Here is a 230686-nt window from a genome sequence, read left to right as displayed (position 1 = left end):
TACTTCCACGTCGGGAACTTCCGGGACACCGTCTGCGCCCACCTGGTCCACCGGGCGCTGCGCCGGATGGGCCGCCGCTCCGCGATCCTGCTCAGCTTCGACGACTACGACCCCGTACGGGCGGGCCAGGCCGCGCGGGAGCCGGAGCTGGCGGGCCACGGGGAGCGGCCGCTCGGCGGGCACCGGGAGCGCGCCGGCCGCATCTGCCGCACCTATCTCGCCGAGCTGCGGGCGGTGGGCATCCTTCCCGCGGAGGCCGACGACGCCGGACGGACGCCGCCGGACGGCGACGGCGACTGGCAGACCCACTACCAGTACGAGCGCTACCGGTCCGGTGAGTACCGCCGGATCCAGCGGCGCTATCAGCGCGACGCGCAGCGGCTGGCGGACCTGCTCGGCAAGGGCGACGGGCGGGACCTCTTCGCCGTCTACTGCCTCCAGTGCGGCCGCAACAGCACCGAGATCCACCACCTGGACCGGCGTGCCGCGCGCTACCGGTGCCTGTCGTGCGGGGCCGAGCTGACCGCCCGCGACCCGGCGGACATCAAGCCCTCCTGGGCCCTGGACTGGACCCTGCGCGTCGCCCATGAGGGCATCGACTGCGAACCGGCGGGCCAGGACCACTGCAGCGCGGGCAGCACCATGGACCGGACCCGGCCGGTGTACGAGCGCTATCTCGGCTCGCCGCAGCCGGTCATCGTCCCGTACGGGCTGGTCCGCGCCGAGCAGGGCAGCGGCAAGATCTCCGGATCGCGCGGCGGTGGTCCGTACGTACGCGATCTGCTCGCCGTGAACCCGGCCCCGTTGGTGCTGTGGCTGTACGCCCGCCGCAACTGCCTCTCCGATCTGCGGCTGGGCTTCGGCGCGGCCGCGTTCCTGGGCGCCTACGAGGAGTTCGACCGGTTCGCCCGGTCCGTGGCGTCGGCGTCCGGGGACGGGCGGGCCCGCGTCCTGTGGGAGCTGCTGACCGACGAGCGGCCCGACGGGTACGGCACGCTGCCCCCGATGCGTACGGTCCTGGGGGCGCTGTACGGGCACGGCTGCGCGCCCGGAGCCGCGCGGCGCCACCTCACGGCCCGTCACCCCGGCGCCGACGCCGCCCTGCTGGAGGAGCGGATCGGCCATGCGCTCTCCTGGCTCACGGCCCACGGCCGGGACCGCTACTGGGCGGCGGCCGAGGATCCGCCCTCCGGGGGCGCGGTCGGGCTGCTCATCGAACAGCTGAGGGCGCACACGGGCCCGGGCGCGCCACGGGCCGGGCGGACCCGGGCCGACTTCCGGGAGATCTACGGGGCGCTGTTCGGCACGGAGCACGGTCCCCGGCTGGACACCCTCGCCGATGTCTTCGGCCCGGCCGTGCTCGCCGACGCGCTGGAGTCCTACCGCGACCGGGGTGAACGCCCCTTGTGCGTACGGATACCCGCCGCATCCGATCCCGTCCTTCAGGAGGCCGTGAGCCGTGCGAGCTGAACTCTTCACGCCCGGGGGTGGCGGTCCGGTGCCCGACGGCTGGGATGCCTTCGTCCGGGACCGCCGCGCCTGTGTGCTCTGGGAGGCGGGGCTGCTGGAGGCGGCCGCCTGGGGGAGCCTGCGGCCGGTCTTCGCCGGTCTGGTCCGGGAGGCGGGCGAACCCGTCGCGGCGTTCTGCGGGCGGCTGGGCGTCCGTCCGGTCGCCCTCCGGTTCCGGCCGCCGGGCCGGGCGGCCGTGCCCGGCTGGTTCCAGGTCCATGTGCCCAACAGTTTCAGCCCGGGGCGGCTGTACGCCCCCGGCCTGGACACCGCCGGGCGCCGGGCCGCCACGCGCGCCTTCGAGCGGGAGGTTCGCCGCCGGCTGGGCCCGCGCTGCCTGGGAATCCTGCACCTCGACGCCGACACCTCCGAACTCGCCCACCTCGACGGCCCGTTGAGGTGGCGGCGGGCCACCGCACCCAACGCCGTACTGCACAACCGCTGGGAGAGCATGGACGCGTACTTCGCGGACCTGCCCCGGGGCAGGCGGCGCCGGCTGTCGGCCCTGCACGGGCGGGTGGGCGCGGACCCGCAGCTGGTCGTGGAATCGGCGGTGCCCGTGATCGACCCGGTGCACGCCAGCCGGCTGGACCAGCTGACCCGGATGAAGCACACGGACCGCCCGAGCCGTGTCGTACCGCTGCTGCCCGCCTACTTCGACCGGCTCAACCGCTCGCCCGGCGCCGCGTACTTCGCCCACCGCGACAAGAGCTCCGGCCGACCGGTCTCCTTCGACCTGGTCCTGGACGCCCCGGGCGGCTGGCTGACCACGGTGACCGGCTCCGACGGCGGCCGGGACCTCTATCTCGACCTGTATCTGCGGGAGATCGACCGGCTGATCGCCACCGGGGTGCCCGCCGTGGAGCTGGGCCCCGGCATGCAGCAGCTGAAGGAGTCGTTCGGCGCCACGGGGATCCCCCGCCACGCGGTGGCCGTCCCCTTCTGACCTCTCCTGCGCTCTGCGCCTCCCTTCCTCCCCTGTTCCGGCCCCGACCGCACGTCCACGCCCCACGCCTCATGACCGAAAGCAGACCCATGGACTTCACCACCGCACTCGACCACCACCTGGCGGCCATCGACGCCCGTGACCTGGAGGCCTACATGGCCACCGTCCACGACCAGGCGACGATCGTCCTCCCCGGCGGGGGAACACTCACGGGCTCCGACGCCATCCGCGCCTTCCACCGGAAGTGGTTCGACGACCCCGACTGGACGATGACGGCCACGAGGACCCGCACCGTGCTGCACCAGGACACCGCGGTCGCGGTGTTCGACGTCGAGTACCGGGACCTGGACGGGGACGGCAAGGCGTACGAGATGCGCCAGGTCCTCGGCCTGGTCTTCGCCCGCATCGACGGGAACTGGCTGCTCGTCCACGACCAGAACACCGTCCTCTGAGATGCGCGGCCGACACCGTTACGCACGCGCCGTGCGCCGGGCCGTCGCCACGGTCCCGTACTACCGGGAGCGGTACGCGGCGACCGGCACCCTGCCGCCGCTGACCCGCGACGAGGCCGAGCTGCGGCGCCATCTGCTGATGCCGCTCGGCGCGGCGCTGCTCGCCCGGCGCGACCCCGGCCGCCCGGCCGCCGAACACATCGCGGAGCTGCACGAGGCGCTGCGGCTGGCCGGTCACCGGACCGGCGGCCGCGAGGTGTACGAGGTCGCCCCGGCGCTGCGCGACCCCGTGCGCGCTCATGGCACCGACTGGCGGGTGGTGCTCGCGAGCACGGCGGAGACCGTGGACGCCAATGAGGCCACGGACGCCGGGCGGTACGTCACCGCGCACCCCACGCCTGCGCGGAACGCGCTCGTGGTCGGCGAGGCCGGGCAGCTGACGGGTCCGGCGACGACGAACGGGGCCCGGACCGTGGAGCGCTTCCCCCTCGCGGTGGCCGCCCGCACCCGCGCCGCTCCCGGTTCGCTCTGGTACGAGCCGTGGCTCGGCCACCTCGGCGGTGTCCCCGCAGACTGCGGGGAGCTGCACCTCAACACCGACCGGGTCCACGCCCGGCTGCTCGACGGGGCGACGGTGCTGACGCTGCTGCGACGGCGCCGGCCCACGCTCGTCCACGTCCGGCCGGAGGGCGCCGGGTCCTTCGCCCCCGCCGCCTGCCCCCGGCACGGCGTACCGACCCTGGGGAGAACACCGTGAAGTCAGCCGTCTCGCCCGTCATGCGGCTCGTGCCCGTCCTGCGCAACCTCGTCCGCACCCACCGGCTGGAGCGGGCCGCTCCTGACCGTCTCGACGCCGAGCGGCGGCGGCTGCTCGTGCGGCTGGTCCGGCACGCGCAGGCGGACGTACCGCGCTACCGGGAGCTGATCGCACCGGAGACCGCGGCCGCCTTCCGGGGGCCGGAGGACTTGCTGTTGCTGCCGGTGCTGGACCGCGCCGAGTTCCACGAGCGGGCCCCCGAGGAGCTGCTCGCGGCCGGTTTCACCCCGGCGAACACCAAGGCGGGCACCACCAGCGGCTCGTCCGGCATCCCGATCACCATCCGCAACTCCGAGCGGGACCTGGGCTATCTGCGGGCGTCCTATCTGTACGACATGCTGGCGGCGGGGCTCCGTCCGTGGGACCGGATGGCCTACTTCCGGGTCACCCCCTTCCTGCGGCACCCGCTGGAGCGGTTCGGGCTGCTCCGTACCTTCCACATCGACACCAGCGCGACGCTGGACGAACAGGTCGAGGCCTTCCTCGCGGCCCGGCCCACCTTCCTGGTCGGCTTCCCGCATGTGATCGCCTCCGTGGTGGAGGAGCTGGAGCGGCGGGGTGTGCGGTACCGGGGCGCGCGGCGGGTGCTGTTCGGCGGTGAGCGGCTGACGCCGACCGCCCGGGCCCGGGTCCTCGGCCATCTGGGGGCGCGCTGCCACGAGGTGTACGCGTCCGTGGAGGTGTTCACGATCGCCCGCACCTGCCGGCGCGGCTCCCTGCATCTGCGGGCCGCGGACGTCGTGGTGGAGCTGGAGCAGGAGGACGGTTCCGTCGTGCCCGCCGACGGGAGTTGCGAGGTGGAGGGCGAAATCCTGGTGACCCGGCTGCACAGCGAGGCGATGCCGCTGATCCGCTACCGGCTCGGTGACCGGGTGACCGTCGGCCCCGCCGACTGCGGCTGCGGGCGGCACACCCCGGTGGTGCTCCGGGTGCAGGGGCGCAGCCAGGACCGGTTCCGGGACCTGGACGGGCGGGAGTTCTACGCCGACTTCCTCACGTACGCGGTGCAGGGCTTCCCCGAGGTGTCCCGGATGCAGCTGGTGCAGCGGCGCCCGGCGCAGGTGACCGTCCGGGTGGTCCTCGCCGCGGGGGCCGAGGCCGATCCGGTGACGGAGCGGATCGCGGCGGCGGTGCGGGAGGCGGTTCCCGGCTTCGACGTGGAGGTGGAGGCCGTACGTGCCATCGCGCCGGAGACCAACGGCAAGATCAGGATCGTGAAGGTCGAGCCGGCGGCCGCGGTCTGAACCGCGGGGAGGGGTCCGGCTGTGCGGCCGGCCCCCTCCCCGTGCGCCCACCGCCGCCGTCTCAGATCGCGCGGCGCTCCTCCAGCGCGGCCCGCCAGGACGGCGGGAGGTTCCGGACCACCTCGATGCCGGAGAAGACCGAGGGCTCCTGCGGGCCGACCTCCTTCACCCAGGCCGCCATCCTGCCGATCCCCTCCTCCAGGCCGATGTGCCGGTCGCCGGTGCCCAGGACCTTGCGGGCCTTCTCGTGGGTGGCGTAGGCGTCGCGCACCTCGTTGCGCTCGGGCAGGTGGTTGACGCGCAGCTCCACGCCCATGGCGTCGCAGACGGCGGTCGCGATGCGGTTGACGCTGTAGACGTGGTCGCCGCCGACGTTGAAGACCTCGTTGTACGCCTCCGGGATCTCCACGGACCGGGCGATGGAGGGCGCGACGTCCTTGATGTAGCTGAAGGCGCGGGTCTGTTCGCCGTCGCCGAAGACCGTGAACGCCTCGCCGCGCAGGGCCTGGTTCATGAAGATGCCGATGACGTTGCGGTAGCGGTCACCGATGTTCTGGTACTCGCCGTAGACGTTGTGCGGCCGGAAGACGATGTAGGGCAGGCCGAACATCTCGTGGGTGACGCGGAGTTCCTGCTCGACGGAGAACTTGGCGATGCCGTACGGGTCTTCCGGCGCGGGCACCAGGTCCTCGCTCATCGGGAGCTGGTTGGCGCCGTAGACCGCGATGGAGGAGGTGAAGACGAAGCACTTGACCGTACCGGCGTTGACGGCGGCGTTGATCAGGTTGACGCTGCCGACGACGTTGTTCATGTAGTTGAACCGCTTGATGAAGTGGCTCAGTCCCTCGGCGGCGTACGCGGCGAGGTGGAAGACGTAGTCGACGCGGTGGGCGGCGAAGACGGCGTCGACGACCTCGGGGTCGCAGACGCTGCCGTGCCGGAACTCGGCGGCGTCGGGGACGTTGGCGCGCTCGCCGCCGCTGAGGTCGTCGAGGACGACGACCCGGTGGCCGGCGGCCAGGAGTTCGCGGGCCACATGCGAGCCGATGAAGCCGGCGCCTCCGGTGACGAGGGAGACGGGTGCGGAAGGGTCGAGGTTCATGCCGGTTCCATTTCCTTTTCCTGGGCGGGGGTGGGTGCGGGGGCCGGGCCGTCGGCCGCCGGGGCGGCGCCGGACGGGCGGGAGAGTTTCAGCAGGTGCAGCGCGGGCCCGGTCATGACGGTGGTCACCACCGCCATCACGACGAGCACGGTGAACGCGTTCTGGTTGATGAGCCCGGCGTCCAGTCCGGCGCGGAGCACCACGATCTCGGTCACACCACGGGCGTTGAGCAGGACGCCGAGCCCGAGCGACATCCGCCAGGGCAGCCCGGCCGTGCGGGCGGTGACGGCGGTCCCGGCGAGCTTGCCCACGACGGCGGTGACGACCGCGACGGTCCCGGCCAGGAGCAGGCCCGCGTGACCGGTCACCTCGGTGAGGTCGACCGTCATGCCGACGGAGACGAAGAACAGCGGGAGCAGCAGCCTCCGGTTCACCGAGTCGAGCCGGGTCTGTACGGCGGTGAGCGCGGTGCCCGGACGGTGCGGGACCAGCATCCCGGCCAGGAAGGCGCCGAAGATCGAGTGGACGCCCATCAGGTCGGTGACCCAGGCCAGCGAGAAGGCGAGCAGCAGCAGGGCGAGCAGCCGGACGGCGGACGACACCCCGGTACGGTCCGCCCACCGGTCGGCCGCGCGCACCAGAGGGCGGCCGGCGATCAGCACGACGGCGGCGAACGCGGCGGCGAGCAGGACCGTGCCGCCCGCGCCCCAGATGCTGCCCGCCGTCGCCACCGCCATGGCCGTGGCCAGGGCGCACCAGGCGATCACGTCGCAGGCGGCGGCGCAGGTCATGGCCATGGTGCCCAGCGGGTGGCGGGCCAGGCCCGACTCCTGGACGATCCGGGCCAGTACGGGGAAGGCGGTGATGCTCATGGCCGTACCGAGGAAGATCGCGAAGGGGACGAAGCCGATGCCGCCCCCGGCGAACTCGCGGTAGACCAGGGCGGCGGAGAGCACCCCCAGCACAAAGGGGATGATCATGCTGCCCTGGCTGACCGCGCCCACGACCCGTCCGCTGCGCCGCAGTTGGGAGGAGTCGAACTCGGAGCCGACGGCGAACATGAAGAGGATCAGCCCGACCTGGGCCAGGACGCCGAGCAGGGGCTTCGCCGCTTCCGGGTAGAACAGCTCGGTCGAGCCGGGGAAGATCCCGGCGAGGAACGACGGTCCGAGCAGCAGGCCGGTGGCGATCTCCCCGATGACCGGGGGCTGGCCGAGCTTACGGGCCAGCAGACCGCCCGCCGTGGCGGTGGCGGCCACCGCGGCGAGGGCGACGACGACGCGGAGCACGGTCCCGGCGACGTGCGGGCCCTCGGCGGGCGGCCCGGCTCCGGCGCCGCCCGTACCGCCCGGTTCCGGCACCCCGAGCCCGAAGGCGAGCGCGGCGACGAGCACGCCGACGGCGGCGGCGGAGATCAGCAGGGGGTAGACGATGCCACGCCAGGCGGGCGGTCCCGCGGGGCGCGACGGAGGCTGGGTCATCGTGGGGCTCCAAGGTCGGTCGGCACGGTGGGGTTCGCGGCGGGCACGGCGGGTGCGGCGGGTGTGGTCGCGGGGGCCCGCGGGGCGTGCGCGGGCGGCTCCCGTCGGGCGTGGAAGGGGCGGCTCCCGCGCGGGGGCCGGGCGGACAGGGGGCTGCCGAGCAGGAGGCGGGCGAGCACCGCGTGGGCCACCTCGCCCGAGGCGAGCGCGGCCACCGCGCCCAGCGCGCCCAGCGCCGGTACGAGCACCAGGCCCAGCAGGACGGCGCAGAGCAGCCCGCCCAGCGCACTCACGGCGGTGGCCCGCAGGGTGCGCGGAGTCGCGTTCTCCAGCAGGTAGTTGAGGCTGCCCACGGTGAAGAAGAGCGGGACGCACAGCACGTACAGCAGCAGGACGACGACCGGCGGCGGGACGAGCGCGGCCCGCTCGGCCCACCACGCCAGCCACAGGCTCCCGGCGCTCCACGCCGCCCCCGCGGCCGCGACGGGCAGCAGCCGCCGTACCACCCTGCGGTCCAGCGAGGCGGGGTCCACCGACCGGAGCGTCAGGGACACATGCGGCTGGAAGAGCCGCAGCAGATAGCCGAAGCCGTTGAGCAGCACGGACGAGGCCAGGATCATCAGGTACAGGTGGCCGGTCTGCTCGTGGTGCCGGGAGGCGCCGAGCATCATGAAGAGCAGGCTCACCGTCCCCGCCGCCGCGATGTCGCCGCAGGCCATCAGGGCGGAGGTGGTCACCACGGGCCGGACGACCCCGCCGCGCACCGGCCTGCCGGTGACCCGGTACAGGGCGGGCAGATGCGCCAGGTCGAGGAGCGCCGTGCCGCCGAGGATCCAGCCGGTGAAGGCCACGGGCCCCCAGCCGAGCAGAGCCACTCCCCCCGCCCCGACGGCGATGACCAGCGACAGCGCCGCGAAGTTCAGGACGTCGGCACGGTTGCGGTCCAGGGCCCGGCAGAGCCCGACCAGCACGGTGTTCAGCCCGAGGAGCGCGGCGTACAGACCGGCGAGCAGGCCCAGCACGACCGCGTCGCCGGAGCGTGCGAACAGCGCCGCGCACCCCAGCCAGACCACGGCGGCGCCGGTGAGCAGCAGGGCGGAGAGCAGCAGGACGGTGATGAGCTGCGGCCCGGTGCGGGTCGCCCTGGGCACGAGCTTCAGCGCGGACTTCTCGATGCCGAGGGCGGTGAGGGTGGTGAGCACCTGGGCGGTGCCCATGGCCGCGGCGTACGGTTCGTACCCGGCCTCCCCCCAGCTCGCCAGCAGGGCCGCGTTGGCCCCGAGCAGCGCCAGCCGGAAGGCGGTGCGCCCGGCGAGCAGCGAGGCCAGCGACCGGAGGGTGGGGCGTCGGCCCCGCTGCCCGTCGGGCGGCCCCGCCGTCATGCGGGCGCGGGGCGGCCGGGCCCGGAGGCCGCCGCCGCGTCGGGGAGAGCGGGCGCCGTCACCTCGGAGGTGACGAAGCGGCCCTTGCCGCCCGCCGTGATCTCGACGCTCGAAGCCCTGGCCACCTCCAGCGGGAAGTCGCAGCCGGCGACGGCGAGCAGCCGTTCCCTGACCCGCGCGGTCAGCTCGTCCCACTCACCGGCGGAGGGTTCCCCGTCCGGTACGACGTGGAGCCGCACCGCGCCCGTCCGGTCCTGCACCACACCGCACTCCGCGATGCCGGGGAAGGTCGCGGCCAGGTGCAGGAACGTGTCCGGGTACAGCTGGCGCCCGGTGGGCAGAGTGACGGCGTCGTTGACGCGGCCCGCCGTCAGCCGCAGGGTCCTGAAGCGGCGCCCGCACGGGCACGGCCGGGTGTCGATCCGGCCCACGTCGCCCAGGTCGTAGCGGATCAGCGGCATCGCGCGCTCCATGAACGCGGTCACCACCACCCGCCCCTCCGCCCCGTCGGGCAGCGGGTCCCCGTCCGGGCCGAGGATCTCCACGAGCAGCCGGTCCTCCGCGAGGTGGGCCCGTTGGTACCGGCACTCGTAGGCGATGTTGAGCACCTCGAAGGCGGAGTACTCGTCGTGCACGGGCGCCCCGAACTCCCTTTCCAGCAGGGCCCGGTGGTCCGGAACGAGCAGTTCGGACTCGGTCATCACCAGCTTCAGCGTGGTGCGCAGGGCGGCGAGTTCGTCCGGGTCCAACGCCCTCAGCAGGGCCCGCAGATGGACCGGGTAGCCGATGACGACCTGCGGCCGGGCGGCGAGCAGTTCGGCCTTGATCTCGTCCATCGGCCGGTCGGTGAGCAGGACGTGGCGGCGGAACAGCCCGGCCTTCTGGTAGCCGCGCGAGGGCGGTGCGAAGGGCCGGATGTGCGAGAGCCGGTCGGTGGGCCGGTAGCGCCCGGTCGCCAGGAACCGGCGTACGCAGGAGGCCAGGTGGTAGTCGTGGCTGTGGTGGTCGTGGACGACGGTGACCCGCCGCCCGGTGGACCCGCTGGTGCGGAAGGTGGGCAGGGCGCCGGGCTCCGCCCCGTCCGCGAGAAGCTCCTCCAGGGGCCGGTCCCGCAGGACCTCCTTGTCGATGACCGGCAGCTTCGCGACCTCGGCGAGGGAACGCAGTCGCCCGGTGCGGTAGTCGGGGCGCTCCCGGTAGTACGGGACCCGGGTCCCGGCGTGGGCCAGCATCCGGTTCAGCAGGCTGAGCTGGCGGCGGCGCAGGGCGCGCCGGGACCCGTACTGCCGGGCGAACGTGACGGGCACGTACCAGGCCTCTCGGAGGAACATCTCGTCGACTCCCCTTCTGCGGGCGGGCCGTCAGGCGGTGGTGCCGGACACGGCGGAACGGCGGCGCGGGACGAGGCGGCCGAGCGCGGCGAACCAGCGGGTCGGGGCGAGCAGCACGAACAGGGCGAGCACGACATGGGTGATGATCAGGGCGAACGCCTCGTACTTGCTGGCCGGGTGGCCGAGCCGGACCGTCATGTGGGAGGCCCAGGTCCACACCTCGGGGATGGTCTGCCACTGCGGGTCGGTGTGCTCGTTGATCGTGAGGTACGCGAGGTCCTCCAGGCCCGAGAGCATGATCAGCAGCATCGCGTAGCCGAGCCTGCGCACCAGGTGCGCGGCGCCACCGCCGATCCGGAAGCAGAAGAGGAAGGTCAGGATCAGGAAGGGCGTCAGCGTCAGGACGTAGTAGTAGAGCTCGGGGTGGTTCTCCGCGTGGAAGAAGATCTTCGGCACGAAGTAGAGGAAGTAGAGCATGAAGCACAGCGGCGCGAAGAGGTGCAGTCTGAGCTTCTGGGCCCACTCGGGGTCGAGCTGGGCGAGCGCCTCGGTGGCGAGGACGAAGGGCACCAGCTTGAAGAGCATGATGCCGAGGCTCTTGACCTCGCGGTCGTGCGGCATCACGAACCACACGACGGACGCGAAGGCGAGGGCGAGCCCGGCCAGGATCAGGAAGGGCGCATGGCGCCGGAGCGTGGTCAACGCTTCTCCGTAAGCAGTTCGGCACGAATGGGGGTGGCGGCGGGCGCGTCGGCCGGTTCGGGAGCGGCGGGCGCGTCGGGCTCCACCTCGAAGCGGAGCAGGGACTTGGCCCTGGTCTGGGCCTCCCGGAGCTCCGCGTAGGTGTCGGCGACCAGCAGCAGATATCCGAGCTTGTGACCCGCCTGGGTGTAGCGCCGTACGCGGCTGCCGGGGGTCGGGAAGATCCTCAGCTCGGCCGTCTCCAGCAGGGCACGGACCTCGTCGGCGCCCTCGACGGCGCGCAGGATGCCGTCGGTGTCGGTGGTCAGGATCTGGAGCGCCGTCTTCTTGTCGTGACGGGCCTGGAGTTCGAAGGGGAGCCCGAGCGCCAGACGGAGTGCGGCCTCGTAGGTGTCGATGCCGTACGCGTGCCGGACGAGCAGGGGCATTCCGTTGCCGCCGAGCCGGGCGCCCATCTCGATGAAGCGGATCTCCTCGGTGCGGTCCACCACGAAGTCGAAGTTGACCGGCCCGTCCGTGTGGCCGAGCGCACCGCAGATGTCCATCACCATGGAGCGCAGGGCGATCTCGGTGACCGGGGCCAGTTCGGCCGGGACCATGTGGCCGGTGGTGATCATGTGGGGCGCTCCGGTGGTGGAGCGCTCGGTGACCGCGATGGTCGCCAGCTTGGCGTCGCGGAGGAAGGCCTCGGCGGAGAGGTGGCGGCCGAGCAGCATCTCCTCGACGATCACCTCGCCGGAGAAGGAGTACGTACGGGCCTCGGCGACGGCCTCCGGCAGCGCGGCCTGGTAGGCGACGACCTGGACGCCCTTGCTCCCCGAGGAGTCGCTCGGCTTCACGATCACGGGAAGGGGCAGCGCGGCGGCGGCGAGGCGCAGCTCCACCGGGTCCGCGGACTGGACGTAGGCGTAGGTGGGCAGCCCGAGCCCCTCCAGCACCTCGTGGAAGTACCCCTTGTCGACCGAGGCCCGGACCGCGTCCGGGGCCGGCCGGTACGGGGTCCCCAGCAGTCGGCTCAGCTCGGCCACCGACTCCTGGGCGGCGTCGCTCGCCGGGGAGATCACCGCGGCGATGTCGAGGTGGCCGACCATGGCGGCGATCCGCTCGGGGGCCCGGGTGGTCATGCAGAGGAACAGGTCGGCGGCCGAGGCGCCGAGCGCGTGCGGGCGCTGGTCGACGCCGACGACTCCGTACCCGAGCCGACGGGCCGCGTGGTAGGCGGGCAGCTGGTCCTCGCCGCCGCCCAGCACGAGGATGTGAGGCTTTGTCATGGCAGGTTCCCTGTCTGGAGCAGCGGCGCGGGCGCCGCCCGGCCGGTGGACTCGTTCCGATGGGCGTGGGGGTCGGCGTAGAGGTGGTCCCCCGGCCGTACCGGCACGTTGGCCTCGCGGATCTGGTAGCGCGGGAGCCCGGCGCTGCCGCGCATGATGCGCACCAGGTAGCGGGCGAGCAGGGCGAGGGCGCCCAGTTGCGCCGTGTGCAGCAGGACGGAGGCCAGCGCGAGCGGCTGGAGCCCGCTGCCGGCCGCCGCCAGGGCCAGGGCCGCGCCCGCCGCGCCCAGGGCCGCGAGGTGGATGAGGGTGAGCGGCCGGTAGGAGAAGCCGACGAAGAGGTCGACGGCGTGCCGGAACAGCTTCCCCAGCGACCACTTGGCCCGCCCGGCCGCGCGCGGTGCGTGCGCGGTCTCCACCGTGGTGTACCGCGCGCCGATCAGCGGGAGGGTGGCGAGGAAGTAGGGCGTGCTGACCCTGCAGTCCGCGACCTTGCGGGCCACCACCGTGCGGACCACCCGGAACACCGAGGCGTGGACCGGGAGTTCGATGCCGAGGATGCGGGTGGCGATGGCCTGGTGGCCGACCGTGCCCAGTCGGCGGTACCAGGGGTCCTGCCGGCCGGTGCGGATCGCGAACACCGCGTCGTAGTCGCCCTCCACGGCCCTGCGGGTGAGCTTGTGGATCTCGGCGGGCGGTGACTGGAGGTCGGCGTCGAGCTGTACGGTCCATTCCTTCGACGCGTACGAAAATCCGGCGGTGAAAGCCGATTCGAGTCCGAAATTACGGGCGAACGAGATATAGCTGACGCGGGGGTCGTGGGCGGCGATCCGCTTGATGATGGAGAGGGTGCCGTCCGTGCTGCCGTCGTCGACGAAGAGTATTTCGGCGTCCCCGTACGGATACACCTCCTCCTTGATGCGCAGGTATGCCTGCTCTATGCATTCCTCCTCGTTGAAACAGGGCACCATCGCGGTAATGGAAAGCGTGGCAGGCATCCTGACCATCGTCCGTCGTCCTCTGCTCGCGTCCGGTTCCGGTTCCGTCTTCCGGTTCCTTTTTCCGGTCCCGTTCTCGGTCCCGATTCCGGGTCAGTCGAACATCGCGTTCATGGTCTCGTGCGTGGCCGCCTTCTCCTGGTCCGCGCGGCTGGCCCAGCAGGTGTTGAGGATGATGCGGGTCTTGTCGGCGTTCAGCGGGACCGTGCGGTGCAGCGTGGTGTCCGATCGCAGCAGGTACAGCTCGCCCCTGGCGTGGCCGTAGCTGCGGATGGGGTGCTTCTGGAGGTACTCCTGGACGCGCGGGTCGTCCTTGTTCCAGTCGGTGTGCGGGATGCACTGGAGCATGCCGCCGTACTCCAGCGACGGGGCCTCGATCAGCCAGATGACGGTGAAGGAGAAGTCGCCCCAGTGCCAGCCGTGGGTGTCACCCTTCTGGTGCTGGCGGGTGATGATGTACTTCTCCTCGTCCCACGGGCAGCTCATGACCTCCTCCTTCGCCAGGCGGGAGAGGAACTCCTTGAGCGCGGGGGACTCGTAGACGGCCGGGATCAGCGAGCCGTCCGTGGCGATGGCCCTCTGGCCGACCGTGGACATGTAGCGCGGGGAGTCACCGGTCTCCTTGAGCCGGATGTCGATGCGCTTCTGGTGGGTGTCGATCAGCTCGTGGGTCTCGGCGGCGACCGCCTCGAAGACCTCCGGGGACACCAGGCCGGGGAGCTTGACGTACCCCTCGCGGCGGAAGTGCTGGGAGAGCCCGAGCACCTCGTGGTCGTCGGCGAACCGCTCCGCGATGTTCTTCGCGATCAGCTCTTCCACGTTCTCGGCGGTGATGCTGTTCTGCGACACGGTGGACTTCCCCTCGAATCAGGCGCTGCGGAATTCCGGAAACGCGGCCCCACTGTGCCGCCCTGTCCGTCTCCGCTGTTGACCCCTCGAGTCTCACGAGAGCGCGACGGCCCCGGTAGTGCCGGGCTCACCGATTACGCATGAGGAAGCCATCCGCCGACCGGGTGTGAACTTCTCACATCCCGTATGAGGAACTCACACGACCACGGCTCCGTGAAATACCCAGGCTTGCGGGAGTCGTTTCCTTGCGGTCAAATCCCAGAAGAAGCGGGGGACTCATGGAACTCCGCCGCGTAAATCTCGTGCGCATGACGGAGTCTGTGCGGATGAAAGGGAGAAGAAGGACGATGACGAGAACAGCGGTGGTGGCCGGCGGAGCGGGATTCCTGGGATCGCATCTGTGCGAAAGGCTGCTCTCGGACGGCTGGCGGGTCCTCTGCGTCGACAACTTCGTCACGGGCTCCCCGAGAACGTGGCCCATCTGCTGGGCGACGCGTTCCGGCTGATCGAGGCCGATGTCACGGCGGGCCCGCAGACCGTCGAGGGCCCGGTCGACGCCGTGATCAACCTCGCCTCGCCCGCCTCCCCGGTCGACTACCACCAACTACCCCTGGAAACCCTGCGGGTGGGCTCCGAGGGCACCCGGCACCTGCTGGACCTGGCCCGGGAGAAGGGCGCGCGGTTCGTCCTGGCGTCCACCTCGGAGACGTACGGCGACCCACTGGTGCACCCGCAGCCGGAGAGCTACTGGGGCAACGTCAACCCGGTCGGGCCGCGCTCGGTGTACGACGAGGCCAAGCGGTACGCGGAAGCGATCACGATGGCCTACCGGCGTACGTACGGCACCGACACCGGAATCGTCCGGATCTTCAACACGTACGGGCCCCGAATGCGCGCCCACGACGGCCGCGCGGTGCCCACCTTCATCCGGCAGGCGCTGGCCGGGCAGCCGATCACCGTGGCCGGCGACGGCTCCCAGACGCGCTCCCTCTGCTTCGTGCCCGACCTGGTCGACGGCATCGTACGGATGACGGAATCGGAGCTGGCGGGCCCGGTCAACCTCGGTAACCAGGAAGAGATATCGGTCCTCCGGCTCGCCGAGTGGATCCGGGAACTCACCGGTTCCGCATCCGGCATCGTGCACGTACCGCGCCCCACGGACGACCCGTCGATCCGCCGCCCCGACACCACGAAGGCACGTGAAGAGCTGGGCTGGGCGGCGGAGTTCACCACGGAGCGCGGCCTGACCGCCACGATCGACTGGTTCCGCACCCGCCCGGAGAGCGCGCCGGAGGACCTGCGGCCGGGGGCGCCCCTGGAGGGTCTGCGCCCCGGGAGCCCCCTGGAGGACCTCCAGCTCGCCGGTGCAGAGGAAATGTAGAAGCCGCTGCCACTCTTCGGAACAGGAGCAACCGGATCGGGGACGCAGGTGACAGGTCGGAGGTCGGCGGACGTGAGCGGCCGACGACGGTCACACGGTCACCCAGCCCTTCGTGGTGGCGAGCACCCCCGCCTCGAAGCGGCTGCGCGCCCCCAGCCGATGCATCAGATCGGCGGTGACACGCCGTACGGTCCGTACGGAGACGCCGAGTTGGCGGGCGATGGCCTCGTCGGTGAACCCTTCCGTGAGCAGATCGAGCACGGCCCGCTCCGGGGGGCTCAGGGCACCGCCCCGACCGGCCGTCACCTCGGCCGCGCTCTCCCCGAGCGGCTTCGCCTGCTGCCAGGTCTGCTCGAAGAGGGCGAGCAGACCGGTCAGCGCCCCGGTGCCGTCGAGCACCAGCGCCCCCTGGTCCGCGGCGGTGGCGTCCATCGGCACGATCGCCCGGCTGCGGTCGTAGATGAGCATGCGCAGCGGCAGCCGGGGCACCGTGCGCACCAGCCCTCCGCGCTCCCCCAACCAGGCCACGTACTCCCTGGTCGCGGGGGAGTTGCGGCAGCTGTCGAGGAAGATGTACCGCAGGCGTACCCCCCGGTCGCTGGTCGAGGTGTCCAGCGGCCGGGCCGCCTCCAGGTGCTCCTCGCTCTGGCCCCCGCCGGGGACGAACGCGGCGATCTCGCTCGTACAGGTCCCGGCCAGATGCTCGATCTTCGACTGGATCTGGTCCAGGGACCGCAGCTTCTGCACCTCGGAGACGCCCTGCCCGGTGGCACGGATGTCCGCGAGCAGCCCGGCCATGGCGATCCGGCTGGCTTTGATCTGCCGTTCCTTCTCCAGGAGTTCGGTCTCCTGGCCGGCGAGCAGCGACGCCAGTCCCACCTCCGGGTCGACCGGACGCCCCGGCCCGCCGTCCGCCGAAGGCCGTACGAGGGAGAGCGCGGCCAGCCGGTCCAGTGCGGAACGCGCCCGCTCCTCGGGCCACCCCAGGGCCTCGGCGAGCCCGGCGACGGCTCCCGGCCCGTCCTTGAGCATGACGCGGTAGACCGCTTCCTCATCCGGGCCGATCCCCAGTCGACCGAGCATGGTTCCCCTCCCCCAGAGCGGCGGTGGGTCGCACCGCACAGCGCTTCCACGCGCGTGGTCACGGACGCGGATGCGGGCGAAGAATATACGCCATGGCCGGTTCTGGACAGCGTAGGCCGCGGCGGCGCTGGGGCGCGGGCAGGCGTCCGCGCAGGCCGGAGGCGGACTACGGCAGAGCCGCACCGGGCGTCCGCCCCCTCCCACGGGGCGGGAGCGCCGTGTACCTCGTAGACATCCGGCTGGAATCCGCCGCCCGCCTCTCCCCCGCCGACGTACGAGGTCTGCTGTCCAGGGCGGCCCTTCCCGGGGACGGGGTGGAGCACATCTACGTCCAGCCCTCCCGGCCGTCCGGCCCGGCGCCCCGGCCGTCCGGCCCGGCGCCCCGGCCGTCCGGCCCGGCACCCCCGCGGGACGCCGCGCTCTGCCTGGACGCGGTGCTCTTCCTCTCCCACCTCACGCTCACCGAGTCCGAACGGGCCGCGGACGCACTGCTGGAGCGCTGTACGACGCGGGGTCTGCGGCTCAGAAGGCTCTCGGCGGTCCCGCTCACACTGCTGGTGGAGCTGCTGGCCCTGGAGGGCTGAACCGGGCGGGCGGGGCGTGTCCTCGTCCTGCCATTGCAGGTCCCTGTCAACGGAAACCCCTGGGCAAGGCCGTGGGCTCCGAGCAGAGTGTCCTCACCGGGACGGCGCGCCGGTCGAAGGGGAGGGGCGCGCACCTGGCCGGCCCAGTCGGCGGACGTACCCGGGCCACACTGCTCAGCCGATGCGTTCAGGGGGAACCATGAAGACTCTCATCCGTACCACGTTCACGACGGTGTGCGCGGCGGCCGCGCTCGGCGCCGTATTCCTGGGGGCGGGAACGGCGCCCGGGACGACCGCGGGCGACACGCACACAGCGGCGCTGCGGGCGCAGACGGCCCTCACCGTGACCGGCGGCCTGGACGGCAAACTCGCCGGCTCCACGCCGAACGGCAACATATGGGGCCCGTGACCGGGGCGGCCCCGGCGGTGACCCCGGTGGAGACCCTGCACCTGAACCTGCTCGGCCCCGTGGAGGCCCAGCGCGGCGACGCGCCGGTCAAGCTGGGCGGGCCCAAGCCCCGCACCGTACTGGCCGCGCTGCTGCTCGCCCGGGGCAGGGTGATCAGCGACACCCGGCTGACCGCCCTCCTCTGGGGCGACCACCCACCCGCCACCTGCCCGGCCCAGCTCCACACGTACGCCTCGCGCGTCCGCCATCTGCTGGGCCCCGGGGTCGCGGTGGAGCGGCGTCGGCCGGGCTATCTGATCCGGCTGCCGAAGGAGGGCGTACGGGTGGACCTCCTGGAGTTCCAGGAGCGCGCCGCGCGAGGGGCCGAGGCCCTGGCGGCCGGGGACCCGGCGACCGCCGCCGGGGAGCTGCGCCGGGCCCTGGCGGTCTGGCGGGGCGTGGCGCTGGGCGGGGTCTGCGACCCGCTCGCCGACGCCGAGCGCGACCGGCTGGAGGAGGAGCGGCTGGTCACCCTGGAGCGGCGGATCGACGCCGATCTGGAGCTCGGCCGACATGCCGCGCTCATCCCCGAACTCATCGCGCTGATCGCCACCGACCCGCTCCGGGAGGGGCTGCGCGGCCAGCTGATGACGGCGCTGTACCGGTCGGGCCGTCAGGCGGACGCGCTGGCCGCCTACCGGGCGGCCCGCGCCACCCTGGCCGCGGAGCTGGGCCTGGAGCCCTCGGCGGAATTGCGCCGGCTGCAACAGGCGCTGCTGACGGGCCACCCGTCGCTGCTGTCCCGTACGGCGAGGGGTGCGCGGGAGGCGCCACCGGCCGGACCTCCGCGGCGCGGCGGGACCACCGCACGCACCCTCCGCCCGGCCGCGCCCGCACGTGCGGAGACCGTCCCGCCCCCGGCCGAACTCCCGCCCGCACCGGCGGACTTCACCGGCCGGGACCAGGAGGTCATCCGGCTGGCCACCGCGCTGACCAGCCACCGTCCGCGCCGCCCGGACCAGGCGGTCCACGTGGTGACCGGCATGCCCGGGATCGGCAAGACGTCCGTGGCGCTCCGGACGGCGCACCGCGTCAAGCGCTCCTACCCGGACGGCCAGATCCACCTGGACCTGCGCGGCTCCGGCCCCCGTCCGCTGGACCCGGCCGAGGCGCTGGGCGAACTGCTGCGGCTGGTCGGCGTGGCGCCGCACCGGATCCCCGCCGCCCCGGACGATCGCGCCCGCGCCTGGCGCACCCGTACCGCGGCCGGCCGTCTGCTGTTGGTGCTGGACGACGCGGCCGACGAACGGGCGGTGCGCCCCCTGCTGCCCGTGACCGACGGGTGCGCGGTGCTGATCACCAGCCGGTCGGGCCTGTACGCGCTGGAGGGGGCGAGCCGTACGGTACTGGCCCCGCTGACACCGACGGAGTCACGGGCCCTGTTCACCAGGCTGGCGGGCACGTCCCTCACGGACTCCGAACCCGCCGCCGCGTCCGCGGTCGTCGACGCCTGTGGCGGCCTGCCGCTCGCACTGCGCATCGCGGGCGCGAAGGTCATGGCGCGACCGCACTGGCCGCTGTCCCGGTACGCGGACCGGCTCGGCGACCCCGACCGCACCCTGGCGGAGCTGGCCGTCGCGGACCTGTCGGTGCGCGACCGCCTGATGGAGGCGTACGGCCGGCTGGCCCCGCCGGTCCGCCGGGCGCTGCGGTTCCACTCGGCGCTGGGCCCGCATCCGGTGGAGCCCGGCACGGTGGCGCGGCTCCTGGGGACCGGTCCGGAGGAGGCCGACGAACTGCTGGCCGACCTGGCCGCCGCCCACTGGGCCGAGGCGCTCCGCCACCCCGGCGGCCCCGCCTACCGGCTGCACCCGCTGGTGCGGCTGTTCGCGCAGGGCATGCTGGCAGCGGAGGAGGGCTCCGTACCGAGGGTGCTCCCCCAGCACGCGTCATGGGCGACGACACGGACGGACAACACGGCGTAAGAGCCGAAGGCGCACCCATCACACCCGACCGACACACGGACGGAACGGACGAGACCCCATGCCGCACCCATCAGATTTCAGCTACGTGACCCGGGCCGACGGGACCATCGTGATCACCCACCGCCGACGGAAGGCCGCGACCCTGCGGGGCGAGCGGGCGGCGAAGTTCGCCGAGGAGGTGGAGTCGGGCGACGCCCAGGAGGTGATGGCGCGCTGGACGGGCGCGTACAAGTTCGGCAATGAGCGCACCGCCCGCAACCATCCGAGAAACCAGGGCCGCCGCGCCTGACCCCGCCGGTGCGGGAACGGAAGAACGGAAGAGGATCATGACTGGCGCGTCCCGCAGGATCGCTGTCTTCGGCGCGGGCTACATAGGCCTGGTGACGGGAGCGTGCTTCGCGGAGCTGGGTCACCGGGTGGTCGTACGGGACATCCAGCCCGAGCGGATCAGGCTGCTGAACTCGGGCGACGTCCCGTTCTTCGAGCCGGGCCTGGGTGAGCTGATCGCCCGGAACAAGGAGCGGCTGGCCTTCACCCTGGACGTACAGGAGGCCGTGGCCGACGCGGAGGCGGTCTTCGTCTGCGTCGACACGCCGCCGACCGCGTCGGGCGACGCCGACCTGTCCCGGGTCTGGGCGGTGATCGACGCCGTGCGCCGGGCTTCGCACCTGGTCGCGGTCGTCGTCAAGAGCACGGTCCCGGTCGGAACGGGCGCCCGGGTACGAGCGGCTCTCGACGAGCGGGGCCTGACCCACGTCGGATACGCCTCCAACCCGGAGTTCACGGCGGAGGGAAGGGCGGTCGACGACTTCCTGCACCCGGACCGGGTCGTGATCGGCACCGAGGACACCGCCGCCGCGGCCTGGCTGGCGGACCTCTACAAGCCCCTGGACGCCCCGGTGGAGCTGATGGACGTGGCATCGGCCGAGATGGTCAAGCTGGCGTCCAACGCGCTCCTGGCCACGAGGATCACGTTCATCAACGAGATAGCCACCGTCTGCGAAACGACCGGCGCCGACATCACCCGGGTCTCCCGTGCGATCGGCCTGGACCACCGGCTGGGCCCCCACTTCCTGAAGGCGGGCCTCGGCTACGGCGGCTCGTGCTTCCCGAAGGACTCCCGGGCGCTGCGCGCCATGGCCAGCAACTCCGGCTACCCCTTCCAACTGCTGAACGCGGTCATCCAGGTGAACGAGCTCCAGCCGCGACGGGCCGTCCAACGCCTCAAGGCCGAGCTGAACGGCCTGAAGGGCCGCCGTATCGCCCTCCTGGGCATGACGTTCAAACCCGCCACCGACGACATGCGCGAGGCCCCCAGCGCCGTCATCGCGGCCCGCCTCCTGGCCGAGGGCGCCACGGTCACCTGCTGGGACCCGATGGCCCCCGCACCACGGCCGACCACGCCCCCTGGACCTCCGTGACCCGCCACCCGGACCCCCTCACCGCCCTGACCGACGCGGACGCGGCGATCCTGGTCACCGAATGGCCCGAACTGACCGAGCTGGACTGGCCCACCGCAGCCCGCACGATGCGCGCCCCCCTGCTCCTGGACGGCCGCAACCTCCTCGACCCCGCCCCCCTGCTCGCCGCAGGCTTCACCCACATGAGCGTAGGCCGCCCCACCCACCGCCCCACCTGACCCCTCGCTTCCCTCTCCCCTCCCCCGTGCCCTTCGCCTTTCCCCCGGCCAGGCCACCCCACCGGCAGCCCCGCGCCCGCCCACCCCGTACCCGCTACACTGACGGCGGTGCGCCGGTCCGCCGGGGCACCCTGGATCAATGGGCGAACGTGACCGGGACGAGGGCTTACGCCACCACTCCCACCGGGTTCTCCTACAGATCCCCGCCTTCGTAGCTCAGGGGATAGAGCACCGCTCTCCTAAAGCGGGTGTCGCAGGTTCGAATCCTGCCGGGGGCACAGCTCAGGAAGCCTCTCGGGATCGCCCCCGAGGGGCTTCCTTCGTGTTCCCCGTCGCTCGTTCCCCCCGCATGCCGGGGCCCTCTGCCCCACCTCGTACGGGCATATGCGACAAGGGCATGGGCCTATGGCTGGTTGCCGACTAGAGTCGGTCCATCACTGCTGGTTATGGGGCCAGGGGCCGGGTGCGGGTATGCCGGGGCGCTGGTGGGGAGGGCCTGTAGAGCATGAGCCGTCGCTCCAATGGGTGGGTCGGCGCCTGGGCTGAAGCGCAGCGCCAACAGCAACGTCGACAGGAAGCGCAAGCCGGCTACCAGCGGGATCTGGACTGGCAACAACGCGCTCAGCAGCGGGAGTTCGGGCCCAGCTATCGCGAGCAGCGGAGGATGCACCGCGAGCTGCGGGAGGCGGAGGCGCGGCGGCGTACCGAGGAACTCGAAGCGCAGGTCGAGGCGTTGCAGGGGCTGCTGGCGGCGGGGTGCCGCGCCCCGGCCTTCAGGGTGGGTGCCCTGGCCCGGGCGGAGAGCGTGCCGCCTTGTGCGCCGGGGCAGTCGGCCGCCTACCGGCAGCAGTACCAGCAGTGGGTCGCTGGGCAGTTGGCCGAGATACGGGGGCACAACGCGGCCATAGCGGAGATGGCGGCGGGGCTGCGCAGCGGGGATCCCGAGGCCACCGTCGAGTACTTCTCCGCCGCGCTCTACGCCTCGACCGGGTGGCCGGAGGGGCTGCCGCGGCAGGTGTCGGCGGCGTACGACTCCGGGGCCCGGCAGCTGGTGCTGGACTGGGAGCTGCCGCGGTACGGGATCGTGCCGGAGGCGAAGTCGGCGCGCTACATGATCAACGCCGATCAGGTGAAGGACTCGCCCCGGCCGGTCACCCAGCGCCGCACCCTGTACCGGGACGTCCTCGCGCAGTGCCTGCTGCTGGTGCTGCGTGATCTCTTCGCGGCCGATGAGTTCGGGGCGCTGGAGTCGGTCGCCCTGAACGGGTTCGTGGACGATCACGACCCGACGACCGGCCGGCGCGCGCCCATGGTCCTCGGTACGGTCATGGCCGCGCGCTCCACCTTCGCCGCCCTGCACCTGGAGCAGGTGAACGCCGTCACCTGTCTGGTGGAGGGGCTGCGGGGGCAGTTGTCGACGCGCCCCGACCAGTACGCGGCCGTGCGGCCCGGGCGGGTCCCCGAGGACGTCGGCAACGGGGTCGTCACCCATGGCGGGGACGAGGAGCCGGATCTGTACGAGATGGACCCCATCGCCTTCGAGGGGCTGATCGCCGACCTCTTCCGGGCCATGGGCATGCAGGCCGTGACCACCCAGCGTTCGAACGACGGCGGTGTGGATGTGGACGCGCTGGACCCGGCCCCGATCCGCGGCGGCAAGATCGTCGTCCAGGTCAAGCGCTACCGCAACACCGTGCCGCCCTCCGCCGTCCGCGATCTCTACGGCACCGTCCAGGACGCCGGGGCCAACAAGGGTGTGCTCGTCACCACCTCCCGTTTCGGGCCCGGCGCCCACACCTTCGCCAACGGCAAGCCCCTGGAGCTGGTCGCCGGTTCCGAGCTGGTCGATCTGCTCCACCGGCACGGGTTGCGGGGGCGGCTGGGTGGTGGCGAGGGAAGCGGTCCTGTGGCTGCGGAGCCCGGTGCGCCGGACCGTGCGGGGCACGGCGACGGTGACGACCACAACGTGCTCGGCATGTACTGGTCGGGCGATGTCGCCCTCGACGTCTGCGCCCTCGTCTGCCACGGCAACCAGGTCCTGGACGACGACCACTTCGTCTTCTACAACAACCCCCGGACGCCCGACGGCACGGTCCGTGCTCTCGCCCCCGTGCCGCCGGACAAGGCCGCCATCCAGGTCTCCTTCGACGCACTGCCGGCCCGGGCCGACCGGGTCGTCGTCATCGCCGCGGTCGACCCCGTCGCCGACCCCACGGCCGATCTCTCCGGGTTCAGCGACGCCGGAATCCGGCTGCTCGACGCCGAGGGCACCCAGCTCGACCAGTTGGACGTCTCCGACGGCCGCGACGACGAGACCGCCCTCGTCCTGGGGTCCTTCCGTCGGCGGGCCAACGGGGACTGGCAGTTCGTCACCGGCGGTCGCGGATATCCGGGCGGACTGGAGGAGCTGGTCCAGGATTACGGCATCGAGGTGGACTGATCGAAGGGGACCGGGCGGGCCTTCCTCCTCCCTCGGCCTCTTCCTCTCGGTCTCTTCCTCTCAGTCTCTTCCTCTCGGTCTCTTCCTCTCGGTCTCACTTCACGCACGTCTCGTCCTTCCTCGGCAGCTTGCCCGTCGCCAGGTAGCGGTTGACCTTGTCGTCCACGCAGGCGTTGCCGTACTCCCCGTACAGGGCGTGGCGGTTGGCGTTCTTGAGGGTGATCAGCCTGGAGCCGGGGAGTTGGGCGTGCAGGGCCGTGCTGCTGCGGTAGGTGGTGCGGGGGTCGCCGGTGGCGGCGACTATCAGGGCCTGGGCGCCGTGGGTGATGCGGGTGGGGGCTTCGCGGGGGGTGTTCCAGAAGGCGCAGGGGCCTATGTTCTCGGTGAGGGGGCCGAAGAGGGGGTGCGCGGCGCGGGTGCGCTGGATGTCGCGCCAGTAGACCTCGGGGTCGCGCGGGGCCCGTACATCGCCGCAGATGATCGCCGTCTGGGCGCTGCCGAAGGACGAGTCGGCGCCCGTCAGGGCGAAGCGCAGCATCTCCGCGAAGTCCGGTGGGAGTGTCGTCCGTTCGTTCTCTGTTGCCTTGTGCAGGGTCTTCACCTGCTCGGCCAGGAACGCCCTCGAACCGTCGGTGTCGTCCGCCACCCCCATGAAGAGCAGCGTCGGTATGTGGGTGTCGTCGATCCGGAAGACATCGGGGGCCGTGCCCAGCGTCAGGGGGCCGCGGGCCGCCTTCGCCATGACGTGGTCGATGGTCGCGAGCACCGCCGTACGGGAGCGGCCCAGGCCGTACGTCGTGTGGCGGGCGGCCGCCCAGGTGGCCCAGGCGGAGAGCGCCTCGTCGTTCTCCCGCACCGCGTTCTTCATCAGGCGGGGGCCGTAGTCGTCCGGGCTCAGTGCTCCGTCCAGGACCATCCGGTCGTAGCGGCCGGGGAACATCTGGGTGTAGACCGTGCCCAGGTAGGTGCCGTACGAATAGCCCAGGTAGGAGATCTTCCGCTCGCCCAGCGCACCCCGGATCACGTCCATGTCGCGGGCCGTGTTCCGCGTGGTGACGTGCGGGAGCACCGAGGCGTTCGTGGCCCGGCACTTGGCGGCCAGACTCTTGCTCAGGGCCACCTGACGGTCGAAGCCCGCCCGGCTCGCGCCGGCCGAGAACCAGGCGAAGCTGACGGGCCAGTCGCAGTCCAGCGGGGTGCTGCGGCCGACGAAGCGCGGGTCGAAGCCGATGATGTCGTAGCGGGGGCCGACCTCCTTCATCGCCTTGCGGATGGCCGGCGGGGAGTCCACGGCCGGGCCGCCGGGGCCGCCGTTGTTGAGGAGGATCGAGCCGATGCGGTGGCGGCTGTCGGTGGCCTTCAGGCGGGATATCGCGACCGTGATCGTCCGGCCCCTCGGAGCCGCGTAGTCCAGCGGGACCGTGACGTCCGCGCACTGCACGCCCGCCCTGTCCAGGTCCTGCCCCGCCGTGTCCCCGGGCGACTGCATACAGGTGCCCCAGGACAGGCGCTGGTGGTAGTAGCGGTCCAGGCCCCCGCCCGTGCGGAGGCCCGACCCGTCGGCGGCCGGGGAGGTCGAAGCAGGCGAAGTGGGCGGGGAAGGCCGGGGAGGTGCGGCCAGGGCCGGGGAGGTGGTGAGGCCCACGGCGAGGGTCAGAGTCATGGCGGCGGCGCTGCGGATCGCCAGGCTGCGGGTGGTCTTCTCTGTGTTTCTCACCCATCAGACGCTAGAAGTCCGGGCGTTGGGACTCACTGGGGGTGGCCCCCCACTTTCCCCGGGGGGCACCTCCCCTCCCGTACGGGGGTCAGGGTGGAGCCGCGCGGCCGTCCCGCCAGTTCTATGCGGCCAGGAGGCCTTCCAGCACCCACCACGCGTTCCGCGCCATCACCGGGTTCGACTCCCGGTAGGCCGCCAGCTCCATCACCGCGATGGACAGGGCCCAGCCCCGCCCCCGCTCCCAGCTCGCGTCATCGGCCTCCACCGTCGTACGGAACGCCTCCCTGGCACCGGCAGGCAGCAGGTACCAGGCGGCGATCAGGTCGACGGCCGGGTCGGCCAGCCCCATGCACGCGAAGTCGATCACGCCGGTGAGACGGCCCTCCGCGACCAGGACGTTGCCCGGCTGGAGGTCACCGTGCACCCACACCGGTGTCCCCGGGCGGGCCGGGGCGGTCAGCGCCTTGTCCCAGGCGGCCGTGACGGCGCGCGCGTCGATGACCCCGTCCAGGTCGGTGATCACCCTGCGGGTCGTCCCGTCCCGGGAGGCCAGGGGCTCGCCTCGGTACGCGGGCGGGGCGCCCGTCACCTCGATCCGGCGCAGCGCCAGGACGAACTCCGCCAGGTCCGCCGCGAAGAGTTCCGGCGCCCAAGTCCCGTCACCAGGACGGGGGTTCCTTCCCTCCAACCAGGTGCACACCGACCAGGACCACGGGAAGCCCTCCGTCGGCTCCCCCTGCGCCAGCGGGGTCGGTACGGGCACCGGCAGCTGCGGCGCCAGCCGGGGCAGCCAGCGGTGCTCCGTCGCCACGTCCGCCGCGCTGCTCGCGGTACGCGGCAGCCGTACCGCCTTGTCGTCCCCCAGCCGGTAGACGGCGTTCGCCGTTCCGCTCGCGTCCACCGCCTCCACCGGCAGGTCGGCCCACTGCGGGAACTGCGCGGCGATCAGCGTGCGTACGAGAGTGGCGGAGTGCGGGGGCATCCCGGGAGTGAACCAGGTGCGCTCGTGGCGGGGCAAGGTCATTCCTGGCCCCTGCCCCCACCTGCCGCCGAACAGTCCGCCTCGGGCCGGTCCCGGGTGGGAAAAGCGGTGGGCCTCCTGCCCTCCTGCGGCGGAGAATCAGGGCCCATGGACCCCGACACACCCGACGCGCCTCGCACCCTCGTCCTGCCGCCCCGACTCACCGCCTCCGCACGGGCGTTGCGCGATACGGCCGTACGGCGCGGCCTGTACGTGGTGGAGTCGGCCGGGTTCTCGGTGGCGCCCGAGCCGGTCGGAGCGGCGCGGGGCCGCGTCGTACATCTGCATGCCGGGCCCTCCTTCGCCGACGCCGTGGCACCCGCCCTCGGGATCGCCCTGCTGGAGGCACCCGCCGACTGGCTCGCACACCTCCCGTACGCGTTCACCCGGCGGGAGATACGGGCGATGCCCATCGGTGAGGCGTACCGGCTGCGGCGGCCCGCCTTCATCAAGTCGCCCAACGACAAGAGCATTCCGGCGCTCGTCTACGCGGACGGGTCCCGGCTGCCCGGGCCCGACGCCGTGGATCCGGACCGGACCGTCGTGCTGGTGAGCGAGGTGATGACGTTCGCCGCCGAGTACCGGCTCCACCTGCTCGACGGGGCCGTCCACACCGGGAGCCAGTACGCCGAGCGGGGACAGCTCCGGCTCGGGCCTCCCGACCCCGGCGCCCTCGCCTTCGGCCGCGACCTGCTCGCCGCCGCGCACCGGACCCTGCCGTCCGCGATCGTCGTCGACGTCGGCGTGGACGACGAGGGGCGGTGGGCCGTGGTCGAAGCCAACGCCGCGTGGGGCAGCGGGTACTACGCCGCCGATCCGGACCGGGCGCTGGATGTCGTGCTGCGTGCTGCCGGGCCCCAGACCGAACTGTCCCCGTACGACCGGGACTTCCTACGGCAGACGCACTGACGGGCCGGGTGGACCCAACAGGCCTGACATTTCTGCTCTGTTGGGACTCCTCACCGGCACGACGCCCTCATCTGTGCCGCCGCGTGGTGCGCCCCCACCCGGTCCGCCGCGCCCCAGTCCCGGCCCCGGTCGATGAGCAGCACCGCGAACGTGTCGCCCTTCACCGGGTAGTTGCCCACCTCCACCGGCCTCCCCCGGTGCCGCGTCTGGCGCACCGCGAAACCGGTGTACGCGGAGTCCGCGTCGTCCGGGTCCGAGAGCACCCGGTAGACGGTCGGGTCGCCCGCCACATCGCGGGCGCGGCCCTCCGGGGCGGCCGGTACGAACACCGTCAGCGCGCACTCCCGGAAGCCGTCGCCCAGGTGCCAGGACCAGGTGGCGGTGGAGCCCCGGTCCTCGGTGGGGCTGCCCGACATCGGGATCGCGCTGAACCGGCCGTCGCAGCCGCCGCCCGTGAAGCCGCCGGAGCCGACCCCGTACCAGCCCGCCTCGCCCTTCTCGAAGCGGCCGTACTCCCGGTACTCCCCCGCCTCGCAGCCCGGGCCCGCCCACTCCGTGAAGCGGCCTTCCGAAGGGGGCTCCTGCACCGGAGGCGTGGCCGGGGCCTCCTCCCCGGGGCCGATCCGCGTCGGCGGGCCGCCCCCGGTCCGGTCCGGCAGCGCGCCCGCCCGGCCCGCCGCGTCCGTACGGCTCGTGCCGCCGCCCACGCTTCCGCCGCCCGCCAGGAGCAGCGCGACCACCGCCGCCAGCCCTCCGGCCGCCACCACGACTCCCGCCACCAGCAAGGCTTTACGTCGACGGGGAAGCGTGGAGACACGGCCTGCCAGGGTTTCGTGCGCGACCCAGGAGCCGTCCCCGGCCGCCGTCCCGGAGCGGGCCGCTCCGCAGCCGGGGCAGACCATCCCCGGCAGCGCGCCGCGCTGACCACCGCAGTGTTGGCACCTCATGCCAGGACACCTTGCCAGGACGGCGCCCACAGAGGGAGGGCCCACGAACAATGGCCCGTACAGCGAACATCCGCCCTAGGCCGTAGGCGTAGACGTTGGCGTACGTGCACGCGTGCACCCACCGTCCCCGCTCAGCTCAGCTCCTCCGGGCACGGTGTCCCCGGCTGGAGCTGGTACGGGGCCGCCAGCCGGTACACCCCCGGCTTCGGCGCGAGGAGTTCGGTCCATTCGTCGCCGTACGGACCCTCGTCCTCGATCTTGTTCAGGCAGCCGTGGATGTTCTCGAAGGTCCGGGGGGCCGTCTCGTCCTCCTGCGTCCGCAGCTTGGACTCCTCGGTCTCCTGCGGGCGCTCCAGGCTCTTGCCGTTCTCGTCGACGAGCGCGAGCCAGCGCGAGTGCGGGACCCGGATCAGCACCCGGCCGGCCGACTCCACCCGGATCGTCAGCTCGTTGGCGCCCGCCCGCTCCACCGTCGCGGGCGGGTCCGCGAGCGGGGTCGGCTCCAGGACCCGGTAGAGCTTCCAGTTCTCGTCGCCCCAGATCTCCCGGAGATAGGAGAGCCCGCCCCCGACCAGCTCGGCCTCCTGCTCGGCCCCGCCGTCCGGCTTGCCCGTGGGCAGCACGACGTAGTGGACCGCCCACCGGTCCAGCCACTGCCGGTAGTTGACCGCGTTCAGGGTGTCGTCGTAGAAGAGCGGGTTGCGCTTCATGTCGGCCTGCCGGTTCCAGCCGCGGGCCAGGTTGTACGCGGCCAGCGCCGACGCCTCCCGGTGGCTGCTCGCCGGGACCACCTCGACCCGGCCGCGCTCGGCGCCGACCTGCTGGAGCTGGTTGACCAGGGGCGCCAGCTCGCGGGCCCAGGAGGCGGTGGGGGCGGTGCGGACGATGTCGTCGACGCTCTTGAAGCCGATCCAGAAGTTGAGCCCGGCGAACGCGAGGACCAGCGCGTACCAGCGGCGGCTGCGCGGGACGGTGTACGGGAGCGCGGCCAGCAGCACGACCCCGGCGAACAGCATCGCCATCCGGGTCACGTTCGACCCGATCTGCGAGTCGACGAAGTACGTGAGGACCGTGCCGGCCCCGTAGACGGCCGCCGCCGTGCGGACCGTGCTCCAGTCACGCGGTACGAGGAGGAAGACGAGGATCGAGAAGAGGAGCGGCAGCGACACCGTCCCCAGGGACATCGGCTGCGTACCGGAGAACGGGAAGAGCAGGGAGGACAGCCCCACCACGGCGACGGGCGCCAGCCCGATGGCGTACGCGCCGGGGCGGCGTTTATGAAGGAACAGCGCGGCGGCCACGACCCCGAGGAAGAGCCCGGCCACCGGGCTGGAGGCGGTGGCCAGCGCGGCGAGCGGGGCCGCCACGGCCGCCTTGGCCCACCGCTTGTACCGCCAGCGGTAGGGCCAGCAGAAGACGGCGGCGACGGCACCGACCGCGAACATCATCCCGAGCCCGAACGTCACCCGCCCCGACAGCGCGTTGCACAGGTAGGCGAAGACTCCGGCGAGCGAGCAGGCCAGCGGATTGCGCACGGCCCGGACCCGGACCAGGATCAGCGCGGTCAGCCCCGCCGAGACCGTACCGGCGATCATCATCGTCGTCCGGACGCCGAGCACCGACATCAGATACGGCGAGACCACGCTGTACGAGACGGGGTGCATACCCCCGTACCAGGCCAGGTTGTACGCGGTGCCCGGGTGCCGGCCCACGAACTCGGCCCAGGCGTCCTGCGCCGCGAGGTCGCCGCCGCTGTTGGCGAAGAAGAGGAACCACAGGACGTGGGTGACGGCCGCGGCCGCCGTGGCGATGGTCGCGGGGTGGCGCAGCAGCCGCCCGGTCCGGGTGGGGGGCGGTGTCTTGGGGCCGGGGTCGGCGGAGCCCTGGGCTGAGGAGCCCGGGTCGGAGGGAGCGGGCGGCTTCGTGGAGGCTTCCGGCGCAGAGGAACCCGGCGTCGAGCGTTCCGGCGCGGAGGATTCCGGCGCGGGGCGTTCCGACGGGGGAAGCTCCGGCGTACGCGGAGAGGGCAGCAGGGCGCGCGGGTCGGCGCTGCCTACGGTGGTCTCCTCCTGATGGGGAGCGGTGTCGCCGGTCCCGCCGGTCTTCGCACCGGTCGTCCCGGTGGTGCTGTCCGCCTCGCGGCCGGGTCTCGGCTCCGCGGTGGTCACTACGGTCTCTCCCCGTCTCCGCCGTCCCCGTACACCTTTCAGGACGCGTCCCGGCGTCCTTCAGTTGTCCGGGGACGCTAACACGTACCTCCGACACATTCCCCTGGCATCGGGGCGGGGTGACCGACACCGCTCACCCCGCCCCGTGCCTTCCCCCGTGATGCCTCGTGCTCAGCCGATCCTGGTCAGCTTGTCGCCGAAGGCCGGCTGGGTCAGGTCGTCCTGCAGCACCACCGGTGCCGTGACCTTTCCGGTGCCCGTCCCCACGGTCACCATGCCGACCTCGCTGCCGGCCTTCGCCTCGTGCCCGATGCCCTTGCCGTTGTCGGTGACGTTCAGCTCGACCTCCAGACCGGGCCAGCCGACCGCCTTGAGGTCCTTCGTCGCCACCACCGGGGTCTGCGCGCCGAAGCCGTTGTCCACGTACCCGACGACGTCGCCCTTCTTCACCACCGTGGCGGAGGTGACGGCCTGCTGCGCGTCCTTGATCAGCTTGAGGCTGTTGGTCAGGGAGAGCGACAGGCTGTCGTAGACCCGGCCCGTACCGGCCTGCTGGCCCATGACCGCTCCGTAGATCCACAGCACCTTGCCGTCGACCTTGGTGTTCGCGGACCAGAGCAGGTTGCCGCCCGCCGGGGTGGAGGAGCCGGTCTTGATGCCGCTCACCCCGGGCTGCAGGAGCAGGGTGTTGTTGTTGTAGATCTTGCCGTCTATGCCCTCGATCTCGACCTCGGGCATGTCCACGATCGTCCGGAAGACGTCGTTCTTCATGACCGCCTGGGCCAGCTTGAGCTGGTCGGTCGCGGTGGAGACGGTCGCCTTGTCCAGCCCGCTCGGGTCCGTGTACGTCGAGTCGGTCATCCCGAGGTCCTTGGCCGCGTCGTTCATCTTGTCGACGAACGCGTCCTCGCTCCCCGCGTCCCAGCGGGCGAGCAGCCGGGCCGCGTTGTTGCCCGACGGGATCATCAGGAGCTGGAGCATCTGCCGCTGGCTGAGCTTCTGGCCGTTCTTCAGCGGGGCCACCGACTCGTCCGCGTTCTTGGACTCGTCCTCCGCCTTCTGGTCGGCGGTGATCGTCTCGCCCTGCTCGTCACCCTTGAGGGGGTGCTCCTTGAGGATCACGTACGCCGTCATGACCTTCGCGACGCTCGCGATGGGCGCGGACTTCTGCGCGCCCTCGGAGCCGAGCGACCCGACGCCGTCCACCATCACGGCCGACTGCCCCTGGCCCGGCCAGGACAGCTTCGTGTCGCCGCCCTCGAAGGCGTACGTCGGCTTCGCCGTGAGCTTCAGGGCCGGCTCCGGCAGCGGGCGCATCACCTGCACGATCGCAAAGATGATCAGCAGGAGGAGGACCAGCGGGGTCCAGATCTTGACCCGCCGGACCGCCGTACGGACCGGGGTCTCGGGCGGCGGCGGGGTGTTCGTCAGCTCGGCGAGCAGGTCGAGCGGCGGCTTGGGCGGCAGCGGCTGCTGCCGGGTCCGCTCGGCCGCCGCCCAGGAGGGGGTGGCTGCCGACGCCGACGGGGCCGGGGCCGGGGTGGACGAGGTCGTCGAGGCCGCGTCGGTGTCGGCGGGCGCGGGGGCGGGGGCGGTGGTGGACGCGGCGGGCCGTACGTCGTCGGAGCGCAGGGGTACGAAGGTGCTCGTCCGCTCGACGGTGCTCTCGGGCTTGTACTGGTCGCCGTCTGTCGCCTTGTCCTGCGGCGGGAGCTTCAGCGCGGTCGTCGGCTGGTCGACCTTCTTGGGGGGCGTGACGGCCTTGAAGACAGCCGTGGGCTGATCGATTCCTCGCAGGTCGGAGCCGGTGCCGGAGTCGGAATCGGAGGCCGAGGCACTGTCCGTGTCTGTGCCGGTGTCGCCGTCCGGGCCGGAGTCGGCGGCCGTGTCGGTCTTGGCCTTGGCTTCCGGTACGGCCTTGGCGTCGGCTGTCGGCTTCGCCTCGGCGTCCGCCTTCGCGTCGGCGTTCGCCACTGGCTCGCCCGCGCCCTCGCCCTCGGTCCTGCCCTTGGCCTCGTCCTTCGCTTCAGCCTTCGACGGCTCCCCGCCCTCCGACGGCTTCTCGTCCCCGTCCGCCGCATCGACCCAGGCGGCCACGGCCGCGCGCAGCCGTACGTCACCGGGCTCCGGCGCGTCCTCGGAACGGTCGGCCGTGTCGGCCGCGCCGACCACCTCGGCCTCGACGTCCGTGTCCCCGTCCCCGTCCGCCCCAGGGGCCTTCACGGCCGCGTCGGAGGCTTCGGGGCCCTCGGGGTCCCCTGAGGGCTTCTGGGGCGTTACAGCGTCCTCAGGAGCCTTCCCGGGCTCCTCCGCAGCCTCCGCGGGCTCCTTCTCGGCCGTGGCGGGCTCCTCTTCGGCCTTCGCAGGCTCCCTGTCGGTCTTCTCGGCCTTCTCGGCCCTCTCGACCCTCTCGGCCTTCGCAGACTCTCCCGCGGCGGAGTCGGCACCACCCGCAGGCTCCTCCGCGGAGGCGACACCGTCCGCAGCGGCAGCACCCGCCGCAGGCACGGTCCCCGCCGCGCGCCCCGACCCCACCTCGTCGTCCTCCGGAAGCCGCGGGCGGAAGACGGCGGTGGCCGTGTCGGACGTAGGCGTGTCCGACGTGGCCGTGTCCGGCGCCACCTCGTCGGCGGCCTTCGCCCCGTCGTCCGCACCGGGTTCGCGGAACACCGCGAAGCGCGGGTCGCGTTCCTCCGCAGCCGTCCCCGACGACTTCCGCTGCTCCGTTTTGTCGGGGGACTCGCCCGCCACCGATGCCTCCTGATGCACTGCGGGGGCAACCCCCGCGCTGTCCGAACCATCTACCAGTGTCCTGTGTGAACCCCTGGCCGAGCTGCTAGACGAGAACGACATACCTACTGGTTCCCATACAAAGCAGTCAGGCGCTCTCGACAGATGAATGTGAGAGGGGTCACCCTGTCAGACATCCACGCGGGGAGGCATGGATGGGCAGGAGCCGCAGAACAATCCCGGAGGAGCTTCTGTTGCTCGCTCTGGACCCGGCCACGGGTACCACAGCGCAGCCGCAGTCGCTCGACCTCGGCCTGGCCGGGGCACAGCTAGTGGAGCTGGCTCTGGCAGGACGGATAGCCCCTGACGGGGATCGTATCGCCGTGGTGATGCCACGGCCGACAGGAGATCCGACACTGGACTCCGCACTGGAGCTGCTGCGCCGTCGTGGCAGCCCGGTCCGGGCGGTCCACTGGATCGGCGGGCCCCGGCTGGGGCTGCGCCAGATCTATCTCGCTCATCTGGAGCGGTGCGGCATGGTTCATGCCGTGGCGGGCCAGATGTGCGGGGTGCTGCCGACGACTCGCTACCAGGCGACGGACACGGCGATCAGCCGGGACATCAGGGCCCGGCTGGACAGTGCGATCCGCACCGGCGTACCGCCGGACCCGCGGACCGCGGCGCTCGCCGCACTGGCCCACGCGGTCGGACTCGGCAAGCACCTGTACCCCGGGAACGAGGGGCGCTCATCGCGCTCCCGCCTCCGGGACCTGATCAGGCACGACCCCATGGGCGGCCTCGTGGCGCACGCCGTGATGGACGTCCAGAACGGTGTGGCGGTCCAGCCGCGCCGTACGCAGCAGGCAGCGGGCGTTCCGTTGCAGCCGCAAGCACAGGCACGCCGGAGCAGCATGGCGCACACCGCCGCGAGCTGACCCGGCAGGCCTGGAGCACCACCGCCCGTACGGCACCTCCGTACGGTCCGGGCAGGACCCGCGCAGAGGACCGCGCGGACAATCGCACACCGCCGTGCCGTCGTCATCGGACCCGGTTCGGGAGCCGCACCACGCGCGGGGCAGCCGGTCTTGACCGGCTGCCCCGCGCGCTTGCGCGCCGTATCGCACACCCTCACGCGCGCCGGTACGTGCTCCGGTGCGCGGCCGGGCGCTTATACCGCACGCACCTGCGTGTGGCTGTTTCCCAGCGCGGCCGGGGCACGGAGTGGCAATCTGCTGAGCAGTAGATACGCACAGCTACATAGCCGGAGGTGCACTTTCCGTGCCGTCCAACGTCAATCCCACAGTCAGGCGACGCAGGTTGGGCCAGGAACTGCGCCGCCTGCGCGAACTCAAAGGCATGACGGCCGAGGAGGTGGCGGAGCGTCTGCTGGTCTCGCAGTCGAAGATCAGCCGCCTGGAGAACGGCCGCCGTTCCATCAGCCAGCGCGATGTGCGTGACCTCTGCGGGGTGTACGAGGTCGAGGACCACCGCATCGTCGACTCCCTGATGCAGATGGCCAAGGACTCGCGCCAGCAGGGCTGGTGGCACGCCTTCGGCGACATTCCGTACAGCGTCTACATCGGTCTGGAGACGGACGCGGAGTCCCTGCGCGTCTACGAGCCCCAGATGGTTCCGGGCCTGCTCCAGACCCGGGCGTACGCCGAGGCCCTGATCAGCGGCGCGCTTCCCGAGGCGCCGCCCTCCGACATCGAGAAGCGCGTCAACGTACGGTCGCGGCGCCAGGACCGGGTCAACGCGCCGGAGAACCCGCTGCGGCTCTGGGCCGTGATCGACGAGTCGGCGCTGCGCCGACGGGTCGGTGACAACCAGATCATGATCGACCAGCTGGAGCACCTCGTCGAGCAGTCGCACCTGCCCCATGTGACCGTGCAGGTGCTGCCGTTCGAGATGGGCGCTCACCCCGGGATCAACGGGCAGTACGCGATCCTGGAGTTCCCGGACGCCGCTGACTCCAGCGTCGTCTACATCGAGGGCGTCACGAGCGATCTCTATCTGGAGAAGGCGAACGACGTGCAGCGCTACAGCGTGATGTACGAGCACCTGCGGGCGCAGGCCCTGAACGTGGACCAGACGCGGGAGTTCATCACCAAGATCGCCAAGTCGTACACCAGCTGAAGGCCGACAGCCGGCTGCCCACCGTCGACGGCCGACGCCCGACCGCCGACGCCCGACCGCCGACGGCTGACAGCCGTACAGGTCGCACGGGCCGTCCACCGACTGAATCAGGACACCGCACGGTCCGCGCCTCCGGACATCGAACGGCTTCGCAACGGCTTCGCGCATGAGGCGGCGGCACGATACACCGCCGCCGCCTCATGACGTAAGAGTTCCTGGCCAAATGCCACCCGGTCGAGTGAACGCCCCTCTCACGGACAGAGCTTGGCGAGTAGCGTCGATCACGCCAATCGGAATCGGAATCCGGCTGGTGCGACTCACCCGACTCGCTCGACTCTCTGAACCGGAGTGAACATGGCAATTCTTCAGGGTGCTACGGAAATGTGGACGAAGTCGTCGTACTCGGGGGGCAACGGCGCGTGCGTCGAGGTCAAGTCCCCGGTCGCTCTGTCCATCGCCGTGCGTGACTCGAAGGCCCCCGAGGGCCCCTCGCTCACCTTCGTCCCCGGTGCGTGGAACGCGTTCGTACGCGATGTCTCCACCGGCTCGATCAACGCCTGACCGGACGCCCGACGTCCGGGAATCGCCTGTCCGCATCGCAGGCCGCACCACCTGATGGAGCCCTCTCGACCGGTCCGCCGTCCTGGCCGAGGGGGCAACGGCCGTCACCGCGACGGCTCCCGCAGCCCCAGGGGCACGCCACCGCAGGCGGTCCACGTGGCGTCACGGCAGCCGACCCACGTGGACGTCACCGCAGCCGGTCCACATGGAGATCGGTCCCCGGCACCGTCGGGATGAACGGCGCGACAAGCTCGACCCGCCCCAGCCCCGTCTCCGCGACCGCAGCGCCGAGCCCCGCGAAGTGCGCTTCCCAGCAGGCCCGGGGATCCTCCTGGAGGAACCACAGCAGCGTCAGCCGGGTCTCCACACCCTCGACCTGCTTCACGTACGTCATCCGGTCACCGGGCAGCGGCGTCGGCCGGAAGACGGTCACCATGGCGGCCGGCGAGCCCCTCAGCCGCTCCGGCAGATGCCGTGAACGCAGCCACTCCAGCAGCTCCGCCCGCCCCTCCGGGCCCTCGGCGTCGACGACCTGGAGGACGAGCCCCTCGTACGGGTGGTCCAGCGCGTGGAAGTCCCGGGGTCCGGCGGCCCCGTCGCGGTAGACGGTGACCTCGTGGTCCTGGAAGGCCGTGAAGACGTGGGTCCGGTCCCTGTAGACGCGGCCGTCCCGGTTGAGCCGCTTGTTGATGGCGACGGTCCACTTCATGTGCTCGTCGTAGCGCCCCTCGGTAACCCAGTACGTCGACAGATAGCACCCCGTCCCGACCGGCTGAGCGACCGCCGAATCCTCCGGATAGCGCAGTCCCTGGAGGTCTTTGGTGGCCACCCAGCGCCGACCGGCGAACATCCACGGCATGGCCATGGCGCCCGCGTAGTAGTGGTCGTCCTCGTACCAGCGGTTGTACGCGTACTCATGGCCGGGATGCGGTTCGACCATCGTGATCAGGGCGTGCCCGGGGTGCACCCCGTACGGCCCGACCGCCGCCAGCTCGGCATAGCCCGCACCGCGTGCCCTCCCGTGCCCGTGCCGGCGCCTATGCCCCTGCCCGTGCCCGCCCTCGCCCTCGTCCGCCATCTCCCGCGCCCCCTTCCCCTTCCATCGGCCCCCGCCGCCACCTACTCTGACGACTCGTCAGAAAAACGTCCAGGGCCGGGAGGCGCCGAGATGCTGCTAGCGGGGAAGACCGTCGTCGTGTCGGGCGTCGGCGCCGGGCTCGGCCACCGGGTCGCGGAGACCGTCGTACGGGACGGGGGCCGCGCGGTGCTCGGAGCCCGTACGGCGGCCAGCCTGGCGAAGAGCGCGGCCGAGATCGATCCCGGCGGCCGGCACACCGCCCACCTGCCGACCGACATCACCGACGAGGGCCGGTGCGAGGCGCTGGCTGCGCTGGCGGTCGAGCGGTTCGGCGGGATCGACGCGGTGGTCCATGTGGCCGCCTGGGACAGCTACTTCGGCGGGGTCGAGGACGCCGACTTCGCCACCTGGCAGTCGGTCCTCGACGTCAATCTGCTCGGTACGCTGCGGATGACCCGGGCCTGTCTCCCCGCCCTCAAGGAGCGCGGCGGCTCGGTGGTGGTGATCGGCACGCAGTCCGCGGTGGCCGCCCCCTCCCAGGTGCGGCAGGCGGCGTACGCGGCGTCCAAGGGGGCCCTGACCTCCGCGATGTACTCCCTGGCACGGGAGTTGGGGCCGCACCGCATCCGGGTCAACACCGTGCTGCCGGGGTGGATGTGGGGGCCGCCGGTGCAGGCGTACGTACGGTTCACCGCCGATTCCGAAGGCGTACCGGAGTCCGAGGTGCTGGCCCGGCTCACCGAGCGGATGGCGCTCCCCGAGCTGGCCACGGACGGGGACGTGGCGGAGGCCGTCGCCTTCCTGGCCTCCGACCGGGCGCGCGCGATCACCGGCCAGTCGCTGCTGGTCAACGCGGGCGAGCTGATGCGCTGAGACCCGCCGTGCCGGGGAGTGCCCGAGTCCGGGAGCCCCTGCGCCTGAGAGGGCCCGGCTCACGCCCCGCGCGGGTAGCGGGCCAGCCAGCCGGGCGCGGCGGCGGTCGGGCTGTGCAGGGCCGGGCCCTGGGTCATCTCCATCGCGAAGTCGTCGGCCAGTTCGAGGAGGGTGGGGCGCCCCTCCAGCTCCGCCAGCCAGGCCGGGGGCAGCGCGGTCTCGCCGTGCAGCGCACCCAGCAGCGCCCCGCAGGCGGAGCCGGTGGCGCGGGAGGGCCCGCCGTGGTTGACGGCGAGCCGCAGCCCGTGCCGTACGTCCTCGCTGACGAGCGCGCAGTACACGGCGACGGCGAGCACCTCCTCGGCTGCGTCACCCGCGCCCAGCGCCTCGATGAGGGCCGGGCCCGGAATGCCCTGGCGCACGGAGCCGAGGGCCTGTTGCAGGGCCTCGGTCACCGGTTCGTGGCCGGGGCGCTCGGTGAGCAGGGCCAAGGCGTGCTGGACGCAGCCGTCCAGGGTCTCCCCGCGCGCCAGCCCGTGCACGAGTACGGCGAAGGCCCCGGCGGCGAGCTGGGCGGCGGGGTGGCCGTGGGTCTGGGCCGCGCACTCGACGGCCAGCTGGAGCACGAGCTGCGGCTCCCACCCCACGAGCAGCCCGAAGGGCGCGGACCGGGTGAGCGCACCGGCGTCCCGGGCGGCGGGGTTCTTGGGCCGCTCCAGGGTGCCCATGACGGTGTCGCCGAAGCCGCCCAGGCACTCCCGGGTGGGCCCGCGGCGGGCGTAGAGCCACTCCTCGGCGGCCAGCCAGCCGTTGTCCTTGCGCCGCTCGTCGGGCCCCCAGTCGTGCTGGGTGGCGGCCCAGCGCAGATGGGCCCGGTGGACGTCGGTGGGCGGGTGCCAGGCTCCGGTGTCGCGGCGGACCTGGGCGCGGATCAGCCCGTCGACGGTGAAGAGGGTGAGCTGCGTGAGGGCGGTGACGGCCCCGCGTCTGCCGTGCGCGGGAACGTAGTCGGTCACCCCTTCGGGCCCGTGCGCCGCCCGGATCTCCTCCAGCGCGAGCCCGTCGACCCCCGCGCCGAGCGCGTCCCCGATGGCCCCGCCGAGCAGCGCCCCGCGGACCCGGCTGCGGAAGTCCTGCTGTTCGGCCCGCCCCCAGACCGCCGTGGTCCCTGTGCTCACCCCGCCGCCTCCCGCCACCGCCTGGTCGCCGCCATGGTCACCGCCTGTGCGGGCCTCTGCGGGCGACCGCGCAAGCACTGTAATCGAACGGGAACGGGGGGTAGAGGGGGCGACCGGGGAACGGAGGGCGTACGTACGGGTATGGCGGCGGACGTCCCGCAGGTCGCTTTTGGGCGGCTGCGGAAGGAGGATCCGAGTACGGCTCAGAAGTCGTCCGGGAGGATCCGGAAGTGCGCGTAGCGCCCCGCGAGCGGCCGCAGCGCCCGGAAGTCCCGGATGCCGCGGGTCGACACGGCGTCCGTGTCGTACTCGGCCGCGAGGGCGACATTGACGGCATCCACCAGATCGAGGTTCAGCGAGGCGTACCGGGCCCGCACGGCCAGCGCGGCATCGAGGATGTCGGCCGTCGGAGGCGCGAGCACGAGCCGCGCTTCCCTGACCTGCTTGCTGAGCGAGCGCAGGATGTGGTCGGCGGCCCGTCGGCCCCCTCGGGCCGATGCCACGTGATGGACCTCGGTCAGGGCGAGGGGGCTCGCGACCAGCAGGCCGCACCGGTCGACAGCCTTGCGTGCGGCAAGGTGGGCCGGGTCGGAGCTGTTGTAGAGAGCGAGCAGCCCGGATGTGTCAGCGACTGCGATCACGCGACGCGCCCGCGGTCGCGGGGCTCTCCGCCGCCGAACGCGTCGTTCACCGCCTCGCGCACGTCATCGCGCGTGACGGGCCCGCCCAGGTCGAAGGTCTCCTCGTCGGTGACGAAAGGCTCGTCCCCCACACGCCGGGCAAGGGCGATCCGGTGGATGCCCTCCCGGATCAGCTCCGCCTCGGACACGCCCAGCCGTCCCGCCGCCTCCTTGATCAGGGCGAGGTCCTCGTCGTCCGCGTACACGTTCGTCCGTTTCAGCGCCATACCATCGATGGTGCAGAACATGTACCAGCAGCGCAGCTTCTCCGTCACGCCTCCGCCACCAGCCGCGCCCGCTGGGCCCGCGCCCACCCGTACGCCGGATCCAGTTCCAGGGCTCGGTCCAGCTCCGCCCTGGCCTCCGCCACCCGCCCCAGGGCCTCCAGCGCGAGGGCCCTGCTGCCGTGAGCCCAGGCGTACTCCGGGTCCAAGGCCAGGGCCCGTCCATAGCAGGCCACGGCCTCCTCGTACCGCCCGGTCGCCCGGTACACCTCGCCCCGCTCCCCCTCGGTGCCCGCGAGCCCGGGGGTCAGCTCCTCGGCCCGGTCCAGGTCGGCCAGGGCGCCGACGGGGTCCCCGAGGGCGGTACGCACCCGGGCCCGCCGCACCAGCGCCCACGCGTACTCCGGCCACAGCGCGATGGCCCGGTCGAAGTCCTCCAACGCCTCCTCGTGGCGCCCCAGCCGGTGCCGGACCAGCCCCCGGCTGCCGAGCGGCACCGCGTCGGCCGGGTCCAGGGCGTGGGCCCGGTCCAGGACCGTCAGGGCCTCCGTGAGCCGACCCATCCGCCGGTAGGTCTCGCCCCGCTCCCGCACGGCCCAGGCCCAGGCGGGGGCGATCTCCTCGGCCCGGTCCAGATCGGCCACGGCCTCCTCGTACCGCCCCAGCGCCCGCAGCACCACCGCCCGTCCCTGGTAGGCGCGTTCGCTGCGCGGGTCCACGGCGACGGCCCGCCCGTGGTCGGAGAGGGCCGCGTCGAACTCCCGGGCGCGGAAGCGGTCCCAGGCCCGCGCCACGAGGGCGGCCGCCCGGTCGGTGTCGGTCAGCTCGGCGCGGGTGAGGAGGAGTCCGAGGGCGGCGGTGGGCCGGGGGCCGTGGTCCATGACGGCGGCGAGGAGGCCCCGGCCCCAGTCGCGGAGTACGGCGCTGTCGGCGTCCTCCCCGGCCTCCACCAGGGTCCGGGCCCAGTGGCGGGCGGCGGAGGGCTGCTGGCCGCACACCTCGATCCCGGCGCGCAGGGCGTCGGGCAGGGCGGTGCGGGGGCGGGCGCAGAGCCGGTGGTACAGCACGTCGAGGGCAGCCCGGCGCCACGGTTCGTCGGCCCAGAGCCGGTCCGGGTCGACGCCGTCGGCCGCCGCGTCCCGACGGGCGGCGAAGGCGTCGGCCAGGCGGTCGTGCGCCTCGGTCCACCGCTGCGGGGAGCCGGTGCGCTGGAGCCGCAGCATCGGGGCCCGTACGACACCGTGGTAGCGGGAGCGGCCCGAGTGCGGCTCGACGACGAACGGCAGCTCGTGCAGCCAGTCGTAGAGCCCGGGGACGGGGGCGGGCGCGGCGACGGCCACCAGGTCCTCGTCGAACCGCCGGGGCAGCGCGCAGGCGAGGGCGGCCGCCCGGCGGTCAGGGTCGCTCTCACCGGCCAGGAAGCGTTCGACGGCGGTCGCGTTCGCCTCTCCGGCCGCGCCGGGGTTGGCGGCGAGGGTCGACACCAGGACCGGCAGCCCGCCGGAGAGCCGCAGCACCTCCCGTACGACGGGCTCCGCCACCACCCCGCGCTCGTGCAGGAGCTGGCGCGACTCCGCCTCGGTGAACGGCCCCAGCGGTACGTCGGCCACCAGGCGGCCCCGGTCGCCCCAGCGCACGGGGTCCAGGCGCCGCTGCCCGGCCAGGGTGAGGACCAGGTTGGCGGGCAGCTCGCCGTACCGCCCGGAGACCAGCAGGTCCGCGAGCCACCGGTCCAGGAGGGGCGCGGTGCGCTCGTACGTGTCCAGGAACAGCACGACCCACGGCACCGCGTCCGCGACCCGCCCCAGCTCGGCTACGAGGACCGGCGTCAACTCCCGTACGGGCTCCACCAGTAGCCGCGCCTCCTCCTGCTGTCGCGCCCGCCCGCCGAACACCGCCCGCAGCCCGCCCGCGCCCCGCGCCACGACCGCCGGGTCGATGCCCCCGGCCAGCGCCCCGACCACGGGTATCGCCCCGGCCGCGATCAGCCCGGCCTGCGCGGCGGCGAGGGCCCCGGGCGAGGGGTCACCGGCCGGTGGTTCCCCGTCGGCCGCGAGCCGGTCGGCCACCGCGTGGAGAGCCCGCCGGTACGCGGTCAGCATCCGGTCCAGCGCCTTCAACGGGTGTCCCTGCTCGGCGCATTGGGCGGCGACGGCGGCGAGCACCTCCGGCACGGAGTCGGCCCCCTCGTCGACGGACGCGGTGAGCGCCCCGAACTCCCGTGCCACCTGCTGCCATTCCCGTACCAGCGAGGTCTTGCCGACGCCCGCGTTGCCCCGCACATGGAAGACGAACCGGTGCCGGGGATCCTCGGGCGGGACGGTGAAGTTACGCCGGAAGAGGTCGAGTTCGGCCTCCCGCCCGACGAACGCGGCCCGGCGCCGCCCTTCGACGATCTGCTGGAGGGAGAGGCGGCGGGGGCTGGACGGCGGCATGGGGTCAGTCTGTCAGCGCTCCCCGGGATCCGGCAGCCGCTGCCCCCGGCTGTACGCGACGAGCAGCACGTCCCGCAGGGACATCAGGGCATGCCTCAGTGCGAACCGCAGAGCCACCTCACCGGCCGCCTCGTCCGCCAGCACCTCCTGCGCCCCCTCCAGCACGGCGTTGCCGCACTCGATCTGCTCCTCCTCCACCTCGTCCGCGAGACGGGAGAACCGGCTGTGGGGGTTGCTGCTGCTCAGATAGCAGGGCTTGCCGTCGGGGGACCTCCAGGGGAGGAGGCGGAGCTGCGAGGTGTCGGTCATGTCATCGTCCTTAGCGCGTGGGGGTACGTGACCCTGACGGGTGGCGATTACCGTTCGTGCCCCCATCGTCACGGCCGCCGCCCTACGCTCGACAGAGGCACGCGATTGCCTGCGCACAGGACAACGGCAAGGGGTCGGGGATGACCGAAGTCGCGGAAGCGGACGTGGAAGCGGAGTCAGGACGGGCGGCGCTGGGGCGCGCGCTGAGGTTCTTACGGGAGCAGGCGGGGCTGTCGCTCGGCCAGCTCGCGGAGAAGACCCGCTACGACAAGAGCTACCTGTCACGCCTGGAGTCGGGGAAACGGCTGTCCAAGCCGGCGGTGATGGAGGACCTGGACCGCTTCTACAAGACGGGCGGGCTGCTGGTCGAGCTGTGGAAGGTGGCGCGGAGGGAGGTTTTCAAGGACAAGTACAAGGAGTTCATGCGGCTGGAGTTCGGGGCCCGCATCATGCACCTGTTCACGCTCGGCATTCCCGGACTGCTCCAGACCGAGGATGTGGCCCGCGCCCTGTTGTCGGGCGACCAGGAAACGGAGAGCGAAGCCGAGTCGGTCGAGGAGCAGGTGATAGCGCGACTGGGTCGTCAGCAACTGCTCTACCGCAACCCGGCTCCGACCGTCCGGATCATCATCGATGAGTACGGGCTCCGGCGTCAGGTGGGCAGCGCGGAGGTGTGGGAAGCGCAGCTGGAGCACCTGATCGCGGTCGCTGAACTGCCGATGGTCGCGCTTCAGGTGCTGCCGCTCTCGGCCGGCGCGCATCACCTGATGGACGGTTCACTGACGCTCCTGTGGCAGGAGGACGGCAGCGGGGTCGCCTATATGGAAGGCAACCAGTGCTCCGAATTGCTGGAGGATCCGGAAGACGTCACGCGCGCCCGGCTGGCCTACGATCGGGCACGGGATCGGTCGTTGCCCCCGCCCGCCTCCATCGCGTTCATCAGGGGCGTCCTGAAGGAGCTCAGAGGATCATGAAGCGCACGCCCGACCTCTCAACCGCCGCCTGGCGCAAGTCCAGCTACAGCGACGGGGGCGCCAACAACTGCATCGAGGTGGCCGACGGCCACCCCGGTGTCATCCCCGTACGCGACAGCAAGGCCCCGACGGGCCCGGTGCTCCTCATCGCCGCCCCCGCCTGGACCGCCTTCGTGGAGTTCGCGACCGAGGGCTGAACGAACCCGCCGCTCGCGCCCCCGGTCCGTTCGGCCAGGGGCGTGAGCGGTCACTCGTCGGGGACGTACCGCAGCACGTCCCCCGGCTGGCACTCCAGTACGCGGCAGATCGCGTCCAGGGTCGCGAACCGCACCGCCTTCGCGCGGCCGTTCTTCAGGACGGCGATATTGGCGGGCGTGATACCGACGGCTGCGGCGAACTCGCCCACGGACATGTTCCGTTGGGCGAGCAGGACGTCGATGTCGACGACGATCGGCATCAGATGACCTCGGCCAGCTCTGTCCGCATGTCCATCGCCTTGCCGAGCAGCGTGCGCATGATGACCATGAGCATGGAGAATGCCGCACCCACCCCCACGCATGCCACCGCCGCGAACAGCGCGCCCTCGACGTTCATGCCGTCGTCGGGCGACGGGATGGTGTCGAAGGTCAGGTGCACCGCCGCCCCCAGGGCGATCACGGTCGCCACCACGGCCGCGCCGATGACGGTGTCCACCCAACGGAAGGCGGAGCGCGTGAAGATGGCGTCGCGCTCGACCATGGAGAGCAGCATCCAGATGGCGCCCAGGGCGAGCTGCACGCAGGCGACGCCGAGGATCGAGGCGATGGTGTAGGGCAGGGCGTAGGGCTCGTACGGAGGGAAGAGGTCGACCTCGTCGGCGGCGGTCGTCGGGATGATGACGGCCTGGGCGAAGAGGCCGAAGAGAACGACTACCGCGATGCCGATGCGGAGGATGCCCACCAGGAGACTGTGCATCGATCGATTTTCGATCGACAGCTATCGAAAGTCAACAGATGCACAGCTCACCCGGCGACGGCCCTCGCCTCAGGCCCAGGGATCGAAGGGGATCCCGGCGGGCTTCGAGCTGTTGAGCAGGTTGCGGAAGCGGTCGCCCTTGTCGGTGACCTTGATGGTGGCGGCGCCGAAGTCGGCGTTCATGAGGCGGTCGCGGAGTTCCGTGGTGGGGAAGCCGTTCCAGTCGACGATCGGGGGGTAGCGCCAGTTGCCGTAGTGGTTCTCGGGCGGCTCGTCGTTGCTGTTGGCGAGCCGGAAGAAGTGCGTGCTCGCGCCGTCCTTGTGGTAGACGGCCTTGGGGTGCGAGCCGTCGAAGCGGACCTGGGAGCGGGGGTAGGTCCTGACCGTGCGGTGCTGGGTGGTCGAGACGTAATCCACCTGGTTCGACGCCTGGTTGACCCAGGAGATGACGTGCTCGAAGTCATGGCGGTGCCCGCCGAGGCCGCTGCCGTGGACGGCCTGGTCCTTCTCGAAGTAGCTCGCGTAGACGATGCCGCACCACCCGTTGTTGCACTTCGAGCGGGCGTACGTCTGCGAGTTGTCCAGGTCCCACTTGTCCCGGCAGCTCCCGTTGATCGCCCCGGTGGTCCTGAGCCCGGGCGCGAGGGTGCCGTCCGGCCCGATGGCGGGGGTGGCGTAGCAGCCGTCCCCGTCGTAGTCGTAGGCGGGCGAGAAGCTCTGCTCGTACCCGCCGGCGTTCTGCGGCAGGTGCTGCGGCGGGTCGGCGTGGACGGCGGACGCGGTGCCGAGCACGAGGACGCCGGCGGCGGCGAGGACGGTGGCGGTGCGGGTGGCGTGACGGTTGCGCAAGGAAAGAGAGGCGCCTGCGGTCGCATGCGACTGGCGGCGGACTTTGCGGGCGAATACCGGTATCGGCAGGGTTCGCATGATTTCTCGCTCCTGTCTCAACAGCACGTGACGGCAGGGATGACCCCCGCAAGAGTTGCCCGGGTCATGACAGAAAGAAACGGAAGACCGACCCTCAAATACCCGCCCGGCACCCCTTCAGCAAACGATCAAGAAGCGAAGATAACGTGGAGCAAGAGGCAACCTCACGGCGGAAGAAGAATCGGCGTACGGCTTCACGGAGGACCTATGGCGTGGGACGAGTGGGAGCAGGCGAAGAGCAGGGCGCAGCAGGACACGTCCATGCGGCTGAACCAGGTCGCACCCGAAGGCAGTGGCGGGAGCGGCGGCAATGGGGACCTGATCGTCCACAACGACGTCCTGGGGGCGTTGGGCAACCTGGCGTACGGTCTGCGGCAGCAGTTCTCGACCGCGTCCGACCACGCCCGGCAGAGCACCTTCGACGCGTCCATCCAGCTCTTCAACGACGGACTGGACATGGGCTCCGCCCTGACCGAACTGCATGACGCCTGGATCACGAAGTCGGGAACGCTCAAGCAGGCGTGTGCGCACATCTCCAACCACCTCGACTACTCACGCGCCGAGCGCGCGAAGGACGAGGTCAAGATCGCCACGGACATGCGCACCGCCGGCGGGGACGACCTCTCCGTCTCGCGTATCCGCGACTACTACACGTAACCAGTACGGCGAACCACGGGGGCGAGCGGCATGGTCACCTTCCAAGAGCTCAACGATCTGCGACTGGGCAAGCTCCAGGCGGCGGTGACGGACTGGCAGGCGATGATCGACAAGTTGGTCAAGGTGGCCGACGGCGGCAACGGCCAGGTCAGCGCGGCGGACATGGACCGCAAGGCCAAGGCGGCCGACTGGAAAGGGCTGAACGCGACCGTGACCAAGGACTTCGTCACGGTCACGGCCCGGGAGTTCGACGATGTCGTCACCGTTGCACGGAGCGTGCACACGATCCTGAGCGGCGCGCACACCAAACTGACCAAGCACAAGGCCGACTTGGCCGACGCGGTGAGCCGGGCCGCCAAGAAGAACATCTACGTGAACGACAAGGGCGTGGTGAATGCCGCCCTCCCCTCGCCGCAGGCGGCCGGGGACGCGAAGATCGAACCGCCGACGCAGGCGGAGATCGACGCGGTGGCCAAGGAGATCAGCACGATCCTGACCGCGGCGGGTGAGACCGACAGCACGGCCGCCACGGCGCTGCGCTTCCACGCCAAGGACAAGCACGGATTCGAATCGAACGGCTTCAAGAGCTTCGACGCGGCGCAGAAGTCCATCGACGACTCCGACGAACTCATCGCCCTGGGCAAGCTGGACCCCAGCCGGATCACCAACGAGCAGCTGGAACGCTTCAACGCGCTGCTGAAGGCTCATCCGAACGATCCCGTCTTCGCCGAACGCGTGGCCCTCGGCCTCGGCCCGGAAGGGACGCTGAAGTTCTTCGCCGGGGCCGTGGACCTGGACAGCTGGGAGAACCGCGACGGCGGCGGTACGGGCACGCGGGAGGCGCGCGAAGAGCGCATGAAACTGCTCGGCACGCTGGAGAAGCAGTTGGGCACCACGCTGGGCACCGCCTCCCACTCCAACAGCGAGGGCATGGAGGCGTGGAAGGAGCGGGTCGTCGCCCTCGGCGGCGAGGACGTCGGCAACGGCAAGGGCACCAGCCAGACCCGTGTCTACGGCTTCCAGGCGATGAGCAACCTCATGCGCCACGGCACGTACGAGGCCGGCTTCCTCAACGACTACGGCAACGCACTCGTCAAGTTCGAGAAGGAGAACACCGGGGACGTCAGGGACCCGGGGCCTGGCGGCAAGCGCCGCGAGGACGTGCTGCCCTGGGACAAGCTCCCGTCGTACGCGAAGATCGACCAGCTCCACTACGGGGAGAACAACGACGCCGGTACGGACCCGATGACCGGGTTCATGAAGGCGCTGGCCCACAACCCCGACGCGGCGACGGAGTTCTTCAGCTCGACCGACCCGCAGGACAACGCCCAGCACGTTCTGAAGGACCGCAAGCCCTTCAACGACGTGGTGCCCGACTCCATGGGATACGGGAAGTCGGCGAGCGACTACAAGGGTCCGAACGCGAGTTACGAGGCGACCGGCGACGCGCTGGTCGCGGCGGCGACCGGGGTCGACCCGGACGACCGGTCCGCGCGACCCGTCGAGCACACCGGGCAGCACCGGCAGGTGCTCGACAGCTCGCTCAAGTACCTCGCGCAGCGGGGCGACGACTTCCCCGCGGAGATGCGGGACGACATGGCGATCGTTCTGACGAACCACGGGGACGTGGTGCACCACTCCGCCAGCGCCCTGGCCGATGACCCCAAGGACGCGAGGCTGCTGGAACGGGACGAGTTGCTGGAGGTCTCGAAGCAGATCTCCCGCGACCAGAACGCCTACACCATCCTCAACGAGGGACTGAACCGGGAGATGGTCAGGGACATCCACGAGGACAACCCAAAGGATCCCAAGGAGACCCTGCAGCGGGCAGGCGGTACCGTCGGATTCCTGGAACAGGCGCGCTACCAGGCCCTGACCACCGACAAGGACGACCCCTCATGGGACGCGAAGTGGCTGTACCACGGGTTCGGCAGCATCGCGAACTTCGTCCCCGGCGTCGGAGACATCGCCCAGCGCGGGATCGACGCGGTGGCCTACGAATGGCAGACGCAGGAGCAGAAGCGGATCGACACCATCCAGCAGCAGGACAACAAGGAAACCTTCAAGGGCAGGGAACAGCAGTTGCAGGCGCTCGCCGACCAGTGGGCCGAGGCGAACCCCCAGCATTCCAACTCTCGCTACACGCTCACGAGGGAGATCGGCACTGCTGCCTACGACGGCAACGACCGCGCCAGCGGGCTGAAGGGCGGAGGATGATGAAGTCGATGAAGCCGACGGGGAAAACCATGTCGCGGCGGGTGGGCTGTGCCGCGCTGCTCACCGTGATGCTCGTCGGGGCCACAGGCTGCGGGGGCCCCGACGCCTTCAGAATCTCCGAGGCCTGCGGCACCAAGGTCGACCCCGACCTCATCGGCGCGCTGCTGCCCAGGGGCGAAGAACTGAAGACCAAGGACACGTTCTCCGAACCCAAACAGCCGCGCTGCGAGTTCGAGGTGGATGGAAAGGAGCAGGTAGGGCTGAGAGGCGACGTCGTCGAACCGTTCGTCAAGCCCCTGGAAGTCAGCGCCAGTGGCATGCGCCGCCTGGGGAATCCGGCACCGGCCGACATCGGCGACGGCGCCACCATCGCGGACCACGGAGGGATGGCCGTGCAGGCGTGCACGTACAAGGGCGAGAAGATGCAATACGTACTGGCCATGGACGGTGTGGAGGACCCCGAGGACACCGCGGAACGCCGTCGCCTGCTGGAGAAGTTCCTGCGCTCCCAACTGCCCGTCGCCATGGAGGCGGAGGGCTGCCGCCCGTAACCCTCAGGCCAGGGGGAGCGGGGCAGGGGTGCGCCGTCGCTGCCTCGCTCCCCCCGCCACCCCTCAGCTCGGCAGCACCGGCAGCAACTCCGGCAGCTGGCCGTCCGAGGCCGTCGCCGCCGCCACCCGCTCCGCCGGGACCTCCCCGTACAGCGTCGTACGGGGGCGGGACGGGCGGCCCGCCAGTTCCGCGATGGCCTTGAGGTCCTGGATCGAGCGGTACGAGCCGTAACTGGAGCCTGCCATACGGGAGATGGTCTCCTCCATCAGCGTGCCGCCCAGGTCGTTGGCTCCCGAGCGGAGCATTTCGGCAGCGCCCTCCGTGCCGAGCTTCACCCAGCTCGTCTGGATGTTGGTGATGTGCGGGTGGAGGAGGAGCCGGGCCATCGCCGTCACCGCGCGGTTATCGCGGTCGGTCGGGCCGGGGCGGGCGATGCCGGCCAGATAGACCGGGGCGTTGGTGTGGATGAAGGGGAGGGTGACGAACTCCGTGAACCCGCCTGTCTCCTGCTGGAGCCGGGCCAGCGTGCGGAAGTGGCCGAGCCAGTGGCGGGGCTGGTCCACGTGCCCGTACATCATCGTCGAGGACGAGCGCAGGCCCACCTCGTGCGCCGTCCTGATGACCTCCAGCCAGGTGGCCGTGGGCAGTTTGCCCTTGGTGAGGACCCAGCGGACCTCGTCGTCCAGGATCTCCGCCGCCGTACCGGGGATCGAGTCGAGCCCCGCTTCCTTGGCGGCGGTCAGCCAGTCACGGATCGACATGCCGGTGCGGGTCGCGCCGTTGACGACCTCCATGGGCGAGAAGGCGTGGACGTGCATGCCGGGGACGCGTTCCTTCACCGCCCGCGCGATGTCGAAGTACGCCGTCCCCGGCAGGTCCGGGTGGATGCCGCCCTGCATGCAGACCTCGACCGCGCCGACGTCCCACGCCTGCGCCGCCCGGTCCGCGACCTGGTCGAGGGAGAGCGTGTACGCGTCGGCGTCGGTGCGGCGCTGGGCGAAGGCGCAGAAGCGGCAGCCGGTGTAGCAGACGTTGGTGAAGTTGATGTTCCGCGTGACGATGTACGTGACGTCGTCGCCGACCACGTCCCGGCGCAGCGCGTCCGCGATCCGGCACAGTTCGTCCAGCGCCGGGCCGTCCGCGTGGAGCAGGGCGAGCGCCTGGTCGTCGGTGAGCTTCGTCGGGTCGTCGGCCGCCTGGCTCAGCGCCTGGCGTACGTCGGCGTCGATGCGGGACGGGACCATGCCGGGGGCCGCCGCCTCCCGGAGCGCCTCCCAGTCCCCGTACACCTCGTCGAAGTCGTTACGCCGGTCGCCGGTGCGGCCCTCTGTGTCGATGGTGGCGTGCAGGTCGGTACGGCCGAAGGAGGTGAACCCCTCGTCCGGCTCCTGCCAGGGCAGGCCGACCGGGAGCGCGTCCTCGCGGGCGAGGCCCGTCTCCGGGTCGGCCAGGGCGCGGACGTGCGGGAGGAGGCGGGGGTCGAGCCAGGGTTCGCCGCGCTGGATGAACTCGGGGTAGATGGTGAGGCGTTCGCGGAGCGTGAAGCCCGACTCCGCCGTCTTCCGCGCCAGTTCGTCGATGTGCGGCCAGGGGCGCTCGGGGTTCACGTGGTCGGGGGTGAGCGGCGAGACCCCGCCCCAGTCGTCGATGCCCGCGCCGATGAGGAGCGCGTACTCGGCGTCCACCAGGTTCGGCGGGGCCTGGATGCGGGCGGACGGGCCGAGGATGTGCCGGGCCACGGCGATGGCGGCCGCCAGCTCCTCCAGCTCGGCGTCGGGCATCCCGCGCATCGCCGTGTCCGGCTTGGCGCGGAAGTTCTGCACGATGACTTCCTGGATGCCGTGGTAGGCGCGGGCCGTCTTGCGCAGCTCGAAGAGGGAGTCGGCGCGCTCCTCGTAGGACTCCCCGATCCCGATGAGGATGCCGGTGGTGAAGGGGACGTTGGAGCGGCCCGCGTCTTCGAGTACGCGCAGCCGTACGGCCGGTTCCTTGTCCGGGGAGCCGTGGTGCGGGCCGCCGGGCTCGGACCAGAGGCGGGTGGCCGTCGTCTCCAGCATCATCCCCATGGAGGGCGCCACGGGCTTCAGCCGCTGGAGGTCGGTCCAGGTCATGACGCCCGGGTTGAGGTGGGGCAGCAGGCCCGTCTCCTCCAGGACCCGGATCGCCATGGCCCGTACGTACGCGAGGGTGTCGTCGTACCCCTCCGCCTCCAGCCACTCCCGCGCCTCGGGCCAGCGGTCCTCCGGGCGGTCCCCGAGCGTGAACAGGGCTTCCTTGCAGCCCATGGCCGCGCCCTCGCGGGCGATCTTCAGCACCTCGTCGGGCGAGAGGAACATCCCGTGGCCGGCGCGGCGGAGCTTGCCGGGGACGGTGACGAAGGTGCAGTAGTGACACCTGTCACGGCAGAGGCGGGTGAGAGGGATGAAGACCTTGCGCGAGTACGTGATCACGCCCGGCCGGCCCGCCGCCTCCAGCCCCGCGTTCCGGACGCGGGCGGCGGACGCGGCCAGATCCTTCAGGTCGTCGCCACGTGCCTGGAGCAGGACGGCGGCCTCGGTGACGTCGAGGGCGACCCCGTCCCGGGCACGTTTGAGCGCGCGCCGCATGGCGTTGGTGGTCGGGCGTCCGGGCTGAGGATCGGGCTCGGGATCGGTCATGCTCCGAGCATACGAGCGGGGCGGGGGGCCGTGACCAGCCCGCCCGGCGTACCAACCAGCCCGTCCGGCGTTTGAGGACGGAACCTTGGCCGTGGGGGCCGGTGCCCCTACGAGGGTCTCGTGCACGAAGAGCCTGGAGCCGCGCCGGGCCCACCCCAGCAAGGGTTCCGACCTCAGACGCCGGACGGGCTGGGATGGGCCCGGCCCGCGCTAGAGGTGGGCCCGGACGGGCTGGGGTGGGCCCGGCCCGCGCTGGAAGTGGGCCCGGGTGGGCTCCGGTGGTTACGCCGGGTTCAGGCGGTGGATCTGGCCGCCTATCGACAGGACGTACAGCTCCCCGTCACCCGCCTCCACGAACGAGATCACCTCACCGCCCTGGACCCCGAGGTCGCCCTCGGCCGTCACCTCACCGTTCTCGATCTTCAGGGTGCGGAGCGTGCCGTCGCAGTAGTCGCTGTAGACGTAGCTCCCCGCCAGGTCCGCGATCGCCTCGCCCCGGTAGACGAAGCCGCCCGTCACCGAGCAGCCCAGCCCGCTGCGGTCGTACTCGTGGACCGGCGGCACGTGGTTCGCCGGCTCCGTGCCGCCCCGGAACGGGTGGTTGCCCTCCATCGAGGACCAGCCGTAGTTCTCGCCGCCCTTGCTGTCCGCGGGGGCCCAGTCGATCTCCTCCCACTCGCTCTGGCCCACGTCACCGATGAGCAGGTCGCCGGTGCCCGCGTCGAAGGAGAACCGCCACGGGTTGCGGAGCCCGTAGGACCAGATCTCGTCCCGCGCGTTCTCGTCCGCCACGAACGGGTTGTCCGCCGGGACGGCGTACGGCTCTCCGCCCCTCGGGTCGATCCGGAGCAGCTTGCCGAGCAGCGTGTCGAGGTTCTGGCCGTTGCCGTGCGGGTCGCCGCCCGAACCGCCGTCCCCGAACGCGATGTAGAGGTAGCCGTCGGGCCCGAACTTGATGTCACCGCCGTTGTGGTTCGCGTACGGCTGCTCCTGCGTGAGGACCGTACGCCGCGTGTCCGGCCGGAGTTCGCCGTCCTCCACCGCGAACTCGTCGATGGTGCTGGCGCCTTCGAGGTCCGTGTACGAGATGTAGAAGTGCGTGAACTCCGGGGCGAACGCCACACCCAGCAGACCGCGTTCGCCGTCGGTCGTGGTCTCGGCGGAGATGTCGAGCACCGGGTCGCTCAGGCCGCCGTCGCCCAAGATCCTGACCGTGCCCGCCCGTTCGGCTATCCAGACCCTGCCGTCCGGACCGGCCGCGCCCCCCGACGGGCCCTGCGCGCGGGCCACTTCCGTGAGCACGACCTGCGGCTGTGCCGGGGGTTCGTCGGCCGATGCCGTGGCGAGCGTCAGGGAGACGGAGAGGAAGAGAGCGCCGATGATCGCCGAGCTTCTGGTGCGAACTTTCACCGTGGCCTCCTGGAGGCGGCGAGTGGGGGAGTTCACCCTGGCTGCTCGGGGCAGAGTTCGGTGGGGGTGCCCGCGCCAGCATGCAACCGGGGTGGGGGGCGTGTGCCACTGGCTACGGATGAGGGTACGGGGACGGGTGCGGCTTGGCCTAGGCCAATGCGCCGCCCGTTACCGGCCAATCCCGGGGGCAGGCAGAGGAATCCAGGGGCGACCCCGTACGCCTACTTGCCCAGGACCGCCTGCATCACCTTCTTCGCGATCGGCGCGCCCAGGCGCCCACCCGAGATGTCCGAGCGGGAGATGTCCATGTCCGTCGGGTCGATGAAGACGGCGACGGCCACCGAACGGCCGTCGTCCTTCTTGCCGTAGCTGACGAACCAGCCGTACGGCACCTCGTCGCGCACGTTCACCCCGCGCTGGGCGGTGCCCGTCTTGCCGCCGACCGTCACCCCGTCGATCAGGGCGCGCTGCGCGCTGCCCTCCTTCGCGGTGTGCTCCATCATCTCCTGGACCTTCTTCGCCGTCTCGGGAGAGACCGCCTGGCCCTTCTCCATCGGCTCGTTGGTCTCCAGCGTGGAGAGGTCCGGGCCCTTCAGCTCCTCCACGATGTACGGCTGCATCAGCTTGCCGTCGTTGGCGAGGGCAGCCGTCACCATCGCCATCTGCATCGGGGTGCTCGTCAGGCTGCCCTGGCCCATGCCGGTGAGGGCCGTGCCGGGCTTGTCGAGCTTCTCCGGGTAGAGGCTCTTCGTGGCGAGCATGTCGCCGAACTCGTCCGCGTACACGTCCTCGTTGAAGCCGAACTTCTCCGCCGTCTCCCGCATCTTGTCCTCGCCCAGCTGGGCGGCCACGTCGAGGAAGACGTTGTTGCAGGAGTACTGCATGGCCGTCTTCAAGGACGCCTTGTCGCAGACCGCGTCCCCCGCCTCGCTCCCGATCCTGTTCCGGGAGAGCGGCAGCGGGTAGGGCGAGACCGCCTTCGTCGGGGCGTCCACGTCCGAGATCACCCCGTGCTCCAGCGCCGCCGCCGCGGTGAGGATCTTGAAGGTCGAGCCGGGCGGGTAGGTCTCGCGCAGCGGGCGGTTGGCCAGCGGCTTGGCCTTGTCGTCGAGGAGCGCCTTGAAGCGGTCGCTCTCCTTGAACGAGATCCCGGCGAAGACCCCGGGGTCGTACGAGGGGGTGGAGACCAGGGCCAGCACCTTGCCGGTGCCCGGCTCCAGGGCGACGACCGCGCCCCGGGCGCCCAGATCGGTCAGCGCCTTGTAGCCGGCCTTCTGGGCGTCGGGGTCGATCGTCGTGATCACGCTGCCGCCGCGCCTCGGCTCCCCCATCAGGACGTCCTTGGCGTGCCGGAAGGCGAAGCGGTCGTCCTGGCCGCTGAGGATGCTGTCGTACGTGCGCTCCAGCAGCGAGGTGCCCTGGGCCTGGGAGGCGTAACCGGTGACCGGCGCGTACATCGGGCCCTCCTTCCAGGTGCGCTGGAAGGCGTAGTCCCTGCTGCCGGTCTCCTTCGAGCCGGTGACCGCCTTGCCGCCGACGATGATGTCGCCGCGCGGGGTGGCGAACCGCTCGAACCGGACCCTCTGGTTGTGCTCGTGCTGGGACAGCTCCACCCGGTCGACCTGCTGGAGCCAGTTCACCCGCAGCAGCAGCCCCAGCACCAGCAGCCCGCAGAAGATGGCTATGTGCCGCAACGGCCTGTTCATTCCACTCCCCACCCAGCCGGGCCACCGCCCGCACGCCCGGAAACGCGTGCGGGCCGCGCCCATGTATGCGATCCCCCGGGAGTAAGGATGCCCTGGCGGCGCTCCCGGTTGCACGGGCCGGTGTGGCGGATGCGACTTCAGAGGTGGGCCCAGAGGTGGGCCTCAGAGGTGGGACCCACCGGCGGGCCTCAGAGGTACGCCGCGTAGCCGTCCAGCACCCGCAGCACCTCCCGCTCACCCGCCGGAGGCAGCTGGAGCACCACCTCCTCGATGCCCAGCTCCGCGTAGTGGGCGAGCTTCCCGGGGTCGGGGAGGACGGCGTACGGCACCACCTGGAGGTCCTTGGGGTCGCGCCCGGCCTCCTCCCAGACCGCCCGCAGCTTCGGTACGGCCTCCGTCAGCCCCCGGCCGCCGATGGGCAGCCAGCCGTCCGCGTGCTCCGCGATCGCCGCGAACAGCTTCGGGCCCGCCGCGCCGCCGATCAGGGTGCGCGGGCCGACGACCGGGCCGCGCGGTGCCCGTACCGGCTTCGGGAACGCGAAGCTCGCCGCGACCGACCCGAACTCCCCCTCGTACGAAGTAGGTTCGGCCGACCAGAGCGCCCGCATCAGCGCCAGCCGGTCGCGCACCAGCTCCCGGCGCGTGGACCACGCGACGCCGTGGTCGGCGGCCTCCTCCACGTTCCATCCGTAGCCGACGCCGAGCGTGAACCGGCCGCCGGAGAGGTGGTCCAGGGTCGCCGCCTGCTTGGCCAGGTCGATCGGGTCGTGCTGGGCGACCAGCGTGATGCCCGTACCGAGCGCGATCCGCTCGGTGACCGCCGCCGCCTGGCCGAGCGCCACGAAGGGGTCGAGCGTGCGCCCGTACTCGCGGGGCAGCTCGCCCCCGGCCGGGTAGGGCGTACGGCGGCTCACCGGGATGTGGGTGTGTTCGGGCAGATAGAGCCCGGCGAACCCGCGCTGTTCCAGCTCGCGCGCCAGGCGTACGGGCGTCACCGTCTCGTCGGTGAGGAAGATGGTTGTGGCGATCCGCATCAAGAGAGCACCTCCGTCATCTGAGGGAAGGGCCAAGGTAAGCCGTACGTCGGTGAAATCCGAGACCATGTCGGCCATAGCCTGGGGCCACGGAGAGGGCACGGGCCGGGCGGATGGACGGCCGGACCGGCGGATGAACGGCCGGACCGGCGGCTGAACGGCCGGACCGGCGGACGGATGGATGGGAGGGACGGGGATGGGACTGGGGTTCTTCCTGCTGCCCGCGGGCGGGGTGCTGAGCCTGACCGGCGTGTACCTGGGCAGCAGCACGCTGATCAACCTGAGCTGGATCATGTCGGTCGCCGGTGTGCTGCTGCTGATCGCCCAGCGCTACCGCCGCCCTCCGGACCCGCAGGCGCTGGCCGCCGCCGCTGCCGCCGGGGACGCCCGTGCCGTACGCGGGCTGCGGATGCTCGCCCTGGACGCGCGGAGCCAGGGGCGGCCGGAGGCGGCGGAGCGGATGCTGCGGCAGGCGGTGAAGGCCGGGGACGTGGAGTCGATGTGGGAGCTGGGCCGGCTGGTCCAGGAGCGCGAGGGGCTGGCGGCCGCCGAGCCGTGGTTCCGGATGGCCGCCGGGCGCGGACACGTCGTCGCCCGGCGGCTGTTCCGGGAGGGCGGCGAACTCAACCCGGACGGGACGAGTCCGCTGTAGCCGCGCTCCTCTTCAGGTGAGGCGGTGCTTCCACGCCGGTCCTCTCACGGCAGAGCCCGCACGCCTGGGCCCCTCGCACCCGGGACCCTCACGCCAGGCCCAGCGCCTCCCTCGTCAGGAACGCGAGCCGGGCCGTCTTCTCCGGCTTCCGGATCTCCGGGCCCAGTTCGAACCCGACCCGGACCATCCGCGCGAGCGCCTTCTCGTTGCGGGCGTCCGGCTCGACGACGACCCTCAGGTGGGCCGGGTCGCTGAAGACGTACCCGATGAACGCGGTCAGGAGGGAGTCCGTGTACCCCTTCACCGCCCCCTCCCCCTCGGCGGGCGCGATCAGCAGGTGGATGCCGAAGTCGCCGGGCCGGACGTCGTAGCACTCCCCCACGAGGTCGGCGTCCGGCTCGTACGTCTGGAAGAGCGCGGCCGGGGCGCCGTCGCGCAGCGCCAGGTAGGCGTGGTGGGTGGCGAGCGAGTCGACGAACTCGTAGATCTCCCGCACCTGTTCGGCGGTGTGGTCGGCCATGCCCCAGAACCGGGCGCGCTCCTGGGTGACCCAGCCGTGCAGCAGCTCCTCGTCGGCGGCCGGGTCGACCGGGACCAGGCGGACGACCCCGAAGCCCTCGACCTTCTGCTCGTACACGGCGGGGCGCAGGGCGGGGACGGTGGCGGCGGAGCCGGAAGTGGTGTTCACGGTGGCGGTGGTCTCCTCGGTGCGGTGCAGCAGGTTCCAGTCCGTGGTCACGGGGGCCAGGCGGCCGCTCGCCCACAGGTCCGTCTGGTCGCGGTGGTGGGGTGAGCCCGGTACGCCTGACGCGCCGAACGGCACCACCCAGAGGCTGTCCTCGCGGCGGGCCATGTCCCAGACGTACCGGGCGGCCGGGCCGCGGGCGAACAGGTCGGTGACCCCGGGAACGCTGGAGGTGGAGAGCACGCAGTCGTGGTCCCCCGCCAGCCCCGGCCACACCTCCTGGGGCGTCGCGTCCGGCAGCGCCTGCCAGGGGGCGACCCGGTGGACCTCGCCCCAGGGAGCCGGGCCGTCCCCTGTCTGCGCGGTGGCGACCGCTTCCGCCGAGGCGGCGACGAGCGCGAGCCGTTCCTCGTACGGGAGGAGTCCGACGGTGAGCAGGGTCTCCAGGGCGTAGCCGATCCGGGGTACGGCGGCGAGCCAGGGGCGGAAGAGCGGCGGGTAGGCGGACGAGCGCCAGGGGTCGGCCTCGCCCGTGACGGGCCGCAGGGCGGGGTGGCCGGCCAGCCGGTGGACGACGTCCGCGCGGAGCCGGGAGTAGAGGGTGGCGTCGGTGCTGTCCGCGTCCATGTGGCGGTCCCAGCGCAGCAGCCGGTCCCGGAGGCGTTCGGCGGCGGGGCCGAGGTCCGGGGCCCAGGCGAGCAGGGAGAGGAGCTGCCGGGAGGAGGCGAGGCGGGTGTCGGTGTGCACGACGGCCATGTCGGCGGCCGACCAGGGCGGGCCGGTGACCTCACGCGCTCCTGCCCCCGGCGCCGCGCCCAGCAACTCCCGTATCCGGTCGGCCCGGTGCGGGGGCGCGAACTCGATGCCGAGGGGGGCGGCGAGACCGCGCTCGTTGGCCATCACGGCGGTGCCGGTGGCGGCGTCGACCTCGGTACGGGGCGTGTGCTCGGCGCCCTCGCGCCAGGCGTACGCGGGATCATGCGCGGGGACGACCCGGAGCCGGTTCGCGTACGGGCGCACGGGGACGTGTCCGGCGACCCGGTGCAGGGTGGCCCCGGTGGTGTCGGCGGCCAGGACCACGTTGACGGGTTCGACCCAGCCGTCCAGCGCGGTGTCGAGGTCCTCGACCGTACGGGCCCCGAGCAGCGCGGGCAGCACGTCGAAGCCGAGGTCGCCGGTGACGCGGGGCGGGTAGCGGAGGCTGATGAGGGGGGCGTCATCCCGTACGCCCGGCGCATCCGGCGCGTCCGGCAGATCCGGCCCGTCGGGCCCACCGTCGGCATCCGGACCACCCCGTACGCCCTGCGCGTCCCGTACATCCGCCGCGTCCGGCACGCCCGGCAGATCCAGCGCGTCCGGCGCGTCCGGCACCTCCCCGATGATCAGCGGCCCCCGGTCCGTCTCGACGACCTCCACCGGCTCCGGCTCGCCGCCCGCCACCTCGATGGTCTCCGTGTGGGCGTGGGCCCGGTACCAGCCGTCCGGGCCCAGGGCCTCCACCCCGCCGTCCGGCGTGCGGCGCAACTGCTCCCGGTAGAGGTCCTGGTAGTCGGCCATCGCGTTGGTGATCGCCCAGGCCACCCCGCCCGCGTGCCCGAAGTGCGCGATGCCCGGGACGCCGGGGACGGCGAGGCCCACCACGTCGAACTCGGGGCAGGCGAGCCGGAGCTGCTGGTAGAGGCCCGGGTCCTCGATGAAGCGGTGCGGGTCGCCCGCGACGACCGGGGCGCCGGTGGTGGTGCGGGCGCCGGTGAGGAGCCAGCCGTTGGAGCCGGAGGTGCCGGGGCCGTCGGTGGCGAAGAGGGTCGCGCGGTCGTCCCCGAGCCTGCGGGCGACCTCTTCGCGCCAGAGCTTGGTGGGGAACCCGGCGAAGAGGATGTGGGTCGAGAGCCAGACGCCGAGCGGGGTCCAGGGCTCCCAGCGGCCGGGGACGAGCCCGGCGGCGGTGAACTCCGGCGCGCGGGCGGCCCCTTCGGGCAGGCCCGCGTTGACCCCGTCGACGTACGCGCGCACCCAGGCGGCGGTCCCGGGCGCCAGCCGCTCGAAGCAGCGGCGGGCGGTGTCGGCGAGCCGGGCCCGCCGGGCGAACCGGTCCCAGTCGACGGCCTCGGCGCCCAGGTACGCGGCGGTCGTGCCGAGCAGCCGGTGGCGCTCGGTCTCCAGCTGCCAGGCCCGGTCCAGGGCGGCGTTGTGGCCCTGGGCACGGGCGAGCGCGAGGGCGGTGCCGGCCCGCAGGTGGGGTATCCCCCGGTCGTCCCGGAAGACCTCGAAGGTTTCGGCGCCCCCGGAGGCTTCGGAGACTTCGGCGCCCCCGGCCCCCGCAGATCCCCCGCCCCCTTCGGGACCCCCGAATCCCCCGGACCCCTCGGAGGCACCCAAAGGCATCCTGGTGGCACCCGAAGAACTCGCAAAGGCGCCCAAAGGCTCCCCGGACGTACCCGGACCCGGTCTCTCGCCGTCGACGCCAGCGTTCGTCATCGCTCTGCCCATCCCCTGTTCCCGGTGGTTTTCGGCCACTCCCCAGCCCTCGAAATTTAGGTTAGCCTAACCAAAGTGACCCTTAGGGCAGCGGGCCAGGGGCGGCAGGAGAGGGCGGGGAGCACCGTGGGACATGGCTGGGAAGGCGTCGTTCTCAAACTGTTCCGGGGGCGGGACTTCACGTTCACCGTGACCGGCGCGGAGCAAGTCACCGACCGGTTCCACCGGGTGCACCTGACCGACGGCGGGCTGCTGGCCGCGACCGGCGGGGCGCACCCCACGATGTGGGTGCGGCTCTGGTTCGAGAAGGCCGGCAAACCGCATCAGCGCGCCTACACCCTGGTCGACCCGGACCCCGAGGCCGGGACCTTCAGTCTGGAATTCGCCCTCCACGAGGGCCCCGCCTGCGACTGGGCGAAGACGGCCAAGGCCGGTGACACGATAGACGCGACCCTCCAGGGCACCGGCTTCACCCTGCCCGACCCGGCGCCGAAGCGGCTCTTCGTGATCGGTGACCCGGCCGCGCTCCCCGCGATCAACTCGCTGCTGGACGCGATCCCGAAGACCCCGGCGACGATCTGGTTCGAGACCTCCCACGAGGACGACCGGAAACTGCCGTTCCGCCTCGACGAGGCCCACCACACCCTGCACCACGTGGAGCGCCGCGAGGGCGGGGCCCATCTGGTGGCCGAGGTGAAGGCGGCCCTGCCGGGGCTGCTGGGCGAGGACTCCTCGGACGCGTACGTCTGGGTCGCCTGCGACACGTCGACCACCCGGACCCTGGCGGCCTACCTCCGCAAGGAGCTGGGCCTGCCCAAGGACCGGGTGAACGCCCTGGGTTACTGGCGCCCGTAGCCCGGCGACGTGACGTAACGCCGTACCGGAGACCGACGCCGTACCGGAGACCTCAGTCCTCGACCACGAGGGCCGGGGTCTCCTTCGTCAGGACCTCGCCCCGGAAGAACGCCGGGCTGCGGCGCTCCATCGCGACCATCAGCACCACGCCGAGGAGCAGCAGCCCCACCCCGATGACGAAGACCGAGCCGACGCCGAAGACCGAGGAGCCGGAGCCGTACGCCGGGTCCCACATGTCGTAGAGGGTCTTGGCGAAGACGGCGGCGAGCAGGATGCCGCCGAGGACCGGGAACAGGCCCTTGAAGACCAGGTCGCGGCCGGAGCGGGTGAGTTCGGCGCGGAAGTACCAGGCGCAGGCGAAGGCGGTCAGCGCGTAGTAGAAGCAGATCATGAGGCCGAGCGCGTAGATGGTGTCGATCAGCACGTGCTCGCTGACCAGCGTCATCACGGCGTAGAAGACACCGGTCCCGATGCCCGCCACGACCGTCGCCCGGCCGGGCGTCTTGAAGCGGGGGTGGACCTTGGCGTACGACGCGGGCATCGCCTCGTACGTCGACATCGCGAGGACCGTGCGGGCCACCGGGATGAACGTGGTCTGGAGGCTGGCGGCGGCCGAGGCGAGGACGGCGACGAAGAGCAGCACGCCGAGCCCGGAACCCATGACCGGCCCGGCGAGGGCGGCGAAGACGTTCTCACCGGTCTCCGGGTTGGCGAGGCCGAGCCCGGTGGTGCCGGAGCCGACGGCCATCTGGGCGGCGACGGCGGTGGCCAGGTAGGAGCCGACCAGGACGACCATGGCGATGAGCGCGGCCCGGCCGGGGGTCTTGTCGCTGCCGGTGGTCTCCTCGTTGGCGGTCAGACAGGTGTCCCAGCCCCAGAACATGAAGATGGAGAGGGAGAGCCCGGCCGTGAAGGCCGCGAAGGACTGGACTGCGAACGGGTTGAGCCAGGACCAGGAGAAGTCGAGCGAGGTGGCGAAGTCCGCGCCGCCGCTGCCCGCCTTGTCCAGGGCCATCGTCACGAACAGCGCGAGGACGGCGAGCTGGAGGGCGACCAGGGTGTACTGGATGCCCTTGGTGGCGGTCATCCCCCGGTAGCTGATGGCGGTGGCGACGGCGATCAGGACGAGACAGGTGCCGATGTGGACGAGTTTGTTGTCGTCCAGGGCGGCGACCGACGGACTGCCCGTGACCTCGCCCGCCAGCAGCCAGAAGAACGAGGTGGCGACGCCCGCCAGGTTGGACAGGACGATGATCGTCGCGATGACCAGGCCCCAGCCGCACATCCAGCCGACGCGCGGGCCGAACGCCTTCACCGTCCAGGTGAAGGAGGTGCCGCAGTCCGGCATGACCTTGTTCAGCTCGCGGTAGGCGAAGGCGACGAGCAGCATCGGCAGGAACCCGGCCAGGAAGACGGCCGGCATCTGCACGCCGACCTCTCCGGCGGTGGAGCCGAGGGTCGAGGTCAGGCAGTAGACGGGGGCGACGGTGGAGATGCCGATGACGGCGCTGCCCGTCAGGCCGACGGAGTTCCCGCCGAGCCCCTTGCCGCGTACGCCCCCGTCACCACCACCGGCCGGGGCACTTCCCCGTACCGTGTCTCCGGCCCGAGGCCGCGCGTCCAGCTGAGTCATGAGAGGGACGTTATGCGCTGCGATATCCACATCCGGAGCATGAGACTCCAACGTCTCACCCTTGGTTACAACGACCGTTTCCCCGTGAACACTTCATCAATTCAAGGTCACATGCACGTGAAGCCTTGCAATGCATGACGGTCGCACGCGAGGGGCGCCGTACGGTAATCGCAGCACTGTCCGTTTTGCCCCGTTTCAAAAATTTCCCGCACGCTTCCCGTACGGGTGGGCGGACGGTCTCAGCCGGGCCAGACGATCGCCTGCGTCTCGCTGTAGGCGTGCAGCGCGTACGAGCCCACGTCCCGCCCCACCCCGCTCTTGCGGAACCCGCCGAACGGGGCCTCCATGTTCCGCCCGACCGTGTTGACGCCGACCCCGCCCGACCGCAGCCGCCGGGCGATCCGGAACGCGCGGGCCACATCGGCGGACCAGACGTAGTCGATGAGGCCGTAGTCGCTGTCGTTGGCGAGCGCCACGCCCTCCTCCTCGTCGTCGAAGGGGACGACCACGACGACCGGCCCGAAGATCTCCTCGCGGACGACCCGCATGTCCGGGGTGCAGCCGGCGAGCAGGGTGGGGGCCACATAGAACCCCCGGGCCGGGTGGGCGGGGCGGGCGCCGCCCGTGACCACCCGCGCGCCCTCCTTCCGGCCCAGCTCCACATAGGCCTCCACCCGGTCGCGGTGGGCGGCGGAGATGACCGGGCCGACGACCGTGGCCCGGTCGGCGGGGTCCCCGACGGTGAGCGCGTCCGCGTACGCGGCCAGCCCGGCGATCAGTTCGTCCTGGCGGGAGCGGTGGACCAGGACGCGGGTCGGGGCCGTACAGATCTGTCCGCTGTAGAAGGAGAAGGTGGTCCCGATCCCGGCGACCGCCGAGCCCAGATCCGCGTCCTCCAGGACCAGCGCGGCGCCCTTCCCGCCCAGCTCCATCAGCTGCCGTTTCATCCCGCGCCCGCACACCTCCGCGATCCGCTGCCCGACGGCGGTGGAGCCGGTGAAGCTGACCATGTCGACGTCCGGGGAGTCCACGGCGGCCTCCCCCGCCTCCGCGCCCGAGCCGGTCACGACGTTCACCACCCCCGGCGGAACGCCCGCCTCCGCGAGGGCGGCGGCCATCCGGTAGACCGAGAGCGGGTCCTGCGGGGCGGGCTTCACCACGACCGTGTTGCCCATCGCGAGGGCGGGCGCGATCTTGCCCGCCGGGTTGGCCCAGGGGTTGTTGTACGAGGTGACGCAGGTGACCACGCCGACCGGCTGGCGGACGGCCAGCGCCCCGAAGATCCCGGCCCTCCCCATCGGCCCGGCCTCGTTGACCTGCGGCGGGACGGCCTCCTCGACGGGTTCCAGGGCGCCTTTCGCGTACCGCCGGAAGCGGGCGATGCCGACCCCGACCTGCATCCCCCGGGCGGTGGAGGCGGTGGCTCCGCTCTCCCGCCGGGCGACCTCGGCGTGGGCGGCGAAGTCGCGCCGGACGAGGTCCGCCGTACGGTCCAGGATCGCGGCGCGCTCCTCGGGACGGGTCCGCGACCAGGCCGGGAAGGCCGCTTTCGCCGCCGCCGCGGCCTCGTACACCTGGGCGCGGCTCGCCTCGGGGGCGAGGCCGACGACCTCCTCGGTGGCGGGGTCGACGACCTCGTAGTGGCCGTCGGCGGGCTCGGTCCACTCCCCGCCGATGAAGAGCTTCTGCGGTCCGGCGGGGCTCACGCCGTACTCACCGTCCGGGTGTCGCGGCCCGAGCGCAGGACCGTCCCCGGCACCGCCCCGGTCACCTTGTCGTCGCGCAGGGTCTCGACCCCGTTGACGCGTACGGAGACGATCCCGATGGCCTTGGAGTCCAGGCGCGGGCTCTCCCCGGGCAGGTCGTGGACGAGGGTGGCGGGCCCGGCGTCGATCCGCTCGGGGTCGAAGAGGACCAGGTCGGCGTGGAAGCCCTCCTCGATCCGGCCGCGTTCGCGCAGTCCGAAGAGGCGGGCGGGGTCGTCGGTGAGCATCCTGACGGCGGTGGTGAGCGGCACGAGCTTCCGCCCGCGCAGGCAGTCGCCGAGGAAGCGGGTGGTGTACGGGGCCCCGCACATCCGGTCCAGGTGCGCGCCCGCGTCGGAGCCGCCGAGCAGCACGTCCGGGTGCTCCCAGGTGCGGCGGCGCAGCTCCCAGGAGGCCGGGTCGTTGTCGGTGGGCATGGGCCACAGGACCGTACGCAGGTCGTCGGCGGCGCAGATCTCGACCAGGCAGTGGAAGGGGTCCTGGCCGCGTTCGGCCGCGATGTCGTTGACGACCCGGCCGGTGAGCCCTTCGTTGGCGGTGCTGTACGTGTCCCCGATGACGTACCGGCCGAAGTCCGCGAGGCGCCGGAAGACCCCGGCCTCCTTGCTGTCGGCGCGGCGGAGCATCTCGGCGCGGGTGGCGCGGTCCCGGAGGCGTTCGATCCGCTCGGGGACGGGGAGGGCCAGGATCCCGCCCCAGCCGGGGATGAGGTTGAGGGCGCAGAAGGTGCCGAGGGACATGTTCATGGGCGTGAGGATCGGCATGGTGAGGGCGACGATCCGGCCCCCGGCCGCGCGGGCGCGTTCGCTCGGTATCAGCTGGCGCGGTACCCGTTCGGGGACGGCGGCGTCGACGGTGAGCACGTTCCAGTTGAGCGGGCGCCCGGCGGCGGCGCTCATGTCGACGAAGAGGTCGATCTCCGCGTCCGAGAACTGGTCCAGGCACCCGGCGACGATCGCCTCCAGCTGGGTCCCCTCGTGCTCCCCGACCGCCCGGGACAGGGCGAGGAGTTCTTCGGGGCGGGCGTGCCGGGAGGCGACGGGTTCGCCGTCGCCGTCGGCGTGGGTGGACGACTGGGTGGTGGAAAGGCCCCAGGCCCCGGCGTCCATCGCGTCATGGAAGAGGGCGAGCATGGCGTCCAGCTGGGCGGGGGTCGGCTGCCCGCCGACCGCGTCCGCTCCCATGACGTACCGCCTCAGCGCACAGTGCCCGACCATGAACCCGGCGTTGACGGCGATCCGCCCTTCGAGGGCGTCCAGGTACTCCCGGAAGCTGGACCAGGACCAGTCGACGCCCTCCTCCAGGGCGGCGAGCGCCATGCCCTCGACCCGGGCCATCATCCGGCGGGTGTAGTCGGCGTCCTCGGGCCGGTCGGGGTGCAGCGGCGCGAGGGTGAATCCGCAGTTGCCGCCCGCGACGGTGGTGACGCCGTGGTTCATGGAGGGGGTGGCGTACGGGTCCCAGAAGAGCTGGGCGTCGTAGTGCGTGTGCGGGTCGACGAACCCGGGGGCGAGGACCAGCCCGTCGGCGTCCTCGCCGGTCACGGCCTCTTCGGTGACGGTGCCGGGCTCGGCGATGACGGCGATGCGGCCGCCGCGGAGGCCGACGTCGGCGGTGTACGCGGGCCCGCCGGTGCCGTCCACGACGGTCGCGCGGCGGATGAGGTGGTCGAGCATGACGGTTCCCTTCCGGTGGGTTCCTTCTTCGGCGCGGTGGGACAGCCGGGGTGCGCACGCTTGGGCCGCGGTGCGCACCCCGGCTCATCAGGGCGACGGTCCGGGAGGCCGCCGCCCGGTTCACCGGCGGGGCGGAGCCCCGACGTGGGCCCGGGGCAGGCGGATCAGCCGGCCGCGGCCCGCATCCGCGAGGTCCGGTGCACCGGGTCCGTGTCGATCTTCGGGATCACGTGCTCCCCGATCAGCCGGATCGTCGTCATCGTGTCCTCGGGGCTGATCCCGATCGGCAGCCCGAAGCTCAGCTGGTCCGCCCCCGCCCGGTCCCACCTCCGGCACTGCTCCAGCACCTCGTCCGGGTCCCCGCAGATCATCAGCTCCTCCGCGATGAGGAGTTCGACGATCTCCTCGGTGTACTCCGGCAGCAGCTGCGGCCACTCCGGAATCCCCTCCGGCCGCGGGAACGTGTCGTGGTAGCGGAACAGCAGCGACTGGAGGTAGTTCAGCCCCCCGCCCACCGCGATCTCCACCGCCTTGGCATGGGTCTCGGCGCAGATGGCCGTGGAGGTCACCATCACGTTGTCGTTGACGAACGCCCCCACCGGCTCGGCGTCCTTGACCGCGTTCTTGTAGGACTCGACGACCCACTCCATGTCGGAGACCTTCTGCACGCTGAAGCCCAGCACGCCGAGCCCCTTCTTCCCCGCCATGGCGTACGAGGACGGGGACCCGGCCGCGTACCACATGGCCGGGTGCGCGCCCCCGTACGGCTTCGGCAGGATCTTGCGCGGCGGGAGCGACCAGTGCTTGCCCTGGAAGCCGGCGTACTCGTCCTGGAGCCACATCTTGGGGAACTCGGCGATCGTCTCCTCCCACAGCTCCTTCGTGTGGTTCATGTCGGTGATGCCCGGCATGAACCCGAGGATCTCGTGGCTGCCCGCCCCGCGCCCGGTCCCGAACTCGAAGCGCCCTTCGGAGAGATGATCGAGCATGGCGACCTTCTCCGCGACCTTCACCGGGTGGTTGACGGGCGCGAGCGGGTTGAAGATGCCCGATCCGAGGTGGATGCGTTCGGTGGCGTGGGCGAGATAGCCGAGGTAGACGTCGTTGGCGGAGAGGTGCGAGTACTCCTCCAGGAAGTGGTGCTCGGAGGCCCAGGCGTACTTGAAGCCGGACTTGTCCGCCTGGATGACGTACTCGGTCTCCTCGATCAGCGCCTTGTGCTCTGCCTCGGGATCCGCCTTCGCGCGCGCGGCGGGCACGTACCCCTGAACAAAGAGCCCGAATTCCACGGAGGTTCACCGTCCTCAAGTTTTTCTGACGAACCGTCAGATTGTGATGCGACCGACTGTTCCACCGCCACCGCGACCAGTCAATAGCTGACGGAGCGTCAGGCTTCGTGTTCAGAAAGGACTGACCCCCGCCAGCCACCCCCCGTCGATGACGAACGGCTGCCCGGTGATGTACGAGGAGTCGTCGGCGGTCAGGAAGAGGGCCAGCGCGGCCACCTCCTCCGGCCGGCCGATCCGCCCCATCGGCACGAGCTTGCGGTAGTACGCGTCCAGCGCCGCGTCCGACCTGCCGAGGTCGGCGTCCGGGTCCAGCAGCGCCGGGTTGCTCATGGCCGTGTCGATCGCCCCCGGGCAGATGGCGTTGACCCGCACACCCTTGCCGGCCAGCTCCATCGCGGCCACCTTGGTCAGACCGAGGACGGCGTGCTTGGTCGCGGCGTACGCGCCGACCAGCGGCATGCCGGTCAGACCGGTGTACGAGGACGTGTTGACGATCGTCCCGCCGCCCGCCGCCCCGATCTCCGGCGCCACGGCCCGGATCCCGAGGAACGCACCGGTCATATTGACCCGCACCACCTGCTCGAACTCGGCCAGCGGGGTGTTGACCAGCTCGTTGAAGCGCAGGATGCCCGCGTTGTTGACGAGCCCGTCGATCTTCCCGAAGGCGTCCCGGGCCACGGCCACCGCCTCGGCCCACCCCTCCTCGCTCCCCACGTCCAGCCGCACGAACCGGGCGGTCTCCTCTCCCAACTCCTGCGCCAGCGCCTCCCCTTGCTCCACCAGCACATCGGCGACGACCACCCGCGCCCCCTCGGCCGCGAAGAGCCGCGCCTCCTGCTCGCCCTGCCCGCGCGCCGCCCCGGTGACCAGGACGACCCGCCCGTCCAGCTTGCCCATGCCGCTCTCCCCTACTGGTCGGACCGGTCGAGGTGCGGGGCCACGTCCGCCCCGAACGCCGCCATCTGATCGGTCAGTTCGGCCACGCTCCGGCTGCGGAACCGCACCTGGATCTGGTGCACGCCCATCGCCGCGTACTCCCGCAGCGACGCGGCCAGCTCCTCCGGCTTCCCGGCGAGGGTCCGCCGCCCGACGGCCCACCCGGGCTCACCGACGTACAGCGGTTCGGTGATCGCGCCGATGACGATCGGCTCCTCGACCCCCGCCTCCACCCGCAGCCCGCGCACCCGGGCGATCTGCGCGGGCAGCCGGTCCCGGGGGTCGCCCTGCGGGAGCCAGCCGTCCCCCCGTACGGCGGCCCGGCGCACGGCGGCGGGCGAGGAGCCGCCCACCCAGAGCGGCACCCGTTCCTGCGCGGGGCGCGGCAGTTGGCCCAGCCCGCCGAAGGAGAACCGCTCCCCCGCGAACTCCGGGTACTCCTCCGGCCCGAGCGCCGCCCGCAGCGCATCGATCGTCTCGTCGAGGACCGGGCCGCGCCCGTCGAAGTCGGCCCCGACCGCCTCGAACTCCTCCCGTACGTGACCGGCCCCGACGCCCAGGATCAGCCGGCCGCCGCTGAGATGGTCGAGGGTGGCGTACTGCTTGGCGGTGATCAGCGGATGGCGCAGCCCGACGACGGCGACATGGCTCAGCAGCAGGACGCGCTCGGTGATCCCGGCGAGGTACGAGAGCGTGGCGACGGGGTCGTACCAGACCGTGCTCATCCCCTCCGCGAGGCGGCGCGGGATGGCGATGTGGTCGCAGCTCGCGATGTAGGCGAAGCCGGAGCGGTCGGCGGCCCGGGCGATCCGGGCGAGGTCGGCGGGGGTGGCGGACGCCTCCCAGGGTTCGGCGTAGAGGGCGCTCTGCGACTGGATCGGGAGCTGCATCCCGTACGGGAGCTTCCCGTCGGGCGCCGGTCGGAGCGGCTGTGAGGGTGAGGGTGGTGACGACGGCGAGGGTGACGGTGGTGGCTGCGGTCCCGGGTTCGGCACGGTGGCCTCCTTCCCTTCGGTCCGGCCCGGGGCGGTCCCCGCCGCCCCGGGTCACGGCAGCCGCCATCGTCATACCTGACGGACCATCAGACAAGGGGTGCGGGCAGGGAAGAGGCGCGACCACGACCACGACCGGAGAGACCCGGCCGCCACCCACGGACGTACGCCGACACGGTCCACGAGACCTGCCGGGACACGCGAACCCACGAACCCGCGAACCCGCGAACCCGCGGATAAGCGGAATCGCGGATACCTGAATGTTGCGCTCCGGATAAAGGGACGGAAATGCGGGTGCACCGGCGCCACGCCACCCGGCATCCCTTTTCCATGGCGTTGATCACAGGAAAAGCACAGCCTCGGAGAGCAACTGTCCCTTTTCGCTCTCTCTGTCTGCCGACGGCAACACCTGTCCGCCCGCACCGGCCGAAAAACTCCCACCGTACGTTCGCACGTGCGCCATACCATCACCACAGGCCACCCGCGCGTGATCCTGCCGCCGGGAGGGCCGCTCCCCTTCTTCGTCCCGAACCCAAAGGGCCCATGTGAAGATTCGCCGCATTCTCGCTACGGCCGTCGTCGCCGCCGTGACGACGCCCGCCGTCATACTCTCCGTCACCCCGGCATTCGCCGACACGAAGCCCGCCGAGCAGACGCAGGCGCCGGCGGAGGCACAGGCGCAGGCACAGAAGCAGGCTCAGGCGCAGAACAAGCCGACCCTCAAGGAACTCGAGAAGGCGGCGGCCGAGGCGCAGAAGGCGTACGACGCGGCCCTCGCCGCCGAGAAGGCCGCAGAGGCGGCGGTGGAGGCGGCGACCGCCGAGACCGCGCCCCTCGCCGTGGCGGCCAAGGCCGCCCGGAAGGCCGCGGACGACGCCGCGGCGGCGAAGGACACCGCCGACAAGGCGGTCAAGGAAGCGCAGAAGACGCTCGACGAGCTGGCCGAGACCGCCACCGACGAGGAGCGGAAGGCCGCGGAGAAGGCCCTCGCCGATGCCACGACCGCAGCCGGGACGGCGGCGGCGGCCCACACCACCGCCGAGACCGACGCCAAGGCCGCCGAGAAGCTCGTGGAAGACGCGCGGCTCGAGGCGTTCCGCGTCCTCCACAAGGCGCGGGAGGCCGTGAAGGAGACCCGTGCCGCCAAGGCGGCCGCCGACGCGGCCGTGGAGCGCGCCAAGGAGGAGGAGAACCAGGGCGGCGGCGAGGAGTGCGTCGACGATCCCGGCCTCACCACGACGGTGACGGGCTTCCCCGACACGGTCACCGCCGGTACCGTCACCACCTTCTCCGTCCGGGTGGCCAACGACACCGGGAAGGACCTGGACAAGGTCCTCACGTACGCGGGTGTCCACGCCACCGACAAGGACGGCGTCAAGGACATCGCCAAGTACCTGAAGCTGAAGTGGTCGACCACCGCTTCCCCGAAGTGGCAGAACGTCGACGGCGACCTCTACATCGACGCCATCGGCGCGCTGAAGCAGGGCAAGCAGGCGGACATCAAGCTGCGCCTGGACGTCGACGCCAAGGCCCCGGCGGGCCAGGGCCTCACCTTCATCGCGGGTGACTACTTCAACGAGGACGGCTCCTGCGGTCTGACGCCCGACGCCGCCGTCAACGAGTTCGACATCAAGGCAGCGGCGGCCAAGCCCGTCACCAAGCCGTCCCCCAAGCCCAGCACGACCGCCCCGGCCACCGGCTCCGGCGTGACCCCGCAGGGCTCGGGTTCGAGCGTTCCGGTGAACACCACGAACGGCACCCTGGCCGCCACCGGTTCGTCCGACGCCACCGCCCAGCTCGCCCTGGCGGCCGGCGCGGCCGTGGCGCTCGGCGCGGGCGCGGTGTTCATCACCCGCCGCCGCAGGCCGGGCGCCGACGCCTGAGGCGTACGACCGTGAGCGGAAAGGGCCTCGCCGCGTACTGCGGCGGGGCCTTTCGCCGTACGCACGCCCTCTCCTCCCTGCCCCCCCCAATTCCCTTGCCCTGGAGTGCACTCCACCTCCTAAAGTGCCGCGAAGCACGGCCGACGACAGACGGCGGACGGAAGGGGAGGAACGGGGACATGCGCTATCGCACACTCGGCGGCACCGGCATCGAGGTGAGTGCCCACTGTCTCGGCACGATGATGTTCGGCGCGGCGGGCAATCCCGACCACGACGATTCCGTACGGATCATCCATGCCGCCCTGGACGCGGGCATCAACTTCGTCGACACGGCGGACATGTACTCCTCCGGCGAGTCCGAAATCATCGTCGGCAAAGCGCTCAAGGGCCGTCGCGACGACGTCGTCCTGGCCACGAAGGTCCATTTCCCGATGGGCGAGGGCCCCAACCGGGGCGGGAATTCACGGCGTTGGATCGTCAAGGAGGTCGAGGAGAGCCTGCGGCGCCTGGGCACCGACTGGATCGACCTCTACCAGGTCCACCGCCCGGACCACACGACGGACATCGAGGAGACCCTGTCCGCGCTCACCGACCTCGTACGGCAGGGCAAGATCCGTACGTTCGGCTGCTCGACGTTTCCGGCGGAGGAGATCGTCGAGTCCCATGTGGCCGCCGAGCGGCGGGGGTTGGGGCGCTTCAGGACCGAGCAGCCGCCGTACTCGATCCTCGCCCGGGGCATCGAGAAGTCGGTGCTGCCGGTCTGCCGCCGGTACGGCATGGGGGTCCTCACCTGGAGCCCGCTGGCCTCCGGCTTCCTGACCGGCCGATACCGCAGGGGCGGCACGATCGACCTGTCCACCGGCCGCGCGGCCCTGCACCCCCACCGCTTCGACCCGTCGTCCCCGCTCACCGCCGCCAAGCTGGAGGTGGTGGAGCGGCTGGTGGCCGTGGCCGAGAGCATCGGCACCACGCTGCCCGAGCTGGCCGTCGCGTTCCCCATCGCCCACCCGGCGGTCACCTCGGTGATCATCGGCCCGCGCACGATGGACCAGTTGGAGAGCCTGCTCAAGGGCGCTTCGCTGACGCTGGACGACGAGACCCTGGACCGGATCGACGCCATCGTGCCGCCGGGGACGGACGTCTACCCGCCGGACGGCGTCTGGACCCCGCCCTCCCTCACCGAAGTCCCGCTGCGCAGGCGGCCGGTGGGCGAGAGGTCGGGGGCGTAGGCCGGCAGCCCCACACAGCCGAAGCCCCAGGCACAACGGGCGCAGTATCCACCACGGCTACGACAGCCGCTACGAGCCCTGCGGACGGTCCGCGGCCTGGAGCAGCAGCAGGGTGTGGGGCCACAGGCCGTCCAGGACGGTGGGATCGTTCTTGAGCTTGGCCAGCAGGACCATCCCCTCCAGCTGGGAGATCACCGCCTGGGCCGCCTCCCGCCCGGCGCGCCCGGCGGGGATGGCCCCCTCGGCTGCCGCATCGACGAGCGCGCCCTCCACGAGGCGGATCTGCTCGTCGAAGACCTCCTCCAGCCGGGCCCGTACGTCCGGCTCCTGGGTGCTCAGCTCCAGGGCGAGGTTGCCCAGCATGCAGCCCTCGACGGCCCCGGACTCCTCCTTCGCCCGCCGCTGGACCCCGGTCATGGCGGCGAGCAGCCGCTCCAGCCGCTCCAGAGCAGCGCCCTCGCCGCTCAACTCGCCCTGCCAGCAGGCTCGCTGACTGTCCCAGTAGGCGTCGATCACCGCGACCGTCAGGGCCTGCTTGGAGGCGAAGAAGTGGTAGAAGCTGCCCTTCCGCACGTCCGCCCTGGCGCAGATCTCGGCAACGCCGAGGCTGCCGTAACCACGGCCGCGCATCAGCTCCTCGGCCGCGCCGACCAGTCGTTCCTTCGCGGTGCTGGTACGTCCCATGGCAGCGAGTATACGTCCGGTCAACTATCACCCAGGAAGGTCGGGGTGATTTTTAGTTGACCGGTCGTCTAGAGTCATCACCGGTGGCGGGACCAGCCCGCCGTCGACCTTGGGAGCCTCCATGCCCGAAGCCCGGACACCCACGCAATCCGACACGCCCTCCACCCCCACCCCCGTCTCCGTCGCCATCGCCTACCACAGCGGCTACGGGCACACCGCCCGCCAGGCGGCGGCGGTCGCGGCGGGCGTCGATTCCGTCCCCGGGGCGGCAGCGGACCTCCGGGACGTGACCACGCTCGACGCCGGACTCTGGGCGGCCCTGGAGGCGGCCGACGCGATCGTCTTCGGCTCACCGACCTACATGGGCGCCACCTCCGCCGTCTTCCAGCGGTTCGCGGAAGCGAGCAGCGCGATCTGGGCGGCGCGCGGCTGGCAGGACAAGCTCGCGGCGGGCTTCACCAACTCGGCGGGGCTCAACGGGAACAAGGACAACGCGCTGCTCTCCATGGCGGTCCTGGCCGGCCAGCACGGGATGCACTGGGTCTCCCTCGGCCTGCTGCCCGGCTGGATCTACACCTCCACCGGCTCCCCGGACGAGCTGAACCGCCTCGGCGGCTTCCTCGGCGCGATGGCCCAGTCCCCCGCCGACCTGGGCCCGGACCGGGCGCCGGGCGAATCCGACCTCCGTACGGCCCACCACCTCGGCGCCCGGGTCGCCCGCACCGCCCTCCGCCTCGCCCACGGCCGCGAGGCCGCCGCACACCTGGCCGCAGCCGCATGAGCGGGGCCGACGTGAGCACGGGCAGCGCAGGCGGTACGGGAGCGGGGCGGCTGGAAGAGCTGCTGGACCTCCGACTCCCCATCATCCAGGGCCCGTTCGGCGGCGGGCTGTCGACCGTCGCCCTCGCTGCGGCGGTCAGCGAGGCGGGCGGCCTCGGCTCGTACGGGGCGCACATCATGACGCCCGACGCGATCACGGAGCTGGTCGGAAGGCTGCGGGCGGCCACGTCACGCCCGTTCGCGGTGAACCTCTGGGTCCCGCAGGAGGGTGAGCGATCCTCTTTCCAGGCAACGGAGTTGGCACCGCACGCGGAGCGCCTGATCCCGTACGCGTACGAACTCGGCCTCCCTGCCCGCCACGACGGCGGGGACGCAGTGAGCCACCCCTCCTTCGACGACCAGGTCGACGCCCTGCTGGCCTCGGCGCCCCCGGTCATCAGCTTCGTGATGGGCGTGCCGCCGGTGCGGGTGGTGGAGGAGGCGCGACGGCGGGGCATCGTGCTGTTCGGTACGGCGACGACGGTGGGCGAGGCCGTGGCGCTGGAGGCCGCGGGCGTGGACGTGGTCGTGGCGTCGGGCAGCGACGCGGGCGGGCACCGGGGCGCGTTCCTGCGGCCGGTGGCGGAGTCGCTGGTGGGGACGTTCTCGCTGGTGCCGCAGGTGGTGGACGCGATGTCGGTGCCGGTGGTCGCGGCGGGCGGCATCGCGGACGCCCGGGGCGTGGCCGCCGCGCTGGCACTGGGGGCGGACGCAGTCCAGGTCGGTACGGGGTTCCTCGCCACGGCGGAGTCCGGCGCACCGGCCGTCCACAAGGAGGCGCTGCACAGCCCGGAGGCCCGGACGACGGTGCTCACCCGCCTCTACTCGGGCCGCCCGGCCCGGGGCATCCCGAACCGTTTCGTACGGGAAATGGCGGCGTACGAGGGGGAGGTGCCGCCGTACCCGCTCCAGAGCCTCCTGATGCAGCCGCTCCGGACGGCAGCGGCGGCCCAGGACCGCCGGGACCTCGCCGCGCTCTGGGCGGGCCAGGCGGCGCCGCTCACCCGCCCGGCGCTGACGGCCGGGGAGTACCTGGCCAGGCTGACGGGCGCCTCGGGCTCATCGGACTGAGCCCTTCGACGGCCCCCCGGGGGGGTGGGTGATGGTCGGCATGAGGACCGACACGGCACCGAGGAGGCGCACGCCCATGCCGACCACCACTACCCCGCACGATCCGGCCCCGCATCGCTCGTTGACGCCCCCACCCCCCACCGGGATGCTGTGAGAGCGCTCTTCCCACGATAGAAATCCCCCCCGGACGCGCACGGAACCGCACACCGGAACCGCGCACCGACCAGGGCGGCCCCACCCCCGCAGCCTCCGCCGCTTCCCCCCGCCCGCCCTGGCCCAGTACCACCCCCACCCGGAGGCACACACGGGAGCGAGCCCGCCCATGAGACTGTTCCGCCGCTCTTCCACCCCCGCCGCCACCACACTCTCCGCCCTCGGCGCCCTGGCCCTGACCGGCGCCCTCACCGCCACGTTGTTCCTCTCCGCCCCCACCACGGCCCAAGGAGCCGCGCCCGCAGCAGAGTTGGCCCCGCAGGGCCAGACGAGCCTGCGGGCCGCCGACCCGAGTGTGCTGAGGGTGGGCAGCACGTACATCGGCGTCCAGTCGACCGGCGGAGGCATCGCCGTACGCCAGGCGTCGTCGACGGACGGCCTCGCCACGGCCCCCGCACGCCAGGTCTGGTCGGACACCCGCGACCGGGGCGAGGTGTGGGCGCCGGAGATCGTGATGGACGGCGGCCGGTACTACATCTACTTCACTGCCGGCCGTGGCGCGACACACCGCATGTTCGTGATCAGCTCCGCCACCCCCGACAGCGGTTACGGCGCCGAGACGCAACTCGCCCTGCCGGACGGCAAATGGGCGATCGACGGCACCCTGTTCACGTTCGAGGGGCAGCGCTGGTTCGTCTGGTCGGGCTGGGCGGGCGACACGAACGTGGAGCAGAACCTCTACATCGCCCGCATGAGCAGCCCCACGCAGCCCACGGGCGCCCGGTACGTCATCTCCCAGCCGCGCGAGAGCTGGGAGCGGGTGGTGGGCAACCCGTTCATCAACGAGAGCCCGGAGGCCATCAGGGACCCCAACGGCCAGTTGCACATCGTCTATTCGGCCAACGGTAGTTGGAGCGACCAGTACTGCCTGGCCGACCTGCGGCTGCGCAAGGGCGGCGACCCCACGTACGTATGGGACTGGTACAAGTCGAACGGCTGCCTCTTCGGCTCCAACCAGTCGACAACGATGGCGGGTTGGGACCCGACGCTGTACGTGCACGGCCCCGGCCACCACACCTTCGTCCTGCTGCACGGCGACATCAACACCAGCCCTCCGGCGGGCCCCAGGTTCCCGTCGATGTTCCACGCGGTCCCGAAGGGCACCCCGTACTCCTGGGCCAACCGTTACTGGTACACGGGCACGTTCGCCTGGTGGGGCAACACCACGTACTCCCGGGCCAATGTCCCGGGGCCGAACACGGACACGGGGTGGAGCCTGAAGTTCTTCGAGTGAGCCGTACGGGAGGCGGCGCGGCAGCCCGTGGGGCGGTGGGCCGCCGGGGGGGCGGAGGAGGAGCGTGCTCCTCCCACGCGTCCGGTTGACGGTCGTACGCGACGCCGCCCCGGCCGTTCGTCCAGCGCACGGGCCCGGGGGCTGTCCCCCTCCAGCCGCGGCTCGGCCCGCCGCGGACCGCGTCTCCCGGTCCGCGGTTCTGCGGCTTCGACGAGGAGCGTGCCGAGCCCGCGCGATCGCGGTGCGGGGGTGGACCGCCGTCAGCCGCAGGGTGCCGACACCCGCACACCCAGAGTGCCCGCCCCTGGAGCGGCCCTTCGAGGACGTCGATCGAAACCGCGTCCCGCCGGAGTGTACGGATTCGACTCGACCGGCGGTAGCTCCATCCATTCGTGTGAATCGAACGGAGAAAGGTTTTTCTTCGATTTTGCGTCCGCCTTGACACGTAAAGTGACCGGGCCACCGCAGAGAAGGAGAGAAAATGCGTTCTTCAGATGGTCCGGGCGAGCCGAACGACGTATTCGAGGAGCCGCTGGACATCGGCAGGGGTCAACCCACGAAAGCCTCAGTCCCCTCACTGAAAAGCAATCTGCATGCGATCGGCCTGACCTGTGAGCTGACCGATGACGAAAACCTCCAGCGGTTCATCCAGCAGGTCCGTGATGACCTGCCGAGCAGCGGCGAGAATCAGGCATTCTTCATCGGCAGGCGCTTCGAAGAGGATTTTCAGCAAGCGGCACCGCAGGAGGCCCAGCTCTTCGTTTCCACGGTCTGCGACATCGCCCCTTCCGACACGAGCTACATCACCCGCGAGGCGTCCGGTCACGAGGGAGCGAAAGCCTTCTTCGAGTATTTGCTGGACGAGAATCCCCAGAGCGGGGAGTTCATCAGCCAGTTGGCCGGCGTCTCCGTGGAGGCTCCGGACTTCGCCGAGCAGTTCGCCAAGAGCAACCCGTCCGGCATCCAGTTCCTTGCGGAGCTGGCGCAGGGTGGCATCAGTCCGGCCGGCGCCGCGACATGGATCCCCGGCACCGACCGAGTGGCCGGGAAGTGCGCCGGCTACCTGGCCGAACTCGTCAACGAAGAACGTTTCGACAAGTTGCAGAGCAAGGAGGTGAAGAACCGGAGGCCCGAATGCAGGAAGGGTGAGCAGGGCGATCGGCGATGGGGCTTGCCGAACTACCGCATGGAGAAATACGAGGGACGGTACTCGTCTGCCCAGGCCGTCAAGGACCAGTTCAAGAAGAACGCCGTGATGGCTCACACCTCGGTGACGGGGGGCGTCAGCAAGGAGGACCTGGAGGCATTCGTCTCGTCCGAGGTCCTCCCCTACACCGACGAGAGCGAAGCGGACTACGACACCACCAAGGCGAACAAGGGGAAACTCCGCGAACTCCTCCTCTTTCTGGTGAAGGAACCGAGTGGTCAAGGGGCTTCGGGCACGAACACCGGACTCGGAGTGATCTCGATCAAGTGGCACCTGAAAGTGAAGAGGTACAAGGAGAAGAAGTCGGAGATCAGGCATGACACCACCATGGAGTTCTACGCCCGCTCCATCGTCTACCCCTCGGTCTACGACCTGGACACCGATCCGCCCAACAGGACGCGAGTGATCGACCAGGTGAAGGACGACAGGAACCTCTGCCCGTAGCGCATCACCGGGACCGTTTCAGAATTCGACACCGACACGCAGGAGCCAGAAATGGTGAACGACAACACGGCACCCGCCACGACGCCCGAGCCCAATGACGATGACGAGGTGACGATCTTCCAGGAGCGACCGAATGCGACCAAGGACACGTTCGACCAATCCGTGATCTACGCATCAGGATCCGACGAGCGTCTGGCCGTTGTCCTGTATGCACCCGATCTGCAGAACATCGGCTCCATCGACAATACCAAGTCGGACGCGTCCGCCACCTACCTCAGGTCCGTCACCGAAGGATTCAGCGTAGGCTCCACGATCACCTTCTCCTCCACGTTCTCGGTCGAAGTCAGTGCCGAAGTTTTCAAGGCTTCCATGCAATTGGGTATGAGCATTTCCTTCACCGCCCAGTACAACAAGTCGACCACTGAATCGGTCAGCTTCACCGTCCCCGCCGGCAAGAAGGCATTCCTCTACCAGGGATATCTGCGGACCGTGATCCTCAAGCACGACGTAGGCAGGGGAACCTATGCCTACGTGCCGAACTCGGACGGCCGTTTCCTCAGCAACCTCACGGTGACCGCGGACAAGCCCGTCGTCGGAGCCACCACGGTGCGCCAAGGCTGAGACCGGTCGCGGTTCCGCGGTACGGCCCTGCGGCCTGCCCCCGGCAGGGCGAGCCGCGGGGCCCTGCCGAGCCGGCCCACGCTCTACGGCCGACCGGGCGGGGGCCACGCCGCGTACCGCGCGGGAGCCGTGCCTCGGGCGGTCGGCTGTGAGTCCCCTCGGCGGGGGTGAACGTCACATGAGCCCGCCCCGCGGCCCGGGCCGACAGCGCCGACTGGACGCGGTTGGTGACTTCTGGAGCCGCCAGGACACGGCTGGCGTGGGCCTCTCGACGATGCCGTACGGCTGGCGCGGCTGCTGGGGGCTTCGTCGCCGGGGGCGGACGTCCCCGAGGCCACCGCCGTACGGGATCTGCTGGCGCAGGCCGTCCCGGCCGGGACGGGCGGTGGGGCGCTGCGCATCTCCGTACGGGAGGACGACCCGGACGTCGTGGAGTTGGGGGCCGTCGATGCCCGTACCGCCCGGCGGTTGATCGTGGCGCTGCGGTTCTGAGGCGGGAGGCGTGCGGGCGGCGCAGGCCGTGCACGGGAAGGCAGCCGCCGCGGCCCTCCCGTGCACGGGGTCATGGGGGCTGCGCTCAGCAGTTGGGGATCACGGTGCCGTTGTTGTCGCGGGCCTCGTCGTTGCCCCAGCGGGAGAGGTAGTACGCGGAGACGTAGGCGTTGCGGCCGTTCTTGCCCGGGTAGACGCTGTCCAGGTCGGTGCGGAGCCACCAGTGGTTGAACTGGGTGGCCGTACCGACGCGGGCGCCCCACACCTTGCAGTACACGTAGTTCGTACCGGCGTTGAGGATGCCTTGCGCGTCTGCGGTGTTGGGGGCGGCGTAGCCGGTGGCGTTGGCGAAGGTGTCGACCCAGTACCTGCCGGTTCCACCGCCGCAACCGTTGTCGCTGGTCAGGTACTTGTTGTAGTACGACCCCGGGTACGGGCTGAGTGACCGGCCGTTGATGACGATGTTCTGGCCGACCCCGTTGAGCAGCTGCTCGTAGTGGATGTGGGCGCCGGAGCTGTTGCCGGTCGAGCCGGTGGTACCGATCTGCTGCCCCTGGGCGACGCGGGCCCCGCTGGCGACGGAGAACGCGTTGAGGTGGAAGTAGTAGGTCTGCCAGCCGCCGCCGTGGTCGATGGAGATGTAGTTGCCCGCCCCGCTCGGCTGCGAGTGGCGGTAGGCGGTCCCTGCGGCCGAGGCGAGGACCGGGGAGCCGGCGGTGGCGCCGCCGTCGGTACGAACGAAGTCGAGAGCCCGTCTGACCTCGGCGGAGTGGTGGCTGTAGGTCCACTGCTGGCCGCAGCCGTAGGGCGCCTTGAAGTTGGGCGCGGCTGCGGCGGGGGACGCGGTGGTGGCGACGGTGAGCAGCCCGCCGAGGAGCGCCAGCAGGGCGAGGAGGGCTGTACGGGTACGTGAGTGCGTACGGATTGGGTGCGTACGGTTCTGGGTTCGCGGAGCACGCATGGGTGGGGGAATCCTCCGGGTCGACGACCTGGCCGTGGGGTGCGGGGCGCGCGAAGTGCCGTGGAATCTACGCGAGTTGAACGGACACCAGAGTGCCGCAAGCCGGTCCGCGTGGACAGCCCCCGGGGCCGGGTGCATCAGGTCCAGGGGTGCTCGGAGGCGCCGGGAGGGCGTTCGGAGGTGTTCCGTGCCCTTCGGTGACGTTCAGAGGCAGGAGAGGAGGTCGTCCAGCGGGGCGGGGACGTTGTCGGGGCCGAGGGCTTCGACGAGGACGCGGCCGTAATGGATCTTGCGCCCCTTCTTCGTACCGAGGAAGCGGCGCAACTGCTGGCGCGGGGGGCGGCCTTGCTGGGCGGGCTGGCGCAGGAAGATCTGGAGGGCGCGCAAGTCACCTTCGGCTTCGATGAGTTCCTCGACCCGTGACACGCCGAGGGCGCGGATCAGCTCCTCCTCCAGGTCCGCCGCGCAGACGAAGAACTCCTGCCGCGCCGCCGCTCCGGCCCGCTCCCACCCGCGCTCGTAGAAGCCTCGCTCCTGCTCGTCGCACAGGCCGGTGAGGCGAAGGCCCAGGCCGGTGGGCCCGAGGAGAGGCGCGAATCGGCCGACGCTCATCGCCCCGCCCATCGGGAGCACGCAGACGCCCTCGCCGGCCAGGTCCCGGCCGCGCCGCCCGGCCAGTGCGTCGACGGCGGCGGCGTCGCTCGGGCCTTCGAGCAGGACGACGGTCCGTACGGGGAGCCGCTCGGCCAGCTCACGGGCGGGATCGGACCGCCCGCCCGCCGCCCACGCGGTGACCGCCTCCCGGAACGCCTCCATGTCAGCCATGGTGCGAGTCTCCGTCCTCGGCGGCCGGGGCGGTATCGAATTTGCGGTGACACGCGGGGCGGGAGGGTCGTGTGCGGGGCGGCACCACTGCGGCCGACGCCCAGACGCTGCCCGCCTCGCCCCGCCTCGCGTCAGTGGTCGGAGATCTCGCGGTCCGACTCGCGAGCGGTGTTGCCCACGAACCGGCTCAGCCGATAGGTGCTCAGCTCGACCGGACGTCGGCACAGCGTGTCGATCCGGATGAGCGATTCGTCGACTCCTGACTCCCGGAGCCGCCGCAGATGTGCACGTACCTCTGCCTGGTCGCCGGTCTCCAGCACTACTTCCCACTGTCCGACATCGGGCGCAGTACGCGCGGCCGACCGTCGCCTCCCGGCGTCTTGCCGACGCCGCCTCCTCGCTTGCTTCGGCATCGCCCTGTCCTCACTGGTCGGCGCGCTTCTCCGAGGCGGTGCGGAACTCCAGGGCGATCTTGGCGGCTCGGGGGAGGCCTCCTTCGTCCAACAGTCCGAGCTGGCCCCGCGTATCGGAATCGATCCATGCGCACAAGATCTGGCGTCCGCCGTCCGTCGTGACGAATCCACAACCCAACTGACCTCCCCAGGGCCCTGCTTCGAAGTCGGTCACCTGACTCGCCCCCGCCCCGGCGAAGAATTCGAGCAACTCGTCCCACATGGCCTCCGGACTTGACGTCGCCGGAAGCGATGCGTCCCATTCGGTGGCGTTGATCTGCAGCAGAGCGTCCACCGACCCTTTCCCAGGGCCGTCGTAGAACCATCGCTTACCCTGCCCCGGCTTTCCAGGAGCCAGCCTCTCGTACTCCGCCGCCTTCGCACCGGTGTGCAGCCGGTACTCGCCGACGCGCGGGGCGGCATCGATGACGCGCTTGATGGCCGCGGGCCCCGTTGTGGCGGAAGGAGACTGGGCGACAGGCTCCTGGGCGGTGGGGGCCGCCTCCGCGGCAGGTTGGTATCCCCTGCCGGTGAAGATCCCTATCAGCCCGGCGGCGGCTATGAACAGCAGTGCTCCACGGACGATGTTGCCACGCCGTACGGCAATGGCGGTGGTCCGCTCGACATCGTCCGGACCATCCGGGGCCGGACCTCGGCGCCAGGCTTGGGTGGCGACCCAGACAACGACCAGAAGGACGGCGAGACCCAGAAGCTGCCCCACTGCCTGGCCATCGGCGTAGCTCCGCGAGACGGGGTCAACAGATAGCATGATCATGGCGGGATGATACGGGGCGCCGTATCCGCACCGTCACGGCTGGTGGCCAGGTAGCTACGGCCCGACCCTCCGCGGGCCGTCATGATCAGCCGGACACTCTGGCGGCCGCCATCCGCCGAGGGCGGCGACCGGCAGGAGCCCAGCTTCGTTGAGGTGGCACCCCCGCGTGTGCGGGGACCACGTGAGCGTGGTCGATGGCGTACTCCACCGGGCGGGACCACCCCCGCGCGTGCGGGGACCGGCGGCAGCCGCGCCCGAACCCACAGATGCGGCCGGGGTCACTCCCACTCTCGCGGGAAGCCCCCAATCGCGAGCATGCGCCTGACCAGGCCCTATATCCAGGAAGCCACTCCGCCGGGAACGTCTCCCCACACCCACCACAGGCGGCGTAGTAACAGGTAGTACATGGAGGCCACGGCTCGGGAGTTCAACCAGAAATCGTCACAGATCCTCGCTGCCGCAGCACGCGGCGAGACCATCACCGTCACCAAGAACGGCACGGCGGTCGCTCGCGTCGTCCCCATCACCGACGACGACATCCCTCCGTATCCCACCGACCCCATGGGTGCCATAGAGCTCCCCGATCTCGACCTTCCTGATCTCACCGACGACGAGATCGACGATGTGCTCAAGGGGATGGGGTCGTGAGCCTGGTCGCCATTGCCGACACCAACGCCCTCTACCGGCTCCTCGACCGGAGGCTCAGCGGCCACGAAGTGCACAGAGAAGGACTGGCAGCGATCAGCCACCTGGTCATCTCTCCTTTCGTCCTGGCCGAACTGGACTACCTGATCACCACCAAGGCCGGGGCCCGCCACGCTCTGACGGCAGCGCGCTTCATCGAACGCAACGTAGCCACCCGCAGGTTCGAGATCCCGCCCGTCGGACCACACCTGAGCGCCGCGATCGCCGTCGCGGAGGGCTACGTGGACGCGGACGGCGGCAAGCGCATCGGCCTGACCGACGCGATGAACGTCGCCCTCGCCGCCGCGCACCGTACCGAGGTCATCTTCACCTCGGACCGCCGCTTCCGTATGGTCCGGCCTCTGACCGGTCACAAGGCATTCAGGTTGCTGCCCGACGACCTCTGACGAGAGACGGGAGTGGGGCCACCGGGCCCCGGCCTTCCCCGCCCCCTCACCTACGCCGGTACAGCTCCTCGATCTCCGCCGTGAAGTCCCGTGCGATCGCCGCCCGCTTCAGCTTCAGCGATGGCGTCAAGTGACCCCGTTCCTCCGTGAAGTCGACCGGGAGGACGGTGAACTTGCGGATGGACTCGGCCCGCGACACCAGGCGGTTCGCCTCGTCGACCGCCTTCTGCAGGGACGTGCGCAGCTCCTCGTCGTGGACCAACTCCCGTAGCGGCACGTCCTGTTTCTTCACCATCTGGCGCCAGTGGTGGAGGCCGTCCGGGTCCAGGGTGAGGAGGGCCGTGATGTACGAGCGGTTGTCGCCGACGACCATGCACTGGCTGACCAGGGGGTGGGCGCGGAGCCAGTCCTCCAGGGGGGCGGGCGTCACGTTCTTGCCGCCCGACGTGATGATGACGTCCTTCTTGCGGCCCGTGATCGTCAGGTAGCCGTCCTCGTCCAGCGTGCCCAGGTCGCCCGTCGGGAACCAGTCGCCGTCCAGGAGGTACGGGACCGGCTCCGCGCGTTCCGCGTCCCAGTAGCCCCGGAACACCTGGCCGCCCCGGAGCAGCACCTCGCCGTCGTCCGCGATGCGTACCGACGTACCGGGGAGGGGCCAACCCACCGTGCCCAGGCGGGGTTTGAGGGGCGGGGTCACCGTGTGAGCCGCCGTCGTCTCCGTCAGGCCGTACCCCTCGAAGATGCCGATGCCCGCGCCCTCGTAGAAGGAGGCCAGCCGGCGGCCCAGCGGGGAGCCGCCGCAGATCACGTACCGGACCTTGCCGCCCAGCGCCGCCCGGACACGGCGGTAGACCAGCGGGTCGTAGAGGGCGCGGGCCGCCCGCAGGCCGAGGCCCGGCCCGGGGCCCGTGCCGTGTTCGGCGGCCTCGACCGCCTTGCCGTACCGCTGCGCGATCCGGGCCGCGCGGTCGAACGACGACGCCCGGCCCATCTTCTCCGCCGTCGCCCGGCCCGTGTTGTAGACCTTCTCCAGGACGTACGGGATGGCGAGGAGGAAGGTGGGGCGGAAGCCCGCCAGGTCGGCCAGGAGGTCTTCCGTCTGGATGGAGGGGGCGTGGCCCAGGCGGACTCGCGCCCTCATACAGCCGATCGCCACCATCCTCCCGAAGACGTGCGAGAGCGGGAGGAAGAGGAGCGTCGAAGCCGGGTCCTTCGAGACCGACTTGAAGACCGGGTGCAGCAGCTCGATCGCGTTGTCGACCTCCGCGAAGAAGTTGCCGTGCGTCGTCACACAGCCCTTCGGGCGGCCCGTCGTCCCCGAGGTGTAGATCAGCGTGGCCGGGGTGTCCGGTTCCAGCCCGGCCCGGCGCTCCGCCACCGCCTCGTCGGGGATGTGCTTGCCCAGCGACTTCAGGTGGCCGATCGCCCCCGTGTCGAACTGCCACAGATGCGCCAGGCCGCCCAGCTGCTTGCGCTCCTGGCTGATCAGGCGGCCCTGCTCCTTCGTCTCCACCGCGCACGCCACCGCCCCCGAGTCCTGGAGGATCCAGCGGGCCTGGAAGGCGGACGAGGTGGGGTAGATGGGGACCGTCACCAGGCCGGCCGCCCAGGAGGCGAAGTCCAGCAGCGTCCACTCGTACGTCGTACGGGCCATGATCGCGATCCGGTCCCCCGGCCGCAGCCCCTCCGCCAGCAGACCCTTCGCCACCGCCAGCACCTCGGCGGCGAAGTCGGCGGCGGTCACGTCGTGCCAGGTGCCCTCGGCGTCCTTGCGGCTCAGCACCGCCTCCGCCGGGGCCTCCCGGGCGTTGTCGAACGGGATCTCCGCCAGCGAGCCCCGCAGCACCGGGGGCGCGAAGGCCGGTACGGAGACCTCCCTGACCCGGCCGGACCCGTCTCTCTTCTTCGTGGGTTCCACCAGTGTGGGCGTGGGGGCGGGCGTGGGGGTGGGATTGGTGGCGGTGTTCGGCGTTGACACTTGCGGCTCCTCGGTGGCGGGCGGGGGTCGTACATGTCTCGTCGCCGGGTCGTCCGTCCGGCGGGTCGCCATAGGCCTCGGGGTGCTCCGAAGTCCTCGGAGGGTGCTCCTCCGAAGGCCTCGGGCGCGCCCCCAAGGCCTCAGGGGCGTTCCAGGATCGCCGTCACCCCCTGGCCGCCCGCCGCGCAGATCGAGATCAGCCCCCGTCCCGGGGCCTCCCGTTCCGCCAGCAGCTTGGCCAGTGTCGCGACGATCCGCGCGCCCGTGGCGGCGAAGGGGTGGCCGGTCGCCAGCGACGAACCGGCCACGTTCAGACGGGTCCGGTCCAGCGGGGCCAGGCCCTGCTTCTCCCAGGCGGCGAGGGTGGCCAGCACCTGGGAGGCGAACGCCTCGTGGATCTCGTACAGGTCGAAGTCCTCGATGCCCAGGCCCGCCCGCTCCAGCAGGTGCGGCACCGCGTACGCCGGGGCCATCAGGAGGCCGTCGTCGCCGTCCACGTAGTCGACCGCCGCCGTCTCGTAGAGGGTGAGGTAGGCGAGGGGCTCCACGTCCCTTTCCCGCGCCCACTCCTCGCTCGACAGCAGGACCGTCGCCGCGCCGTCCGTGAGGGGCGTCGAATTCCCGGCCGTCATGGTGGGGTTCGGTTCGGATGTGCCGAACACCGGCTTGAGGCGCGCCAGTTGTTCGGTCGTGGAGGTGGGGCGCAGGTTCTGGTCGCGGGTCAGGCCTCTGTACGGGACGATCAGGTCGTCCAGGAAGCCGCGTTCGTACGCCGCCGCCAGGCGCTGGTGGCTCGTGGCCGCCAGCTCGTCCTGGGCCTCGCGGGTCACGCCCCAGCGGCGGGCGGTGCGGGCCGCGTGCTCGCCCATCGAGAGGCCGGTGCGCGGCTCGGCGTTGCGCGGGATGTCGGGGGCGAGGTGGCGGGGGCGTACGGCGGCAAGCGCCTTGAGGCGGGCGCCCGTTGTCTTCGCGCGGCGGGCGGCGAGCAGGATGCGGCGCAGTTCGTCGTTGACTCCGAGCGGGGCGTCACTGGTCGTGTCGGAGCCGCCCGCTATGGCCGAGTCGACGGCACCCAGGGCGACCTTGTTGGCAGCGGCGATCACGGCCTGGAGGCCCGTACCGCAGGCCTGTTGGATGTCGTACGCCGGTGTGCGCGGGTCCAGCGCGGAGCCGAGGACGGTCTCGCGGGCCAGGTTGAAGTCGCGGCTGTGCTTGAGAACCGCGCCCGCCACGAACTCGCCCACCCGCTGCCCGGCCAGGCCGTACCGCTCCACCAGGCCGTCGAGCGCGGCCGTCAGCAAGTCCTGGTTGGAGGAGGTCGCGTACGGGCCGTCCGAACGGGCAAAGGGGATACGGCTGCCGCCGATGACCGCCACGCGCCGGACCGCCGGGGCAGGGACGGGGGCGGGGGTGGGGGTGCTCATGCGGTGCGTCCTGGGTCGGTCCCGCCTGAGTTGTGCATCTCGACCAGCTCCTGACTCTTGAGTAACCTTACTCTGGAGTAAATCTACGACCGAGCAGGGAGTCAGGACAATGGCCGATCGCTATCTGCACTTCACCGGCACAGCACCCGGCCGCTTCCTCACCCGCCGCCTCGGCCTCCCGCAGCCCGCCCCGCTGCGCCGCTGGTCCCTGGATACCCCGCGGCTGGAGGGGCCGCTGCTGCACCTCACAGCAGGGTCGGGGGCCGGAGCGGGGGCGGACACCGAAACAAGCGCGGGGCTCGCGGAGGTGCTGGCCGGGGTCGGGCTTCCCGTCGTCGGCCGCGCCGACCGGCCCGGCGCCATCGTCCTCGACGCCACCGGGGTCACCACCGCCGCCGGGCTCGGGGACGTCCACGCCGCCCTGCACCCCGTCGTCCGCTCCCTCGCGCCGGGCGGGCGGGTCGTCGTCCTCGGTACGGTCCCCTCCCCCGACGACCACCACCAGGCCGCCGCCCAGCAGGCGCTGGAGGGGTTCGTCCGGTCGCTGGGCAAGGAGATCGGGCGGGGCTCCACCGCTCAGCTCGTACGGATTCCGGGCGTACGGGTCCCCGACGTACCGGCTTCGGGCATACGGCTTCCGGGCGGCGGCGCTACGGCCCAGGGCGCCGCGTCCACCCTGCGCTTCCTGCTCTCGCCCCGGTCCGCCTACGTGAGCGGACAGGTCATCGAGCTGACCGACGCCACCCCCGAACCCGTCACCGACCCCGCCGCCCCGCTCGCCGGCCGCACCGCCCTGGTCACCGGGGCCGCCCGGGGCATCGGTGCCGCCGTCGCCGCCGTGCTCGCCCGCGACGGGGCCCGGGTCATCGCGCTCGACGTCCCAGGGGTCCGGGAGGAGCTGGAACGTACCGCCGCCCGGCTCGGCGCCACCCCGCTCCCCCTCGACGTCACCGCGCCCGACGCCGCCGACCGGATCGCCGCCGCAGCGCCGGACGGGCTCGGCGTCCTCGTGCACAACGCGGGCATCACCCGCGACCGCCGCCTCGCCAACATGCCTGCCGACCGATGGACTTCGGTCGTCGACGTCAACCTGGACAGCGTGCTCCGCACCACCGACGAACTGCTGAAGGGCGGGGCCGTCACGCGCGGCGGCCGGATCGTCGCCACCGCCTCCATCGCGGGCATCGCGGGCAACAACGGCCAGACCAACTACGCGGCGAGCAAGGCCGGGATCATCGGTCTCGTCCGCTCGCTCGGCCCGCGCGCCGCCGCCGACCACGGCGTCACGGTCAACGCGGTCGCGCCCGGCTTCATCGAGACGAAGATGACGGCCGCCGTCCCCTTCTTCATCCGCGAGGCGGGCCGCCGCATGAACTCCCTCTCCCAGGGCGGCCTTCCGGTCGATGTCGCCGAGGCCGTCGCCTGGTTCGCCCAGCCCGACTCCACCGCCGTCAACGGCCAGGTGCTGCGCGTCTGCGGCCAGAGCCTGCTGGGAGCGTGAGCGCGATGACCTCCCTCAGCGCCTCCCTCGTCCGTGGAGCCGTCACCTCGCCCTTCCGGCGCGCCGGAAAGCCCGACGCCACCCTGCCCACCGAACGCCTCACCCTCCCGGCCGCCCCCGCCGCCCCCGGCCCCCTGGCCGCGTACCGGACCATCTGCGGATTCCCGGAGGCCGGGGACAGGGACGGGGCGGGGCCCGGCGACGCCGGACCGGGAGTGCTTCCGCTCACGTATCCGCACGTCCTGGCCTTTCCGCTCGCCATGCGGCTGATGACCGGGCGCGGCTTCCCGCTCCCGGTCGTCGGGCTCGTCCACACCTGGTTCGAGGCCTGCGGCCACCGTGCGGTGCGGGCCGATGAGTGGATCCAACTGACGGTGTACGCAGAGGAGTTGAACGCCCACCGGCGCGGCACGGAAGTCACCATGGTGACCGAGGCGCGCGTGGACGGGGAGTTGGTGTGGGAGTCGCGCAGCGGGTATCTCTCCCGGCATGCGACGGAGGCCGCAGCGGCCGGACGGCGTGAGGAGACCGACGCCGAGGCGCTACCCGCCCTCCGTGAGTGGCGGCTGCCCGGCGATCTCGGGCGGCGGTACGGAGCCGTCTCCGGCGACCGTAATCCCATCCACCTCCACCCCCTCACCGCCCGCCTCTTCGGCTTCCCCCGGGCCATCGCCCACGGCATGTGGACGGTGGCCCGCTGCCTGGCCGAGACAGAGGCGGAGGCGGAGTCCGACGGGCCCGGTCACCAACTCCGTATGTTACGAGCCGACTTCAAGGCTCCCGTCCTGCTGCCCGCCACCGTCGTCTACGCCGCCGACCCGGGCGGGAACGCCTTCGCCCTGCGCAGCCCGAGCGGACGCGTACACCTCACGGGGGCGGTGACGCGGGAGGCCTGAGGCCGAGGGCCACCATCCGGGGGGGGGACGGAAGGGGGCGCGGCAGGAAGGCGCAAACCCGCCCGGGTGCGCGGCGAGGGCACCGCCTGGGCGGGTCGATCCGGACCCGGTCGCCGTGCGGCGGCCGGGGAGGCGCCCTCCCCGTCGTGCCGCTCAGGCGTGGAGCATCGGATGCGTCTTCAGCAGCGTCCGGGACCCGCCGAAGGCGTGGGTGAGGGTCAGCGCGTGGGGCTCCAGAAGGCCGAGGACCGCGTCGACCGCGTCGGGCAGGCGCTCGACGTGGTCGGTCGTCAGTCGGCCGCGTGCGAGCAGGTCCCCGCTGTGGGCGGCGATCCGGCGCAGGGCGAACAGGCTGTGCAGCCCGCGCAGCAGGTCCGCCGGCACTCCGGAGGGGGCCTGGTCGGCGGCGGTCAGCAGGCACTCGGCGGCGAGCCGGTGGACATGGGCGTCGGCCAGCGCCACCGCGAGCGTCACCGTCGCGTTCCAGCGGGCCAGTGGCGATGCGGCGGGCTGCCGGAGCCGGGCCTTCGCCCGTCCGTGGGAGATGCGCTCGATGTCGGCCAGGAGGTCCTGGAGGAACTGCGGGTCGGTCAACTCTTGGTGTGCGGGCGGGATCTCGCTCTCCGGCTTGAGGTCGATGCCGCCGAGCAGCATCTCGCCCCCGGCCTTCTCCATGATGACCTTGTTGTCGCCCTCGGCCGTGATCGCGCCCTCGACGGAGGCCAGTTGGAGCGCGATGCCGTTCTCCTGGACCAGGCCCTGGGCGCCGCACCGCTCGCGGCACTCGGTCATGACCGCTCGGGCCCTCCAGGTGATCCAGGCCTTGGATATCGCCGTCAGCCGCTCGTACGCCTCGCGCTCCTCTCCGGTCGCCCGGCCCCACTGCCGCACGACCGATCTCTGGAGCAGCGTGGCGGCGTAGGCCGTCGCCGTGGCGTCGAGCAGGGCGGTGTGGTGGCCGCGGTGGGATATGAGCGGCACGCGCTGGCCGTTCGTCATGCCCGAGGTGACCCGGGTATGGGCGTAGCGCATGGCGACGTCGAGGGCGTGCCGCATGACGCCGAGGCTGTGGGCGCTCATGCAGAGCTTGCCCATCGTGACCCGTCCGATGGACTGGAGGAAGCGCCGGCGGGGGCTGCCGAACCCGCTGGTGAACTCACCGTCCGGGGTGAGGCGGCCGTGGTCGCCCTGGAGGAGGGCGCTGAAGGGGAGGCGGACGTGGTGGAAGGTCGTGGCGCAGTGGTCGACCGGGCTGCTGACCGTCTGGGGCAGCGGGCTCACCTCCACGCCCGGCAGCGGGCTGCCGTCGCCGTCGCTGAGCGGCGTCAGGAACAGCAGCACGCCGTGGTCGGTGCCGTCGACGATCAGGCGGGCCGCGACGACCGCCCCCTTCGCCCCGCCGGCCGGGCCGGTGTTGGGCATGAACTTCCGCGCCCCGGCGTGCGGGGTGTGCAGCACGAACTCGCGCGCCGCCCGGTCGTACGTCGCCGTGGTCTCCATGTTCGCGGCGTCATTGCCGTGGGCGGCCTCGGTGCACAGGAACGTCCCGATGCGGTCCGCGCGGACGTACTCGCCCAGGTCCCGGCCGGCCGGATCGTGGTCGGCCAGACTGCCGAAGAAGAGGTTGTAGTGAATGGAGGCGATGGTGGCCATGCCCGGGTCCACCACTCCGGCCCACTCGTGCAGGGCGGTGAGATCGACGGGGTCGCCCGCCAGGGCCTGTGGAGCCGCTACGGCCCCGTTCACCAGCCGGAGCCGGTCGTAGCTCAGGGCTATGCGCTCTCGATGGGTCAGCCCTTCCTGGAAACGGAACGCGGCGGAGCTGAAGAAGTCCCTCCACCGCTGGTGAGTCGCGCCCAGCTGACCGGGGAAGAGCAGGTCGGCTAGGGCGGCGGACACGGGTACGGGGGAACCGGGTGCAGTATGCGGAATCTGAGTGGCAGTCACACCCGAGAAAGCTAGCCTGCCCGGCCACGGCCGCCGGAGTGACGATCAACACGATTGAACCGGGCGACTCCACGGTAGGCGCCCGCCGGGCCACCCCTCCGCCGCCCCGCGCGAGGAACCGGTCACGCGGCGACGGGGCGCGGGCCCCCACGGCATCGCCTCCGGGAGGGGCGGCGGCTGCCTACGACGCGTCCGACGGGGGCTGCCACGGGCGGGCGTGCATCAGGTTTTCCAGGCCCGCCCAGGCGAAGTTCATCAGGGTCGCGGCGGCCTCCTTCGCGGAGACGCCGGGGGTGTCGTTGGCCCAGCCCGCCAGGGACTCGGCGGCGCCCACCAGGGCCTGGGCGAGGCCTGCCACATCGCGGTCCGCGAGGGCGGGGTCGCGGTGGGCCTCGCGGGCGGCGGCGCCGATGAGGCCCGTCACGAACGCGACGATCTCGTCGCGCATCACCACGACCTCGCTGATGAACGGCTCCCCGTGCGAGCGGGCCTGACGGTGCAACACCGCCCAGCCGTCCGGGTGTTCGGCGGTGTGCGTGAAGAACGCGCGGAGCCCCGACCAGAGTTGGCCGTCGGGGGGCAGCTCCGGATCGACCCCGGCCCGTACCGCCGCCACCAGGGCCTCCGCCTCGCGCCGGATGCAGGCGGAGAACAGGTCCTCCTTGGAGTGCAGGTACAGATAGACCAGCGGCTTGGAGACGCCCGCCAGCTCCGCGATCTCGTCCATCGAGGCGGCCCGGTACCCCCGCTGCCCGAACGTCTGGACGGCGGCGTCCATCATCTGCCGCTCACGCACGGCGCGGGGCATCCGCTTGCTCTTCACCGCACCCATGTCACGGCACCCACGTCTGTCACAGCACCCACGTCAGCACCCACGTCCGACTTCCTCCCCGCCCTGCTGCCTGCACCTGCCCAGGGTACGGCGCCCCGCCCGTCGGCGTCGTACGGGAAAGCCTCAGCGGGACGGCAGCGCGGGCCCTCCGCAGACCCGTAGCGGGGCCCCCGGAGCCGTCGCGTACAGCACCCCGGCGTGGGCTGCGAGGGTCGTACGGGGGTGGGGCGGCGGGCCCGGCGTCCCCGCGTCCTCGAACGCCACCGGGCCGTCGGACGGGCCCGCCGGGAGCCGGGTGCGCAGCCGGCCGTCGGCGGTGACCGCCCAGAGGCGGCAGCTCAGGGTGGTGAGGGCGATCGCGCCGCCCGCGTCCCCCAGCACCTGCCACGGCTGGTCCAGCGCGAGCGCGGAGAGGTAGTGCAGGGTGTCGTCGTGCGGGGTGACGGCGAAGATCCCCGCGTCGCAGAGCGCCAGGCCGGTCGTCCCCGGGGGACCTGCCCCACCTGTGTCCATTCCTCCCCGTCCTCGCCAGGTACGAGGTTGGGCACCGGGTCGCGGCGGAGCAGGCGGCCGTTCTCCGTCGCCGCGTACAGCTCCAGCGGGAGGCCGCCCGCCGCCTCCCTTGCCGAGGCCAGCGCCCGTACTCCGGGGGCGCTGCCCACGGGACGCCACGGCAGGTTCTGGCCGGACACCTCCCGGCAGAGCAGCCTGCCCCGGGTGTCCGCGCCGAACAGCACGGACTCGCAGACCGCGAGCGCCCGCACCTCGTCCGGGGCGCCCGCCGCGTCCCAGCCGTCGCCGGGGGCCGCGCCGCTCAGCCGGTCCAGGACGTTGCGGGTGATGCGGTCGGCGACCGGGTCGTCCGCGAGGACGCTGCCCCAGTTGATCGTCCCCGCGTTGAAGACCGTGCCCGCGCCGAGCCGGAAGACGCCCATCGTGGCCGCGCCGCCCTGCCCGTACTCCCTCCAGTGCCGCAGGTCGGCGGTGGCCAGCACGACGAAGGAGCCGGGGGTGCCGTCCACGCCCGTCGCCCTCGGCACCCCGTCGGTCCACTCCAGCGCGCAGGCGTCCGTCTCGTAGCCGAGGGCGCCGCGCGCGAAGGGTTCTCCGTCGGTGAGGCCCGTCCCCGCGAAGGTCCAGTGGTCCGCGAACCGGACCGTGTACGCCTCCTTCCCCATCACCGCCATGCCCTCGCCCCAGGCACCCGCGCCCCGGCGGAAGCTGAGGCCGGTCATCGAGTTCTCGGGGCGGTCGACGGGGGCGCTGGACCACTCGACGGTGGTGCGGCGCGGGTCGGTCGCCGTCATCGGGTCGGTGACCGCGTCCCGGTGGCAGACCATGGTCCGGCCGTCGTCCTCCAGCCGCATCTGCCACCAGGCGGTGTTGGCCGCGAAGAAGGCCACGTTGCCGCCGCGCCGGGCGAAGTTCTCGACGCTGTCGCGCATCTCCATCGACCAGTACTCGTCATGGCCGTTCACCACCAACAGGCGGTAGTGGGAAAGGAGTTCGTCCCCGTTGTGCAGGTCGAGGCCGGAGCAGTAGTCGACCTGGTATCCGGCGTCGGGCAGCCAGCGCAGCAGCCCCTCCTCCCAGCGCTCCGGCGGCGGGCCGCCACCGGGCGAGGCGAAGGAGACCCGGGCCGCGCGGTAGGGCTGCTCGGAGTAGTACAGGCCCCGGCGCGGCTGCCCGGCGTGCGTGTAGGCCCGCCAGGTCGCGAAGGGGATGGAGACGAGGATGCGGGAGGGGGCGGGGTGGGTTGCCTTCCCCGGGTGGGCTGCCTTGCCGGGGTGAGCTGTCTTCCCGGGGTTGGCTGCGGTTTCGGTGAGGGCGGCCTTCCCGGTGGGGGCTGCTGTTCCGGTGAGGGCGGCGCGTACGGCGAACCACACCTCGTGTTCGGCCTCGTCCGTGGTGGGGCGGTTCTCCAGCGGTACGTCGAAGGTGGCGCGGTAGAGGGAGCTGGGCCACTCCTCGGGGACCGCCAGGGTCCAGTCCGGGGCGTGGACCGTGGCGGTGAGCCGGGTCTGCTCGCTGACGGCGTCGGTGATCCTGACCCGTACGGCCGCCCCGGCGGCGCCCGTCAGGTGGAAGGCCAGGTCGCCGCCCTGGACGCAGGAGGTGCGGTCGGCCCAGGCGCGGAGGGGGTCGCCGGTGGGCGGGAGAACGGTGGGCAGGGGCCCGGTGGGTGGGGTGCCGGTGGGTGGAATCCCCGTCGGCGGGGGGCCGTCTGCCGACGTGCTCTGTGCGGTCATGCCCGTACCTCCTCCGCCGTCGCCTCCAGCAGTTCCCGCACCCCGGTGAGCGGCCGGGAGCGGCCGGACGCCGCGGCGACGATCAGCTCCTCGATGCCGTACAGGTGCGCCCGGATCGTCTCCGGCGGCAGGTACGCCGTGTCGGCCGTCAGGGACACCGCCAGCGCGTCGCCCTCCTCGGTGATGTGCAGGCAGTAACGGCAGGCGACGCGCTCCTGGGTGGCCGGGAAGCCGAAGGCGGTCCGGCCGCGCAGCTCCGCGAGTTCGGCGGCGGTGGGGGCCGGGCCGGGCGGGGCGGGGCGCTCGACCAGGCGCATGTCGTTGAAGCAGCAGTACGGGTGGACCTCGGCCCCGGTCTCCGTACGCAGCCGCTCACCGAGCGCGTCCCACTCGGCCGGGTCGTACACGGCGGCCCGGTAGGCGCGCAGGGCCGCGCGGTAGGCGGTGGGGAGCAGGTCCGTGAAGGTCGGGGTGTCCTGAGTGGTGCCGGTGGCCGTGCCGGTGTCGGTGCCGGTGCCGGTGTCCAGGATGAACAGGCCGTCCTGCGACAGCGTGGTGACCAGGTCGCGGTGGGCGGTGGACGTGCGGTTGCCGACGATCGGCATGACCGCCGCCGTACGGTGGCCCTGCCCCGCCGCCACCAGCACCGCCGCCGCCGTCAGCAGCACCGTGGAACCGCTGACCCGGTGGGCGGCCGCGACCGCGGCGACCGCCCGGGCCAGGGCGGGCGAGACGATCCGGCCGGTCCAGAAGCGGGGGGCGCGGGGCGCGGCGACCGGGTCGGGGAACATCGTGGCGGGAGCCGCCCGGTGCCCCGCCTCCCAGTGCGCCAGGGCCGCCGCGCCCCGCCGTCTGCCGGTCTCGCCGTGCTGCTCCCGGGCCAGGTCCAGAGGGGTGGTGGCGGGCGGGCGTCCGGCCGAGCCCCGGCGGACGAGGAGGCGCAGATCCCGTACGAGGACCTCCGCGCCGTGGCCGTCCGCCGCCAGGTGGCAGAGGACCAGGACGGCATGGGTGACCCGGTCCCCGACGGCCACCAGGGCGGCCCGGACCGGCCATTCGGAGGCGTAGGCGAAGCGGGTGGCGGAGAGCCGGTCCAGGAGGGCGTGCGCCGTGCGTTCGGCCCCCGCCGGGTCCTGGGCACGGGCGAGGGTGATGGGGAGGGTGCCGGTGGCGGCGAGGTCCTGGGCCGCCTCGCCGCCGTCGGCGGACAGCTCCAGCCGGGTGCGCAGGGACTCGTGGCGCTCCACCAGGGCCGTCAGCGCGGCGGTCGCCCCGTCCACCGTCGCGGGGCGGCCCCGGTCGGCCAGCGGGAGGACGCGGCCGATGTTGAAGTAGTGGTCGTTCGGCGCGGTACGGCGGATCGCGTGCCAGATCGCGCGCTGCCCCCAGGTCAGCGGCGCCCGGCCGGAGCGCTCGCCCCGGAACTCGACGGCCACGGTCTCCTCGGCGGAGCCGGAGCTGCCTCCGGCCCCGGCCTCCTCGACCGCCACCTCAGCCATGGTCCCCGCCGCCCGCCGTCAGCTCGCCGATGTGGTCCACCAGGCCGTCGAGGTCGTCCAGCAGGCGGAACGGGCCGTCCAGGTCCAGGATGATCCCGAACTCCTCCTCCAGCGTGTCGATCAGCCGGAGGAAGGCCAGCGAGGTGACACCCAGCGCGGTCAGCGAGCCGCCCGCCGCCAGGATCTCGGCCTCGGTCACCTCGCCGTCGGTCGCCCCGGCGACCAGCTCCGCGACCCGGCCGCGCAGCGCGGCCTGCGCTTCCGGACCGGCCGTCACCGGTCCACCACCGGCGAGGCGGCGGAGGCAGAGGTGTCCACCGGGGCCGGACCGGAGGCCTGATCCGCCGACTCCGCGAGGCGGCGGCGGAGCGAGAGCGGCCGGATGTCCGGCCACACCCGGTCCACATGCGCCATGCACGCCTCCTCCGAACCCTGGAAGCCCTCCACCCGCCAGCCGGCGGGCGGGGCCGTCCGGGCAGGCCAGAGCGCGTGCTGCTCCTCGTCGTTGACGACCACCTGGTACACCGTCGCGTCACTCATCGCTCTGTTCCTCACTGCTCGCTGTCTGCTGGAGTCCGCTCACCGCGTCCGAGACGCCGGCGAGCGTGGGGGTGTCGAAGAAGACGTCGAGCGGCACCTCGACACCCAGCCGCTTGCGGATACGGGCCGCGATGGAGGTGATCGTCAGGGAGTGGCCGCCGAGGTCGAACAGGTCCTCTTCGGGGCCGATGTCGTCCAGCCGCAGCACCTCCTGCCAGATCTCCCGCACCACGGCGTCGACCCCGTCACCCGCCGTCGTCACCCCGCCCCCCGCCGTCTCCCCGGTCGCCGCAAGCGGCTCCGGCGCGTCCGGCCGGAGCCTCGGGGGCTCGGGCAGCCTCGCCCGGTCGACCTTGCCGTTGGGGGTGAGGGGCAGGGCGGGCAGCGAGACCCAGACCGCAGGCACCATCGCGGCGGGCAGCGTGCGCGCGAGGCGCTCGCGCAGCTCCTCGGCGGCCGGGACCTCTCCCGTACCGACACCGGGACCGACACCGGGACCGGGACCGGGACCCGTACCAGCGCCCGCACCCGCACCCGCACCCGCACCCGCACCCACGACGTACGCCACCAGCCGGGCATCCGCACCCGCATCAGCACCGGCATCCGCACCGGCCCCGGCACCCGCCCCGCCCGCGCCACCGCCGCCGTCCAGGACCACCACCGCCTGGGAGACCCGCGCGTCCTCCACGATCCGGGCCTCGATCTCCCCCAGCTCGATCCGGTGGCCGCGCAGCTTCACCTGGCTGTCGAGGCGGCCCACGAACTCCAGCCGTCCGTCCGGGAGTCGGCGCACGAGGTCGCCGGTCCGGTAGAGCCGTGAGCCGGGCGGGCCCCAGGGGTCGGGGACGAAGCGCTGGGCGGTCAGCCCGGGGCGGCCCCGGTAGCCGTGGGCCACGCCCGCGCCGCCGAGGTGGAGTTCGCCGGGAATGAAGTCCGGTACGGGCGTGCCGCGTTCATCGAGGACGTACGCCCTCGTCGCGGCCAGCGGGCGGCCGATCGTGACGGGGGCGCCGGTGGTGAGGTGGGCCAGGGTGGACCACACCGTCGTCTCGGTGGGGCCGTAGACGTTAACCAACCGGCCACAGACCGCGCCGAGTTCCTCCGCCAGGGGCTCCGGCAGCGCCTCGCCGCCCGCGACGGCCACCAGCCCCGGGTGGTGGAGCCCGGCGGCGAGCATCAGCCGCCAACTACTCGGCGTGGCCTGGACGTGGGTGATGCCGTGGGCCTCGATCAGCTTCACCAGGGCGCCGCCGTCGCGCTGCTGCCCCTCGGGGACGAGAACGACGCGCGCCCCGGTCGCCAGGGGCAGCAGCAGCTCCACGGTGGAGATGTCGAAGGAGAGCGAGGTGAGCCCGAGCCACCGGTCCCGGGGGCCCGCCTCGATGTGGTCCGCCATGGTCGCCAGCAGGTTGGCCAGCGCCCGGTGCGGGATCTCCACGCCCTTGGGGCGCCCGGTGGAGCCCGAGGTGTAGATGACGTACGCGGGGTCCCCGGCGGCCGGACCGGAGGCACGCACAGCCCCGGACTCAGGCGCGGGCACACACCCCTCCCCCGCGTCGGGGGCCAGGACGGCCAGGCCTGCCGGAAGACCCTCCGGCGCCGGGCCCTCCACCACGAGCGCCGCCAGGCCCGCGTCCGACCGTACGAACTCCAGCCGCTCGGCCGGGTATCCGGGGTCCAGGGGCACATAGGCCGCGCCCGCCGTCAACACGCCCAGCACAGGCACGAGTTCGCCCACCGAGCGGCCGATCTGCACGCCCACCAGGTCCCCGGCACCGAGCCCGGCGGCGGTCAGCCGGTCCGCGAACGCGTGCACCCGCGACCGGAGTTCGCCGTACGACAGCTCCGTACCGTCCGCCGTCACCACCGCCACGGCATCCGGGTCCTCCGCCGCCCGGTCCGCGAACATCGACACCACCGTGGCACCGTCCGGGCAGGCGGCCGGCAGGTCGTTGCCCGCGTTCAGGGCCGCCGCCAGCTCCTCGCCCGCCAGCAGCGGCAGCCCGGCGAGCGCGGCCTCGGTGGCCCCGGGCGCGGTCAGCACGGCGTCGAGCAGCGTACGGAAGTGGCCCACGATCCGGGCAGGCGCGCCGGGCTCGAAGGCGTCGGTCCGGTACTGGAACGAGCCCGTCACACCGTCCGGCCCGTCGACCAGTTGGAGGTGGGCGAGGTTGCGTACGGCGTGGGTGAAGCCGATCCAGTCGACGGTGACGCCCGGCGCCTCCTCCGCCTCCCACCCGGTGCGGCGGCGGAAGCTGACCGAGAGCGGGGCGATGGCGGTACGCGGGGTGAGGCCGCCGACCGCGCGGCCGAGCGGGACGGGCCGGTGGGCGTACACCTCCCGCAGCGCGGCGCGGACCTCCCGGGCGTAGTCCGCGAAGGGGCGGTCCGGGTCCGGGTGGGTGAAGACCGGCAGCTCGTTCACGTACAGCCCGATGCGTTCGGGGCTGCCGGGGAGGCGGGTGGACAGCTCCAGGGCGGTGACGGGCGCCTGGTTGCCGTACCGGAAGAGCAGGGTGTGCCAGAGGGCGAGGAGGAGTTCGAAGCGGGTGACGCCGAGCACCCCGGCGGTCTCGGTGAGGCGGGCGTCGAGCGCGGGGCCGAGGGCGAAGGGGACGGCTCCACCGGGGGCGGGGGCGGTGGCGTCCCGTACGGAGGAGGCCAGCCCGGGGAGGACAGGGGGAGCCGGTTCGTGCCAGCGCTCCGACCAGAACTCCCGCGCCAGGGCGACCGCTTGGCCGTCCGGCTCGTCAGCACCCACCTGGGCGTCCGGGTGGCCGGGGGTGGTCTCGACGCCGTGGATCTCCGCGAGCAGCACGTCCTTGGAGGCGCCGTCGAAAACCAGATGGTGGACGACGACGTGCAGCACCGGCAGCCCGCCCCCGGCCGTCACCAGCGCGAACCGTACGAGAGGCCCCTCGGCCAGATCGAACGGCCGGGCGCTCTCCTTCGCGAGCAGCGCGTCCAACTCATCGGCCGTGCAGGCCAGATGGCGCAGCTCGGGGGCGGGGCCGGTCGCCGGGGCGAGCGCGGGCCCGTCCGGGTCGACCCGGGAGCGCAGGACCGGCTGCCGCTCCAGGAGGCGGGCGCAGCGGGCGGCGAGCGTCGCCGGGTCCGGCGGGTCGGGGAACCGGACGGTGAGCGCGAGGTGGTGGGCGGCGCCGGGGGCCAGCACCTGTTCGGTGACCCACAGCCCGTGCTGGGCCGGGGTGAGCGGGCGGGAGGGGAAGGGCGTCGTCATCGCAGGGCCTCGTCGTCCAGGAGCAGGCGCAGCTCGCGCTTGAGGATCTTGCCGCCCTCGTTGCGCGGCAGGGAGGGGCGGAACAGCAGGCGGGCGGGGAGTTCGTGGGCGGCCAGCCGGTCGAGCAGGAAGGTCCGCAGCGCGGGCCCGGTCAGCTCGCCGCGCACCACGACCACGGCGGCGACGACCGCCCCCAGCACGGGGTGCGGAATGCCGAACGCGGCCGCGTCCACCACCTGCGGGTGGGCGTGCAGCGCGCCCTCCACCTGGAGCGTGGAGACCTTGTACGCACCGGACTTGACCACGTCCCGCTCCCGGTCGAGCAGGTGCAGATACCCCTCCTCGTCCAACAGTCCGAGGTCCCCCATCCGCACCCACCGGCCCTGGAAGACCTCCTCACCGGCGTCTGCAGCCTCCCCGGCCGGGCCGAGGTAGGCGCGCGGGGCTGCCGGGGTGCGGAGCCACACCTCACCGGCCTCGCCGGGCGGCAGCGGGGTGCCGTCGGCGGTGGTGATGCGCAGGTCGCGCAGGGAGGCGGGGCGGCCCGGGGAGCCGGGGCGTTCGGGGTCGAAGAGCAGGGTGACCTGGGCGGGGGCGGCCTCGGTGGAGGTGTAGTAGTTGACGATCTGGGCGCGGGGGAAGGCGCGGGCCAGACCGAGCGCGACCGGCTGCGGCAGGGCGGCGGCGGTCGAGCCGACCAGCCGGACGCTGTCGGTGGCGTACCGGCCGGCGGAGGCAGAGTTCAGCAGTTCGATGGCCATGGACGGGACGAGGAAGACGCTGCCTGCCTCGTACTCCTCGATGAGCCGCGCGAACCGCCCCGGGGTGAACTGCGGTGCGGCCACGGCGGTGGCGGCCGAGTCGAGCGCGTTGACCAGCATGGTCTGCCCGGCGTTGGTGCCGACGGGGAAGGCGTGCAGGAAGTGGCGGGAGTGGCGCAGCGGGCGGCGCCGCTCGTCGAGCGTGCAGCCGTGCGCCAGATTGCCGTGGGTGGCGGTGACGCCCTTGGGGGTGCCGGTGGTGCCGGAGGTGTAGAGGATCTGGGCGCGGGCGCCGGGGTCCGGGGCGCGGAGCACCGCCGTCCGGGCCGCGCCCTCCGCCTCGATCTCCTCCTCCGTCGCCGCCCACACCCCGTCGGGCAGCATCCCGGGCGGCAACTGTGCGCCGGGCGGGTGGAGGACGCCCGACGCCCCGCTGTCCGCGAGGACATGGGCGGCGACGGCGGGGGCCTGCCGGTCCGAGAGGGGTACGGCCACCAGCCCGGCGCGCAGGACCCCGCAGTACGCGACGGCGTACGCGGTCCAGTCCCCGCTGCCGTACCGGAGCACGATCCGCTCCCCCGGCTCCAGCCCCCGCGACCGCAGCCCGGAGGCCAGGGCCATGGCCCGCGCGTACCAGGCGCCGAAGGTCAGCGTGTGCGGGCCGCAGATCAGCGCGGGCCGCTCGGGCTCGGCGCCCGCACGGTGGGCGAGCAGGGCGGGCAGGGTGGAGGGCCCGCCGATCCGGGAGGGGGGCGGGGCGGGAGCGCGGTACGGGGCGGTGGTCATCGGGCTGCCTCCACGGTGCGGGCGGGGGTGTCGTCGTCCGTGGGGGTGTCGTCGTGCGTGGGGGTGTCGTCGTGCGTGGGAGTGGTGTCCGTGGCGGGGGCGGCGGGAACGGAAGCAGCGGCCTTCGCCTTCTTCGCGCGGGCCGCCTTCACCCGGCGCTCGCGCTCCTGGATGCCCACCAGGTCGTCCGGCAGTGCGTCCGGCACGTCCAGGTCGAAGCGGGCCAGCACCCGCAGCCGCAGGCCGACCACGACCAGACCCAGCATCGCCGCCCCGAAGAGCAGGTACATGAATCCGATCCCGCGCCCCGGCCCCGTACCGATGAGGGCGCCCACCGTCGAGGTCAGCGAACCGCCGTCCTCGAACATCGGGCCGAAGAAAGCGGAGCCCGCCGGGGCGATGATCCCGTGGCCGATCGGCAGGGTGGACCAGGCGACCAGGGTGTTCAGGGCGAAGACCCGGCCGTGGAAGCGCTGCGGCACCTTGATCTGGACGATCGTCGTGTAGACGCCGTTGACCATGGAGAGCGCGCAGGACATGCCGAACGCCCCGATGCCGATGATCCACAGGTCCGCCCGCACCCCGACCAGCGCGCTCGCCACCGCCAGCAGCCCGGCCAGGCCCAGCATGCCCTGCATCCGGTTCCGCTTCGGGCCGCCCCAGAAGCCCATCGCGATCCCGCCGAGGATGGCGCCCGCGCCTCCGGCCACCGCGACCCGGGCCACCGACTCCAGCGAGTCGAAGGAGAGCACCAGCGGGGTGACGAGCAGGAAGAGCGGCGAGAGGAAGATGTTCAGCGCGGCGAACCAGAGGAGCATCGCCCGGAAGCCCCGGTTCTTCCAGGAGTAGGCGAACCCGTTCTTGATCTCGGCCACCAGCGACTCGCGCCGCGTCCAGGGCAGGGTCTTGGGGAACTTGACGAGCAGCAGCACCGTGATGGCGACGGCGTAGCCGGTCACGTCCAGGATGAGGATGCCCTTGAGCCCGATGCCCGCCATCAGCGCCACGGCGGCCAGCGGCACGATGAACTGGGCGAAGCCGAAGGCCATTTGGGTGATGCCGTTGGCGTGACCGAGATACCGCTTGGGGACCAGCTGCGGTACGGAGGAGGCGTACGCGAGCCGCTGGAAGGTGAGGGCGACCGAGAGCATCCCGAGGAGCACGTAGATGTGCCAGGAGGAGAGGTTCCCGCTCAGCAGCAGCGTCAGCAGGGCGCCCTGGGTGGAACCGGCGACGGCACTGGCGGCGAGCATGACCCGGCGGCGGTCGAGCCGGTCGACGACCGCTCCGGCCAGCGGGCCGACGAGGATGCCGGGGAGCATCCCGATCACGGCGTAGAGGGCGTACTTGCCCATCGAGCCGGTCTCCATGTAGATCCACACGGGCAGCGCGAACTCGGTCAGCGCGGACCCGGTGATGGTGATCAACTGGCCCAGCGCGACGGCCAGGAAGCGCCCCATGCCGGGGGCGGGGCCGGAAGCGGTGTCGGGGGCGGGAGAGAGGCCGGAAGCCGTGTCGGAGCCGGAGGCAGGGGCCTCCGTCGGCCCGTCCGTGGGACCTTCGCCGCCCGTCGGCGCGGTCTCCTCCTGCCGTACGTCGTCCCGTACGTCATCGGCCTCCGCGACCGGTACGTCCCTGCCGCTCACCCCGTGGAACCACCACGGCCCGTCCTCCGCCCGCGGGGGCAGCTCGCGGACCGCCGTACCGGCCAGCACGGCCGGGTGCGTGCGGGTGATGATCTCGGCGAGTTCCCGGGCACGGTACTTGAGGAAGAAGTGCCCGCCCTCGTCCAGGACGGCCAACGCCGAGCGCTCCGCGAGGAGTTGCCACTCGCGGTAGCGCTCCTCGAAGAAGTCGGTGGCGGGGTCCCGGTCGCCGATCACGCTGATCACCGGGGCGCGCAGCAGGGCTCCGCCGTCCTCGACCTCGGCCAGGACCTCGGTGAAGTACTCCTCCGCCGCCCGTGAGTCGGCCCGCATGTTGCCGATCATGAACTTCATCTGGGCCTCGTCGAGGTCACCGACCTCGGCGCCCATGGAGCGCAGCCAGTTGAAGTAGACGCGGTCGCTCAGCAGCGGGTCCAGCGCGGAGATGCGGCTGAGCAGTCCGAGGACCCGGCCGCGCGGCCGGGCGAAGGGGAACTGGGCCCCGATGTACAGGGCTTCGACCTCCCGGCCGGCCGCTTCGAGGAGGCGGCCGACGGCGACGGTCAGCGCGCTGCCGACCGCGCAGTGGCCGTAGAGGGCGATGGGGCCCTCGACCCGTTCGCGTATCTCCGTCGCGATCTTCTCGGCCAGCTCGTCGAAGGGCAGATGCTCCTCGGTGACGCCCATGTCGTGGCCGGGGATGGCGACGGACCACAGGTCGTAGCCGGGCGGCAGTTCGTCGGCCACCGGCTGGTAGACGACCGCGCTGCCACCGCCGTACGGGACACAGACGTACGACAGGATCCGGGAGTCGGCGGGGGTGGCGCGGGTCAGCCGGTGCAGCAGGTGGCGGGGGCCGCGCTCGGACTCGTCCAGGTCCGCGAGGACGGCGAGTTCGCGGACCGTACGGGAGGTGAACAGGTCCATCACGCTGACCGGCCGGGCCCCCACCTCGGGCAGCCGCTTGCGGGCGCGGGCGATGACCTGGGTGGCGAGCAGCGAGTGGCCGCCGAGGTCGAAGAAGTCGTCGTCCACGCCGACTTCGGGCAGCGTCAGGATCTCCGCCCAGATCCCGGCCAGCACCCGCTCGGTCTCGGTCTCGGGCGCGGCGAGCGCACCTCCGGTGCGGCGGGCCTGCGGGGCGGGCAGGGCGCGGCGGTCGAGCTTGCCGTTCGGGAAGAGCGGCAGCGCGTCCAGGGTGACGAAGGCGGCGGGGACCATGTAGTCGGGCAGGGTGCGGCGGAGCGCGGTGCGCAGCTCGGCGGGGTCGGGCTCCCAAGGGGCCCTCTCCTGGCGGGCGTTCTCCTGAGGGGCGCTCTCCCCGGCCTCCGGTGCGGCGGCCCCGTCGACGGGCGCGGCGGCCTCCGGTGCGGCGGCCTCCGTGGCGCCTCCGGCCACCAGGTACGCCACCAACCGCTTGTCGCCCGGGTTGTCCTCGCGGACGATCACGGCGGCGGCGGTGATGCCGGGCTCGGCGCGCAACGCGGCCTCGATCTCGCCGGGTTCGATGCGCTGGCCCCGGATCTTGACCTGCTGGTCGATCCGGCCCAGGTGCTCCAGTTGCCCGTCCGCCCGCCAGCGGGCCAGGTCGCCGGTGCGGTAGAGGCGGGAGCCGGGCGGGCCGTACGGGTCGGGGACGTACCGCGCGGCCGTCAGCCCCGGCCTGCGGTGGTAGCCGACGGAGACCTGGACCCCGCCGATGTGCAGCTCGCCCGGGGTGCCCGGGGGCAGCGGGCGCAGCTCGGCGTCGAGCACGTACAGCCGGGTGTTGTCGACGGGGGCGCCGATGGGGACGGCGTCCAGCTCGCCCTCGCACTCCCAGCTCGTCACGTCGACGGCCGCCTCGGTCGGCCCGTACAGGTTGGCGAGCGCGCACCCGGGCAGCCGGGCGGTGAACGCGCGGGCGGTGTGCGGGGCCAGCTCCTCGCCGCTGCACACCACGCGCCGCAGCGAGACGCACCGCTCGACGTCGTCCTCCGCGAGGAACACGTCGAGCATGGCGGGGACGAAGTGCGCGACGGTGACGCCGTGCCCGGCGATGGTGTCGCGCAGATGGGCCGCGTCCTTGTGGCCGCCGGGCGCCGTCACGACCAGCCGGGCCCCGGTGATCAGCGGCAGGAACAGCTCCCAGACCGAGACGTCGAAGCCGGTCGGGGTCTTGTGGAGTACGCGGTCGTCGGGGCCGACTCCGTACGTACGGGCCATCCAGCGCAGCCTGTTGACGATGGAGCGGTGGGTGTTGGGCACGCCCTTGGGGCGGCCGGTGGAGCCCGAGGTGTAGATCATGTACGCGATGTCGTCGGGGCCCGGGGCCGCCAACTCGCCGTCGTACGAACCCTCTTGATCGTCCTCCTCGTCGAGCAGCAGGACGCGCGCCGCGCACCCCTCGGGCGCCGGCAGTCCGCGCTGGGTGAGGAGGATCCCGGCGCCGCTGTCGGCCAGCATGAAGGCGAGGCGCTCGGCCGGGTACTCCGGGTCGAGCGGGGTGTATCCGGCACCGGACCTGAGCACGCCGAGGAGCCCCGCGACCAGGTCGAGCGAGCGCTCGGCGCTGACCGCCACCAGGGTGCCGGGCCCGGCCCCGGCGCGGGTCAGCCGCCGGGCGATCCGGTCGGCGGCCCGGTCCAGCTCCGCGAAGGTCAGGGAGCCGGCACCGAACTCGACCGCGACGGCGTCCGGCGTACGGGCGGTCTGCGCGGCGATGAGCGCGGTCAGGGTCTCGGCGCCACCGGCCTCGGAGGCCTCGGAGGCCCCGACGGATTCGACGGCTTCGACGGCCGTGTCGTTCCACTCGGTGAGCAGCCGGTGCCGCTCGGCCGGGTCGAGGCCGTCGTGGACGGAGACGGGTTCGTCGGGCCGGTCGGCGGCGGCGTGCAGGAAACGGCCCAGGTGGGCGGCGATCCGGGCGATCGAGGACTCGTCGAAGAGGTCCGTGTTGTAGTTGAAGGCGCCGCGCAGGCCTCCCTCCCCCTCCATGAGGAAGAGTTCGAGGTCGAACCGGGTCCCGGCGGCGTGCAGCCCGAACGGCTCGACATCCAAGGGCGGTTCACCGTCAGTGGTTGCGGTGTCGGCGGCCGAGGCGTAGTTCTGTATCGCCAGGACCGCCTGGAAGACCGGGGAACGGGTGACGTCCCGCTCGACGTTCAGCTCGGAGACCAACTGGGCGAAGGGCAGCTCCTGGTGGGCGTAGGCCTCCAGGCAGGTCTCCCTGGTCCGCCCCACCAGCTCGGTGAAGGTGGGGTCGCCGTCCAGCCGGGCGCGCAGCGCCAGGACGTTGACGAACATCCCGATGAGGCCTTCGAGTTCGGGCTCCGGGCGGCCCGCGACGGGCGAGCCGACGGCGAAGTCGCGCTGCCCGGCGAACCGGGACAGCACCACCTGGAACGCGGCGAGCAGCACCATGTGCACGGTCGCCCCGTGCGCCTTGCCGAGGGCGGTGAGCCGCTCCAGCAGCTCCCGGTCGATGTCGAAGCCGTAGCCGGCGCCCTCGAAGGTCTGCCGTTCGGGGCGGGGGCGGTCGGTGGGCAGCTCCAGGGGGCGTACGTCGGCCAGCTCCCGGGCCCAGTACGCCACCTCCTCCTCCAGCCGGCCGCCGGTCAGCCGCTCGCGCTGCCAGAGAGCGAAGTCGCCATACTGGACGGGCAGTTCGGGGAGCGGGTCGGGGCCCCCGGTGGCGTACGCGGTATAGCCGCGCAGCACCTCGGAGACCAGCACCTCGCTGGACCAGCCGTCGCTGACGCTGTGGTGCACGACGAGGAGGAGGACGTGGTCGTCGGCGGTGAGGCGGACCAGCAGGCCGTGCATCAGGGGGCCGGTGACCAGGTCGAAGGGGAGGGCGCCCAGTTCGTCCACCAGCCGGGCCGCGTGCGCCTCGTCCTCCGCGTCGGCGGTGCGCAGGGCGAAGGGGGCGGGCTCGGCGATCTCCAGGACCGGGCGGCCGTCGTCGGTGGCCGGGTAGCGGGTGCGCAGGGTCTCGTGGCGGGCGACGACGGCGTCCAGGGCGCGGCGGAGGGCGGGGAGGTCGAGCGGGCCGCGCAGTCTGCGGGCGACGGGGATGTTGTACGCGGCGGTGCCGGGCGCGAACTGCTCCATGAACCAGAGGCGTTCCTGCGCGAAGGAGAGCGGGGGGACGGTGCCCTCCGGCCGCCTCGCCACCGCCTGGGCGGCCCGCGCCCGCGCCCGGCCGCCCCGCAGCCGCTGGGCGAGCAGGGCCCGCTTGGCGTCGGAGAGGGAGGCGGCGGGCCGGGCCCCGGCGGAGGCGGAGCCCCCGCTGTCGGAGGCGTCCGTGCTGCCGACGGAGGCGCTGCCGCCCGTGGAGGCCGTACTCCCAGCGGGGCCCGTGCTGCCTGCGGAGGCCGTACCTCCGGCGGGGGTCCCTTCGCCTGCCGGGTCCGTACCGTCTGCGGGGGCGGGGCTGCCTGCGCGGGCGGAACTGCCTGCGGGGGCCGGTCTGTCGCCGCTTCCGGTGTCCGTCCCGGTGTCCTCGGGGAGGCCGGGGAAGCGGTCCGTACTGCTGCTGCTCATGCCGTCGTCGTTCCGTTTCTCTGCGGTGCGGACTCGGCGGCGAGCAGGCGCCCGGCGTCCTCGTCGGTCAGGGCTTCGATCTCGGCCAGCAGCAGCTCCTCCACCGCGAGGGCGAACGCCTCGGCGGTGCGGTGGACGAACAGCGTGCGCAGGGGGACCACCAGCTCGGCCGCCGCCCGGATCCGGGCCAGCACCCGGGTGGCGAGGAGCGAGTGGCCGCCGAGGTCGAAGAAGTCGTCCAGCGCGCCGACCCGGTCCAGACCCAGCACCTCGGCCCACACCTCCGCCACCAGCTCCTCGGCGTCGGTGCGCGGGGCCACGTAACCGCCGCCCAGGTCGGGCCGCCGGTCGGGGGCGGGCAGGGCGCGGCGGTCGAGCTTGCCGTTCGGGGTCAGGGGCAGGGCGTCCAGGACGACCACGGAGTTGGGCACCAGATAGGCGGGCAGCCGCGCCCCGAGTGCGGCCCGCACGCCGGCGGGCGACAGCACGGAAGCCGCCTCCGGGGCGGCCGGGCCGGGGCCCGACGCGCCCGGAGCGGAGCCCGAGTCCGCCGGGCCCGGGGCCACCTCGTCCGGAACCGCCCGCTCCGGGCCCGCCCCCGACGCCGGGACCACGTACGCGACGAGCGCGTCCTCCCGGACGATCACCGCCGCGCCGCCGACCCCCTCCAGGGCCAGCAGGGCCGTCTCCACCTCACCGGGCTCGACCCGGTAGCCGCGCACCTTCACCTGGTCGTCGATGCGGCCCAGGAACTCCAGCTGCCCGTCCGGCCGCCAGCGCACCAGGTCCCCGGTGCGGTAGCGGCGGGAGCCGGGCGGGCCGAACGGGTCGGGGACGAAGGCGCGCGCGGTGGCGCCGGGGCGACCTCCGTAGCCGAGGGTCACGCCCGCGCCGCCGACGAGGAGTTCGCCGGGGGCCCCGTACGGCATCAGCCGCCCCGCCGGGTCGCAGACGGTCAGCGTGGTGGAGCCGACCGGGCCGCCGATGGGCGGGCGGCGTACGGCGTCGGCACGGCCCAGCTCGGCCGTGGTGGCGATGATCGTGGTCTCGGTGGGGCCGTAGGAGTTGACCAGCCGTACGGTGTCCCCGAAGCGGGCCCGCCAGGCGGCGACGGCGGTGGGCTGGACCTGGTCGGCGCCGAGGATGAGCAGGCGCAGACCGGGCGGCCAGGCGACGGCGGCGAGATCGTCGGTGAGCCGGTGCCAGTACGGGGTGGGCAGGTCCAGGACGGTGATCCGGTCGCCGCGCCCGGCCGCGAGGTGGTCGGGCAGGGTGGCGCCGGGCCCGGCGACGGTGAGCGTGGCCCCGGCCGTGAGCGCGGGGAAGACCTCCTCGGCGTGGGTGTCGAAGCTCAGCGAGGCGAACTGGAGCACCTCGTCCGCCGCCGTGATCCCGTAGTCCGCGCGCATCCAGGCGATCCGGGCGGCCAGGGCCCGGTGCGGGACGACGACGCCCTTGGGCGTACCGGTGGAGCCGGAGGTGTGGATGACGTACGCGGGGTCACCGGGCCCGGCCTGCCAGGCGGGATCGCAGGATGCGGAACCACCGCCGCCCTCGAAGCCCCCGCTCCCCAGGACGCCGCCCCCGAGACCGCCTGCCCCAAGGCCCCCGTCCCCCGGGCCGCCTTCCCGCCCGGCACCCGCGCCGGACCCTCCGGGACCATCGCCCAGGGCGGGACCGGCCGGGGGCGCCACCACCGTGACGCGCTCCCCCAGCCACGCGGTCTCCTCCGCACCGGGCTCCGCGACCACCACGCGTACGGCGGTGTCCTCGATCATGAAATCCAGCCGCGGGCGCGGGTGGTCGAGGTCGAGCGGCAGGTAGGCCGCCCCGGCCCGCCAGGCGGCCAGCAGGGCGGTGACCGCCGCCGTACCGCGGGGCAGGCAGACCCCGACGGTGTCGCCGCCGCGCACCCCGGCGGCCCGCAGCCGTACGGCGAGGGCCCCGGCAGCGTCCCACAGCTCCCGGTAGGTCAGCTCCCCCTCGGGGGCGCGCACCGCCGTCCGCTCCGCGTGCTGCTCCACCGCCCGGGCCAGCGCGACCGGCACCGGAGCCTCGTCGCCCGGCAGCGCGGGGGCCCCGGTGCCGAGGGCCAGCAGCTCGTCGCGCTCCGCCGGGGCGAGCAGCTCCAGCTCGGAGACCGGGGTGTCCGGGGCGGCGAGCGCGCCGCGCAGCAGGGTCTCGAAGTGGCGGGCGAGCCGGGCGGCCCAGGGGGCGTCGAAGAGGTCGGTGCGGTAGCCGAACACGGCGAAGAGGTCGTCGCCCTCGCGGCGCAGGTCGAGCATCAGCTCGACCTTGCTGGCCGTGTGGCCGCCGTCCGCTTCGGCGCACTTCAGGTCCGCGAACTCCCGCTCGCCGCCGCCGGTCCCGTCCTGGGTGTGGACGGTCAGCAGGGTCTGGAAGAGCGGGCTGGAGCCGAGCCGGCGTTCGATGCCGAGGGCGTCGATGAGCCGCTCGAAGGGGACCCGGTCGTGGGCGAAGGCGGTCAGGGAGGAGCGGCGGACCCGGCGCAGGAGTTCACCGAAGGTGGGCTCACCGGCCAGTTCGGCGCGGAGCACCAGCGTGGTGGAGAAGTAGCCGATCACCTCCTCCAGTTCGGGTTCGCCCCGGCCCGCCGCCGGTACGCCGACGCAGAAGTCGTCCTGGCGGGTCCAGCGGTGCAGCAGCACCTGGTAGGCGGCGAGCAGCACCATGAAGGGCGTGCACCGGCGCTCCCTGGCCAGCGCGTCGACGGCTCCACCGGCCCCCGCGATCCGCCGTGTATGGAACGCGCCGCCCCCGGTCCCGGCCGCGCCCTCCGCCGCGCCCTCCCCCTCCCCCGGCTCCGTCACCGGCTGCGTCACGGTGGGCCGCAGGTCGAGCACCGGGGCGTCCGCGAGCCGCTCCCGCCAGTGGGCGAGGGCCGTCTCGGCCTCCGGGCCCCCCACGGCCTCCCGCTCGCGCCGGGCGTACTCCGTGTACGGCAGGACCTCGGGCAGCTCGACGGGGTGACCGGCCAGGTGGGCGGCGTACCGGGTGGCGAGCTCCGTACGAAGCAGGTTCAGCGACCAGCCGTCCGCCACGATGTGGTGGAGGACCAGGCAGAGCAGGTGCTCGTCGTCGGCGGTCCGCAGCAGGGTGATCCGCAGGAGCGGGCCCCCGGCGAGGTCGAAGGCGCCGTTCGTCCGCTCGGCCAGCAGCCGTTCCGCGCTCCCGGGGCGGCCGCGGAGGTCGACGGTCTCCACCACCACGGGCCCGGGCGCGTCCACGACGGCGACCGGCCGCCCGTCCACGTCCGGGAAGCGGGTGCGCAGGGACTCGTGCCGGGCGACGGTCCCCTCGAACGCGGCGGTCAGGGCGGGCACGGAGAGGTCTCCGGTCAGCCGGAGCACCAGCGGGATGTTGTACGCGGCGTCCAGGGGATCGAGTTGGTGGAGGAACCAGAGCCTCTCCTGCCCATGGCTCGGCGTGAGGCCCCCCGTGACCGTGACCGCGGTTCCGCCTGCTGCTCTGTCGACCACGTGCTGCCGCCCCCTTGTTGCCAACGCCGGAACGGCACGCCGAAGACAGCGCGCGGCACCGGACGGAGTTGCCGACGAACCGTCAGATGGCACGTCAGGAGGCGGATATGGAGTGTTCCGGAACCCCCGACGGCATCGGCCTTCGGCAAGCGACACGCTAGGAGCAGGCCGGGGGTCGAGTCAATGGTCTGGACCACCGAGAAGTGGCCGGTACTGGCACGAAGACCCGACCGAAAGGCTTACGCACCCGACATTTCACCGCTCACGTCCCCCACCCCCTGGCCAGATCCACCCACTCCAGGCACCCGCCCCTGACCGAGACCACCGCCCCGGACCCGGGCCCGACCCACCCCCGGCCCACCCCGAAAACACCGAAGCGCCCCCGCCCCACCTCGCAAGGTGGACCAGGGGCGCCCGGGAAACGCGCTGCCGTCGCGGCTACCGCTAGGCGGTGACCGGAACCGCGGACTTCGGCTCCTTGTCGTGGACCCCGTCCCGGCCGGCGTCCTCGGACGGGCCGAAGGCGTCGATCGGGGAGGCCGAGGCCGAGTTGTACTTGTCGTGGTCGAGGATCTTCTCGCGGGCCGCGACGATGACCGGGACCAGCGCCTGACCGGCCACGTTGGTGGCGGTGCGGATCATGTCCAGGATCGGGTCGATGGCCATCAGCAGGCCGACGCCCTCCAGCGGGAGGCCCAGGGTGGAGAGGGTCAGGGTCAGCATGACCGTCGCGCCGGTGAGACCGGCGGTGGCGGCGGAGCCGATGACCGAGACGAAGGCGATGAGGATGTAGTCACCGATACCCAGCTGGACGTCGAAGATCTGCGCGATGAAGATCGCCGCCAGCGCCGGGTAGATCGCGGCGCAGCCGTCCATCTTCGTGGTCGCCCCGAACGGCACGGCGAAGGAGGCGTACTCCTTCGGGACACCGAGGCGCTCGGTGACCCGCTGGGTGACCGGCATGGTGCCGACCGAGGAGCGGGAGACGAAGGCGAGCTGGATCGCGGGCCAGGCGCCCTTGAAGAACTGGAGCGGGCTGACCTTGGCGAGGGTGGCCAGGAGCAGCGGGTAGACGCCGAACATCACCAGGAGGCAGCCGATGTAGACGTCGGCGGTGAAGGTGGCGTACTTGCCGATCAGGTCCCAGCCGTAGTCGGCGATGGCGTAGCCGATGAGACCGACGGTGCCGATCGGGGCGAGGCGGATGACCCACCACAGGGCCTTCTGGAGCAGCTCCAGGACCGACTGGCTGAGCGTGAGGATCGGCTGGGCCTTGTCACCGAGCTTGAGGGCCGCGATACCGGCGACGGCCGCCATGAAGACGATCTGGAGCACGTTCAGCTCGGCGAACGGCGTGATCACGTTGGTCGGCACGATGCCGGTCAGGAAGTCGATCCAGCTGCCGCTACGGGAGGGCAGCTCGCCGTCCTTGGGCGTCAGGCCGGTGCCGGAGCCGGGGTTGGTCAGCAGGCCGATGAGGAGGCCGATGGCGACGGCGATCAGCGACGTGATCATGAACCAGAGCAGGGTGCGGGTCGCCAGCCGGGCGGCGTTGTTGACCTTGCGGAGGTTGGTGATCGACACCAGGATCGCGAAGAAGACCAGCGGGGCGACGGCCAGCTTCAGCAGCTGGACGAAGATCGAGCCGATCTTGTCGAGCGTGGTGACGAGCCAGGAGACGTCCTGGCTGCGGGCCAGCCAGCCGAGCAGGGCACCGAGGACCAGACCGGCGACGATCTGGGCCCAGAAGGGGACCTTGGGTATACGTGAGCCGGGGCCGGAGCCGGTGGACGGCTGCTCGGCCTCGGGGGCGGCGGACGCGGAATTCGCGGACACGGACACACTCCAGTGGGGACGCATCGGGACGTACGAGGACAGACGTACGGACGTGCGGTGGAACGGGGACGGGGTCGCGGCGCCCGCGCCGAGGGCGGCGCCGCTGCATGATGCCGTATCAGACGTTGCGGCAACAGACCGCGGACATACAGCGGCAGAGATCGACGTGCAGGCGCGCCACGAGCGGGATGCCCGGGGCATGGCGGAGGCGCACTGCTGTCTTCATGTCGAATACGTTAACACTTGAACTTTGAGAACCTCAAAGCCTTTCTTTGACCATGAGACATGGGGCAAACCGCCCCCGCGACCGGAGGAACGCCGAACCACGGCCGCAGGAACGCCGATCCGCAGTCGCGGAAACGCCGAAGCCCCGGTACGGGAGCGGTGCGCTCCGGTCCGGGGCTCTCGGCGGGTGTGAGGAACCTTACTGAACGGCGTCCTCGCGGGTCCGGTTGGCGTCGAGGCGGGCCTTGGTCCGGTCGACGGTCGAGACGATCTGCTCGGACATCTCGTCACGCTGCTTGCGCAGCAGTACGTAGCTGAGCGGGGCGGAGAGCACGAGGCCGAGCAGGATCACCCAGACCATGTTGGAGCCGCCGAGGCCGGCGGGGATCACACCGTAGTGGACGGCGACGCCCGCGACGAGGAAGCAGCCGACGAAGATCAGCAGACGCAACGCCGTGTACCGGATCATCGCGCTCGGCTTGGCAACGGACACGGCAGGCCCTCTCTTCCCGTGGACTCTCTCGGTCTCTTCACACACTCCTGCCCGTCCAGTGAAGCATGGCCCGAATTCTCTCGGTTCAGGGGGTTGCCGGGCCGCTGGGCCGTCGGGGTTCAGAGGTCCGCCGGGCCGAGCGGGAGCAGCATGACGATGTCGTCGCGGTCGTCGCCGGGGGCGACCCGGATCGCCCCGGGGATCCGGCCGACCTCCTTGTAGCCGCAGGCCGCGTAGAAGCGGTCGTTGCCGGTGCCGCCCCGGCAGGTGAGCCGGATGGCCTCGATGCCCTCGATGGAGCGGGCCGCGTCGGCGGCGGCGGCCATGAGGTCGCGGCCGTACCCCTGGCCCTGGTGGCGGGGGTGGACCATCACGGTGTAGAGCCAGAGCCAGTGGCGCATCAGCCGGTGGTCGTTGAGGGTGAGGAAGGCGGTGGCGGCGACCGCACCGTCCGCGTCCCGGCCGACCAGCAGCCTGACCTGCCCCTTCTCGATGGCGACGAGGTGCTTGAGCAGATCGGGGCGGATCTCCTCGGGGGTGACGGGCGGGACGAACCCGACGGCTCCGCCGGCGTTGGTGACATCGGCCCACAGGGTGGTGATGCCGTCGCGGAGGGCGGGAGTGAAGTCGGGGTCCAGCTCAAATGTAAGTGCCATAGAGCCAGAGTAACCATTACCCACTGGGTGGCTCAACCCTGTTCTCCGTACGAAGAAGCCCCGGCCGGGGACGACGGCCGGGGCTTCTTCGTACATACGGGGCGTACGTACAGCGCGTACGGGAGGGGGTCAGACCCGCATCGGCTGCGGCGACTCGCGCAGATCCGCGTCCGGCCCCGGGTACTCGCGCAGGATCTCGTACCGCGTGTTCCGCTCCACCGGCCGGAAACCGGCGTCGCGGATCAGGTCGAGCAGGTCCTCGCGGCCGAGCTTGTTCGGCGTACCGAAGTCGTCGGCGTCGTGCGTGATCTTGTACTCGACGACCGAGCCGTCCATGTCGTCCGCGCCGTGCTGGAGCGCGAGCTGCGCGGTCTGCACGCCGTGCATCACCCAGAAGACCTTGACGTGGGGCACGTTGTCGAAGAGCAGCCGGGAGACGGCGAAGGTCTTCAGCGCCTCGGCGCCGGTCGCCATCGTCGTGCGCGCCTGGAGCCTGTTGCGGACCTTGCCGTCCTTCATGTCGACGAAGTCGTGCTGGTAGCGCAGCGGGATGAAGACCTGGAAGCCGCCGGTCTCGTCCTGCATCTCGCGCAGCCGCAGCACGTGGTCGACGCGGTGGCGGGGCTCCTCGATGTGCCCGTACAGCATGGTCGCCGGGGTCTTGAGCCCCTTCTCGTGCGCGAGGCGGTGGATGCGCGACCAGTCCTCCCAGTGGGTGTTGTGGTCGACGATGTGCTGGCGGACCTCCCAGTCGAAGATCTCCGCGCCGCCGCCGGTCAGCGATTCGAGACCGGCCTCGATCAGCTCGTCGAGGATCTCGGAGGCGCTCAGCCCGGAGATCGTCTCGAAGTGGTGGATCTCCGTCGCCGTGAACGCCTTGAGCGCCACGTCCGGCAGGGCTTCCTTCAGCGCGCTGAGCGAGCGCGGGTAGTAGCGCCAGGGGAGGTTGGGGTGGAGTCCGTTGACGATGTGCAGCTCGGTGAGGTTCTCGGCCTCCATCGCCTTGGCGAGGCCGACCGCCTCCTCGATCCGCATCGTGTACGCGTCCTTCTCGCCCGGCTTGCGCTGGAACGAGCAGTACGCGCACGAGGCGGTGCAGACGTTGGTCATGTTGAGGTGGCGGTTGACGTTGAAGTGCACCACGTCACCGTTCTTACGGGTGCGCACCTCGTGGGCCAGTCCGCCGAGCCAGGCCAGGTCGTCGGACGCGTACAGCGCGATCCCGTCCTCGCGGGTCAGCCGCTCGCCGGCCCGGACCTTCTGCTCCAGCTCGCGCTTGAGTCCCGCGTCCACCTGGCCGCCTCCATTCCTCCGTACAACAGACCCCGCCAACCGTACGCCTAAGCCTCTTCGGGAAGTTCTCCGACCCGGTTCTCCCACTTGGTGGAGAGCACGATCGTCGTACGGGTCCGGGAGACGCCCTTCGTGCCGCTCAGGCGCCGGATCGTCTTCTCCAGGCCGTCCACGTCACCGACGCGCACCTTGAGCATGTACGAGTCGTCGCCCGCGATGAACCAGCAGTCCTCGATCTCCGCGAGGTCCTTGAGGCGGCGCGCCACGTCCTCGTGGTCGGCGGCGTCGGAGAGCGAGATGCCGATCAGCGCGGTGACGCCGAGGCCGAGCGAGGCCGAGTCGACGGTGGCGCGGTAGCCGGTGATGACACCGGCGGATTCCAGCCGGTTGATGCGGTCGGTGACGCTGGGCCCGGAGAGCCCCACGAGCCGCCCCAGCTCGGCGTACGAGGCCCTGCCGTTCTCCCTGAGGGCCTGGATGAGCTGCCTGTCCACCGCGTCCATATGACTGAAACCTTCCATTGTTCAGCAGTACCGCGAGTCTACGTGTAGAATCTAAGGCATACAGGGCTGACACCCTGCAAATCTTCTAGAACATCCAAGAAACGCTTTCGAATCTTCAGGAGTGAACTTCACCGTGTACACGATCGAGATGGCCTACGCCCGGATGCGCGAGCTGCAGGACCTGGCCAACCGCTCGCGTGCCCACCAGCCCGCCGCCGCCCACCGCGTCGACAAGACCCGCGCGCCGCGCACCGCCAAGAAGCGCTGACCCGCGCGCGCCTCCTTCAGCCCTCGGGGCTGCGGGAGCCGCCACCGAGCTCTCCCTCCCAGCGGCGGTACAGCCGGTGCTCCACCCCGGCCGCGTCCAGCACCCGCCCCGCGACGAAGTCCACCAGGTCCTGGATGTGCGTCGCGCCCGCGTAGAACGCCGGAGAGGCGGGCAGCACGACCGCGCCCGCCTCGTCCAGGGCCACCATCTGCTTCAGCGTCTGGCCGCTCAGCGGGGTCTCGCGCACCGCGACGACGAGCGGCCGGCGCTCCTTGAGCGTCACGCTCGCGGCCCGCTGGAGCAGATCCTTCGACAGACCGAGCGCCACCCCGGCCACACAGGCGGTCGAGGCCGGCACGATGAGCATCCCCTTCGCCGGGTACGACCCGGAGGACGGCCCGGCCGCCAGGTCACCGGCCGGCCAGTGGCGTACGCGCTCCAGCTCCGCGTCGCCCACCGCGAAGGCGTCCGGCTTCCCGTCGGCGCCACGTTCCAGCCAACAACGCAGGTCCTCGCGCCAGTGCGCGTCCCGGAAGGCGATGCCGGTCTCGTCCAGCAGGGTGAGCCGCGAGGCCCGGCTCACCACCAGGTCCACGCTCTCGCCGCCCGCCAGCAGCCCGCGCAGGACGGCGGCGGCGAACGGGGTCCCCGAGGCGCCGGAGACCCCGACAATCCAAGGCCGCCGCTGCTGATCAGTCACTGAATTCCCGGATTCCACATCTGCGAGCCTATCCGGCACACCCCGGCGCCCCGCACCCGGAACCGGGCGGCGGCCCCGGACGTTCAACGGATGACGGGCAACCCGGGGGCAGGGGCAGACCATGGGCGATTATTGGACGACCGGCCGCGACACGAACTCCACCATGTCCGGCAGCGCACGCGCGCTGACCGCGGGCATCGTGATGGTGAGCTGGGTGGCTCTCCTCTGGCTGCTCGAAGGCATCGACGTCCTGACCGGAAACGCGCTGGACACCTATGGGATCAGCCCGCGCGAGATGGCCGAGCTGCGCGATGTGGTGCCCGCCGCCTTCCTCCACAGCGGCTGGGAGCACGTCGCCTCCAACAGCGTCCCGCTGCTGGTCCTCGGCTTCATAGCCGCCCTCGGCGGGCTGCGCCGGTTCGCCGCCGTCGTCGCGACGATCATCGTGATCAGCGGTCTCGGCGTCTGGCTGACCGCCCCGGACTTCACGGTGACGCTCGGCGCCTCCGGCGTGGTCTTCGGGCTGCTGGGCTATCTGCTGGTGCGCGGCTTCGTGGACCGCAGGCCCTGGGACGTCCTCATAGGCATCGGCGTCGCCGTGGTCTACGGCTCACTGCTCTGGGGCGTCCTGCCCACCGACTCGGGCGTCAGCTGGCAGGGCCACCTGTTCGGGCTGCTGGGCGGGGTGGCGGCGGCCTTCTTCTTCCGCCGCCCGCCCGCGCACCGGGGCCCGGACAACCTGGTCACGGTCTGAGCCGCAAGGCTTTTACGGCCGTAGAACACCGGCGGCCCGGCTGCAGGGTGAACCCGCGCTACGGGGTCAGACCGCGCGCCAGCAGGTCCAGGAGCGCGCAGGCGAAGAGCGCCATCCCGATGAAGCCGTTGACGGTGAAGAAGGCCCGGTTCAGCCGGGACAGATCGTGCGGCCGCACCACGCGGTGCTCGTAGACGAACGCCAGCGCGACGACCACCATGCCGATCCAGTAGAAGACCTCGGCGTCCGTCGCCAGGCCGAACCAGACCAGCAGCCCGGTCGTCACCACATGGCAGACCCGCGCGCCCCAGAGCGCCGCCGGGATACCGAAGCGCGCCGGGAAGGAGAGCACCCCGTGGGCCCGGTCCGCCTGAACGTCCTGACAGGCGAAGATCAGGTCGAAACCGCCGATCCAGATGCCGACGGCCAGCCCCAGGATCACCGCGTCCCACGACCAGCTGCCGGTCACCGCGAGCCAGGCGCCGACCGGCCCCATGGCCTGCGCCAGCCCCAGGATGGCGTGCGGATAGTTCGTGAACCGCTTGCCGTACGGATAGACCACCATCGGCACCACCGCGACGGGCGCGAGCACCAGGCAGAGCGGGTTGAGCAGCGCGGCGGCGCCCAGGAAGACGACGAGCGCGACCAGCGCCCCCGTCCACGCCGACTTCACCGACACCGCCCCGGTCACCAGCTCCCGCCGGGCCGTACGGGGGTTACGGGCGTCGATCTCCCGGTCGATGATCCGGTTGGCGGCCATCGCGAAGGTCCGCAGCCCCACCATCGCGAGCGTCACCAGCAGCAGGACGCCCCAGTGGATCGTGCCGTCCAGCCGGAACATCGCGGTCAGCGCGGCGATGTAGGCGAAGGGCAGCGCGAAGACCGAGTGCTCGATCATCACGAGCCGCAGGAAGGACTTGACCTTGCTGCCGGCGGGCGCGGAGCCGTGGACCGTCCCGGCCGCTTCTGCCGCGCTGCTCACAGTCCGTACTCCTTCCAGCGGCGGTCCACCTTGGCCGCCGTCTCCGGGTCGGACTCGACCATCTCCGGCCAGCCGCCGTCCCGCGTGTACCCCTCGGTGGGCAGCTTCCGGGTGGCGTCGATGCCCGCCTTGCCGCCCCAGAACTGCTGGTAGGAGGCGTGGTCCAGATGGTCGACCGGGCCCTCGGTGACCGTGAGGTCGCGGGCGTAGTCGGTGTTGCCGAGCGCCCGCCAGGCGACCTCGTGCAGATCGTGGACGTCGCAGTCGGCGTCGACGACCACGATCAGCTTGGTCAGCGACATCATGTGCGCGCCCCAGATCGCGCTCATCACCTTCTGGGCGTGCTTCGGGTACTTCTTGTCGATCGAGACGATCGCGCAGTTGTGGAAGCCGCCCGCCTCGGGGAGGTGGTAGTCCACGATGTCCGGCACGATGATCTTCAGCAGCGGCAGGAAGAACCGCTCGGTGGCCCTCCCCAGCGGCCCGTCCTCGGTCGGCGGGCGGCCGACCACGATGGACTGGAGCAGCGGGCGCTTGCGCATGGTGACGCAGTCGATGGTCAGCGCGGGGAACGGTTCCTGCGGGGTGTAGAAGCCGGTGTGGTCCCCGAACGGGCCCTCCGGCAGCATCTCGCCCGGCTCCAGCCAGCCTTCCAGGACCACTTCGGCCTGGGCGGGGACCTGGAGCGGCACGGTCTTGCAGTCGACCATCTCGATCCGCTTGCCCTGGACGAACCCGGCGAACAGATACTCGTCGATGTCCCCGGGCAGCGGCGCCGTGGAGGCGTACGTCACGGCGGGCGGGCAGCCGAAGGCGATGGCGACGGGCAGCCGCTCCCCGCGCCGGGCGGCGACCTGGTAGTGGTTGGCGGAGTCCTTGTGGATCTGCCAGTGCATCCCGATCGTGCGCCTGTCGTGGCGCTGGAGGCGGTAGAGGCCCAGGTTCCGCACACCGTTCTCGGGGTGCTTGGTGTGGGTGAGGCCCAGGTTGAAGAAGGAGCCGCCGTCACCGGGCCAGGTGAAGAGCGCGGGCAGCGCGTCCAGGTCGACCTGGTCGCCCTTCAGCACGACCTCCTGGACGGGCGCGTCGTCGGACTTCACCTTCTTCGGCGGTACGTGGACCATCGAGCCCAGCTTGCCGAAGGCCTCCCGTACGCCGACGAAGCCCTGCGGCAGCTCCGGCTTGAGCAGCCCGCCGATCTTGTCGCTGATGTCGCCGTAGGACTTCAGCCCGAGCGCCTTGAGCAGCCGCCGGTCGGTGCCGAAGACGTTCATGGCGAGGGGCATCGAGGACCCCTTGACGTTCTCGAAGAGCAGGGCGGGGCCGCCCGCCTTGTTCACCCGGTCGACGATCTCGCCGACCTCCAGGTGGGGGTCGACCTCGGCCTTGACGCGCTTGAGATCACCATCGCGTTCAAGAGCCCGGAGCAGGGAGCGGAGATCCTCGTAAGCCATGCGGTCCAGTTTGTCATCCCCGTCCGCGCCGCCCCGCCGGGGCTCCCCCGCCGCCGCACCCCGAAAGTCCGGACGGTTGCCCGGAAAGTGCTGCTCCGGGCCGGGGGTCGAAGGTGACGAGCCGGTACCCTGGCCGCGACACCGGGGAAACACCGAGCCCCACCACCACTCACTGGGGGACGCACCATGTTGAGAGCCCTGATGTTCATCGTTCCGCTGGCTCTGACGATCTACGCGTTCATCGACTGCCTGAACACCTCGGAGGAGGACACCAAGCATCTGCCGAAGGTCGCCTGGGTCTTCATCATCCTGCTGTTCTGGATCGTCGGCCCGGTCGTCTGGCTGGTCGCGGGCAAGACCCGCCAGAACGCGGCCGGTGGCACGGGCCCGGCCGGATGGCAGCGGAACCGGCGGCAGCAGTGGGTGGCCCCGGACGACAACCCCGACTTCCTGAACTCGCTGAAGGACCAGGAGCGCGAGGAGCAGGAGCGCCGCGAGGGCGGCAAGGGCCCGGACGACAAGACCCCGCCCACCTCCTGAGCCGCGAGGCTGTCGGCGTACGGAACGGAGCGCCCCCGGACGGAGACCCGTCCGGGGGCGCTGTGCGTGCGGCCGACGTCCTGGAGGGCCCTGAAGGACCCTTGAAGGGCTCAGACCCCGGCGTAGGAGTGCAGGCCGGAGACGAAGATGTTCACGCCGTAGTAGTTGAACAGCCAGCAGGCGAAGGCGATGAGCGCCAGGTAGGCGGCCTTGCGGCCCTTCCACCCGGCGGTGGCGCGGGCGTGCAGATAGGCGGCGTAGGCGACCCAGGTGATGAAGGACCAGACCTCCTTGGGGTCCCAGCCCCAGTAGCGGCCCCAGGCGTCGCCCGCCCAGATCGCGCCCGCGATGATCGTGAACGTCCAGAGCGGGAAGACCGCCGCGTTGATCCGGTACGAGAACTTGTCCAGCGAGGAGGCGGAGGGCAGCCGCTCCATGACGGAGGTGGCGAACTTCCCCGGCGTACCGCCGGAGGCGAGCTTGTTCTCGTAGCTGTCGCGGAAGAGGTAGAGGATCGTGCCGACCGCGCCGAGGTAGAAGACGGCACCGCAGAGGATCGCGGTCGAGACGTGGATCCACAGCCAGTACGAGTGGAGCGCGGGCACCAGCTGGTCGCTGTCGGTGTAGAGGACCGTCGTGGCGAGACCGAGGTCCAGCAGGACGGTGGTGACCAGCGGGAGGCCGATCCAGCGGACGTTCTTCTTCAGCGCGAGCAGCACCAGGTAGGAGCCGACCGCCACCGTGGAGAAGGTGATGGAGAACTCGTACATGTTGGCCCAGGGGGCCCGCTGCACCGACAGGGCGCGGGTGAGGACACCGCCCGCCTCCACGACGAAGGCGATCACGGTCATCGAGACCGCGATCCTCCCCCACATGTCGCCCTTGAACGTGCCGCCCGCGGCCCCCGGCCCGTCGGGCACGTCACGGGTGCCGGTGGCGGCCCGGGTGACGACCTTCGGCCGCTCCAGCACGGTGGTGGACCCGCCCTGGACGACCACCGGGGCCGCGGCGGCCGCCGGGGTGCCGGAGGCGGAGCCGGCCAGCGCGGCGGCCGTGCGGCCGACCTTGCTGCGGCTGCCGAGGACCCACTCCGCGATGTGCGCGAAGAAAGCCAGGGTGTAGACGGCCATCGACGAATAGATCAGCACATTGCTGATCTCCGCCAGGTTCTCGTTGGTTGCGGCGGCGAGATTCACTTCTCAGCCCCTTCGGCAGGTGCTTCAGCAGGGTGTACGGGCCGGCTCCCGGCCTCGTTGGTGGCGTCGTCCTCGTGGGTGGCGGCGGGCCGGTCGGCCGGAGCCGAGGCATCCGGCTTCTCCGGTTTCCCCGAACTCTCCGGCTTCCCAGGCTTCTCCGGATTCCCCGAATTCCCCGGGTTCCCCGGGTTCCCCGGCTTCTCCGGATTTCCCTGAGCGACCGGCGCCGTGGTCAGCAGGGCGGCCGCGAGGTCGCCCAGCTCCTCGGGGAGCTTCGCGGACTCGCTGCGGCCCAGGCCCGCCATCTCCACGACGGTCACCCCGTCCGCGCCCCGGACCGCCCGCACCCACACCCGGCGGCGCTGGATGAAGAGGGAGGCGGCGAGTCCGGCGATGGCGGCGATGGCGCCGCCGAGCGCGAGGCCGTTGCCCGGCTGCTGCGAGATCTGGAAGCTGGCCCACTCCTCGATGCCCTCGAAGGTGATCGAGCCCTCCCCGTTGGAGAGGTCCAGCTTCTCGCCGGGGCGCAGCATCTTCTTGAGCAGCTCGCCGTTCTCGTCCTTGAACTCCTCCATCTTGGAGGTGTCGAGCTGGTACACGTTCTGCGGCAGCCCGGAGTCGACCCCGAGGGAGCCGTGGTAGGCGCTGAGCGCCAGCACCGGATACTCCGCGCCGGGGAACTGCGAGAACATCTCGCCCTTGCCGTGGCCCGCGAAGGTCGGCACGAAGAAGGCCTTGAAGCCGAGCTGGGTCTTCTCGCCGTTCTTGTCGCGGTAGCCGTCCATCACCTTGATCGCGCCGGTGGAGGTGATGTTGTTGTCGATCGGCAGCAGCGGTACGGCGTTGCGCGAGACGACCTTGCCCTTGCTGTCCCGGACGGTGACGACCGGGGCGTAGCCGTGGGCGATGAGATAGACCTTGGTGCCGTCCACGACGAGCGGTTCGTTGACGCGGATGACGGCCTTGCGGTCCGGGCCGTCGGCGCCCTGGTTGTACGTGACGCGGGCCTCGAAGGTCCGGGGCGTGCCGCGCTGCGGGCCGCTCTCCTCGTACGTACCGACGAACCTGTCCAGGACGAAGCTGAAGGGGGCCAGCGTGTCCGAGTCGTAGAGCGAGCCGGACTTGAAGTCGTCGTACTGGGTGAGCGTGTTGGCGAAGCCGTCGCCCTCGACGACCAGCTTGCCGCCCTCGGACTTGAAGAGCTGCCCGGTGGCGAAGGCCACCAGCATGACGATCAGGGCGACATGGAAGACCAGGTTCCCGGCCTCGCGGAGGTAGCCCTTCTCGGCGGCGACCGCGTCGCCCACGGTGTGCGCCCGGAACCGCCGCTTCCCCAGCACCCCGAGGGCCGCCTCGCGGACCTGCTCGGGGTCGGCCTCGGTGCGCCAGGTGGTGTACGCGGGCAGCCGGGTCAGCCGTTTGGGGGCGCCCGGCGGGCGGGAGCGGAGCTGGCCGACGAACTGGCCGGTGCGCGGGACGATGCAGCCGATGAGGGAGACGAACAGCAGGATGTAGATCGCGGAGAACCACACCGAGCTGTAGACGTCGAAGAGCTGGAACTTCTCGTAGATCGGCGTGAGGGTGGTGTGCTGGTCCTTGAACTCCTGGACCTTGAAGTCGTCGACGCTGGTCTGCGGGATCAGCGAGCCGGGGATGGCGCCGAGGGAGAGCAGGAAGAGCAGGATCAGCGCGACCCGCATCGAGGTGAGCTGGCGCCAGAACCAGCGGATCCAGCCGATCACCCCCATGGCGGGAACGCCCCCGCCGCTCCCGCTGCCGGATTCGGCCTCGGGGCTCTCCTCGCGGGGCGCGGTGGAGAGCCGCTCACCGGCCGCGCGGTCGGCCCGCCGCTGCGCGCGCTCGTCGGCGCCGGTGTCCGTACGCGTACCGGCGCCGGTACGGGAGCCTTCGGCCGTACGCGCGTCGGCGCCCGTGTCCTGACGCGCGGAGGCGTCCGTACGGGCGTCGGTGCCGGTGTCCGTACGCTCGTCGGCGCCCGTGTCCGTGCTGCTGTTCGCCTTGCTCATGAACTCAGATCCCCACAACGAAGCCGCTGGACCAGCCCTGCATGTGCTGCATCAGCGTGGCCCACACGCCGGTCAGCAGCAGGATGCCGGTCACGATCATCATGCCGCCGCCGATCCGCATGACCCATGCGTAGTGGCGCTTGACCCAGCCGAACGCGCCGAGCGCCTTGCGGAAGGCGACGGCGGCCAGGATGAACGGGACGCCGAGCCCGAGACAGTACGCGACGGTCAGTATCGCGCCCCGCCCGGCGGTGGCGCTCTCTGCGGAGAGGAACAGCACCGAGGAGAGCGTCGGGCCGATGCACGGCGTCCACCCGATCCCGAACAGGGCCCCGAGCAGCGGTGCGCCCGCCAGTCCGGCCACCGGCTTCTTGTGGAGGCGGAACTCGCGCTGCGTCACCCCCGGCAGGAGCCCCATGAAGAAGATCCCCATGAGGATCATCAGACCGCCGAGCACCTTGTTCAGGACGTCGGCGTGGAGCTGGAGCTCGTTGCCGAAGTAGCCGAAGAGCGCCCCGGTGGAGGCGAAGACGACGGTGAAGCCGAGCACGAAGAGCGCGGCGCCCGCCACCACCCGGCCGCGCCGGGCCTCGGCCAGGTCGGTGCCGCTGACCCCGGTGACGTAACTCAGATAGCCGGGGACCAGCGGCAGGACGCAGGGCGAGAAGAAGGAGACCAGCCCGGCCAGCAGGGCGATGGGCACCGCCAGCAGCAGGGCCCCGCTCACGACCGTGTCGTTGTACGAGGCCAGCGTGACGGGGCTGTCGGGCCCGGCGAGCAGGGTGCTCCCGGAGTGGGCGGCGAGCGGGATCACCGGGTCACTTCTCCGCGATGATCGGGTCGATCATCTTCCGCAGCTGGTCCGCGTCCAGCGACTGGAGCGTGCGGGCCGCGATCTTCCCCTCCCGGTCGACCACCACGGTGGACGGGATGGCCTTCGGGTTCAGGGTGCCCTTGGGGAAGCGGAGCATGAGCTTGCCGATCGGGTCGAAGTAGCTCGGGTAGGTGATCCCGTAGTCCTTCTCGAAGTTCACGGCGGGGTCCCGCTGCGCGTCCCGGGTGTTGATGCCGAGGAACTGCACGCCCTGGTCGGCGGTCTCCTCGGAGACCTGCGCGAAGTACTTCGCCTCCAGCCGGCAGGGGCCGCACCAGGAGCCCCAGACGTTGAGCACGACGACCTTGCCCTTGTAGTCGGCGAGGTCGAGCGGCTTGCCCTCCAGGCTCTCGCCCTGGAGCTTCGGAGCGTCGGGCCGCTCCCCCTTCGGGACCGTGGCGATGCCCCCGGTGCCGGTGATGAAGTTGGTGTTCCCGCCGCCCTGGGCCTTGTTGCCGTCCCCGCACGCGGAGAGCGTCAGGGCACCCGCCACGGCGACGGCGGCGAGCAGGGTGGTGCGGCGTCGGGATGCGCGGCCAAAGCTCATGTGAAAAGTTTCGCATGGCAGTTCCGGGGATCTCCCGCACCCCCCTCGGTGCCCGTAAAGCCCCTTGTCAAGCCTGTTTAAAGAAGGAGTTCCAGCCACCTGCGGGCGACTGTCCGACCTCCAGGGTGCGGAGCTTGGTGAGGACGGCGGGATCCTGTACGTCGAGCCAGTCGACGAACTGCCGGAAGGAGACGAGCCGTACGTCCTTCTTACCGGCGGTCTTCTTGATCACTTCTTCCACGGCGTCCATATAGATGCCGCCGTTCCACTGTTCGAAGTGGTTGCCGATGAAGAAGGGCGCGCGATTCGTCGTGTAGGCACGCTCGAATCCGGCGAGATAGGCCTCGGCGGCCTGCTTGCGCCAGCCCGGATAACGCGAGGGCATGCCCTTGGTCGAATTCTTCGACTGATTGGCGAGGATGTTGTAGTCCATCGAGAGAACCTCGAAGGAGTGGCCGGGGAACGGCATGGCCTGGAGCGGCAGATCCCAGACGCCACCGCGCTTCACGGGCCACATCTGACGGCCGCCGGGCGAGCTGGCGTCGTAACGCCACCCGAGTTTGCTCGCGGTGGGCAGGAGATTGTCCTGGCCGAGCAGACAGGGGGTGCGTCCGCCGATCAGCTCCTTTCGGTAGTCGAAGGGGAGCGGGTCCTCGTTCTGCCAGCCGGTGTTGGTCCGCCATTCCGTGACGAACGACACAGCCTGATCGATCTCGCTCTGCCATTGCGCGGGGGTCCAGCGTTCGACGGAACCGGAACCGCCGCAGAAGTGCCCGTTGAAGTGGGTGCCGATCTCATGGCCGTCCAGCCAGGCCTGACGTACGTACTTCAGCGTGTCCTTGACATGATCATCGGTGAGATAGCCGATGTCCGAGGCGCCTCGGGGGTTGTTCGGGGGACGGTAGAGGGATTTCTTCGACTCGGGCAGCAGATACAGCCCGGAGAGGAAGAAGGTCATCGCCGCGCCGTGGTCCTTGGCCAGTTTCAGAAAGCGCGGGAAGAGGCCGTTGCCGACCTCGCCCGCCCCGTCCCAGGAAAAGATCACGAACTGCGGGGGCGTCTGGCCGGGTTCGAGCCGGACGGGGGCATCGGGCTGGTGGGGCTGCTTCCCGGTGTCGGCGGTGGAGCCGTCACCGATCAGGCGGGCCTTGCTCTTCGAAGAATCGTTTCCGCCGCCGGTGCCGCCGTCTCCGGTGTCGCCCTTGCCGGTGTCACCCTTGTCGCCGCCGCCCTGGGCGGAGCCGGAGGAACCGGAGAAGCCGCAACCGGCGAGTCCGATCGCGGCCGCTGTGCCGAGCCCCGCGCCGAGCAGTCCCCTTCGATTGATGTCGCGCATGCCGTCCCCATCTGCGGTCGTTTTATCTCAAGGCCATACAAACTGCTGAAGAGTGAGAGGCCTTGGGCAACACGACGGTTCCGTGCAATTGGGGACTTTCTTTACGCTTTACCTTGCGGCGGGGCGCTGCGGGCGGGGGTACGGGGCCCGACGGGCGGCCTCCGGGCGGTGATACGGGCCCGACGAGCGGCCTCCGGGCCGCGTACCGGGCCCGCGAGTGGCCCGGCAGCTCGGCAGCCCGGAACCCTCAGGGGCACCCGGCCGAGCTGCGGGTCAGACCGGTTCCACCCTGGGACCCTGCCGCGTCCACGTCAAGGGCGGGACCGGTGCCGATGTCCGGACCGGCGCCCGGGTCGGCGCTCGCGTCGGCCCCCGTACCCACCAGCTTCACCAGGGCGTCGGCCAGGAACCCCCGCCAGCAGGCGTAGTCGTGGCCGCCGTTGTGGACGTTGCGGGTGACCCGGTGGCCCCGGGCCCGGAGCACCGCGCGGAGGGCCTCGGTGTGTTCGGCCAGGGCCCCCTCGTGCAGGCCGACGTCGAAGTGGACGACGGCCCCGCGCACCCCGTCCCGCCCGGACGGGAGCCCGTCGCGCAGTCCGGCGGCGAGCGTGGCCAGCCAGGGGGTGCCGACCGCGTCCGGGGCGACGGTCCCCGGCTCCAGCCCCGGCCGCCACCAGAGCGAGGGCGACTGCGCGACGACCGCGCCGAACCGCTCGGGCCGGGTGAGGCCCGCGTACAGCGCCGTCATCCCGCCGAGCCCCTGCCCGGCCACCACCGTCCGCTCCGCCCGCCCGGTCAGCGGCCACCGGGCGCTCGCCCAGGGCACCACCTCGTCGGCCAGGAAGGAGACGTAACTCTCCCGCCCGCCCAGCTCCAGCCGACGCGTGGCGGTGCCGACCGCGTCCGGGGCGAGGACCGCCAGCGGCGGAAGGACCCCGTCCGCGATCAGCGCGTCCACCGTGTCCCGGAGGCCGAGCCGCCCGAACCACATGTCGCCGTCGCAGAGCACCAGCAGGGGCAGCCGGTGGCCGTCCCGCTCCCCGGGCTCGCGCACCGGCCGGTACGGGACGGCGTCCGGCGGCAGGTAGACCCAGACGTCCCGCTCGGCCCCCAGAGCGCCGGCCGCGAGGGTGTGCCGCTCGACCGTGCCGCGCGGGATGTCGCCGCGCGGGACACCGGAATGCGGGCTGCCGGTCCAGGGCTGGGGCGGGGCGGCGGGCAGGGCGAAGACAGAGTCCTCCGCATCGCGCCAGCGGGCCGGTATCCGGTCCCGGTTGAGCGGGTCGGCGCCCGCGTGGGCCCGCAGCGCCAGCAGCCGCCGCTGGAGCAGGACCGGATCGGCGGGGACGGCCCCGGCGGAGATGTCGGCCACCATCCGGTAGGAGCCTCGGTGGTCGGCGCGGAGCCGGTGGCCGAGGTACCAGACGTCCGTGCCCGGCAGGTGGTGCAGCAGCGAGTCCGCGAGGCGGTCGCGGTCGGTGATGCCCCGGGCCAGCAGCAGGACCCGGCGGGTGGCGCGGTGGCCGCGCCAGAGGAAGGTGACGGCCCGGTGGCCGGGCGCGTCGTCCAGCTCCTCCACGAGAGGGGTGCCGGTACGGGCGGCCTCGGCCCAGAAGGCCTCGGTGAGGGCGTCCCGGGCGGCGGCGTCCCGGGCGCCCTGGAGCTGCCGGGCGAGCCGGGCTACGCGGGGGCCGGTGACGGGGCGGGGGGTGGCGTCCAGGTGCGTCAGATCCGGGAGGTCCGTGGGGTTCGTGAGATCCGTGGGGGTTGGGGGGTTCGTGAGGCCCGTCAGGTCATCCGTGTCCGTACGGCCTTCGAGGGGCGGACAGTCACTCATCGGCGTGCCGCCTCACCGGCCCGGAGCGCGGTGCCGGTCTCTGGTCGGGGGCGTTGGTCGGGGCAGTACGCGTCATTGCTCCACCGCTCTCGTCACAGTGAACTTAGCTTAGCCTAACCTAATCTAACGCACCGCCATGTGATGTCGGCTACGGAAACGGGACTGGGAACGGGCTGGGAACGGGCTGGGAACGGGAACGGGGCCGACCGCGATGGCGGTCGGCCCCGTATGTTCACGGCACACGCGTACGGCGACGGGCGGCTTACGCGCCGAAGGCCTTCGACTTCCCCTTCACCGGCTTGGCCCCGGCCAGCAGATGCGCGGGCACCAGGTCCCGGGCGGGCTCCGAGTAGCCGACGGAGACGATCGTGTCGCCCCGGTAGGTGAAGCTGGTCAGCGAGGCCAGCGTGCACTGGCGCTTGCGCGGATCGTGCCAGAGCCGGCGGCGCTCCACGAAGGAGCGGACGATCCAGATCGGCAGCTGGTGGCTGACGCAGACCGCCTCATGGCCGCGCGCCGCGTCCTTGGCCGCGTCCAGCGCGCCCATCATGCGGACGACCTGCTCGATGTACGGCTCGCCCCAGGACGGCCGGAACGGGTTGGTGAGGTGCTTCCAGTTGTCCGGCTTGCGCAGCGCCCCGTCACCGACGCCGAAGGTCTTGCCCTCGAAGACGTTGGCGGCCTCGATGAGCCGGGGGTCGGTGGCCAGGTCCAGGCCGTGCGCCTTGGCGACGGGCGCGGCCGTCTCCTGGGCGCGCTCCAGCGGGGAGGCGACGACATGGGTGATGTCGCGCTTCTCCAGGTGGTCCGCGACCCGGTCGGCCATCTGCCGGCCCAGCTCGGAGAGGTGGTAGCCGGGGCGGCGCCCGTACAGCACACCGTCCGGGTTGTGCACCTCGCCGTGGCGCATCAGGTGCACCACGGTCAGCTGCTCGTCGCGGCTCACGTTCCCGCCGCTTCCGTTCCCGTTGCTCATGCGGTGGCCTCCGATGCGGCGCGGGCGGCGGCGGGCAGGGCGGCGGCGACGCGCTCGATCGCCCGCTCGTCATGGGCGGTGGAGACGAACCAGGACTCGAAGGCGGAGGGCGGCAGATAGACGCCCTGCTCCAGCATCGCGTGGAAGAAGGCGGTGAAGCGGAAGGCCTCCTGCTGCTTGGCGTCCTCGTAGTTCCGCACCGGCTGATCGGTGAAGAAGACGGAGAACATGTTGCTCGCCGAGGAGACGGTGTGCGCGACGCCCTCCTTGGTGAGCGCGTCGCCCACCAGAGTGCGCAGCTCGGCGGAGACCGCGTCGATCTTCGCGTACGCGGCGTCGTCCAGCAGCCGCAGCTGGGCGAGGCCGGCGGCGGTGGCGACCGGGTTCCCGGAGAGGGTGCCCGCCTGGTAGACCGGGCCGGCCGGGGCGAGGTGCGCCATCACATCGGCGCGGCCCCCGAAGGCCGCGGCGGGGAAGCCGCCGCCCATGACCTTGCCGAAGGTCATCAGGTCCGGGCGGACGCCGTCGACGCCGTACCAGCCGGCCTTCGACGTACGGAAGCCCGTCATGACCTCGTCGGAGATGTACAGGGCCCCGTCGGCCGCGCACAGCTCCTTGAGCCCGGCGTTGAAGCCGTCGGCAGGCGGGACGACGCCCATGTTGCCGGGCGAGGCCTCGGTGATCACACAGGCGATCTCGCCGGGGTGCGCGGCGAAGGCGGCGCGCACGGCGTCCAGGTCGTTGTACGGCAGCACGACGGTGTCCCCGGCCGTGGCGCCGGTGACGCCCGGGGTGTCGGGCAGCCCGAAGGTGGCGAGGCCGGAGCCGGCGGCGGCGAGCAGGGCGTCCACGTGGCCGTGGTAGCAGCCGGCGAACTTCACGACCTTGGCCCGGCCGGTGAAGCCGCGGGCCAGCCGGATCGCGGACATCGTCGCCTCGGTGCCGGAGGAGACCAGCCGCACCTGCTCGACGGGCTCGATCCGCGCCACGATCTCCTCGGCCAGCGCGACCTCGCCCTCACCCGGCGTACCGAAGGAGGTGCCACGGGCGACCGCCTCCTGGACGGCGGCGATGACCTCCGGGTGAGAGTGGCCGAGAATCATCGGCCCCCATGAGCAGACGAGGTCGACGTACTCCCGCCCGTCGGCATCGGTGAGGTACGGACCGGTGCCGGACACCATGAACCGGGGCGTACCGCCCACAGCCCGGAAGGCACGCACGGGTGAGTTCACGCCGCCGGGCGTCACGACGGACGCCCGGTCGAACAGCGACTGCGAAACTGGGGCTTCGTATGAATACGCCACTTTGGTCCTGATCTGCGGTTCGGGTATCGGGAGGCCGGGCCGGAGAATCCAAGGTAATCCCGGCCACCGGTGAGCAAGGAGCGCGCTCCCCTCGTATCACGGAAGAGCGTCGGCCCCCTCACGTCTGCGAAACTGGGGCGACACAGGGAAAGCTCACACATGCCATGGTGTCAGAGGCACGGACGGTCTTGCGGACAGGTGTTTCACCGCACGCCCGCGGGGGAGGTCACTGACACGATGATCGGGTTGCGCGGCGGGGGCTGTGCCTCCTAAGAAGTAGTCGGGTGGATGAGATATGCATCGCGGTGGCGGAGTGGGCGAAGGGACCGACGACCTGGGGCCCGAGCCTGCCCGGCGAGGGCGGCACCGGCGCAGGGCCGAGCGGGCCCAGAGCAGGGGCGCGGAGAGCACACCGCCCCCCGGGACCAGGAGCGGGGGCGGGATGGGGGTGACCTACAAGTACTTCGGTGCCCCGGACGGGGCCACCGCCGCACGCGTGCCCATCTCGATGCGCCCGGAGGAGCTGGGCGGCGACGAGCTGGGCATGGGCGGCATGTTCACCAAGATCAAGCCGGAGACGGTGGCCGCCATGGTCCTCACCGGCATCCAGGGCATACCCCTGCACAAGGTCCCCCGCTGGAGCTGGTCGTCCTCCACCCCGACTACGCGGTGGTCAAGCTCCCCATGACCGTGGTCGACCCGCTGCGCGGCGTCGGCGAGGAGTCGGTCGGCGCGGCGGCCTTCATCTGGTCCACGGTCCCCGACCGCGGCGGCCCGCGCGACGCGTTCAACGTCTACCAGCTGCTCCACGAGTGGCAGGACTTCTCCCACCGCCTGCACGACGCGGGGCACCAGGCGTACTGCCTGGTCTGGCCCTGACGAAGGGCGCCGAACCGGGTGCGTACGGACCGCTCGGTGCGCCGGACGGCAGCTCGCCCGGGACGCGGGCCTCTCCCCCCGTACGCTGCAACGGCTCTTCGCCGCGTACGTCGGGGTGGGCCCCAAGTGGGTCATCCTCCGCTACCGCACCCATGAGGCGCTGGAGCGCGCGGAGTCGGACCCGGCGGTGGAGTGGGCGCGGCTGGCGGCCGACCTCGGCTACAGCGACCAGGCACATCTGGTGCGGGACTTCACCGCGACGGTGGGCGTCCCCCCGACGGCGTTCGCCCCGCCCTGACAGGCGTGCCCAATTCCCTGGCAGCCCGCCCCTCCCCGGTGGCATCCTGGCCGGGTGAACGGACCCGAGATCACCCTCGAAGTAGCCCCTGAGCTGCGGCTCTTCGTCCCCCATGAGCGCCGCGCGGGCCGCACGCCGCTCACCACCGACGGCGCCTCCACCCTCGGCCATGTCATCGAGTCCCTCGGCATCCCGCTCACCGAGGCCGGCACGCTGCTGGTGGACGGCGCCCCGGCGGACCGCTCGCACATCCCGGAAGCGGGCGAGCACATCGACGTCGCCGCGGTCGAGCGCCCCCAGCGAGTCCCCGGCGCCCCGCTGCGCTTCCTCCTGGACGTCCATCTCGGCACGCTGGCACGCCGGTTGCGGCTGCTGGGCGTGGACGCGGCGTACGAGAGCGAGGACATCGGGGACCCCGCGCTCGCCGCCCTCTCCGCGCGGGAGCGGCGCGTCCTGCTCTCCCGGGACCGCGGGCTGCTGCGCCGCCGGGAGATCTGGGCGGGGGCGTACGTCTACAGCGACCGCCCCCAGGAGCAGCTGCGCGACGTCCTGGGCCGCTTCGCCCCGGCCCTCGCCCCGTGGACCCGCTGCACGGCCTGCAACGGCACACTGGCCCGGGCCGACAAGGACACCGTGAGCGATCGGCTGGAGCACGGCACGCAGCAGGCGTACGACGTGTTCGCCCAGTGCACGGAGTGCGCCCGGGTGTACTGGCGGGGCGCGCACCACGGCCATCTGGAGACGATCGTCGCTGAGGCGGTACGGGAGTTCGGCGGCGCGGCGGCGTAGCCGTGACCGCCAGTCGCCGTGACCGTCAGCCGACGATGCGTCGAGGTCCGCCCGGGCGACTCTCACCCCAGGATGTGGCGGAGGTACGCCTGCGGGTCGGCCAGATAGCGGCGCCAATGGTCGACGAGTTCCAGGTCCGCCCACCGCACCCGCTCCATCCCGCCCTCCCCCACCTGCACGATGTCCGCGCCCGGCAGCGCGGTGAGCAGCGGCGAGTGGGTGGCGCACACCACCTGGCCGCCCGCCTTCACCAACTGGTCCATGTGCCCGAGGAGTTCGAGGCAGGAGGCGAAGGAGAGCGCGGCCTCCGGCTCATCCATGACGTACAGCCCCGGCACCACGAACTTCTCCCGGAAGGCCGCGAGGAACCCCTCCCCGTGGCTGCGGGTGTCCGGCTCCAGGCTCTCCCGCTCCAGCGCGTCGAGGGCGGTCTCCGCGCGCAGGAAGAACCCCTTGCGCGCGGACCGGCTGTAGGCCATGCGCCGTCCCCGGGGCGCGGCGTCGAAGCGGACGCGTTCACCGAGGAGGGACTTGCCCCGCGAGGTCGCGTACTTCCAGTCGGCCGAGCCGCCGTAGCTGTCCAGCCCGAACCCCTCCGCCAGCGCCTCGACCAGCGTGGACTTGCCCGACCCGTTCTCCCCCACGAGGAAGGTCACCGGGGCCTCGAACCGCAGCCCCTCGTCGAGGAACTGCCGTACGCACGGCACCGACCAGGGCCACTCCCCCGGATCGGGGGAATCCACATGGGCATACGCGCGTTCGACGATCATCGCCCCATGATCACCGGTTCAGAAGGCGTACGCATCTCCCGTGGCGGGCGCGAGCACCTCGTGCGCGTCGTTCGTGCGGTCGGCGTCCCGCGCCCCGCCGTTCCAGACGGTGTCGAGCCGTACGACGACCTCGTCGTGGCTGCCCGCCATCCGCAGGTCGAGCGCGGTCTGCCTCGCCCCGCCACGGGACCGCAGCCCGCCGGTCTCGCAGAGCACGGTGGCCCGGCCGCTCCGGAGGCAGCCGTGCGGCAGCTCCTGCCGTACGGCGAGCGGCTCGGAGAAGCGCAGCCGTACGGTCGAGGCGGCGACGTCGGAGGGGCCCAGGTTCTCGCTCCGGATGCGGATCGCGACGTGGTCGCCCCAGACGGAGACGTACCCGTGGTGGGCGAGATCCGCCGAGGGCGCGGGAGCGGCGGGGACGGCCGGGGCAGCGGGGACGTCCGGGGCGGCCTCCACGGCTCCGGCAGCCGGGACGGCGTCCACGACCGGCACGGCTTCGGCGGCCGGGGCGGCCGAGGCCGCACGGCCGACCGGGGCCTCGCGGCGGGTCTCGGGTGAGGCGGCGGCCTCCGGCACGGCGGCCGCCACCAGTACGGTCATCGTCGCCGCCATCGCCGCGGCGGCGGACAACGGCATCAGCAGTCCTCTACGCGTCAGTCCCATGGTCGGAAGATACCGATAAGGGCGATTAACCCTATTAAAGGACGAGTCCGACGCGCTCTCCCCCACCCGCACAGCCCACGACGGAAGCTCTCCGCCCCCGTCCGGTCCCCGTCCGTCCGGTCCGTGGAGGCGGGGCAGACCGGGCGGGCAACGGCTGCCTATCCTTTTCCCGTTACCGATCAACTGCCCAAGGAGATCGCCATGACCGCCACCCCCATCGCCGTCGTCACCGGCGCGAGCAGCGGCATCGGCGCCGCGACCGCCCGCACCCTGGCCGCGGCCGGCTTCCGGGTCGTGCTCACCGCGCGCCGCAAGGACCGCATCGAGGCGCTCGCCGCCGAGATCGTCGAGGCCGGCCACGAGGCGACGGCCTACGCCCTGGACGTGACCGACCGCGCGGCCGTCGACGAGTTCGCCACCGCGTTCCGCTCGCTGGCCCTCCTCGTCAACAACGCGGGCGGCGCACTGGGCGCGGACCCGGTGGCGACCGGCGACCCGGACGACTGGCGCCAGATGTACGAGACGAACGTCATCGGCACCCTCAACGTCACCCAGGCCCTGCTCCCCGCCCTGACCGCGAGCGGCGACGGCACCATCGTGATCCTCTCCTCCACCGCCGCGCTCTCCTCCTACGAGGGCGGCGGCGGCTACGTGGCCGCCAAGCACGGCGAACACGTCCTGGCCGAGACCCTGCGCCTGGAGATCGTCGGCACCCCGGTCCGCGTGATCGAGGTGGCCCCCGGCATGGTCAAGACCGAGGAGTTCGCCACCACCCGCTTCCGCGGCGACACCGAGAAGGCCGCCAAGGTCTACGCGGGCGTGGACGCCCCCCTCACCGCCGAGGACGTGGCCGACACGATCGGCTGGGCCGTCACCCGCCCCAGCCACGTCAACATCGACCTCCTGGTGGTCCGCCCCCGCGCCCAGGCCTCCAACTCGAAGGTGCACCGCGTGCTCTGAGGCGCTCCGCCTCTGCCACGTAACCTCGTCGGCCACTCGTACGGGTGATCAGCGTCGATCACCCGCCCGGTCACCGAAACCGCTGCCTAGGGTCGTTCACAACGAACGCAGAGCAGCCCCCGGCCAGGATTCCCGTCCCGGCCGAGGGCCTCACCACCAAGGAAGTAGGGCTTCCCCGTGGCTGGACACGACCCTAACGCGCGCGCGGTCTTCGACATCGGCGCTCTCGCACCCGCCCCGCCCCCACCACCGGCGTCAGCAGACTCACCGACGCCCCGCCCTGTCCCGGCCTTCATGGATCTCGAAGACCCGTGTTACGCCTACATGTTCGGCTTCCTCCAGGCCGACGGGCATCTCGCGGCAGGCACCGGGCACAAAGGCCGTCTCTCCGTCGAGATCAACGTGCGGGACATCGCCGTCCTCCGCGAGTTCCAGCAGCTGACTCCGTACAACAGCAGCATCACCGAGCGCGTACGGTCCACGAATTTCGCGGAGCGGCACCACTCAGCCGTCTGGACTCTCTGCGATCGGGAAGCCAGGACAAAGGTCCACGATCTGGGTCTCCCCTACGGCCGGAAGTCGAAGAGGATCACCCCGCCCCGGGTGGAGTTCTCCCGCCGCGACTATCTGCGCGGGATCATCGACGCGGACGGATCCATCGGCTACACGGGACAGGGACTGCCGTTCGTCTCGCTGACCACCGCGAGCGCCGCCGTCGGCGCCTACCTCTGCCGGTACGCCAAGGCCGTCACGGGAACCGCACGCCGGATCGGGCGCAACACCCGCGACGGGGTCTACAACGTCGTCTACACGAAGGAGGCGGCGGTCCAGCTGGCCGGGCACCTCTACTACCCGGACTGCCTCTCCCTCGCCCGCAAGAGCACGGCGGCCGCTTCCCTGCCCTCCTGGGAACGCCCCGCGACCATGCGCGTCCGTCCGCCGGGCCGCCGCTGGAAACCGTGGGAGGACCGCACCCTGCTGGGCTCGGAGGACACCGCCGCGGCAGCTGCCGAGCTGGGCCGCAGTGAGGCTTCCTGTTCGGTACGTCTCTGGCGGCTCAGGACCGGACAGGTGCGGTGCCCCGAGGACCTTCCGCCTGGCCCGTAGACGCCCCGGAGGGCGGTGAGGGGCCCGCCCCGTAGACGCCTGGAAGGACGGTGAGGGGCCCGCCCCGTAGACGCCTGGAAGGACGGTGAGGGACCCGCCGCCACCCACGACGACGGGCCCCTCACCGCAGCGCCTCAGCAGCTCACCCCTTGATGCAGATGACCTGCTTGAGCTTCGCGACCACCTCGACCAGGTCGCGCTGCTGCTCCATGACCTGCTCGATCGGCTTGTACGCGGCCGGGATCTCGTCCAGGACGCCGGAGTCCTTGCGGCACTCCACGCCCCGCGTCTGCTCCTCCAGGTCCCGCACGGTGAAGCGGCGCTTGGCCGCGTTCCGGCTCATCCGGCGACCGGCTCCGTGGGAGGCCGAGTTGAACGCCTTCTCGTTGCCGAGACCCTTGACGATGTACGAACTGGTGCCCATCGAGCCGGGGATGATGCCGTACTCACCGGAGCCCGCGCGGATCGCTCCCTTACGGGTGACCAGCAGGTCGGCGCCGTCGTACCGCTCCTCCGCCACGTAGTTGTGGTGGCAGGAGATCTCCTGCTCGAAGACCGGCTTCGCCTTCTTGAACTCCTTGCGGACCACGTCCTTGAAGAGCGCCATCATGATCGCGCGGTTGTACTTGGCATACTCCTGCGCCCAGTACAGATCGTTCCGGTAGTCGGCCATCTGCGGAGTGTCCGAGATGAACACCGCCAGGTCCCGGTCGATGATGCCTTGGTTGTGCGGCAGCTTCTGCGCGATCCCGATGTGGTGCTCGGCCAGTTCCTTGCCGATGTTCCGGGAGCCGGAGTGGAGCATCAGCCACACGCTCCCGGCACTGTCGAGACAGAACTCGATCATGTGGTTGCCCGAGCCGAGCGTTCCCATCTGCTTCGTGGCACGCTCCTGACGGAACTTGACCGCTTCCGCGATCCCGTCGAACCGCCCCCAGAAGTCGTCCCATCCGGCCGTCGGGAACCCGTGCAGCCGCCCCGGGTCCACGGTCTCGTCGTGCATCCCGCGGCCCACCGGAATGGCCTGCTCGATCTTGGAGCGCAGCCGTGACAGGTCGCCGGGGAGGTCGTTCGCCGTCAGGGACGTCCTGACCGCGGACATCCCGCAGCCGATGTCGACCCCGACCGCGGCCGGGCAGACCGCGCCCTGCATCGCGATCACCGAACCGACCGTGGCCCCCTTGCCGAAGTGGACGTCCGGCATGACGGCGAGACCCTTGATCCAGGGCAGCGTGGAGACGTTCCTCAGCTGCTGCATCGCCACGTCCTCGACGGACGCCGGGTCGGTCCACATCCGGATGGGGACCTTCGCCCCCGGTACCTCTACGTACGACATAGCTCCTCGATTCCCCCGCGATTCCCCCGAAAAGACTGAAAGCGCAAAACCGGTGCCAAGGTCGGCAAACAAGTCGGCCGACCGGCATTCACAGCGGCGCGTGCGATACACATTGTGTCCATCGGCCGCCTCTCGGCGGCAACACGTTTTTCCGTACCGAAGGGAGCCTGGGACGGTGCGACACATGGCCTACGTACCCGGCGTCGCACTCCTCGCGGCGCTCGCGGTCGGCTGCAGCGCCGGCTCCGGCGGCGGCGCGAGCGACGCCGACAGCAAGCCGGGCAACCCCGCCGTGACCACCGCGCCCCCGGGCAAGTACCGCACGCTGCCCGCGCCCTGCCGGGCCGTGCCGGACTCCACGCTCAAGGACCTGCTGCCGGGCATCGCCCAGCTGTCCCGGCAGCAGCAGGAGAAGGCGCTCCGCGGGGCGGCGACCATCACGTACGACACCGATCGCAAGGTCGGCTGCCGCTGGAAGTCCACCGCGCCGGACTCCTCCCGCAACCTGACGATCGACTTCGAGCGCGTCGTGTCGTACGACCCCGCCGTCAGCGACGAGGACCGCGCCCGCGCCCTGTACGTGAAGAAGGAGAACGCGGCCGAGCTGCCGGGGACGGGCGGCGGGTCCCCGGAGAAGGGCAAGGGCGCGACGGCGAGTGCGGAAGGAGAGGAGAAGGAGAAGAGGACATCGAAGCCCGGTGACGACCAGGGCTCGGCGGACCCCTCTGCGTCCTCCTCCGCTTCTTCCTCCGCCGCACCCTCCCCGTCCGCCTCCGCCTCGGCCACCGCCTCCGGTGACCCGAGCCCGTCCGGCAGCGGCGACGAGGACCTCCGGCCGCGGGTGCTCGGCGGGCTCGGAGATGCCGCATTCCTGGACGATCTCCTCACCCGGGCAGGTTCCACCGCACAGCACCGCACGGTGAGCGTGGTATTCCGCACATCGAATGTGCTCGTGACCGTCCGGTACGGCGAGCAGCCGACCCTCGTCACCAAGGTGCCCGACAGCAGGGAACTGCAGGAAAAGGCCCGGTCACTGGCCCGGAAGCTGGCCGAGGTGATCAGCGGGTAGAGCCGCTCCCGGGGCCGGGGGCCATCGGCGACCGGGGCGCCGGGAAACCGTCGTCCGTCGTAACGTGGCTCCCCTGAAGACGTACCGACAGAGACGTACCGACGCAGACATACCGACCGAGCCTCCACGACCGAGACCTCCGTGCCATCCGAGTGAAGGAACCATGCACCGTTCAGCTCCGCGCCTGTCCCGCATCCTCGCCTGCGCCGCCGTCCCGGTGATGCTCGTCGCCGTCGGCTGCTCGTCGGACTCCGGCTCCGGCTCCGACGCCAAGAAGAGTGCGGACTCCTCGTCGTCCGGCGCCGCCACCACCGAGCCGACGAAGCCCGCGGTCGAGCCGGCGAAGTTCGGCGACCTGCCCGACGCCTGCTCCTCGATCGGGAAGGGCACGATCGAGGACCTGGTGCCCGACGCCAAGAAGAAGGGCGGCACGGCGGGCCGCTCCAGCGACCTCTCGGTGCGCGGCAGCTGCTCGTGGAACGGTCTGAAGGACAACGGCGTCAAGGGCTCGCAGTACCGCTGGCTCTCCGTCGCCTTCACCCGCTTCGACTCCGACCAGTCGCTGGGCAGCGGCGCCGACCGCGCCGCCGAGGACTACACGAAGCAGGTCGCCAAGGAGAAGGCGAGCGAGGGCGCGCAGAAGGTCGCCACCGCCGACGCCGCCGGCATCGGCGACGAGGCGACGGCGATCACGTACGGCCTCGACAAGTCGGACGAGAAGTTCGAGAACAGCACGGTCGTCGCCCGTACGGGCAATGTCGTCGTCACCCTGACGTACAACGGCGCGGGCTTCGCGGGGGCGAAGACCCCGTCCGCCGCCGACATCCTCGAGGACGCCCGGAAGGCGGCGAAGGAAGCGGTCGCCGCGGTCGGCAAGACCGCCGAGGCCGCGAAGACCGACGGCGCGTCAGACGGCAAGTCCGACGAGAAGAAGGACGACGCCGAGGCCACGCCCAAGTCGTGACCTGAGCGGGCCCGGGAAGCCGAACTCCCAGGCCGTGCGGCGTTTTTCCGGAGCCCGGCCCTCCGCCGAGGGCCGGCCTTCTCCCTCCCCGCGCAACGGAACTCGCACACATGTGCCAGGCTGTGCCAGCGCCGGACATGGATGCCGGTCCGGGAGAGAAGAAGTCGGGGAGGGGAGCGCCGGTGGCCGCCATACCGCTGACACGCACGCACCGGATACTCATCGGGATCGTCGTCGCCGGTGCGGTGATCATCGCCGCGATCGGGTTCGCGGGCTCCTACGCGGCCGTGCGCGAGCTGGCCGAGGCCAAGGGGTTCGGCCAGTTCTCCCTGGTCTTCCCGATCGGCATCGACGCGGGCATCTGCGTCCTCCTCGCCCTGGACCTCCTGCTCACCTGGATGCGGATCCCGTTCCCGCTGCTGCGCCAGACCGCGTGGCTGCTGACCGCCGCGACCATCGCGTTCAACGGGGCCGCCTCCTGGCCCGATCCGCTCGGCACCGCGATGCACGCGGTGATCCCGGTCCTGTTCGTCGTCTCCGTGGAGGCGGCCCGCCACGCGGTGGGCCGGATCGCGGACATCACGGCGGACAAGCACATGGAGGGCGTGCGCCTCACCCGCTGGCTGCTCTCCCCCGTACCGACGTTCAAGCTGTGGCGGCGCATGAAGCTGTGGGAGCTGCGCAGCTACGAGCAGGTCATCAAGCTCGAACAGGAGCGGCTGATCTACCAGGCGCGCCTCCAGGCCCGGTTCGGCCGCAACTGGCGCCGCAAGGCCCCGGTCGAGTCGATGATGCCGCTGCGGCTGGCGAAGTACGGCGTCCCCCTCGCCGAGACCGCCCCGGCCGGGCTCGCCGCCGCCGGCATCGAACCGGCCCTGCTGCCGCCCGCCCCGAAGGCCGAACTGCCGGAGCGGCCGGAGCTGTCGTACGACCCCCAGCAGGAGCAGGAGCAGCAGGGGCAGATCCAGGCCCAGCCGCAGGCCCAGGCACAGCAGCACCAGCAGCACCAGCAGCACCAGCAGCACCAGCAGCCCATGTCACTCCAGAAGCAGGCGCCCCAGCAACAGCACCACCACCCCGTCGAGCAGGCCGCCCAGGCCCCCGCCGCCTCTCAGCCCCAGACCGCCCCGCAGACCCCGGTCGCCCCGGAATCCCCGCAGGTCCCGGAAACCCCCCAGGTCCCGCCCACCCACGACAGCCCCTGGTTCGCCGCGCAGAAGCTTCCGGAGGGGCCGCACTCCAGCGCGTACGACCCCGAGTACACCGAGGGCCTGGAGCCCGCGCCCGCCGCCGTCCCCCTGGGCCCCGGCCGCACCCGCCCGCTCGGTGACGTCGGCACGATCGGCGCGGTCCCGCACCCCCGCCAGGAGGAGCGCCCCCAGATCCACGCGCAGGCCCCCGAGGCGGCCCGCGTCCCGGAACCCGGTCCCGAGGAGGCCCCGCAGCTGGAGGAGTGGCCCCAGGAGGACGCGGAGTACGCCGACCTGGCCTTCGAGGTGTTCTCCGCGTACACGGACCAGGAGGGTCAGTACCCGAGCGTGGAGATCCTGGACATCCACCTCGCGGACACCCGCAACGTACGGCACCCCCGCTCGACCGAGCTTCTCCAGCGTCTGATGCCGGAGTTCAGGAAGGCGTACGTCCCGGCGCAGGCGACGGCCGACCAGAGCGCCTGACGTACGTACGGCCGGCCAGGGCGCCTGTCGTGCGGCCGGGCAGAGCACCCGACGTACAGCTGCGCGCCCTCTGAAAGCCACCCCGGGTCGGCATGGCGTACATCACGTTCACGAGGTGTGCGCAACCATCTCGCAGGCCCGCGGGTCGGTTGCTGATGACGGCTTTGCCGCGGCCGGCCGGAGGGGCGACCCGCGAAGGAGGGCCAGGCTTCTCCTGTATCGTCCGTCTTCGCATCAGCTCATCATCATTTATATGTTCATATGAGGTATGAGGTCACAGCGGTGATCCTGCCGCCGGACGCACCAGGGATGCCGCCCAGCGCGGCGGCGCCCGTGGCGCACGCCCATCTCCACCACACCTCGGGGAATCCACACCATGCACACCAGCATCACCAAGGCCGTCATCCCTGCCGCGGGCCTGGGCACCCGGTTCCTGCCGGCCACGAAAGCGACCCCGAAGGAGATGCTGCCGGTCGTCGACAAGCCGGCGATCCAGTACGTGGTCGAGGAGGCCGCTTCCGCCGGTCTCGAGGACGTCCTCCTGATCACCGGCCGCAACAAGCGCGCCCTGGAGGACCACTTCGACCGCAACTACGAGCTGGAGTCGGCCCTCCAGAAGAAGGGCGACGCCGACCGGCTCGCGCGGGTGCAGGAGTCCAGCTCGCTGGCGACCACGCACTACGTCCGCCAGGGCGACCCCAAGGGCCTCGGTCACGCCGTGCTCTGTGCCGCCCCGCACGTGGGCGACCAGCCCTTCGCCGTGCTGCTGGGCGACGACCTCATAGACCCGCGCGACCCCCTGCTGGCCCGCATGATCGAGATCCAGGAGCGGCACGGCGGCAGCGTCGTCGCGCTCATGGAGGTCGAGCCCTCCCAGATCCACCTCTACGGCTGCGCCGCCGTGGAGACCACCGAGGACGGCGACGTCGTCAAGGTCACCGACCTGGTGGAGAAGCCGGCCCCGGCCGACGCGCCGTCCAACTACGCGATCATCGGCCGGTACGTCCTGGACCCGGCCGTCTTCGACGTGCTGCGGCAGACCGAGCCGGGGCGCGGCGGCGAGATCCAGCTCACCGACGCCCTCCAGACGCTCGCGGCGGACGAGAAGATCGGCGGCCCGGTGCACGGCGTCGTCTTCAAGGGCCGCCGCTACGACACCGGCGACCGGGGCGACTACCTGCGCGCCATCGTCCGCCTCGCCTGCGAACGCGAGGACCTGGGACCGGAGTTCCGCTCCTGGCTGCGTACCTTCGTCGACGAGGACGAGGCCGCGGCGGGCTGACACCACAAGCACCGCACGGCGAAGGGCCGCCGCCCGGGATTCCCTCCCGGGCGGCGGCCCTTCGCCGTGCGGTGTGCGCGCCTACGCGCCCAGCAGCTTGCGCACCCGGTCCGCCCCCACCGCGAGCAGCAGCGTGGGCAGCCGCGGCCCCGTGTCGCGGCTGACGAGCAGGCGGTAGAGCAGCACGAAGAACGACCGCTGGGCGGCCTTCAGCTCGGGCGTCGGCTTGGCGTCCGGCTCCAGCCCCGCCAGCACCTTCGGCACGCCGTAGACGAGCGTGGTGAGCCCGTCCAGGGACCAGTGCGTGTCCAGCCCCTCCAGGAGGAGGCGCAGCGAGTCGCGGCCCTGGTCGTCGAGCGAGCCCAGCAGCTCCTTGTCGGGCTCGTCGCGGACGATGGTGCGGGCCTCGGCCGGGACCTGGGTGGTGATCCAGTTCTCGGCCCGGTCGAGACGCGGGCGCGCCTCGTCCAGCGAGGTCAGCGGGTTCTCCGGGTCCAGCTCGGTCAGGATGCGCAGCGTCTGGTCCTCGGCGCCGGCCGTGATGTCCGCGACCGAGGCGAGCGTCCGGTACGGGAGGGGGCGCGGGGTGCCCGGAAGCTCCCCGGCCGCCGTGCGGACGGCCCGCGAGTACGCGGCGGCGTCGGCGGGGAGCACCGTGCCGTCCTCGACCTTGCGGACCAGCGAGTCCCACTCGTCGTACAGCCGCTGGATCTCCTGGTCGAAGGCGATCTTGAACGACTGGTTGGGCTTGCGGCGCGCGTAGAGCCAGCGCAGCAGCGGCGCCTCCATGATCTTCAGCGCGTCGGCCGGGGTGGGGACCCCGCCCTTGCTGGAGGACATCTTGGCCATGCCGGAGATGCCGACGAAGGCGTACATGGGCCCGATGGGCTGCACGCCGTCGAAGACCTCGCGGACGATCTGGCCGCCGACGACGAAGGAGGAGCCGGGCGAGGAGTGGTCGACGCCGCTGGGCTCGAAGATCACGCCCTCGTACGCCCAGCGCATCGGCCAGTCGACCTTCCAGACCAGCTTGCCGCGGTTGAACTCGCTGAGCCGGACCGTCTCGGCGAAGCCGCAGGCCGAGCAGGTGTAGTTCAGCTCGGTGGTGTCGTCGTCGTAGGAGGTGACGACGGTGAGGTCCTTCTCGCAGTTGCCGCAGTAGGGCTTGTACGGGAAGTAGCCGGCGCTGTTGCCGCTGCCGTCGTCCTCGGCGGCGGCGCCGGAGCCCTCGGCGGCCTCCAGCTCGGCCTCGTCGACCTTCTTCTGCTGCGGCTTCTTGCCGCCCTTGGCCTGGGCCGCCGGGTCCTTCTTGGTCCGGTAGCGGTCGAGGACGGCGTCGATGTCGGCGCGGTGCTTCATGGCGTGCAGGATCTGCTCGCGGTAGGCGCCGGCCGTGTACTGCTCGGTCTGGCTGATCCCGTCGTACTCGACGCCCAGCTCGTCCAGGGCGGCGGTCATGGCGGCCTTGAAGTGCTCGGCCCAGTTCGGATACGCGGATCCGGCCGGGGCGGGCACCGAGGTCAGCGGCTTGCCGATGTGCTCGGCCCAGGACTCGTCCACGCCCGGGACCCCGTTCGGGACCTTGCGGTAGCGGTCGTAGTCGTCCCAGGAGATCAGGTGGCGCACGGTGTACCCGCGGCGCCGGATCTCGTCCGCGACCAGGTGCGGGGTCATGACCTCGCGGAGGTTGCCCAGGTGGATCGGGCCGGACGGTGACAGGCCGGAGGCGACGACGACCGGTTTGCCAGGCGCACGACGCTCCGATTCGGCGATGACATCGTCCGCGAAGCGGGAGACCCAGTCGGTCTCGGTGCTGGTCTGACTCTCGGCCACGGTCGGCACGTCCTTCTCTCGTCTGTCGGTTCCCGGTGGGTTACCGACCATTCTCCCAGCTACCCCCCGTAGCGCGAAAACGGCTTTACGCCCCGTGGGATACTGGACCGATTCCCCTGTACCCCTACGGAAACGGCAGCCAGACCATGGCCTCGGTCCCTTCCCTCGCTTCCACGCTCCAGCAGCAGCTGGCGGACGCCCTGACGGCAGCCCTGCCGGATGCCGGCACCGCGGACCCGCTGCTGCGCCGAAGCGACCGGGCCGACTTCCAGGCCAACGGCATCCTGGCGCTCGCCAAGAAGCTCAAGGGCAACCCCCGGGAGCTGGCCGGCCAGGTCACCGCAGCCCTCCCGGCGGGTGAGCTGATCAAGGACATCGAGGTCTCCGGCCCCGGCTTCCTCAACATCACCCTCGCGGACCGGGCGATCGTCGAGACGCTGGCCGCCCGCGCCGCCGACCCCGAGGGCCGCCTCGGCGTCCCGGTCGACCCGGCCGCCGGCACCACCGTCATCGACTACGCCCAGCCCAACGTGGCCAAGGAGATGCACGTCGGCCACCTGCGGTCGGCGGTCATCGGTGACGCGATGGTCCGGATCCTGGAGTTCACCGGCGAGGACGTCGTCCGGCGCCACCACATCGGGGACTGGGGCACCCAGTTCGGCATGCTCATCCAGTATCTGATCGAGCACCCGGGCGCCCTGGACCACGAGGGCGGCGCGAGCGACGGCGAGGCCGCCATGTCGACGCTGAACCGGGTCTACAAGGCCTCGCGCGCCCTGTTCGACTCCGACGAGGAGTTCAAGGCGCGCTCCCGGGACCGGGTGGTGGCCCTCCAGGCCGGGGACCCGCAGACGCTGGAGCTGTGGCAGGGCTTCGTCGACGAGTCGAAGATCTACTTCCACTCCGTCTTCGACAAGCTCGACATGGAGGTCCGCGACCCCGACATCGTCGGTGAGTCCGGCTACAACGACATGCTGGAGGAGACCTGCCGGATCCTGGAGGAGACGGGGGTCGCCGTCCGCTCCGAGGGTGCGCTCTGCGTCTTCTTCGACGATGTGAAGGGCCCGGACGGCAACCAGGTCCCGCTGATCGTGAAGAAGACGAACGGCGGTTACGGCTACGCGGCCACCGACCTCTCCGCCATCCGCGACCGGGTGCAGAACCTGAAGGCCGACACCCTGCTGTACGTGGTCGACGCCCGGCAGTCGCTGCACTTCAAGATGGTCTTCGAGACGGCCCGCCGGGCGGGCTGGCTGAACGAGGACGTCAAGGCCGTGCAGCTCGCCTTCGGCACGGTCCTCGGCAAGGACGGCAAGCCGTTCAAGACCCGTGAGGGCGAGAGCGTGCGGCTGGAGGACCTCCTCGACGAGGCGGTCTCCCGGGCCACGGCGGTCGTGCGGGAGAAGGCCGAAAAGGTGGGCCTGTCCGAGGACGAGATCGTCGAGAACGGCCGGTACGTCGGCATCGGCGCCGTGAAGTACGCGGACCTGTCGACCTCCGCCGTGCGGGACTACAAGTTCGACCTGGACCAGATGGTGTCGCTCAACGGCGACACGTCGGTCTACCTCCAGTACGCCTACGCCCGTATCCAGTCGATCCTGCGCAAGGCGGGCGACGCGGTCCCGGCCGCCCACCCGGAGCTGGCGCTGGCCCCGGCGGAGCGCGCGCTCGGCCTGCACCTGGACCAGTTCGGCGAGGTGCTCTCGGAGGTCGCGTCCGGCTACGAGCCGCACAAGCTGGCCGCGTATCTGTACCAGCTCGCGTCCCACCTGACCACGTTCTACGACCAGTGCCAGGTGCTCAGCGCGGAGAACGCGCCCGAGGTCGTCGAGAACCGGCTCTTCCTGGTGGACCTCACCGCCCGGACCCTGCACCGGGGCATGGAGCTGCTCGGCATCCGGACCCCCGGCCGCCTCTGACGCCATCCGCTGTACGTACGTCGGCCCCGGCACCTGTTCCGCAGGCGCCGGGGCCGATGACGTACGCATCAGGTCACTGCGGGCGCCCCAGCGCCCACCCCGACACATCGGAGAGGCGTCCGCGCCACAGCGGCAGCGAGACGGGCGTCATGGCCCCGGAGACGAGGGTGACGTCCCTCAGGTGGATCCAGCGGGGCAGCCGGGCCGCCCCCGCCGCGTCCTCCTCCGCGCGCAGCTCCCGTACGCCCTGGTCGACGGTCTCCGGGAACTCGGCCAGCAGATTGGCGCCCTCGCCCTCGACCTGGCGCAGGGACCTGGCCCACTCGGCCTTCCACTGCTCGTGGCCGATCGCGTCACCGTGCAGCAGGCCGCCCGGGTGGGTGAGGGTCATGGGCAGCCCCGCGCGCGGGTCCTCGTCGAGGAGCTGGATGAGGAGCTGGAGCTGGAGGTCGGGCAGGGGCTCGGTGATCACCGCGGCGGACGGTGCCGGCGAGGTCTCGGCGGTGGCGCTCATGGGCCCTTCCCTTCACAAGACGGACGCTGCTCTCCCCGCCTGCCCGGTCAGCCCCCGGGCACACACGCGAATCCGGCCTCAGAGGAACCGGCGGATCGGCACGACGGCCGCCTCCCGGACCCGCTGGAGGACGTCGCGCCGCTTCCACCGGCCGCGCTCGATACGGACGCTCTTCTCCCGGTCCGCGTCGAAGTCGGCGTCGAGCGCGTCGGTGAAGTCGCAGTCCAGGACCGCGAGCATGACCTCCTCGTCCTGTTCGAGGGAGCGCCGGTTGAAGTTGGTGGAGCCGATGAGCGAGGCGACCCGGTCCACGGTGACCGTCTTCGTGTGCATCATCGTCGGCTGGTACTGGTGGATCTTCACCCCGCACGCGGTGAGTTCCTCGTAGTGCCGCTGCCCGGCGAGCTGGCAGACCCGCTTGTCGGTGTGCGGGCCCGGCAGCAGGATCTCGACCTCCACCCCGCGCCGGGCGGCGGCGCAGAGCAGGCCGGTGAAGTAGTCGTCGGGGGCGAAGTAGGCGGTGGTGAGGCGGATGCGCTCCTCGGCGGACTCCAGGACGACCCGCATCAGGGTCTGCATGTCCTGCCAGCCGAAGGAGGAGGAGCCGCGCACCACCTGGACGACCGCGTCGCCGTGCTGGTCGCCGGGGACGAACCGGTCGCGCTCGTCGAACAGTTCGCCCTGGCACTCGGCCCAGTTCTGCGCGAAGGCGGCGGCCAGCCCGTCGACCGCGGGCCCGCGGACCTGGACGTGGGTGTCGCGCCACTCGTGCTCGTTGCGCGCGTCGCCGCACCACTCCTCGGCGATCCCGACGCCGCCGGTGAACGCGGTGGTCTCGTCGGTGATGAGGACCTTGCGGTGGCAGCGGTGGTTCTGCTTGAGGGGCGAGAGGTAGAGCGGCTTGCGGAACCAGGCCACCGTCACCCCGGCTCCGTCCATCATGGCCAGCTGGTCCTTCTCGATCAGCCGGGAGCCGAAGCCGTCGAGCATCAGCCGCACCCGCACCCCGGCGCGGGCCCGCTCGGCGAGCGCCTCGGCGAACTCCCGCGCGATGTCGCCGCGCCAGTAGACGAAGGTCATCATGTCGACGGTGTGCTCGGCGGCGCGGATCGCCTTCAGCATCGCGCCGAAGATCTGGTCGCCGTTGCGGAGCGGGAGGAGCGCGTTGCCCTCGGTGGCCGCGATGCCGATCAGCCGCTCCAGCCTGCGTCTGAGCCGCTGGGAGCGCTCCGCGCAGACGTCGGGGTCGAGCGCCGTCCCCGACGTCCGCACGGGCGGCCGCCCGTCGCCGTCGCTGGGATCACGCTCGGCCTGTTCGGAGGCTTCGGCTATGCCGGACATCGGTCACCTGGGGGGTAGGGGGCGGGCCGCCGACCGTCCGGAGCGGTGCCGCGCCGGGGTGGGCTGCTGAGGGCGTCGGAGACTGTACTCCTCGGTACGGGCGGGGCTCAGCCCCCCGTCCGCCTTCGGGCCCCAGGACGGGCCCGAGGGGCCTGAACTCCCCCGCCACGCGGCCCGATCCGGCCGAAACCCCTCACCCCGCCTCCCGGATGAGTATGGTTAGCCTAACCTAAGTACTGGCTCGTCTCCGGTCGTCCGAAACGCGCCGCCCCGCCCCCGGACACCCACCTCCCGGAGGACCCGTTGACGTCCGCGCCACCGCTCGCCCCGCTCACCACCAGCGAAGCCCTCCCGCTCGACGGCCACCTGATCCACCTGCCGCCCGCCCCGCCCGCCGGTCTCGCCACCGCCACCGAGGTCGTCCGCGACCACCTCACCCGGCTCGGCGCCCGGTTCGGCCCCGGCTCGGGCCCCTGGCACGGCGGCGGGAGCGCGGCCCCGGTGCGCGACCGGTACGCCACCCCCGGCCCGGAGACCGTCATCGGCCTCGGCGGACCGCACTCCGCCCCCGGCACCGACCTCACCCTGCGGGGCTGGCCCACCGGCGACCCGACGCCCTTCGACGAGACCACCGCCCAGGCGGCCACCGGCCTCATGGCCCTCCACGGCCGGGCCAACGGCGGCCCGCGCCCCCTCGGCGTCGACCTCCTCTCCACCCTCGGCGGAGTCGCCGCCGCCCAGGCCCTGCTGGCCGCCGCCCTCTCCGGCCTGCGCGGCACCCCCGTCCGCTCGGCCGACGTCAGCGTGGTGCGGGCGGCCCTGTTCTCGCTCGGGCCGTACGTGGCCGCCGCGACGGCCGACGAGGAGCCGGAGGAGGTCCCCAGCCCGCCCTACCGCCGGGCCGCCCGCCCCCCGTTCACCTCCTCCGACGGGGTGCGGTTCGAGGTGGAGGCCCTGGCCGTCCAGCCCTGGCGCGACTTCTGGCGGGCGGTCGGCGCCCCCGCCAAGGACATCGCCAACAGCTGGCGCTCCTTCTCCGCCCGGCAGGCCCGCGCCGCCTCCCCGCTGATCACGACCCTCGCCCAGAGCGCGGGCCGCCACCGCTTCGCCGACCTCCAACTCCTCGCCGAGCGGACCGGGATGGGCATCTGCGCCCTGCGCACGCTCGGGGACCGGCGCGCCGACAGCGACGTACGGTACGACGACGACCCCTGGGAGCTGCGCGAACTCCCCCGGGACCTCGGCGCCCCGCAGCCCGCTCCCCGCCGCTCCGCCCGCCCCGGCTCCCTCCCGCTCCCCCTCACCGGCCTCACCGTCGTCGAGTCCACCCGCCACCTCCAGGGCCCGCTGGCCACCTCCGTCCTGCGGGCGCTCGGGGCCCGCGTGGTCCGCATCGAGCAGCCGGGCGGCGACCCCGCACGCGGGGCGGCACCTCTGGCGGGCGGGGTCTCCGCCCGGTTCGCGGCGCTCAACGCGGGCAAGGAGGTCCGTGAGATCGACATCCGTACGGCGGCGGGCCGCCGGGCGGTCGCGGAGACCGTGGCGGAGGCGGACGTCTTCCTGCACACCTGGGCCCCCGGCGAGGCGGCCCGGCTCCGGCTCGACGAGGAGGACCTCGCCCGCGCCCGCCCCGGGCTCGTCTACGCCTGGGCCTCCGCCTGGGACCGCGCCCCCGACGGCCCCCGCCCGCCGGGCACCGACCCCATGGTCCAGGCGTGGTCGGGCGTGGCCGACACCGTACGGACCCCCGACGGCAACCCGGCCCCCTCCCTGGTCACCCTGCTCGACCTGCTGGGCGGCCAGCTCGCCGCCGAATCCGTCCTGGCGGCCCTGCTGGCAAGGGAGTCGGGGGCGGCGACGGGCAGGCTGCGCGTCGACACCTCCCTGCTCGGCGCCTCCCGGGTGCTGCTGCGCCCCCTGCTGCGCGGCCTGGACGACGCGGCGGGGGCCCCACCGGCGCCGGCCGGTCTCGTCGCCCCCACCGCCGACGGCCTGATCGCGGTCGGCCCGGCGGCCGGGGTGACCCCCGCCCAAGGGGTGACCCCCGCCGAACTCGCCACCGCCCCCACCGCCACCTGGCTCAAGCAGCTCCACGCGGCGGGCGTCCCCGCCCGCGAGGTGATCACCGACCTGGCCGCGCTCCCCCAGGACCCCGCGCTCTTCCCGTACTTCACCCACGACGGCTACGCCCGCCCCACACCCCCCTGGAGCTTCTCGTGACCGCCGCCACCGTCCCCGCACCGACCGTCCCCGTAACGGCCACGGCCACTACCGCTGCCGCTGCCGGGGCCGAGCCACCGGCCACGCCCCTCCCGTACGCCACCGGCGACGCCCCCCGCCCGGCCCTCTCCCACGACGACGCGGTGGCCGCCGCCCGCGCGGTCGCGCCCCGGCTCGCGGCGTACGCGACCGAGGCCGACCGGCTGCGCACCCTGCCCGCCGAGGCGGTCCGCCTCCTGGACGACGCCCGCCTCTTCGACGTCCTGACCCCGCGCGTCTGGGGCGGCGGCGGACACGGCTTCGCCACCGCGCTCCTCACCACCGAGGAGCTGTCGCGGAGCTGCGCATCGGCCGGCTGGCTGCGCGCGGTGATGGGCGGCAACACCTGGACCGTGGCGCAGTTCCCCCTGGAGGCCCGCCAGGAGGTCTTCGCCGCCCCCTCCAGCCGGATCGCCCTGCAGCTCCGCCTCTCCGGCCCGCCCGCCCAGCGCGTCCCGGGCGGCCATATGCTGCGCGGGATGTGGGGCCGCTTCTGCTCGGGCATCGACCACGCCGACTGGATCGTGGCCGGGGTGAGCGCCCCGCCCGCCCCCGGCGCCGAACCGGAACCCCACCTCGTCCTCATCCCGCAGGAGCGGACGGTCCCCATCGACGACTGGCACACGAGCGGTCTGCGCGGTACGGGCAGCCGCTCGTTCACGGTCCCCGAACTCCTCGTCCCCGACCACCGCGTGCTCCCGCTGACCGCCCTGGACCCCGTCAACCCCGCGCCCCACGGCCGCCCGAGGACGACCCCGTACCGGATGGCGTTCACGGCCGTCGGAACGGTGGCGCTCGCGGGCGTCCTCCTGGGCACGGCACGGGCCGCCCTGGACGCCTACACGGGCTCCCCGGCAGGCCCGGGCGGCGGCGGCCCCCGGCTGGACACCGCCGCGCTCACCGCCACCGTCGACACCGCCCGGGCGCTGCTCCTGGCCGACCTGGAGATGCTCGCCGCCTCCGGCACCCCGGGCGGGACGGCCGAGGAGCGGGCCCGGATGCGCCGGGACATCGCGTACGCGGGATCGCGGTGCCGCGAGGTCGTCAACGCGGTGTACGAGGCGTCCGGTTCGGCCGTGATCTATGACGACGCGCCGGTCCAGCGGATCTGGCGGGACGCCAACGCGGCCGCCCAGCACCCCACGTTCGACCTCCGCCGCTGGGGCGCGTCCCCCGCATGAGGGACGCCCGGACGGGCACCCGAACGGGGTCCGGCCGCTGCCACGGACAGCGGCCGGACCCTCTCTTCGCGCTCAACCGCCCTCGTACGGCTCCCACTTCACCTCGTCGTTGCCGTACGTGTACGCCGGCCGCCCCCGCATCCCGCTCGTCCGGAACGGCTTCCCGTGGTCGTCGATCCGCAGCATCCCCTCACGCCCGCCGCTGCTCCACTTCAGCTCCAGATACCAGGTCACGTCGTATCCCACGGCCTTCATGTCCAGGTTGAAGACCTCCACGTCCTCCGAGGTCACCTTGAACGGGAAGGGCCTGGCCGGGATCGTACGGTCGCCCTGCGTCCCCGGTACGGGCGTGATGATCGGGTGCCGCGTGTCGAGGTCGGAGGCGAAGGTCTGGGGCGCGATGCCGCTGCCGCAGCCGTTGCCCATGAGGTACGCCGACCAGGGCAGCGGCGCCTTGCGGGAGAGCACCCGCACGTACAGGCCCTTCAGGACGACCGCCTCGCGCGAGGTGCCCTGCACGGTCAGCTGGAGCAGCATGTTCCCGGCGTCGACCCCGCCGTACGACTCGGCCCAGGCCCGCCGGTCCTGCGGCGGAGGCGGCGGGGAGACACCCTTGGGCCCCCGGTCCAGCAGATAGAACTGGCCGCAGGGCTCGTCCCAGTTGTACGAGGAGATGGTGACGGCGGGCTGCGCCCCGAGCCCCGTACCGCCGTCCTCCGCACCTCCCCCACCGGAATCGGAACCGGAAGCGGAACCGGAACCTGCGGGCCCGGCCGACGGCGTACCGGAGGACGGGGACGGCGACGACGGGGAAGCGCTCGGGAACGGGGAGCCAGGGGACGGCAAGGGGGAGGCCGGGGCCGGGGTGCGGGACGGGTGCACGAGGGACGCGTCACCCTCCGGTGCGCCCCGGTCCGGAGCGGCGGCCGCGTCCCCGGACCGCGACCCGGCGAGATCGGCGGCGACCACGGCGGTCGGCACGAGGAGGGCGGCGACCCCGGCGGCGGCGATCAGGACCCGCGTACGCCGGGAGAGCCGGGACCAGCGGGCCGGGCGGGCGTCTCGGTCACCGGCGGGCGGCGGCGGGCCGGTGACGAGGGCGGTCGGCGCGGACTCGGGTTCGGTTTCCGGTACGGAGGCGGGCGCGGCTGCGGGCTGGGTCTCCGGTACAGGCGCGGGCCCACTCCCCGGTACGGGCGCGGGCGCAGGCCCGATATCGGGCTCGGGCTCGGCCGCAGGCACCGGAGCGACCGCTTCCGGAGCAGCCGGTTCCGGAGCGGACTTCGGAGCGACCGCTTCCGCACCCTTCCCGCCCACCACCGCCCCCGGAGGCCGCCGCCGGGCCGCGTCCGCCACGATCCACCGCCGGTGCACCTCCACCAGCTCGTCGCCGCTCGCCCCGCAGAGCCGGGCGAACCGCTCGACGGGGGCGTACTCGTTGGGCACCGCGTCCCCGTTGCAGTAGCGGTGCAGGGTCGACGTGCTGACGTGCAGTCTTCCGGCGAGCACCCCGTAGCTACGCCCCGAACGGCCCTTCAGTTCCTTCAGCAGGGCCGCGAAGTGCTCGGCCTCCGGCGTCGCCACGACGGCGTTCCCCTCCCTGGTCCGTCCCGGAACGGCGTTCCAGGGACGCGGAATTCCCGCAGGTCACCGTATGCGTAGACGTTCCGGCATCCCCAATGGTTCGCCGGGCGTTGCGTCCGGAACCGGCCACGCCACAAGCTCGGACCGACCGATCCACAGCACCGTCCGCACCACCGAACACGGGGAGTACCACCGCCATGCGCACCCACCGCTTCCGCACCACCACGCTCGCCGCCACCGCACTCGTGGCCGCCCTCTCGCTGACCGCCTGCGCCGGGAACGAGGGCACGAAGAGCGCGGGCCCGGCCCCCGCCGCCTCGGCCCCGGCGGCGACGGGCACGGACGCCGCCCCGGGGCCCGCCGCGTCGGAGACGGCGGAATCCTCCGCGTCGCCCGCCGCCCCGGCGTCCTCCGGCGAGAACACCGCGCCCCACAGCGCCACCACCAAGGCGCCGCAGGCGACCAAGGCGACCCCGGCCGCCTCCGCGGCCCGTACCGCCTGCACGACGGCGAACACCCGAGTGACGGTCACCCAGGTCTCCCGCCCGATCAACCACCTGCTGCTCACCCTGAAGAACACCGGTTCCGGCCTCTGCGACGCCTACTACGCACCGCATCTCGGCTTCGACGGAGCCCAGTCCGTCTTCCCGATCCTGGAGGACAGCAAGCCGCAGGCGGTCGTCACGCTCGCGCCGGGCGAGGAGGCGTACGCGGGCATCGGCCTCACCGGCGAGCCGGGCCAGAGCAAGCTGTACAAGAGCAAGAACCTGAGGGTGTTCTTCGCCAAGCGGAACGGCTCCACCTACGACAAGCCCGCCACGCTGAAGCTCCCGGCCGAGACGTCCTGGGACGAGAACGGCTTCGTCACCTACTGGCAGGCGGACCGGGCGACGGCCCTGATGTTCTGATCCCACTGGGGACTCACCCCATGGAACACCGCTGGCCAGCACCTGACGTTCCGTAACCCTGCGCGACCCGTACAGATTTGTTGTACGGGTCGCGCAGGCGTGAAGTGGGTTCCGGGGCGGGAGGGGGACCGTATGCACCCCAGAAAGCGACCGCGTAGGAACGCGTCGACGATGAAGCTCGTGGGCAAGCTCCTGGCCCGGTTCCGTACCGAGGCGGGCATGACCCAGGCCGAACTGGCCCTGGCAGCAGGCGTACAGGAGGACACGATCGCCTCCATCGAGCAGGGCAGACGCTCGCTCGTGCCGGATCTGGCGGAGACGGTCGACGATCTGCTGGAAACGAAAGGGGCGTTGTCGACGGCGGTCGACAACATGCCGGAGTACGACCTGATCCCGCTCTGGGCCGAGCACTACCTCAACATGGAGCACGAGGCGCTGGCGCTCTCCTGGTACGACAACCAGGTCATCCCGGGCCTGCTCCAGACGAAGGCGTACGCGGACGCGGTGTTCCGCAACAGGATCCCCGTGTACAGCCCGGAGGAGATCGCGACGCACACGGCGACACGGCTGCAACGCCAGCAGATCCTGGACCGGAAGAAGCCGCCGACGATCAGCATGGTGATCTGGGAGCCGGTGCTGATGATGAAGCTGACGTCGGACGAGGACCACCAGGAACAGTTGCGTCACCTCTACGCGATGGCCCAACTCCCGGGTGTATGCCTTCAGGTGCTCCCGCTCGACAGCACGGCCCACGCGGGCCTCAACGGCCCCTTCACCCTCCTGGAGACCCCGGACCACCAGCACATCGCCTACACCGAGACCCAGCGCGGCAGCCACCTGATCTCCGACCGGAATGAGATCAGCATCCTCGCCCAGAAATATGCGATGCTGCGAGCCCAGGCGCTCACCCCTTTCAAGACCCTGCGCCTGCTGGCCCGTTCACTGGGAGAGACATGAGCACCGCACTGAACTGGTTCAAGTCGAGCTACAGCGGCGACGAAGGCGGCCAGTGCCTCGAAGTCGCTTACGAATGGCGGAAGTCGAGCTACAGCGCCAGCGAAGGTGGGGCGTGCCTCGAAGTCGCCTACAACTGGCAGAAGTCGAGCCACAGCAGCGACGAAGGCGGGCAGTGCGTCGAAATCGCCGCGCACCCCGCCGCCGTCCACGTCCGCGACTCCAAAGACATCGAGGGCCCGACCCTCGCCGTCGCACCGCAGGCCTGGTCGGCGTTCGCCACCTACGCGGCCACCGCCTGACGACGACCGTCACCCCTTCTCAGACCCTGCGCCTGCTGGCCCGTTCACTGGGAGAGACATGAGCACCGCACTGAACTGGTTCAAGTCGAGCTACAGCGGCAGCGAGGGCGGCCAGTGCCTCGAAGTCGCCTACGACTGGCGGAAGTCGAGCTACAGCGCCGACGAAGGCGGGGCCTGCGTCGAGATCGCCGCGCACCCCGCCGCCGTCCATGTCCGGGACTCGAAGGACATCGAGGGCCCGACCCTCGCCGTCGCGCCCTCGGCCTGGTCGGCGTTCGCCACCTACGCGGCCGCCGCCTGACCCCCGTCCCTGCCCCTGCCCGTCACCGTGAGCCTCATCCCCGGACCGTCTCGTAACGGAGCATCGCGACCCCGTTCCCGAAGGTCCGGGTCTCCACCAGCCGGAGCATCTGCCGCTCCTCCGTGTCCCGGAAGAAGCGGCGGCCCCGGCCGAGGATGACGGGGTGGACGTAGACCCGGTACTCGTCGATCAGATCGGCCTGCCGGAACGACTCCAGGAGATCCGCCCCGCCGACCGCCAGGTCCCCCTGGGCGGCGTCCCGCAGACCGCGCACCTGCTCGGGGTCGACCTCGTGGAACAGGGTCGCGTTCGGCCCCACGCTCTCCAGCGTCCGGGAGAAGACGAACTTCGGCATGTCCCGCCAGATGCCCGCGAATTCGGCCATCGGACCTTCGTTGGCCGGGTCCTGATCGGCGGTCGGCCAGAACTCCTCCATCAGCTCGTAGGTGACGCGCCCCTCGACGAAGCCGCCCATGGTCCGGAAGTAGTCGTTGAAGTGCTGGTGCAGCTCCTCGTCGACGGTGTGCCAGTCGATGTCGTGGTCGGGCCCCTCGAAGAATCCGTCGAGGGAGAGCGAGATGGACGTGATGATCCTGGCGGCGCGGGGCCCGGAACCGTCCGTGGAGTGGCTCATGAGGGGGTTCCTTCCTGCCGCCGGACCATCTCGGCGATCCAGACGGGTGCGTACGGGGACGTGCAGTTCGGCGGGGTCGGATAGTCCTTGAGCACCTCCAGCCGCTCCCCGATGGCGACGGCACGGGCGCGGTGCCCGGGGTGGTGGATGCCGATCTGGGCCAGGCAGTGGTTCATCGCCCACTGAAGGCGGTCCGGGGCGTCCTTCATCTCCGCCTCGACGGTGTCCAGCAGCCCGCCGAGGTCGAGGCCCTCGGGCTTCTTCGCCACCCGCTCGGTGGTCAGCGCCCATCCAGCGCTCGCGACGACCGGGTCGGGATCGGCGGTCCAGGCGAGGCGCAGCTCCTCGGCGTACGGGCTCTTCTTCACGACGTAGTTGACCAGCCAGTCGTGCACCTTGGGGGCACGGGCCTCGCGCAGCATGGTGTCCAGCTCGTCCCTGCCGTAGGCCTTCGGCCGGGAGATCAGGACGGCCAGGAGGCGGGCGGCGGTGTCGCCGGTGGCCCAGAGTTCGCGGGCGAGGTCGGGCTGCGTCTTCAGCCGCTTGGCGACGGCGCGGAGCTTGCCGAGGTGGACGCCGTGGTCGTCGCCGTGCCGCTCGTTGACCGCGCGCATCTTCGGATCGTCGAGTCCGGCCAGCTCGGCCATGATCTCCGCCACCGCTGTTCCGGCCATCGGATCTCCCTCCGTCCACACGTGGGTCCAGCCTAGGGCGGGTGGCGGCCTGCGCACCCCGGCGGCACGGGGCATGGTCTTCGTGCCCCGGCGGCACGGGCGTGGGTCTCAGCGCCTTGGCGCCCGAGCGCGGCCTCCGTACTCCGGGACCGGGCGTGTCTCCGCGCGCTCCGGCACAAGGCGTTGTCAGTGGTGCCGCCTAAGGTCTGGTTCATGGCGACGCTTCCGAACCCCCTGCCCGATCTGGCCTCTTCCGGCCTGGACCTCCCGCCCGGCTCCCTGGTGGACGGGACGCTGGACGGCCCCTGGCACGAACCGCTGCTCTGGTACGCGGACGGGCCCGCAGCGCCCCGCGACTGGACGGCCCTGCGCGCGGCCGGGCGGCGGCTGGGGCTGCTGCCGGTGCTGGTCACCGGCGGGGCGCGCGACCAGTGGCCCGACGCGTGGGACCTGCACCCGGGCGGCACGTCGTATCCCGGCGACCACGACGCGGACGAGGTGCTGGCGGGGTACTGGACGGATTACGCACACGAGGAGGTGGACTCCGGCGCCGAGGACCCCGGCAACTCGGGCTCCGCTGACGGTGAGGGTGACGAGGGCGGCCGTGGCTCCTGGCCCGGTCTCGCCCCGGCCCCGGCGGCGGAGTCCGGCGAGGACCCGGACGAGGCCGCCGCGGGCCTGGCGGGCGTGATCACCGCCGACCCGGACAGCTGGCTCGGCGGGGCCCGCATGGCGCTCGTCCCGGCCCGCCGCAGCGCGGACATACCGGCGTCGATCGGCTGGTCGGGCCCGATGAACCACGAGAACGACGTGGCCCGGCTCTGCGCGGTGCTCCGCTCCTGGGAGGACCGGTACGACGCCCGGGTCGTGGTGCTCGGCTTCGACACCATGATCGTCTCCGTGGGGCGCCCGCCGACCACCCCGGAGGAGGCCCGCGCGCTCGCCGCCGAGCACTACGCGTTCTGCCCGGACAACATCGACCAGTCCCCGCCGTACGACCTGGAGGTCTACGCACAGAAGCGGCTGCTCGACCAGGAAGTGTGGTCGTTCTGGTGGGACTGACCTCGGACCGTGGGGCCGGAGAGCGCTCGGATCTCACCCGGATCAAGAAGTGGTGGCGCGGGCTGGGCGGCGACGGCTTCGTCGCCCTGCCCCCGCCTACCCGGAGCCGCTACACCCAGTCCGACGGCCACGAGGACGCCGCCGAGCTGTTCGCGGCCCGGGGGATCACCGGGCGCGCCTCCTTCGCGTACTGGCACTGGCAGTCCCACGCCGCCTTCGACCGCACCGGCGCGCTCCGGGGTCGGCTGTATCTGCACTGGGGCGGCGACCACGCCACGGTCGCCGCGGGTCTCGGGGCGGGCCCGGAGGGTTACCGGCTCGTCGACAACGGGCCGCAGGCCGCGTTCGAGCTGGACCGGGTCACGGCGACGGACCCCGACGGGCTGCCCGACCCCCGGGACGAGGCAGGCGTACGCCAGTTCCTCGATCGGATCGGCGCCGACCGCCACGGCCGGCACGCCTCCCCGCTCACCGGCCCCGAGGGGCGCTGGCTCCACGACCGGCTGGCCGGTCCGGTCGAGCCGGGCGCCGCCACCGGCCCCTCCGCCGCAACCGACCCGGTCACCGCCACCGACCGCTTCGCCACCGCCCTGGAACTGCGGCAGGCGCTGACGCCCGAGGAGGCGTCACGGCTGCTGGCCGCCGGGCAGGAGGAGCACGCCGGGCGGCTCTCCGCCTGGCGCGGCTGGTGGCCCGTGCTGAACGCGCTGCTGCGCCAGGGGCGCGAGGAGGCCTGGGAGCTGGCCGCCGCCCTCGGCCCGGCCCCGGCCGACACCCTGGCCGAGCACCCCTCCCCACGGGCCCTGGCCGCCCTGCGCGCCCTGGTGCTCGCCGGTCACGACGGGGCCGTCCCCGCCTGGTTCCGTACGTACCGGACGCTCCACGAACCCGACCCGTACGCCGCCGCCCGGGCGCTCTGCGCGGAGCTGCCCGACCGGGAGACGGCCCGGGCCGCGCTGCTGGGCGCGGTGCGCACCGCCGTGACGGAGGAGTGGCGCGCCGCCCACCCGGACGCCGACCGCGAGATGGCCCGGTCCGCCGCCGCCCTCACGGCCGTCCGGCTCACCACGGACGACCGGCTGCCCCGCCCCCTGCGGGTTGCGGCGGCACGGGCGGCGTACGACCAGGTCGCCCACGTCCGCGAGCGCGCCGCCCGCACCCCCGGCCCGGAAGCGGCCGAGGCGCTGGCCGCCGCCGACCGGTACGAGGCCGTCCGCGACGAGCTGCTGGCGGGCACCGGCCCGGACCTGACCACCTACGAAGGGGCGCTCGGGGACCTCTGGCACCGCTACCGCACGCTCTCCCCCGCCGACACCGGGTGGCTGCGGGACCGGGTGGCCGACCCCGCCACCGGCGTCCAGGGCATCGCCTTCTGCCTGGAGCTGCTGTACGCGCACGGCGCGGCGGGCGAGGCGGAGGTCCGGGCCCTCCTGCCGCGCTGGAAGAAGGAGCTGGCCAAGCAGTACCGCACCACCTACACCGAGTGGCGCCACCCCCTCGTCACCCTCACCTGCCTCGCCCAGGACCTGGGCCACCCGGCCGCCGACGAGCTGCTGGCCTGGTGGGCCAGGCCCAAGCCGCTCTGGAAGGATCCCCTCCGGCTGCTCACCCACCTCGGCGCCCCCGACGAGGCGAAGGCCGCCGAGCTGTGGGAGTCCGTGGTCTCCGGCGCCCACGACACCGGCCACCTGATGACCTGGGTGCTGCTCCGCGCCCGCCTGGACGGCGCCCACCCGCTGCACGTGGCGGAGAAGCTGACCGGGGAGCCGGGCATCCGCCCGTACGTCCTGCACCGCGTCCTGATCGGGGTGGCCGACCCCGCCCAGCCGCTGTGGCACTACGCGATCGACCCGCGCAGCCACGGCTGGTGGCACCGCGCCCAGGAGGTGGCCGACAACCCCACCCTCTCCGCCGAGGCCCGCGCGATCGGGATGAAGGCGGCCCGGGAGCACTACGTCACGCGCTATCCGGACCAGGTGCGCCCGCCCCTCGCGGAAGGCGAGGTGAACGCGGCCCGCGCCTGGCTGGAGGCCCGTGCCGACAGGACCGCCGCGGACTGAGCCCTCGTACTCATGCGGGCGGCGGCCCCTCGCGGTTGACTCGACCACATGAGCGAGAACAGCCACGACGGCGGCAGCACCCCGGCGGCCGACCCCGCGCACGCACCCGACCGCCGCGCGTGGGTCGCCCCGCTGATCTCCACGGTCGTGACCCTGCCGGCCGGGCTCATCGCCTTGTTCATCGGCGGGCTCACGCCGATGGCGTGCGACTCCTGCAACGGCGCGGCGGCCGACCGGTTCGACGCGAGCTTCACCACCGCCTGGACCGTCCTGTGGATCGGCCTGCTCGCCGCCCTGGTCGTGCTGATCGTGAGTTGGGCGGTCCCGCACCGACTCCGCTTCGCCGCTCGCCGCGTGGGCCTGGCCCTGGCCGCACCTGCCACCACGATGGTCACTTTCGTAGCATTCATGGCACTGGTCGACTGGCCCTGACAGAAAGTGTCCACCCCCATGAACGACACGCACCCCCCGACCACGGCGGCTGCCACCGCAGCGGCCGAAGCCGCAGAACGCCTGATAGCCGAGTACCGCGCACTGCCCCCGGGCAGCGACCGCAAGCGCGAGATCATCACCGAACTGGACGCCAACGCGCAGGCGCTGCCGTTCCTCGTCTCGGTGGTCGCGGACGCCGAGGAGTACGACCTCGCCCGCGTCGAGAGCACCACCGTCCTGCGGGTCCGGCCCCCGGCCGACCCCGACCTCCGCCGCCGCGCGGGCCGCGCCCTGCTCACCGCCCTGCGCGAGCCGGAGGAGGACCTCGTCCGCCAGTACGCGGCGATGTCCCTGGCGCCCTACACCTCCGACCCGCTGGTCGCGATGGCCCTGGACTCCACCGCCCGCGCGGACCAGGACCCGCTCGTACGGGACAGCGCCCGCTTCTCCATCATGGAGGCCCACCGGCTCCAGGAGGCCGGAGCCGGCGGCCCCTGAGGACTCTCAGCTCCTGCCGGGTGCTCCGAGCCACTGGGCGACCTCGGTCGCCCAGTAGGTGAGGATCATCTGCGCCCCGGCCCGCCGGATCCCGGTCAGGCTCTCCAGGATCGCCTTGTCCCGGTCGATCCAGCCCTTCTCGGCGGCGGCCTCGATCATCGCGTACTCGCCGCTGATCTGGTACGCCGCGACCGGCACGTCCACCGACTCCGCGACCTTGGCGAGGATGTCCAGATACGGTCCGGCGGGCTTCACCATGACCATGTCGGCGCCCTCCGCCAGGTCGAGCGCCAGCTCCCGCAGCGATTCCCGCGCGTTGGCCGGGTCCTGCTGGTAGGTCTTGCGGTCGCCGGTGAGCGAGGAGCCGACGGCCTCGCGGAAGGGGCCGTAGAAGGCGGAGCTGTACTTCACGGTGTAGGCGAGGATCGACACGTCCTCGTGGCCGGTCTGGTCCAGGGCGTCCCGGACCACGCCGACCTGGCCGTCCATCATCCCGCTGGGGCCCACCACATGGGCCCCGGCGTCCGCCTGGACCTGGGCCATCTCCGCGTACCGCTCCAGGGTCGCGTCGTTGTCCACGCGCCCGTCCGCCGTCAGGACCCCGCAGTGGCCGTGGTCGGTGTACTCGTCCAGGCACAGGTCCGACATGACGACCAGGTCGTCCCCGACCTCCTCGCGCACCGCGCGCAGGGCGACCTGGAGGATCCCGTCCGGGTCGGTGCCCGCCGTCCCCCGGGCGTCCTTCTTCTCGTCCTCCGGCACCCCGAAGAGCATGATCCCCGAGACCCCGGCCGAGACCGCCTCGACGGCCGCCTTCCGCAGGGTGTCCAGGGTGTGCTGGTACACGCCGGGCATGGCCGAGATGGCGACCGGGGCGTCGACGCCCTCCCGGACGAACGCGGGGAGGATCAGGTTCGCCGGGTCGAGCCGGGTCTCGGCGACCATCCGCCGCATCGCCGGGGTCGTCCGCAGCCGCCGGGGGCGGGAGCCGGGGAAGTTTCCGTACGCAGTCATCCTTCGACGATAGCCCCGTACGCAGCACGGTCTTACCGACACCGGTACCGGCAAAGACGGCCACCGGCAGAGGCACCCGCCGACCATGCCCGCCGACGGCAGTGGGCCCGGCCGCCGAAGCGACCGGGCCCGTTCACCGCCGTAACTCTGCTACGTCGTCGTCCGGCGCCTGCGCGCGCCCGGGCGGCGCTCGCTCGGCCGGGTCACCGGGTCACCGGCCTCCTTCGCCGCGTCCCGCCGCTGAGCACCGAAGGCGGCCAGCGCCTCGGCGAGCTTGTGCACGGACGGCTCCGGGGAGAGGACGTCCACGCGCAGGCCGTGCTCCTCGGCGGTCTTCGCGGTGGCCGGGCCGATACACGCGATGACCGTCACGTTGTGCGGCTTGCCCGCGATGCCGACCAGGTTCCGGACGGTCGAGGACGAGGTGAACAGGACCGCGTCGAAGCCGCCGCCCTTGATCGCCTCGCGGGTGTCGGCCGGCGGCGGCGAGGCGCGGACCGTGCGGTACGCGGTGACGTCGTCGACCTCCCAGCCCAGCTCGATCAGCCCGGCCACCAGGGTCTCGGTGGCGATGTCGGCGCGCGGCAGGAACACCCGGTCGATCGGGTCGAAGACCGGGTCGTAGGGCGGCCAGTCCTCCAGCAGCCCGGCGGCGGACTGCTCACCGGAGGGCACCAGGTCCGGCTTCACACCGAAGTCGACCAGGGCGGCGGCGGTCTGCTCACCGACGGCCGCGACCTTGATCCCGGCGAAGGCCCGGGCGTCCAGCCCGTACTCCTCGAACTTCTCCCGGACCGCCTTGACGGCGTTGACGCTGGTGAAGGCGATCCACTCGTAGCGGCCGGTGACCAGGCCCTTGACCGCGCGCTCCATCTGCTGGGGCGTACGCGGCGGCTCGACGGCGATCGTCGGGACCTCGTGCGGCACGGCACCGTAGGAGCGGAGCTGGTCGGAGAGCGAGGCGGCCTGCTCCTTGGTCCGCGGGACGAGCACCTTCCAGCCGAACAGCGGCTTCGACTCGAACCAGGCGAGCTGGTCGCGCTGGGCGGCGGCACTGCGCTCACCGACCACAGCTATGACCGGCCGGTGCCCCTCCGGCGAGGGGAGCACCTTGGCCTGCTTGAAGACCTGGGCGATCGTCCCGAGGGTCGCCGTCCAGGTGCGCTGGCGGGTGGTGGTGCCCGCGATCGTCACCGTGAGCGGGGTGTCGGGCTTGCGCCCGGCCGAGACCAGCTCACCGGCGGCGGCCGCGACCGCGTCCAGCGTGGTGGAGACGACGGCGGTGGCGTCGCTCGCGCCGACCTCGCTCCAGCACCGGTCGGTGGCCGTACGCGCGTCGACGAAGCGGACGTCGGCGCCCTGCGCGTCCCGCAGCGGCACTCCGGCGTACGCGGGCACGCCGACGGCGTTCGCCACGCCCGGGACGACCTCGAAGGGCACCCCGGCGGCGGCGCAGGCGAGCATCTCCGCGCCCGCGTCCCCGTCCAGGCCCGGGTCGCCCGCCACGGCACGGACCACCCGCCTGCCGCCCTTCGCAGCCTCCATGACAAGATTGGCCGCATCCCTGAGAACGGGTACTCCGGCGGTTGTTGACGCCACGTCAACAACCGTCAGCTCAGGCGTGCTCACGCCTGCCCGCGCATGGCCGCGAACGACGTCGAGCACATCGGGCTCGGCGACAAGGACGTCCGCGCTCGCAAGCGCCTCGACGGCGCGCAGCGTCAGCAGTCCCGGGTCGCCGGGACCGGCGCCGAGGAAGGTGACCTGACCTCGGGGGGACAGGGGCGGAAAGTCGGATACGGCGGGGCCGGTGGGGCTCAAAGTGCTCGCTCCCCCATAAGACCGGCCGCACCCTTGGCGAGCATCTCGGCCGCGAGTTCGCGACCGAGGGCCGCCGCGTCGTCGTACGACGTGGGGACGGGACCGGTGGTGGACAGCTGTACCAGCGAGGAACCGTCGGTGGTACCGACGACTCCGCGCAGGCGCAGTTCGTTGACAACCTGTCCGTCGACCAGGAGGTCGGCCAGCGCACCCACGGGTGCGGAGCAGCCGGCCTCCAGGGCGGCGAGCAGGGCACGCTCGGCGGTCACGGCGGCCCGGGTGTACGGGTCGTCGAGTTCCGCGAGCGCGGCGGCGAGGTCGGCGCTGGACGCGGCGCACTCGATCGCCAGTGCTCCCTGGCCGGGAGCGGGCAGGACGGTGTCGACCGGCAGGAAGTCGGTGACCTCACCGGTCCGGCCGAGACGGCTGAGCCCGGCGGCGGCGAGGACCACCGCGTCGAGCTGCCCGTCACGCACGAACCCGATCCGCGTGTCGACGTTGCCCCGGATGGGGACGGTCTCGATCCGCAGGCCGTGGGAGCGCGCGTACGCGTTGAGCTGCGCCATGCGGCGCGGCGAACCGGTGCCGACGCGGGCACCGTCGGGCAGCTGCTCGAAGGTCAGCCCGTCGCGGGCCACCAGGGCGTCGCGGGGGTCCTCGCGCTGCGGCACGGCGGCCAGCACCAGCTCGTCGGGCTGGCTGGTGGGGAGGTCCTTGAGCGAGTGGACGGCGAAGTCCACCTCGCCCCGCAGCAGCGCCTCGCGCAGGGCGGCGACGAACACACCGGTGCCGCCGATCTGCGCCAGGTGCTCGCGGGAGACGTCCCCGTACGTGGTGATCTCGACGAGCTCGACGGCGCGCCCGGTCACCTCGCGGACCGCCTCGGCCACCAGGCCGGACTGGGCCATGGCCAGCTTGGAGCGCCGGGTGCCCAGCCGGAGCGGCGCGGCGCTCCGCGCGTCCGGCGTTGAGTTGTCGGTCATGACCGCCCTCTATTCGGGTCGTTCAGGTCGGCCCGGGAGACGGCGGCCACCGTCTGCGGGTCGAGGTCGAAGAGTTCGCGCAGCGCGTCCGCGTACCCGGCACCGCCGGGCTCGCTGGCCAGCTGCTTGACCCGCACGGTGGGCGCGTGCAGGAGTTTGTCGACGACGCGGCGCACGGTCTGGGTGATTTCGGCGCGCTGCTTCTCGTCCAGGTCGGGGAGGCGGCCGTCCAGCCGGGCGATCTCGCCGGCGACCACGCCGGCGGCCATGGTGCGCAGGGCGACCACGGTCGGGGCGACATGGGCGGCGCGCTGGGCGGCGCCGAAGGCGGCCACCTCGTCGGCGACGATCGTGCGGACCTGGTCCACGTCGGCGGCCATCGGGGCGTCGGCGGAGGCGTCCGCGAGCGACTCGATGTCGACGAGGCGGACCCCGTCGATGCGGTGGGCGGCGCCGTCGATGTCGCGCGGCATGGCGAGGTCGAGCAGGGCGAGCTTCACCGGCCCGGTGGACTGCGCGGGCAGCGTGACGCGGCGCGGGGCGGCGGCCGGGGCTGCCGGGGCCTGCGGGGCGGAGGTGGCGGAACCGTTCTCCACCCACGCGGCGTGCTGGTCGACGTCGGCCGGGGCCGGGATCGGGGCGAGGGCGACGGCGGGCGTTTCGGCCGGGGCGTCCAGGGTGGTGCCGAGGGCGTCCGCGAGGGCGTCGGCGGTGAGGACGAGCCCGGTGGAGCCGGTGCAGGAGACCACGATGTCGGCACGTGTCAGTTCGTCACCGACCGCGGACATCTCGACGGCCCTGGCGCGCACGGTGGTGTCGTCGCCCTGCCGGAGGATCTCCACCAGCCGGTCGGCGCGGGCCCGGGTCCGGTTGGCGACGGCGATCTCCGCGACGCCGGTACGGGCCAGGGTGGCGGCGGCCAGCGAGGACATCGAGCCGGCGCCGATCACCAGGGCGCGCTTGCCGCGGGCCCAGAGGCCCGGGTCGGCCCCGGCGGCGAGCTGCTGGAGCCCGAAGGTGACGAGCGACTGCCCGGCCCGGTCGATGCCGGTCTCGCTGTGGGCGCGCTTGCCGACCCGAAGGGCCTGCTGGAAGAGGTCGTTGAGCAGCCGCCCGGCGGTGTGCAGCTCCTGGCCGCGGGCGAGCGCGTCCTTGATCTGGCCGAGGATCTGGCCCTCGCCGACGACCATCGAGTCCAGCCCGCAGGCCACCGAGAAGAGGTGGTGGACGGCCCGGTCCTCGTAGTGCACATAGAGATACGGAGTCAGCTCGTCCAGCCCGACGCCGCTGTGCTGGGCGAGCAGGGTGGACAGCTCCGCGACGCCCGCGTGGAACTTGTCCACGTCGGCGTACAGCTCGATGCGGTTGCAGGTGGCCAGCACGGCGGCCTCGGTCGCGGGTTCCGCGGCGAGGGTGTCCTGGAGCAGCTTGGCCTGGGTGTCGGCAGCGAGGGAGGCCCGCTCCAGTACGGAGACGGGGGCGCTGCGGTGGCTCAGTCCGACGACGAGGAGGCTCATGCGGGCATCACGGCGGGCATGTCCCCGTCGGGTCCCTTCCGGCTCGCGGGCGTGGCACGCATCGGCGGGGCCTCGGGGTCCTCGCCCTCCACGGGCGCGTCCTCGCCGGCCTTGCGCTGCTCGTGGAAGGCCAGGATCTGCAGCTCGATGGAGAGGTCGACCTTGCGTACGTCGACGCCCTCGGGCACCGAGAGAACGGTCGGCGCGAAGTTCAGGATGGAGGTCACCCCGGCGGCCACGAGCCGGTCGCAGACCTGCTGGGCGGCGCCGGGCGGGGTGGTGATCACACCGATGGACACACCGTTGTCGCTGATGATCCGGTCCAGGTCGTCCGTGTGCTGGACGGGGATCCCGGCCACCGGCGTACCGGCCATGGCGGGGTCGGCGTCGATCAGCGCCGCGACCCGGAAGCCGCGGGAGGCGAAGCCGCCGTAGTTGGCGAGGGCCGCGCCGAGGTTACCGATGCCGACGATGGCGACCGGCCAGTCCTGGGTGAGGCCCAGCTCGCGGGAGATCTGGTAGACGAGGTACTCGACGTCGTACCCGACACCACGGGTGCCGTAGGAGCCCAGGTAGCTGAAGTCCTTGCGGAGCTTCGCGGAGTTGACCCCGGCGGCGGTGGCCAGTTCCTCCGAGGAGACCGTGGGTACGGATCGCTCGGAGAGCGCGGTGAGGGCGCGCAGGTACAGCGGAAGCCGGGCGACGGTGGCCTCGGGAATTCCTCGGCTACGGGTCGCCGGTCGGTGTGTTCGGCCAGTTGCCACGGTGCTCCTGCGGGATGAGCGGGGCTGCAGGCGGCCGTATGTCCCAAGACCGCCCCGTCGAATGCAGGCTATGTCTTTGTGAACGCGTGCACAAAGATGGTGTCCGTTTTGTCCGGTCAAAGTGACCGGGGTCACGCACATTCCCCGCGCGATCCCGGAACCAAGGACCGCATCATCCCGTTGCAGCCTCGAAGGGGGCAAAGCGGTACACACTCCTCACGTCCACTCCCCCGAGACCACTCAAAACGCCCATGATGTTAACCGAGTTTCACGTCTGCCCCCAGCGCCTTGCGCAGCCTCGCGGGGTCCACCCGCCAGAACGTGTGCTGTTCGTCATCGATCAGCACCACCGGAATCTGCTCCCAGTACTCCTTGTACAACTCCTCGTCCTCGGTGATGTCCTTCTCCACCCATGACGCCCCGGTCTCCGCGCAGACCGCGCTCACCACCTCCCGGGCGTCCTCGCACAGATGGCAGCCGGGCTTCCCCACCAGGGTGACCACCCGGTCGGCGGGCTTCTTCTTCGTACGGCGCAGCAACGGACTCATGCCTTCATTCTGCGCCCGCGACGCCCGCGTTCCGCCCCCGCGCCCCGCACCGGCGGACCGTCCGGAATCGCCCGATTAACGATTCGGCCCCGCAGAGTTCACGCCGTCGCATCCCGGCAGGTCGGGCAGGTGCGGGCGGACTGGCTATGCTCACCGCATGGCCGCTCTTGGATGGCTCACCCCCCGTAGGCGTTCCGCGACCGCACGGAGCGTCCTGGCAGGCGAGGCCGCGGCCGAGGCAGCACGCAAGACCTCGGCCGAGGACGAGTCCGCCCTTCTGACCAGGACCCCCGAAGAGACCCCCGGCGAAGCACCCGAGCAAGCTCCCGAGGAGCCCGCGTTCCCGGTCGCCGGGGACGACCGCGCCGCCGCCTTCTTCGACCTCGACAACACGGTCATGCAGGGCGCCGCGCTCTTCCACTTCGGCCGCGGCCTCTACAAACGGAAGTTCTTCGAGCGCCGCGAGCTGACCCGGTTCGCCTGGCAGCAGGCCTGGTTCCGGCTGGCCGGTGTCGAGGACCCCGAGCACATGCAGGACGCCCGCGACAGCGCGCTCTCCATCGTCAAGGGCCACCGCGTCTCCGAGCTGATGTCCATCGGCGAGGAGATCTACGACGAGTACATGGCCGACCGCATCTGGCCCGGCACCCGCGCCCTGGCCCAGGCCCACCTGGACGCCGGCCAGCGCGTCTGGCTGGTCACCGCCGCCCCCGTCGAGACGGCCACCATCATCGCCCGCCGCCTCGGCCTGACCGGCGCGCTCGGCACCGTCGCGGAGTCGGTCGACGGCGTCTACACCGGCCGCCTGGTGGGCGAGCCCCTGCACGGCCCCGCCAAGGCCGAGGCCGTACGCGCCCTGGCGGCGGCCGAGGGTCTTGACCTGGAGCGGTGCGCCGCCTATAGCGACTCGCACAACGACATCCCGATGCTCTCGCTGGTCGGCCACCCCTACGCGATCAACCCGGACACCAAGCTCCGCAAGCACGCCCGCGCCCGCGACTGGCGGCTGCGCGACTACCGCACCGGCCGCAAGGCGGCCAAGGTCGGCATCCCCGCCGCGGCCGGGGTCGGCGCCCTGGCGGGCGGTACGGCCGCCGCTCTCGCCCTGCACCGACGCCGCCGCTGAACCACCGCCGCAGGGGCGACAGAGCGACAGATCACGAAGCAATCCGATCAATAACTGATCACGATGTGCTACCCGATGTGCCACTTAGCGATGCAAGAAACGACGTAATCGGTGATTTAGACAACTGGGTGTAGTGCCGCCTGCACGAAGCGTTATTCTCCTCAGACGCATCACGGAGACCGCTGCTCGCTACGACGAGTGACGTTTTTCGAACTGCTCGTGATGGAAGCTCTGCCTCTGGGAGTCCCGTGTACCCACACGTCGGGGTTGACGCCTCGGGCCTGGCTACGCTGCGTGCATCGGTCATCGACCGCTTGCGCGGCTTCGTCCCCACCGCGTACGCCGTCCCCGCCTTTGCCACCCCTGCACCTGTCGGCCCCTGCTACGCCATGGCCGAGCGGAGTGCGGCGGTCGGAAGACGCAGCACCCGCGCCGCCTCGACCACGTCGACCGTCCGCCGTCCCACGGCCGACAGCGACAGCGCGCGCATGATGGATCTCGTCGAGCGCGCCCAGGCCGGTGAGGCGGACGCCTTCGGCCGCCTCTACGACCAGTACAGCGACACCGTGTACCGGTACATCTACTACCGCGTGGGCGGCAGGGCGACCGCGGAGGACCTCACCAGCGAGACCTTCCTGCGCGCGCTCCGCCGGATCTCCACGTTCACCTGGCAGGGCCGCGACTTCGGCGCCTGGCTGGTCACGATCGCTCGCAACCTGGTCGCGGACCACTTCAAATCCAGTCGCTTCCGACTGGAAGTGACCACCGGTGAGATGCTCGACGCCAACGAGGTGGAGCGCTCCCCCGAGGACTCCGTCCTGGAGTCCCTCTCCAACGCCGCACTGCTCCAGGCCGTGCGCCGACTCAATCCGCAGCAGCAGGAGTGCGTCACGCTCCGCTTCCTGCAGGGCCTCTCGGTCGCCGAGACGGCCCGGGTGATGGGAAAGAACGAGGGCGCGATCAAGACCCTGCAGTACCGCGCCGTACGGACGCTCGCCCGGCTGCTGCCGGACGACGCCCGCTGACCGTAACCGGCGCACCCGGCGCCGGTGAGTGACCGTCCCCTCACGCACTGGTCCGATCATCTTTCGTGCGTAACCCAAGTGCCGCGCCACTCGTTGTGCCGGTTGCAGGCCCCCTGCCGTCACTCCATGTCCGCCTCCACTCACTCCATCGAGTGGAAACGCTCAAGGTGTGCAACTTCCGGACCGCCAGGGGAGTCGACCGTCATGACGAGAGGAGGTGCCGCCAGTGATCGCAAACGTTTCGGCACACCGGCGGGCGAACGCCTTCGCCCAGGCCCTGGAGGAGCAGTCGTCCCAGGGTGCGGCGGCCGTACAGCCCGAGGAGCCGGCCGACCAGGCCGACCGCGGACCGCTGTTGGCCCTGGCGAACGGCCTCGGTGAGCTACCGAAGCCGCAGTTGGACCCCGAGGTCAAAGAGGTGCAGCGAGCCCAGCTCGTCGCCGCCATGGAGGCCATGTTCGCCGAGGGCGGCGCATCGACGGGCCCTACGGTGCCCGTGCAACGGGGCAAGGGGGCCCACCGGGCCTCCCCACTGCGCAGACTGCGTCCCCGCTCCCGCTGGGCGAAGGGGCTCACCGCCGGCGGCCTCACCGTGGGTGTGGCGGCCGGCGCCTTCGGAGGAGTGGCCGCTGCCAGCTCCGACGCCCTGCCCGGTGACTCGCTGTACGGGCTGAAGCGCGGGATGGAGGACATCAGCCTCGGCATGACCAAGGGCGACGCCGACCGCGGCGAGGCCTACCTCGACCAGGCCTCCACCCGCCTCAACGAGGCCCGCAGACTCATGGAGCGCGGCCGCGCCGGCGAGCTGGACCACGAATCCCTCGGCGCCGTCAGACGCGCGCTCAACGGCATGTCCCACGACGCCTCCGAAGGCCACCGCCTCCTCCACTCCGCCTACCAGCGCGACGGCTCCATCGGCCCCATCCAGGCCCTGGACACCTTCTCCCGCTCGCACCGCGCGACCTGGAGCAGCCTCCGCGACCGGCTCCCCGTCCAGCTCACCGACATCCGCGACCAGGTGAGCTCCGTCTTCGAAGCCATAGAGGACGACGTCGCCCCGCTCCAGTCCCTCCTCCCCGCCCCCCGGGCAGCGCCGAGGAGAGCACCGAGCGCTCCGACACCACCACCCCGGCCCCCGGCTCCCCCCGGACCGACGGCCCCTCCCCCGCGCCCCCCTCCCACTCCGAGGGAAGCGCCGACTCCAGCACCGCGCCGAAGCCCTCCGGACCGTCGGACTCCTCCGACCCCTCCGGCTCGGCCCCGGCCGACGGCCTCCTCGGCGGCGGTACGGACGGACTGCTCGACGACCTCCCCACCGACGGGCTCACCCAGCCGTCCCCGGAAGGCCGGCCCAGCACCACGCCCCGCCCCGCCCCGGACGTCACCCTGCCCCCGCTGCTCCCCGGCCTCCTCCCCGGCCTGGGCATCGACGGGGAGAACCTCAAGCCCAAGCCGTAACGACGGGCATGGGGAAGGGCCGGTACGCACTCCGCGTACCGGCCCTTCCTCACGCTTGGAGCGGCCCGGAAGAAGTGCGGCTCAGAAGAAGACCGACCGCCGCTGCACCAGCAGCTTGTACAGCGTGTGCTGGATCTGCTCCCGCACCTGGTCAGTCAGGTTGAACATCAGCATCGGGTCCTCCGCCGCCTCCGGCGGATACGCCTCCGTCGGGATCGGCTCACCGAACTGGATCGTCCACTTCGTCGGCAGCGGCACCGCGCCCAGCGGCCCGAGCCACGGGAAGGTCGGGGTGATCGGGAAGTACGGGAAGCCCAGCAGCCGCGCCAGCGTCTTCGCGTTGCCGATCATCGGGTAGATCTCCTCGGCGCCCACGATCGAGCACGGCACGATCGGCGCCCCCGCCCGCAGCGCCGTCGAGACGAACCCGCCCCGCCCGAACCGCTGCAGCTTGTACCGGTCACCGAACGGCTTCCCGATCCCCTTGAAGCCCTCCGGCATCACCCCGACGATCTCGCCCAGCTCCAGCAGCCGCTGCGCGTCCTCCGCACAGGCCAGCGTGTGCCCGGCCTTGCGCGCCAGCTCGTTGACGACCGGCAGATGGAAGACCAGATCGGCGGCGAGCAGCCGCAGATGGCGCTCGGCCGGGTGGTGGTCGTGGACCGCGACCTGGAGCATCAGCCCGTCCAGCGGCAGCGTCCCGGAGTGGTTGGCCACGATGAGCGCCCCGCCCTCCGACGGGATGTTCTCGACGCCCTTCACCTCGACCCGGAAGTACTTCTCCGCCAGCGGCCGCAGCGCCGACATCAGGACCTGGTCGGTCAGCTCCTTGTCGTAGCCGAACTCGTCGACCTCGTACTCACCGGTGACCCGCCGCCGCAGGAAGGCCAGCCCGCCCGCGATCCGCCGGTCCCAGCCACCACCGCCCGCCTCGTCCGCCGGGGACGGCACGGGCTTCTGGGCCTCCTGGGGCTGCCGAGGCTGCTGGGCCCCCGCCGCAGCCCCCTCCACGGCCTCCGGGGCGCCCTCCGACGGCTCGGGGAGCCGCCCGCCCGGCAGGGCGCTCACGGCGGCCGTGGCGCCGTCGCCCCGGGCGCCGGAACCCGCCGCCCCCGTCCGGCGCCGGGCCGGACGCGAGCCGCCACCGGACCGCGAACGGTCGTCGTCGAACGGAATGACCTTGGCGTCCGCCATCGTGACCGCGCTCCTCTACCTGCCGCCGTGAATCGTCTCTACCGCACCGGCCCCGCGCTCCCGCGCTCCGGCACCCCCCGGCAGCGGCAGCTCCGCCAGCCGGTCCACCGCTCTGCCCACCGTCTCCGGCGGCAGCAGTCCGGGACCCCGGCTCCGCGCGAACTCCGCGAAGGTCTCGGCCGTGGTGAACTCCGGCCGGAAACCGAGCGTCTCGCGCATCTGCACGGTCGAGACCACCCGGCCATGGGTCAGCAGCCGGATCTGCTCCGGCGAGAAATCGGTCATCCCGATCGTACGGAGCGCCGAGCCGACCCAGGTCACGGCGGGCAGCAGCACCGGCACGGTCGGCTTCCCCAGCCGCCGCGAGCACTGCGAGAGCAGCAGCACCCCGTCCCCCGCGATGTTGAACGTGCCGCTGTTCAGCGTCCCGCGCCGGGGCTCGCGCGCGGCGATCCCCAGGACCTCGATCACATCGTCCTCGTGGACGAACTGGAGCCGGGGGTCGTAGCCGAAGACGGTCGGCAGGACCGGCAGCGAGAAGTAGTCCGCCAGCGGCGAGTCCGGCCGCGGCCCGAGGATGTTGGCGAACCGCAGTACGCAGACCGCGACGTCCGGGCGGCGCCGGGCGAAGCCCCGTACGTACCCCTCGACCTCCACCGCGTCCTTCGCGAACCCGCCGCTCGGCAGCGACTTGGGCGGGGTGGTCTCGGTGAACACCGCCGGATCGCGGGGCGCCGACCCGTACACGCTGGTGCTGGACTTCACCACCAGCCGCTGCACGGTCGGGGACTTCTGGCAGGCACCGAGCAGCTGCATGGTGCCGATGACGTTGGTCTCCTTGATCGCCGTACGGCCGCCGGCGCCGAGCGCCTTGCCGGAGACGTCCAGGTGCACGACCGTGTCCACGGCGTACCGGGCCAGGATGCGGGCCAGGGCGGACTGCCGGATGTCCGCGCGCACGAACTCCGCGTCCCCCAGCGGATGTGCGGGCGCCACCGCGTCCACCGCGATCACCCGGTCCACCCCCGGCTCCCGCTGGACGCGCCGGACGAAGCGGCCCCCCAGCTGCCGGGCCACTCCTGTGACGAGGACGACCTTCCCCACGACCCGCGCCTTCCGTCGGACCGGGAAGCGAGACCTGCTTCCCGCGGTAACTTCCCTGGCCGTCACCGTAGCGGGTGGACGCCGCCCTGTGATGACCCCGTGCCCCGAAACGCACCGCAGCCCTCCCGCCGGAAGGGCGGAAGGGCTGCGGATCTCACGAACTGCGTTCGCTTACTTCTTGTTGCGACGCTGAACGCGCGTGCGCTTGAGCAGCTTGCGGTGCTTCTTCTTGGCCATCCGCTTGCGCCGCTTCTTGATAACAGAGCCCACGACTACCCTCGCTCACTTCTTCTTCACTGGTGCGGGGCGTCTGGGCCCACACGACCTACGTCGGCCTAGCCTACCCGCCACCGCGTGAGGGACGTAATCCGAGGGCAAACCCCAGGCGTCCGAGGCCTGTCCTCAGGGCCTCAGGCCGATTCCACCCCCACAAAGGACTCGCGGAGATACGCGTGAACCGCTTGCTCCGGCACCCGGAAGGACCTGCCCACCCGGATCGCCGGCAGATGACCGCTGTGCACCAAGCGGTACACGGTCATCTTCGACACTCGCATGACCGAGGCGACTTCCGCCACGGTCAGAAACCTGACCTCGTTGAGAGGCCTTTCGCTGTCAGCAGCCATGACCCACCTGTACCTTCCGCACCGGACGCGCACCGGCTTCCCCTCCGGTGACTCTTCGTCGCTGTGCGCTCACTCCCCAGATTAGGGGCGGGTGATGCGAGTGGGGAAGAGGAGGGACGATCGGGCGGCTACGAGGACAGACCTGCCCGGTGGAGCACATAGCGCGTCAGTGGCCGGTAGTAGTGCGAGCGGACCCCGTCGTCGAGCGGCACGGCGACCGAAACCCGCCCCTCGGCCTCGCCCACGAAGAGCGCGGGATCGTCCGTATCCGCCGGTCCGATCGCCTCGATACCGAGCTGACCTGCGCCGCAGACCCACCCGTGATCCCCGATCACCAACTCCGGAAGCACCCCGTACCGCTCGGCCGCGTCCTGGAGCGCCACCCGGACCGGCAGCGGCGAATGCGTGTGTGCGCCGGTTTCACCACCTGAGGGCCGCCCCCCGGGCTCACGGACCAGCGCGACCCCCCGTACGTAGTCGAGACGGTACGTACGTACGCCGAACCGGGTCGTTATGTCGATACATCTCCCCTGCGCCGGGGTGAGAACAGGACATCCCACCGCCGACAAGGCGTCTGCCAGCCCGGCGTAGAAGCCCAGCAGCCGGTGCGGATGCCCGGTCCCCAGCAGCACCGGCGCCCGCAGCGCCGCCACCCGCCCCAGCCGTTCCGCGAACGCGTCCAGCGCCGCCACCGTCCGCTCCGGGTCGATCGCGTCCGGCCCCGACACATGCGCGGGATCGGCCGAGACCCCGCACCGCTCCGCCATCAGCCGCAGGACCTCGGGCTCGCCCCAGGCCCGCTCGGGGGTCAGCCCCAGCAGCACCCGCGGATCGCGCGCGGCGAACAGCCGGTAGCTGCGCAGACTGTTCTCGCGCGAGGTGGCCACGGGCCCGGCCAGCCGGGCCGCCAGCAGATGGGCGCGCAACGCCCCGGTGCTCAACACCCCATGGATGCTGCCGTATCGCACCGGCGGGGCGGCCGGATTCCCGCTTTCACCCCACCGTTGGCGTAACCGCCCGGCACAATGCCCCCGCCCGGGAGCACCGGAGACCATTCCCCGGCCGGCAGTCCGGTTCGGACCCGGCGGGCCGGTTCGGACCCGTACGCCGGTTCAGGCGAGCAGCCCCCGCAGCGGGAAGGCCGCCTTGCGGGTCGCGATGACCGCCTGGTCCAGCCGGTCCGCCGGGTCGTACCCGTCCTCCCAGGACTGCCAGGTGGGCGTCCGCCCGTCGGTCATCCGGCCCGGCCCGAGCTGCCGCGTACGGGCGTAGACGAGATCGCGCCAGGACGACGGCACCACCGTCTCCGGTTCGACGGGCGCGTGCGCCGCGATCCCCACCAGATGCGTCCACGACCGCGGTACGACGTCCACCACCGCGTACCCGCCCCCGCCGAGCGCCACCCACCGCCCGTCCGCGTACTGGTGGGCCAGTTCGTGGCAGGACTCCATGACTGCCCGCTGCGCGTCCAGTGAGACCGCGAGATGGGCGAGCGGGTCCTCGAAGTGGGTGTCGGCCCCGTGCTGGGTGACGAGCACCTGGGGCCGGAAGTCGGCGATCAGCTCGGGGACGACGGCGTGGAAGGCCCGCAGCCACCCGGCGTCCCCGAGCCCGGCGGGCAGCGCCAGGTTCACCGCCGAACCCTCGCCCGCCCCGGCCCCGGTCTCCTCCGGCCACCCGGTCTGCGGGAAGAGCGTGCGCGGGTGCTCGTGCAGGGAGACCGTCAGCACGCGGGGGTCCTCCCAGAACGCGGCCTGCACCCCGTCCCCGTGGTGGACGTCCACATCGACGTACGCGACCCGCTCGGCGCCCAGCTCCAGCAGCCGGGCGATGGCGAGGGCCGGGTCGTTGTAGACGCAGAACCCGGCGGCCGCTCCCGGCATGGCGTGATGCAGCCCCCCGGTGAAGTTCACCGCGTGATCGGTCTCGCCCCGCCACACGGCCTCGGCGGCCCCCACGGACAACCCGGCGATCAGCGCCGACGCCTCGTGCATCCCGGTGAAGGCGGGGTCGTCGACGGTCCCGAGCCCGTACGCCTGGTCGGCCGCCCGGGGATCGGCCGATGCGGCCCGTACCGCCGAGACGTAGTCCTGCCGGTGCACGAGCCGCAGGGTCGAGTCCCCCACGGGCTTCGCGCCCCGCACCTCCACCGCCGTATCGAGCCCGAACGCCCGCACCAGCCCCATCGTCAGGGCCAGCCGGACCGGGTCCATGGGGTGGCTCTCCCCGAAGTCGTAACCCGTAACTGCGTCATCCCACATCAGCTGTGCGCGGCCGCTCATGCCCGCCACCGTATCGGGCGCCCTCCGCCGCGAACGAGCGGGCATACACCAGCGTCACCAGCACCAGAACCATCGGTACGAGCATGGCGCCCCGATAACTCCACGCGTCGCCCAGAACCCCCACCAGCGGCGAACCCACCAGGAAACCCACATAGTTGAAGATATTGAGCCGGGCCACGGCGGCGTCGCTGTTCCCCGGGAAGAGCCGCCCGGCCGCCGCGAAGGTCTGCGGCACGATCACACAGAGCCCGAGCCCCAGCAGGGTGAATCCGGCCATCCCCACCCAGGCCCCCGGCGCCACCGCCACCACCGCGAACCCGCCGGCCGCCAGCAGACTCCCGGCCCGCACCACGGCCACCGCCCCGAACCGCCGCACCCCGAGGTCCCCGACGGCCCGCCCCAGCAGCGTCGTCACCATGTAGACGTTGTACGGAACGGTCGCGAGCTGCTCCGAACTGCCGAGCACGTCCTGGAGGTACTTGGCACTCCAGTTGGAGACGGTCGAGTCACCGATATAGGCGAAGCACATCACCAGGCAGAGCGGCAGCAACAGCTTGAAGGACAGCGCCCCGCCGGTACCGCCACTGCCGGGCTCCGGCGCGTTCCCCTTTCCCTTCTCCTTCCCCTCCGTGTACCACCGGCTGCCCACCAGCGCGGCGGGCAGCAGCACGGCCACCACCGGCAGGTACGAGACGAACAGCGACAGCTCCCACCGCGCCCCGGCCCACGCCAGGGAGGCCCCCACGATCCCGCCGAGGCTGAACGCGGCGTGGAACCCGAGCATGATGCTCCGCCCGTACGCCCGCTGAAGGCTGACGCCCAGCATGTTCATCGAGGCGTCCAGCGCCCCGACGGCCAGCCCGAAGACGCCGAGCGCCACGGCGACCTGCCACATCTCCCGCCCGGCGCCCGCCCCGAGCAGGGCGAGCAGGACGAGTGGCTGGGCCCACCGCAGAACGGTCCCCGGCCGCACCCGGGTGACCACCTTCTCGGTGAGTACGCTGCCGACGCCGGCCAGGATCGGAACGGCGGCCAGGAAGGCGGGCAGCAGTCCGTCGGATATCCCGTACTGGTCCTGGAGGGCGGGGATACGCGTCACCAGGAGCGCGAACGCCACCCCCTGGACGCCGAAGCTCAGCGCCAGAGCGACCCTGCCGCGCCGCAGCGCCGGATCGGTCCCTCCGGAATCCGCACTGCTGGAGTCCAGACCGCCGGAGCCAGCACCATCGCAGCCCGTCCCGCCCGGACGTGTCATGCCCGCGTCTGTCATGGCGGCGAGCGTAGGCCCCCGCTCTACCCGTGGGTAGATGGATCAGGCGAGCAGTTCCGGGAGTTGGGCCATGTCCGAGAAGTACCCGGTCACTCCGGTCAGCCGGTCGGCGGGCATCATCGAGGTGAACCCGTACACGTCCATCCCCGCGGCCCGGGCCGCCTCGACGCCGAGCGGACTGTCCTCGATGACGACGCACCGCTCCGGCGCGACGCCCATCCGCTCGGCGGCGTGCAGAAACAGGTCCGGCGCCGGCTTGCCCCGCCCGACATCCTCCGAGCTGAAGATCCACTCCTCCTCGAACCACTGGTCGAGCCCGGTCTTCCGGTGCCCGACCCGGATCTTCTCGTGGCTCCCGGAGGAGGCGACGCAGTAGTCGACCCCGTCGGCGACGAGCTTGCCGAGCAGTTCCTCGACCCCGTCCACGGCCACCAGTTCCTCCTGGAAAGCAGAAAAGGTGCGGGCGTAGAAGGTGGCTTCGAAGTCGTCGGGGAGCTTCTCACCGCTCCGCTCCTCCACCAGGTCGTGCACCCGGTGCATGGCGGCCCCCATGTAGTCGCGGAGCGATTCCTCGTACGAGGTGGGGTGGCCGAGTTCGGTGAGGTAGCCGGCGAGGATGGTGTTGGCGATGGGCTCACTGTCGACGAGCACACCGTCGTTGTCGAAGATGACCAGTTCGTAGCGCATGGTCCGACCCTAGACGTTCAGAACGCAGAAAAGCCCCGCACCATACGGTGCGGGGCTTTCCCACAAAAATTGTTCGGCGGCGTCCTACTCTCCCACAGGGTCCCCCCTGCAGTACCATCGGCGCTGAAAGGCTTAGCTTCCGGGTTCGGAATGTAACCGGGCGTTTCCCTAACGCAATGACCACCGAAACACTATGAAAATTTGAACACCGGGTGTAATCACGGCTGTTCGTTATTTCAGAACTAACACAGTGGACGCGAGCAACTGAGGACAAGCCCTCGGCCTATTAGTACCAGTCAGCTCCACCCCTCACAGGGCTTCCACATCTGGCCTATCAACCCAGTCGTCTACTGGGAGCCTTAACCCCTCAAGAGGGTGGGAATACTCATCTCGAAGCAGGCTTCCCGCTTAGATGCTTTCAGCGGTTATCCTTTCCGAACGTAGCCAACCAGCCATGCCCTTGGCAGAACAACTGGCACACCAGAGGTTCGTCCGTCCCGGTCCTCTCGTACTAGGGACAGCCCTTCTCAATATTCCTACGCGCACAGCGGATAGGGACCGAACTGTCTCACGACGTTCTAAACCCAGCTCGCGTACCGCTTTAATGGGCGAACAGCCCAACCCTTGGGACCGACTCCAGCCCCAGGATGCGACGAGCCGACATCGAGGTGCCAAACCATCCCGTCGATATGGACTCTTGGGGAAGATCAGCCTGTTATCCCCGGGGTACCTTTTATCCGTTGAGCGACAGCGCTTCCACAAGCCACTGCCGGATCACTAGTCCCGACTTTCGTCCCTGCTCGACCCGTCGGTCTCACAGTCAAGCTCCCTTGTGCACTTACACTCAACACCTGATTACCAACCAGGCTGAGGGAACCTTTGGGCGCCTCCGTTACTCTTTAGGAGGCAACCGCCCCAGTTAAACTACCCATCAGACACTGTCCCTGATCCGGATCACGGACCCAGGTTAGACATCCAGCACGACCAGAGTGGTATTTCAACGACGACTCCACAACCACTGGCGTGGCCGCTTCACAGTCTCCCACCTATCCTACACAAGCCGAACCGAACACCAATATCAAACTATAGTAAAGGTCCCGGGGTCTTTCCGTCCTGCTGCGCGAAACGAGCATCTTTACTCGTAGTGCAATTTCACCGGGCCTATGGTTGAGACAGTCGAGAAGTCGTTACGCCATTCGTGCAGGTCGGAACTTACCCGACAAGGAATTTCGCTACCTTAGGATGGTTATAGTTACCACCGCCGTTTACTGGCGCTTAAGTTCTCAGCTTCGCCACCCCGAAGAGCAGCTAACCGGTCCCCTTAACGTTCCAGCACCGGGCAGGCGTCAGTCCGTATACATCGCCTTACGGCTTCGCACGGACCTGTGTTTTTAGTAAACAGTCGCTTCTCGCTGGTCTCTGCGGCCACCCCCAGCTCACGGAGCAAGTCCGATCACCAGGCGTGGCCCCCCTTCTCCCGAAGTTACGGGGGCATTTTGCCGAGTTCCTTAACCATAGTTCACCCGAACGCCTCGGTATTCTCTACCTGACCACCTGAGTCGGTTTAGGGTACGGGCCGCCATGAAACTCGCTAGAGGCTTTTCTCGACAGCATAGGATCATCCACTTCACCACAATCGGCTCGGCATCAGGTCTCAGACTTATATGCACGACGGATTTACCTACCGTGCGTCCTACACCCTTACCCCGGGACAACCACCGCCCGGGCTGGACTACCTTCCTGCGTCACCCCATCGCTTACCTACTACAAGTCTGGTTCATCGGCTCCACCACTACCCTCAACTCCGAAGAGATCGGGCCGGCTTCACGGACTTAGCATCGCCTGATTCAGTACTGGGCGTTTCAAAGCGGGTACCGGAATATCAACCGGTTGTCCATCGACTACGCCTGTCGGCCTCGCCTTAGGTCCCGACTTACCCTGGGCAGATCAGCTTGACCCAGGAACCCTTAGTCAATCGGCGCACACGTTTCTCACGTGTGTATCGCTACTCATGCCTGCATTCTCACTCGTGAACCGTCCACAACTCGCTTCCGCGGCTGCTTCACCCGGCACACGACGCTCCCCTACCCATCCATACTCCCGTTGAGGATATGTGTATGAATGACACGACTTCGGCGGTACGCTTGAGCCCCGCTACATTGTCGGCGCGGAATCACTTGACCAGTGAGCTATTACGCACTCTTTCAAGGGTGGCTGCTTCTAAGCCAACCTCCTGGTTGTCTCTGCGACTCCACATCCTTTCCCACTTAGCGTACGCTTAGGGGCCTTAGTCGATGCTCTGGGCTGTTTCCCTCTCGACCATGGAGCTTATCCCCCACAGTCTCACTGCCGCGCTCTCACTTACCGGCATTCGGAGTTTGGCTAAGGTCAGTAACCCGGTAGGGCCCATCGCCTATCCAGTGCTCTACCTCCGGCAAGAAACACACGACGCTGCACCTAAATGCATTTCGGGGAGAACCAGCTATCACGGAGTTTGATTGGCCTTTCACCCCTAACCACAGGTCATCCCCCAGGTTTTCAACCCTGGTGGGTTCGGTCCTCCACGAAGTCTTACCTCCGCTTCAACCTGCCCATGGCTAGATCACTCCGCTTCGGGTCTAGAGCGTGCAACTCAAACGCCCTGTTCGGACTCGCTTTCGCTACGGCTTCCCCACACGGGTTAACCTCGCTACACACCGCTAACTCGCAGGCTCATTCTTCAAAAGGCACGCAGTCACGACTGACAGCACAAGTGCTGCCAGCGACGCTCCCACGGCTTGTAGGCACACGGTTTCAGGTACTATTTCACTCCGCTCCCGCGGTACTTTTCACCATTCCCTCACGGTACTATCCGCTATCGGTCACCAGGGAATATTTAGGCTTAGCGGGTGGTCCCGCCAGATTCACACGGGATTTCTCGGGCCCCGTGCTACTTGGGTGATTCTCAAACGAGCCGTCAATGTTTCAGCTACGGGGGTCTTACCCTCTACGCCGGACCTTTCGCATGTCCTTCGCCTACATCAACGGTTTCTGACTCGTCTCACGGCCGGCAGACCGCAAAAGAGAACTCCCACAACCCCGCATACGCAACCCCTGCCGGGTATCACACGCATACGGTTTGGCCTCATCCAGTTTCGCTCGCCACTACTCCCGGAATCACGGTTGTTTTCTCTTCCTGAGGGTACTGAGATGTTTCACTTCCCCTCGTTCCCTCCACACTGCCTATGTGTTCAGCAGCGGGTGACAGCCCATGACGACTGCCGGGTTTCCCCATTCGGAAACCCCCGGATCAAAGCTTGGTTGACAGCTCCCCGGGGACTATCGTGGCCTCCCACGTCCTTCATCGGTTCCTGGTGCCAAGGCATCCACCGTGCGCCCTTAAAAACTTGGCCACAGATGCTCGCGTCCACTGTGCAGTTCTCAAACAACGACCAGCCACCCACCACCCCGTCCCTGAGGACGAGTTCACTGGGGCCGGATCAGAAGGAACAACCTTACGGCCGCACCCTCAGACACCCAACAACGTGCCCGACACAATCCCTCGTCCTCTGTGTTCCACGCCGAAGCAGTACTGACAGAAACCGATTGATCGTGCCGAATAGTCAACGTTCCACCCATGAGCTGACCACCGTCGAACATTTGCCGACGTAGTGGCTCTCGATTCCTTACGGAATCTAGATGCTCCTTAGAAAGGAGGTGATCCAGCCGCACCTTCCGGTACGGCTACCTTGTTACGACTTCGTCCCAATCGCCAGTCCCACCTTCGACAGCTCCCTCCCACAAGGGGTTGGGCCACCGGCTTCGGGTGTTACCGACTTTCGTGACGTGACGGGCGGTGTGTACAAGGCCCGGGAACGTATTCACCGCAGCAATGCTGATCTGCGATTACTAGCAACTCCGACTTCATGGGGTCGAGTTGCAGACCCCAATCCGAACTGAGACCGGCTTTTTGAGATTCGCTCCGCCTCACGGCATCGCAGCTCATTGTACCGGCCATTGTAGCACGTGTGCAGCCCAAGACATAAGGGGCATGATGACTTGACGTCGTCCCCACCTTCCTCCGAGTTGACCCCGGCAGTCTCCTGTGAGTCCCCATCACCCCGAAAGGCATGCTGGCAACACAGAACAAGGGTTGCGCTCGTTGCGGGACTTAACCCAACATCTCACGACACGAGCTGACGACAGCCATGCACCACCTGTATACCGACCACAAGGGGGGCACCATCTCTGATGCTTTCCGGTATATGTCAAGCCTTGGTAAGGTTCTTCGCGTTGCGTCGAATTAAGCCACATGCTCCGCTGCTTGTGCGGGCCCCCGTCAATTCCTTTGAGTTTTAGCCTTGCGGCCGTACTCCCCAGGCGGGGAACTTAATGCGTTAGCTGCGGCACCGACGACGTGGAATGTCGCCAACACCTAGTTCCCAACGTTTACGGCGTGGACTACCAGGGTATCTAATCCTGTTCGCTCCCCACGCTTTCGCTCCTCAGCGTCAGTAATGGCCCAGAGATCCGCCTTCGCCACCGGTGTTCCTCCTGATATCTGCGCATTTCACCGCTACACCAGGAATTCCGATCTCCCCTACCACACTCTAGCTAGCCCGTATCGAATGCAGACCCGGGGTTAAGCCCCGGGCTTTCACATCCGACGTGACAAGCCGCCTACGAGCTCTTTACGCCCAATAATTCCGGACAACGCTTGCGCCCTACGTATTACCGCGGCTGCTGGCACGTAGTTAGCCGGCGCTTCTTCTGCAGGTACCGTCACTTGCGCTTCTTCCCTGCTGAAAGAGGTTTACAACCCGAAGGCCGTCATCCCTCACGCGGCGTCGCTGCATCAGGCTTTCGCCCATTGTGCAATATTCCCCACTGCTGCCTCCCGTAGGAGTCTGGGCCGTGTCTCAGTCCCAGTGTGGCCGGTCGCCCTCTCAGGCCGGCTACCCGTCGTCGCCTTGGTAGGCCATTACCCCACCAACAAGCTGATAGGCCGCGGGCTCATCCTTCACCGCCGGAGCTTTCAACCCCGTTCCATGCGGAACAGAGTATTATCCGGTATTAGACCCCGTTTCCAGGGCTTGTCCCAGAGTGAAGGGCAGATTGCCCACGTGTTACTCACCCGTTCGCCACTAATCCACCACCGAAGCGGCTTCATCGTTCGACTTGCATGTGTTAAGCACGCCGCCAGCGTTCGTCCTGAGCCAGGATCAAACTCTCCGTGAATGTTTACCCGTAATCGGGTGCACACATCACGAGAGCGGAACAACAAGGTCGGAATAAGACCCGTCGTTCACAGCGTCCTCGCTGTGTATTGCCTACCGCCGCACATAGCGACCGTAGGACTTTTCAAAGGAACCACCAACCTGCCGAAGCAGGCCGGGGTATCAACATATCTGGCGTTGACTTTTGGCACGCTGTTGAGTTCTCAAGGAACGGACGCTTCCTTCGGTCCCGTATCACCGGGCCCCTCCGGGCGCTTCCCTTCATTCACTTCTTTTGTGTCTTGTCTGTCTTGCGTTTCCGACTCTATCAGACGCTTTCCAGTGTCTGATCCCGGTCGAAGCGGGTCCTGCTACTCGCTTTCCGGGGTTCTTCGCTTTCGCGCTTTTCCCTTTCCGGCGAGTCCGACTCTATCAGATCCTTTCGGGCCTGACTCCCAGTCAGTGGGGCTTGTCCTCCCGGCCGTTGGGCCGTTCCGACGAGTGAGACTTTAGCGGAATCCTGCTCCCCGACGCTAATCGGGGTGCGTCCCTTCGAACGCGGATTCCTCATTTCGCGAATGCGCACGAAAAAGCAGGCGACACGGAGTCGCAAGCTGATCGTGGTTACTGCGGAATGGCTGTCCGGGGACCGACCGGGGTCGGCGCTCACGTCGGACAACTCGGAGCACATTACGGTTCCGGCCGGGGTGTGTCAACCCCCGGCCGGGGCGGGGGTCAGCCGTTGCCGGAGGCCAGTTCGCGGCTGCGGTCGCGGGCGGCTTCGAGGGCGGCGATGAGGGCGGCCCGTACGCCGTGGTTCTCCAGCTCGCGGATGGCGCTGATCGTGGTGCCGGCGGGGCTGGTGACGGCCTCGCGGAGCTTGACCGGGTGCTCGCCGCTGTCGCGGAGCATCACGGCGGCGCCGATCGCGGCCTGGACGATGAGGTCGTGGGCCTGGGCGCGGGGCAGGCCGAGCAGGATGCCCGCGTCGGTCATGGCCTCGACCAGGAAGTAGAAGTAGGCGGGGCCCGAGCCGGAGAGGGCGGTGGCCGCGTCCTGCTGGGACTCCGGGACGCGCAGGGTCTTTCCGACGCCGCCGAAGATCTCCTCGGTGGTGGTGAGGTGAGCGCCGGTGGCGTGGCTGCCGGCCGAGATGACGGACATGCCCTCGTCCACGAGGACCGGGGTGTTGGGCATGACCCGGACGACCGGGGTGCCCGTGGTGAGCCGCTCCTCGATGAACGTGGTGGTGATACCGGCGGCGGCGCTGATCACCAGGCGGTCGGTGCCGACGTGCGGGGCCAGCTCGTCGAGGAGCTTCCCCATGTCCTGCGGCTTCACCGCCAGGATGAGGATGTCCGCGGCCTTCGCCGCCTCGGCGTTGCCGACCGACTCGACTCCGTACCGCGTGCGCAGCTCCTCGGCGCGGTCACTGCGGCGGGTGGTCACCAGGAGGTCGGCCGGTCGCCAGCCCGCCCGGATCATGCCGCTGAGGAGGGCCTCCCCGATCTTTCCGGTACCGAGGACTGCGACTGTCTGGGTCATGTGTTCACCCTCCGGGCGGTGCTGGGGCCGTGGTGCGTCGGATGCGCGGCCGTCGTCTTGCCGTTCGCCGTCATCCTCGCACCGGGGTCCCCGGGTGTGCGGAGGCGTCTCACGGGGTGCGGCGGCGGAGCGTGACCGCGCCCAGGCAGAGGACCAGGAGCGCGCTTCCGGCCACGACCGCGATGTCCCGGAGGAAGGCGCCGGTGAGGTCGGAGTGGCGCACGACCTGGTCCATGCCGTCGACGGCGTACGACATGGGCAGGACGTTCGAGATCGCCTCCAGCACCGGGTGCATCCGGTCGCGCGGGACGAACAGGCCGCAGAGCAGGAGCTGCGGGAAGATCACCGCCGGCATGAACTGGACCGCCTGGAACTCCGATGCGGCGAACGCCGAGACGAAGAGGCCGAGCGCGGTGCCGAGCAGGGCGTCGAGCAGTGCGACCAGCAGGAGCAGCCACGGTGAGCCGGTCACGTCCAGGCCGAGCAGCCAGACCGAGACGGCGGTGGCCAGGACGGACTGGACGACCGCGACCGCGCCGAACGCGAGGGCGTACCCGGCGATCAGGTCGCCCTTGCCGAGCGGGAGGGCGAGGAGGCGCTCCAAGGTGCCCGAGGTGCGTTCGCGCAGGGTGGCGATCGAGGTCACCAGGAACATCGTGATCAGCGGGAAGATGCCGAGGAGCGAGGCGCCGATCGAGTCGAACGTCCCGGGTGCGCCGTCGAAGACGTACCGGAGCAGCGTGATCATCAGGACCGGGACGAGCAGCAGCAGGGCGATGGTGCGCGGGTCGTGGTGGAGCTGGCGCAGGACCCTGGCCGCTGTCGCCGCCGTACGGGCGAAGGAGAGGGGGAGGGGGCTGGTGGCGGTCGCCGTCGCCTTCATGGCCGCGGCTCCTTCCCTTGAGTGGCTGCCGCCTCGTCGACCAGGTGGAGGAAGGCCGCCTCCACCGTCTCCGTGCCGGTGCGGGTGCGGAGTGCCTCGGGGGTGTCCTCGGCGAGGATGCGGCCCTCGCGCATCAGGAGGAGGCGGTGGCAGCGTTCGGCCTCGTCCATGACGTGCGACGAGATGAGGAGGGTGGCGCCCCGGTCGGCGGCCAGGCGGTGGAAGAGGTCCCACAGGTCGCGGCGGAGTACGGGGTCCAGGCCGACCGTCGGTTCGTCCAGGACCAGCAGGTCGGGGGTGGAGAGCAGGGCCACCGCCAGCGAGACCCGGCTGCGCTGGCCGCCGGAGAGCGCACCGGCCGGGGCGTCGGCGTGGCTCGTGAGGTCGACGTCCTCGATGGCGCGGGTGACGGCGGTGCGGCAGGTCTCCCGGTGGGCGCGGCCGGGGTGGAGGACGGCCGCGAAGTAGTCGAGGTTCTGCCGGACGGTGAGGTCCGTGTAGACGGAGGGCGCCTGGGTGACGTACCCGATGCGGGGGCGCAGGGGCGGGGCTCCGGCGGGGTGGCCGAGGACGGTGAGTGTGCCCGTCACCTTGGCCTGGGTGCCGGCGACCGCCCGCATCAGGGTCGTCTTTCCGCAGCCCGAGGGGCCGAGGAGGCCGGTGATCGTGCCGGGTTCGAGGGTGAAGTCGAGGCCGCGCAGGACCGTGCGGTCGCCTCGTACGACGGTGAGGCCCCGGGCCTCGATGGCGGGAGGCGGGGGTTGCGGGGGTGGGTGTGTTCCACCGGAGTCGTAATTCATCATGTGATGAATTACAGACCCGATGAGCCCGCTCGTCAAGGGGGCGCGGTGGTGTGGGGCGGGTGATGTGGGGTGCTGCGGTCGGTGGCGGGTGCGGTCAGCGGCGCTTGGGGCGCTTGCGGGCCGCCGGGTTGCCGGTGCGGGTCGCGCGGCGCTTCTCGAACTGCGTACGGGCGCTCTCGTACTCCGCGCGGTGCAGCTTCTCGCCCGGGGCCTCGATGAGCGAGCGGAAGAAGTAGGCGAGCAGCGAGCCGATGAAGCCGATCGACTTCAGGCCGCGCAGGCTGTCCTCGCGGGCCGGGTCCTTCGGGCGCGCGCCGAAGGACTCCCAGGTCTTGCGGAACGCGATGGCGCTGCAGACCGCGAACATCACGATCACCAGCATCCCCACAATGCTGTCGACCTCGGCGATCGCCAGGCCCTGGTAGGCGAAGCGCAGGGCGAGGCAGCTGCCCACGGCGGCGGCGAGCGAACCGGCCGCGACGCCGACGCGGCGGAGCCCGTAACCGCCGTCGTGGTCGACCCAGGTCGTGCCGAAGAAGCGGATCGGCTCGGGCTGCGGGCCGGGGGGTGTGGGGGCACCGCCGCCGGAGCCGGTCGCTGCGGCGGCGGGCGGGGTTCCGGGTGCTTCGCTGTTCTCGCTCACGGGGTCGATTATCCCCGGGCGGGGTGCGAGGTGGCGGAGCGTGGGACGTCGGGCGGCGGGCTGGGGCCGGGGTGTGTTTCGGTGGCCCGGGGGCTGATGTGGTCCGGTGCGGACCGGTGGTCCCGTGGTCCGGTGCGGCCCGCCCGGGCCGGTGGGCCGGTGGGCCGGTGGGCCCATCCGGTCCGGCGGTTCCTTCAGTCGCAGCGGGGGGCCACGTATCCGTCGCTGCCGGTGTAGACGTACGTGTCCGAGATGAACTGGCCGTTGGCGATGTTGCACCAGAGGTTCGACGTGCCGTACGGGCCGGTGACCCGCTCGCCCGGCTTCTGGCAGTAGATCGGGACCTTCATGCCGAGCGGGAGCGTGCGCACGATCCGGTAGTTGGTGCCGGGGCCGGAGCGGACGTTGACCCGGTAGCCGGGGGCGATCGGGTACTTGTGCAGCGAGGCGGTCGCCGCGGCTGCGGTCGTGGCCCCGGCCGTGGTGGTCGCCGCTTCGGGTGCCTCCGCGGCTCTCTCCGCCGGCGGTTCGATGGTCTGCTCGTCAGCGCCCATGAGGGCCTCCCCCGTCGAGAAACGATGCGTACGAAGCCGTACGACGCGCAGGCTAACAAGCCCCGCGCCACTCGCACGCACCATCGACTAGGCTCCGTGCGTCGCGCTTGCGCATCACAACACGGGGGTGGGCGATGCCGCCGCTGCCAGGGACCGGAGCGCATCCGGAAGCGGAATTTCCGGAATACGCGGGTACCTACCGCCTTGAGGCATGTCTCGGCTCGGGCGGCATGGGCGTCGTCCATCTGGCGCGCTCCGCCTCCGGGCTCCAGCTCGCGGTGAAGGTGGTGCACCGGCCGTATGCGGCGGACCCCGAGTTCAGGGCCCGGTTCCGGCAGGAGGTGGCGGCCGCGCGGCGGGTGAGCGGGGCGTTCACCGCCCCGGTCGTGGACGCCGACCCGGACGCCGGACGGCCCTGGATGGCCACCCTGTACGTCCCCGGGCCGACTCTCGCCGAGCAGGTCAAGCGGAACGGGCCGCTGGCCCCCGCCGAGCTGCGCAGGCTGACCGCAGGACTGGCCGAGGCGCTGCGGGACATCCACCGCGCGGGCGTCATCCACCGCGACCTCAAGCCGAGCAACGTGCTGCTCTCCGACGCGGGCCCGAAGGTCATCGACTTCGGCATCTCCCGCCCGTACGACAGCGATCTGCGCACCGAGACCGGCAAGCTGATCGGCTCGCCGCCCTACATGGCGCCCGAGCAGTTCCAGCGGCCGCGTGAGGTGGGGCCGGCCGCCGATGTGTTCGCGCTGGGGGCGGTGCTCGTCCATGCGGCGACGGGGCGGGGGCCGTTCGACTCGGACAGCCCGTACATCGTGGCGTACCAGGTGGTGCACGACGAGGCGGATCTGAGCGGGGTGCCGGAGGACCTCGCGGAGCTGGTCGGGCGGTGCCTGGCGAAGGACCCGGCCGCGCGGCCGACGCCGGACGAGGTGATGGCGGAGCTGCGGCCGCCGTCGTACGAGGCCGCCGCGTTCATACCGGCTCAGCGGCGGGCGGCGGCGGTCACGGCGACTGCCGTGGCGGGCGGTGAGCGGGAGGGGGCCGAGGACGCCACGCATGTACGCGAGGGCGGGGTTCCGGCACGGCGGTGGGGGCGTGGGCGTTCACGTGGGCGGCTGGTGGTGGCCGCCGCGCTGCTCCTGCTGGTGGCGGGCGTCGGCGCCGGGGGGTTCGCGCTGTGGGGCGGCGGCGGCGGTGGGGCCGCGGAGGCTCCGGGGCGCATGACGGAGGGGAAGGGGAGGGCTACGGAGTCGGGTGCGGCGGAGGCGTTCTCGCCGTGGAGCACCGTGCTGCGGACCTCCGGGAACGCCACCCCCGTCTGTTCCTCCGCCGGGGTCGGTGCGGCCCTGTACTGCGCGGTGGACGGGACCGGGACCGTACGGATCGACCCCGCCGACGGGCGGGTGCTCTGGTCGGACCGGAACACCGCCCTCCGCGATGCCTCGGCGCCCGTCGTCTCGGGCGGGGTGGTGCTCTCGGCGGGGCCGGACGGGAAGCTGCGCGCGTACGACCCGGTCAAGGGCACACCGGTCCGGGAGACCGGGCTCTCCGCGAGCCCCGGGTCCGCCTTCGCCGCCGGTTCCACGCTGCTGGTCGTCGCGGACGACGGCACGGTGACGGCGCTGGACGGCGGCAGCGGGACCGAGCGGTGGGAGCGGGCGCTGGCCGGGCACACCCGGCCGGACTTCGGGCTGTACGACGAGGCCTCCGGTCTCGCGTACGCCGTCGAGCACGCGGCGAGCGGTGGCTCCACCCTGGTCACCGCCGTGGACGCGACGAGCGGCCGGGTCGCGTGGCAGCGGCGGCTGGACGGGATGCTGACCCCGGTCTCCACCGCCGGGGCCGGGGAGCTGGTGCTCACGGCGATGAACCGGGACGCGGAGACCGTCGCGCTGGTGCGGTACGCGCCGGGGAAGCGGGAGGCCACCCGGATCGCGCTGCCCTTCCGGATGGACGAGCCGCAGGTGGCGATGGCCGGGGACGCGGCGTATCTGCTGGGCCGGGGCGGGTCGCTGCTGGCGGTGGATACGGGGGCGGGAGCGGGAGCCGGGGCCGGTGGGAAGGCTCCCGGCGGGGCGGGCGCTTCCGGCGGGGCCGGGGAGTTGTGGCGGCTGGAGACCGGGGTGGGGCGGGGGTCCGCGCCGGTGCTCGGGGAGGGCGGGCACCTGTACTTCTCCGCCTCGGACGGGCGGCTGCTGGCCGTGGACACCGGCCGGGGGGCGGTGGTGGGGCAGACCCGGGCGCGGCTGAGCGGAGGGAAGCTGACGTACGCCTCCGACCTGCCCGCCCCGGTGACGGCGGGGCGGACGGTCGTGGGGACGGCGCCGGACGGGTCGGTCTTCGCGGTGGACGGGCTGGTGCCGGAGGGTTGGTGAGGGGGCGCCCTTGGCGCCGAGTCTCCCGGGGGGGCGGGTCTGGGGGCTGCCTCCGCCGGGTCCGGGGCTCGGGCCCGGGTTCACGCCGGGCCCAGTCTGGTTGCCCCCGGGGCTCCGCCCCGGACCCCGCTCCTCAAACGCCGGAGGGGCTGAACATGCGGGCCCAGCCGCCGGGAGTGGCAGGAAGGCAAGCGCTCCGGGGGCTGCGAAGCCGACCCGGCCGCCGACGAGGCGGAGAGCGAGCGCCGGAGAAGCCGGACGGGGAACCGCGCCGGATGGGCTGGGGAAAACAGCGCACGGAGCGCGGGAGGCAGGCGGCCCAGGAGACCGGAAGACCGTCCGGAGAGCCCCCGGGGAACCCGGATCCGGGGCCGCCGGCGGACCAGAGCGGTGGTGGCCCGGAGGGGGAGCCGGGAGCGGCTCCCCCCACCTGGTCAGCCCAGCTTCGTGACGTCCCTGACCGCGCCTCGGTCCGCGCTCGTCGCCATCGCCGCGTACGCGCGCAGGGCGGCCGAGACCTTGCGTTCGCGGGACTTGGGGGCGTACACGCCGTCGAGGGCGGTGCGGCGGGTGGCGAGTTCGGCGTCGTCGACCAGGAGCTCGATGGAGCGGTTGGGGATGTCGATGCGGATGCGGTCGCCGTTCTCGACGAGGGCGATCGTGCCGCCGGAGGCCGCCTCGGGCGAGGCGTGGCCGATGGAGAGGCCCGACGTACCGCCGGAGAAGCGGCCGTCGGTGACCAGGGCGCAGACCTTGCCCAGACCCCGGCCCTTGAGGAAGGACGTCGGGTAGAGCATCTCCTGCATGCCGGGGCCGCCGCGCGGACCCTCGTAACGGATGACGACGACGTCGCCCGCGGTGATCTCCTTGCGGAGGATCTTGTCGACGGCCTCGTCCTGGGACTCGCAGACGACGGCCGGGCCCTCGAAGGTCCAGATCGACTCGTCGACGCCGGCCGTCTTCACGACGCAGCCGTCCTCGGCCAGGTTGCCCTTGAGGACGGCGAGGCCGCCGTCCTTGGAGTAGGCGTGCTCGACGTCGCGGATGCAGCCGCCCGCCGCGTCCAGGTCGAGGGTGTCCCACCGCTCGGACTGGGAGAAGGCAGTGGCCGAGCGGACGCAGCCGGGGGCCGCGTGCCACAGCTCGACGGCCTCGGCGGACGGGGAGCCGCCGCGCACGTCCCAGTTCTTCAGCCACTCGGCGAGGGTGTCGGAGTGCACGGAGCGGACGTCCTCGTTGAGGAGGCCGCCGCGGTGCAGTTCGCCCAGGAGGGCGGGGATGCCACCGGCGCGGTGGACGTCCTCCATGTAGTACGTCCCGCCGGGGGCGACGTTCGGGGCGACCTTGGAGAGGCACGGGACGCGGCGCGAGACGGCGTCGATGTCGGCCAGGTCGTAGGCCAGCTCGGCCTCCTGGGCGGCGGCCAGCAGGTGGAGGATCGTGTTGGTGGAACCGCCCATGGCGATGTCCAGCGCCATGGCGTTGTCGAACGCGGCGCGGGTGCCGATGGCGCGGGGCAGGACCGTCTCGTCGTCCTGCTCGTAGTAGCGCTTGGTGATCTCGACGACCGTGCGGCCCGCGTTCTCGTACAGCGCCTTGCGGGCGGTGTGGGTGGCGAGGACCGAGCCGTTGCCGGGGAGGGAGAGGCCGAGGGCCTCGGTCAGGCAGTTCATCGAGTTGGCGGTGAACATGCCGGAACAGCTGCCGCAGGTGGGGCAGGCGTTCTCCTCGATGCGGAGGATGTCCTCGTCGGAGATGGTCTCGTCGACCGCGTCGCTGATCGCGTTGACCAGGTCGAGTTTTCGCACGGTGCCGTCGACGAGGGTGGCCTTGCCGGCCTCCATCGGGCCGCCGGAGACGAAGACGGTGGGGATGTTGAGGCGCATGGCGGCCATCAGCATGCCCGGGGTGATCTTGTCGCAGTTGGAGATGCAGATCAGCGCGTCCGCGCAGTGCGCCTCGACCATGTACTCGACGGAATCGGCGATCAGGTCGCGCGAGGGCAGGCTGTAGAGCATGCCGCCGTGGCCCATCGCGATGCCGTCGTCCACGGCGATGGTGTTGAACTCGCGCGGGACCGCGCCCGCCGCCTGGATCGCCTCGGAGACGATCCGGCCGACCGGGGCGAGGTGGGTGTGGCCGGGGACGAACTCGGTGAAGGAGTTGGCGACCGCGATGATCGGCTTGCCGATGTCCGCGCTCGCTACGCCCGACGCGCGCATAAGGGCGCGCGCGCCCGCCATGTTGCGTCCGTGGGTGACCGTGCGGGACCTCAGCTGGGGCATCGTCGCTCGCTCCTTCGGCAGGGGGACTGCCTCCGACAGTTAAAGAAAAGGCTGCCTTCGAGCGTACGCCCCGGATCCAAGATCTGGACAGGCTGTCCGGAATACGGGACGCGATGGTCGGTGGGTGGTCGCCGGGCCCGGACGGGCGGGGGTACGCGGGATCAGGCCTCGCCCAAGTATCGCTGGAGCGTCGGCGCCACCATCGCCACGATCTCCTCCGGCTCCGCCGAGGCGAGCGGCTCGGCACGGACCACGTACCGCAGCATCGCGATGCCCAGCATCTGCGAGGCGGCCAGCTCGGCACGGAGGGTGGGGTCCGGTACATCCAGCTCGGCCGCGATCCGCTCCAGCAGCCGCCGCAGCACGAAGTCCCGCAGCACGTTCGCCGCCGCCTCGTGCGTGACCGCCGACCGCAGGATCGCCAGCAGGGGCGTACGGGTGCCGGGGTCCTCCCACACGGAGAGGAAGAAGCGCGCCAGCCGCTCCCCCAGCGCCTCCGGCGGGCCGCCCACCACGGCGGGGAGGACCAGGGCCGGTTCGAAGGTCAGCTCGACGGCGGCGGCGAAGACCTCGTCCTTCGTACCGAAGTAGTGGTGGACGAGGGCCGCGTCCACCCCGGCGGCCTTGCCGATGCCCCGGATCGACGTCTTGTCGTAGCCGCGCTCCGCGAACTCCGTACGGGCCGCCCGCAGGATGCGCGTACGGGTGTCGGGGCCGTCGGCGGCGGCCTTGCGGGAGGGGCGGCCCCGGCGGCGGGGGCGGGTGCGTCGTCGGTCACGGGCGGCGGGTGCCGGGGCCGGGGGCCGGGTCGGAGGCAGCCTGGTCGGAGGCGGCAGCCGGGTCGGGAGCGGCCGGGTCGGAGGCGGCCGGGTTCGGGGCTGCCGGAGCGATAGGCGTCGTCGTGGACGTGGCCAGGTGGAGGCGGGTGAAGGCCAGGGCCTCCGCGAGGTCGGCCTCGCGTTCGGCGGAGGACATCGCGCGGCGGGTGTTGACCTCGATGACGACATGCCCGTCGAACGACGTACGGGCCAGCCGCTCCAGCAGCTCCGCGCACGGCTGGTCGCCCCGGCCGGGCACCAGGTGCTCGTCCTTGGCCGAGCCCCGGCCGTCGGCGAGGTGGATGTGGGCGAGCCGGTCGCCCATCCGCTCCACCATGGCGAGCGCCTCGGTGCGGGCGGTCGCGGTGTGCGAGAGGTCGACCGTGAAGTGGCGGTAGTCGTCGTTGGTGACGTCCCAGTCGGGGGCGTACGCGAGCATCTCGCGGTCCCGGTAGCGCCACGGGTACATGTTCTCGACGGCGAACCGGACGTCCGTCTCGTCGGCCATCCGCCAGATCCCGTTCACGAACTCCCGGGCGTAGTTGCGCTGCCACCGGAACGGCGGGTGCACCACGACCGTGGAGGCGCCCAGCTTCTCGGCCGCCGCCCGGGCCCGCTGGAGCTTGACCCACGGGTCGGTGGACCAGACCCGCTGGGTGATCAGGAGGCAGGGGGCGTGGACCGCCAGGATCGGGACCTGGTGGTAGTCGGAGAGCCGGCGCAGGGCCTCGATGTCCTGGCTGACGGGGTCGGTCCAGACCATGACCTCGACGCCGTCGTACCCCAGACGCGCGGCGATCTCGAAGGCCGTCGCGGTGGACTCGGGGTAGACCGAGGCCGTTGACAGGGCGACCTTCGCATCGGGGATGCGCACCACTGGTTCTGCCACCTGGACAGCGTACGGGCACCGGTGCGCGGGGCGGAGGGGCCCTGGCGGAAAGTGATCAGGGCCATGGGGCGGTGACCGTACGTCACCGGTGAGCGGCGTCCCGTACCGCCGTACGCGGCCCGCTACCGCCGTACGCCGGCCGGGCGGTGCCGCCGCCCGCTACCACCACCCCGTACGGCAGCCAGGCAGCGCGGCCCACTCCCGCCGTGTGTCCCCCGGGCAGTACCGCCCGCTCCCGCCGTACGTCACCCCGGCAGCGCGGCCCGCTCCACCGGGAGGTGGTCCAGGCGGCGCAGGATGACACCCTCGCGCAGGGCCCAGGGGCAGATCTCCAGCTCCTCCACCCCGAACAGGTCCATCGCGCCCTCCGCCACCAGCGCCCCCGCCAGCAGCTGTGCGGCCCGGCCCTCGGAGACGCCGGGCAGCCGACCGCGCTCCTCCACCGTCATCGCGGCCAGCTTCGGCACCCACTCCTCCAGGGCCCGGCGGCTCAGCGACCGCTGCACGTAGAGGCCCTCGGTGGAGCGGGCGGCACCGGCGATCCGGGCGAGCTGCTTGAACGTCTTGGAGGTGGCGACCACATGGTCCGGGCGGCCGGAACGGCTGAACACGCCCACCGTCCGCGCGATGGTGGCCCGCACATGCCGGCGCAGCGCCCGGACCTGTTCGGGGTCGGCCGGGTCGTCCGGCAGCCAGGCGCCGGTGAGACGGCCCGCGCCGAGCGGCAGGGAGACGGCGGTGTCCGGCTCCTCGTCGATCCCGAAGGCGATCTCCAGCGAACCGCCCCCGATGTCCAGGACCAGCAGCTTCCCCGCCGACCAGCCGAACCAGCGGCGGGCGGCCAGGAAGGTGAGCCGCGCCTCCTCCTCGCCGCTCAGGACGGCGAGGTCGACCCCGGTCTCGACCCGTACGCGCTCCAGGACCTCGTCCGCGTTGGACGCCTCGCGCACGGCGGAGGTGGCGAACGGCAGCACGTCCTCGCACCCCTTGTCCTCGGCGGCCTGGATCGCGTCGGAGATCGTCGAGACGAGCCGGTCCACACCGAGCGGGCCGATCGCGCCACCCTCGTCGAGCAGTTCGGCGAGCCGCAGCTCCGCCTTGTGCGAGTGTGCGGGCAGCGGGCGGGCGCCGGGGTGGGCGTCGACCACCAGCAGATGAACCGTGTTCGATCCCACGTCGAGGACTCCGAGTCTCATACGGGAACGCTACTGCGCCGCGCGACTTACTCTGGGCGCGTGCCAAAGACGAAAAAGGCTAAGCAGGACAAAGCCACGAAGAAGCAGAAGTCGAACAAGCAGGCAGCACGGCCGGAGGCGAACGGACCCGATCCGTCCGACGAGAAGGGCCTCGACTTCGCGCGGGCCTGGGTGGAGTTCCCCGACCCGGGCGACGACGAGCAGGTCTTCCGCTGCGATCTGACCTGGCTCACCTCCCGCTGGACCTGCATCTTCGGCAGCGGCTGCCAGGGCATCCAGGCGGGCCGCGCCGACGACGGCTGCTGCACGCTGGGCGCGCACTTCTCCGACGAGGACGACGAGAAGCGGGTCGCGGAGCACGTGGCACGGCTCACCCCGGAGCTGTGGCAGTTCCACGACGTCGGTACGGAGACGGGCTGGGTCGGCGTCGACGAGGACGGCGAACGCCAGACGCGCCGCTGGGAGGGGTCCTGCATCTTCCAGAACCGGCCCGGCTTCGCCGCCGGAGCGGGCTGCTCGCTGCACATCCTGGCGCTGCGGGAGGGCAAGGAGCCGCTGGAGACCAAGCCGGACGTCTGCTGGCAGCTGCCGGTACGGCGTACGTACGACTGGATCGACCGGCCCGACGACACCCGGGTGCTCCAGGTGACGATCGGGGAGTACGACCGCCGGGGCTGGGGCCCGGGCGGCCATGACCTGCACTGGTGGTGCACCTCGGCCACCTCCGCGCACGGGGCCGGGGAGCCGGTGTACGTCTCCTACCGGCCGGAGCTGATCGAGCTGATGGGCAAGGAGGGGTACGACCGGCTCGTCGAGCTGTGCGAGGAGCGGCTGGCCTCGCTGCTGCCGATGGCCCCGCATCCGGCGGACCCGAAGATCTGAGGCAGCGGGCTAAGGCGCTTCAGGGCGCCGTCAGCCCGCCGCCGGGCTCTCTCAGGCCGCGCCAGGCCGTCGTCCTCAGGCCGTCGCCAAGCCTTCTCAGGCCTTCTCAGGCCGTCGTGCTCAGGCCGTCGTCAGTCCGTCGATGTCAGTCCGTCGGGGGCGGGTCGCTCGGGGCCGGGTCCGTCGGGGGCGGGTCCGTGGGGTCCGGGCCGGGCGGGTCGGTGGGATCGGTCGGCGTCGGGTCGGTGGGGGTCGGGTCCGTGGGGCCGGGGTCGGTGGGGCCCGGCCCCGGGTCCGTCGGGCCGGGGTCGGTCGGGCCCGGATCCGTGGGGCTCGGGCCGGGACCCGGCCCCGGGCCTGGGCCTGGGCCTGGGCCCGGATCGGTCGGGCCGGGGTCGGTCGGGTGCGGGTCCGTGGGGCTCGGGCCGGGGCCCGGGCGCGTGGGGTCGGTGGTGGTGGGCGGGGCGGTCGTGCCCCGGCCCTCGATGATCACGGCGGAGCCCGAGGGGTTCAGCGCGATCCGGGCCCGCCACGGGCCGCGCGGGGCCGCCGCGTGGTCGACGGCGACCGTGACGGTGGTGGACCGCCCGGCCGCGAGCGTGCCCGCCGTACGGCTGAGGCGCAGCCACCGTGCGTCGGTGGCGGCCGTCCAGTCGACCGGGCCGTGGGCGGACGCGGTCAGCGTGATCGTCGTGAGCGCGCCGGAGGTCCGGGCCGTGACGGTCAGGCGGCCCGCGCTCTCCCGGTCGCCGCCGACGCTGACGACCTCGGCCGTGACGTCCGGGGAGTGGACCCCGCGCCGGTCGCCGGGGCGGGCGCTGCCCGCCTTCTCGTAGGCCGATCCCGGGTCGTCGGTCCGCTCGCCCGCGCCTTCGATCTCGGTGGCGGTGACCTTGGAGCCGTCGTGGCCCTCGCCGGTGAGCGGGGCGCCCCGGTAGGCGGCCCACAGGGCGATCACGGGGGCGGCGACCACGGTGGCGACCACCGTCGTCGTCACGACCCGGGCGCGCAGCCGGTCGCGGCGGGCGGCGTCGTCCTTGGGGTCGAGCGGGAAGCCGGTACGCCCGAAGCGCGGGTGGCCCGCACGGGAGCGGCGGGCCTGGGCCAGGGCGACGTGGACCGAGGGGCGCGGGGCCTCGACGAGCGGCAGGCGGGCGGTGACCGGGGCGACGGTGGCCCCGGGCCAGGGCCCTGCGGCGTCGACGCGTTCGGCGGCGCGGCGGCAGCGGGGGCAGTCGTCGACGTGCCGGACCAGTTCGCGGCGGAGTGTGGCGGAGAGGAGCACCCGGTGGTCGCCGGTGAGCCGGGCGACGGTGGGACAGCCGGCGGTCTCCACGACGGTGAGCGCGGCCCGGGTGCGCTCGACCTCGCAGGCCGCGGCGGCGAGCAGCTCGCGGGCGGCGGCCGGTTCCAGGCCGAGCACGGAGGCGACGGCGCGCGGGGTGAGCCGGTGGCGTACGGCCAGTTCGAGCGCTTCACGCTGCTCCGGGGTGGTACCGGCGGCCTCGGGCCAGGCGAGGGTGGCCAGCTCCCGGCGGCGCGCCTCGGCGGCCGGGGACTCGGCGGGGGCAGGGGTGATGGCGTCCTCGGGGACGGCGTGCGGGCCGGTCCGGGTGGGGTGGGGGGCGGTCCCGGCGGCGATGGAGGTGGCGGCGGAGATGTCGGTGGCGGCGGTGGAGCTGGTGCCTCCGGGGGCACTGGTGGTACCGGGGGCGGGGGCTGTCGGTGGGCGCCGGGCGGGGGTCGCGTTGCCGGCCGCTGCCGACGGCCTGCGGTGGGCCTGGCGGCCGCGCCTGCGCTCGGTGAGGGTACGCAGACAGATCCAGCGGGCCAGGGCGTAGAGCCAGGATGTACGTTCCTCCTCGCCCTCGGGGCACCGGGCCTCGTGCCGCTCCGCCACCGCCAGGACCGCGCCGAGGGCCTCGGTCGCCGCGTCGTGGTCGCAGAGCACGGAGAGGCAGTAGGTGAAGAGTCCGTCGAGATACGGCTCGTAACGTGCGGCCGGGCGCTGGGCCGAGGCGTGCGGTGCTCGCCGGTGCGCCCGGTGTGCGCCGGTGGTGTGCGTGGAGGTCTGCAGCCTGCTGCTCGTCACCCGGCGACCGTAGGCAGAGGGGTACGCCCCCTTGGCGCCCCTTGAGCACATTTAATCCTTACGGGTGAACGAATCCCTCGAAAGGGGACGGGGACCGCGCATTCCGCCCCCGGTGCTTCCGTGCGCCCTCTGTGCGGAAAGCCCCCGCGCCCCCGCGCTCCGCCCGGGTTCCCGCCCTGTGCGCCCCCGTTCCCGCCGTGTGCGCGCGGCGCTGTCAGACCCCACCGATACGGTGACGCCATGGCTGCCCGTACGAAATCCGCGAAGGACCGGCCGTCCTACCGCTGCACCGAATGCGGCTGGACCACCGCCAAATGGCTCGGCCGTTGCCCCGAATGCCAGGCCTGGGGGACGGTCGAGGAGTTCGGCGGCGCCCCCGCCGTGCGCACGACCGCGGCCGGGCGGGTCTCCACCGCCGCGCTGCCGATCGGCCAGGTCGACAGCCGTACGGCCACGGCGCGCTCGACCGGCGTCGGGGAGCTGGACCGGGTGCTCGGCGGCGGGCTGGTGCCGGGGGCCGTCGTGCTGCTGGCCGGTGAGCCGGGCGTCGGCAAGTCGACGCTGCTGCTGGACGTGGCGGCCAAGGCGGCGAGCGACGACCACCGCACGCTCTATGTGACCGCCGAGGAGTCCGCCAGCCAGGTCCGGCTGCGGGCCGACCGGATCCGGGCGATCAGCGACCACCTCTACCTCGCGGCGGAGACCGATCTCTCGGCGGTGCTCGCGCATCTGGACGAGGTCAAGCCCTCGCTGCTCGTCCTGGACTCGGTGCAGACGGTCGCCTCGCCCGAGATCGACGGCGCGCCCGGCGGGATGGCCCAGGTCCGGGAAGTGGCCGGGGCGCTGATCCGGGCCTCCAAGGAGCGCGGGATGGCCACGCTGCTCGTCGGCCATGTCACCAAGGACGGCGCGATCGCCGGGCCCCGGCTGCTGGAGCACCTGGTGGACGTGGTGCTCTCCTTCGAGGGCGACCGGCACGCCCGGCTCCGCCTGGTGCGCGGCGTCAAGAACCGTTACGGGGCGACCGACGAGGTCGGCTGCTTCGAGCTGCACGACGAGGGCATCACCGGCCTCGCCGACCCCTCGGGCCTCTTCCTGACCCGGCGCGACGTCGCCGTCCCGGGCACCTGCCTCACGGTGACGCTGGAGGGCAAGCGGCCCCTTGTCGCGGAGGTCCAGGCGCTCACGGTCGACTCCCAGATCCCCTCGCCCCGGCGCACCACCTCCGGTCTGGAGACCTCCCGGGTCTCGATGATGCTCGCCGTGCTGGAGCAGCGCGGCCGGATCAGCGCGCTCGGCAAGCGGGACATCTACAGCGCGACGGTCGGCGGGGTGAAGCTCACCGAGCCCGCCGCCGACCTCGCGATCGCGCTGGCGCTGGCCAGCGCCGCCAGTGACACCCCGCTGCCGAAGAACCTGGTCGCGATCGGTGAGGTGGGGCTCGCGGGCGAGGTCAGAAGGGTCACCGGGGTGCAGCGGCGGCTGGCCGAGGCCCACCGCCTCGGCTTCACCCACGCCCTGGTGCCGACCGACCCGGGACGGGTTCCTTCGGGTATGAAGGTCACAGAAGTCGCCGACATGGGGGATGCTCTGCGGGTCCTCCCGCGCCGGTCTCGTCAGGAGGCGCCGCAGCCTCGTCAGGAAGACAACGCGCGCCGGTAGACTTTGCCCTGGTCTCGCCCGCCCGTGGACACGGCATGGGGGACGCAAGGGCACCGCAAACCTGTTGACCGGAGGAGTGCAGTGGCAGCCAACGACCGGGCGGCAGCGCCCGGAAAGTCCGGCCAAGGCACCGGCAACGAAGCGCTGATGCGCGCCTCGTTGAGCGCGGTCGCGCCCGGAATGGCCCTGCGGGACGGCCTGGAGCGCATTCTCCGCGGCAACACCGGCGGGCTGATCGTCCTCGGCATGGACAAGACCGTCGAGTCGATGTGTACCGGCGGGTTCGTGCTGGACGTGGAGTTCACCGCGACCCGGCTGCGGGAGCTGTGCAAGCTCGACGGGGCGCTGATCCTCGACAAGGACATCACCAAGATCCTGCGGGCCGGGGTGCAGCTGGTCCCGGACGCCTCGATCCCCACGGAGGAGACGGGCACCCGGCACCGTACGGCGGACCGGGTCTCCAAGGCGTGCGGCTTCCCCGTCGTCTCGGTCTCCCAGTCGATGCGGCTGATCGCGCTGTACGTGGACGGGGAGCGGCGGGTCCTGGAGGAGTCCTCCGCGATCCTCTCCCGGGCCAACCAGGCGCTCGCCACGCTGGAGCGGTACAAGCTCCGCCTCGACGAGGTGGCCGGCACGCTCTCCGCGCTGGAGATCGAGGACCTGGTCACCGTCCGGGACGTGACGGCGGTGGCGCAGCGGCTGGAGATGGTGCGGCGGATCGCCACCGAGATCGCGGAGTACGTGGTCGAGCTCGGCACCGACGGCCGGCTCCTCTCACTCCAGCTGGACGAGCTGATCGCGGGCGTGGAGCCGGAGCGGGAGCTGGTGGTCCGGGACTATGTGCCCGAGCCGACGGCGAAACGGTCGCGCACGGTGGCGGAGGCGCTGACGGAGCTGGACTCGCTGAGCCACACGGAGCTGCTGGAGCTGCCGGTGGTGGCGCGGGCGCTGGGGTACAGCGGCTCGCCGGAGACGCTGGACTCGGCGGTCTCGCCGCGGGGCTTCCGGCTGCTGGCGAAGGTGCCGAGGCTGCCGGGGGCGATCATCGAGCGGCTGGTGGAGCACTTCGGGGGCCTGCAGAAGCTGCTGGCCGCCAGCGTGGACGACCTCCAGACCGTGGACGGCGTCGGCGAGGCGCGGGCGCGCAGCGTGCGGGAGGGGCTCTCGCGGCTGGCGGAGTCGTCGATCCTGGAACGGTACGTCTGAGCCGGCCGCACCCTGTCCAGCCCGTCCGGCGTTTGAGGACGGAAGCCTCGGCCAGGGTGGGCGGTACGCGTCCGGGTCACCCGGGCCCGTGAGGGCGACGCCCGCCCACGTACAGGGTTCCGTCCTCAAACGCCGGACAGGCTGAGTTTCCCCGGCTCACCCGGGCCCGCGCAGGCAACGCCCATCCCAGTGCACGGTTCCGTCCTCAAGCGCCGGACAGGCTGGGGGGTGGTGCGGACGGGCTGGGAGTGGTGGGCCCGTAAGTGCGGCTAGGGCGTGTGTCGAAAGTAGCGTCGTCTGCCCGAAGGGCAGGCCCGGCGGTGTCCGGTGCGTGCGATCGCAAGGCGGAGGGTCGCCCCGATACTGGATGTATCGGGGTGATCCCGACAACGCCGCGAGCGTGCGTGCCGGGCACCGCCGGGCAGGCGGGACTTTCGACACACGCCCTAGTCTTCTGAGTTAGGAATTCTGTTCAGATGTATAGGCTTGGCCTGTGGCGCGTACTGGGCGGCCGAAGGCCGAGTTGATCCTGTCGGGTGAGGAACGGGCCGCGCTCGAAGGGTGGGTGCGGCGTCGGTCCACGCCGCAGGCGTGGGCCTTGCGCTGTCGGATCATCCTGGCCTGCGCGGAGGGCGCTTCGAATAAGGACGTTGCTGTCCGGCTCGGCTCGACGCCGCATGCGGTGGGCCGGTGGCGTGCGCGTTTTGTCGAGCACCGGATCGCCGGCCTGGGCGACATGCCCCGCTCGGGCGGTCCCCGGACGGTGACCGACGAGCGGGTGGCCGCATTGGTCACCAAGACGCTGGAGTCGGCGCCGAAGAACGCGACCCACTGGTCGACGCGGTCGATGGCGAAGGAACTGGGCCTGTCGCAGTCGACCGTATCGCGGGTCTGGCGGGCGTTCGGCCTGCAGCCGCACCGCTCGGAAACGTTCAAGCTGTCGACGGATCCGTACTTCGTCGACAAGGTCCACGACGTCGTCGGCCTCTATCTGGACCCGCCCGAGCGGGCCCTGGTCTTCTGCGTCGACAAGAAGTCGCAGATCCAGGCCCTGGACCGCTCTCAGCCGGTGCTGCCGATGATGCCCAAAGTGCCGCAACGCGTCACGCACGACTACGTCCGTGCCGGCACCACCACCCTGTTCGCCGCACTCGAGGTCGCCACCGGCAAGGTCATCGGTTCCCTGCACCGCCGCCACCGCGCCGAGGAGTTCAAGAAGTTCCTCATCAAGCTCGACCGGGAAGTGCCGGACGGCCTCGAGGTCCACCTGGTGCTGGACAACTACGCCACCCACAAGACCCCGGCCATCAAGACCTGGCTGCTGGCCCACCCCCGGTTCCACCTGCACTTCACACCGACCGGGTCGTCCTGGCTCAACCTGGTGGAGCGATGGTTCGCCGAGCTGACGAACAAACAGATACGGCGAGGCGTCCACAAGACCGTCCAGGCCCTGGAGAAGGACATCCGGACCTGGATCGCAGCCTGGAACACCGACCCCAGGCCCTATATCTGGACCAAGACCGCGGACGAGATCCTCGAACGCCTCGCCTCATATCTGAACAGAATTCCTGACTCAGGAGACTAGTCCTTCTTCAGGACGAACGACGCCCGGCGGAGCGGGGTGTCCGGGGCCTTCGCCTCCAGGAGGTACGTGCCGGGGGCGGCCTTGCCGGGGGGCGGGGTGGCGCAGTTGGGCGCGGAGCGGGCGCGGTTCCAGTCCACCGTGTGCACGATCGTCGCACCGGCCGGGACCTGGAAGAAGAGCGGGCCCGGGGCCGCCGGGCAGTCCTTCGAGGACCAGATCACGTCGTCGTTCTCCTCACCGGCCTCGGTGACCGTCAGCACCACGTTCTTCGGGCCGAGGTCGGTCTTGCAGGCCGCCGACGAGGTGTTGCGGGCGATGATCTCGAACTTGGGCCGGTCGTCGGGGCCGTAACTGACCTTCGTGCGCAGGGTCAACTCCAGCGCGCCCGGCTTGCATTCGGGGAGCGGGGAGTTGGCCGGGACCTGTCGGCCGGCCGTGGAGCCGCCGGAGCCCGTACCGCCGCCACCCGCACCGGCCGCGTCCGCGCCGCCTGTTGACGTACCGTCGGATCCGGAGCCGTCCTCCGAGCCCGCGCCGGACGTGTCGCCGTCGCCGCCGCCGGAACCGCCCGAGCCCTCGGAACCCTCCGAGCCCTCCGACTCGTCGCGCCCGCCCGGCCGTTGGGTGATCTTCGGCCCGGAGCTGCCGGGGCCGGGAGTGATCGACTCGACCGGGTCGGAGCCGCCGGGCTTGCCGTCGTCCTTGGTGCCGCCGCCGTTGACGGAGGTGACGGCCCAGGCGATCAGCGCCGCGAGCAGCACAACCAGAAGCCCCGCTACCGCCCTTCGGCGCCAGTAGATGCTGGAGGGAAGCGGACCGACCGGATTGCGCATAGATCCCACGGGCCAAACTCTACGAGAGATCGAAGCCGTCTCGACCCCCACCCGCCGCTCCGGTCACAGTTTTTGCCGATCATCATCGAGTTCTGCCGATGATCATCACGGTGGCCGGTCGCGGGGCCCCGGTCCCAGGGGACAGAACGGGTGGCGTTCCCGCCTCTCGGGGCAGCCGCGCGGGCCGACACCCCCGCACCCGTGACGCCCGTCCCCGCTTCCGTGCCAGGATCGTCAGTGCCATGACTGCCATGACTTCGACTTCCCCCCAGACGCCCCGTTCGCCCCAGGGGCCGCAGACGCCCACCGCCGACTCTCTCCACACCCCCGTCATCGGGTGGTTCGAGCAGCATGCCCGCGATCTCCCCTGGCGCCGCCCCGAGGCGGGTGCCTGGGGGGTGATGGTCAGCGAGTTCATGCTGCAGCAGACCCCGGTGAGCCGGGTCCTCCCGGTCTACGAACAGTGGCTGGCCCGCTGGCCCCGCCCCGCCGACCTGGCCGCCGAGGCGCCCGGGGAGGCGGTCCGCGCCTGGGGCCGGCTCGGCTACCCGCGCCGCGCGCTGCGGCTGCACGGGGCTGCGCAGGCGATAACGGAACGGCACGGCGGTGACGTACCGAGCGAGCACGCCCAGCTGCTGGCGCTGCCCGGGATCGGGGAGTACACGGCGGCGGCCGTGGCCTCGTTCGCGTACGGGCAGCGGCACGCGGTGCTCGACACCAACGTCCGCCGGGTGTTCGCCCGCGCCGCCAACGGCATCCAGTACCCGCCGAACGCGACCACCGCCGCCGAGCGCAAGCTCGCCCGGGCCCTGCTGCCGGAGACGGACGAGCGGGCGGCGAAGTGGGCGGCGGCCACCATGGAGCTGGGCGCGCTCGTGTGCACCGCCCGCAACGAGAGCTGCGAGCGCTGCCCGATCTCCGCGCAGTGCGCCTGGCGGCTGGCCGGGAAGCCCGCGCACGAGGGGCCGCCGCGCAAGGGCCAGACGTACGCGGGGACCGACCGGCAGGTGCGCGGGCGGCTGCTCGCGGTGTTGCGGGACGCGCTCACCCCCGTCCCCCAGGCCGCGCTGGACGCGGTGTGGGACGAGCCGGTGCAGCGGGCCCGGGCGCTGGACGGGCTGGTCGCGGACGGGCTGGTCGAGCCGCTGGCGGACGGCCGGTACCGGCTGCCGCTGACCTGAGGCCCACGGCCCCGGGGCACGCGAGCCCGGCCTGACCCAAACGAAAGGCCCGTACCCCGCCCGGCGCTGTTACACAACCGATGGACAGCCGTGCATCCGCCTACGGCTGCTCCGCACAGCCTCGTGACAACGCCTCCGTAGCGTCTCCGACAGCAGTACACGGGGATCCAACGGGGACGGAGGCGGTTGTCATGGCGCAGGGCGAGGTGCTCGCATTCGAGGACTACGTACGCACACGGCAGGAGGCGCTGCTGCGGAGCGCACGGCGTCTGGTCCCCGACCCCGTCGACGCACAGGACCTGCTCCAGACCGCCCTGGTGCGGACGTACGGCCGCTGGGACGGCATCGCCGACAAGTCCCTGGCCGACGCCTATCTGCGCCGCGTCATGATCAACACCCGTACGGAGTGGTGGCGGGCGCGCAAACTGGACGAGGTGCCCACCGAGCAGCTGCCCGACGCGAGCGTCGACGACGGCAGCGAGCAGCGCGCCGACCGGGCCCTGCTGATGGACATCCTCGGGATCCTGGCTCCGAAGCAGCGCAGCGTCGTCGTGCTGCGACACTGGGAGCAGATGAGTACGGAGGAGACGGCGGCGGCGCTCGGCATGTCGGCCGGCACGGTCAAGAGCACGCTGCACCGGGCGCTGGCCCGGCTGCGGCAGGAGCTGGAGAGCCGTGAGCTGACCAGCCGCGAGGCGGTCGCCCGCGAGCACGGGCGGCGGACCGGGGGGCACCCGGAGACCGCCGGCCGGACCGGGAACCACCGGGAGGCCATGAGCCGTCCCGGTAGTCATCGGGGCGCGGCGCCCGTCACCCCTTCCGGCCGGGTCCCGGCCCAGCGGTCGAAGGCCTCCGCCGTCCCGGCGTCGGTCACCTCCGTGACGGCGGCGCGGGCCAACACACCGGCGCTCCACGGCGGGCGTCACGACGAGCGGGGGCGGGAGCGGTGCGCGGCCTGACAGCCAGCAGCGACGGCAGCGGCGGAACCGGCGGAGACCGCAGGGCGACCCGAAGCGGAACCGGAGCCGGTACGGGCCTCAAGGGCAACGGCGACGGTGACGGCGGCGGGACGAGCGCCGACGACGGGAGCGCCCCCGGCAGACCCCGACAGAACCGTGGGTTCCGGGCAGGTATGGCGGCGAGTGGTACGGCCCTGGCCGGACTCGCCGCCTTCGGGCTGTTCTGCGTCGGCTGCGCCACCGGCGGCACCGGCACCCGCGACGAGGGCCCCGCCGGCAGTCAGCCCGTCGCCCAGGTCTCCCCCCGGTCCACCCCCTCCGGCACCGCCCCGGCGGTCCGGCGGGTCGACGTCGTACGGCTCCTCAAGGCCGACCCCAAGGTGGGCAAGGAGGTCCGGGATGTCCTGGAGCCCTGCGCCGGTGAGGCCTACCCGGTCGACACCTCCTACGGCTCCATGACCGGCGGCCGGTCCGCCGACGTCCTGGTCAACGTGATGAGCTGCGCCGACGCGGTGGGGATCGGGACGTATGTCTACCGGGCCCGCGAGGACGGCTCGTACGAGAACGTCTTCATGGTCGAGGTCCCCGCCGTCTACGGCACCATCGACCGCGGCGACCTGGTGGTGACGACCCAGGTCTACCGGGCCGAGGACCCGGTGACCAACCCGTCCGGCTCCGAGGTGGTCACCTACCGTTGGACCGACGAGCGCTTCACCGAGCACGACCGGGTGCACAACGACTTCAGCCCTCCCGTCGACGAGACGGACGGCGACCTGCCTCTGCAGTCGGAGCCGGGCGAGCGGCCCGAACCGAGCGGGAACTGAAAGCGAGACCCAACCCCCATGGCCGAGACCCACGTCCTCTTCGTCGAGGACGACGACGTCATCCGTGAGGCCACCCAGCTCGCCCTGGAGCGGGTCGGCTTCACGGTCACCGCGATGCCCGACGGGCTCCAGGGCCTGGAGGCCTTCCGGGCCGACCGGCCGGACATCGCCCTGCTCGACGTGATGGTGCCGGGGCTCGACGGGGTGAGCCTCTGCCGCCGCATCCGGGACGAGTCGACCGTGCCCGTGATCATGCTCTCCGCGCGGGCCGACTCCATCGACGTGGTGCTCGGCCTGGAGGCCGGGGCCGACGACTACGTCACCAAGCCCTTCGACGGCGCGGTCCTGGTCGCCCGCATCCGGGCCGTGCTGCGCCGCTTCGGCCACGCGGCCGGGCCGGAGGGGACGGGCCAGGGCGGTACGGAAGGGGAGGCCGAGGGGCTGGCCGGGGTGCTGGTCTTCGGTGACCTGGAGGTCGACACGGAGGGCATGGAGGTGCGGCGCGGCGGCGAGCAGGTGGCCCTGACGCCCACCGAGATGCGGCTGCTGCTGGAGTTCTCCGCCGCGCCCGGCACCGTACTCTCCCGCGACAAGCTCCTGGAGCGGGTCTGGGACTACGGCTGGGGCGGGGACACCCGGGTCGTGGACGTCCACGTCCAGCGGCTGCGCACGAAGATCGGCCAGGACCGGATCGAGACGGTCCGCGGCTTCGGCTACAAGCTGCGCGGATGAGACGGGCGACGCGGATGGGACGGGCGGCGCAGGTGGGACGGGCTGAGGGAACGGAACGGGCTGCGGGAACGGAACGGGCCGCGGGGGCGGGACGGCTGCAAGCTGCGCGGCCGCGACAGGCGACGGGGATGGAACGGATACAGGTGAGGCGGCGGGTGATCGGCTCATGAGGCCGGCAGGCCTGATGGGGCCCGTGGAGCGGCCGGTGGGGGGCGTATGAAGCGGCTGGCCCTGCGGACCGGTGTCCGCTGGAAGATCAGCATCGCCATCGCCGCGGTCGGCGCGCTCATCGCGGTGGCGCTGAGCCTCGTCGTCCACAACGCGGCCCGGGTCTCGATGATCGAGAACGCCCGCGAGGTGCAGCTGGAGCGGCTGCTCGGCGCCCAGCGGTTCCACGAGGCGGCGAGCACCCAGAAGAACCTGCCGAAGTTCGGCGCGAAGCTCAACGACCCGGCGATCCCGCCCAGCCTGCGCGACGAGGTCCGCAAGAACCGGCGGGCCACCCATGTGGCCGAGACCCCCGACGGGGTGCCCGACGTCTGGGCGGCCGTCCCGCTGGCCAACGGGGACGTGCTCTCGCTGCACACCCGGTTCGCCGACCGGTCCGCCACGATCATGGACGACCTGGACCGGGCGCTGATCATCGGCTCGGTCTCGGTCGTCTTCGGCGGCTGCGCGCTCGGCGTCCTCATCGGCGGCCAGCTCTCGCGCCGGCTGCGCAAGGCGGCGGCCGCGGCGGTCCTGGTCGCCCAGGGCCAGACCGACGTCCGGGTACGGGAAGCGGTCGGCGGGGTCGTGCGGGACGAGACGGACGAGCTGGCGCGGGCGGTCGACGCGCTGACCGACGCCCTGAACGAGCGGATCGAGGCGGAGCGCCGGGTCACCGCCGACATCGCCCATGAGCTGCGCACCCCCGTGACCGGGCTGCTCACGGCGGCCGAGCTGCTGCCGCCGGGCCGCCCGACCGAGCTGGTACGGGACCGGGCCCAGGCGATGCGGACGCTGGTCGAGGACGTGCTGGAGGTGGCCCGCCTGGACAGCGCTTCGGAGCGGGCGGAACTCCAGGAGCTGCCGCTCGGGGAGTTCGTCAGCCGCCGCATCGGGCTGCTGGACCCGGATGTGACCGTGCAGGTGGTGCACGAGTCGTGGGTCTCCACGGACCCGCGCCGCCTGGAGCGGATCCTCGGCAATCTCCTCGGCAACGCGGCCAAGCACGGCTCCACCCCGGTGGAGGTCACGGTGGAGGGCCGGGTGGTCCGGGTCCGGGACCACGGTCCGGGGTTCCCGGAGGAGCTGCTGCGGGACGGGCCGAGCCGGTTCCGTACGGGGTCGATGGACCGGGCCGGGCACGGACACGGGCTCGGCCTGACGATCGCGGCGGGCCAGGCGCGGGTGCTGGGGGCCCGGCTGACCTTCCGGAACGCGGCGCCCTCGGGTGCGGCGGAGGGCACGGGCGGGGCGATCGCGGTGCTGTGGCTGCCGGAACACGCCCCGACGAACACGGGGAGCTTCCCGATGCTGCGGGGCGCGGAGGAGCGGCAGCCGCAGGGGTGAGACCGCCCATGGAGGGTGTCCGGCAACGCCGACGGCGACCCCGAGGAGTGAGCCATGAGGCTGTCCTCGACGTCGCCGTCGGTCGGGTGACCCGGGCGCACGCCCCGGGTACCGGGGTGTAACGGGTCCACTGAACGCTCTTCGGTTGTGCTGCGCGGCCGCCGGGTGCCGGGCGGCGCTGGGCGCCTGGTCTCCGGCCGGGGACCGCGCGGTTACGCCGGCCGGATCAGATGGAGACGTGCACCGAGCGGAGGAACGCGGCCGGGTTCAGCGCCGAGCCGTAGTTCGGGGTGGTGCGGATCTCGAAGTGCAGGTGCGGGCCGCTGGAGTTCCCGGTGTTGCCGGACAGGGCGATCTTCTGGCCCGTCTTGACCTTCTGGCCGATCTTGACGTTGACCTTCGACAGGTGCGCGTACTGCGAGTACTTGCCGTTGGAGTGCTTGATCACGACGGCGTTGCCGTACGCGGGGCCGTCGCCGGCACCGTTCGGGCCGGCCTTGACGACGGTGCCGGTGTGGACGGCCGAGACCGGGGTGCCGACCGGCACGGCGAAGTCCTGGCCGGAGTGCTTGGCGGCCCAGCGGGCGCCGCCGGTGCCGTAGCTGGCGGTCAGCGTGTACTTCTTGACCGGGGACTTCCAGGAGGCGGCGTTCTTCTTGGCCGCCTTCTTCTTGTCCTCGGCCTTCTTCTTGGCGTCCGACGCCTTCTTGGCGGCGGCCTTGCTCTGCGCGGTGGCCTGCTGGGCGACCGACTCGGCGGTGGTGCCCGCGGCGAGGGCGGCGGTACCGGTGGCACCCGTGGTGCCCGAGGCGAACGCCGTGCCAGCACCCAGCACCACGGACGCCCCCAGGCCGGCGGCCAGAACGGCGCCGCGGATGCGGGAGGCGGACGGGCGGATGGTGAGCTGGTTCGTTGCGCGCTTCATACGGTGAAGTCCTCCGAAGGTGAGTGGACCCGGCGTGCTGTCCGGGCTTGCTCAACCTTGGTAACCCGCACCCCCGCCGGTGCTCAAACACCCCATCTACGAAGAAAAGCCGTAGAGAGGGGGTCGGGAATTCGTCTCGGTTGTCCCGTTTCGGGAGCCATGGACGGGCGACGAAATCCCTCACCCGAACGAGGTTTAAACGCTGTTCTGTGGGCACTTTTCCGGACATGGCGCCGCGAACGGGCCGTATCGCCCGAAGCGTGGGACCGGCGTCCGCCCGCCGGGGCGAAGGTCCCTCCACCGGGCCGGGCACCATCTACGGTCACGGGTAGTAGGCCTGTTTCGGCCTGTGCGCCTTGTCACCGCCGGTGGGACCTAAGTCCTTCCGATTCGGGACCTTCGGCCCGCACATCCAGATGGAGTTCACCCTCGAACTGCGCAAGGAGGCCAAGGCGGGCGGCAAGGTGAAGGCCTGGGTGGTCGAGCCGGGCGCGGACGCGTCCCGGGCCACGGGCCGTACGCACAAGGTCGCCTCCACCCTGAGTCCCCGGAACGCGGTGACCGGGGAGGCGTGGGCGATCGGCACGGAGGACGACGGGTCTGCGGAGGAGTTCGGGGCCACGGGGTCCACGGCGGGATTCGGTGATGGGGCCGAGGGCGGCGCGGAAGCCGGTGACGGGGCGGTTCGCCCGTGAGCGTCTCGTTCGCGCCCCCACCCACCCCGCCGACCGTACGGTGGCCGTCTTCGGCGCCCGCCGGGGCAGCGGCGTCCTCCTCACCGACCGGCTGGTCCTGACCTGCGCCCATGTCGCCGGTACCGACTCCGCCCAGGTGGCCCACCCCGCCAACCGGGACCGCAACCGGGCCACCGTCGCCTGGATCGACCACCGCCTGGACGCGGCCCTCCTCCTGGCCGACGAACCGGTGCGGCCGGTCGCGCCCGCCCGGCTGGGCATGGTGAGCACCCGCCAAGCCATCCCCGGCTGCGAGATCACCGGCTTTCCCCGGGTCCAGCGCTACGGGCCCGACCGGCGGCTGGAGGCCGACCAGTACACGGCGACGGTCCTGCCCCTGGCCGACCAGCTCCGTGACCTCCTGGTCTGTGAACTGGACTCGCCGCCCGCCGCGGGTCCGGACGACGAGCCCCCGGCCCTGGCCGGCCTCTCCGGCGGACCGGTCTTCCTGGGGGACGTACTCCTGGGCATCGCCCGCCAGGTCCCGCTCCAGCGCGAGGGCCGCCGGGTCGAGGGCGTATCGATCGACCAGATCCTGACGGCCGAACCGCTCGAGGGCGCCTACCGCAGAGCCGACACCCAGTTGCGGGCCGAGTACGCCCACGGCAACTTTCCGAAGGACTGGCAGTACGAAGCCGAGTACGCGAAGGCGCTCGGCGTCGCGTACCGCCGCACAAAGATCTTCGGCCTGGACGAGCTGAGCCGGCACGACTCCGAATGGGACCTGGACACGGCCTACCTCAGCCTGGAGGCCCAGGCTGAGGCGCAGCACCGGATCTCCCAGGGGTCGCCCCTGCCCCAGCGCATCGACGCCCTCCTCACCGACCGGCCCCGCGTCCTGCTGCGCGGCGAGGCGGGCGCGGGCAAGACGACCCTGCTCTGGTGGCTGGCCGCCCATGCCTCGGCCCGCACCCTGACCGACGACCTGGCCCCGCTGAACGGCCTGGTCCCCTTCGTCGTACCGCTGCGTACTCTGCGTGCTCGTGGGGTGACGTTCCCGGGCCCGGCGGAGCTGTGGAGTGCCGCGGGGCTGGTGGTCGACGCGGCCCCGGAAGGGTGGGCGGGGCGAGTTCTCGAGGCCGGGCGGGCGCTGCTGCTGGTGGACGGACTGGACGAGGTGCCGCCGGAGGACCGGGAGCAGGCACACACCTGGCTGTCCCGGCTCCTGGCCCGCTACCCGGACACCCGATCCGCCGCGACGGCTTCCTTCCGGAGACCCGGTGGGAGCTGTACCGCTCGGCGCTCGGGATGCTCCTCGGCCACCGCGACCGCCGCCGCCGGATCGGTGACCCGGAGGGCGTCGAGCTGGACGTCGAGGAACACACCCAGCTTCTCCAGCGGATCGCGGTGTGGCTGGTCCGCGAGGGCCAGTCGGAGTTCACCCGGGACCAGGCCCTGCGCCAGATCGGCCGTGCGCTGGCGGGGATGGAACGGGTGAGCGCCCAGGGGCGGCCCGAGAGGACCCTCACTCATCTGCTGAACCGCAGCGGCCTGCTCCAGCAACACGCCGACGACACCTACCAGTTCATCCACCGCACCTTCCAGGACTACCTGACCGCGAAGGAGTTCGTCGAGGACGACCACCTCGACGAACTGCTGCGCCACGCGGACGAGGAGACCTGGCAGGACGTGATCCTGCTGGCGGCCGGGCACTGCGGACGGCGTGAACTCGCCGTACTCGTCAGCGGGTTGCTGGACGTGGGTCTGCGGTACGAGGCCGGTACGGAGGAGCGCACCGCCGTCCATGTCCTGGCCGCCCTGTGCGCCCAGCACGCGACCTGGCTGGACGAGGCGGTACGGAGAGCAGTACGGGAGAGCACGGCGGCGCTGTTCCCACCGACCGACGACAGCCAGGTGGCCTCCCTGGCCCGGCTGGGACCGGCGGCACTGGCGTTCCTGCCCGATCCACGCACGATGTCCACCCCGAAGCCGGACACCTGGTTCGTGACCTCCCTGATCACGGACATCGGGGGAGCCCCCGCGATTCCTCATGCCCGCGCTTGGGCGCTGGCCCACCCGTGGCTGGGCCGCGCTTTCGCGAGCAAATGGGAACGGTTTCCTCAACGCCTTCCCCTGGGCACACCGACCTGTCGGCGCGGTATCCGTACCCACCATCGAGGAACTTTCCGTGCCGGCCCCGACCGCGACGGGGACCTCAGGATGCTGCGGGGTCAGGCATCTCCGACTGGATGTCTCCGCCCGGCGCGTCCTGGACCTCACGCCTCTGCACTCCTGGCCGGGCCTGCAGGTGCAGGTCCTGGGGCTGACCAGGCAGCATCTGATCGGGGCGGAGGAGCTGGGCAACCGGCTCAACGCCTCTCCCGGCTGACGTATACGGAAAGGGGCTGCCCCGGACCGGCCGTAAAGCCGATTCCGGGGCAGCCCCTCACACGCGCTCGGGCTCACGCCCTACATCCGCGTCACGCGTCCTTCGACAGGTTCGGGCCGGCGCCGCCTGCCGCCTGCTCGATCGGGGGGACGTCGGGCAGGGCCGACTTCTCCTCGCCGCGGAACGAGAACTTCTTGTCGTCGCCCTCGCCCTCGACGCCGACGACCACGATGTGGCCGGGGCGCAGCTCACCGAAGAGGATCTTCTCGGAGAGGACGTCCTCGATCTCGCGCTGGATCGTCCGGCGCAGCGGCCGGGCGCCCATCACGGGGTCGTAGCCCTTCTTCGCCAGGAGCGACTTGGCCTCGGAGCTGAGCTCGATGCCCATGTCGCGGTCCTTGAGCCGCTCGTCGACCTTGGCGAGCATGAGGTCGACGATCTGGATGATGTCTTCCTCGGTCAGCTGGTGGAAGACCACCGTGTCGTCGACACGGTTGAGGAATTCCGGCCGGAAGTGCTGCTTGAGCTCTTCGTTGACCTTGACCTTCATGCGCTCGTAGTTGGTCTTGACGTCGCCCTGGGCGGCGAAGCCCAGGTTGAAGCCCTTGGAGATGTCCCGGGTCCCGAGGTTGGTCGTCATGATGATGACCGTGTTCTTGAAGTCCACGACCCGACCCTGGGAGTCGGTCAGGCGACCGTCCTCCAGAATCTGGAGCAGGGAATTGAAGATATCGGGGTGGGCCTTCTCGACCTCGTCGAAGAGGACGACGGAGAACGGCTTGCGGCGCACCTTCTCGGTGAGCTGGCCGCCCTCCTCGTAGCCCACGTAGCCGGGGGGCGAACCGAAGAGGCGGGAAACCGTGTGCTTCTCGCTGAACTCCGACATGTCGAGGGAGATCAGCGCGTCCTCGTCGCCGAAGAGGAATTCGGCGAGCGTCTTGGACAGCTCCGTCTTACCGACACCGGACGGGCCGGCGAAGATGAACGAGCCACCGGGGCGCTTCGGGTCCTTCAGACCGGCTCGCGTACGGCGGATCGCCTGCGAGAGGGCCTTGATGGCGTCCTTCTGGCCGATGACGCGCTTGTGGAGCTCGTCCTCCATGCGCAGCAGACGGGAGGACTCCTCCTCCGTCAGCTTGAAGACCGGGATACCGGTGGCGGTGGCCAGGACTTCGGCGATCAGCTCGCCGTCGACCTCGGCGACGACGTCCATGTCGCCGGCCTTCCACTCCTTCTCCCGCTTGGCCTTCGCCGCCAGCAGCTGCTTCTCCTTGTCACGGAGGGAGGCCGCCTTCTCGAAGTCCTGGGAGTCGATGGCCGACTCCTTGTCGCGGCGGACACCCGCGATCTTCTCGTCGAACTCGCGGAGGTCCGGCGGCGCGGTCATCCGGCGGATGCGCATCCTCGATCCGGCCTCGTCGATCAGGTCGATCGCCTTGTCCGGCAGGAAGCGGTCCGAGATGTACCGGTCGGCCAGGGTCGCGGCCTGGACGAGGGCCTCGTCCGTGATGGAGACCCGGTGGTGGGCCTCGTAACGGTCGCGCAGACCCTTCAGGATCTCGATGGTGTGCGGCAGCGACGGCTCCGCGACCTGGATCGGCTGGAAGCGGCGCTCGAGAGCGGCGTCCTTCTCCAGGTGCTTGCGGTACTCGTCGAGCGTGGTGGCACCGATGGTCTGCAGCTCGCCTCGCGCCAGCATGGGCTTGAGGATGCTCGCCGCGTCGATGGCTCCCTCGGCGGCACCCGCACCGACCAGCGTGTGCAGCTCGTCGATGAACAGGATGATGTCGCCGCGGGTGCGGATCTCCTTGAGGACCTTCTTCAGACGCTCCTCGAAGTCACCCCGGTACCGCGAACCGGCGACCAGGGCGCCGAGGTCCAGGGTGTAGAGGTGCTTGTCCTTGAGGGTCTCGGGCACCTCGCCCTTGACGATCGCCTGGGCCAGGCCCTCGACGACCGCCGTCTTGCCGACGCCGGGCTCGCCGATGAGGACCGGGTTGTTCTTGGTCCGGCGGGACAGCACCTGCATGACCCGCTCGATCTCCTTCTCGCGCCCGATGACCGGGTCGAGCTTGGACTCACGAGCGGCCTGGGTGAGGTTCCGGCCGAACTGGTCGAGCACCAGGGAGGTGGAGGGCGTGCCCTCCGCGGGGCCGCCCGCGGCCGCCGTCTCCTTGCCGCCCGAGTAGCCCGAAAGCAGCTGGATGACCTGCTGCCGGACCCGGTTCAGGTCGGCGCCCAGCTTCACGAGGACCTGGGCGGCGACGCCCTCGCCCTCGCGGATCAGGCCGAGCAGGATGTGCTCGGTGCCGATGTAGTTGTGGCCCAGCTGAAGGGCCTCGCGGAGCGACAGCTCCAGGACCTTCTTGGCTCGCGGGGTGAAGGGGATGTGCCCGGACGGAGCCTGCTGCCCCTGCCCGATGATCTCCTCCACCTGCTGGCGGACCGCCTCGAGCGAAATCCCGAGGCTCTCCAGGGCCTTAGCGGCGACACCCTCACCCTCGTGGATCAGGCCCAGGAGGATGTGCTCGGTGCCGATGTAGTTGTGGTTGAGCATCCGGGCTTCTTCCTGAGCCAGGACGACAACCCGCCGCGCGCGGTCGGTGAACCTCTCGAACATCGTTAATCGCTCCTCAGAGCGGTCGGTCAGTGAGGGGTCGGTCCCCTCCCAGTCCTTCCGCATGCTAGTCCCGCAGGACGGGACAGCTCATTCCAACTGCCGACATCCGTCCGGATCACCCCGCACCGGGCGGGGATTCTTACTGCCGAACAGCTGACAACTGCTCCAACCCGATGGTGCGAGACGATGTTCCCGCAGGCCAGGCAGATACCCCTATCGCCAGTACGCCGATGGCGAACGTGAGACGCCTCGGCCTGCGTGTCGCCCCTTCCCACTAGGAAAGTCTTACCCGCAATCACTGACAGTCCATGCGGCGCGCCCCGGTTCCCTCCGCTACGGGCGAACAACCTTGCGCTGCCGAACACTCCCGTACGCCCCGGAAACAGAGACGCAAAGTGATCATCTGCGGACGGTGCGTAACTTCGCCGTCTGTTCGGGGGTTCATCGGACATGGCCCTCACCGTCCCGCCGCCCCGATCGTCACCCGACACCGGTCCGGATTCCCTCGGTCCGGATTCCCTCGGTCCGGGGCCCACCGCTCTCGCCCGGTGGTACGAGCGGAAGCTCGGCTGGGCGACCGAAGGGCGCGCTCCGGTGCGGCTGCTCACCGGGATCCGCTTCGACGTGCTGGAGCTTCCCGCCGAGGCGGGCCGTGCCCTGCTGCGCCGCCCTGTGCGGACCGGGCCGGTGCTGCTGAGCGGTGACCGGATGGGGCTGCTGGTCGCCCCGGGCGGCGCCGACGAGCTGCCGGGGCTGCTCGACTGGCTGGAATGGGGTCCCGTCGCGCCCGATCTGACCGCCCTGGGGGCCGGGGGCCGGATCACCGCTCCGTCGCTCCGGGGCGGTGCGGGCTCGCCGGGGGCCGCCGTATGGCTGCGGCCCCCCGAGCCGAGGCTTGCGCCCGGGCCGGCGCTTCCCGCTCTCGCGGGCTTCGGGAGCAGCGGTGGGGATGCCCCCGATCTCGTACGCCTGGTGGACGCGGCGGCGACGGAGTGCCATCGGGTCCGGTTGTCGCGTGCCCGGGCCGGGCTGTGGAACGGCAGTACGTCGGATCAGCCGTTGGCCTTCTCGTAAGCCTCGCGGATCTCGGCGGGAACGCGGCCGCGGTCATTCACGTTGTGGCCGTTCTCCCGCGCCCACCGGCGGATTTCCGCGGTGTCCTTGTTGCCACCGGAGACGGCGCGGCCCTTGCCGCGGCCCGTCGCGGCGCGGCCACCGGTGCGGCGGCCGCCCTTGGTGTAGGGCTCGAGAAGACCGCGAAGCTTGTCCGCATTGGCCGTGGTGAGGTCGATCTCGTAGGTCTTGCCGTCGAGCGCGAACGTCACGGTCTCGTCCGCCTCGACACCGTCGAGGTCATCGACAAGAAGGACCTGAACCTTCTGTGCCACGGGATTTCCTTTCATCGAAGAAAAGGGAGTACGCGGAAAGGAAACCGCTTTTCCCGGGAAAACACAAACCCCCGGGAGAGGTTCAGGAGCGCGAGAACACGGGAAACGTGCGCGATTCGGACATAGGGATGCGGGGATGACGGCACGGCTTGAGCGCATCATCCGCGCATCACAGGTGCAGAAGCATCCGGCTGTTGCCCAAGGTGTTCGGCTTCACCCGTTCGAGACCGAGGAACTCGGCGACGCCCTCGTCGTAGGAGCGCAGCAGCTCACTGTAGACATCCGTGTCGACCGGTGTCTCTCCGATCTCGACGAACCCGTGCTTGGCGAAGAAGTCCACTTCGAAGGTGAGGCAGAAAACCCTGCGGACCCCGAGCCAACGGGCGGTCTGCAAGAGCTTCTCCAGTACGTGATGCCCCACCCCGGCCCCCTTGATGCCGGGGTCGACGGCGAGGGTCCGGACTTCCGCGAGGTCTTCCCACATCACATGGAGAGCGCCGCAGCCGACGACCCGGGCGTCCTCGTCGCGTTCCGCGACCCAGAACTCCTGGATGTCCTCGTAAAGGGTGACGGTGGCTTTGTCGAGCAGGATGCCACCGGACACGTACCCGTCGAGGAGGCGGCGTACGGATGACACATCACTGGTCCTGGCACGGCGGACGGTGATGGCGGGCCTATTTACCGACGGGTCGGTATGAAAGTCGGTATCCGCTTCGGTTTGCGGCTGCTCGGAGGACATGGCCCCGACGCTATCGCCCGCTCTCGGACTCCGTGTCATCGGCCGGGGTCTCCACGGGGCCCGGGGAAACCATACGGACGGCGTCCTGAAGTGCTTCGCGCTGCTCGGGCGACATCATCCCGAAGAACGCGACAAGGGCGGCGGCCGGGTTGTCGCTCTGGGACCAGGCTTCGTTCATCAGTGCGGCCGAGTAGGCGGCCCTGGTGGAGACGGCCGTATATCGATATGCCCGGCCGTCCACTTCCCTGCGGACCCAGCCCTTCTGATGGAGATTGTCCATTACCGTCATCACCGTCGTGTAGGCGATGGACCGTTCCCGCTGGAGGTCCTCGAGGACTTCCCGCACCGTGACCGGACGGTTCCATTGCCAGACGCGTGTCATCACGGCGTCTTCCAGCTCTCCCAATTGGCGGGGCACGGGATCACTTTAGTGCCAGATGTCCCGAATGACTGGTTATTTACAGAGCCAAAAGAGCGCACGGCTCCGGTGAGCCGTGCGCTCCGAGGAGTGGGCGACGGGTTCCGCGGTGCGGAGGGACCGCCGCAGCCGTCAGGCATTCTCCGGACGAGCGGTCTGCTTTACCGATTCCGCGCGCGCCATCGCCGCGTCCACGGCGTCGTCCTCCTTGGTCTTGTTCGGACCGCCCTGACTCTTGACGATCGTCACGACCACACCGATGAAGAAGATGGCCATCACCACGGGGGGCACGAGCGCGGATACGTAGTCCATGCCGTCCAGAGTAGCGAGCCCCGTACGACGGGACGCGGCGACCTCCCGTCTCCTCGGGAAGGCCGCCGCGTCCGGGTGCGCAGGGAGGCGGGGGTCAGCCCGCGGCGCGCTCCTCCTCCGCCGGTGGCGGCGTGGGGCGGCGGCGGGGCGGGAAGACCTCGCCGGGCGTGGGCACCGGGCGCTTCGGGGCGGGGGTGCGGCCCGGGGCCGGGGCGGCCGGGGCCTTGGGGCGGTCCGGCTCCCGGTCGGCTCCCCGGCCGCCGGGGAGGGCGAGCAGCCGGCCGCGCGGGGCGGGGGCCGTCGGGGCGGGCGCGCAGCCGGCGAGCCGGGCCCGTACGGAGCGCTCCGCGAGGATCTGGCAGCGCTCCAGGAGAGCCGCGGCCGTCGGTCTGCCGCGGAGCGCCCGCAGGGCCGCCAGGTCGTCGGGGCGGGGGTCGTAACCGGCCGCCAGGGCGTCCTGGAGCAGTTCCAGATAGCCGGTGACGGAACCGGGGAGGGCGTCGCGGTAGCGGGCCAGGTCGGCGAGGAGGAACGCTCGCAGCCGGCCCGCCTCCCCGACCGCCTCGTCCACGGAGCCCGCGAGCCGCAGGCAGTCCTGGACGTCCTCGTCGGACAGGGGCATGGGGTGGAGGGCGATGGCGAGGGCACGTCGGAGCACCCGCAGCTCGTCCGCGCTGAACGCCATGCCGCCTCGTGAACCGTAGGGCGTGGGCATGACGCGACAATACGTGCTAAATGGACAAAATCGGCTTAACTGGCTGCCGGTGGCGCGGCGTGCCCGAGAGCGGTGGCGCGGCCCCGCCCCCGGCCCTTCCCGCAGGTACGCCAGGGTCCCGTGCGACGCCCCTTACGCGCGGGAGACGTTCCGCTCGTAGACCAGGCGCAGCCCGATCAGCGTCAGCCACGGCTCGTGCTCGTCGATGACGGAGGACTCCCCCAACACCATCGGAGCAAGGCCGCCCGTCGCGATGACCGTGACGTCGTCCGGGTCGGCGGTCAGCTCCTTCTTCATCCGGGCCACCACCCCGTCGACCTGGCCCGCGAAGCCGTAGACGATGCCGGACTGCATGGCCTCCACGGTGTTCTTGCCGATCACGCTGCGCGGCCGGGCCAGCTCGATCTTGCGGAGCTGGGCGCCCTTGACGCCGAGCGCCTCGACGGAGATCTCGATGCCGGGGGCGATGACCCCGCCCGCGTACTCCCCGCGCGCGGAGACCGCGTCGAAGGTGGTGGCGGTGCCGAAGTCGACGACGATCGCCGGTCCCCCGTACAGCTCGACGGCGGCGACCGCGTTGATGATGCGGTCCGCGCCGACCTCCTTGGGGTTGTCCATCAGGACCGGCACCCCGGTCTTGACGCCGGGCTCGACGAGGACGGCGGGCACGTCCCCGTAGTAGCGGCGGGTGACCTCGCGCAGCTCGTGCAGGACCGAGGGGACGGTCGCGCAGATGGCGATGCCCTCGATGCCGTCGCCCAGCTCCATCCCGAGCAGCGGGTGCATGCCCATCAGGCCCTGGAGGAGGACCGCCAGCTCGTCGGCGGTGCGGCGGGCGTCGGTGGAGATCCGCCAGTGCTCGACGATCTCCTCGCCGTCGAAGAGGCCGAGGACCGTGTGCGTGTTGCCGACGTCGATGGTGAGCAGCATCAGGCTTCGGCCCCGTCGCTGGTGGTGGATGCCTCGCGGAAGTCCAGGCCGATGTCGAGGATCGGCGAGGAGTGGGTGAGCGCGCCGACGGCCAGGTAGTCCACGCCCGCGTCCGCGTAGGCGCGGGCCGAGTCGAGCGTGAGGCGGCCGGAGGACTCCAGGATCGCGCGGCCGTCGACCAGAGCCACCGCCTCGGCGGTCTCGGCCGGGGTGAAGTTGTCCAGCAGGATCAGATCGACGCCCGCGTCCAGCACCTCGCGGACCTGCTCCAGCGTGTCGACCTCCACCTCGATGGGCAGGTCGGGGAACTCGGCGCGGACCCGCTTGAACGCCTCCGCGACCCCGCCCGCCGCGACCACGTGGTTGTCCTTGACCAGGGCCGCGTCGGAGAGCGACATCCGGTGGTTGACGCCGCCGCCGCAGCGCACCGCGTACTTCTCCAGCGCGCGCAGCCCCGCCGTCGTCTTGCGGGTGTCGCGGACCTGGGCCCCGGAGCCCTCCAGCACGTCCGCCCAGGCGCGGGTGGCGGTGGCGATGCCGGAGAGGCGGCAGAGCAGGTTCAGCGCGCTGCGCTCGCCGGTCAGCAGGTCGCGGGTGCGGGTGGTGACGGTCAGCAGCTTCTGGCCGGGGGCGACGCGCTCGCCGTCCTCGACGTGCCGCTCGACCTCGAACTCCTCGGTGCAGACGATCGACAGGACCGCCTCCGCGACCCGGAGCCCGGCCACGACCCCGGCCTCACGGGCGGTGAAGTCACCGGTGATCACGGCGTCCTCGGGGACGGTCGCCACGGTCGTGACGTCCACCCCGCCGTCCAGGTCCTCCTCGATGGCCACATGGGCGACGTCCTCGACCTGGACGGGGTCGAGCCCCGCCTCGGCAAGGAGCAGGGCGAGGCCGGGGTCCAGGCCGCACTCCAGGGCGTCGGCGTCGTAGCCGTCACCGCAGCCGCAGTCGTCGCCGCAGCCTTCGGAGGGCGCGGACGGGGTGGGCGCGCCGACCCGGATCAGCGGTACGTCCACGGGTGTGGGGCGCGGATTCTCTTCGGGCGTGGACACGGTTGCGGCTCCTCGGGGCGTGGCGGGTGGTGCGGGTGCTTCTCTGTTCGGGTGCGGCTGCTGTGCGGGGCGGCCGCTGTTCCGGTGCGGCTGCTTCCGTTCAGCAGTCTGGTCAATCCGCCGGGCGTACGGGCGGGAATGCGGCGGTCTCCGTACGGTGGACGACCGGCGTGCGGTCGGCGGCGATCCGGACGACCAGGTGGCGGCGCCAGTGCGCGTCGTCGCGGTCGGGCCGGTCCTCACGCCAGTGGCAGCCGCGGGTCTCCTCGCGCTCCCGGGCGGCGGCGACCAGGACCCGGGAGACCAGCAGCAGGTTGGTGGCCTCCCAGGTGTCGACGCCGGGGACGGCGACCTTGGGATCGGGGTCGTCCGCGTCGGCGGCGGCGCTGCGGTGCAGGGCCTCCAGCTCCTCGGCGGCGGCGGCCAGGGACGCGGCGGAGCGGAGGACTCCGGCGCCCCGGGTCATGGTGCGCTGGATCGCCGTACGGGCCTCGGGGGCGAGCAGCGGAACGGGGGCGTCCGCGTCGCCGGCGGCCTCGGCCGGTTCCGTACGGGGCGGGCGGGTCTCCGCGATGTCGGCGGCGATGCGCTCGGCGAAGACCAGGCCCTCCAGGAGGGAGTTCGACGCCAGCCGGTTGGCCCCGTGCACCCCCGTACAGGCGACCTCGCCGCAGGCGTACAGGCCGGGGACGGTCGTGCGGCCGCGCAGGTCGGTGCGGATGCCGCCGGAGGCGTAGTGCGCGGCGGGGGCGACCGGGACCGGTTCGGTGACGGGGTCGATGTCGTGGGCGCGGCAGGCGGCCAGGATGGTGGGGAAGCGCTGCTCCCACATCCGCGCGCCGAAGTGCCGGGCGTCGAGATACATGTGCTCGGTGCCGTGCTCGTGCATCCGCCGGGTGATGGCCTTGGCGACGATGTCGCGCGGGGCCAGCTCGGCCAGCTCGTGCTGCCCCAGCATGAAGCGGGTGCCGGAGGCGTCGACGAGATGGGCGCCCTCGCCCCGTACCGCCTCGGAGACCAGCGGCTGCTGGCCCTCGGACTCGGCGCCGAGGAAGAGGACCGTCGGGTGGAACTGGACGAACTCCAGGTCCGAGACCTCCGCCCCGGCCCGCAGCGCCAGCGCCACGCCGTCCCCGGTGGAGACCGACGGGTTGGTGGTGGCGGAGAAGACCTGGCCCATGCCGCCGGTGGCGAGGACGACCGAGGGGGCCCGGACCGCGCCGACGCCGTCGTGCTGGCCCTCGCCCATGACGTGGAGCGAGACCCCCGCCGTACGGCCTTCGGCGTCGGTGAGCAGGTCCAGGACGAGCGCGTTCTCGATGATGCGGAGGGCGGCCGCGCGGACCGCCTCGACCAGGGCCCGGGAGATCTCCGCGCCGGTCGCGTCGCCGCCCGCGTGGGCGATGCGGCGGCGGTGGTGGCCGCCCTCACGGGTGAGCGCTATGTCGCCGCTGTCGGTGGTGTCGAAGTGGGCGCCGGTGGTGATCAGCCGGCGTACGGCGTCGGGGCCCTCGGTGACCAGGGTCCGTACGGCCTCCTCGTCGCAGAGGCCCGCGCCCGCGACCAGGGTGTCGGCGAGATGCTGCTCGGGGGTGTCGCCCTCGCCGAGCGCGGCGGCGATGCCGCCCTGGGCCCAGCGGGTCGAGCCGTCGTCGAGCCGGGCCTTGGTGACGACCACGGTGTCCAGGCCGGCGGCGGCGCAGCGCAGGGCGGTGGTGAGACCGGCGACCCCGGAGCCGACCACCACGACGTCCGCGTCGATGGCCCAGCCGGGGGCGGGGGCGGTCAGCCGTATTCCGGTCACGTCAGGGCTCCGAAGGTGAGGGGGATGTTGTCGATGAGGCGGGTCTCCCCGACCCGGGCGGCGACGGCGAGGATCGCCTCCCCGCTCTCGCGGTCGTCGGGGATCTCGGTGAAGTCCGCCGGGTCCACCAGCGCCAGATAGTCCAGGACGAGCGGGTGCCGGTCGCGGGCCGCCGCCTCGTCCAGGATCGCGCGGGCGGTGGCCCGGACGGCGGCGGGCGCCCCGTTGGGCCGGGCCAGGGCGACGGCCTGGGCGTCGGCCGCGGCCCGCGCCTCGCCGAGCCGGTTGAGCCCGGCGGCCCGGTCGGCGCCGGAGCCGGGGGCGGTGGCCAGCGCGCGTTCGTGCAGGGCCTGCTGGGCGGCGAGCCGGTCCCGGGCTGCGAACAGCGCGTGCGAGAGGGCGAGAGCGGTGTGCCGCTCCTGCGGGGAGAGGAAACGGTTGCGGCTGGAGAGCGCGAGGCCGTCCGCGTCCCGGACGGTGGGTACGCCGGTGATCCGGACCGGGAAGTTCAGGTCGCGGACCATGCGGCGGATCAGGGCGAGCTGCTGGGCGTCCTTCTGCCCGTAGAGCGCCTCGTCGGGGCGGGTGAGGTGGAGGAGCTTGGCGACGACGGTGAGCATGCCGTCGAAGTGGCCGGGGCGGGAGGCGCCTTCGAGCCGCTCGCCCATCGGGCCCGCGGTGATCCGCACCTGGGGCTCGCCGCCGGGGTAGACCTCGTCCACACCGGGGGCGAAGACCGCGTCGGCGCCTGCGGCGGCGGCGGTAGCCAGGTCGGCGTCGAGGGTGCGCGGGTAGCGGTCGAGGTCGGCCGCCTCCCCGAACTGGAGCGGGTTGACGAAGACGGTCACCACGACCTGCCCGTCCGGGCCCGCCGCCTGCCGGGCGGCCCGGACGAGGGTGGCGTGCCCCTCGTGGAGGGCGCCCATGGTCATGACGACGACCCGCTCGGCCCCGGCGGGGCGGGGCAGCGCGTCGAGCTCGGCGGCGGTGCGGAGGAGGGCGGGGGCGGTGGGGCTTTTGGTGTCCGCGCTCCCGGGGTTTTCGGGGGCTCCGGCCCGAGGGGTCGTGGTGTCCGCGTCCTGGGGCCCGTTCTCGGTGGTCGTCATCGGGTCTCCCCCGGTCCGGTGGAGCCCGGCCGGCTCTCCTGGTCGGCCAGGGCGACGAGCAGGTCCTCCGCCAGCTCCGGCTTGAGCAGGCCGTGGGCCAGGGCGCGGTCGGCCGTGGCGCGGGCCATCGCGAGATAGCCGCCGACCATCTGGGGGGCGTGGGCGCGCAGCTCCGACACATGGGCGGCGACCGTGCCCGCGTCGCCCCGGGCCACCGGGCCGGTCAGCGCCGCGTCGCCGGAGCGCAGGGCGTTGTCCAGGGCGGCGCCGAGGAGCGGGCCGAGCATCCGGTCCGGGGCGGTGACCCCGGCCTTGGCCAGCAGCTCCATCGCCTCCGCGACCAGGGTGACCAGGTGGTTCGCGCCCAGGGCCAGAGCCGCGTGGTAGAGCGGACGGGACTCCTCCGCGATCCACTCCGGCTCGCCGCCCATCTCGATGACCAGCGCCTCGGCGGCCAGCCGCAGCTCGTCGGGGGCGGTGACCCCGAAGGAGCAGCCCGCGAGCCGCTGGACGTCGACGGAGGTGCCGGTGAACGTCATCGCCGGGTGGAGCGCCAGCGGCAGGGCCCCGGCCCGCAGCGCGGGGTCCAGGACCCGGGCCCCGTACCGCCCGGAGGTGTGGACGAGCAGCTGTCCCGGCCGTACGGCACCGGTCTCCGCGAGCCCCTCCACCAGCCCGGGCAGCGCGTCGTCGGGGACGGTCAGCAGCACCAGCTCGGCGCGGGCCAGCACCTCGGCGGGCGTCACGACGGGCACATCGGGGAGGAGCGCGGCCGCGCGGCGCCGGGAGGCGTCGGAGACCCCGGAGACGGCCACCGGGCGGTGACCGGCGAGCTGAAGCGCGGCGGCGAGTGCGGGACCGACGCGGCCCGCTCCCACGACGCCGACGGTGAGGCGGGCGGGGCGGTCCCTCGCGTCGAGGGGTTCCTTCGGAACTGTCGTATTCACGCGGCGATGGCCTTCCGTTCCAGTCCGCGGCGGGTACCGGACGATTTCTCTGCATGCTACGCCAGCGTTTCGACGGAGCACGCCCGCCGCCCACAGCCTGTGGATAACTCCGCGGGGGTGCGGCGGAACGGTCGGAGAAACACACGGGCGTGCCGTGCGGGGTCCGGGGGATGATCGTCCCATGACAGCCATCGATGAGCAGGAGCAGCGGCGGCGCCGACTCGCCGCCTGGCGTGGATCCCACCGGGTGCTGGCCCGCCGGTCCACGGACGGCACGGTGGGCGAGGGGCTCGCGGCGCTGGCGGCCGGGGCCGGTTCCGTACACGATCCGGACGGTGCGGTGGATGTGTACGGGGGCGGGGTCGTCGCGGAGCTGGAGCGGCGGGTGGCCGGGCTGCTGGGGACGGAGGCGGCGGCGTTCTTCCCGACCGGGACCATGGCCCAGCAGGTGGCGCTGCGGTGCTGGGCGGGGCGGACGGGCAACGCCACGGTGGCGCTCCACCCGCTGGCCCACCCGGAGCTGCACGAGGAGGGGGCGCTGGCGGCCGTGAGCGGGCTGCGCACGGTCCACCTGACCTCCGCGCCCCGGATGCCGAGCGCGGAGGAGGTGCGGGACCACCCGGAGCCGTTCGGCACGCTGATGCTGGAGCTGCCGTTGCGGGACGCCGGGTTCGCGCTGCCGACCTGGGACGAGCTGGAGGCGACCGTGGCGGCGGCCCGGGAGCGGGACGCGGTGGTCCACCTGGACGGGGCGCGGCTGTGGGAGTGCGGCCCGCACTTCGGGCGGGGCCTGGAGGAGGTCGCGGGGCTCGCGGACAGCGTGTACGTGTCCTTCTACAAGTCGCTCGACGGGCTGTCGGGGGCGGCGCTGGCGGGGCCCTCGACGCTGGTGGAGGAGGCCCGGGTGTGGCGCCACCGGTACGGGGGACAGCTCTTCCAGCAGTACCCGGCGGCGCTCTCCGCCCTCATCGGCCTGGACCGGGAGCTGCCCCGGCTGCCGTCGTACGTGGCCCACGCGAAGGTGGTGGCCGGGGCGGTGGCGGAGGGGTTCGCGGCGGCCGGGGTGCCGTGGTTCCGGGTCAACCCGGAGCCGCCGCACACGCACCAGTTCCAGGTCTGGCTGCCGTACGGGGCCGGGGTGCTGGACGAGGCGTCGCTGCGGCAGGCGGAGGAGACGGGCGTGACGCTGTTCCGGAGCTGGTCGGAGGGGGCTCCGGGGGCGGCCGGGCTGCCGCCGGGGGTGTCGGTCGCGGAGGTGACGGTCGCCGGGGCGGGGCTGGAGTGGTCGGCGGAGGATGTGCGGAGTGCGGTGGCCGGGTTCGTGGAGCTGCTACCGGCGTAGGGAGATGTCGGGGCCTTGTCGAGTGGACGGTTCCCGGCTTCAGGGTTCCGTCCTCAAACGCCGGAGGGGCTGGGTCTCCCCGGCCTCAAACGCCGGACGGGCTGGAGTGGCCCGTACGGGCCGTCCGAGGCGTCGGCGGGTGGGTCAGCCAGTGGCGGTAGAGGTCGCGCAGGGACCTGCGGTCGTGGCGGCCCGGCGGGGGCGGGGCGGGCTCGCCCAGGCGGGCCGCGCGGTAGGTGTCGAGCATGTGCTGCTGGATGGCGTCCATGCATCCAGCGTGCGCAGGTCACGGCGGGTCCGCGCGTTGATTGACGGCCACCGTCAAACGGAACGACGGCCCCGCCCCCGTACCCGCACTATGGACGGGTGAGCGTGCACATAGACATCGCGGGCCTGACCCCCGACCGCGTCGAATTCGCGACCTCTCCCCTGGCCGAGCTGGGCGTGGCCCTGCACGCGCTCTCCGAGCCGGGGCACCACCCCGGGGTGCACGGCTGGGCGACCGCGACGGCGGCCGGGCTGGAGCCCGACCTCGCGGACCGGCTGATGGAGGCGGAGTTCCTCTGGCGGAACACCTTCTCGGACGTCTTCATGCCGTTCGCCGGGATCCGCGGGGGCGACGGCCGGACCGGGGCGACCCTGGCGGAGGACCTGGACCTCCTGGACCGGCTGGACGACGAGCGGTTCGTGACGGCGGCCCTGGAGTTCACCTGCAGCTGTGTGTACGGGGCGGGCGCCGCCTCCCCGCTCTCGGACCCGGCGATGCGGACCCGCGCCCTGGACATGGCGGCCGCCCGGGGCCCGCGCCAGGTGGACTTCACCCAGCGGCTGCTGGCCGACCCCGGGCCCGTACGCCGCTGGCTGCGGCGGCTCTTCGAGGACCTGGACCAGGCCTTCTTCGCGGACACCTGGCGCCGGGTCTCGGTCCAGCTCGTCGCGGACGCCCGGCACAAGACGGAGCTGCTGCGGCACAAGGGCCTCGCGGAGGCCGTGGAGGCGGTCTCCCCCGCGCTCACCGTGGACGGGGAGGCGGGCAGGATCTCCGTCGACAAGCTGGCCGAGGGCCGGACCACCGCCGTCGACCCGGACGTCGGCCCCGGCCTCACCCTGATGCCCAGCACCTTCGGCTGGCCCCATCTGATGGTGCTGCACGCCCCCGGCTGGCGGCCGGTGCTCCACTACCCGGTCCGGATGCCCGACCTGCCGACCCCCGCCTCCGTGGAGCTGCTCCAGCGCCGGATGGAGGCCCTGGCCCACCCGATGCGGATGCGCCTGTGCCGTAACCTCGCCCGCTCCCCGTACACCACCGGCGAACTGGCCGAGTCGCACAGCATCACCGCGCCCGAGGTCTCCCGGCATCTGTCGGTGCTCAAGAAGGCGGGCCTGATCACGACGCGCCGCCGGGGCCGTTACGTACTGCACCAGCTCGACGTCACGGTCGTCGCCCGCCTCGGCAGCGACTTCCTGGAGGGCGTGCTGCGGTAGTCGACGCAGGGGTCTCTCAGCCCGCTCCGCCGCCCGCGCGGACCAGCCCCGTCTCGTAGGCGAGGACGACGACCTGGACGCGGTCGCGCAGGCTCAGCTTGGTGAGGATGCGGCCGACGTGCGTCTTGACCGTGGCCTCGGAGAGGACCAGGCGGGAGGCGATCTCGCCGTTCGAGAGGCCCTGCGCGACCAGGAGCATCACCTCGCGTTCGCGTTCGGTGAGCTTCTCGATGTGCTTGTTCTTCGGCTCCTTCTCGCTGCTGGGCAGCATCGGGGAGAACCGGTCGAGCAGACGGCGGGTGGTGGAGGGCGCGACGACCGCGTCACCGCTGTGCACCGAGCGGATCGCGGAGAGCAGCTCGGCCGGGGGCACGTCCTTGAGCATGAAGCCGCTGGCCCCCGCCTTCAGCCCGGAGAAGGCGTACTCGTCCAGGTCGAACGTCGTCAGGATCAGCACCTTCGGCGGGTTCGGCTGCGCGCAGATCCGGCGGGTCGCCTCCACCCCGTCCAGCCGGGGCATACGGACGTCCATCAGCACCACGTCCACGGCCGTCGAACGCAGGATCTCGATCGCCTCGGCGCCGTCCCCGGCCTCCGCCACCACCTCCATGTCCGGCTGGGCGGCCAGGACCATGCGGAAGCCCGTACGGAGAAGCACCTGATCGTCGACGAGCATCACGCGGATGGCCATGGGGTCTGTGTCCTGTCCTGTATGGGTGGCAAGAAGTCGCTGGGAAGAGGTGGGTCGGGGTGCTACTCGGCCGGTTTCAGCGGCAGCAGCGCGCTGATCCGGAAGCCGCCGCCGGGCCGCGGCCCCGCGTCCAGGGTGCCGCCGACCATGCCGACCCGCTCCCGCATCCCGATCATCCCGTGCCCGGCCCCGTCCGCGCCGCCGTCCTCGTACAGCTCGTGCGCCGCGCCCCGGCCGTCGTCCTCGACCAGCAGCCCGAGGCCGTCGTCGAAGTAGACCAGCCGGACGCTGGCCCCGGCGTCCGGGCCGCCGTGCTTGCGGGTGTTGGTGAGGGCCTCCTGCACGATGCGGTACGCGGTCAGCTCCACGCCGCTCGGCAGCGGACGGGCGGTGCCCTCGACCTTGAAGTCCACCGCCAGGCCCGTCCTGCGGACCTGCTCGATCAGCTCCTCGATCTGTTCCACGTCGGGCTGCGGGACGTACTCCCCGCTCTCCGGCGCGTCCCCGGTCCGCAGCACCCCCAGCAGCCGCCGCATCTCGGCCAGCGCCTGCCGGCCGGTGGAGGAGATCGTGGTCAGCGCCTGCCGGGCCTGGTCGGGGGCCGTGTCCATCACATACGCCGCGCCGTCGGCCTGGACCACCATCACCGAGACGTTGTGCGCGACGACGTCGTGCAGCTCCCGGGCGATCCGGGCCCGCTCGGCGGCGACCGCGACCTTGGACTGCGCCTCGCGCTCCCGCTCCAGCCGGGCGGCCCGCTCCTCGAGCTGGCTGAAGTAGGCCCGCCGGGTCCGCAGCGAGTCGCCCATCACCCAGGCCAGTACGAACGGCACCGTCATGATCACCGTCACGAAGACCTGCTGCGGCCAGGAGCCGCCCGGCTCCGCCGGCCAGCGCAACTGCGACAGGGCGGCCGCGCTCAGGGAGCAGACCAGGGCGAGCCGGGAGGCCCAGCGCTCCCCGATCGTGGCCACCGTGAAGGTGATCACCAGCATCGCGAAGTTCCCGATGCCCGGCCGGACGTCGAAGAGCAGTTGGCAGAGCCCCACCGCGATGGCGAGCAGCAGCATCTTCTCCGGGAGCCGGCGGCGCAGCGCGACCACCGTGGAGAGCCCGAGCGCAACCGGAATCGCCACGATCTCCTCGCGCCCGGCGTCGTACATGCCCGACGCCAGCGACATGCCGGAGAGCCCGAGGAGGACGACCGCCCAGAAGACGTCGACGCCCGTCGGGTGTCTGCGGAGAAAATCGTAGAGGCGCTGCACGTAGCCCAGCGTAAGGACAGCGGATAGGTGCCCGGGTCAACCGGAGGGTCGATCCAGGTCCTGGGACCGTACTCCCCAAGGTGGAGACTTGCCCACATGACGGAGGAGTGGCGCGGGTGGCGGGCGGCGGCGCAGGACGCACTGTACGGGGACGAGGGCTTCTACCGGAGCCCGGTCCGCAGCCCGGAGGGTCCGGCGGGCCACTTCCGTACGTCGGTCCACGCCTCGCCCCTCTTCGCCCGGGCGGTGGCCCGGCTGCTGGCCTCGACCGCGGCGGAGCTGGGCACCGGGACGGTGGCGCTGGTCGATGTGGGCGCGGGGCGCGGTGAGTTGCTGACCGGGGTGCTCGACGCCGCCCCGGAGGGGCTGGAGGTGATCCCGTACGGGGTGGAGGTCGCCGGCCGTCCGCCGGGGCTCGACCCGCGCGTGCGCTGGTGCGCCGAGCCGCCCCGGGGGGTGCGCGGGCTGCTGTTCGCCAACGAGTGGCTGGACAACGTGCCGGTCGAGGTGGCGGAGGTGGACGGGGACGGGGTCGCCCGGTACGTCCGGGTGCGGACCTCGGACGGGGCCGAGCGGCTGGGTCCGCCGGTGACCGGGGCGGACGCGGAGTGGCTGGAGCGGTGGTGGCCGCTGTCGGCGCCGGGCGAGCGGGCGGAGATCGGGCTGCCCCGGGACGCGGCGTGGGCGGGGCGGTGGGGTCGCTGGAGGCCGGGCTCGCGGTGGCGGTGGACTACGCGCACGTACGCGGCGAGCGGCCGCCGTTCGGGACGCTGACCGGCTTCCGGGGCGGGCGGGAGGTGCGCCCGGTGCCGGACGGTTCCTGCGACCTGACCGCCCATGTGGCGCTGGACGCGTGCGCGGCGGGGGCGGGCCCGGGGGCGGTGGAGCTGACGGACCAGCGGACGGCGCTCGGGCGGCTGGGGGTCTCCGGGGAGCGCCCGGCGCTCGCCCTGGCCGCCTGCGACCCGGCGGCGTACGTACGGGCGCTGGCGGCGGCGGGCGAGGCGGCGGAGCTGACCGCGCGCGGCGGCCTGGGCGACTTCGGCTGGCTGCTGCACCGGGTGGGGTGACCCCTCCCGGACCGGGTGGGGTCACCCCTGGGGGCGGGGGCGGGTGACCGCCCCCGCCGTGGGGCCGGGCAGGGAATACTGGCCCCCATGACGGAGACGACCATCGGCATCGGCGGCGCGGCGGAGAGCACCGACATGGTGCTGAACATCGGCCCGCAGCACCCCTCCACGCACGGCGTGCTCCGGCTCCGGATCGTCCTGGACGGCGAGCGCATCCAGCACGCCGAGCCGGTCATCGGTTATATGCACCGGGGCGCGGAGAAGCTCTTCGAGGCGCGCGACTACCGGCAGATCATCATGCTCGCCAACCGCCACGACTGGCTCTCCGCCTTCTCCAACGAGCTGGGCGTCGTGATGGCCGTCGAGCGGATGCTCGGCATGGAGGTCCCCGGGCGCGCGGTCTGGACGCGGACCCTGCTCGCCGAGCTGAACCGGGTCCTCAACCATCTGATGTTCCTCGGCTCCTACCCCCTCGAACTCGGCGGCATCACCCCGGTCTTCCACGCCTTCCGCGAGCGCGAGGAGCTGCAGACGGTGATGGAGGAGGTCTCCGGCGGCCGGATGCACTACATGTTCAACCGGGTCGGCGGGCTCAAGGAGGACATCCCGGCGGGCTGGACCGGCCGGGTCCGCGAGGCCGTCACCTCGGTCCGCTCCCGGATGGACGTGTACGAGAACCTGGTCCTCGGCAACGAGATCTTCCGGGGCCGTACGCGCGGGA

Annotated in this window: 188 protein-coding genes, 1 tRNA gene, 3 rRNA genes and 8 pseudogenes (2 of these 200 running past the window's edge); 81 read left to right on the top strand and 119 right to left on the bottom strand. The window is 71.8% G+C overall.

Features of this window, described 5'->3' with window-relative positions; translation table 11 throughout:
• The 5 genes from DJ476_RS20400 to DJ476_RS20380 form a co-directional block, all read left to right on the top strand.
• Window positions 1-1470, top strand: the 3' portion of a protein-coding gene (locus tag DJ476_RS20400; protein WP_112491236.1) for a nucleotidyl transferase family protein. It extends 198 nt beyond the left edge of the window; the window shows 1470 of its 1668 coding nt (coding positions 199-1668); the start codon falls outside the window, past its left edge; its stop codon occupies window positions 1468-1470.
• Window positions 1460-2455: a hypothetical protein gene (locus DJ476_RS20395; RefSeq protein WP_103420917.1), complete on the top strand. Its 996-nt coding sequence runs from the start codon at window positions 1460-1462 to the stop codon at window positions 2453-2455. The genes DJ476_RS20400 and DJ476_RS20395 overlap by 11 nt, the downstream gene beginning before the upstream one ends.
• A gap of 71 nt (window positions 2456-2526) precedes the next feature.
• Window positions 2527-2907: a YybH family protein gene (locus DJ476_RS20390; RefSeq protein WP_241565746.1), complete on the top strand. Its 381-nt coding sequence runs from the start codon at window positions 2527-2529 to the stop codon at window positions 2905-2907.
• A 1-nt stretch (window position 2908) separates the two neighbouring features.
• On the top strand, window positions 2909-3664 hold the full coding sequence (locus tag DJ476_RS20385; protein WP_241565747.1) for a hypothetical protein: 756 nt from the start codon (window positions 2909-2911) through the stop codon (window positions 3662-3664).
• Window positions 3661-4968 carry a phenylacetate--CoA ligase family protein gene (locus tag DJ476_RS20380; protein WP_112491235.1) on the top strand — a complete coding sequence of 436 codons (1308 nt, stop codon included), beginning with the start codon at window positions 3661-3663 and terminating at the stop codon, window positions 4966-4968. Before DJ476_RS20385 ends, DJ476_RS20380 begins: the two co-directional genes overlap by 4 nt.
• A gap of 61 nt (window positions 4969-5029) precedes the next feature.
• Here DJ476_RS20380 and DJ476_RS20375 read toward each other — a convergent pair whose 3' ends face one another.
• From DJ476_RS20375 to DJ476_RS20340, 8 genes are all read right to left on the bottom strand, one after another.
• Window positions 5030-6070, bottom strand: coding sequence for an NAD-dependent epimerase/dehydratase family protein (locus DJ476_RS20375; RefSeq protein ID WP_103420923.1), 1041 nt, complete (start codon window positions 6068-6070; stop codon window positions 5030-5032).
• A complete protein-coding gene (locus DJ476_RS20370; RefSeq protein ID WP_112491234.1) occupies window positions 6067-7551 on the bottom strand; it encodes a cation:proton antiporter in 1485 nt (494 codons plus the stop codon). Before DJ476_RS20370 ends, DJ476_RS20375 begins: the two co-directional genes overlap by 4 nt.
• Entirely contained in the window at window positions 7548-8933 is a 1386-nt protein-coding gene (locus DJ476_RS20365; RefSeq protein WP_112491233.1) for an oligosaccharide flippase family protein, read from the bottom strand. Before DJ476_RS20365 ends, DJ476_RS20370 begins: the two co-directional genes overlap by 4 nt.
• On the bottom strand, window positions 8930-10264 hold the full coding sequence (locus tag DJ476_RS20360; protein ID WP_112491232.1) for a phenylacetate--CoA ligase family protein: 1335 nt from the start codon (window positions 10262-10264) through the stop codon (window positions 8930-8932). Before DJ476_RS20360 ends, DJ476_RS20365 begins: the two co-directional genes overlap by 4 nt.
• Window positions 10265-10294: 30 nt before the next feature.
• Window positions 10295-10966, bottom strand: coding sequence for a hypothetical protein (locus DJ476_RS20355; protein WP_070203569.1), 672 nt, complete (start codon window positions 10964-10966; stop codon window positions 10295-10297).
• Window positions 10963-12237, bottom strand: a complete 1275-nt coding sequence (locus tag DJ476_RS20350; RefSeq protein ID WP_112491231.1) for an ATP-grasp domain-containing protein — start codon at window positions 12235-12237, stop codon at window positions 10963-10965. The genes DJ476_RS20355 and DJ476_RS20350 overlap by 4 nt, the downstream gene beginning before the upstream one ends.
• Window positions 12234-13235 (bottom strand): glycosyltransferase family 2 protein, encoded by a 1002-nt coding sequence (locus DJ476_RS20345; protein ID WP_318294751.1) that lies wholly within the window; start codon window positions 13233-13235, stop codon window positions 12234-12236. The genes DJ476_RS20350 and DJ476_RS20345 overlap by 4 nt, the downstream gene beginning before the upstream one ends.
• Before the next feature lie 93 nt (window positions 13236-13328).
• On the bottom strand, window positions 13329-14084 hold the full coding sequence (locus tag DJ476_RS20340; protein ID WP_112491229.1) for a HalD/BesD family halogenase: 756 nt from the start codon (window positions 14082-14084) through the stop codon (window positions 13329-13331).
• Window positions 14085-14431: 347 nt separating this feature from the next.
• Between DJ476_RS20340 and DJ476_RS20335 the strand changes: the two are divergent.
• Window positions 14432-15465 (top strand): annotated as a pseudogene (locus DJ476_RS20335) (UDP-glucuronic acid decarboxylase family protein).
• A 90-nt stretch (window positions 15466-15555) separates the two neighbouring features.
• Here the strand turns inward: DJ476_RS20335 and DJ476_RS20330 are convergent.
• Window positions 15556-16548, bottom strand: coding sequence for a LuxR C-terminal-related transcriptional regulator (locus DJ476_RS20330; RefSeq protein WP_103420939.1), 993 nt, complete (start codon window positions 16546-16548; stop codon window positions 15556-15558).
• Between the two features lie 218 nt (window positions 16549-16766).
• Here DJ476_RS20330 and DJ476_RS20325 point away from each other — a divergent pair, with 218 nt between their 5' ends.
• From DJ476_RS20325 to DJ476_RS20295, 8 genes are all read left to right on the top strand, one after another.
• Complete coding sequence (locus tag DJ476_RS20325; RefSeq protein WP_112491228.1) at window positions 16767-17132, top strand: hypothetical protein; 366 nt, start codon at window positions 16767-16769, stop codon at window positions 17130-17132.
• Window positions 17133-17331: 199 nt separating this feature from the next.
• On the top strand, window positions 17332-17541 hold the full coding sequence (locus DJ476_RS20320) for a hypothetical protein (RefSeq protein ID WP_103420941.1): 210 nt from the start codon (window positions 17332-17334) through the stop codon (window positions 17539-17541).
• Window positions 17529-19505, top strand: a complete 1977-nt coding sequence (locus tag DJ476_RS20315; protein ID WP_112491227.1) for an AfsR/SARP family transcriptional regulator — start codon at window positions 17529-17531, stop codon at window positions 19503-19505. Before DJ476_RS20320 ends, DJ476_RS20315 begins: the two co-directional genes overlap by 13 nt.
• A gap of 58 nt (window positions 19506-19563) precedes the next feature.
• Window positions 19564-19794 carry a hypothetical protein gene (locus tag DJ476_RS20310; protein WP_112491226.1) on the top strand — a complete coding sequence of 77 codons (231 nt, stop codon included), beginning with the start codon at window positions 19564-19566 and terminating at the stop codon, window positions 19792-19794.
• Window positions 19795-19831: 37 nt separating this feature from the next.
• Complete coding sequence (locus DJ476_RS20305) at window positions 19832-20926, top strand: UDP-glucose dehydrogenase family protein (RefSeq protein WP_318294750.1); 1095 nt, start codon at window positions 19832-19834, stop codon at window positions 20924-20926.
• A complete protein-coding gene (locus DJ476_RS35690; RefSeq protein WP_318294749.1) occupies window positions 20923-21144 on the top strand; it encodes a UDP-glucose/GDP-mannose dehydrogenase family protein in 222 nt (73 codons plus the stop codon). The genes DJ476_RS20305 and DJ476_RS35690 overlap by 4 nt, the downstream gene beginning before the upstream one ends.
• 205 nt (window positions 21145-21349) lie before the next feature.
• Window positions 21350-21422, top strand: a tRNA-Arg gene (locus tag DJ476_RS20300).
• Between the two features lie 227 nt (window positions 21423-21649).
• Window positions 21650-23584: a restriction endonuclease gene (locus tag DJ476_RS20295; RefSeq protein ID WP_112491225.1), complete on the top strand. Its 1935-nt coding sequence runs from the start codon at window positions 21650-21652 to the stop codon at window positions 23582-23584.
• A gap of 94 nt (window positions 23585-23678) precedes the next feature.
• Here the strand turns inward: DJ476_RS20295 and DJ476_RS20290 are convergent, their stop codons facing one another.
• Window positions 23679-25247, bottom strand: a complete 1569-nt coding sequence (locus tag DJ476_RS20290) for an alpha/beta hydrolase (protein WP_112492572.1) — start codon at window positions 25245-25247, stop codon at window positions 23679-23681.
• 175 nt (window positions 25248-25422) lie between these two features.
• Window positions 25423-26283 (bottom strand): aminoglycoside phosphotransferase family protein, encoded by an 861-nt coding sequence (locus DJ476_RS20285; RefSeq protein WP_103420982.1) that lies wholly within the window; start codon window positions 26281-26283, stop codon window positions 25423-25425.
• Between the two features lie 147 nt (window positions 26284-26430).
• On the opposite strand from DJ476_RS20285, the gene DJ476_RS20280 reads away from it, so the two are divergent.
• Window positions 26431-27231, top strand: coding sequence for an ATP-grasp domain-containing protein (locus tag DJ476_RS20280; protein ID WP_112491224.1), 801 nt, complete (start codon window positions 26431-26433; stop codon window positions 27229-27231).
• A gap of 50 nt (window positions 27232-27281) precedes the next feature.
• Here DJ476_RS20280 and DJ476_RS20275 read toward each other — a convergent pair whose 3' ends face one another.
• The 3 genes from DJ476_RS20275 to DJ476_RS20265 all read right to left on the bottom strand — a co-directional run bounded on the left by DJ476_RS20275 (window position 27282) and on the right by DJ476_RS20265 (window position 33097).
• On the bottom strand, window positions 27282-28178 hold the full coding sequence (locus tag DJ476_RS20275) for an adhesin (RefSeq protein ID WP_318294748.1): 897 nt from the start codon (window positions 28176-28178) through the stop codon (window positions 27282-27284).
• 131 nt (window positions 28179-28309) lie between these two features.
• On the bottom strand, window positions 28310-30346 hold the full coding sequence (locus tag DJ476_RS20270; protein WP_112491222.1) for an MFS transporter: 2037 nt from the start codon (window positions 30344-30346) through the stop codon (window positions 28310-28312).
• A 171-nt stretch (window positions 30347-30517) separates the two neighbouring features.
• Entirely contained in the window at window positions 30518-33097 is a 2580-nt protein-coding gene (locus tag DJ476_RS20265) for a serine hydrolase (protein ID WP_112491221.1), read from the bottom strand.
• 194 nt (window positions 33098-33291) lie between these two features.
• On the opposite strand from DJ476_RS20265, the gene DJ476_RS20260 reads away from it, so the two are divergent.
• From DJ476_RS20260 to DJ476_RS20250, 3 genes are all read left to right on the top strand, one after another.
• Window positions 33292-34011 carry a GOLPH3/VPS74 family protein gene (locus tag DJ476_RS20260; protein WP_018490006.1) on the top strand — a complete coding sequence of 240 codons (720 nt, stop codon included), beginning with the start codon at window positions 33292-33294 and terminating at the stop codon, window positions 34009-34011.
• Window positions 34012-34354: 343 nt separating this feature from the next.
• Entirely contained in the window at window positions 34355-35212 is an 858-nt protein-coding gene (locus DJ476_RS20255) for a helix-turn-helix domain-containing protein (protein ID WP_029395086.1), read from the top strand.
• A 354-nt stretch (window positions 35213-35566) separates the two neighbouring features.
• Window positions 35567-35773: a DUF397 domain-containing protein gene (locus DJ476_RS20250; RefSeq protein ID WP_026237876.1), complete on the top strand. Its 207-nt coding sequence runs from the start codon at window positions 35567-35569 to the stop codon at window positions 35771-35773.
• A gap of 187 nt (window positions 35774-35960) precedes the next feature.
• Here the strand turns inward: DJ476_RS20250 and DJ476_RS20245 are convergent, their stop codons facing one another.
• Window positions 35961-36851, bottom strand: coding sequence for a hypothetical protein (locus DJ476_RS20245; protein ID WP_318294747.1), 891 nt, complete (start codon window positions 36849-36851; stop codon window positions 35961-35963).
• Window positions 36852-36941: 90 nt separating this feature from the next.
• Here DJ476_RS20245 and DJ476_RS20240 point away from each other — a divergent pair, with 90 nt between their 5' ends.
• Window positions 36942-37724 (top strand): SDR family oxidoreductase, encoded by a 783-nt coding sequence (locus DJ476_RS20240; RefSeq protein WP_070203553.1) that lies wholly within the window; start codon window positions 36942-36944, stop codon window positions 37722-37724.
• A 59-nt stretch (window positions 37725-37783) separates the two neighbouring features.
• Here DJ476_RS20240 and DJ476_RS20235 read toward each other — a convergent pair whose 3' ends face one another.
• The 5 genes from DJ476_RS20235 to DJ476_RS20215 form a co-directional block, all read right to left on the bottom strand.
• Window positions 37784-38902, bottom strand: a complete 1119-nt coding sequence (locus DJ476_RS20235) for an ADP-ribosylglycohydrolase family protein (RefSeq protein WP_112491220.1) — start codon at window positions 38900-38902, stop codon at window positions 37784-37786.
• A gap of 203 nt (window positions 38903-39105) precedes the next feature.
• Window positions 39106-39543 (bottom strand): type II toxin-antitoxin system VapC family toxin, encoded by a 438-nt coding sequence (locus DJ476_RS20230; RefSeq protein WP_112491219.1) that lies wholly within the window; start codon window positions 39541-39543, stop codon window positions 39106-39108.
• Window positions 39540-39809: a ribbon-helix-helix domain-containing protein gene (locus DJ476_RS20225; protein WP_167480440.1), complete on the bottom strand. Its 270-nt coding sequence runs from the start codon at window positions 39807-39809 to the stop codon at window positions 39540-39542. Before DJ476_RS20225 ends, DJ476_RS20230 begins: the two co-directional genes overlap by 4 nt.
• Before the next feature lie 44 nt (window positions 39810-39853).
• Window positions 39854-42241, bottom strand: a complete 2388-nt coding sequence (locus tag DJ476_RS20220) for a tetratricopeptide repeat protein (RefSeq protein WP_112491217.1) — start codon at window positions 42239-42241, stop codon at window positions 39854-39856.
• Window positions 42242-42253: 12 nt separating this feature from the next.
• Complete coding sequence (locus tag DJ476_RS20215) at window positions 42254-42550, bottom strand: sulfatase (protein ID WP_103420956.1); 297 nt, start codon at window positions 42548-42550, stop codon at window positions 42254-42256.
• A 140-nt stretch (window positions 42551-42690) separates the two neighbouring features.
• On the opposite strand from DJ476_RS20215, the gene DJ476_RS20210 reads away from it, so the two are divergent.
• Window positions 42691-43524, top strand: coding sequence for a helix-turn-helix domain-containing protein (locus tag DJ476_RS20210; RefSeq protein WP_112491216.1), 834 nt, complete (start codon window positions 42691-42693; stop codon window positions 43522-43524).
• Window positions 43521-43721 carry a DUF397 domain-containing protein gene (locus DJ476_RS20205; RefSeq protein WP_112491215.1) on the top strand — a complete coding sequence of 67 codons (201 nt, stop codon included), beginning with the start codon at window positions 43521-43523 and terminating at the stop codon, window positions 43719-43721. The genes DJ476_RS20210 and DJ476_RS20205 overlap by 4 nt, the downstream gene beginning before the upstream one ends.
• Window positions 43722-43771: 50 nt before the next feature.
• Here the strand turns inward: DJ476_RS20205 and DJ476_RS20200 are convergent, their stop codons facing one another.
• The 3 genes from DJ476_RS20200 to DJ476_RS20190 form a co-directional block, all read right to left on the bottom strand.
• Window positions 43772-43981: a helix-turn-helix domain-containing protein gene (locus DJ476_RS20200; RefSeq protein WP_019762036.1), complete on the bottom strand. Its 210-nt coding sequence runs from the start codon at window positions 43979-43981 to the stop codon at window positions 43772-43774.
• A complete protein-coding gene (locus DJ476_RS20195) occupies window positions 43981-44478 on the bottom strand; it encodes a DUF2975 domain-containing protein (RefSeq protein ID WP_112491214.1) in 498 nt (165 codons plus the stop codon). Before DJ476_RS20195 ends, DJ476_RS20200 begins: the two co-directional genes overlap by 1 nt.
• 69 nt (window positions 44479-44547) lie before the next feature.
• Window positions 44548-45405 carry an NPP1 family protein gene (locus DJ476_RS20190; RefSeq protein ID WP_112491213.1) on the bottom strand — a complete coding sequence of 286 codons (858 nt, stop codon included), beginning with the start codon at window positions 45403-45405 and terminating at the stop codon, window positions 44548-44550.
• A 207-nt stretch (window positions 45406-45612) separates the two neighbouring features.
• Between DJ476_RS20190 and DJ476_RS20185 the strand changes: the two genes are divergently transcribed.
• The 3 genes from DJ476_RS20185 to DJ476_RS20175 are packed head-to-tail and all read left to right on the top strand — an operon-like array spanning window position 45613 to window position 48830.
• Window positions 45613-46062, top strand: a complete 450-nt coding sequence (locus DJ476_RS20185; protein ID WP_070203543.1) for a hypothetical protein — start codon at window positions 45613-45615, stop codon at window positions 46060-46062.
• Between the two features lie 30 nt (window positions 46063-46092).
• Window positions 46093-48279 carry a DUF6571 family protein gene (locus DJ476_RS20180; RefSeq protein ID WP_112491212.1) on the top strand — a complete coding sequence of 729 codons (2187 nt, stop codon included), beginning with the start codon at window positions 46093-46095 and terminating at the stop codon, window positions 48277-48279.
• 8 nt (window positions 48280-48287) lie between these two features.
• Window positions 48288-48830 carry a hypothetical protein gene (locus DJ476_RS20175; protein WP_318294746.1) on the top strand — a complete coding sequence of 181 codons (543 nt, stop codon included), beginning with the start codon at window positions 48288-48290 and terminating at the stop codon, window positions 48828-48830.
• A 63-nt stretch (window positions 48831-48893) separates the two neighbouring features.
• Here the strand turns inward: DJ476_RS20175 and DJ476_RS20170 are convergent, their stop codons facing one another.
• The 4 genes from DJ476_RS20170 to DJ476_RS20155 all read right to left on the bottom strand — a co-directional run bounded on the left by DJ476_RS20170 (window position 48894) and on the right by DJ476_RS20155 (window position 55638).
• The gene (locus DJ476_RS20170) at window positions 48894-51488 is read right to left on the bottom strand and encodes a bifunctional FO biosynthesis protein CofGH (RefSeq protein ID WP_112491210.1); all 2595 of its coding nucleotides are present in this window, start codon (window positions 51486-51488) and stop codon (window positions 48894-48896) included.
• A gap of 282 nt (window positions 51489-51770) precedes the next feature.
• The gene (locus tag DJ476_RS20165) at window positions 51771-52898 is read right to left on the bottom strand and encodes a PQQ-dependent sugar dehydrogenase (RefSeq protein WP_112491209.1); all 1128 of its coding nucleotides are present in this window, start codon (window positions 52896-52898) and stop codon (window positions 51771-51773) included.
• Window positions 52899-53119: 221 nt separating this feature from the next.
• Window positions 53120-54604, bottom strand: coding sequence for a peptidoglycan D,D-transpeptidase FtsI family protein (locus DJ476_RS20160; protein WP_112491208.1), 1485 nt, complete (start codon window positions 54602-54604; stop codon window positions 53120-53122).
• A gap of 188 nt (window positions 54605-54792) precedes the next feature.
• The gene (locus DJ476_RS20155) at window positions 54793-55638 is read right to left on the bottom strand and encodes an LLM class F420-dependent oxidoreductase (protein ID WP_112491207.1); all 846 of its coding nucleotides are present in this window, start codon (window positions 55636-55638) and stop codon (window positions 54793-54795) included.
• A gap of 196 nt (window positions 55639-55834) precedes the next feature.
• On the opposite strand from DJ476_RS20155, the gene DJ476_RS20150 reads away from it, so the two are divergent.
• Window positions 55835-56290, top strand: a complete 456-nt coding sequence (locus DJ476_RS20150) for an SEL1-like repeat protein (protein ID WP_112491206.1) — start codon at window positions 55835-55837, stop codon at window positions 56288-56290.
• 88 nt (window positions 56291-56378) lie between these two features.
• Here the strand turns inward: DJ476_RS20150 and DJ476_RS20145 are convergent, their stop codons facing one another.
• Window positions 56379-59465: a GNAT family N-acetyltransferase gene (locus tag DJ476_RS20145; RefSeq protein WP_404827521.1), complete on the bottom strand. Its 3087-nt coding sequence runs from the start codon at window positions 59463-59465 to the stop codon at window positions 56379-56381.
• 114 nt (window positions 59466-59579) lie between these two features.
• Between DJ476_RS20145 and DJ476_RS20140 the strand changes: the two genes are divergently transcribed.
• On the top strand, window positions 59580-60308 hold the full coding sequence (locus DJ476_RS20140) for a siderophore-interacting protein (RefSeq protein WP_112491204.1): 729 nt from the start codon (window positions 59580-59582) through the stop codon (window positions 60306-60308).
• A gap of 52 nt (window positions 60309-60360) precedes the next feature.
• Here the strand turns inward: DJ476_RS20140 and DJ476_RS20135 are convergent, their stop codons facing one another.
• The 6 genes from DJ476_RS20135 to DJ476_RS20110 form a co-directional block, all read right to left on the bottom strand.
• Window positions 60361-61941, bottom strand: coding sequence for an APC family permease (locus DJ476_RS20135; protein ID WP_112491203.1), 1581 nt, complete (start codon window positions 61939-61941; stop codon window positions 60361-60363).
• A gap of 239 nt (window positions 61942-62180) precedes the next feature.
• A complete protein-coding gene (locus tag DJ476_RS20130; protein WP_112491202.1) occupies window positions 62181-63647 on the bottom strand; it encodes an aldehyde dehydrogenase family protein in 1467 nt (488 codons plus the stop codon).
• The gene (locus tag DJ476_RS20125; protein WP_112491201.1) at window positions 63644-65383 is read right to left on the bottom strand and encodes an N-acyl-D-amino-acid deacylase family protein; all 1740 of its coding nucleotides are present in this window, start codon (window positions 65381-65383) and stop codon (window positions 63644-63646) included. Before DJ476_RS20125 ends, DJ476_RS20130 begins: the two co-directional genes overlap by 4 nt.
• 164 nt (window positions 65384-65547) lie before the next feature.
• Window positions 65548-66672 (bottom strand): LLM class flavin-dependent oxidoreductase, encoded by a 1125-nt coding sequence (locus DJ476_RS20120; protein WP_103421794.1) that lies wholly within the window; start codon window positions 66670-66672, stop codon window positions 65548-65550.
• Window positions 66673-66783: 111 nt separating this feature from the next.
• Complete coding sequence (locus DJ476_RS20115; RefSeq protein WP_112491200.1) at window positions 66784-67569, bottom strand: SDR family NAD(P)-dependent oxidoreductase; 786 nt, start codon at window positions 67567-67569, stop codon at window positions 66784-66786.
• An 11-nt stretch (window positions 67570-67580) separates the two neighbouring features.
• Entirely contained in the window at window positions 67581-68498 is a 918-nt protein-coding gene (locus DJ476_RS20110; protein ID WP_112491199.1) for an LLM class F420-dependent oxidoreductase, read from the bottom strand.
• Window positions 68499-69145: 647 nt separating this feature from the next.
• Between DJ476_RS20110 and DJ476_RS20105 the strand changes: the two genes are divergently transcribed.
• Entirely contained in the window at window positions 69146-70483 is a 1338-nt protein-coding gene (locus DJ476_RS20105) for a COG1361 family protein (protein WP_112491198.1), read from the top strand.
• Between the two features lie 179 nt (window positions 70484-70662).
• Window positions 70663-71712, top strand: coding sequence for an aldo/keto reductase (locus DJ476_RS20100; protein ID WP_112491197.1), 1050 nt, complete (start codon window positions 70663-70665; stop codon window positions 71710-71712).
• A gap of 69 nt (window positions 71713-71781) precedes the next feature.
• Here the strand turns inward: DJ476_RS20100 and DJ476_RS20095 are convergent, their stop codons facing one another.
• Complete coding sequence (locus DJ476_RS20095) at window positions 71782-72396, bottom strand: TetR/AcrR family transcriptional regulator (protein WP_019761574.1); 615 nt, start codon at window positions 72394-72396, stop codon at window positions 71782-71784.
• A 121-nt stretch (window positions 72397-72517) separates the two neighbouring features.
• Here DJ476_RS20095 and DJ476_RS20090 point away from each other — a divergent pair, with 121 nt between their 5' ends.
• The 5 genes from DJ476_RS20090 to DJ476_RS20070 all read left to right on the top strand — a co-directional run bounded on the left by DJ476_RS20090 (window position 72518) and on the right by DJ476_RS20070 (window position 78005).
• Window positions 72518-73177 carry a flavodoxin family protein gene (locus DJ476_RS20090; protein WP_112491196.1) on the top strand — a complete coding sequence of 220 codons (660 nt, stop codon included), beginning with the start codon at window positions 72518-72520 and terminating at the stop codon, window positions 73175-73177.
• Window positions 73174-74286, top strand: coding sequence for an NAD(P)H-dependent flavin oxidoreductase (locus DJ476_RS20085; protein WP_112491195.1), 1113 nt, complete (start codon window positions 73174-73176; stop codon window positions 74284-74286). Before DJ476_RS20090 ends, DJ476_RS20085 begins: the two co-directional genes overlap by 4 nt.
• Before the next feature lie 322 nt (window positions 74287-74608).
• Complete coding sequence (locus DJ476_RS20080; protein WP_112491194.1) at window positions 74609-75733, top strand: glycoside hydrolase family 43 protein; 1125 nt, start codon at window positions 74609-74611, stop codon at window positions 75731-75733.
• Window positions 75734-76214: 481 nt separating this feature from the next.
• Window positions 76215-77384 (top strand): lectin, encoded by a 1170-nt coding sequence (locus DJ476_RS20075; RefSeq protein ID WP_112491193.1) that lies wholly within the window; start codon window positions 76215-76217, stop codon window positions 77382-77384.
• Between the two features lie 51 nt (window positions 77385-77435).
• Window positions 77436-78005 (top strand): hypothetical protein, encoded by a 570-nt coding sequence (locus DJ476_RS20070; protein ID WP_112491192.1) that lies wholly within the window; start codon window positions 77436-77438, stop codon window positions 78003-78005.
• A gap of 577 nt (window positions 78006-78582) precedes the next feature.
• On the opposite strand, the gene DJ476_RS20060 is transcribed toward DJ476_RS20070, so the two are convergent.
• The 4 genes from DJ476_RS20060 to DJ476_RS20045 all read right to left on the bottom strand — a co-directional run bounded on the left by DJ476_RS20060 (window position 78583) and on the right by DJ476_RS20045 (window position 81510).
• Entirely contained in the window at window positions 78583-79458 is an 876-nt protein-coding gene (locus DJ476_RS20060) for a M23 family metallopeptidase (RefSeq protein ID WP_103421053.1), read from the bottom strand.
• A gap of 204 nt (window positions 79459-79662) precedes the next feature.
• Window positions 79663-80283: a TOPRIM nucleotidyl transferase/hydrolase domain-containing protein gene (locus DJ476_RS20055; protein WP_112491191.1), complete on the bottom strand. Its 621-nt coding sequence runs from the start codon at window positions 80281-80283 to the stop codon at window positions 79663-79665.
• 131 nt (window positions 80284-80414) lie between these two features.
• A complete protein-coding gene (locus DJ476_RS20050; protein ID WP_240676580.1) occupies window positions 80415-80603 on the bottom strand; it encodes a hypothetical protein in 189 nt (62 codons plus the stop codon).
• A 103-nt stretch (window positions 80604-80706) separates the two neighbouring features.
• Window positions 80707-81510, bottom strand: a complete 804-nt coding sequence (locus DJ476_RS20045; protein WP_112491190.1) for a hypothetical protein — start codon at window positions 81508-81510, stop codon at window positions 80707-80709.
• Between the two features lie 405 nt (window positions 81511-81915).
• Here DJ476_RS20045 and DJ476_RS20040 point away from each other — a divergent pair, with 405 nt between their 5' ends.
• Together DJ476_RS20040 and DJ476_RS20035 are read left to right on the top strand one after the other, a co-directional pair.
• Entirely contained in the window at window positions 81916-82158 is a 243-nt protein-coding gene (locus DJ476_RS20040) for a type II toxin-antitoxin system Phd/YefM family antitoxin (RefSeq protein ID WP_112491189.1), read from the top strand.
• Complete coding sequence (locus tag DJ476_RS20035; RefSeq protein WP_112491188.1) at window positions 82155-82601, top strand: PIN domain-containing protein; 447 nt, start codon at window positions 82155-82157, stop codon at window positions 82599-82601. Before DJ476_RS20040 ends, DJ476_RS20035 begins: the two co-directional genes overlap by 4 nt.
• 46 nt (window positions 82602-82647) lie before the next feature.
• Here DJ476_RS20035 and DJ476_RS20030 read toward each other — a convergent pair whose 3' ends face one another.
• Together DJ476_RS20030 and DJ476_RS20025 are read right to left on the bottom strand one after the other, a co-directional pair.
• Window positions 82648-84579 carry an AMP-dependent synthetase/ligase gene (locus DJ476_RS20030; protein WP_112491187.1) on the bottom strand — a complete coding sequence of 644 codons (1932 nt, stop codon included), beginning with the start codon at window positions 84577-84579 and terminating at the stop codon, window positions 82648-82650.
• A gap of 140 nt (window positions 84580-84719) precedes the next feature.
• On the bottom strand, window positions 84720-86003 hold the full coding sequence (locus DJ476_RS20025; RefSeq protein ID WP_112491186.1) for an acetyl-CoA C-acetyltransferase: 1284 nt from the start codon (window positions 86001-86003) through the stop codon (window positions 84720-84722).
• 109 nt (window positions 86004-86112) lie between these two features.
• On the opposite strand from DJ476_RS20025, the gene DJ476_RS20020 reads away from it, so the two are divergent.
• Both DJ476_RS20020 and DJ476_RS20015 read left to right on the top strand, forming a co-directional pair.
• A complete protein-coding gene (locus tag DJ476_RS20020; protein WP_112491185.1) occupies window positions 86113-87504 on the top strand; it encodes a 3-oxoacyl-ACP reductase in 1392 nt (463 codons plus the stop codon).
• A gap of 5 nt (window positions 87505-87509) precedes the next feature.
• The gene (locus DJ476_RS20015) at window positions 87510-88400 is read left to right on the top strand and encodes a MaoC/PaaZ C-terminal domain-containing protein (RefSeq protein WP_112491184.1); all 891 of its coding nucleotides are present in this window, start codon (window positions 87510-87512) and stop codon (window positions 88398-88400) included.
• A 153-nt stretch (window positions 88401-88553) separates the two neighbouring features.
• On the opposite strand, the gene DJ476_RS20010 is transcribed toward DJ476_RS20015, so the two are convergent.
• From DJ476_RS20010 to DJ476_RS19935, 15 genes and pseudogenes are all read right to left on the bottom strand, one after another.
• Window positions 88554-90347, bottom strand: coding sequence for an acyl-CoA dehydrogenase family protein (locus tag DJ476_RS20010; RefSeq protein WP_112491183.1), 1794 nt, complete (start codon window positions 90345-90347; stop codon window positions 88554-88556).
• Window positions 90348-90528: 181 nt separating this feature from the next.
• A complete protein-coding gene (locus tag DJ476_RS20005; RefSeq protein WP_103421043.1) occupies window positions 90529-91179 on the bottom strand; it encodes a TetR/AcrR family transcriptional regulator in 651 nt (216 codons plus the stop codon).
• Between the two features lie 123 nt (window positions 91180-91302).
• Window positions 91303-93428, bottom strand: a pseudogene (locus DJ476_RS20000) (N,N-dimethylformamidase beta subunit family domain-containing protein).
• Window positions 93425-94927 (bottom strand): condensation domain-containing protein, encoded by a 1503-nt coding sequence (locus DJ476_RS19995; RefSeq protein WP_112491182.1) that lies wholly within the window; start codon window positions 94925-94927, stop codon window positions 93425-93427. The pseudogene DJ476_RS20000 and the gene DJ476_RS19995 overlap by 4 nt, the downstream one beginning before the upstream one ends.
• Entirely contained in the window at window positions 94920-95204 is a 285-nt protein-coding gene (locus DJ476_RS19990; RefSeq protein WP_103421041.1) for an acyl carrier protein, read from the bottom strand. The genes DJ476_RS19995 and DJ476_RS19990 overlap by 8 nt, the downstream gene beginning before the upstream one ends.
• Window positions 95201-95467: an MbtH family protein gene (locus tag DJ476_RS19985; protein WP_103421040.1), complete on the bottom strand. Its 267-nt coding sequence runs from the start codon at window positions 95465-95467 to the stop codon at window positions 95201-95203. Before DJ476_RS19985 ends, DJ476_RS19990 begins: the two co-directional genes overlap by 4 nt.
• Complete coding sequence (locus DJ476_RS19980; protein WP_112491181.1) at window positions 95460-98708, bottom strand: non-ribosomal peptide synthetase; 3249 nt, start codon at window positions 98706-98708, stop codon at window positions 95460-95462. The genes DJ476_RS19985 and DJ476_RS19980 overlap by 8 nt, the downstream gene beginning before the upstream one ends.
• Entirely contained in the window at window positions 98705-100255 is a 1551-nt protein-coding gene (locus DJ476_RS19975) for a class I adenylate-forming enzyme family protein (protein ID WP_112491180.1), read from the bottom strand. Before DJ476_RS19975 ends, DJ476_RS19980 begins: the two co-directional genes overlap by 4 nt.
• The gene (locus tag DJ476_RS19970; RefSeq protein WP_112491179.1) at window positions 100252-106425 is read right to left on the bottom strand and encodes a non-ribosomal peptide synthetase/MFS transporter; all 6174 of its coding nucleotides are present in this window, start codon (window positions 106423-106425) and stop codon (window positions 100252-100254) included. Before DJ476_RS19970 ends, DJ476_RS19975 begins: the two co-directional genes overlap by 4 nt.
• Window positions 106422-109925, bottom strand: a complete 3504-nt coding sequence (locus tag DJ476_RS19965; RefSeq protein ID WP_112491178.1) for a non-ribosomal peptide synthetase — start codon at window positions 109923-109925, stop codon at window positions 106422-106424. Before DJ476_RS19965 ends, DJ476_RS19970 begins: the two co-directional genes overlap by 4 nt.
• 444 nt (window positions 109926-110369) lie before the next feature.
• On the bottom strand, window positions 110370-111761 hold the full coding sequence (locus DJ476_RS19955) for a dicarboxylate/amino acid:cation symporter (RefSeq protein WP_103421034.1): 1392 nt from the start codon (window positions 111759-111761) through the stop codon (window positions 110370-110372).
• Between the two features lie 424 nt (window positions 111762-112185).
• Window positions 112186-112455, bottom strand: a complete 270-nt coding sequence (locus DJ476_RS19950; RefSeq protein ID WP_019763642.1) for a DUF4229 domain-containing protein — start codon at window positions 112453-112455, stop codon at window positions 112186-112188.
• 143 nt (window positions 112456-112598) lie between these two features.
• Window positions 112599-113135: a GNAT family N-acetyltransferase gene (locus DJ476_RS19945; RefSeq protein ID WP_103421033.1), complete on the bottom strand. Its 537-nt coding sequence runs from the start codon at window positions 113133-113135 to the stop codon at window positions 112599-112601.
• Window positions 113136-113264: 129 nt separating this feature from the next.
• On the bottom strand, window positions 113265-114428 hold the full coding sequence (mqnE, locus tag DJ476_RS19940) for an aminofutalosine synthase MqnE (protein ID WP_019763644.1): 1164 nt from the start codon (window positions 114426-114428) through the stop codon (window positions 113265-113267).
• A 47-nt stretch (window positions 114429-114475) separates the two neighbouring features.
• Window positions 114476-114931 carry an Lrp/AsnC family transcriptional regulator gene (locus tag DJ476_RS19935; protein ID WP_019763645.1) on the bottom strand — a complete coding sequence of 152 codons (456 nt, stop codon included), beginning with the start codon at window positions 114929-114931 and terminating at the stop codon, window positions 114476-114478.
• A 121-nt stretch (window positions 114932-115052) separates the two neighbouring features.
• On the opposite strand from DJ476_RS19935, the gene DJ476_RS34585 reads away from it, so the two are divergent.
• Entirely contained in the window at window positions 115053-115199 is a 147-nt protein-coding gene (locus DJ476_RS34585) for a hypothetical protein (protein ID WP_018489274.1), read from the top strand.
• 16 nt (window positions 115200-115215) lie between these two features.
• Here the strand turns inward: DJ476_RS34585 and DJ476_RS19930 are convergent, their stop codons facing one another.
• On the bottom strand, window positions 115216-115899 hold the full coding sequence (locus tag DJ476_RS19930) for a UbiX family flavin prenyltransferase (protein ID WP_112491177.1): 684 nt from the start codon (window positions 115897-115899) through the stop codon (window positions 115216-115218).
• Between the two features lie 121 nt (window positions 115900-116020).
• Here DJ476_RS19930 and DJ476_RS19925 point away from each other — a divergent pair, with 121 nt between their 5' ends.
• Window positions 116021-116653 carry a rhomboid family intramembrane serine protease gene (locus tag DJ476_RS19925; RefSeq protein WP_103421030.1) on the top strand — a complete coding sequence of 211 codons (633 nt, stop codon included), beginning with the start codon at window positions 116021-116023 and terminating at the stop codon, window positions 116651-116653.
• Between the two features lie 58 nt (window positions 116654-116711).
• Here DJ476_RS19925 and mqnP read toward each other — a convergent pair whose 3' ends face one another.
• Complete coding sequence (mqnP, locus tag DJ476_RS19920; protein WP_112491176.1) at window positions 116712-117635, bottom strand: menaquinone biosynthesis prenyltransferase MqnP; 924 nt, start codon at window positions 117633-117635, stop codon at window positions 116712-116714.
• The gene (locus tag DJ476_RS19915; protein WP_053560739.1) at window positions 117632-119089 is read right to left on the bottom strand and encodes a menaquinone biosynthesis decarboxylase; all 1458 of its coding nucleotides are present in this window, start codon (window positions 119087-119089) and stop codon (window positions 117632-117634) included. Before DJ476_RS19915 ends, mqnP begins: the two co-directional genes overlap by 4 nt.
• Before the next feature lie 201 nt (window positions 119090-119290).
• On the opposite strand from DJ476_RS19915, the gene DJ476_RS19910 reads away from it, so the two are divergent.
• Window positions 119291-119629 (top strand): PLD nuclease N-terminal domain-containing protein, encoded by a 339-nt coding sequence (locus DJ476_RS19910; protein ID WP_103421026.1) that lies wholly within the window; start codon window positions 119291-119293, stop codon window positions 119627-119629.
• A 110-nt stretch (window positions 119630-119739) separates the two neighbouring features.
• Here DJ476_RS19910 and ccsB read toward each other — a convergent pair whose 3' ends face one another.
• From ccsB to hemL, 8 genes are all read right to left on the bottom strand, one after another.
• Entirely contained in the window at window positions 119740-120825 is a 1086-nt protein-coding gene (gene ccsB / locus DJ476_RS19905; protein ID WP_070203486.1) for a c-type cytochrome biogenesis protein CcsB, read from the bottom strand.
• Window positions 120822-122852: a cytochrome c biogenesis protein ResB gene (locus tag DJ476_RS19900; protein WP_112491175.1), complete on the bottom strand. Its 2031-nt coding sequence runs from the start codon at window positions 122850-122852 to the stop codon at window positions 120822-120824. The genes ccsB and DJ476_RS19900 overlap by 4 nt, the downstream gene beginning before the upstream one ends.
• Before the next feature lie 4 nt (window positions 122853-122856).
• The gene (locus DJ476_RS19895; protein ID WP_181006659.1) at window positions 122857-123666 is read right to left on the bottom strand and encodes a cytochrome c biogenesis CcdA family protein; all 810 of its coding nucleotides are present in this window, start codon (window positions 123664-123666) and stop codon (window positions 122857-122859) included.
• A 4-nt stretch (window positions 123667-123670) separates the two neighbouring features.
• The gene (locus tag DJ476_RS19890) at window positions 123671-124273 is read right to left on the bottom strand and encodes a TlpA family protein disulfide reductase (protein WP_028417383.1); all 603 of its coding nucleotides are present in this window, start codon (window positions 124271-124273) and stop codon (window positions 123671-123673) included.
• 67 nt (window positions 124274-124340) lie between these two features.
• Window positions 124341-125609 carry a polysaccharide deacetylase family protein gene (locus DJ476_RS19885; protein WP_112491174.1) on the bottom strand — a complete coding sequence of 423 codons (1269 nt, stop codon included), beginning with the start codon at window positions 125607-125609 and terminating at the stop codon, window positions 124341-124343.
• 247 nt (window positions 125610-125856) lie between these two features.
• Window positions 125857-127446 carry an enterochelin esterase gene (fes, locus tag DJ476_RS19880; RefSeq protein ID WP_112491173.1) on the bottom strand — a complete coding sequence of 530 codons (1590 nt, stop codon included), beginning with the start codon at window positions 127444-127446 and terminating at the stop codon, window positions 125857-125859.
• A 262-nt stretch (window positions 127447-127708) separates the two neighbouring features.
• Complete coding sequence (locus DJ476_RS19875) at window positions 127709-128422, bottom strand: histidine phosphatase family protein (RefSeq protein WP_103421016.1); 714 nt, start codon at window positions 128420-128422, stop codon at window positions 127709-127711.
• A complete protein-coding gene (hemL, locus tag DJ476_RS19870) occupies window positions 128419-129690 on the bottom strand; it encodes a glutamate-1-semialdehyde 2,1-aminomutase (protein WP_103421066.1) in 1272 nt (423 codons plus the stop codon). Before hemL ends, DJ476_RS19875 begins: the two co-directional genes overlap by 4 nt.
• A gap of 478 nt (window positions 129691-130168) precedes the next feature.
• Here hemL and DJ476_RS19865 point away from each other — a divergent pair.
• The 3 genes and pseudogenes from DJ476_RS19865 (at window position 130169) to DJ476_RS19855 (ending at window position 131692) form a co-directional block, all read left to right on the top strand.
• Window positions 130169-130605: pseudogene (locus DJ476_RS19865) on the top strand (hypothetical protein).
• A gap of 12 nt (window positions 130606-130617) precedes the next feature.
• Window positions 130618-130903: pseudogene (locus DJ476_RS19860) on the top strand (helix-turn-helix domain-containing protein); the annotation flags it as partial.
• A 54-nt stretch (window positions 130904-130957) separates the two neighbouring features.
• Window positions 130958-131692: a Mut7-C RNAse domain-containing protein gene (locus tag DJ476_RS19855; RefSeq protein ID WP_112491172.1), complete on the top strand. Its 735-nt coding sequence runs from the start codon at window positions 130958-130960 to the stop codon at window positions 131690-131692.
• A gap of 62 nt (window positions 131693-131754) precedes the next feature.
• On the opposite strand, the gene DJ476_RS19850 is transcribed toward DJ476_RS19855, so the two are convergent.
• Both DJ476_RS19850 and DJ476_RS19845 read right to left on the bottom strand, forming a co-directional pair.
• On the bottom strand, window positions 131755-132462 hold the full coding sequence (locus tag DJ476_RS19850) for an AAA family ATPase (protein ID WP_112491171.1): 708 nt from the start codon (window positions 132460-132462) through the stop codon (window positions 131755-131757).
• An 18-nt stretch (window positions 132463-132480) separates the two neighbouring features.
• The gene (locus DJ476_RS19845) at window positions 132481-133125 is read right to left on the bottom strand and encodes a hypothetical protein (protein WP_318294745.1); all 645 of its coding nucleotides are present in this window, start codon (window positions 133123-133125) and stop codon (window positions 132481-132483) included.
• Window positions 133126-133326: 201 nt separating this feature from the next.
• Here DJ476_RS19845 and DJ476_RS19840 point away from each other — a divergent pair, with 201 nt between their 5' ends.
• Window positions 133327-134085: an SDR family NAD(P)-dependent oxidoreductase gene (locus tag DJ476_RS19840; protein WP_093749591.1), complete on the top strand. Its 759-nt coding sequence runs from the start codon at window positions 133327-133329 to the stop codon at window positions 134083-134085.
• Between the two features lie 177 nt (window positions 134086-134262).
• Window positions 134263-135192 carry a hypothetical protein gene (locus DJ476_RS19835; RefSeq protein WP_112491169.1) on the top strand — a complete coding sequence of 310 codons (930 nt, stop codon included), beginning with the start codon at window positions 134263-134265 and terminating at the stop codon, window positions 135190-135192.
• Between the two features lie 142 nt (window positions 135193-135334).
• Here DJ476_RS19835 and DJ476_RS19830 read toward each other — a convergent pair whose 3' ends face one another.
• On the bottom strand, window positions 135335-136528 hold the full coding sequence (locus tag DJ476_RS19830; RefSeq protein WP_103421006.1) for an RtcB family protein: 1194 nt from the start codon (window positions 136526-136528) through the stop codon (window positions 135335-135337).
• A gap of 184 nt (window positions 136529-136712) precedes the next feature.
• On the opposite strand from DJ476_RS19830, the gene DJ476_RS19825 reads away from it, so the two are divergent.
• The 4 genes from DJ476_RS19825 to galU all read left to right on the top strand — a co-directional run bounded on the left by DJ476_RS19825 (window position 136713) and on the right by galU (window position 141519).
• Window positions 136713-137597, top strand: coding sequence for a DUF3558 domain-containing protein (locus DJ476_RS19825; RefSeq protein WP_112491168.1), 885 nt, complete (start codon window positions 136713-136715; stop codon window positions 137595-137597).
• Between the two features lie 163 nt (window positions 137598-137760).
• Window positions 137761-138561 carry a DUF3558 domain-containing protein gene (locus DJ476_RS19820; RefSeq protein ID WP_103421002.1) on the top strand — a complete coding sequence of 267 codons (801 nt, stop codon included), beginning with the start codon at window positions 137761-137763 and terminating at the stop codon, window positions 138559-138561.
• Window positions 138562-138743: 182 nt separating this feature from the next.
• Complete coding sequence (locus DJ476_RS19815) at window positions 138744-140237, top strand: DUF2637 domain-containing protein (RefSeq protein ID WP_103421000.1); 1494 nt, start codon at window positions 138744-138746, stop codon at window positions 140235-140237.
• Between the two features lie 376 nt (window positions 140238-140613).
• Window positions 140614-141519: a UTP--glucose-1-phosphate uridylyltransferase GalU gene (galU, locus tag DJ476_RS19810; RefSeq protein WP_103420998.1), complete on the top strand. Its 906-nt coding sequence runs from the start codon at window positions 140614-140616 to the stop codon at window positions 141517-141519.
• A gap of 81 nt (window positions 141520-141600) precedes the next feature.
• Here galU and lysS read toward each other — a convergent pair whose 3' ends face one another.
• Window positions 141601-143361, bottom strand: a complete 1761-nt coding sequence (lysS, locus tag DJ476_RS19805) for a lysine--tRNA ligase (RefSeq protein ID WP_053560720.1) — start codon at window positions 143359-143361, stop codon at window positions 141601-141603.
• A 137-nt stretch (window positions 143362-143498) separates the two neighbouring features.
• Between lysS and argS the strand changes: the two genes are divergently transcribed.
• Window positions 143499-145271 carry an arginine--tRNA ligase gene (gene argS / locus DJ476_RS19800; protein ID WP_112491167.1) on the top strand — a complete coding sequence of 591 codons (1773 nt, stop codon included), beginning with the start codon at window positions 143499-143501 and terminating at the stop codon, window positions 145269-145271.
• A gap of 73 nt (window positions 145272-145344) precedes the next feature.
• Here argS and DJ476_RS19795 read toward each other — a convergent pair whose 3' ends face one another.
• Both DJ476_RS19795 and DJ476_RS19790 read right to left on the bottom strand, forming a co-directional pair.
• On the bottom strand, window positions 145345-145785 hold the full coding sequence (locus DJ476_RS19795) for a hypothetical protein (protein ID WP_019767145.1): 441 nt from the start codon (window positions 145783-145785) through the stop codon (window positions 145345-145347).
• 78 nt (window positions 145786-145863) lie between these two features.
• The gene (locus DJ476_RS19790) at window positions 145864-147126 is read right to left on the bottom strand and encodes a phospholipase D-like domain-containing protein (RefSeq protein ID WP_208853516.1); all 1263 of its coding nucleotides are present in this window, start codon (window positions 147124-147126) and stop codon (window positions 145864-145866) included.
• Between the two features lie 303 nt (window positions 147127-147429).
• Between DJ476_RS19790 and DJ476_RS19785 the strand changes: the two genes are divergently transcribed.
• Window positions 147430-149346 (top strand): CoA transferase, encoded by a 1917-nt coding sequence (locus DJ476_RS19785; protein ID WP_112491166.1) that lies wholly within the window; start codon window positions 147430-147432, stop codon window positions 149344-149346.
• Window positions 149343-150566 (top strand): acyl-CoA dehydrogenase family protein, encoded by a 1224-nt coding sequence (locus tag DJ476_RS19780; protein ID WP_318294744.1) that lies wholly within the window; start codon window positions 149343-149345, stop codon window positions 150564-150566. The genes DJ476_RS19785 and DJ476_RS19780 overlap by 4 nt, the downstream gene beginning before the upstream one ends.
• 72 nt (window positions 150567-150638) lie before the next feature.
• Here DJ476_RS19780 and DJ476_RS19775 read toward each other — a convergent pair whose 3' ends face one another.
• A complete protein-coding gene (locus tag DJ476_RS19775; protein WP_112491165.1) occupies window positions 150639-152150 on the bottom strand; it encodes a helix-turn-helix domain-containing protein in 1512 nt (503 codons plus the stop codon).
• A gap of 197 nt (window positions 152151-152347) precedes the next feature.
• Here DJ476_RS19775 and DJ476_RS19770 point away from each other — a divergent pair, with 197 nt between their 5' ends.
• The 4 genes from DJ476_RS19770 (at window position 152348) to DJ476_RS19755 (ending at window position 154615) form a co-directional block, all read left to right on the top strand.
• On the top strand, window positions 152348-153058 hold the full coding sequence (locus DJ476_RS19770; protein ID WP_112491164.1) for a DUF4232 domain-containing protein: 711 nt from the start codon (window positions 152348-152350) through the stop codon (window positions 153056-153058).
• 171 nt (window positions 153059-153229) lie between these two features.
• A complete protein-coding gene (locus tag DJ476_RS19765) occupies window positions 153230-154015 on the top strand; it encodes a helix-turn-helix domain-containing protein (protein WP_112491163.1) in 786 nt (261 codons plus the stop codon).
• Window positions 154012-154314, top strand: coding sequence for a DUF397 domain-containing protein (locus DJ476_RS19760; protein ID WP_112491162.1), 303 nt, complete (start codon window positions 154012-154014; stop codon window positions 154312-154314). Before DJ476_RS19765 ends, DJ476_RS19760 begins: the two co-directional genes overlap by 4 nt.
• A 58-nt stretch (window positions 154315-154372) precedes the next feature.
• Window positions 154373-154615 carry a DUF397 domain-containing protein gene (locus DJ476_RS19755; protein ID WP_103421768.1) on the top strand — a complete coding sequence of 81 codons (243 nt, stop codon included), beginning with the start codon at window positions 154373-154375 and terminating at the stop codon, window positions 154613-154615.
• Between the two features lie 34 nt (window positions 154616-154649).
• On the opposite strand, the gene DJ476_RS19750 is transcribed toward DJ476_RS19755, so the two are convergent.
• Window positions 154650-155249, bottom strand: a complete 600-nt coding sequence (locus DJ476_RS19750) for a dihydrofolate reductase family protein (protein WP_103421769.1) — start codon at window positions 155247-155249, stop codon at window positions 154650-154652.
• Window positions 155246-155923 (bottom strand): DNA alkylation repair protein, encoded by a 678-nt coding sequence (locus tag DJ476_RS19745; protein ID WP_103421770.1) that lies wholly within the window; start codon window positions 155921-155923, stop codon window positions 155246-155248. The genes DJ476_RS19750 and DJ476_RS19745 overlap by 4 nt, the downstream gene beginning before the upstream one ends.
• Window positions 155924-156136: 213 nt before the next feature.
• Between DJ476_RS19745 and DJ476_RS19740 the strand changes: the two genes are divergently transcribed.
• Genes DJ476_RS19740 through DJ476_RS19725 form a run of 4 tightly spaced genes read left to right on the top strand, consistent with a single transcriptional unit; the run spans window position 156137 to window position 159975 of the window.
• Window positions 156137-156985, top strand: coding sequence for a DUF4253 domain-containing protein (locus DJ476_RS19740; RefSeq protein WP_112491161.1), 849 nt, complete (start codon window positions 156137-156139; stop codon window positions 156983-156985).
• Window positions 156964-159045 (top strand): serine/threonine-protein kinase, encoded by a 2082-nt coding sequence (locus DJ476_RS19735; protein ID WP_112491160.1) that lies wholly within the window; start codon window positions 156964-156966, stop codon window positions 159043-159045. Before DJ476_RS19740 ends, DJ476_RS19735 begins: the two co-directional genes overlap by 22 nt.
• Before the next feature lie 48 nt (window positions 159046-159093).
• On the top strand, window positions 159094-159477 hold the full coding sequence (locus DJ476_RS19730; protein WP_112491159.1) for a hypothetical protein: 384 nt from the start codon (window positions 159094-159096) through the stop codon (window positions 159475-159477).
• 18 nt (window positions 159478-159495) lie between these two features.
• Window positions 159496-159975: a hypothetical protein gene (locus DJ476_RS19725; RefSeq protein WP_103421774.1), complete on the top strand. Its 480-nt coding sequence runs from the start codon at window positions 159496-159498 to the stop codon at window positions 159973-159975.
• 6 nt (window positions 159976-159981) lie between these two features.
• On the opposite strand, the gene hemB is transcribed toward DJ476_RS19725, so the two are convergent.
• The 6 genes from hemB to DJ476_RS19695 form a co-directional block, all read right to left on the bottom strand.
• Complete coding sequence (gene hemB / locus DJ476_RS19720; protein WP_103421775.1) at window positions 159982-160989, bottom strand: porphobilinogen synthase; 1008 nt, start codon at window positions 160987-160989, stop codon at window positions 159982-159984.
• A 150-nt stretch (window positions 160990-161139) separates the two neighbouring features.
• The gene (locus DJ476_RS19715) at window positions 161140-162810 is read right to left on the bottom strand and encodes a bifunctional uroporphyrinogen-III C-methyltransferase/uroporphyrinogen-III synthase (RefSeq protein ID WP_070203451.1); all 1671 of its coding nucleotides are present in this window, start codon (window positions 162808-162810) and stop codon (window positions 161140-161142) included.
• Entirely contained in the window at window positions 162807-163793 is a 987-nt protein-coding gene (gene hemC, locus DJ476_RS19710; RefSeq protein ID WP_070203450.1) for a hydroxymethylbilane synthase, read from the bottom strand. The genes DJ476_RS19715 and hemC overlap by 4 nt, the downstream gene beginning before the upstream one ends.
• Window positions 163790-165310: a glutamyl-tRNA reductase gene (locus tag DJ476_RS19705; RefSeq protein WP_103421777.1), complete on the bottom strand. Its 1521-nt coding sequence runs from the start codon at window positions 165308-165310 to the stop codon at window positions 163790-163792. Before DJ476_RS19705 ends, hemC begins: the two co-directional genes overlap by 4 nt.
• Window positions 165307-166074, bottom strand: coding sequence for a redox-sensing transcriptional repressor Rex (locus DJ476_RS19700; protein WP_019763188.1), 768 nt, complete (start codon window positions 166072-166074; stop codon window positions 165307-165309). The genes DJ476_RS19705 and DJ476_RS19700 overlap by 4 nt, the downstream gene beginning before the upstream one ends.
• A gap of 257 nt (window positions 166075-166331) precedes the next feature.
• Window positions 166332-166622 (bottom strand): glutaredoxin family protein, encoded by a 291-nt coding sequence (locus DJ476_RS19695; RefSeq protein ID WP_103421778.1) that lies wholly within the window; start codon window positions 166620-166622, stop codon window positions 166332-166334.
• 157 nt (window positions 166623-166779) lie between these two features.
• Here DJ476_RS19695 and DJ476_RS19690 point away from each other — a divergent pair, with 157 nt between their 5' ends.
• The 3 genes and pseudogenes from DJ476_RS19690 (at window position 166780) to DJ476_RS35685 (ending at window position 170231) form a co-directional block, all read left to right on the top strand.
• Window positions 166780-167748: an HAD family hydrolase gene (locus DJ476_RS19690; protein WP_070203445.1), complete on the top strand. Its 969-nt coding sequence runs from the start codon at window positions 166780-166782 to the stop codon at window positions 167746-167748.
• 248 nt (window positions 167749-167996) lie between these two features.
• Window positions 167997-168773 carry an ECF subfamily RNA polymerase sigma factor, BldN family gene (locus DJ476_RS19685; protein WP_070203444.1) on the top strand — a complete coding sequence of 259 codons (777 nt, stop codon included), beginning with the start codon at window positions 167997-167999 and terminating at the stop codon, window positions 168771-168773.
• A gap of 226 nt (window positions 168774-168999) precedes the next feature.
• Window positions 169000-170231: pseudogene (locus tag DJ476_RS35685) on the top strand (DUF5667 domain-containing protein).
• Window positions 170232-170312: 81 nt separating this feature from the next.
• Here the strand turns inward: DJ476_RS35685 and DJ476_RS19675 are convergent.
• The 16 genes from DJ476_RS19675 to DJ476_RS19595 form a co-directional block, all read right to left on the bottom strand.
• Window positions 170313-171425 (bottom strand): lysophospholipid acyltransferase family protein, encoded by a 1113-nt coding sequence (locus tag DJ476_RS19675; RefSeq protein ID WP_112491158.1) that lies wholly within the window; start codon window positions 171423-171425, stop codon window positions 170313-170315.
• A 15-nt stretch (window positions 171426-171440) separates the two neighbouring features.
• Entirely contained in the window at window positions 171441-172529 is a 1089-nt protein-coding gene (locus DJ476_RS19670; protein ID WP_103421781.1) for an NAD-dependent epimerase/dehydratase family protein, read from the bottom strand.
• Between the two features lie 171 nt (window positions 172530-172700).
• Window positions 172701-172799, bottom strand: a complete 99-nt coding sequence (locus tag DJ476_RS19665) for a 30S ribosomal protein bS22 (RefSeq protein WP_003948845.1) — start codon at window positions 172797-172799, stop codon at window positions 172701-172703.
• Window positions 172800-172939: 140 nt separating this feature from the next.
• Window positions 172940-173152: a helix-turn-helix domain-containing protein gene (locus DJ476_RS19660; RefSeq protein WP_018489204.1), complete on the bottom strand. Its 213-nt coding sequence runs from the start codon at window positions 173150-173152 to the stop codon at window positions 172940-172942.
• A gap of 128 nt (window positions 173153-173280) precedes the next feature.
• Complete coding sequence (locus DJ476_RS19655; protein ID WP_103421782.1) at window positions 173281-174096, bottom strand: phosphatase; 816 nt, start codon at window positions 174094-174096, stop codon at window positions 173281-173283.
• Window positions 174097-174264: 168 nt separating this feature from the next.
• Window positions 174265-175434: an acetoin utilization protein AcuC gene (locus tag DJ476_RS19650; RefSeq protein ID WP_103421783.1), complete on the bottom strand. Its 1170-nt coding sequence runs from the start codon at window positions 175432-175434 to the stop codon at window positions 174265-174267.
• Window positions 175403-176599, bottom strand: a complete 1197-nt coding sequence (locus DJ476_RS19645) for an MFS transporter (protein WP_103421784.1) — start codon at window positions 176597-176599, stop codon at window positions 175403-175405. Before DJ476_RS19645 ends, DJ476_RS19650 begins: the two co-directional genes overlap by 32 nt.
• Before the next feature lie 147 nt (window positions 176600-176746).
• Window positions 176747-177391 carry an HAD family hydrolase gene (locus tag DJ476_RS19640; RefSeq protein WP_070203438.1) on the bottom strand — a complete coding sequence of 215 codons (645 nt, stop codon included), beginning with the start codon at window positions 177389-177391 and terminating at the stop codon, window positions 176747-176749.
• A gap of 71 nt (window positions 177392-177462) precedes the next feature.
• A 5S ribosomal RNA gene (gene rrf / locus DJ476_RS19635) occupies window positions 177463-177579 on the bottom strand.
• 78 nt (window positions 177580-177657) lie between these two features.
• Window positions 177658-180783 (bottom strand): 23S ribosomal RNA (locus DJ476_RS19630).
• Window positions 180784-181080: 297 nt separating this feature from the next.
• A 16S ribosomal RNA gene (locus DJ476_RS19625) occupies window positions 181081-182608 on the bottom strand.
• Together the 16S, 23S and 5S rRNA genes form the textbook arrangement of a ribosomal RNA operon.
• Before the next feature lie 713 nt (window positions 182609-183321).
• Window positions 183322-184131: a pyrroline-5-carboxylate reductase gene (proC, locus tag DJ476_RS19615; protein WP_019764577.1), complete on the bottom strand. Its 810-nt coding sequence runs from the start codon at window positions 184129-184131 to the stop codon at window positions 183322-183324.
• Between the two features lie 109 nt (window positions 184132-184240).
• Window positions 184241-185014 carry an ABC transporter permease gene (locus DJ476_RS19610; RefSeq protein WP_070203436.1) on the bottom strand — a complete coding sequence of 258 codons (774 nt, stop codon included), beginning with the start codon at window positions 185012-185014 and terminating at the stop codon, window positions 184241-184243.
• Window positions 185011-185817, bottom strand: a complete 807-nt coding sequence (locus tag DJ476_RS19605; protein WP_112491157.1) for an ABC transporter ATP-binding protein — start codon at window positions 185815-185817, stop codon at window positions 185011-185013. Before DJ476_RS19605 ends, DJ476_RS19610 begins: the two co-directional genes overlap by 4 nt.
• Before the next feature lie 94 nt (window positions 185818-185911).
• Window positions 185912-186460 carry a hypothetical protein gene (locus DJ476_RS19600; RefSeq protein WP_112491156.1) on the bottom strand — a complete coding sequence of 183 codons (549 nt, stop codon included), beginning with the start codon at window positions 186458-186460 and terminating at the stop codon, window positions 185912-185914.
• A 194-nt stretch (window positions 186461-186654) separates the two neighbouring features.
• Window positions 186655-187014 (bottom strand): SH3 domain-containing protein, encoded by a 360-nt coding sequence (locus tag DJ476_RS19595; protein ID WP_103421629.1) that lies wholly within the window; start codon window positions 187012-187014, stop codon window positions 186655-186657.
• Between the two features lie 134 nt (window positions 187015-187148).
• Between DJ476_RS19595 and DJ476_RS19590 the strand changes: the two genes are divergently transcribed.
• Complete coding sequence (locus DJ476_RS19590) at window positions 187149-189392, top strand: protein kinase domain-containing protein (protein WP_112491155.1); 2244 nt, start codon at window positions 187149-187151, stop codon at window positions 189390-189392.
• Window positions 189393-189826: 434 nt separating this feature from the next.
• On the opposite strand, the gene ilvD is transcribed toward DJ476_RS19590, so the two are convergent.
• The 4 genes from ilvD to DJ476_RS19570 all read right to left on the bottom strand — a co-directional run bounded on the left by ilvD (window position 189827) and on the right by DJ476_RS19570 (window position 194580).
• Window positions 189827-191677 (bottom strand): dihydroxy-acid dehydratase, encoded by a 1851-nt coding sequence (gene ilvD / locus DJ476_RS19585; RefSeq protein WP_103421627.1) that lies wholly within the window; start codon window positions 191675-191677, stop codon window positions 189827-189829.
• Window positions 191678-191838: 161 nt separating this feature from the next.
• Window positions 191839-192495 carry a TetR/AcrR family transcriptional regulator gene (locus DJ476_RS19580; RefSeq protein WP_112492569.1) on the bottom strand — a complete coding sequence of 219 codons (657 nt, stop codon included), beginning with the start codon at window positions 192493-192495 and terminating at the stop codon, window positions 191839-191841.
• Complete coding sequence (locus tag DJ476_RS19575) at window positions 192452-193372, bottom strand: sugar phosphate isomerase/epimerase family protein (RefSeq protein WP_103421625.1); 921 nt, start codon at window positions 193370-193372, stop codon at window positions 192452-192454. Before DJ476_RS19575 ends, DJ476_RS19580 begins: the two co-directional genes overlap by 44 nt.
• 257 nt (window positions 193373-193629) lie before the next feature.
• Window positions 193630-194580 (bottom strand): Ppx/GppA phosphatase family protein, encoded by a 951-nt coding sequence (locus DJ476_RS19570; RefSeq protein ID WP_112491154.1) that lies wholly within the window; start codon window positions 194578-194580, stop codon window positions 193630-193632.
• A 39-nt stretch (window positions 194581-194619) separates the two neighbouring features.
• On the opposite strand from DJ476_RS19570, the gene DJ476_RS19565 reads away from it, so the two are divergent.
• Window positions 194620-195462, top strand: a complete 843-nt coding sequence (locus DJ476_RS19565; RefSeq protein WP_070203426.1) for a hypothetical protein — start codon at window positions 194620-194622, stop codon at window positions 195460-195462.
• A gap of 145 nt (window positions 195463-195607) precedes the next feature.
• Here the strand turns inward: DJ476_RS19565 and DJ476_RS19560 are convergent, their stop codons facing one another.
• Window positions 195608-197554: a BACON domain-containing protein gene (locus DJ476_RS19560; protein ID WP_112491153.1), complete on the bottom strand. Its 1947-nt coding sequence runs from the start codon at window positions 197552-197554 to the stop codon at window positions 195608-195610.
• 240 nt (window positions 197555-197794) lie between these two features.
• On the opposite strand from DJ476_RS19560, the gene radA reads away from it, so the two are divergent.
• From radA to DJ476_RS19545, 3 genes are all read left to right on the top strand, one after another.
• Window positions 197795-199216 carry a DNA repair protein RadA gene (radA, locus tag DJ476_RS19555; RefSeq protein ID WP_112491152.1) on the top strand — a complete coding sequence of 474 codons (1422 nt, stop codon included), beginning with the start codon at window positions 197795-197797 and terminating at the stop codon, window positions 199214-199216.
• Between the two features lie 81 nt (window positions 199217-199297).
• Window positions 199298-200422 (top strand): DNA integrity scanning diadenylate cyclase DisA, encoded by a 1125-nt coding sequence (disA, locus tag DJ476_RS19550; RefSeq protein WP_028416141.1) that lies wholly within the window; start codon window positions 199298-199300, stop codon window positions 200420-200422.
• A gap of 493 nt (window positions 200423-200915) precedes the next feature.
• Complete coding sequence (locus DJ476_RS19545) at window positions 200916-202007, top strand: IS630 family transposase (protein ID WP_112491151.1); 1092 nt, start codon at window positions 200916-200918, stop codon at window positions 202005-202007.
• Here the strand turns inward: DJ476_RS19545 and DJ476_RS19540 are convergent.
• Complete coding sequence (locus DJ476_RS19540) at window positions 202004-202840, bottom strand: hypothetical protein (RefSeq protein ID WP_208853585.1); 837 nt, start codon at window positions 202838-202840, stop codon at window positions 202004-202006. The two genes, DJ476_RS19545 and DJ476_RS19540, sit on opposite strands and share 4 nt — an antisense overlap.
• A 242-nt stretch (window positions 202841-203082) precedes the next feature.
• Between DJ476_RS19540 and DJ476_RS19535 the strand changes: the two genes are divergently transcribed.
• From DJ476_RS19535 to cseC, 5 genes are all read left to right on the top strand, one after another.
• Window positions 203083-204021, top strand: a complete 939-nt coding sequence (locus tag DJ476_RS19535) for an HhH-GPD family protein (protein WP_070204512.1) — start codon at window positions 203083-203085, stop codon at window positions 204019-204021.
• 191 nt (window positions 204022-204212) lie between these two features.
• The gene (locus tag DJ476_RS19530; RefSeq protein WP_103421621.1) at window positions 204213-204980 is read left to right on the top strand and encodes a SigE family RNA polymerase sigma factor; all 768 of its coding nucleotides are present in this window, start codon (window positions 204213-204215) and stop codon (window positions 204978-204980) included.
• A 173-nt stretch (window positions 204981-205153) separates the two neighbouring features.
• Complete coding sequence (locus DJ476_RS19525) at window positions 205154-205804, top strand: hypothetical protein (RefSeq protein ID WP_070204510.1); 651 nt, start codon at window positions 205154-205156, stop codon at window positions 205802-205804.
• Between the two features lie 18 nt (window positions 205805-205822).
• Window positions 205823-206536 carry a two-component system response regulator CseB gene (gene cseB / locus DJ476_RS19520; RefSeq protein ID WP_018489324.1) on the top strand — a complete coding sequence of 238 codons (714 nt, stop codon included), beginning with the start codon at window positions 205823-205825 and terminating at the stop codon, window positions 206534-206536.
• A 216-nt stretch (window positions 206537-206752) separates the two neighbouring features.
• Window positions 206753-208090 carry a two-component system sensor histidine kinase CseC gene (cseC, locus tag DJ476_RS19515; protein WP_103421620.1) on the top strand — a complete coding sequence of 446 codons (1338 nt, stop codon included), beginning with the start codon at window positions 206753-206755 and terminating at the stop codon, window positions 208088-208090.
• 226 nt (window positions 208091-208316) lie between these two features.
• On the opposite strand, the gene DJ476_RS19510 is transcribed toward cseC, so the two are convergent.
• Entirely contained in the window at window positions 208317-209015 is a 699-nt protein-coding gene (locus DJ476_RS19510) for a M23 family metallopeptidase (RefSeq protein ID WP_070204508.1), read from the bottom strand.
• A 374-nt stretch (window positions 209016-209389) separates the two neighbouring features.
• Here DJ476_RS19510 and DJ476_RS19505 point away from each other — a divergent pair.
• The 3 genes and pseudogenes from DJ476_RS19505 to DJ476_RS34580 all read left to right on the top strand — a co-directional run.
• Window positions 209390-209710: pseudogene (locus DJ476_RS19505) on the top strand (trypco2 family protein); the annotation flags it as partial.
• Between the two features lie 40 nt (window positions 209711-209750).
• Window positions 209751-211810, top strand: a pseudogene (locus DJ476_RS19500) (NACHT domain-containing protein); the annotation flags it as partial.
• A gap of 67 nt (window positions 211811-211877) precedes the next feature.
• Complete coding sequence (locus DJ476_RS34580; protein WP_162638555.1) at window positions 211878-212078, top strand: hypothetical protein; 201 nt, start codon at window positions 211878-211880, stop codon at window positions 212076-212078.
• A 91-nt stretch (window positions 212079-212169) separates the two neighbouring features.
• Here DJ476_RS34580 and DJ476_RS19495 read toward each other — a convergent pair whose 3' ends face one another.
• Window positions 212170-214698, bottom strand: coding sequence for an ATP-dependent Clp protease ATP-binding subunit (locus tag DJ476_RS19495; RefSeq protein WP_053560686.1), 2529 nt, complete (start codon window positions 214696-214698; stop codon window positions 212170-212172).
• A gap of 450 nt (window positions 214699-215148) precedes the next feature.
• Between DJ476_RS19495 and DJ476_RS19485 the strand changes: the two genes are divergently transcribed.
• A complete protein-coding gene (locus DJ476_RS19485) occupies window positions 215149-215772 on the top strand; it encodes an SCO3374 family protein (protein ID WP_112491149.1) in 624 nt (207 codons plus the stop codon).
• On the opposite strand, the gene DJ476_RS19480 is transcribed toward DJ476_RS19485, so the two are convergent.
• The 10 genes from DJ476_RS19480 to DJ476_RS19435 form a co-directional block, all read right to left on the bottom strand.
• A complete protein-coding gene (locus tag DJ476_RS19480) occupies window positions 215751-216086 on the bottom strand; it encodes a histone-like nucleoid-structuring protein Lsr2 (protein WP_018489329.1) in 336 nt (111 codons plus the stop codon). The genes DJ476_RS19485 and DJ476_RS19480 overlap by 22 nt on opposite strands.
• Window positions 216087-216255: 169 nt before the next feature.
• Window positions 216256-216825, bottom strand: coding sequence for an amino-acid N-acetyltransferase (locus DJ476_RS19475; protein ID WP_164837661.1), 570 nt, complete (start codon window positions 216823-216825; stop codon window positions 216256-216258).
• A 10-nt stretch (window positions 216826-216835) separates the two neighbouring features.
• Window positions 216836-217243, bottom strand: a complete 408-nt coding sequence (locus tag DJ476_RS19470) for a BlaI/MecI/CopY family transcriptional regulator (protein ID WP_079167656.1) — start codon at window positions 217241-217243, stop codon at window positions 216836-216838.
• A gap of 132 nt (window positions 217244-217375) precedes the next feature.
• Window positions 217376-217555, bottom strand: coding sequence for a hypothetical protein (locus DJ476_RS19465; protein WP_018489332.1), 180 nt, complete (start codon window positions 217553-217555; stop codon window positions 217376-217378).
• A gap of 94 nt (window positions 217556-217649) precedes the next feature.
• Window positions 217650-218240 (bottom strand): hypothetical protein, encoded by a 591-nt coding sequence (locus DJ476_RS19460; RefSeq protein ID WP_112491148.1) that lies wholly within the window; start codon window positions 218238-218240, stop codon window positions 217650-217652.
• A gap of 162 nt (window positions 218241-218402) precedes the next feature.
• Window positions 218403-219200, bottom strand: coding sequence for a type III pantothenate kinase (locus DJ476_RS19455; protein WP_019762599.1), 798 nt, complete (start codon window positions 219198-219200; stop codon window positions 218403-218405).
• The gene (gene nadC / locus DJ476_RS19450; protein ID WP_208853584.1) at window positions 219200-220219 is read right to left on the bottom strand and encodes a carboxylating nicotinate-nucleotide diphosphorylase; all 1020 of its coding nucleotides are present in this window, start codon (window positions 220217-220219) and stop codon (window positions 219200-219202) included. Before nadC ends, DJ476_RS19455 begins: the two co-directional genes overlap by 1 nt.
• Before the next feature lie 148 nt (window positions 220220-220367).
• Window positions 220368-222059: an L-aspartate oxidase gene (locus DJ476_RS19445; RefSeq protein WP_112491146.1), complete on the bottom strand. Its 1692-nt coding sequence runs from the start codon at window positions 222057-222059 to the stop codon at window positions 220368-220370.
• Entirely contained in the window at window positions 222056-223165 is a 1110-nt protein-coding gene (gene panC / locus DJ476_RS19440; RefSeq protein ID WP_112491145.1) for a pantoate--beta-alanine ligase, read from the bottom strand. The genes DJ476_RS19445 and panC overlap by 4 nt, the downstream gene beginning before the upstream one ends.
• Window positions 223162-224112: a Rossmann-like and DUF2520 domain-containing protein gene (locus tag DJ476_RS19435; protein WP_028416128.1), complete on the bottom strand. Its 951-nt coding sequence runs from the start codon at window positions 224110-224112 to the stop codon at window positions 223162-223164. Before DJ476_RS19435 ends, panC begins: the two co-directional genes overlap by 4 nt.
• A gap of 181 nt (window positions 224113-224293) precedes the next feature.
• Here DJ476_RS19435 and DJ476_RS19430 point away from each other — a divergent pair, with 181 nt between their 5' ends.
• Window positions 224294-225454, top strand: a complete 1161-nt coding sequence (locus DJ476_RS19430; RefSeq protein ID WP_112491144.1) for a threonine aldolase family protein — start codon at window positions 224294-224296, stop codon at window positions 225452-225454.
• An 85-nt stretch (window positions 225455-225539) separates the two neighbouring features.
• Here the strand turns inward: DJ476_RS19430 and DJ476_RS19425 are convergent, their stop codons facing one another.
• The gene (locus DJ476_RS19425; protein ID WP_103418031.1) at window positions 225540-225722 is read right to left on the bottom strand and encodes a hypothetical protein; all 183 of its coding nucleotides are present in this window, start codon (window positions 225720-225722) and stop codon (window positions 225540-225542) included.
• Window positions 225723-225826: 104 nt separating this feature from the next.
• Here DJ476_RS19425 and DJ476_RS19420 point away from each other — a divergent pair, with 104 nt between their 5' ends.
• Entirely contained in the window at window positions 225827-226939 is a 1113-nt protein-coding gene (locus DJ476_RS19420) for a DUF5937 family protein (protein WP_103418030.1), read from the top strand.
• Window positions 226940-226955: 16 nt separating this feature from the next.
• Here DJ476_RS19420 and DJ476_RS19415 read toward each other — a convergent pair whose 3' ends face one another.
• A complete protein-coding gene (locus tag DJ476_RS19415; protein ID WP_019761237.1) occupies window positions 226956-227630 on the bottom strand; it encodes a response regulator transcription factor in 675 nt (224 codons plus the stop codon).
• Between the two features lie 62 nt (window positions 227631-227692).
• The gene (locus DJ476_RS19410; RefSeq protein ID WP_053560676.1) at window positions 227693-228895 is read right to left on the bottom strand and encodes a sensor histidine kinase; all 1203 of its coding nucleotides are present in this window, start codon (window positions 228893-228895) and stop codon (window positions 227693-227695) included.
• Between the two features lie 96 nt (window positions 228896-228991).
• Between DJ476_RS19410 and DJ476_RS19405 the strand changes: the two are divergent.
• Together DJ476_RS19405 and DJ476_RS19400 are read left to right on the top strand one after the other, a co-directional pair.
• A pseudogene (locus DJ476_RS19405) lies at window positions 228992-229965 on the top strand (SAM-dependent methyltransferase).
• A gap of 87 nt (window positions 229966-230052) precedes the next feature.
• On the top strand, window positions 230053-230686 hold the 5' portion of the coding sequence (locus tag DJ476_RS19400) for an NADH-quinone oxidoreductase subunit D (RefSeq protein ID WP_103418028.1). Its footprint extends 509 nt past the window's final position; the window shows 634 of its 1143 coding nt (coding positions 1-634); its start codon is at window positions 230053-230055; its stop codon lies off the right edge, out of view.

This window comes from Streptomyces bacillaris (genome assembly GCF_003268675.1).
Classification (GTDB): Bacteria; Actinomycetota; Actinomycetes; order Streptomycetales; family Streptomycetaceae; genus Streptomyces; species Streptomyces bacillaris.
Note: the sequence above shows the minus strand (reverse complement) of the source record. Positions and strands in the feature narration are given on the sequence as shown.

Bases quoted from the DNA above. Each gene is read 5' to 3' on its own strand.
- hemC (WP_070203450.1), bottom strand. From the start codon at position 163,793: ATGACCGACAACTCAACGCCGGACGCGCGGAGCGCCGCGCCGCTCCGG.
- DJ476_RS19745 (WP_103421770.1), bottom strand. From the start codon at position 155,923: ATGGCCGGAACAGCGGTGGCGGAGATCATGGCCGAGCTGGCCGGACTC.
- DJ476_RS19455 (WP_019762599.1), bottom strand. From the start codon at position 219,200: ATGCTGCTCACCATCGACGTCGGCAACACGCACACGGTCCTCGGCCTC.
- DJ476_RS20090 (WP_112491196.1), top strand. From the start codon at position 72,518: ATGCCCGAAGCCCGGACACCCACGCAATCCGACACGCCCTCCACCCCC.
- DJ476_RS20260 (WP_018490006.1), top strand. From the start codon at position 33,292: ATGGGCAGGAGCCGCAGAACAATCCCGGAGGAGCTTCTGTTGCTCGCT.
- DJ476_RS20095 (WP_019761574.1), bottom strand. From the start codon at position 72,396: ATGGGACGTACCAGCACCGCGAAGGAACGACTGGTCGGCGCGGCCGAG.
- DJ476_RS20200 (WP_019762036.1), bottom strand. From the start codon at position 43,981: ATGCCGATCGTCGTCGACATCGACGTCCTGCTCGCCCAACGGAACATG.
- DJ476_RS19525 (WP_070204510.1), top strand. From the start codon at position 205,154: ATGGCGGCGAGTGGTACGGCCCTGGCCGGACTCGCCGCCTTCGGGCTG.
- DJ476_RS20275 (WP_318294748.1), bottom strand. From the start codon at position 28,178: ATGAGGTGCCAACACTGCGGTGGTCAGCGCGGCGCGCTGCCGGGGATG.
- DJ476_RS20015 (WP_112491184.1), top strand. From the start codon at position 87,510: ATGACCTCCCTCAGCGCCTCCCTCGTCCGTGGAGCCGTCACCTCGCCC.
- radA (WP_112491152.1), top strand. From the start codon at position 197,795: ATGGCTGCCCGTACGAAATCCGCGAAGGACCGGCCGTCCTACCGCTGC.
- DJ476_RS19985 (WP_103421040.1), bottom strand. From the start codon at position 95,467: ATGAGTGACGCGACGGTGTACCAGGTGGTCGTCAACGACGAGGAGCAG.
- DJ476_RS19750 (WP_103421769.1), bottom strand. From the start codon at position 155,249: ATGAGCCACTCCACGGACGGTTCCGGGCCCCGCGCCGCCAGGATCATC.
- DJ476_RS19890 (WP_028417383.1), bottom strand. From the start codon at position 124,273: ATGAGCTTTGGCCGCGCATCCCGACGCCGCACCACCCTGCTCGCCGCC.
- DJ476_RS19640 (WP_070203438.1), bottom strand. From the start codon at position 177,391: ATGCGCTACGAACTGGTCATCTTCGACAACGACGGTGTGCTCGTCGAC.
- galU (WP_103420998.1), top strand. From the start codon at position 140,614: ATGCACACCAGCATCACCAAGGCCGTCATCCCTGCCGCGGGCCTGGGC.
- DJ476_RS20315 (WP_112491227.1), top strand. From the start codon at position 17,529: ATGGGGCCCGTGACCGGGGCGGCCCCGGCGGTGACCCCGGTGGAGACC.
- DJ476_RS20110 (WP_112491199.1), bottom strand. From the start codon at position 68,498: ATGCAGCTCCCGATCCAGTCGCAGAGCGCCCTCTACGCCGAACCCTGG.
- ilvD (WP_103421627.1), bottom strand. From the start codon at position 191,677: ATGCCCCAGCTGAGGTCCCGCACGGTCACCCACGGACGCAACATGGCG.
- DJ476_RS20100 (WP_112491197.1), top strand. From the start codon at position 70,663: ATGCGCTATCGCACACTCGGCGGCACCGGCATCGAGGTGAGTGCCCAC.
- DJ476_RS20195 (WP_112491214.1), bottom strand. From the start codon at position 44,478: ATGCACAGTCTCCTGGTGGGCATCCTCCGCATCGGCATCGCGGTAGTC.
- DJ476_RS19540 (WP_208853585.1), bottom strand. From the start codon at position 202,840: ATGCGCAATCCGGTCGGTCCGCTTCCCTCCAGCATCTACTGGCGCCGA.
- fes (WP_112491173.1), bottom strand. From the start codon at position 127,446: ATGAGTGACTGTCCGCCCCTCGAAGGCCGTACGGACACGGATGACCTG.
- DJ476_RS19465 (WP_018489332.1), bottom strand. From the start codon at position 217,555: ATGGACTACGTATCCGCGCTCGTGCCCCCCGTGGTGATGGCCATCTTC.
- DJ476_RS19885 (WP_112491174.1), bottom strand. From the start codon at position 125,609: ATGCGCGACATCAATCGAAGGGGACTGCTCGGCGCGGGGCTCGGCACA.
- DJ476_RS19430 (WP_112491144.1), top strand. From the start codon at position 224,294: ATGACAGCCATCGATGAGCAGGAGCAGCGGCGGCGCCGACTCGCCGCC.
- DJ476_RS19485 (WP_112491149.1), top strand. From the start codon at position 215,149: ATGGCCCTCACCGTCCCGCCGCCCCGATCGTCACCCGACACCGGTCCG.
- DJ476_RS20350 (WP_112491231.1), bottom strand. From the start codon at position 12,237: ATGACAAAGCCTCACATCCTCGTGCTGGGCGGCGGCGAGGACCAGCTG.
- proC (WP_019764577.1), bottom strand. From the start codon at position 184,131: ATGACCCAGACAGTCGCAGTCCTCGGTACCGGAAAGATCGGGGAGGCC.
- DJ476_RS20345 (WP_318294751.1), bottom strand. From the start codon at position 13,235: ATGCCTGCCACGCTTTCCATTACCGCGATGGTGCCCTGTTTCAACGAG.
- DJ476_RS20020 (WP_112491185.1), top strand. From the start codon at position 86,113: ATGGCCGATCGCTATCTGCACTTCACCGGCACAGCACCCGGCCGCTTC.
- DJ476_RS20210 (WP_112491216.1), top strand. From the start codon at position 42,691: ATGACCGAAGTCGCGGAAGCGGACGTGGAAGCGGAGTCAGGACGGGCG.
- DJ476_RS19945 (WP_103421033.1), bottom strand. From the start codon at position 113,135: ATGGCACTTACATTTGAGCTGGACCCCGACTTCACTCCCGCCCTCCGC.
- DJ476_RS20190 (WP_112491213.1), bottom strand. From the start codon at position 45,405: ATGCGAACCCTGCCGATACCGGTATTCGCCCGCAAAGTCCGCCGCCAG.
- DJ476_RS19510 (WP_070204508.1), bottom strand. From the start codon at position 209,015: ATGAAGCGCGCAACGAACCAGCTCACCATCCGCCCGTCCGCCTCCCGC.
- DJ476_RS19770 (WP_112491164.1), top strand. From the start codon at position 152,348: ATGCGCACCCACCGCTTCCGCACCACCACGCTCGCCGCCACCGCACTC.
- DJ476_RS20155 (WP_112491207.1), bottom strand. From the start codon at position 55,638: ATGCGGATCGCCACAACCATCTTCCTCACCGACGAGACGGTGACGCCC.
- DJ476_RS19910 (WP_103421026.1), top strand. From the start codon at position 119,291: ATGTTCATCGTTCCGCTGGCTCTGACGATCTACGCGTTCATCGACTGC.
- DJ476_RS19495 (WP_053560686.1), bottom strand. From the start codon at position 214,698: ATGTTCGAGAGGTTCACCGACCGCGCGCGGCGGGTTGTCGTCCTGGCT.
- DJ476_RS19705 (WP_103421777.1), bottom strand. From the start codon at position 165,310: ATGAGCCTCCTCGTCGTCGGACTGAGCCACCGCAGCGCCCCCGTCTCC.
- DJ476_RS19740 (WP_112491161.1), top strand. From the start codon at position 156,137: ATGGCGACGCTTCCGAACCCCCTGCCCGATCTGGCCTCTTCCGGCCTG.
- DJ476_RS20060 (WP_103421053.1), bottom strand. From the start codon at position 79,458: ATGCGTGCTCCGCGAACCCAGAACCGTACGCACCCAATCCGTACGCAC.
- DJ476_RS19725 (WP_103421774.1), top strand. From the start codon at position 159,496: ATGAACGACACGCACCCCCCGACCACGGCGGCTGCCACCGCAGCGGCC.
- DJ476_RS20295 (WP_112491225.1), top strand. From the start codon at position 21,650: ATGAGCCGTCGCTCCAATGGGTGGGTCGGCGCCTGGGCTGAAGCGCAG.
- DJ476_RS19650 (WP_103421783.1), bottom strand. From the start codon at position 175,434: ATGAGCGGCCGCGCACAGCTGATGTGGGATGACGCAGTTACGGGTTAC.
- DJ476_RS20290 (WP_112492572.1), bottom strand. From the start codon at position 25,247: ATGACTCTGACCCTCGCCGTGGGCCTCACCACCTCCCCGGCCCTGGCC.
- DJ476_RS19660 (WP_018489204.1), bottom strand. From the start codon at position 173,152: ATGGCTGCTGACAGCGAAAGGCCTCTCAACGAGGTCAGGTTTCTGACC.
- DJ476_RS19995 (WP_112491182.1), bottom strand. From the start codon at position 94,927: ATGGCTGAGGTGGCGGTCGAGGAGGCCGGGGCCGGAGGCAGCTCCGGC.
- DJ476_RS20225 (WP_167480440.1), bottom strand. From the start codon at position 39,809: ATGGCGCTGAAACGGACGAACGTGTACGCGGACGACGAGGACCTCGCC.
- DJ476_RS19795 (WP_019767145.1), bottom strand. From the start codon at position 145,785: ATGAGCGCCACCGCCGAGACCTCGCCGGCACCGTCCGCCGCGGTGATC.
- DJ476_RS20375 (WP_103420923.1), bottom strand. From the start codon at position 6,070: ATGAACCTCGACCCTTCCGCACCCGTCTCCCTCGTCACCGGAGGCGCC.
- DJ476_RS19790 (WP_208853516.1), bottom strand. From the start codon at position 147,126: ATGTCCGGCATAGCCGAAGCCTCCGAACAGGCCGAGCGTGATCCCAGC.
- DJ476_RS19475 (WP_164837661.1), bottom strand. From the start codon at position 216,825: ATGTCCTCCGAGCAGCCGCAAACCGAAGCGGATACCGACTTTCATACC.
- DJ476_RS20080 (WP_112491194.1), top strand. From the start codon at position 74,609: ATGAGACTGTTCCGCCGCTCTTCCACCCCCGCCGCCACCACACTCTCC.
- DJ476_RS19415 (WP_019761237.1), bottom strand. From the start codon at position 227,630: ATGGCCATCCGCGTGATGCTCGTCGACGATCAGGTGCTTCTCCGTACG.
- DJ476_RS20115 (WP_112491200.1), bottom strand. From the start codon at position 67,569: ATGGGCAAGCTGGACGGGCGGGTCGTCCTGGTCACCGGGGCGGCGCGC.
- DJ476_RS19605 (WP_112491157.1), bottom strand. From the start codon at position 185,817: ATGATGAATTACGACTCCGGTGGAACACACCCACCCCCGCAACCCCCG.
- DJ476_RS20385 (WP_241565747.1), top strand. From the start codon at position 2,909: ATGCGCGGCCGACACCGTTACGCACGCGCCGTGCGCCGGGCCGTCGCC.
- panC (WP_112491145.1), bottom strand. From the start codon at position 223,165: ATGACGACCACCGAGAACGGGCCCCAGGACGCGGACACCACGACCCCT.
- DJ476_RS19675 (WP_112491158.1), bottom strand. From the start codon at position 171,425: ATGGCGGACGCCAAGGTCATTCCGTTCGACGACGACCGTTCGCGGTCC.
- DJ476_RS19935 (WP_019763645.1), bottom strand. From the start codon at position 114,931: ATGGACGCGGTGGACAGGCAGCTCATCCAGGCCCTCAGGGAGAACGGC.
- DJ476_RS20240 (WP_070203553.1), top strand. From the start codon at position 36,942: ATGCTGCTAGCGGGGAAGACCGTCGTCGTGTCGGGCGTCGGCGCCGGG.
- DJ476_RS20170 (WP_112491210.1), bottom strand. From the start codon at position 51,488: ATGACCGATCCCGAGCCCGATCCTCAGCCCGGACGCCCGACCACCAAC.
- DJ476_RS20055 (WP_112491191.1), bottom strand. From the start codon at position 80,283: ATGGCTGACATGGAGGCGTTCCGGGAGGCGGTCACCGCGTGGGCGGCG.
- DJ476_RS19840 (WP_093749591.1), top strand. From the start codon at position 133,327: ATGACCGCCACCCCCATCGCCGTCGTCACCGGCGCGAGCAGCGGCATC.
- DJ476_RS19925 (WP_103421030.1), top strand. From the start codon at position 116,021: ATGGGCGATTATTGGACGACCGGCCGCGACACGAACTCCACCATGTCC.
- DJ476_RS20075 (WP_112491193.1), top strand. From the start codon at position 76,215: ATGCGTTCTTCAGATGGTCCGGGCGAGCCGAACGACGTATTCGAGGAG.
- DJ476_RS20320 (WP_103420941.1), top strand. From the start codon at position 17,332: ATGAAGACTCTCATCCGTACCACGTTCACGACGGTGTGCGCGGCGGCC.
- argS (WP_112491167.1), top strand. From the start codon at position 143,499: ATGGCCTCGGTCCCTTCCCTCGCTTCCACGCTCCAGCAGCAGCTGGCG.
- DJ476_RS20125 (WP_112491201.1), bottom strand. From the start codon at position 65,383: ATGCTCGACCACCTCATCCGCCGCGCGACCGTCGTGGACGGCACCGGC.
- DJ476_RS19755 (WP_103421768.1), top strand. From the start codon at position 154,373: ATGAGCACCGCACTGAACTGGTTCAAGTCGAGCTACAGCGGCAGCGAG.
- DJ476_RS20175 (WP_318294746.1), top strand. From the start codon at position 48,288: ATGAAGCCGACGGGGAAAACCATGTCGCGGCGGGTGGGCTGTGCCGCG.
- DJ476_RS20365 (WP_112491233.1), bottom strand. From the start codon at position 8,933: ATGACGGCGGGGCCGCCCGACGGGCAGCGGGGCCGACGCCCCACCCTC.
- DJ476_RS20390 (WP_241565746.1), top strand. From the start codon at position 2,527: ATGACCGAAAGCAGACCCATGGACTTCACCACCGCACTCGACCACCAC.
- DJ476_RS20135 (WP_112491203.1), bottom strand. From the start codon at position 61,941: ATGACTCAGCTGGACGCGCGGCCTCGGGCCGGAGACACGGTACGGGGA.
- DJ476_RS19595 (WP_103421629.1), bottom strand. From the start codon at position 187,014: ATGGGCGCTGACGAGCAGACCATCGAACCGCCGGCGGAGAGAGCCGCG.
- DJ476_RS19950 (WP_019763642.1), bottom strand. From the start codon at position 112,455: ATGATCCGGTACACGGCGTTGCGTCTGCTGATCTTCGTCGGCTGCTTC.
- DJ476_RS19570 (WP_112491154.1), bottom strand. From the start codon at position 194,580: ATGAGACTCGGAGTCCTCGACGTGGGATCGAACACGGTTCATCTGCTG.
- DJ476_RS19825 (WP_112491168.1), top strand. From the start codon at position 136,713: ATGGCCTACGTACCCGGCGTCGCACTCCTCGCGGCGCTCGCGGTCGGC.
- DJ476_RS19530 (WP_103421621.1), top strand. From the start codon at position 204,213: ATGGCGCAGGGCGAGGTGCTCGCATTCGAGGACTACGTACGCACACGG.
- DJ476_RS20205 (WP_112491215.1), top strand. From the start codon at position 43,521: ATGAAGCGCACGCCCGACCTCTCAACCGCCGCCTGGCGCAAGTCCAGC.
- DJ476_RS19900 (WP_112491175.1), bottom strand. From the start codon at position 122,852: ATGAGCAAGGCGAACAGCAGCACGGACACGGGCGCCGACGAGCGTACG.
- DJ476_RS20040 (WP_112491189.1), top strand. From the start codon at position 81,916: ATGGAGGCCACGGCTCGGGAGTTCAACCAGAAATCGTCACAGATCCTC.
- DJ476_RS20215 (WP_103420956.1), bottom strand. From the start codon at position 42,550: ATGACCGACACCTCGCAGCTCCGCCTCCTCCCCTGGAGGTCCCCCGAC.
- DJ476_RS20250 (WP_026237876.1), top strand. From the start codon at position 35,567: ATGGCAATTCTTCAGGGTGCTACGGAAATGTGGACGAAGTCGTCGTAC.
- DJ476_RS20145 (WP_404827521.1), bottom strand. From the start codon at position 59,465: ATGGGCAGAGCGATGACGAACGCTGGCGTCGACGGCGAGAGACCGGGT.
- DJ476_RS20305 (WP_318294750.1), top strand. From the start codon at position 19,832: ATGACTGGCGCGTCCCGCAGGATCGCTGTCTTCGGCGCGGGCTACATA.
- DJ476_RS19970 (WP_112491179.1), bottom strand. From the start codon at position 106,425: ATGAGCAGCAGCAGTACGGACCGCTTCCCCGGCCTCCCCGAGGACACC.
- DJ476_RS19610 (WP_070203436.1), bottom strand. From the start codon at position 185,014: ATGAAGGCGACGGCGACCGCCACCAGCCCCCTCCCCCTCTCCTTCGCC.
- DJ476_RS20070 (WP_112491192.1), top strand. From the start codon at position 77,436: ATGGTGAACGACAACACGGCACCCGCCACGACGCCCGAGCCCAATGAC.
- DJ476_RS19730 (WP_112491159.1), top strand. From the start codon at position 159,094: ATGAGCGAGAACAGCCACGACGGCGGCAGCACCCCGGCGGCCGACCCC.
- DJ476_RS20285 (WP_103420982.1), bottom strand. From the start codon at position 26,283: ATGCCCCCGCACTCCGCCACTCTCGTACGCACGCTGATCGCCGCGCAG.
- DJ476_RS20150 (WP_112491206.1), top strand. From the start codon at position 55,835: ATGGGACTGGGGTTCTTCCTGCTGCCCGCGGGCGGGGTGCTGAGCCTG.
- DJ476_RS20045 (WP_112491190.1), bottom strand. From the start codon at position 81,510: ATGATCATGCTATCTGTTGACCCCGTCTCGCGGAGCTACGCCGATGGC.
- DJ476_RS19535 (WP_070204512.1), top strand. From the start codon at position 203,083: ATGACTGCCATGACTTCGACTTCCCCCCAGACGCCCCGTTCGCCCCAG.
- DJ476_RS20005 (WP_103421043.1), bottom strand. From the start codon at position 91,179: ATGGGTGCGGTGAAGAGCAAGCGGATGCCCCGCGCCGTGCGTGAGCGG.
- DJ476_RS20370 (WP_112491234.1), bottom strand. From the start codon at position 7,551: ATGACCCAGCCTCCGTCGCGCCCCGCGGGACCGCCCGCCTGGCGTGGC.
- DJ476_RS20160 (WP_112491208.1), bottom strand. From the start codon at position 54,604: ATGAACAGGCCGTTGCGGCACATAGCCATCTTCTGCGGGCTGCTGGTG.
- DJ476_RS19980 (WP_112491181.1), bottom strand. From the start codon at position 98,708: ATGACGACGCCCTTCCCCTCCCGCCCGCTCACCCCGGCCCAGCACGGG.
- DJ476_RS19460 (WP_112491148.1), bottom strand. From the start codon at position 218,240: ATGGCGTTCAGCGCGGACGAGCTGCGGGTGCTCCGACGTGCCCTCGCC.
- DJ476_RS19820 (WP_103421002.1), top strand. From the start codon at position 137,761: ATGCACCGTTCAGCTCCGCGCCTGTCCCGCATCCTCGCCTGCGCCGCC.
- DJ476_RS20025 (WP_112491186.1), bottom strand. From the start codon at position 86,003: ATGAGCACCCCCACCCCCGCCCCCGTCCCTGCCCCGGCGGTCCGGCGC.
- DJ476_RS19765 (WP_112491163.1), top strand. From the start codon at position 153,230: ATGAAGCTCGTGGGCAAGCTCCTGGCCCGGTTCCGTACCGAGGCGGGC.
- DJ476_RS19830 (WP_103421006.1), bottom strand. From the start codon at position 136,528: ATGTCGTACGTAGAGGTACCGGGGGCGAAGGTCCCCATCCGGATGTGG.
- DJ476_RS19425 (WP_103418031.1), bottom strand. From the start codon at position 225,722: ATGGACGCCATCCAGCAGCACATGCTCGACACCTACCGCGCGGCCCGC.
- DJ476_RS19760 (WP_112491162.1), top strand. From the start codon at position 154,012: ATGAGCACCGCACTGAACTGGTTCAAGTCGAGCTACAGCGGCGACGAA.
- DJ476_RS20280 (WP_112491224.1), top strand. From the start codon at position 26,431: ATGGACCCCGACACACCCGACGCGCCTCGCACCCTCGTCCTGCCGCCC.
- hemB (WP_103421775.1), bottom strand. From the start codon at position 160,989: ATGACTGCGTACGGAAACTTCCCCGGCTCCCGCCCCCGGCGGCTGCGG.
- DJ476_RS20245 (WP_318294747.1), bottom strand. From the start codon at position 36,851: ATGGCGGACGAGGGCGAGGGCGGGCACGGGCAGGGGCATAGGCGCCGG.
- DJ476_RS20185 (WP_070203543.1), top strand. From the start codon at position 45,613: ATGGCGTGGGACGAGTGGGAGCAGGCGAAGAGCAGGGCGCAGCAGGAC.
- DJ476_RS20360 (WP_112491232.1), bottom strand. From the start codon at position 10,264: ATGTTCCTCCGAGAGGCCTGGTACGTGCCCGTCACGTTCGCCCGGCAG.
- DJ476_RS19875 (WP_103421016.1), bottom strand. From the start codon at position 128,422: ATGAGCAACGGGAACGGAAGCGGCGGGAACGTGAGCCGCGACGAGCAG.
- DJ476_RS19845 (WP_318294745.1), bottom strand. From the start codon at position 133,125: ATGGGACTGACGCGTAGAGGACTGCTGATGCCGTTGTCCGCCGCCGCG.
- DJ476_RS19850 (WP_112491171.1), bottom strand. From the start codon at position 132,462: ATGATCGTCGAACGCGCGTATGCCCATGTGGATTCCCCCGATCCGGGG.
- DJ476_RS19695 (WP_103421778.1), bottom strand. From the start codon at position 166,622: ATGAGTCCGTTGCTGCGCCGTACGAAGAAGAAGCCCGCCGACCGGGTG.
- cseB (WP_018489324.1), top strand. From the start codon at position 205,823: ATGGCCGAGACCCACGTCCTCTTCGTCGAGGACGACGACGTCATCCGT.
- DJ476_RS20085 (WP_112491195.1), top strand. From the start codon at position 73,174: ATGAGCGGGGCCGACGTGAGCACGGGCAGCGCAGGCGGTACGGGAGCG.
- DJ476_RS20310 (WP_112491226.1), top strand. From the start codon at position 19,564: ATGCCGCACCCATCAGATTTCAGCTACGTGACCCGGGCCGACGGGACC.
- DJ476_RS20180 (WP_112491212.1), top strand. From the start codon at position 46,093: ATGGTCACCTTCCAAGAGCTCAACGATCTGCGACTGGGCAAGCTCCAG.
- DJ476_RS20220 (WP_112491217.1), bottom strand. From the start codon at position 42,241: ATGCCGCCGTCCAGCCCCCGCCGCCTCTCCCTCCAGCAGATCGTCGAA.
- DJ476_RS19690 (WP_070203445.1), top strand. From the start codon at position 166,780: ATGGCCGCTCTTGGATGGCTCACCCCCCGTAGGCGTTCCGCGACCGCA.
- cseC (WP_103421620.1), top strand. From the start codon at position 206,753: ATGAAGCGGCTGGCCCTGCGGACCGGTGTCCGCTGGAAGATCAGCATC.
- DJ476_RS19590 (WP_112491155.1), top strand. From the start codon at position 187,149: ATGCCGCCGCTGCCAGGGACCGGAGCGCATCCGGAAGCGGAATTTCCG.
- DJ476_RS19915 (WP_053560739.1), bottom strand. From the start codon at position 119,089: ATGGCTTACGAGGATCTCCGCTCCCTGCTCCGGGCTCTTGAACGCGAT.
- DJ476_RS20330 (WP_103420939.1), bottom strand. From the start codon at position 16,548: ATGCTCGGTCGACTGGGGATCGGCCCGGATGAGGAAGCGGTCTACCGC.
- DJ476_RS19975 (WP_112491180.1), bottom strand. From the start codon at position 100,255: ATGACCACCGCCCCGTACCGCGCTCCCGCCCCGCCCCCCTCCCGGATC.